Source organism: Fructilactobacillus sp. YLN 2412, assembly GCF_059488745.1.
The window spans coordinates 1,036,123-1,266,808 of sequence record NZ_CM183165.1; the positions used below are offsets into that span (position 1 = coordinate 1,036,123).

General features: G+C 34.7%; 222 protein-coding genes, 6 tRNA genes, 9 rRNA genes, 1 other RNA gene, 1 pseudogene, 1 CRISPR repeat array, 1 riboswitch and 2 other annotated features (2 of these 243 running past the window's edge). Of the genes and pseudogenes, 54 read left to right on the top strand and 185 right to left on the bottom strand.

Annotated elements, in window-relative coordinates:
* The 3 genes from groL to AC0GLR_RS05250 form a co-directional block, all read right to left on the bottom strand.
* On the bottom strand, positions 1-559 hold the beginning of the coding sequence (gene groL, locus AC0GLR_RS05240; protein ID WP_495604422.1) for a chaperonin GroEL. The gene continues 1,067 nt to the left of window position 1, outside the view; 559 of the gene's 1,626 nt are visible here — the first part of the coding sequence; it begins with the start codon at positions 557-559; the stop codon falls past the left edge of the window.
* Between the two features lie 40 nt (positions 560-599).
* On the bottom strand, positions 600-884 hold the full coding sequence (gene groES / locus AC0GLR_RS05245; protein ID WP_054646409.1) for a co-chaperone GroES: 285 nt from the start codon (positions 882-884) through the stop codon (positions 600-602).
* A 145-nt stretch (positions 885-1,029) separates the two neighbouring features.
* Positions 1,030-1,665, bottom strand: coding sequence for a redox-sensing transcriptional repressor Rex (locus AC0GLR_RS05250; RefSeq protein ID WP_495604423.1), 636 nt, complete (start codon positions 1,663-1,665; stop codon positions 1,030-1,032).
* A 154-nt stretch (positions 1,666-1,819) separates the two neighbouring features.
* Here AC0GLR_RS05250 and AC0GLR_RS05255 point away from each other — a divergent pair, with 154 nt between their 5' ends.
* Positions 1,820-3,769 carry an ABC-F family ATP-binding cassette domain-containing protein gene (locus AC0GLR_RS05255; RefSeq protein ID WP_495604424.1) on the top strand — a complete coding sequence of 650 codons (1,950 nt, stop codon included), beginning with the start codon at positions 1,820-1,822 and terminating at the stop codon, positions 3,767-3,769.
* A gap of 50 nt (positions 3,770-3,819) precedes the next feature.
* On the opposite strand, the gene tsaD is transcribed toward AC0GLR_RS05255, so the two are convergent.
* The 17 genes from tsaD to AC0GLR_RS05340 form a co-directional block, all read right to left on the bottom strand.
* Positions 3,820-4,857 (bottom strand): tRNA (adenosine(37)-N6)-threonylcarbamoyltransferase complex transferase subunit TsaD, encoded by a 1,038-nt coding sequence (gene tsaD, locus AC0GLR_RS05260; RefSeq protein ID WP_495604425.1) that lies wholly within the window; start codon positions 4,855-4,857, stop codon positions 3,820-3,822.
* Positions 4,858-4,873: 16 nt separating this feature from the next.
* Positions 4,874-5,473, bottom strand: coding sequence for a GNAT family N-acetyltransferase (locus AC0GLR_RS05265; RefSeq protein WP_495604426.1), 600 nt, complete (start codon positions 5,471-5,473; stop codon positions 4,874-4,876).
* The gene (gene tsaB, locus AC0GLR_RS05270; RefSeq protein ID WP_495604427.1) at positions 5,457-6,182 is read right to left on the bottom strand and encodes a tRNA (adenosine(37)-N6)-threonylcarbamoyltransferase complex dimerization subunit type 1 TsaB; all 726 of its coding nucleotides are present in this window, start codon (positions 6,180-6,182) and stop codon (positions 5,457-5,459) included. Before tsaB ends, AC0GLR_RS05265 begins: the two co-directional genes overlap by 17 nt.
* 14 nt (positions 6,183-6,196) lie before the next feature.
* Positions 6,197-6,949: an acyl-[acyl-carrier-protein] thioesterase gene (locus AC0GLR_RS05275; protein ID WP_495604428.1), complete on the bottom strand. Its 753-nt coding sequence runs from the start codon at positions 6,947-6,949 to the stop codon at positions 6,197-6,199.
* 23 nt (positions 6,950-6,972) lie between these two features.
* Positions 6,973-7,854 (bottom strand): 16S rRNA (cytidine(1402)-2'-O)-methyltransferase, encoded by an 882-nt coding sequence (rsmI, locus tag AC0GLR_RS05280; protein WP_495604429.1) that lies wholly within the window; start codon positions 7,852-7,854, stop codon positions 6,973-6,975.
* Positions 7,855-7,858: 4 nt separating this feature from the next.
* Positions 7,859-8,185, bottom strand: a complete 327-nt coding sequence (locus AC0GLR_RS05285) for a DNA replication initiation control protein YabA (protein WP_495604430.1) — start codon at positions 8,183-8,185, stop codon at positions 7,859-7,861.
* A 21-nt stretch (positions 8,186-8,206) separates the two neighbouring features.
* Entirely contained in the window at positions 8,207-9,229 is a 1,023-nt protein-coding gene (holB, locus tag AC0GLR_RS05290) for a DNA polymerase III subunit delta' (protein WP_495604431.1), read from the bottom strand.
* A gap of 3 nt (positions 9,230-9,232) precedes the next feature.
* Positions 9,233-9,559, bottom strand: a complete 327-nt coding sequence (darA, locus tag AC0GLR_RS05295) for a cyclic di-AMP receptor DarA (protein ID WP_495604432.1) — start codon at positions 9,557-9,559, stop codon at positions 9,233-9,235.
* Positions 9,560-9,570: 11 nt separating this feature from the next.
* Positions 9,571-10,203 (bottom strand): dTMP kinase, encoded by a 633-nt coding sequence (gene tmk, locus AC0GLR_RS05300; RefSeq protein ID WP_495604433.1) that lies wholly within the window; start codon positions 10,201-10,203, stop codon positions 9,571-9,573.
* Between the two features lie 128 nt (positions 10,204-10,331).
* A complete protein-coding gene (locus tag AC0GLR_RS05305) occupies positions 10,332-12,269 on the bottom strand; it encodes an ABC transporter ATP-binding protein/permease (RefSeq protein WP_495604434.1) in 1,938 nt (645 codons plus the stop codon).
* 145 nt (positions 12,270-12,414) lie between these two features.
* Positions 12,415-12,657 (bottom strand): YaaL family protein, encoded by a 243-nt coding sequence (locus AC0GLR_RS05310; RefSeq protein WP_495604435.1) that lies wholly within the window; start codon positions 12,655-12,657, stop codon positions 12,415-12,417.
* Positions 12,658-12,665: 8 nt separating this feature from the next.
* Entirely contained in the window at positions 12,666-13,265 is a 600-nt protein-coding gene (gene recR, locus AC0GLR_RS05315) for a recombination mediator RecR (protein ID WP_495604436.1), read from the bottom strand.
* 13 nt (positions 13,266-13,278) lie between these two features.
* Entirely contained in the window at positions 13,279-13,596 is a 318-nt protein-coding gene (locus AC0GLR_RS05320; RefSeq protein WP_495605421.1) for a YbaB/EbfC family nucleoid-associated protein, read from the bottom strand.
* Positions 13,597-13,613: 17 nt separating this feature from the next.
* Positions 13,614-15,332, bottom strand: a complete 1,719-nt coding sequence (gene dnaX / locus AC0GLR_RS05325; RefSeq protein ID WP_495604437.1) for a DNA polymerase III subunit gamma/tau — start codon at positions 15,330-15,332, stop codon at positions 13,614-13,616.
* A gap of 117 nt (positions 15,333-15,449) precedes the next feature.
* Positions 15,450-15,546, bottom strand: an RNA gene (gene ffs, locus AC0GLR_RS05330) — signal recognition particle sRNA small type.
* A 40-nt stretch (positions 15,547-15,586) separates the two neighbouring features.
* A complete protein-coding gene (gene tadA, locus AC0GLR_RS05335; protein ID WP_495604438.1) occupies positions 15,587-16,051 on the bottom strand; it encodes a tRNA adenosine(34) deaminase TadA in 465 nt (154 codons plus the stop codon).
* A 1-nt stretch (position 16,052) separates the two neighbouring features.
* Positions 16,053-16,658, bottom strand: coding sequence for a class I SAM-dependent methyltransferase (locus AC0GLR_RS05340; RefSeq protein ID WP_495604439.1), 606 nt, complete (start codon positions 16,656-16,658; stop codon positions 16,053-16,055).
* Between the two features lie 149 nt (positions 16,659-16,807).
* Between AC0GLR_RS05340 and nrdH the strand changes: the two genes are divergently transcribed.
* Genes nrdH through nrdF form a run of 3 tightly spaced genes read left to right on the top strand, consistent with a single transcriptional unit; the run spans position 16,808 to position 20,300 of the window.
* On the top strand, positions 16,808-17,047 hold the full coding sequence (gene nrdH / locus AC0GLR_RS05345; protein WP_495604440.1) for a glutaredoxin-like protein NrdH: 240 nt from the start codon (positions 16,808-16,810) through the stop codon (positions 17,045-17,047).
* Between the two features lie 53 nt (positions 17,048-17,100).
* The gene (gene nrdE, locus AC0GLR_RS05350) at positions 17,101-19,269 is read left to right on the top strand and encodes a class 1b ribonucleoside-diphosphate reductase subunit alpha (protein WP_495604441.1); all 2,169 of its coding nucleotides are present in this window, start codon (positions 17,101-17,103) and stop codon (positions 19,267-19,269) included.
* A gap of 14 nt (positions 19,270-19,283) precedes the next feature.
* On the top strand, positions 19,284-20,300 hold the full coding sequence (gene nrdF, locus AC0GLR_RS05355; RefSeq protein ID WP_495604442.1) for a class 1b ribonucleoside-diphosphate reductase subunit beta: 1,017 nt from the start codon (positions 19,284-19,286) through the stop codon (positions 20,298-20,300).
* Between the two features lie 47 nt (positions 20,301-20,347).
* On the opposite strand, the gene AC0GLR_RS05360 is transcribed toward nrdF, so the two are convergent.
* The 19 genes from AC0GLR_RS05360 to AC0GLR_RS05450 form a co-directional block, all read right to left on the bottom strand.
* The gene (locus AC0GLR_RS05360; protein ID WP_495604443.1) at positions 20,348-21,271 is read right to left on the bottom strand and encodes an L-lactate dehydrogenase; all 924 of its coding nucleotides are present in this window, start codon (positions 21,269-21,271) and stop codon (positions 20,348-20,350) included.
* A 58-nt stretch (positions 21,272-21,329) separates the two neighbouring features.
* Positions 21,330-22,241: a homocysteine S-methyltransferase gene (gene mmuM / locus AC0GLR_RS05365; RefSeq protein WP_495604444.1), complete on the bottom strand. Its 912-nt coding sequence runs from the start codon at positions 22,239-22,241 to the stop codon at positions 21,330-21,332.
* Positions 22,222-23,631 (bottom strand): amino acid permease, encoded by a 1,410-nt coding sequence (locus AC0GLR_RS05370; RefSeq protein WP_495604445.1) that lies wholly within the window; start codon positions 23,629-23,631, stop codon positions 22,222-22,224. Before AC0GLR_RS05370 ends, mmuM begins: the two co-directional genes overlap by 20 nt.
* A gap of 46 nt (positions 23,632-23,677) precedes the next feature.
* Positions 23,678-23,928 (bottom strand) — a binding site (T-box leader).
* Between the two features lie 87 nt (positions 23,929-24,015).
* A complete protein-coding gene (gene mprF, locus AC0GLR_RS05375) occupies positions 24,016-26,565 on the bottom strand; it encodes a bifunctional lysylphosphatidylglycerol flippase/synthetase MprF (protein WP_495604446.1) in 2,550 nt (849 codons plus the stop codon).
* A gap of 122 nt (positions 26,566-26,687) precedes the next feature.
* Complete coding sequence (rplL, locus tag AC0GLR_RS05380; protein WP_495604447.1) at positions 26,688-27,053, bottom strand: 50S ribosomal protein L7/L12; 366 nt, start codon at positions 27,051-27,053, stop codon at positions 26,688-26,690.
* Positions 27,054-27,088: 35 nt separating this feature from the next.
* Positions 27,089-27,601 (bottom strand): 50S ribosomal protein L10, encoded by a 513-nt coding sequence (gene rplJ, locus AC0GLR_RS05385; RefSeq protein ID WP_495604448.1) that lies wholly within the window; start codon positions 27,599-27,601, stop codon positions 27,089-27,091.
* A 25-nt stretch (positions 27,602-27,626) separates the two neighbouring features.
* Positions 27,627-27,744 (bottom strand) — a sequence feature (ribosomal protein L10 leader region).
* 55 nt (positions 27,745-27,799) lie between these two features.
* Complete coding sequence (rplA, locus tag AC0GLR_RS05390) at positions 27,800-28,492, bottom strand: 50S ribosomal protein L1 (protein WP_495604449.1); 693 nt, start codon at positions 28,490-28,492, stop codon at positions 27,800-27,802.
* Between the two features lie 99 nt (positions 28,493-28,591).
* Positions 28,592-29,017 (bottom strand): 50S ribosomal protein L11, encoded by a 426-nt coding sequence (rplK, locus tag AC0GLR_RS05395; protein WP_495604450.1) that lies wholly within the window; start codon positions 29,015-29,017, stop codon positions 28,592-28,594.
* Positions 29,018-29,142: 125 nt separating this feature from the next.
* Complete coding sequence (gene nusG / locus AC0GLR_RS05400) at positions 29,143-29,697, bottom strand: transcription termination/antitermination protein NusG (protein WP_054646384.1); 555 nt, start codon at positions 29,695-29,697, stop codon at positions 29,143-29,145.
* A 113-nt stretch (positions 29,698-29,810) separates the two neighbouring features.
* A complete protein-coding gene (secE, locus tag AC0GLR_RS05405) occupies positions 29,811-29,990 on the bottom strand; it encodes a preprotein translocase subunit SecE (RefSeq protein WP_495604451.1) in 180 nt (59 codons plus the stop codon).
* Positions 29,991-30,002: 12 nt separating this feature from the next.
* A complete protein-coding gene (rpmG, locus tag AC0GLR_RS05410) occupies positions 30,003-30,152 on the bottom strand; it encodes a 50S ribosomal protein L33 (RefSeq protein WP_495604452.1) in 150 nt (49 codons plus the stop codon).
* Positions 30,153-30,167: 15 nt separating this feature from the next.
* Complete coding sequence (locus tag AC0GLR_RS05415) at positions 30,168-30,785, bottom strand: sigma-70 family RNA polymerase sigma factor (RefSeq protein ID WP_495604453.1); 618 nt, start codon at positions 30,783-30,785, stop codon at positions 30,168-30,170.
* A gap of 163 nt (positions 30,786-30,948) precedes the next feature.
* On the bottom strand, positions 30,949-31,473 hold the full coding sequence (locus AC0GLR_RS05420) for an NYN domain-containing protein (protein WP_495604454.1): 525 nt from the start codon (positions 31,471-31,473) through the stop codon (positions 30,949-30,951).
* A gap of 13 nt (positions 31,474-31,486) precedes the next feature.
* A complete protein-coding gene (gene rlmB / locus AC0GLR_RS05425) occupies positions 31,487-32,239 on the bottom strand; it encodes a 23S rRNA (guanosine(2251)-2'-O)-methyltransferase RlmB (protein ID WP_495604455.1) in 753 nt (250 codons plus the stop codon).
* Complete coding sequence (locus tag AC0GLR_RS05430; RefSeq protein ID WP_495604456.1) at positions 32,229-32,654, bottom strand: Mini-ribonuclease 3; 426 nt, start codon at positions 32,652-32,654, stop codon at positions 32,229-32,231. The genes rlmB and AC0GLR_RS05430 overlap by 11 nt, the downstream gene beginning before the upstream one ends.
* Positions 32,655-34,073, bottom strand: a complete 1,419-nt coding sequence (gene cysS / locus AC0GLR_RS05435) for a cysteine--tRNA ligase (RefSeq protein ID WP_495604457.1) — start codon at positions 34,071-34,073, stop codon at positions 32,655-32,657.
* Between the two features lie 113 nt (positions 34,074-34,186).
* Complete coding sequence (gene gltX / locus AC0GLR_RS05440; RefSeq protein ID WP_495604458.1) at positions 34,187-35,677, bottom strand: glutamate--tRNA ligase; 1,491 nt, start codon at positions 35,675-35,677, stop codon at positions 34,187-34,189.
* Positions 35,678-35,753: 76 nt separating this feature from the next.
* Positions 35,754-37,136: a DNA repair protein RadA gene (radA, locus tag AC0GLR_RS05445; RefSeq protein WP_495604459.1), complete on the bottom strand. Its 1,383-nt coding sequence runs from the start codon at positions 37,134-37,136 to the stop codon at positions 35,754-35,756.
* Between the two features lie 12 nt (positions 37,137-37,148).
* The gene (locus AC0GLR_RS05450) at positions 37,149-37,685 is read right to left on the bottom strand and encodes a dCTP deaminase/dUTPase family protein (RefSeq protein WP_495604460.1); all 537 of its coding nucleotides are present in this window, start codon (positions 37,683-37,685) and stop codon (positions 37,149-37,151) included.
* Between the two features lie 141 nt (positions 37,686-37,826).
* Between AC0GLR_RS05450 and rpiA the strand changes: the two genes are divergently transcribed.
* Both rpiA and AC0GLR_RS05460 read left to right on the top strand, forming a co-directional pair.
* Positions 37,827-38,513 (top strand): ribose-5-phosphate isomerase RpiA, encoded by a 687-nt coding sequence (gene rpiA, locus AC0GLR_RS05455; RefSeq protein WP_495604461.1) that lies wholly within the window; start codon positions 37,827-37,829, stop codon positions 38,511-38,513.
* A gap of 39 nt (positions 38,514-38,552) precedes the next feature.
* A complete protein-coding gene (locus tag AC0GLR_RS05460; protein ID WP_495604462.1) occupies positions 38,553-39,887 on the top strand; it encodes a C1 family peptidase in 1,335 nt (444 codons plus the stop codon).
* A gap of 37 nt (positions 39,888-39,924) precedes the next feature.
* Here AC0GLR_RS05460 and AC0GLR_RS05465 read toward each other — a convergent pair whose 3' ends face one another.
* On the bottom strand, positions 39,925-40,596 hold the full coding sequence (locus AC0GLR_RS05465) for a 2,3-bisphosphoglycerate-dependent phosphoglycerate mutase (protein WP_495604463.1): 672 nt from the start codon (positions 40,594-40,596) through the stop codon (positions 39,925-39,927).
* Between the two features lie 188 nt (positions 40,597-40,784).
* Here AC0GLR_RS05465 and AC0GLR_RS05470 point away from each other — a divergent pair, with 188 nt between their 5' ends.
* Positions 40,785-41,954: an LCP family glycopolymer transferase gene (locus AC0GLR_RS05470; RefSeq protein WP_495604464.1), complete on the top strand. Its 1,170-nt coding sequence runs from the start codon at positions 40,785-40,787 to the stop codon at positions 41,952-41,954.
* A 95-nt stretch (positions 41,955-42,049) separates the two neighbouring features.
* On the opposite strand, the gene AC0GLR_RS05475 is transcribed toward AC0GLR_RS05470, so the two are convergent.
* From AC0GLR_RS05475 to AC0GLR_RS05635, 33 genes are all read right to left on the bottom strand, one after another.
* Positions 42,050-42,135 (bottom strand) — tRNA-Leu (locus AC0GLR_RS05475).
* Positions 42,136-42,192: 57 nt separating this feature from the next.
* Entirely contained in the window at positions 42,193-42,630 is a 438-nt protein-coding gene (locus AC0GLR_RS05480) for a SprT family protein (protein WP_495604465.1), read from the bottom strand.
* Positions 42,631-42,638: 8 nt separating this feature from the next.
* Positions 42,639-44,807, bottom strand: coding sequence for a Tex family protein (locus tag AC0GLR_RS05485; RefSeq protein WP_495604466.1), 2,169 nt, complete (start codon positions 44,805-44,807; stop codon positions 42,639-42,641).
* 59 nt (positions 44,808-44,866) lie between these two features.
* Positions 44,867-45,706, bottom strand: a complete 840-nt coding sequence (gene nadE, locus AC0GLR_RS05490) for an NAD(+) synthase (protein WP_495604467.1) — start codon at positions 45,704-45,706, stop codon at positions 44,867-44,869.
* A gap of 9 nt (positions 45,707-45,715) precedes the next feature.
* Positions 45,716-47,173 (bottom strand): nicotinate phosphoribosyltransferase, encoded by a 1,458-nt coding sequence (locus AC0GLR_RS05495; RefSeq protein ID WP_495605422.1) that lies wholly within the window; start codon positions 47,171-47,173, stop codon positions 45,716-45,718.
* Between the two features lie 108 nt (positions 47,174-47,281).
* Positions 47,282-47,983 (bottom strand): GntR family transcriptional regulator, encoded by a 702-nt coding sequence (locus tag AC0GLR_RS05500; RefSeq protein WP_495604468.1) that lies wholly within the window; start codon positions 47,981-47,983, stop codon positions 47,282-47,284.
* A gap of 55 nt (positions 47,984-48,038) precedes the next feature.
* Positions 48,039-48,110, bottom strand: a tRNA-Gln gene (locus AC0GLR_RS05505).
* Positions 48,111-48,119: 9 nt separating this feature from the next.
* Positions 48,120-48,202, bottom strand: a tRNA-Tyr gene (locus AC0GLR_RS05510).
* A 102-nt stretch (positions 48,203-48,304) separates the two neighbouring features.
* Positions 48,305-49,759, bottom strand: a complete 1,455-nt coding sequence (locus AC0GLR_RS05515) for a peptide MFS transporter (protein WP_495605423.1) — start codon at positions 49,757-49,759, stop codon at positions 48,305-48,307.
* 89 nt (positions 49,760-49,848) lie between these two features.
* Positions 49,849-51,195: a type I glutamate--ammonia ligase gene (gene glnA / locus AC0GLR_RS05520; RefSeq protein ID WP_495604469.1), complete on the bottom strand. Its 1,347-nt coding sequence runs from the start codon at positions 51,193-51,195 to the stop codon at positions 49,849-49,851.
* 12 nt (positions 51,196-51,207) lie between these two features.
* Entirely contained in the window at positions 51,208-51,594 is a 387-nt protein-coding gene (locus AC0GLR_RS05525) for a MerR family transcriptional regulator (RefSeq protein WP_495604470.1), read from the bottom strand.
* Positions 51,595-51,881: 287 nt separating this feature from the next.
* Positions 51,882-51,954, bottom strand: a tRNA-Thr gene (locus tag AC0GLR_RS05530).
* A gap of 56 nt (positions 51,955-52,010) precedes the next feature.
* Positions 52,011-52,083: transfer RNA gene (locus tag AC0GLR_RS05535), tRNA-Asn, on the bottom strand.
* Positions 52,084-52,089: 6 nt separating this feature from the next.
* Positions 52,090-52,206, bottom strand: a 5S ribosomal RNA gene (rrf, locus tag AC0GLR_RS05540).
* Positions 52,207-52,301: 95 nt separating this feature from the next.
* Positions 52,302-55,217 (bottom strand): 23S ribosomal RNA (locus tag AC0GLR_RS05545).
* A gap of 218 nt (positions 55,218-55,435) precedes the next feature.
* Positions 55,436-57,012: ribosomal RNA gene (locus tag AC0GLR_RS05550) — 16S ribosomal RNA — on the bottom strand.
* The 16S, 23S and 5S rRNA genes sit together here with 2 tRNA genes alongside, the layout of an rRNA operon.
* A 494-nt stretch (positions 57,013-57,506) precedes the next feature.
* Entirely contained in the window at positions 57,507-58,991 is a 1,485-nt protein-coding gene (gene lysS / locus AC0GLR_RS05555) for a lysine--tRNA ligase (RefSeq protein ID WP_495605424.1), read from the bottom strand.
* Between the two features lie 91 nt (positions 58,992-59,082).
* The gene (dusB, locus tag AC0GLR_RS05560; protein WP_495604471.1) at positions 59,083-60,108 is read right to left on the bottom strand and encodes a tRNA dihydrouridine synthase DusB; all 1,026 of its coding nucleotides are present in this window, start codon (positions 60,106-60,108) and stop codon (positions 59,083-59,085) included.
* On the bottom strand, positions 60,109-60,999 hold the full coding sequence (gene hslO, locus AC0GLR_RS05565; protein WP_495604472.1) for an Hsp33 family molecular chaperone HslO: 891 nt from the start codon (positions 60,997-60,999) through the stop codon (positions 60,109-60,111).
* A gap of 73 nt (positions 61,000-61,072) precedes the next feature.
* Positions 61,073-63,118: an ATP-dependent zinc metalloprotease FtsH gene (gene ftsH, locus AC0GLR_RS05570; RefSeq protein ID WP_495604473.1), complete on the bottom strand. Its 2,046-nt coding sequence runs from the start codon at positions 63,116-63,118 to the stop codon at positions 61,073-61,075.
* Positions 63,119-63,186: 68 nt separating this feature from the next.
* On the bottom strand, positions 63,187-63,729 hold the full coding sequence (gene hpt, locus AC0GLR_RS05575; protein ID WP_495604474.1) for a hypoxanthine phosphoribosyltransferase: 543 nt from the start codon (positions 63,727-63,729) through the stop codon (positions 63,187-63,189).
* Between the two features lie 2 nt (positions 63,730-63,731).
* A complete protein-coding gene (gene tilS, locus AC0GLR_RS05580) occupies positions 63,732-65,099 on the bottom strand; it encodes a tRNA lysidine(34) synthetase TilS (protein WP_495604475.1) in 1,368 nt (455 codons plus the stop codon).
* Positions 65,100-65,150: 51 nt separating this feature from the next.
* Complete coding sequence (locus AC0GLR_RS05585; RefSeq protein WP_495604476.1) at positions 65,151-65,618, bottom strand: S1 domain-containing RNA-binding protein; 468 nt, start codon at positions 65,616-65,618, stop codon at positions 65,151-65,153.
* Between the two features lie 101 nt (positions 65,619-65,719).
* On the bottom strand, positions 65,720-66,085 hold the full coding sequence (locus AC0GLR_RS05590) for an FtsB family cell division protein (RefSeq protein ID WP_495604477.1): 366 nt from the start codon (positions 66,083-66,085) through the stop codon (positions 65,720-65,722).
* A gap of 65 nt (positions 66,086-66,150) precedes the next feature.
* A complete protein-coding gene (locus AC0GLR_RS05595; protein WP_495604478.1) occupies positions 66,151-66,438 on the bottom strand; it encodes an RNA-binding S4 domain-containing protein in 288 nt (95 codons plus the stop codon).
* Positions 66,439-66,452: 14 nt separating this feature from the next.
* Positions 66,453-69,977 carry a transcription-repair coupling factor gene (mfd, locus tag AC0GLR_RS05600; RefSeq protein ID WP_495604479.1) on the bottom strand — a complete coding sequence of 1,175 codons (3,525 nt, stop codon included), beginning with the start codon at positions 69,975-69,977 and terminating at the stop codon, positions 66,453-66,455.
* 29 nt (positions 69,978-70,006) lie between these two features.
* Positions 70,007-70,564 (bottom strand): aminoacyl-tRNA hydrolase, encoded by a 558-nt coding sequence (gene pth, locus AC0GLR_RS05605; protein ID WP_495604480.1) that lies wholly within the window; start codon positions 70,562-70,564, stop codon positions 70,007-70,009.
* Positions 70,565-70,698: 134 nt separating this feature from the next.
* The gene (locus AC0GLR_RS05610; protein ID WP_495604481.1) at positions 70,699-71,064 is read right to left on the bottom strand and encodes a type II toxin-antitoxin system PemK/MazF family toxin; all 366 of its coding nucleotides are present in this window, start codon (positions 71,062-71,064) and stop codon (positions 70,699-70,701) included.
* Positions 71,061-71,345: a hypothetical protein gene (locus tag AC0GLR_RS05615; RefSeq protein WP_495604482.1), complete on the bottom strand. Its 285-nt coding sequence runs from the start codon at positions 71,343-71,345 to the stop codon at positions 71,061-71,063. Before AC0GLR_RS05615 ends, AC0GLR_RS05610 begins: the two co-directional genes overlap by 4 nt.
* 24 nt (positions 71,346-71,369) lie before the next feature.
* A complete protein-coding gene (alr, locus tag AC0GLR_RS05620; RefSeq protein WP_495604483.1) occupies positions 71,370-72,506 on the bottom strand; it encodes an alanine racemase in 1,137 nt (378 codons plus the stop codon).
* Positions 72,507-72,599: 93 nt separating this feature from the next.
* Positions 72,600-74,072 (bottom strand): degradosome RNA helicase CshA, encoded by a 1,473-nt coding sequence (cshA, locus tag AC0GLR_RS05625; RefSeq protein WP_495604484.1) that lies wholly within the window; start codon positions 74,070-74,072, stop codon positions 72,600-72,602.
* 169 nt (positions 74,073-74,241) lie between these two features.
* A complete protein-coding gene (locus tag AC0GLR_RS05630) occupies positions 74,242-75,630 on the bottom strand; it encodes a UDP-N-acetylmuramoyl-tripeptide--D-alanyl-D-alanine ligase (protein ID WP_495604485.1) in 1,389 nt (462 codons plus the stop codon).
* A gap of 115 nt (positions 75,631-75,745) precedes the next feature.
* Positions 75,746-76,546 carry a hypothetical protein gene (locus AC0GLR_RS05635; RefSeq protein ID WP_495604486.1) on the bottom strand — a complete coding sequence of 267 codons (801 nt, stop codon included), beginning with the start codon at positions 76,544-76,546 and terminating at the stop codon, positions 75,746-75,748.
* Between the two features lie 241 nt (positions 76,547-76,787).
* Here AC0GLR_RS05635 and AC0GLR_RS05640 point away from each other — a divergent pair, with 241 nt between their 5' ends.
* The 3 genes from AC0GLR_RS05640 (at position 76,788) to AC0GLR_RS05650 (ending at position 79,424) form a co-directional block, all read left to right on the top strand.
* Positions 76,788-77,216: a low molecular weight protein-tyrosine-phosphatase gene (locus AC0GLR_RS05640; RefSeq protein WP_495605425.1), complete on the top strand. Its 429-nt coding sequence runs from the start codon at positions 76,788-76,790 to the stop codon at positions 77,214-77,216.
* On the top strand, positions 77,217-78,458 hold the full coding sequence (locus AC0GLR_RS05645; protein ID WP_495604487.1) for a multidrug efflux MFS transporter: 1,242 nt from the start codon (positions 77,217-77,219) through the stop codon (positions 78,456-78,458).
* Between the two features lie 123 nt (positions 78,459-78,581).
* The gene (locus AC0GLR_RS05650) at positions 78,582-79,424 is read left to right on the top strand and encodes a DUF4097 family beta strand repeat-containing protein (RefSeq protein WP_495604488.1); all 843 of its coding nucleotides are present in this window, start codon (positions 78,582-78,584) and stop codon (positions 79,422-79,424) included.
* Between the two features lie 63 nt (positions 79,425-79,487).
* Here AC0GLR_RS05650 and AC0GLR_RS05655 read toward each other — a convergent pair whose 3' ends face one another.
* The 5 genes from AC0GLR_RS05655 to AC0GLR_RS05675 all read right to left on the bottom strand — a co-directional run bounded on the left by AC0GLR_RS05655 (position 79,488) and on the right by AC0GLR_RS05675 (position 83,993).
* Positions 79,488-79,736 carry a type B 50S ribosomal protein L31 gene (locus AC0GLR_RS05655; protein WP_054646727.1) on the bottom strand — a complete coding sequence of 83 codons (249 nt, stop codon included), beginning with the start codon at positions 79,734-79,736 and terminating at the stop codon, positions 79,488-79,490.
* Between the two features lie 118 nt (positions 79,737-79,854).
* Positions 79,855-81,117 carry a UDP-N-acetylglucosamine 1-carboxyvinyltransferase gene (gene murA / locus AC0GLR_RS05660; RefSeq protein ID WP_495604489.1) on the bottom strand — a complete coding sequence of 421 codons (1,263 nt, stop codon included), beginning with the start codon at positions 81,115-81,117 and terminating at the stop codon, positions 79,855-79,857.
* A gap of 119 nt (positions 81,118-81,236) precedes the next feature.
* Positions 81,237-82,853: a CTP synthase gene (gene pyrG, locus AC0GLR_RS05665; protein ID WP_495604490.1), complete on the bottom strand. Its 1,617-nt coding sequence runs from the start codon at positions 82,851-82,853 to the stop codon at positions 81,237-81,239.
* Positions 82,854-83,008: 155 nt separating this feature from the next.
* Positions 83,009-83,512 carry a DNA-directed RNA polymerase subunit delta gene (rpoE, locus tag AC0GLR_RS05670; RefSeq protein WP_495604491.1) on the bottom strand — a complete coding sequence of 168 codons (504 nt, stop codon included), beginning with the start codon at positions 83,510-83,512 and terminating at the stop codon, positions 83,009-83,011.
* Between the two features lie 46 nt (positions 83,513-83,558).
* Positions 83,559-83,993 carry a YwiB family protein gene (locus AC0GLR_RS05675; protein WP_495604492.1) on the bottom strand — a complete coding sequence of 145 codons (435 nt, stop codon included), beginning with the start codon at positions 83,991-83,993 and terminating at the stop codon, positions 83,559-83,561.
* Positions 83,994-84,135: 142 nt separating this feature from the next.
* On the opposite strand from AC0GLR_RS05675, the gene AC0GLR_RS05680 reads away from it, so the two are divergent.
* Together AC0GLR_RS05680 and yidA are read left to right on the top strand one after the other, a co-directional pair.
* Positions 84,136-85,506 carry an HD domain-containing protein gene (locus AC0GLR_RS05680; protein ID WP_495604493.1) on the top strand — a complete coding sequence of 457 codons (1,371 nt, stop codon included), beginning with the start codon at positions 84,136-84,138 and terminating at the stop codon, positions 85,504-85,506.
* A 2-nt stretch (positions 85,507-85,508) separates the two neighbouring features.
* The gene (gene yidA, locus AC0GLR_RS05685; RefSeq protein WP_495604494.1) at positions 85,509-86,324 is read left to right on the top strand and encodes a sugar-phosphatase; all 816 of its coding nucleotides are present in this window, start codon (positions 85,509-85,511) and stop codon (positions 86,322-86,324) included.
* A 57-nt stretch (positions 86,325-86,381) separates the two neighbouring features.
* Here yidA and AC0GLR_RS05690 read toward each other — a convergent pair whose 3' ends face one another.
* From AC0GLR_RS05690 to trpS, 16 genes are all read right to left on the bottom strand, one after another.
* Complete coding sequence (locus tag AC0GLR_RS05690; protein WP_495604495.1) at positions 86,382-87,389, bottom strand: ribose-phosphate diphosphokinase; 1,008 nt, start codon at positions 87,387-87,389, stop codon at positions 86,382-86,384.
* Between the two features lie 72 nt (positions 87,390-87,461).
* Positions 87,462-88,841 carry a bifunctional UDP-N-acetylglucosamine diphosphorylase/glucosamine-1-phosphate N-acetyltransferase GlmU gene (gene glmU, locus AC0GLR_RS05695; RefSeq protein ID WP_495604496.1) on the bottom strand — a complete coding sequence of 460 codons (1,380 nt, stop codon included), beginning with the start codon at positions 88,839-88,841 and terminating at the stop codon, positions 87,462-87,464.
* A gap of 9 nt (positions 88,842-88,850) precedes the next feature.
* Complete coding sequence (purR, locus tag AC0GLR_RS05700; protein ID WP_495604497.1) at positions 88,851-89,681, bottom strand: pur operon repressor; 831 nt, start codon at positions 89,679-89,681, stop codon at positions 88,851-88,853.
* 135 nt (positions 89,682-89,816) lie between these two features.
* A complete protein-coding gene (locus AC0GLR_RS05705; protein WP_495604498.1) occupies positions 89,817-90,611 on the bottom strand; it encodes a metal ABC transporter permease in 795 nt (264 codons plus the stop codon).
* Positions 90,604-91,299, bottom strand: a complete 696-nt coding sequence (locus AC0GLR_RS05710; RefSeq protein WP_495604499.1) for a metal ABC transporter ATP-binding protein — start codon at positions 91,297-91,299, stop codon at positions 90,604-90,606. The genes AC0GLR_RS05705 and AC0GLR_RS05710 overlap by 8 nt, the downstream gene beginning before the upstream one ends.
* Before the next feature lie 67 nt (positions 91,300-91,366).
* Positions 91,367-91,597, bottom strand: coding sequence for a Veg family protein (locus tag AC0GLR_RS05715; protein WP_495604500.1), 231 nt, complete (start codon positions 91,595-91,597; stop codon positions 91,367-91,369).
* Between the two features lie 68 nt (positions 91,598-91,665).
* Positions 91,666-92,556 carry a 16S rRNA (adenine(1518)-N(6)/adenine(1519)-N(6))-dimethyltransferase RsmA gene (gene rsmA, locus AC0GLR_RS05720; RefSeq protein ID WP_495604501.1) on the bottom strand — a complete coding sequence of 297 codons (891 nt, stop codon included), beginning with the start codon at positions 92,554-92,556 and terminating at the stop codon, positions 91,666-91,668.
* A gap of 1 nt (position 92,557) precedes the next feature.
* Positions 92,558-93,115: a ribonuclease M5 gene (gene rnmV / locus AC0GLR_RS05725; protein WP_495604502.1), complete on the bottom strand. Its 558-nt coding sequence runs from the start codon at positions 93,113-93,115 to the stop codon at positions 92,558-92,560.
* Positions 93,116-93,889, bottom strand: a complete 774-nt coding sequence (locus AC0GLR_RS05730; RefSeq protein WP_495604503.1) for a TatD family hydrolase — start codon at positions 93,887-93,889, stop codon at positions 93,116-93,118. It abuts the gene before it with no gap.
* A gap of 59 nt (positions 93,890-93,948) precedes the next feature.
* Positions 93,949-96,000 carry a methionine--tRNA ligase gene (metG, locus tag AC0GLR_RS05735; protein WP_495604504.1) on the bottom strand — a complete coding sequence of 684 codons (2,052 nt, stop codon included), beginning with the start codon at positions 95,998-96,000 and terminating at the stop codon, positions 93,949-93,951.
* An 83-nt stretch (positions 96,001-96,083) separates the two neighbouring features.
* Positions 96,084-96,920, bottom strand: a complete 837-nt coding sequence (locus tag AC0GLR_RS05740) for a DUF72 domain-containing protein (protein ID WP_495604505.1) — start codon at positions 96,918-96,920, stop codon at positions 96,084-96,086.
* Between the two features lie 8 nt (positions 96,921-96,928).
* Entirely contained in the window at positions 96,929-97,639 is a 711-nt protein-coding gene (locus AC0GLR_RS05745) for an NAD-dependent protein deacylase (protein ID WP_495604506.1), read from the bottom strand.
* A gap of 13 nt (positions 97,640-97,652) precedes the next feature.
* A complete protein-coding gene (locus AC0GLR_RS05750; RefSeq protein ID WP_495604507.1) occupies positions 97,653-98,615 on the bottom strand; it encodes an IpaB/EvcA family protein in 963 nt (320 codons plus the stop codon).
* Positions 98,608-99,879, bottom strand: a complete 1,272-nt coding sequence (locus tag AC0GLR_RS05755) for a hydroxymethylglutaryl-CoA reductase, degradative (protein WP_495604508.1) — start codon at positions 99,877-99,879, stop codon at positions 98,608-98,610. The genes AC0GLR_RS05750 and AC0GLR_RS05755 overlap by 8 nt, the downstream gene beginning before the upstream one ends.
* Positions 99,880-99,901: 22 nt before the next feature.
* Positions 99,902-100,825, bottom strand: coding sequence for a Ppx/GppA phosphatase family protein (locus tag AC0GLR_RS05760; protein ID WP_495604509.1), 924 nt, complete (start codon positions 100,823-100,825; stop codon positions 99,902-99,904).
* Positions 100,826-100,851: 26 nt separating this feature from the next.
* Positions 100,852-101,871, bottom strand: a complete 1,020-nt coding sequence (trpS, locus tag AC0GLR_RS05765) for a tryptophan--tRNA ligase (protein ID WP_495604510.1) — start codon at positions 101,869-101,871, stop codon at positions 100,852-100,854.
* A 307-nt stretch (positions 101,872-102,178) separates the two neighbouring features.
* Between trpS and helD the strand changes: the two genes are divergently transcribed.
* On the top strand, positions 102,179-104,461 hold the full coding sequence (gene helD, locus AC0GLR_RS05770) for an RNA polymerase recycling motor HelD (RefSeq protein ID WP_495604511.1): 2,283 nt from the start codon (positions 102,179-102,181) through the stop codon (positions 104,459-104,461).
* A gap of 60 nt (positions 104,462-104,521) precedes the next feature.
* Here helD and mscL read toward each other — a convergent pair whose 3' ends face one another.
* Complete coding sequence (mscL, locus tag AC0GLR_RS05775; RefSeq protein ID WP_495604512.1) at positions 104,522-104,929, bottom strand: large-conductance mechanosensitive channel protein MscL; 408 nt, start codon at positions 104,927-104,929, stop codon at positions 104,522-104,524.
* A gap of 199 nt (positions 104,930-105,128) precedes the next feature.
* Here mscL and AC0GLR_RS05780 point away from each other — a divergent pair, with 199 nt between their 5' ends.
* Both AC0GLR_RS05780 and AC0GLR_RS05785 read left to right on the top strand, forming a co-directional pair.
* A complete protein-coding gene (locus AC0GLR_RS05780; protein WP_495604513.1) occupies positions 105,129-106,175 on the top strand; it encodes a lactonase family protein in 1,047 nt (348 codons plus the stop codon).
* 186 nt (positions 106,176-106,361) lie between these two features.
* Positions 106,362-106,961, top strand: a complete 600-nt coding sequence (locus AC0GLR_RS05785) for a nitroreductase family protein (protein ID WP_495604514.1) — start codon at positions 106,362-106,364, stop codon at positions 106,959-106,961.
* Between the two features lie 196 nt (positions 106,962-107,157).
* Here the strand turns inward: AC0GLR_RS05785 and AC0GLR_RS05790 are convergent.
* Positions 107,158-107,230: transfer RNA gene (locus tag AC0GLR_RS05790), tRNA-Thr, on the bottom strand.
* A 102-nt stretch (positions 107,231-107,332) separates the two neighbouring features.
* Here AC0GLR_RS05790 and AC0GLR_RS05795 point away from each other — a divergent pair.
* Positions 107,333-107,593: a DUF3781 domain-containing protein gene (locus tag AC0GLR_RS05795; protein WP_495604515.1), complete on the top strand. Its 261-nt coding sequence runs from the start codon at positions 107,333-107,335 to the stop codon at positions 107,591-107,593.
* A 54-nt stretch (positions 107,594-107,647) separates the two neighbouring features.
* On the opposite strand, the gene rrf (AC0GLR_RS05800) is transcribed toward AC0GLR_RS05795, so the two are convergent.
* The 3 genes from rrf (AC0GLR_RS05800) to AC0GLR_RS05810 form a co-directional block, all read right to left on the bottom strand.
* Positions 107,648-107,764: ribosomal RNA gene (gene rrf / locus AC0GLR_RS05800) — 5S ribosomal RNA — on the bottom strand.
* 95 nt (positions 107,765-107,859) lie between these two features.
* Positions 107,860-110,775 (bottom strand): 23S ribosomal RNA (locus AC0GLR_RS05805).
* A gap of 218 nt (positions 110,776-110,993) precedes the next feature.
* Positions 110,994-112,570, bottom strand: a 16S ribosomal RNA gene (locus AC0GLR_RS05810).
* Positions 112,571-113,111: 541 nt separating this feature from the next.
* Between AC0GLR_RS05810 and AC0GLR_RS05815 the strand changes: the two genes are divergently transcribed.
* A complete protein-coding gene (locus AC0GLR_RS05815; RefSeq protein WP_495604516.1) occupies positions 113,112-114,029 on the top strand; it encodes a metal ABC transporter solute-binding protein, Zn/Mn family in 918 nt (305 codons plus the stop codon).
* A 13-nt stretch (positions 114,030-114,042) separates the two neighbouring features.
* Here AC0GLR_RS05815 and AC0GLR_RS05820 read toward each other — a convergent pair whose 3' ends face one another.
* The 5 genes from AC0GLR_RS05820 to AC0GLR_RS05840 all read right to left on the bottom strand — a co-directional run bounded on the left by AC0GLR_RS05820 (position 114,043) and on the right by AC0GLR_RS05840 (position 119,330).
* Positions 114,043-114,816, bottom strand: coding sequence for a DUF4811 domain-containing protein (locus AC0GLR_RS05820; RefSeq protein ID WP_495604517.1), 774 nt, complete (start codon positions 114,814-114,816; stop codon positions 114,043-114,045).
* Positions 114,816-116,294: an MDR family MFS transporter gene (locus AC0GLR_RS05825; protein ID WP_495604518.1), complete on the bottom strand. Its 1,479-nt coding sequence runs from the start codon at positions 116,292-116,294 to the stop codon at positions 114,816-114,818. The genes AC0GLR_RS05820 and AC0GLR_RS05825 overlap by 1 nt, the downstream gene beginning before the upstream one ends.
* A 150-nt stretch (positions 116,295-116,444) precedes the next feature.
* Positions 116,445-117,143 (bottom strand): 2,3-diphosphoglycerate-dependent phosphoglycerate mutase, encoded by a 699-nt coding sequence (locus AC0GLR_RS05830; protein WP_495604519.1) that lies wholly within the window; start codon positions 117,141-117,143, stop codon positions 116,445-116,447.
* A 52-nt stretch (positions 117,144-117,195) separates the two neighbouring features.
* A complete protein-coding gene (locus AC0GLR_RS05835) occupies positions 117,196-118,263 on the bottom strand; it encodes an AI-2E family transporter (RefSeq protein WP_495604520.1) in 1,068 nt (355 codons plus the stop codon).
* 32 nt (positions 118,264-118,295) lie between these two features.
* On the bottom strand, positions 118,296-119,330 hold the full coding sequence (locus AC0GLR_RS05840) for a hypothetical protein (protein ID WP_495604521.1): 1,035 nt from the start codon (positions 119,328-119,330) through the stop codon (positions 118,296-118,298).
* A 143-nt stretch (positions 119,331-119,473) separates the two neighbouring features.
* Between AC0GLR_RS05840 and AC0GLR_RS05845 the strand changes: the two genes are divergently transcribed.
* Positions 119,474-120,652 carry a class I SAM-dependent methyltransferase gene (locus tag AC0GLR_RS05845; RefSeq protein WP_495604522.1) on the top strand — a complete coding sequence of 393 codons (1,179 nt, stop codon included), beginning with the start codon at positions 119,474-119,476 and terminating at the stop codon, positions 120,650-120,652.
* Between the two features lie 59 nt (positions 120,653-120,711).
* Here AC0GLR_RS05845 and AC0GLR_RS05850 read toward each other — a convergent pair whose 3' ends face one another.
* From AC0GLR_RS05850 to AC0GLR_RS05920, 15 genes are all read right to left on the bottom strand, one after another.
* Positions 120,712-121,044 (bottom strand): AzlD domain-containing protein, encoded by a 333-nt coding sequence (locus tag AC0GLR_RS05850; protein WP_054646811.1) that lies wholly within the window; start codon positions 121,042-121,044, stop codon positions 120,712-120,714.
* A 16-nt stretch (positions 121,045-121,060) separates the two neighbouring features.
* A complete protein-coding gene (locus tag AC0GLR_RS05855) occupies positions 121,061-121,837 on the bottom strand; it encodes an AzlC family ABC transporter permease (protein WP_495604523.1) in 777 nt (258 codons plus the stop codon).
* 125 nt (positions 121,838-121,962) lie between these two features.
* Positions 121,963-123,279 (bottom strand): D-alanyl-D-alanine carboxypeptidase family protein, encoded by a 1,317-nt coding sequence (locus AC0GLR_RS05860; RefSeq protein ID WP_495604524.1) that lies wholly within the window; start codon positions 123,277-123,279, stop codon positions 121,963-121,965.
* A 23-nt stretch (positions 123,280-123,302) separates the two neighbouring features.
* Entirely contained in the window at positions 123,303-124,382 is a 1,080-nt protein-coding gene (locus tag AC0GLR_RS05865) for a sensor histidine kinase (protein ID WP_495604525.1), read from the bottom strand.
* A 66-nt stretch (positions 124,383-124,448) separates the two neighbouring features.
* Entirely contained in the window at positions 124,449-125,135 is a 687-nt protein-coding gene (locus AC0GLR_RS05870; protein WP_495604526.1) for a response regulator transcription factor, read from the bottom strand.
* A gap of 129 nt (positions 125,136-125,264) precedes the next feature.
* A complete protein-coding gene (locus AC0GLR_RS05875) occupies positions 125,265-125,999 on the bottom strand; it encodes a DUF1129 family protein (RefSeq protein ID WP_495604527.1) in 735 nt (244 codons plus the stop codon).
* 8 nt (positions 126,000-126,007) lie between these two features.
* A complete protein-coding gene (ychF, locus tag AC0GLR_RS05880) occupies positions 126,008-127,105 on the bottom strand; it encodes a redox-regulated ATPase YchF (protein ID WP_495604528.1) in 1,098 nt (365 codons plus the stop codon).
* A gap of 16 nt (positions 127,106-127,121) precedes the next feature.
* Positions 127,122-127,313, bottom strand: coding sequence for a DUF951 domain-containing protein (locus AC0GLR_RS05885; protein ID WP_495604529.1), 192 nt, complete (start codon positions 127,311-127,313; stop codon positions 127,122-127,124).
* Positions 127,314-127,325: 12 nt separating this feature from the next.
* A complete protein-coding gene (locus tag AC0GLR_RS05890; RefSeq protein ID WP_495604530.1) occupies positions 127,326-128,210 on the bottom strand; it encodes a ParB/RepB/Spo0J family partition protein in 885 nt (294 codons plus the stop codon).
* Positions 128,194-128,967: a ParA family protein gene (locus AC0GLR_RS05895; protein ID WP_495604531.1), complete on the bottom strand. Its 774-nt coding sequence runs from the start codon at positions 128,965-128,967 to the stop codon at positions 128,194-128,196. Before AC0GLR_RS05895 ends, AC0GLR_RS05890 begins: the two co-directional genes overlap by 17 nt.
* 15 nt (positions 128,968-128,982) lie before the next feature.
* Positions 128,983-129,705, bottom strand: a complete 723-nt coding sequence (gene rsmG / locus AC0GLR_RS05900) for a 16S rRNA (guanine(527)-N(7))-methyltransferase RsmG (RefSeq protein WP_495604532.1) — start codon at positions 129,703-129,705, stop codon at positions 128,983-128,985.
* Positions 129,706-129,873: 168 nt separating this feature from the next.
* Positions 129,874-130,791, bottom strand: coding sequence for a ribonucleoside hydrolase RihC (gene rihC, locus AC0GLR_RS05905; protein ID WP_495604533.1), 918 nt, complete (start codon positions 130,789-130,791; stop codon positions 129,874-129,876).
* On the bottom strand, positions 130,791-131,174 hold the full coding sequence (locus tag AC0GLR_RS05910) for a tautomerase family protein (RefSeq protein WP_495605426.1): 384 nt from the start codon (positions 131,172-131,174) through the stop codon (positions 130,791-130,793). Before AC0GLR_RS05910 ends, rihC begins: the two co-directional genes overlap by 1 nt.
* 110 nt (positions 131,175-131,284) lie before the next feature.
* A complete protein-coding gene (locus AC0GLR_RS05915; RefSeq protein WP_495604534.1) occupies positions 131,285-132,559 on the bottom strand; it encodes a NupC/NupG family nucleoside CNT transporter in 1,275 nt (424 codons plus the stop codon).
* 47 nt (positions 132,560-132,606) lie between these two features.
* Positions 132,607-133,419, bottom strand: a complete 813-nt coding sequence (locus AC0GLR_RS05920; RefSeq protein WP_495604535.1) for a phosphopentomutase — start codon at positions 133,417-133,419, stop codon at positions 132,607-132,609.
* Between the two features lie 122 nt (positions 133,420-133,541).
* Here AC0GLR_RS05920 and AC0GLR_RS05925 point away from each other — a divergent pair, with 122 nt between their 5' ends.
* Positions 133,542-134,156, top strand: a complete 615-nt coding sequence (locus AC0GLR_RS05925; protein WP_495604536.1) for an SGNH/GDSL hydrolase family protein — start codon at positions 133,542-133,544, stop codon at positions 134,154-134,156.
* Positions 134,157-134,194: 38 nt separating this feature from the next.
* Here the strand turns inward: AC0GLR_RS05925 and AC0GLR_RS05930 are convergent, their stop codons facing one another.
* Complete coding sequence (locus AC0GLR_RS05930; RefSeq protein ID WP_495604537.1) at positions 134,195-135,403, bottom strand: TcaA second domain-containing protein; 1,209 nt, start codon at positions 135,401-135,403, stop codon at positions 134,195-134,197.
* A 93-nt stretch (positions 135,404-135,496) separates the two neighbouring features.
* A riboswitch (TPP riboswitch) is annotated at positions 135,497-135,592 on the top strand.
* A gap of 94 nt (positions 135,593-135,686) precedes the next feature.
* On the opposite strand from AC0GLR_RS05930, the gene AC0GLR_RS05935 reads away from it, so the two are divergent.
* Positions 135,687-136,352 carry a TenA family protein gene (locus AC0GLR_RS05935; RefSeq protein WP_495604538.1) on the top strand — a complete coding sequence of 222 codons (666 nt, stop codon included), beginning with the start codon at positions 135,687-135,689 and terminating at the stop codon, positions 136,350-136,352.
* 50 nt (positions 136,353-136,402) lie between these two features.
* On the opposite strand, the gene AC0GLR_RS05940 is transcribed toward AC0GLR_RS05935, so the two are convergent.
* The 7 genes from AC0GLR_RS05940 to AC0GLR_RS05970 all read right to left on the bottom strand — a co-directional run bounded on the left by AC0GLR_RS05940 (position 136,403) and on the right by AC0GLR_RS05970 (position 141,941).
* Positions 136,403-136,834, bottom strand: coding sequence for an Rrf2 family transcriptional regulator (locus AC0GLR_RS05940; protein WP_495604539.1), 432 nt, complete (start codon positions 136,832-136,834; stop codon positions 136,403-136,405).
* Positions 136,835-136,956: 122 nt separating this feature from the next.
* Complete coding sequence (phoU, locus tag AC0GLR_RS05945) at positions 136,957-137,631, bottom strand: phosphate signaling complex protein PhoU (RefSeq protein WP_495604540.1); 675 nt, start codon at positions 137,629-137,631, stop codon at positions 136,957-136,959.
* Between the two features lie 22 nt (positions 137,632-137,653).
* Positions 137,654-138,418: a phosphate ABC transporter ATP-binding protein PstB gene (gene pstB / locus AC0GLR_RS05950; protein WP_495604541.1), complete on the bottom strand. Its 765-nt coding sequence runs from the start codon at positions 138,416-138,418 to the stop codon at positions 137,654-137,656.
* 13 nt (positions 138,419-138,431) lie between these two features.
* Positions 138,432-139,220 (bottom strand): phosphate ABC transporter ATP-binding protein PstB, encoded by a 789-nt coding sequence (gene pstB / locus AC0GLR_RS05955; RefSeq protein ID WP_495604542.1) that lies wholly within the window; start codon positions 139,218-139,220, stop codon positions 138,432-138,434.
* 15 nt (positions 139,221-139,235) lie between these two features.
* Entirely contained in the window at positions 139,236-140,141 is a 906-nt protein-coding gene (gene pstA / locus AC0GLR_RS05960; protein WP_495604543.1) for a phosphate ABC transporter permease PstA, read from the bottom strand.
* Complete coding sequence (pstC, locus tag AC0GLR_RS05965; RefSeq protein ID WP_495604544.1) at positions 140,138-141,061, bottom strand: phosphate ABC transporter permease subunit PstC; 924 nt, start codon at positions 141,059-141,061, stop codon at positions 140,138-140,140. Before pstC ends, pstA begins: the two co-directional genes overlap by 4 nt.
* A 13-nt stretch (positions 141,062-141,074) precedes the next feature.
* Positions 141,075-141,941, bottom strand: a complete 867-nt coding sequence (locus AC0GLR_RS05970; RefSeq protein WP_495604545.1) for a phosphate ABC transporter substrate-binding protein — start codon at positions 141,939-141,941, stop codon at positions 141,075-141,077.
* 115 nt (positions 141,942-142,056) lie between these two features.
* Here AC0GLR_RS05970 and AC0GLR_RS05975 point away from each other — a divergent pair, with 115 nt between their 5' ends.
* A complete protein-coding gene (locus AC0GLR_RS05975; protein WP_495604546.1) occupies positions 142,057-142,776 on the top strand; it encodes a winged helix-turn-helix domain-containing protein in 720 nt (239 codons plus the stop codon).
* Between the two features lie 45 nt (positions 142,777-142,821).
* On the opposite strand, the gene AC0GLR_RS05980 is transcribed toward AC0GLR_RS05975, so the two are convergent.
* The 4 genes from AC0GLR_RS05980 to AC0GLR_RS05995 form a co-directional block, all read right to left on the bottom strand.
* Positions 142,822-143,259: a GNAT family N-acetyltransferase gene (locus AC0GLR_RS05980; RefSeq protein WP_495604547.1), complete on the bottom strand. Its 438-nt coding sequence runs from the start codon at positions 143,257-143,259 to the stop codon at positions 142,822-142,824.
* A 113-nt stretch (positions 143,260-143,372) separates the two neighbouring features.
* Positions 143,373-144,044 (bottom strand): ABC transporter ATP-binding protein, encoded by a 672-nt coding sequence (locus tag AC0GLR_RS05985; RefSeq protein ID WP_495604548.1) that lies wholly within the window; start codon positions 144,042-144,044, stop codon positions 143,373-143,375.
* 2 nt (positions 144,045-144,046) lie between these two features.
* On the bottom strand, positions 144,047-145,111 hold the full coding sequence (locus tag AC0GLR_RS05990) for an ABC transporter permease (RefSeq protein ID WP_495604549.1): 1,065 nt from the start codon (positions 145,109-145,111) through the stop codon (positions 144,047-144,049).
* A 10-nt stretch (positions 145,112-145,121) separates the two neighbouring features.
* Positions 145,122-145,625, bottom strand: coding sequence for a TetR/AcrR family transcriptional regulator (locus tag AC0GLR_RS05995; RefSeq protein ID WP_495604550.1), 504 nt, complete (start codon positions 145,623-145,625; stop codon positions 145,122-145,124).
* 191 nt (positions 145,626-145,816) lie between these two features.
* On the opposite strand from AC0GLR_RS05995, the gene AC0GLR_RS06000 reads away from it, so the two are divergent.
* Positions 145,817-146,575: an NADP-dependent (R)-specific alcohol dehydrogenase gene (locus AC0GLR_RS06000; protein ID WP_495604551.1), complete on the top strand. Its 759-nt coding sequence runs from the start codon at positions 145,817-145,819 to the stop codon at positions 146,573-146,575.
* A 250-nt stretch (positions 146,576-146,825) separates the two neighbouring features.
* Here AC0GLR_RS06000 and AC0GLR_RS06005 read toward each other — a convergent pair whose 3' ends face one another.
* Both AC0GLR_RS06005 and AC0GLR_RS06010 read right to left on the bottom strand, forming a co-directional pair.
* Positions 146,826-147,512: a type 1 glutamine amidotransferase domain-containing protein gene (locus tag AC0GLR_RS06005; RefSeq protein ID WP_495604552.1), complete on the bottom strand. Its 687-nt coding sequence runs from the start codon at positions 147,510-147,512 to the stop codon at positions 146,826-146,828.
* A 5-nt stretch (positions 147,513-147,517) separates the two neighbouring features.
* Positions 147,518-148,057 (bottom strand): TetR/AcrR family transcriptional regulator, encoded by a 540-nt coding sequence (locus tag AC0GLR_RS06010; RefSeq protein WP_495604553.1) that lies wholly within the window; start codon positions 148,055-148,057, stop codon positions 147,518-147,520.
* A gap of 103 nt (positions 148,058-148,160) precedes the next feature.
* On the opposite strand from AC0GLR_RS06010, the gene AC0GLR_RS06015 reads away from it, so the two are divergent.
* Together AC0GLR_RS06015 and AC0GLR_RS06020 are read left to right on the top strand one after the other, a co-directional pair.
* Positions 148,161-148,973, top strand: a complete 813-nt coding sequence (locus AC0GLR_RS06015) for an oxidoreductase (RefSeq protein WP_495604554.1) — start codon at positions 148,161-148,163, stop codon at positions 148,971-148,973.
* 16 nt (positions 148,974-148,989) lie between these two features.
* Positions 148,990-150,006 carry an NADP-dependent oxidoreductase gene (locus tag AC0GLR_RS06020; RefSeq protein WP_495604555.1) on the top strand — a complete coding sequence of 339 codons (1,017 nt, stop codon included), beginning with the start codon at positions 148,990-148,992 and terminating at the stop codon, positions 150,004-150,006.
* Positions 150,007-150,373: 367 nt separating this feature from the next.
* Here AC0GLR_RS06020 and pnuC read toward each other — a convergent pair whose 3' ends face one another.
* From pnuC to cas9, 8 genes are all read right to left on the bottom strand, one after another.
* A complete protein-coding gene (pnuC, locus tag AC0GLR_RS06025) occupies positions 150,374-151,141 on the bottom strand; it encodes a nicotinamide riboside transporter PnuC (protein ID WP_495604556.1) in 768 nt (255 codons plus the stop codon).
* A gap of 70 nt (positions 151,142-151,211) precedes the next feature.
* On the bottom strand, positions 151,212-151,715 hold the full coding sequence (locus tag AC0GLR_RS06030) for a GtrA family protein (protein WP_495604557.1): 504 nt from the start codon (positions 151,713-151,715) through the stop codon (positions 151,212-151,214).
* A 9-nt stretch (positions 151,716-151,724) separates the two neighbouring features.
* On the bottom strand, positions 151,725-152,090 hold the full coding sequence (locus AC0GLR_RS06035) for a hypothetical protein (RefSeq protein ID WP_495604558.1): 366 nt from the start codon (positions 152,088-152,090) through the stop codon (positions 151,725-151,727).
* A gap of 177 nt (positions 152,091-152,267) precedes the next feature.
* Complete coding sequence (locus AC0GLR_RS06040) at positions 152,268-152,438, bottom strand: hypothetical protein (protein WP_495604559.1); 171 nt, start codon at positions 152,436-152,438, stop codon at positions 152,268-152,270.
* 125 nt (positions 152,439-152,563) lie between these two features.
* Positions 152,564-154,183: direct repeats of the CRISPR family, unit length 36 nt; unit sequence GTTCTTAATCTCATTAGAATGACGTACTTCTAAAAC.
* 20 nt (positions 154,184-154,203) lie between these two features.
* Positions 154,204-154,869 carry a type II-A CRISPR-associated protein Csn2 gene (csn2, locus tag AC0GLR_RS06045; RefSeq protein WP_495604560.1) on the bottom strand — a complete coding sequence of 222 codons (666 nt, stop codon included), beginning with the start codon at positions 154,867-154,869 and terminating at the stop codon, positions 154,204-154,206.
* Positions 154,866-155,171, bottom strand: a complete 306-nt coding sequence (gene cas2, locus AC0GLR_RS06050; protein WP_495604561.1) for a CRISPR-associated endonuclease Cas2 — start codon at positions 155,169-155,171, stop codon at positions 154,866-154,868. The genes csn2 and cas2 overlap by 4 nt, the downstream gene beginning before the upstream one ends.
* The gene (gene cas1 / locus AC0GLR_RS06055) at positions 155,149-156,054 is read right to left on the bottom strand and encodes a type II CRISPR-associated endonuclease Cas1 (protein WP_495604562.1); all 906 of its coding nucleotides are present in this window, start codon (positions 156,052-156,054) and stop codon (positions 155,149-155,151) included. The genes cas2 and cas1 overlap by 23 nt, the downstream gene beginning before the upstream one ends.
* 200 nt (positions 156,055-156,254) lie before the next feature.
* Positions 156,255-160,286: a type II CRISPR RNA-guided endonuclease Cas9 gene (gene cas9 / locus AC0GLR_RS06060; protein ID WP_495604563.1), complete on the bottom strand. Its 4,032-nt coding sequence runs from the start codon at positions 160,284-160,286 to the stop codon at positions 156,255-156,257.
* Positions 160,287-160,406: 120 nt separating this feature from the next.
* On the opposite strand from cas9, the gene AC0GLR_RS06065 reads away from it, so the two are divergent.
* The gene (locus tag AC0GLR_RS06065; RefSeq protein WP_495604564.1) at positions 160,407-161,258 is read left to right on the top strand and encodes a hypothetical protein; all 852 of its coding nucleotides are present in this window, start codon (positions 160,407-160,409) and stop codon (positions 161,256-161,258) included.
* 90 nt (positions 161,259-161,348) lie between these two features.
* On the top strand, positions 161,349-161,765 hold the full coding sequence (locus tag AC0GLR_RS06070; protein ID WP_495604565.1) for a hypothetical protein: 417 nt from the start codon (positions 161,349-161,351) through the stop codon (positions 161,763-161,765).
* A gap of 49 nt (positions 161,766-161,814) precedes the next feature.
* Here the strand turns inward: AC0GLR_RS06070 and AC0GLR_RS06075 are convergent, their stop codons facing one another.
* From AC0GLR_RS06075 to AC0GLR_RS06090, 4 genes are all read right to left on the bottom strand, one after another.
* A complete protein-coding gene (locus AC0GLR_RS06075) occupies positions 161,815-162,612 on the bottom strand; it encodes an energy-coupling factor transporter transmembrane component T family protein (protein WP_495604566.1) in 798 nt (265 codons plus the stop codon).
* The gene (locus AC0GLR_RS06080) at positions 162,605-163,465 is read right to left on the bottom strand and encodes an energy-coupling factor transporter ATPase (protein WP_495604567.1); all 861 of its coding nucleotides are present in this window, start codon (positions 163,463-163,465) and stop codon (positions 162,605-162,607) included. The genes AC0GLR_RS06075 and AC0GLR_RS06080 overlap by 8 nt, the downstream gene beginning before the upstream one ends.
* On the bottom strand, positions 163,450-164,280 hold the full coding sequence (locus AC0GLR_RS06085; protein ID WP_495604568.1) for an energy-coupling factor transporter ATPase: 831 nt from the start codon (positions 164,278-164,280) through the stop codon (positions 163,450-163,452). The genes AC0GLR_RS06080 and AC0GLR_RS06085 overlap by 16 nt, the downstream gene beginning before the upstream one ends.
* 70 nt (positions 164,281-164,350) lie before the next feature.
* Positions 164,351-164,953 carry an ECF transporter S component gene (locus tag AC0GLR_RS06090; RefSeq protein WP_495604569.1) on the bottom strand — a complete coding sequence of 201 codons (603 nt, stop codon included), beginning with the start codon at positions 164,951-164,953 and terminating at the stop codon, positions 164,351-164,353.
* Between the two features lie 197 nt (positions 164,954-165,150).
* On the opposite strand from AC0GLR_RS06090, the gene AC0GLR_RS06095 reads away from it, so the two are divergent.
* A complete protein-coding gene (locus AC0GLR_RS06095; RefSeq protein ID WP_495604570.1) occupies positions 165,151-165,786 on the top strand; it encodes a hypothetical protein in 636 nt (211 codons plus the stop codon).
* A 92-nt stretch (positions 165,787-165,878) separates the two neighbouring features.
* Positions 165,879-166,974 (top strand): annotated as a pseudogene (locus tag AC0GLR_RS06100) (glycerol dehydrogenase).
* Positions 166,975-167,025: 51 nt separating this feature from the next.
* Here AC0GLR_RS06100 and AC0GLR_RS06105 read toward each other — a convergent pair.
* Complete coding sequence (locus tag AC0GLR_RS06105) at positions 167,026-167,274, bottom strand: hypothetical protein (RefSeq protein ID WP_495604571.1); 249 nt, start codon at positions 167,272-167,274, stop codon at positions 167,026-167,028.
* Positions 167,275-167,426: 152 nt separating this feature from the next.
* Between AC0GLR_RS06105 and AC0GLR_RS06110 the strand changes: the two genes are divergently transcribed.
* The 3 genes from AC0GLR_RS06110 to AC0GLR_RS06120 all read left to right on the top strand — a co-directional run bounded on the left by AC0GLR_RS06110 (position 167,427) and on the right by AC0GLR_RS06120 (position 169,484).
* Positions 167,427-168,194, top strand: a complete 768-nt coding sequence (locus AC0GLR_RS06110) for an ion channel (protein WP_495604572.1) — start codon at positions 167,427-167,429, stop codon at positions 168,192-168,194.
* A gap of 12 nt (positions 168,195-168,206) precedes the next feature.
* Positions 168,207-168,380: an SHOCT domain-containing protein gene (locus tag AC0GLR_RS06115; protein ID WP_495604573.1), complete on the top strand. Its 174-nt coding sequence runs from the start codon at positions 168,207-168,209 to the stop codon at positions 168,378-168,380.
* Between the two features lie 255 nt (positions 168,381-168,635).
* Positions 168,636-169,484 carry a hypothetical protein gene (locus AC0GLR_RS06120; protein WP_495604574.1) on the top strand — a complete coding sequence of 283 codons (849 nt, stop codon included), beginning with the start codon at positions 168,636-168,638 and terminating at the stop codon, positions 169,482-169,484.
* 65 nt (positions 169,485-169,549) lie between these two features.
* On the opposite strand, the gene AC0GLR_RS06125 is transcribed toward AC0GLR_RS06120, so the two are convergent.
* The 3 genes from AC0GLR_RS06125 to AC0GLR_RS06135 all read right to left on the bottom strand — a co-directional run bounded on the left by AC0GLR_RS06125 (position 169,550) and on the right by AC0GLR_RS06135 (position 172,918).
* Positions 169,550-170,242 carry a hypothetical protein gene (locus AC0GLR_RS06125; RefSeq protein ID WP_495604575.1) on the bottom strand — a complete coding sequence of 231 codons (693 nt, stop codon included), beginning with the start codon at positions 170,240-170,242 and terminating at the stop codon, positions 169,550-169,552.
* Positions 170,243-170,271: 29 nt separating this feature from the next.
* Entirely contained in the window at positions 170,272-170,988 is a 717-nt protein-coding gene (locus AC0GLR_RS06130) for a hypothetical protein (RefSeq protein WP_495604576.1), read from the bottom strand.
* Positions 170,989-171,298: 310 nt separating this feature from the next.
* Positions 171,299-172,918, bottom strand: a complete 1,620-nt coding sequence (locus tag AC0GLR_RS06135) for an ATP-dependent nuclease (protein WP_495604577.1) — start codon at positions 172,916-172,918, stop codon at positions 171,299-171,301.
* A gap of 215 nt (positions 172,919-173,133) precedes the next feature.
* Here AC0GLR_RS06135 and dcm point away from each other — a divergent pair, with 215 nt between their 5' ends.
* On the top strand, positions 173,134-174,417 hold the full coding sequence (dcm, locus tag AC0GLR_RS06140; protein WP_495604578.1) for a DNA (cytosine-5-)-methyltransferase: 1,284 nt from the start codon (positions 173,134-173,136) through the stop codon (positions 174,415-174,417).
* A 47-nt stretch (positions 174,418-174,464) separates the two neighbouring features.
* On the opposite strand, the gene AC0GLR_RS06145 is transcribed toward dcm, so the two are convergent.
* From AC0GLR_RS06145 to rbsK, 12 genes are all read right to left on the bottom strand, one after another.
* Positions 174,465-175,931 carry a Sau3AI family type II restriction endonuclease gene (locus AC0GLR_RS06145; RefSeq protein ID WP_495604579.1) on the bottom strand — a complete coding sequence of 489 codons (1,467 nt, stop codon included), beginning with the start codon at positions 175,929-175,931 and terminating at the stop codon, positions 174,465-174,467.
* A 116-nt stretch (positions 175,932-176,047) separates the two neighbouring features.
* Positions 176,048-176,914, bottom strand: a complete 867-nt coding sequence (locus AC0GLR_RS06150; protein ID WP_495604580.1) for a hypothetical protein — start codon at positions 176,912-176,914, stop codon at positions 176,048-176,050.
* A gap of 67 nt (positions 176,915-176,981) precedes the next feature.
* Entirely contained in the window at positions 176,982-178,127 is a 1,146-nt protein-coding gene (locus tag AC0GLR_RS06155) for an ammonium transporter (RefSeq protein ID WP_495604581.1), read from the bottom strand.
* 206 nt (positions 178,128-178,333) lie between these two features.
* On the bottom strand, positions 178,334-178,867 hold the full coding sequence (hxlB, locus tag AC0GLR_RS06160) for a 6-phospho-3-hexuloisomerase (RefSeq protein ID WP_495604582.1): 534 nt from the start codon (positions 178,865-178,867) through the stop codon (positions 178,334-178,336).
* 2 nt (positions 178,868-178,869) lie between these two features.
* Entirely contained in the window at positions 178,870-179,496 is a 627-nt protein-coding gene (gene hxlA, locus AC0GLR_RS06165; RefSeq protein ID WP_495604583.1) for a 3-hexulose-6-phosphate synthase, read from the bottom strand.
* Positions 179,497-179,617: 121 nt separating this feature from the next.
* Entirely contained in the window at positions 179,618-179,851 is a 234-nt protein-coding gene (locus AC0GLR_RS06170) for a DUF2922 domain-containing protein (RefSeq protein WP_495604584.1), read from the bottom strand.
* A gap of 13 nt (positions 179,852-179,864) precedes the next feature.
* Complete coding sequence (locus tag AC0GLR_RS06175; RefSeq protein WP_495604585.1) at positions 179,865-180,068, bottom strand: DUF1659 domain-containing protein; 204 nt, start codon at positions 180,066-180,068, stop codon at positions 179,865-179,867.
* A gap of 73 nt (positions 180,069-180,141) precedes the next feature.
* A complete protein-coding gene (locus tag AC0GLR_RS06180) occupies positions 180,142-180,447 on the bottom strand; it encodes a sigma factor-like helix-turn-helix DNA-binding protein (RefSeq protein WP_495604586.1) in 306 nt (101 codons plus the stop codon).
* Positions 180,365-180,688, bottom strand: coding sequence for a sigma factor (locus AC0GLR_RS06185; RefSeq protein WP_495604587.1), 324 nt, complete (start codon positions 180,686-180,688; stop codon positions 180,365-180,367). Before AC0GLR_RS06185 ends, AC0GLR_RS06180 begins: the two co-directional genes overlap by 83 nt.
* A gap of 62 nt (positions 180,689-180,750) precedes the next feature.
* The gene (locus AC0GLR_RS06190) at positions 180,751-181,686 is read right to left on the bottom strand and encodes a phosphoglycerate dehydrogenase (RefSeq protein WP_495604588.1); all 936 of its coding nucleotides are present in this window, start codon (positions 181,684-181,686) and stop codon (positions 180,751-180,753) included.
* 75 nt (positions 181,687-181,761) lie between these two features.
* A complete protein-coding gene (locus tag AC0GLR_RS06195) occupies positions 181,762-182,004 on the bottom strand; it encodes a hypothetical protein (protein WP_495604589.1) in 243 nt (80 codons plus the stop codon).
* 69 nt (positions 182,005-182,073) lie between these two features.
* Positions 182,074-183,705 carry a ribokinase gene (rbsK, locus tag AC0GLR_RS06200; protein WP_495604590.1) on the bottom strand — a complete coding sequence of 544 codons (1,632 nt, stop codon included), beginning with the start codon at positions 183,703-183,705 and terminating at the stop codon, positions 182,074-182,076.
* A gap of 385 nt (positions 183,706-184,090) precedes the next feature.
* Here rbsK and AC0GLR_RS06205 point away from each other — a divergent pair, with 385 nt between their 5' ends.
* The 8 genes from AC0GLR_RS06205 to AC0GLR_RS06240 all read left to right on the top strand — a co-directional run bounded on the left by AC0GLR_RS06205 (position 184,091) and on the right by AC0GLR_RS06240 (position 192,137).
* Complete coding sequence (locus tag AC0GLR_RS06205) at positions 184,091-185,104, top strand: zinc-dependent alcohol dehydrogenase family protein (protein WP_495605427.1); 1,014 nt, start codon at positions 184,091-184,093, stop codon at positions 185,102-185,104.
* Between the two features lie 21 nt (positions 185,105-185,125).
* Positions 185,126-185,956 carry a DUF6198 family protein gene (locus tag AC0GLR_RS06210; protein WP_495604591.1) on the top strand — a complete coding sequence of 277 codons (831 nt, stop codon included), beginning with the start codon at positions 185,126-185,128 and terminating at the stop codon, positions 185,954-185,956.
* 133 nt (positions 185,957-186,089) lie between these two features.
* Complete coding sequence (locus AC0GLR_RS06215; protein ID WP_495604592.1) at positions 186,090-186,293, top strand: hypothetical protein; 204 nt, start codon at positions 186,090-186,092, stop codon at positions 186,291-186,293.
* A gap of 243 nt (positions 186,294-186,536) precedes the next feature.
* Entirely contained in the window at positions 186,537-188,183 is a 1,647-nt protein-coding gene (locus AC0GLR_RS06220; RefSeq protein WP_495604593.1) for a peptide ABC transporter substrate-binding protein, read from the top strand.
* Positions 188,184-188,196: 13 nt separating this feature from the next.
* Complete coding sequence (gene opp3b / locus AC0GLR_RS06225; protein ID WP_054646637.1) at positions 188,197-189,129, top strand: oligopeptide ABC transporter permease; 933 nt, start codon at positions 188,197-188,199, stop codon at positions 189,127-189,129.
* Entirely contained in the window at positions 189,129-190,148 is a 1,020-nt protein-coding gene (locus AC0GLR_RS06230) for an ABC transporter permease (RefSeq protein WP_495604594.1), read from the top strand. Before opp3b ends, AC0GLR_RS06230 begins: the two co-directional genes overlap by 1 nt.
* 14 nt (positions 190,149-190,162) lie before the next feature.
* Entirely contained in the window at positions 190,163-191,212 is a 1,050-nt protein-coding gene (locus AC0GLR_RS06235; protein ID WP_495604595.1) for an ABC transporter ATP-binding protein, read from the top strand.
* Positions 191,205-192,137 (top strand): ABC transporter ATP-binding protein, encoded by a 933-nt coding sequence (locus tag AC0GLR_RS06240; RefSeq protein WP_495604596.1) that lies wholly within the window; start codon positions 191,205-191,207, stop codon positions 192,135-192,137. The genes AC0GLR_RS06235 and AC0GLR_RS06240 overlap by 8 nt, the downstream gene beginning before the upstream one ends.
* Before the next feature lie 46 nt (positions 192,138-192,183).
* Here AC0GLR_RS06240 and AC0GLR_RS06245 read toward each other — a convergent pair whose 3' ends face one another.
* Both AC0GLR_RS06245 and AC0GLR_RS06250 read right to left on the bottom strand, forming a co-directional pair.
* Positions 192,184-192,945, bottom strand: a complete 762-nt coding sequence (locus AC0GLR_RS06245) for an ABC transporter permease (protein ID WP_495604597.1) — start codon at positions 192,943-192,945, stop codon at positions 192,184-192,186.
* Positions 192,938-193,594 carry an ABC transporter ATP-binding protein gene (locus AC0GLR_RS06250; RefSeq protein ID WP_495604598.1) on the bottom strand — a complete coding sequence of 219 codons (657 nt, stop codon included), beginning with the start codon at positions 193,592-193,594 and terminating at the stop codon, positions 192,938-192,940. Before AC0GLR_RS06250 ends, AC0GLR_RS06245 begins: the two co-directional genes overlap by 8 nt.
* A 158-nt stretch (positions 193,595-193,752) precedes the next feature.
* On the opposite strand from AC0GLR_RS06250, the gene rlmD reads away from it, so the two are divergent.
* Both rlmD and AC0GLR_RS06260 read left to right on the top strand, forming a co-directional pair.
* Positions 193,753-195,159, top strand: a complete 1,407-nt coding sequence (rlmD, locus tag AC0GLR_RS06255; RefSeq protein ID WP_495604599.1) for a 23S rRNA (uracil(1939)-C(5))-methyltransferase RlmD — start codon at positions 193,753-193,755, stop codon at positions 195,157-195,159.
* A 13-nt stretch (positions 195,160-195,172) separates the two neighbouring features.
* Positions 195,173-195,595 (top strand): hypothetical protein, encoded by a 423-nt coding sequence (locus AC0GLR_RS06260; RefSeq protein ID WP_495604600.1) that lies wholly within the window; start codon positions 195,173-195,175, stop codon positions 195,593-195,595.
* Positions 195,596-195,782: 187 nt separating this feature from the next.
* Here AC0GLR_RS06260 and AC0GLR_RS06265 read toward each other — a convergent pair whose 3' ends face one another.
* On the bottom strand, positions 195,783-196,679 hold the full coding sequence (locus AC0GLR_RS06265) for a GRP family sugar transporter (RefSeq protein WP_495604601.1): 897 nt from the start codon (positions 196,677-196,679) through the stop codon (positions 195,783-195,785).
* Positions 196,680-196,826: 147 nt separating this feature from the next.
* Here AC0GLR_RS06265 and AC0GLR_RS06270 point away from each other — a divergent pair, with 147 nt between their 5' ends.
* Complete coding sequence (locus tag AC0GLR_RS06270; RefSeq protein WP_495604602.1) at positions 196,827-197,417, top strand: helix-turn-helix domain-containing protein; 591 nt, start codon at positions 196,827-196,829, stop codon at positions 197,415-197,417.
* A gap of 120 nt (positions 197,418-197,537) precedes the next feature.
* On the top strand, positions 197,538-198,287 hold the full coding sequence (locus AC0GLR_RS06275; protein WP_495604603.1) for a CPBP family intramembrane glutamic endopeptidase: 750 nt from the start codon (positions 197,538-197,540) through the stop codon (positions 198,285-198,287).
* A 9-nt stretch (positions 198,288-198,296) separates the two neighbouring features.
* On the opposite strand, the gene AC0GLR_RS06280 is transcribed toward AC0GLR_RS06275, so the two are convergent.
* Entirely contained in the window at positions 198,297-198,971 is a 675-nt protein-coding gene (locus tag AC0GLR_RS06280) for an ATP-binding cassette domain-containing protein (RefSeq protein ID WP_495604604.1), read from the bottom strand.
* Between the two features lie 14 nt (positions 198,972-198,985).
* Positions 198,986-199,705, bottom strand: coding sequence for a hypothetical protein (locus AC0GLR_RS06285; protein WP_495604605.1), 720 nt, complete (start codon positions 199,703-199,705; stop codon positions 198,986-198,988).
* A 240-nt stretch (positions 199,706-199,945) separates the two neighbouring features.
* Between AC0GLR_RS06285 and AC0GLR_RS06290 the strand changes: the two genes are divergently transcribed.
* Together AC0GLR_RS06290 and AC0GLR_RS06295 are read left to right on the top strand one after the other, a co-directional pair.
* Positions 199,946-200,227, top strand: a complete 282-nt coding sequence (locus AC0GLR_RS06290) for a DUF2089 family protein (RefSeq protein ID WP_495604606.1) — start codon at positions 199,946-199,948, stop codon at positions 200,225-200,227.
* On the top strand, positions 200,220-200,525 hold the full coding sequence (locus AC0GLR_RS06295) for a hypothetical protein (protein WP_495604607.1): 306 nt from the start codon (positions 200,220-200,222) through the stop codon (positions 200,523-200,525). Before AC0GLR_RS06290 ends, AC0GLR_RS06295 begins: the two co-directional genes overlap by 8 nt.
* A 64-nt stretch (positions 200,526-200,589) precedes the next feature.
* On the opposite strand, the gene xylB is transcribed toward AC0GLR_RS06295, so the two are convergent.
* The 4 genes from xylB to AC0GLR_RS06315 form a co-directional block, all read right to left on the bottom strand.
* The gene (gene xylB, locus AC0GLR_RS06300; RefSeq protein ID WP_495604608.1) at positions 200,590-202,098 is read right to left on the bottom strand and encodes a xylulokinase; all 1,509 of its coding nucleotides are present in this window, start codon (positions 202,096-202,098) and stop codon (positions 200,590-200,592) included.
* A gap of 50 nt (positions 202,099-202,148) precedes the next feature.
* Positions 202,149-203,066: a ribose/proton symporter RbsU gene (rbsU, locus tag AC0GLR_RS06305; protein WP_495604609.1), complete on the bottom strand. Its 918-nt coding sequence runs from the start codon at positions 203,064-203,066 to the stop codon at positions 202,149-202,151.
* 105 nt (positions 203,067-203,171) lie between these two features.
* Positions 203,172-204,686, bottom strand: a complete 1,515-nt coding sequence (gene glpK, locus AC0GLR_RS06310) for a glycerol kinase GlpK (protein WP_495604610.1) — start codon at positions 204,684-204,686, stop codon at positions 203,172-203,174.
* A 112-nt stretch (positions 204,687-204,798) separates the two neighbouring features.
* Entirely contained in the window at positions 204,799-205,050 is a 252-nt protein-coding gene (locus tag AC0GLR_RS06315) for a hypothetical protein (protein ID WP_495604611.1), read from the bottom strand.
* Positions 205,051-205,184: 134 nt separating this feature from the next.
* Between AC0GLR_RS06315 and AC0GLR_RS06320 the strand changes: the two genes are divergently transcribed.
* Positions 205,185-205,988 (top strand): tyrosine-protein phosphatase, encoded by an 804-nt coding sequence (locus AC0GLR_RS06320; protein WP_495604612.1) that lies wholly within the window; start codon positions 205,185-205,187, stop codon positions 205,986-205,988.
* 244 nt (positions 205,989-206,232) lie between these two features.
* On the top strand, positions 206,233-207,486 hold the full coding sequence (tyrS, locus tag AC0GLR_RS06325; protein WP_495604613.1) for a tyrosine--tRNA ligase: 1,254 nt from the start codon (positions 206,233-206,235) through the stop codon (positions 207,484-207,486).
* 100 nt (positions 207,487-207,586) lie between these two features.
* Here the strand turns inward: tyrS and apf are convergent, their stop codons facing one another.
* The 5 genes from apf to AC0GLR_RS06350 form a co-directional block, all read right to left on the bottom strand.
* Positions 207,587-208,249 (bottom strand): aggregation-promoting factor, encoded by a 663-nt coding sequence (apf, locus tag AC0GLR_RS06330; protein WP_495604614.1) that lies wholly within the window; start codon positions 208,247-208,249, stop codon positions 207,587-207,589.
* Between the two features lie 382 nt (positions 208,250-208,631).
* Positions 208,632-210,026, bottom strand: a complete 1,395-nt coding sequence (gene nhaC / locus AC0GLR_RS06335) for a Na+/H+ antiporter NhaC (RefSeq protein ID WP_495604615.1) — start codon at positions 210,024-210,026, stop codon at positions 208,632-208,634.
* Between the two features lie 23 nt (positions 210,027-210,049).
* Positions 210,050-210,367 (bottom strand): thioredoxin, encoded by a 318-nt coding sequence (gene trxA / locus AC0GLR_RS06340; RefSeq protein WP_495604616.1) that lies wholly within the window; start codon positions 210,365-210,367, stop codon positions 210,050-210,052.
* A complete protein-coding gene (locus AC0GLR_RS06345) occupies positions 210,357-211,112 on the bottom strand; it encodes a TerC family protein (RefSeq protein WP_495604617.1) in 756 nt (251 codons plus the stop codon). Before AC0GLR_RS06345 ends, trxA begins: the two co-directional genes overlap by 11 nt.
* 15 nt (positions 211,113-211,127) lie before the next feature.
* Positions 211,128-211,769 carry a glycoside hydrolase family 73 protein gene (locus AC0GLR_RS06350; RefSeq protein ID WP_495604618.1) on the bottom strand — a complete coding sequence of 214 codons (642 nt, stop codon included), beginning with the start codon at positions 211,767-211,769 and terminating at the stop codon, positions 211,128-211,130.
* 162 nt (positions 211,770-211,931) lie between these two features.
* On the opposite strand from AC0GLR_RS06350, the gene AC0GLR_RS06355 reads away from it, so the two are divergent.
* Positions 211,932-212,855, top strand: coding sequence for a magnesium transporter CorA family protein (locus tag AC0GLR_RS06355; RefSeq protein ID WP_495604619.1), 924 nt, complete (start codon positions 211,932-211,934; stop codon positions 212,853-212,855).
* Positions 212,856-212,891: 36 nt separating this feature from the next.
* Positions 212,892-215,483, top strand: a complete 2,592-nt coding sequence (locus AC0GLR_RS06360) for an MMPL family transporter (RefSeq protein ID WP_495604620.1) — start codon at positions 212,892-212,894, stop codon at positions 215,481-215,483.
* A 31-nt stretch (positions 215,484-215,514) separates the two neighbouring features.
* On the opposite strand, the gene AC0GLR_RS06365 is transcribed toward AC0GLR_RS06360, so the two are convergent.
* Together AC0GLR_RS06365 and AC0GLR_RS06370 are read right to left on the bottom strand one after the other, a co-directional pair.
* The gene (locus AC0GLR_RS06365) at positions 215,515-215,952 is read right to left on the bottom strand and encodes a MerR family transcriptional regulator (protein ID WP_495604621.1); all 438 of its coding nucleotides are present in this window, start codon (positions 215,950-215,952) and stop codon (positions 215,515-215,517) included.
* A 20-nt stretch (positions 215,953-215,972) separates the two neighbouring features.
* Positions 215,973-216,632, bottom strand: a complete 660-nt coding sequence (locus tag AC0GLR_RS06370) for a histidine phosphatase family protein (RefSeq protein ID WP_495604622.1) — start codon at positions 216,630-216,632, stop codon at positions 215,973-215,975.
* A gap of 155 nt (positions 216,633-216,787) precedes the next feature.
* Here AC0GLR_RS06370 and AC0GLR_RS06375 point away from each other — a divergent pair, with 155 nt between their 5' ends.
* Positions 216,788-218,917 (top strand): LTA synthase family protein, encoded by a 2,130-nt coding sequence (locus tag AC0GLR_RS06375; protein ID WP_495605428.1) that lies wholly within the window; start codon positions 216,788-216,790, stop codon positions 218,915-218,917.
* An 81-nt stretch (positions 218,918-218,998) separates the two neighbouring features.
* Complete coding sequence (locus tag AC0GLR_RS06380; RefSeq protein WP_495604623.1) at positions 218,999-219,271, top strand: CsbD family protein; 273 nt, start codon at positions 218,999-219,001, stop codon at positions 219,269-219,271.
* 80 nt (positions 219,272-219,351) lie between these two features.
* On the opposite strand, the gene AC0GLR_RS06385 is transcribed toward AC0GLR_RS06380, so the two are convergent.
* The 5 genes from AC0GLR_RS06385 to AC0GLR_RS06405 all read right to left on the bottom strand — a co-directional run bounded on the left by AC0GLR_RS06385 (position 219,352) and on the right by AC0GLR_RS06405 (position 226,171).
* Complete coding sequence (locus AC0GLR_RS06385) at positions 219,352-219,645, bottom strand: flavodoxin (protein WP_495605429.1); 294 nt, start codon at positions 219,643-219,645, stop codon at positions 219,352-219,354.
* A 107-nt stretch (positions 219,646-219,752) separates the two neighbouring features.
* A 5S ribosomal RNA gene (rrf, locus tag AC0GLR_RS06390) occupies positions 219,753-219,869 on the bottom strand.
* A gap of 95 nt (positions 219,870-219,964) precedes the next feature.
* Positions 219,965-222,880, bottom strand: a 23S ribosomal RNA gene (locus AC0GLR_RS06395).
* 218 nt (positions 222,881-223,098) lie between these two features.
* Positions 223,099-224,675: ribosomal RNA gene (locus AC0GLR_RS06400) — 16S ribosomal RNA — on the bottom strand.
* Between the two features lie 500 nt (positions 224,676-225,175).
* Entirely contained in the window at positions 225,176-226,171 is a 996-nt protein-coding gene (locus AC0GLR_RS06405) for an NAD(P)/FAD-dependent oxidoreductase (protein WP_495604624.1), read from the bottom strand.
* A gap of 51 nt (positions 226,172-226,222) precedes the next feature.
* On the opposite strand from AC0GLR_RS06405, the gene AC0GLR_RS06410 reads away from it, so the two are divergent.
* Entirely contained in the window at positions 226,223-226,987 is a 765-nt protein-coding gene (locus tag AC0GLR_RS06410) for an alpha/beta fold hydrolase (protein ID WP_495604625.1), read from the top strand.
* Positions 226,988-227,112: 125 nt separating this feature from the next.
* Positions 227,113-228,075 carry a nucleoside hydrolase gene (locus AC0GLR_RS06415; protein WP_495604626.1) on the top strand — a complete coding sequence of 321 codons (963 nt, stop codon included), beginning with the start codon at positions 227,113-227,115 and terminating at the stop codon, positions 228,073-228,075.
* 48 nt (positions 228,076-228,123) lie between these two features.
* Here the strand turns inward: AC0GLR_RS06415 and AC0GLR_RS06420 are convergent, their stop codons facing one another.
* The 3 genes from AC0GLR_RS06420 to spx all read right to left on the bottom strand — a co-directional run.
* A complete protein-coding gene (locus AC0GLR_RS06420) occupies positions 228,124-229,218 on the bottom strand; it encodes a PTS sugar transporter subunit IIC (RefSeq protein WP_495604627.1) in 1,095 nt (364 codons plus the stop codon).
* 267 nt (positions 229,219-229,485) lie between these two features.
* Entirely contained in the window at positions 229,486-230,286 is an 801-nt protein-coding gene (locus AC0GLR_RS06425) for a Cof-type HAD-IIB family hydrolase (RefSeq protein ID WP_495604628.1), read from the bottom strand.
* A gap of 48 nt (positions 230,287-230,334) precedes the next feature.
* Positions 230,335-230,686 carry the 3' portion of a transcriptional regulator Spx gene (spx, locus tag AC0GLR_RS06430; RefSeq protein ID WP_495604629.1) on the bottom strand. Its footprint extends 47 nt past the window's final position, so 352 of the gene's 399 nt are visible here — the last part of the coding sequence; its start codon lies off the right edge, out of view; it ends in the stop codon at positions 230,335-230,337.

A 230,686-nucleotide genomic window follows, 5' to 3' on the forward strand; every position in this document is an offset into this window, starting at 1 on the left:
CGTCTAAGCTGGTATCAACTCCTTTAGAATCTTCGATGGTAATTACTCCATCTTTACCAACTTTTTCCATTGCTTCAGCTATTAAGCTACCAACTTTTTTGCTTGCAGATGAAATTGAAGCGATTTGTGCAATATCATCTTTGTTTTCAACTTTATGACTCATTTTGTGAAGACTGGCAACAGCTGTTTCAGTTGCTTTTTCAATTCCTCGACGGACACCAACTGGATTTGCACCAGCAGTAACATTCTTCATACCTTCTTTAACGATTGCTTGTGTCAAAACAGTCGCAGTTGTAGTACCATCTCCAGCAACATCATTAGTTTTTGATGCAACTTCAGATACTAATTTAGCTCCCATATTTTGAAAATGGTCAGGTAAACTAATTGATTTAGCAATGGTAACACCATCGTTAGTGATTGTTGGATCACCAGCTGTTTCTTCTAAAACAACGTTACGACCTTTAGGACCCATAGTAGTTTTAACTGTATCTGCTAGTTTATCAACACCTTTAAGCATTGAACTTCTAGCATCGTCAGAAAATTTAATTTCTTTAGCCATTTTAATCACCTCATAATAATATTTTTAATCGTTTAATTTTTTATTTAATAATTGCGAGTAAGTCGCCTTCGTGCATTACTAAGTATGAATTCTCATCATATTCAACTTTGGTACCTGCGTACTTGTCAAACATAACTAAATCTCCAGTTTTAACTACTGGAGCAACCTTCGTACCGTTATCAAGAACTCGACCTTCACCAACAGCAACTACTTTTCCTTGCGTTGGTTTTTGCTTAGCGTTTTCAGCTAATACAATTCCACCAATTGATTTTTCTTCTTGATCTTGAACTTCAATAATTACACGATCACCAAGTGGTTGTAACATGATAACCCCTCCAATTAATTTCATTTTATTTTGGCACTCGAACTATTCAAGTGCTAACTACATTATTAATATATCGCCATCACCAATTTATTGCAAGAATTTTGCCCAAAATAAAAAGCATTCTAGTTAATTAGAATGCTTGCTACTATTTTTGATCGTAATGATCAATAAAGTAAATTAAAGTTTGTAATTCATTGGTTAAATCAACGTTATGAACGCGAATATCATCAGGAACTGATAATCGAATTGAAGTAAAATTAAGAATTCCTTTTACCCCTGCTTTAGCAACTTGATTGGCAACTTCTTGAGCCACATCTGATGGAACCGTTAAAATCACAACACTAATCTGTTGTTCCTTTAGTTGAGTAACCATTTGACTCATGGGATAAATTGGAACTCCCCCTTGGATAGTGTTAATATTTTTAGGATTGACATCAAAAGCTGCAGAAATGCGAATATTACTATCCTGGTGAAAATTAAAATTAAGCAAAGCATGCCCTAAGTTACCAACTCCGACTAATGCTACATTTGTGAGTCGATCCTGATGTAAAATATTCTTAAAGAATTCCATCAAATTGTCAACATCGTATCCATAACCACGTTTGCCTAAAGCACCAAAATAAGAAAAATCTCTTCGAATAGTGGCTGAATCAACGTGAATAGCGTCTGCTAATTCTGTAGAAGAAACTCGCGTTTTACCACCGTCATGAAGAGTATTTAAATAACGATAATATAACGGTAACCGTTTAGCGGTTGCACGCGGGATTTTTGTTTCTACCATTAATTCATACTCCTTTTATTATTACAAAATTCTAGTATTATTAAGTTTACCACAAAAACAAACGATAAAACTAAAGTTTGTGAAAATCTACTTATTTATTAAACAGGCTTTCTTCTAGAATATGATAAAATTATCACAGAAAGTAGGTGTCTTCGTGATTATATTACAAGCCAATAATCTAACTAAAAGATTTAATGGTGAGATTTTATTTAAAGATATTAATTTAACTATCAGTGAAAAAAGCCATATTGGTCTAGTAGGTCAAAATGGTGCTGGTAAATCAACTCTTTTAAAAATGTTGATTGGTATTGAATCAGTTAGTGAAGGAACAATTACTAAAAAGAAAAATTTAACCATTGGCTATCTCCCTCAAAATACTGGACTACATTCTAATAAATCGATTTTAAATGAAATGGAAACAGCTTTTGCTGGTGTCATTAAAGAAGAACAACAACTTCACAAACTTGAAGCAGAAATCAGTGATTCAACAACAATTGAAAATCCAGAAAAATTAGCGGAAGTTTCAAAACGTTATGATGAATTACAAGCCGATTTCACAAGAAAAAATGGGTATGGTTATAAAGCAGAAATCAGAACAGTTTTAAGTGGTTTTGGTTTTAAAGAATTCGACTTTGATCGTAAAATCAATGAACTTTCTGGTGGACAACAAACTCGCCTCGCCATTGCCAAACTTTTGCTAGAAAAACCACAATTATTAGTTCTAGATGAACCAACCAATCATATTGATATGGAAACTACAGACTGGTTGGAAAATTATTTGCAAGCTTATAATGGTGCACTCTTGATTATTTCTCATGATCGTTACTTTATGGATAAAGTTGTGAATGAAATCTATAATTTAGATAACGGAAAAATGGATTACTATAAAGGTAATTACAGTAATTTCACTAAAGAGAAAATTCATCGTCAAACAATTGCTGAAAAAGATTTTGAAAAACAACAGAAAAAAATCAAAAAAGAAGAAGACTTCGTCAAAAAAAATATTGTAAGAGCTTCTACTACCAAAAGAGCGCAGTCGCGTCAAAAACAATTAGCCAAAATGGAAATCATTGATAAACCCAGTAATACTCACAAAACTGCTAAATTCAGATTTAATCCTGAACGAAAAAGTGGAAATGTAGTTTTAGATGTTGATAATCTAGCGATTGGATATCAAGACAAGATTCTAAGCTATCCCATCAGCATTCACTTAAAACGTTATCAACGAATGGCTGTTTTTGGTCCCAATGGAATTGGAAAATCAACTTTGTTAAAAACAATTTTAGGTCAACTACCTAAAATAAAAGGGACAGTTCAATTTGGCACTGGGGTCAATATTGGCTATTATGATCAGCAACAGGCAAGTCTTCATCATCAAAAAGATGTTTTACATGAACTCTGGGATGATTATCCAACTACTCCAGAAGGCGAGATTCGGTCCATTCTTGGGAGTTTCTTGTTTAGTGGTAATGATGTGGAAAAAAGCGTTGCTAATCTATCGGGTGGTGAAAAAGCACGATTACTTCTAACTAAATTATCCATGAATCATGATAATTTTCTAATTTTAGATGAACCAACCAATCATTTGGATATCGAAAGTATTAATGTCTTGGAAAAAGCCCTTTTACAATTTCAGGGTACGATTTTATTTGTTTCTCATGATCGTTATTTTATTAATAAATTAGCCACTCACATTTTAGAACTTAGTCCGAATGGATCAAAAGTGTATATGGGTAACTATGACTACTACAAGGCTAAAAAAAATGAAGAACTAGAAATTGCTGAACATGAAAAGCAAGAAAAACCAGATACCACAAAACAAGTTTCTAATTTAACTGAAACTAAACAACGTTATCAGGATAAAAAAGCACAACAGCGAGAAATTCGAAAATTAAAAAGAAATATTGCAGATTTAGAAACGCAATTAAGCCAAATTGAAATTGATAAAAAAGAACTTGAACAACAAATGACTTTGTCTGAAAATTATAATGATCGAATTAAAAGTCAAAATTTACAAACTAAGTTGAAAAAAATCAATCAACAACAAGAGCAAGTTGAAACAGACTGGGAAAATGATAATCTAAAATTAGAAGAACTTAATTAGATTGAAAAACGAGCGTCACACTGATTTTATAGTGTGATGCTCGTTTTTAATTATTCTTCTTCATTTTCAACCCATTCAAATTCAAGACCTGGATTAGCATTTAATGACATATCTGCTTTGTCATCATGACGTTGTAACATTTCTGCTGCAGCTCCAATCATAGCAGCGTTATCACCACATAATTTTAAAGGTGCTTTAACAAATTCAACATTACGTTTTTTCAATTCCTGATCTAAACTCTCACGCAAACCTCGATTAGCAGCTACCCCTCCTGCTAAAATAAATTCTTTTGCAGGATACTTATCTAATGCACGTATAGATTTACTAACCAAAACATCAATGACTGCATGCTGAAAACTAGCAGCTAAATCATTTTTATTCAAAGTTTCATTAACTTGCTCAGCATGATGAACTGTATTAATAAAAGCACTTTTTAGTCCACTAAAACTAAAATCAAAATTATCATCTTTTTCCATAGCACGCGGAAATGCAAAGGTATCATGGCCTAGATGTGCCATCTCATCAACTTGAGGTCCAGCAGGATAGTTAATTCCTAATACCCGCCCAATCTTGTCATAAGTCTCACCAGCTGCATCATCACGAGTTTCACCAATAATTTTAAACTCGCCTTCTTGTGGCATCCAAACTAACTCCGTGTGACCGCCTGAAACTACCATAGCCAACGCTGGAAATTCAATTGGGTGTTCAAAATTAGTTGCGTAAATATGCCCAGCAATATGATTTACTGGAATTAATGGTAATTGATGCGCCCAGGCAACCACTTTAGCAGCAGTAATTCCTACTAATAACGATCCTACCAATCCCGGTCCATATGTAATGCCAACTCCAGTTAAATCAGTATAATTAACTCCAGCTTTTTGCAAAGCATCGTCAATACAAATTGTAATTTGTTCAATATGATGACGACTAGCAACTTCCGGTACTACACCACCAAAACGTTGGTGACTTTTTATTTGCGTGGCTACAACGTTAGCAAGAATTTCTTTACCATTTTTGATAACTGCCACGCTAGTTTCGTCACAACTGGTTTCAAATGATAAAATCAAACTATTTTCATTTTTCATCATTAATCACTTCACCATCTTATCTTCCAAAGTTATTTGAAGCTAAGTAATTTTTCTTGTCTAAATTTAACCGTAAAACAATCGCATTCTCGCCATCATTATAATAATTAGGTTTTACTTCTTCTTGTACAAATCCCAAGTCCTTAAATAAATCTTGGGTTTTAATATGACCAACCTGACAAATGAAAAAGACACAATTTAATCCCATTTCACGTGCTCGTTCAATAATAGTCGTTATCAAAAAATACCCTAAACCTTGATGTTGAAATTTAGGTAATACAGCTACATTTTGAATTTGACAACATTTATTGTCACGCGAAATTGAAATGCAAATGAAACCAACTAACTCATCATCTTTTCGTAAGATTAAATAAAAACGATCTTTATTATTGTTTAATTGCGTTTTAAACTGAGCTTTAGTCCATTTCATTTCATTACCATAAGCAGCCTTATCGACACGAATAATGTCTGGAAGATCAGCAATCATCCCTTTACCTAAAAAATAAGTATTTCCACAAATATTAACAAATCGATTTTTAAATTCTAATGCTTCTTTAATCTTAGTTTCATTTCTATCATTAACATTTTTGCGATACCATTCTTTAAACTTGTTCAACATATGATTCGTGACCTTCTCCTGGATGTAATTTTTGCCAATCTGATTCGGCTTGTGTCAATCTTAAATAATTTGGAACAAATTCATCTATATCATGAACTGGATGTTGTTGTTCTCCATAAATACCAATTCTAGCAGCTTGTGGTAAATTATCAATTCCAACGACCGACTTAAAGTTAGTACCAAAATGAGCTTGTAATTGAGTTTTAAAATTAACAACATCTGATCCTACAAAAACAATTGATTCCTCAAATTGATCCAGTTGTTTTAACCACTTTTCAAACGCAATATGTTGATCGGGTAAAACATTTTCTGGCCCAGTTGGTGTGATACGATACAATCCTGTAAATAAAATATTATTACGGGCATCAAAAGTTGGAGCCACTAACTGACCTTCTTTTTCCACATTTAACGAAAGTGCTAATAAACTAGAAATTCCTACTAAATCAATCTTTAAAGTATCAGCTAAAACTTTACCAATTGTGACTGCTACCCGTAATCCTGTATATGATCCTGGACCTTGTGCTACAACAACTCGATCTAAATCATGAGGTTTTAGATTAGCTACTTTAACTAAATTTTCAATTACCTGCATGGCATATGCCGCATGTTTTCTTTGCGTTGTAATAGTTGTGGTTGCCAACACTTTATCATTATCTAAAACTGCTATTGATAAAGGACGGTTCGATGTGTCTAATGCTAAGACCTTCATTTATTTCACTTCTTTTAATTAGTTTTCTTCCATTCAATTTGGGCAACTGATTTAATTTTCCCGTCAACTAAAATTTGATGAGCAGTTACCGCCTGTTTATCATCTTTTTCCACAATCTCTGCCTGACTAACCACATGATCTCCATAACGAACTTCATCAGCAAATTTAACACTAAATTTAGTTGCTACATGATTTTTCAAAAAATCATAATCCAACGTGTTACTCATCCAACCAATATATCTGGTATTGCTGACATGACCATTAAAATCAATATCCGTAAAACACACTGGGTATTTCATTTCAGCTGAATCTGTACCTTCAACCTTTTTAATTTTACGCATTTTTTCAATTCGTTTAACTTTTTCGCTTCCATATGGAGTAACCACATCAACATCAATTTTAACCATTTTACGAGTATCTAAATTCATCATGACCCATAAACTATTCACTGATACTAAAATATTATCATCCATATCGCGGACCCAGAAATGTCGATCAGCAAAGTTTCTCGTATAACTAGTCCCCTGAGTTTGAATTTTAACAGACTCATTCGCTTTGGGAAGTCGATTAATATCAACATCATATTGAATTACTACCCAAGTAACACCACTTTGCTGTACTATATTAGTTCCTACTTGAAGATTTTGTGATTGGTCTTCTGAAACTTGAACGATTATATCAAGTAAATACTGGAGTGTCACATCACTTCTAATGTCGGTTTCGAAATTTGCAATTCGATAATTTTCTGAAAAAATTGTACCTGCCATAAAAATACTCCTAATTATTTTTCCTAAATATGATGAAACTGATTATAAACATCCTGACGCACTAATTGATTTAACTTTGCCACTTGTTTAATCGCTACATTTGGTTTATTTCCACGCTCAATCAATCTTTGTACCTGCTCTTCAATGGGTAATTCTTTTATTTCATCATACTCTGTTTTATTTTTTTTCTTACTCTTTGTGTTTCCTGCCACTAAAATCACAAATTCACCGCGCATTTGGTTATCTTCAGTCCATTTAACCAAATCATCAATTCCGCCACGAACATATTCTTCATACTTTTTGGTTAGTTCACGTCCTAAGGTTGCTTGACGATTCCCGAATACCTTTTGCATATTAATCAAAGTTTTCTTTACTCGATAGGGAGATTCATAAAAAATCAATGTTGGATATTCATTTGCCAAATTTTGTAATTCTTCAACTTGATCTTTGGGCTTGCGCTTCAAAAATCCATAAAATAAAAATGGTTGTGGTTTCAAACCTGAAGCTATCAGACTAGTTAGACCTGCATTTGCCCCTGGAACACTAATTATCGGAATACCAGCTGCAATACATTGTTCGACCAATTCATGACCGGGATCACTAATCGACGGCATTCCTGCATCACTTACCTGTGCAATATTAAATCCTGCTTTTAGCTTTTCAATCAATTCAGGTGCTCTTGATTCGGTATTATGTTCATGAAAACTGATCTTTTTGGTTTTAATTTCAAAATGATTAAGTAACTTTTGCGTATTGCGCGTGTCTTCAGCAGCAATTAAATCTACTGATTTAAGCACATTGATTGCTCTAATCGTCATATCTTCTAAATTACCAATCGGGGTTGGTACCAAATATAACTTTCCTGATTCGCTATTTGCAAAACTCATTTGCGTTTGTAAAGTCATCTACTTATCTTTCTCCATAAATAATATCAGTACAGAAAATACAGCTTTCATTTTTCATTCGCCGTTTGCCATAATATTGGTTACAAATATGATATCCCTGATTATAAAGTTTTTCTAAATTCTTTTTCGACATCGATAACTCTTGAACACCTTTATTCTTATTTTTAGAAGAATTAAGTAACTCTCTGAGATGTTCATTTTCAATTTTCAATTCGGTGTTTTCTTCCAAAATAGCATTTACTTTTCCACGCATTTCGGAGATTTTAGTGACCATTTGTTCAAATTGAATGGTAAGATTATCCATTCCTTCATCCATTTTATTTGTATTCAACTTGGTCGTTCCTTTCATTTGTTATCTCATAAAGTTCAAACAATCCAAAGTCACAACTTCTAAAATACTTTGAAAACCAACGTTAATATTTTGTTTTCTAGCATTTATTAGGATATCTTCAATGATACTGAGTAATTGATTATCTGACAATTGATTTCCAACTTGTTTAATCAAATCATAAATATTTCCAAAAGCCAATTCACTGGCAGGCGTGTTTTTAAACTTAACGTTAAAAACATCCCTAAATATTAAACACATCATATTAAGTGTAACTTTTTGATCCTGTCGATCACGGATTAACGGCATCATATTAGTTTGAATCAGAGGAAATGCTTGATAATCTTTATGAGCTAATTTTGTAAACCATTCTTCAATTTGTTGTTTTATTTTAGACAACCAGTTATCTTCGCATAAACGATCAATTTCATTGGTATCACTGGTTAATTTTAATGCGAGATTAATCTCTGTTTTGGTTAATTGCTGTTTTTCAAGATAACTAACTAATGCAGCTCGATTAACTTTTGGAAATTCGATTAACTGAGTTCGTGAAACAATCGTATCCAATAGTTTATGATAATCATCCGTCAACAAAAATGAATTAACATTCCCAGCGGGCTCCTCAATAAATTTAAGCAAGCTATTAGCAGCACTAGTTGTCATTAAATCAGCAGCATCAATAATAAAAACTTTGCGATTACCTTCGACAGCACTTTTTGAAAATTCACGCTTCAATAATCTTATTTGTTCAACTTTGATACTTTGGCCGTCAGGTGATAATACAAACACATCAGGATGTTCGTTATTAGCTATTCGTACGCATTCGTTACAAATTCCGCAAGGATACCCGTCGTCTTGTACATTTATGCAAAAAAGCCGCATCGCAAGGACCTTTGCTACCGCTAATTTACCTAATCCAGCCGATCCAGAAAATAAATAGGCATGACTCAAGTCACCGTTTTCAATAACAGTCATTAAATGTGAAATAATTTGCTTTTGATTATTTTTAGCTTGTGTAATTAGCTGTTGTGCTTTAGTAGTTGGCATCTTTTAAAAGCGGTGGAAACTATCAACTGGAAGCACCATGACAGTTGCCCCTCCTACTTGTACTTCAACTGGATACGAATTATCACTAATACTCCCCGCTAAACTGATTGGTGGAGTAACATATTGTTTCCGTGACTGACAAGCTGATTTGATAATGTCAAGAACTTCAGGAACTCGTTCATCATCAACACCAATCAAATAGGTTAAATTTTTAGATTTTAAAAAGCCGCCTTTGGTTGGTAATTGCGTTGCAATAATTTTTTGTTTATTTAATTCTGCTTGTAATTTTGGGACATCTTTTTCTTGAACAATGGCCAGTACTAGTTTCATTATAATCTCCTCTATTCAAAATATTGCGGGAAACGCTGCTGTATAATCTCTAATACATTTGCGACGACCTCATCAACTGATTTGGTAGCATCAACTTTTACAACTCGTTTGGGATTGGATTTAGCAATTTCATCATAGGCATCATGCACTCTAATATAGAAGTCATGTTGTTGTCGATCTAACCGATTAATTTCATTAGTACGATGCTGCATAATTCGTTTAAGCCCAACTTCAACTGGCACATCAAAGTAAATTGTCAAATTTGGCATTACATGATTAGTTGCAAATTGATTCATATCAGCAATCTGCTTTTCACCAATTTTTCGACCTGCTCCTTGATACGCAACTGAACTATCAACATAGCGATCACATAAAACCAGTTTATGATGTTCAAGAGCTGGAATTATCTTTCGTACTAAATGTTCACGACGTGCAGCAGCAAATAAAAGAGCTTCTGTACGAGCATCCATTTCGTTGTCCATAATAATATTACGAATTTTTTCCGAAACTGAATTTCCACCTGGCTCTCTGGTCGTTACTAATCGACTACCTAATTTAGGTTGTAAGATCTCAATAATTCGGTTTAAAACAGTTGTTTTACCAGCTCCATCGTTGCCTTCAAATGTAATAAATTGTCCATCCATCAGTAATCATTCCCATCATTTTCTACGTTAATTGTACTTTAAGTTAAAATCAATGTCTATTTTGACAATGCATACTAATTTAATTTTAAACAAAAAAGACCGATTAAAAATCAGTCTTTTTTTTATAATTATTCAGCACTTAAACTAACAACTGGATCAACCTTTGCTGCTTTGTGCGCTGGTGCCAAGGCAGCCAATAAGCAGATTACAACTGAAATTGCAATTCCAAAAGTTGCATTTCCTAAACTAATCTGCATCAAAGAATAATGAATGGTCGAATCTGTCAAATGATTAATCCCAAATTCTGCTAAATAGGCTAAGATATCAGCTAAAATAGCCGAGAATAATCCTAAGAAAAATGCTTCAAAAATGAATAAATTTCTTACATTTTTTTTAGTAAATCCAAGTGCTCGTAATACTCCAATTTCTTTGGTTCGTTCTGAAACACTGATATACAATACCACAATAATCATAATTGCAGAAACCAATAAAGAAATTGCAGCAATTGAAGTTAAAACAGCAACTGCTAAATTAACATAAGTATTTAATGTGGAAACAATACTTCCAGCACCAGTAATTTGAAAATCAGATTTGCCATCACTACTCTTCAATGATTTGATTGCATCTTGAACTGGTTGAACATTGCTAACACCACCCGAGATATCAACAGCCAAATAATTAGGACTAAACTTCAATCCATTATTTTTATACATTGATTCTAATGTGTCATATGAAATTGCGTCAACACCATGAGTTGAATTTGTTACTCCACTAACCTTCACCTGTTTTTGTAAAACCTTTGGTTTAGATTTATCACTAGAAGCATTTACATATAAAGTAATCGTTTTACCTGTCATATCATATGGATGATGTTTATTAAACTTCATGGCTTCATCTTTATTAATCAAAATCTCGTCTTTACCAGGTATGGTACCTGATTTTATATTTTTCTTTTTAATTGTACCATCATAAGTTTGCAATCCCGACAAATCAGTAGTTTTATTATCAGATTTTAACTGTCCACCGCTCATCGAATAATAACCTTTTTGAACACTTTTAACATGTTTGATTTTTTTGATTTGTTTTTCATCATGATTAGTTAAATTAACCTTGTTAGCTTGATCATCATTAGCAGCTTTAGTAGTTACTTGAATCGTATTAGGATTAATTTCAGAATAAATTTCATGGTTAATATAACCTTTAGCTCCATTTCCCAATCCTAACATAATCACTACACTGAAAATCCCAATAGCGGCTCCAAACATAATTAGTAAGTTTCGCTTTAAATTATATCTGAAGTGCTGCCAAGCCATCATTGCGATTGAGCTTGCACTTGCAACTTTTGATTTGAAAGGACGTTTCTCTTTTGGAATCGGATAAGGAGGTTTTAATTCTTTATCTTCATCGATTAACCCATCTGCTAAATGAACAATCCTGGTTCCGTAGTTAGCAACAATTTGAGAATGAGTAACGGCAATCACTAGTTTACCGTCTTCGGCAATCTCATTCATCAGTTTTAAAATATCATCAGTATTTTTAGCATCTAATGCCCCTGTGGGTTCATCAGCAATAATAATGTCTGGATCAGCTGCTAACGCTCTAGCAATTGAAACTCGTTGTTTTTGTCCACCAGATAACTGGTTGGGATATTTATTAGCATGATCGGCTAAACCAACTTTAGCTAATAATTCATCAGCTCTTTTTTCCTGTTGTTTATGAGATAAAGTCGTCATTTCTAATGAAACCATGACATTATCACGAACGGTTAAATGACTAATTAAATTAAAACTTTGAAATATAAATCCAATCGTACTACGACGATATTCATCTAATTGTTTAGCAGTATCATGTTTTAAAGATTTTCCTTCAAGGAGAACATCGCCTGAATAATTGCTGTCTAAACCGGCAATGATATTCATTAAGGTTGTTTTCCCTCCACCAGATTCTCCTAAAATTGAAACAAATTCACCGCGTTCAAAACTAAGGTTGATTCCATTTAAAACATGAAAGTCTTGGTTATCAACTCGATATGATTTTTTAATGTCTTTTAATTGTAAATATGGCATTATTATCTCCTTTTAATTACAAACTATGATCAACTCCGTTTTTTAATATTATACATGATATAATATCGATTTAACAATAAAAAATGTAAATAAAAAAAACTTTTAAATTTTTATCTCAATTTAAAAGTTTTTTTATTAAAAATAATTAACGATCATATACATTCGATTGAATACGATCATTCTTAATATTACGTTTGCGTGCCTGACGATACATAAATTCAAATTTTTGTTTAGCAAGTTCAGTATGCGCAAGGAGCTGCTGGTCAACATCTGCAACTGCTTGTTCAGTTTGTCTGGCCTGATCCCAATCCTGTTTTAAATAATTAATTGAATTTAATAGTTCATCATCATAGATTTTTTCAAAATTTTTTCTTTTAAATCCAAACATGCATTACCTCACATTTCAGTTCGTCCTTCAACTGCTTTAAACAATGTCATCTCATCTGCATATTCAATGTCACTTCCAACAGATAAGCCTCGAGCCAAACGGGTAACTTTAATTCCTGCGGGTTTTAAAAGTCGAGATAAATACATTGCAGTAGCATCCCCTTCTGGAGTGGCATTAGTCGCAATGATTACTTCTTTAATTGCTTCATTTTTCTGCAGTCGCTTGATTAAAGAACTAATATTAATATCATCTGGCCCTTTACCTTCCATTGGAGATAAAACTCCATGTAAGACATGATATAGTCCATGGTAATCCTTCATTTTTTCCATCGTAACAACGTCTTTGGGCTGTTCAACAACCAAAAGTTCTGACTGATTACGAGTCTCATCAAGACAAATGTCACAAGGATCATTTTCAGTAATGTTGCCACAAATAGAACAAAACGTTAATTTCTTTTTCGTATCCATTAAGGCATTAGAAAATTTTTCAACGTCGTCTTTATCCATATCAATGGTATAAAATGCTAACCTTACAGCGGTCTTTTTCCCAATACCAGGTAGGTGCATGTAACTATCAATCAGTTTTGCAACTGGTTCTGGATATTGCATTTAAATCCCCTCTTTACATACCTGGAATATTCATTCCTTTGGTATATTTACCCATTTTACTTTGAGTGGTCTCTTCAATTTTAGCAAGTGCATCATTAACAGCACTAATTACTAAATCTGAGAGCATGTCAGGGTCATCTGGATCAATTGCTTCTGGTTTAACCTGCATATCTTTCATTTTACGATTACCACTAAAAGTAACAGTTACCATTTCTTCTGGAGAAACTCCTTTAAAATCTTGACTTTCAATTTCTCCTTGTTCAGCAGCCATTTTCTTTTGCATTTCCTGTGCCTGCTTCATAATCTTACCCATGTTCATTCCATTCATAATTAATTCTCCTTTATTATTTAATCATCTTCAATATTAACTAAATCATCGCCAAATAATTCTTTAGCTTTTAAAACTGAACTACTTGGCACTTCAGCATCTGACTGTTTAACTGATCGTTTGTTTTTTTTAATGGGATTTTTTTCTAAATATTCTTTACGAATCGCAGGCCACTCTTCATTGGGAACAAATAACAAATCTGCCACTCTTCCAAATATTTGATCCATTCCATTTTGTAAAGCATCCATTAAATCTTGATCGTTACCAGCTTTTTGATATAAAAAACCGTAATCAAACGCAACAACTACCCCATCATGACTAGCAGCAACTGGTTTTGAAACATGCATAATCGCCCGTTGTGTAACGGTCAATAACTGCATCAATTCATCCCAATGCTGCTGATATTCGCTAAGATCTTCCCTAGTAGCCGCACCTAAAACTGCAAAGATCTTGGTTAAGTTTACTTTAGGCTTTGGTTCTGAATCATGAGATTCACGACTACGAGGCTTCTTTTCTGGGGTCTTATTAGATATTTGAGGATTATTTACTGTTTGCTTTTGAAAATCATTTAATTGTTCAGTTAAACTAGCAATTTGCTCTTTTAATGATACCAATTCTTTGTTGGTTTCGCCATTATCAACTGCTTTAATGGGATCTTTTTGATTAGCCAAGCGAACTGTTAAAATATCAAGATAAACATCCGGATGATAAGTATAACGAATCTGTTGTTGAACGTTATTCATAGTTTCAACGTATTGATAAATTAATTTACTATCAATCATTTGTGCAATATCCGCAAATTTATCTCCTAACAAACCTAATTCACTATCGCTAACCATTTGGGAGTCTTGTTTGTATAACAGCAAATGTTGACAATAATCAATTAAATCCTCAATAAATTGACTAGCATCTTTTCCATTATCTAAGATTGTTTCAACCACTTGTAGCCCATCGCTAACATCACCTTTAATGACATCTTGCACGTATCGTTGTAAATCATCACGTGCCACGCTTCCGGTGACTTGAAGTGCGCTTTCATAAGTAATCTGATCATTACTATATGACAAGGCCTGATCTAAGATACTCAAAGCATCTCGCATCCCACCTTCAGCACTTTTAGCAATTACTTTTAAAGCTCTCTCATCATACTTAATATTTTTAGAAGTTAGAATTTTTTCCATCTGTTCTAAAATGTCTCTAGCCTTAATTCGTTTAAAATCAAATCGTTGCACCCGAGAAATGATAGTAGCAGGAATTTTATGCGGTTCAGTTGTAGCCAAAATAAAAATCACATGAGCCGGTGGTTCTTCCAAAGTTTTTAATAACGCATTAAAAGCACCCGTTGATAACATATGAACTTCATCAATAATATAAACTTTATATGTAGCTTCTGTCGGAGCATATTTAGCTTTGTCACGAATATTACGAATCTCTTCTACACCATTATTAGAAGCGGCATCAATTTCAATCACATCATTTAAAGATCCGTTATTAATGGCAATACAAGTTTCACATTCATTACAAGGTTCGCCATCTTTTAGATTTTTACAATTAACTGCTTTAGCTAAAATTTTAGCAGTTGAAGTTTTACCAGTTCCCCGCGGACCACTAAAAAGGTAGGCGTGGCTAGTTTGATCTGTTATTAATGCATTTTTTAATGTTTGCGTAATAACTTTTTGACCCACAATTTCATCAAAACGTTGTGGTCTCCAAACTCTGTACAAAGCCTGATAGCCCATGAAGAACTTCCTTTCTGTTTAAATCCAATTTACTTAACTATTATAGCTTGAATAATAGGCAAATGCCACGCAAAATAATTGTAAAAAAAATCTCCCAGTCAAATGACTGGGAGTTTATTAGCTAAATCAAGAAGCACAAAGCAGGAAATACTTAGTGCTGCTTCCTTCCGGACCTGACACGGTTCGTAAGTCTGCCTTTGCTTCAGGGCCTTACGGCAATTACTATATTAGCTCATAAATCTATAATTGTCTAGTTATTTACTTGATTTTCTTTTTGATTTAAAAAAAGATTGCATAATTTTAGCAGCTTGAGTTGCCTTTACTCCATCTAAAACTTCAACCTGATGATTTTGGCGTGGATCAGTCAATAATTTATATAAACTGTTAACCGTCCCACCCTTTTTATTGTTGGTTCCATAAACAACCCGTTTAATTCTAGAATTTAAAATCGCACCCGCACACATCAAACACGGTTCAACTGTTACGTACAAAGTGCAATCATTTAATCTCCAACTATGAAAAGCAACACAAGCTGCTTCAATGGCAATAATTTCGGCATGCTGAGTTGCAATCTCAGTATGTTCTCGTAAATTGTGTCCTGTGGATACCACTTTTCCATCTTTCACAATTACTGCTCCAATTGGGACTTCCCCCACTGAAGCAGCAAATCGAGCCTCTCGTAATGCAAGATTCATATAATATTCATCGTCTATTTTCATATTAATCTACCCGTCTACTGACTAGAATATAATATCCCTTGTCACGTTTGACTATTTTTACGTTTCCAAAAATTTGTTTCATTAATTTCTTAGCTGAGGGAGCTCCCTGCTTTTTTTGTAACACAACCGTCAGAGTCCCATTTTTTTCTAAATGATTAATTGATCCGGTAATCATTTGATCTACAATTTCTTTTCCAGCTCGGACTGGGGGATTAGTTACAATTGCAGCAAACCGACCAGTCACATTTTCATAAACATCAGATGGAAAAACAACAACGTTATGAATATCATTATTTTCAGCATTTCTTTTAGCTAAATCCATTGCCAAATTATTAACATCTACTAATTCAAACTGTCGTTTCGGATATTTTTTTGCCAAAAATAATCCGATTGGACCATAACCACAACCTAAATCTAAAACTTTTCCAGTTGGAATTTGATCTAAATCAACGTTATTAATTAAAACACGAGATCCATAATCCACTGTTTTTTTAGAAAACACTCCGTTGTCAGAAACAAAACGTAATGTTTGGTTCAACAATGAATAATTCCAATTTTTTTCTTCGTGTTTAACATCGGGATTCGGTGTATAATAATAGTTACTCAAAAAATCACATCCTAAAATTATTTTTTATGTTTCACACACCATATATAGTGTGTTTCCCAAAAAGGAGACGCTATATATGGTGTTTTCTTATTGAAAGATTGTCAAAACGTAGTAAAATTTAATCATGAACTTATAAGGAGCTGACGAATATGAATCATGTAACTGTATTTACTAAAAATAACTGTATGCAATGTAAAATGACGAAACGTTTCTTAACAGAACATAATGTTAGTTTTACTGAACAAAATACCACTGAAAAGCCAGAATTAATCACATATCTTAAGGAACAAGGATTTCAAGCTGTTCCAGTTGTTGAAAGTGACTTGTCTGAATCATTTAGCGGATTTCAACCAGGTCGACTTAATCAATTAGTTGCTAAAATCAGCTAATTTATTTATTTAAACCGATTACTTTCATTATACACATTAAGGAGAGTCAGTATATGTCGTTAAAGGACCAAAAAGACATAAGTTATTTCAGATTAAATAACGAAATTAACATTCCAAGCAAAGATGGAAAAATTAGACTTGAAAAAGATCAGGAAGCTCTAGATGCTTTTTTAAAAGAAAATGTTATTCCAAACACCGTTAAGTTTGATTCACTAAAAGATCGTTTCGATTATTTAACCAAAAACAAATATATTGAAACAGAATTTCTCAACAAGTATCCTTTTTCATTCGTAGAAAAAACATACCAATATTTACGAGAACAAAATTTTCATTTTAAGTCATTTATGGCAGCTTATAAATTCTACGCTCAATATGCCATGAAAACGAACGATGGAAATCAATATCTTGAGAATTATATCGATCGTGTTGCAATGAATGCCCTATACTTAGCTAATGGTAATCAAGAATTAGCATTGGAATTGGCTGATGAGCTGATTCACCAGCGTTTTCAACCCGCTACACCAACTTTTTTAAACGCTGGAAAAAAGCGACGTGGCGAACTAATTTCTTGTTTTTTAATTCAACCTACTGATGATATGGATAGCATTGGAAGAACAATTAATTCCGCACTACAACTTTCTAAAATTGGTGGTGGAGTGGGAATTAATCTTTCCAATTTAAGAGCTGCTGGAGATCCAATCAAACATATTCAAGGAGCTGCCAGCGGTGTCATGCCAGTTATGAAGTTACTTGAAGATAGCTTTAGCTACTCGAATCAGCTTGGACAACGTCAAGGTGCCGGAGTAGTATATTTAAGTGTTTTTCATCCTGATATCGTTGATTTCATGTCTGTTAAACAGGAAAATGCCGACGAAAAAATTCGAGTTAATACCCTTTCTCTTGGTATCACCGTTCCAGATAAATTTTACGAATTGGCTAAAAATGATCAACAAATGGCTCTTTTTAGCCCTTATGATGTTGAAAAAGAATATGGCGTTCCCTTTTCATATGTGGACATTACCAAAGAATATGACAACATGGTTAAAAATCCTAATATTCGCAAAAAATATATGAAGGCTCGTGATTTAGAAACTGAAATTGGTAAATTACAACAAGAGTCTGGATACCCTTACATTATGAATATTGATACTGCTAATCGGGAGAACCCTGTTGATGGAAAAATTGTTATGAGTAATCTCTGTTCTGAAATTATGCAGGTCCAAACTCCATCGATTATTAACGATTTACAACAGTATGATCAACTAGGAACTGATATCTCATGTAATCTAGGTTCAACAAATGTTGTTAACTTAATGAAATCACCTGATTTTGGAAAATCAGTAGATGCTATGGTTCGAGCTCTAACTTTCGTAACTGATTCTAGCAAAATCAATGTGGTGCCCTCAATTCGTCGTGGAAATGATTTAAGTCATTCTATTGGTGTCGGTGCAATGGGACTTCATTCTTATTTTGCTCTCAATCATATGTATTATGGCTCACCCGAATCAGTTGAATTTACGGGGGTTTATTTCATGTTACTTAATTATTGGACGCTGGTAGCTTCTAATAAAATTGCTAAAGAACGTGGAGAATCCTTTCATAACTTTGCTAAAAGTAAGTATGCTGATGGCAGTTATTTTGATAAATACATTAGTAAAGATTGGGGTCCTCAATCTGATAAAATCAAAAAACAATTTAAAGATGTCTTTATTCCAACTACTGCAGATTGGGAAAAACTTAAACAATCAGTCATGGAATATGGTCTTTACCATCAAAATCGTATGGCTGTTGCACCAAATGGATCAACAGCCTACATTGGGGATGCAACTGCTAGTTTGACTCCAATTGTTAGTCGTATTGAAGAACGACAAGAAGCTAAAATTGGTACAATCTTTTATCCTGCACCTTACCTTTCCAATGACACTTTAAAATATTATCAATCAGCTTATGACATTGATATGCGTAAGGAAATTGATATTTTCGCCGAAGCTCAAAAGCACGTTGATCAAAGTTTGAGTATGACAATGTTTATGCGTTCCACAATTCCAGAAGGCATGTATGAATGGAAGAATGGTCGCTCGGAAAAAATGTCAACCAGAGATTTAACTATTCTTAGAAATTATGCTCATAATAAAGGAATTAAATCAATTTATTACGTTAGAACATTTACTGATAATAACGATACCATTGGTGCTAATCAATGTGAAAGCTGTGTCATTTAGGAGGCAACAATTCAATGAATATGAACGAAGTGTTAACCGGTAAATTAAAAGGTAACTATAAAGCCATCAATTGGAATCAAGTCGCTGATGAAATTGATAAAGCAACTTGGCACAAGTTAACTGAACAATTTTGGCTTGATACCCGAGTACCCGTTTCAAATGATTTAAAAGATTGGCGTGAACTTGATGATGATCATCAGTGGTTAGTAGGTCACGTTTTTGGCGGATTAACATTGCTAGATACGCTCCAATCACAAGATGGAATGGCTGCATTACGAAACGATGCTACTACTCAACATGAAATTGCTGTTTTAAATAACATTCAATTTATGGAATCTGTTCATGCCAAAAGTTATTCAACTATTTTTTCTACTTTAAACACTCCTACAGAAATCAACGAAATTTTTGACTGGAGTGATACTGAAGAATATCTTCAAAATAAAACTAAAAAGATTTATACTCTGTATCATGACGATGGTAACCCCCTCAAGAAAAAAATTTCCAGTGTTTTTCTTGAGACATTCCTCTTTTATTCCGGATTCTTTACTCCTCTTTGGTATTTAGGCCATAACAAACTTACTAATGTAGCTGAAATCATCAAGTTAATTATTCGTGATGAATCAGTTCATGGGACTTACATCGGTTATAAGTTTCAAATTGCTTTTAATCAACTAGGAGAAAATGAACAAAAAGAGCTAAAAGATTGGATGTATAACTTTTTATATGATTTATATGAAAATGAAGAAAAATATACTCATCTATTATATGATGGCGTTGGCTGGACTGATAAAGTCTTAACTTTCATTCGCTATAACGCAAACAAAGCACTCATGAACTTAGGGCAGGAACCAATGTTTCCTGATACTGCCGAAGATGTTAATCCAGTTGTTATGAACGGAATTTCAACTTCTACGGTTAATCACGATTTCTTTTCCGAAGTAGGTAATGGTTACCGCTTAGGAAATGTTGAAACTATGGATGATGATGATTACAAGATTGGTTCTTGGGAAGACAAACGAAAAAACAAATAAATATTAAAAGACGTAAACGCGTGATAAACAACGTGTTTACGTCTTTTTTATTTACTATATTTTTTAAAATTAGATTTAATAAAATCAGCAGAATTTTGTAATTTATCCTTTTCTGAATTCGTTAAATTCAAGTTTACTTTTTCAACAACTCCCTCACGACCAATTATGACTGGATAAGATAGATAAACCCCATACTCTTCACGATAATTAGACACAGGAAGTTCAGCTCGAGCATCGCTTAAAACAATATTTGCAAGTCTGACAGCCGCAGTAGCAACCCCGTAATTAGTGTATCCTTTACCTTTAAATACGACAAAGCCACCATCTTTAGCATCCTGATCAATTTCTTGTAAATCTAGATTACGAGTTTTAGCTAATTCTTCTAAAGATTGATCAAGGGCGCGAACTGTTGACCAAGCGGTGAATTGAGAATTACCATGTTCACCTAAATTGTATCCACTTACCGAACGTGAATCGATATTTAATTTATTAGCAACTGCCCGTTTCATTCGAGCAGAATCTAATAAAGTTCCAGTTCCAATCACATGTTCTTTAGGTAATCCAGTAACTTCTTGATAAAGCTGAGTAATAACATCTACTGGATTGGTAATGGCAATAATAATTCCATTAAACCCAGCATCTCTGATTTTAGCAGCAACTTCCTTTACATTTTTGCTTGTAAACGGAAGTTCGGCAAAACGATCATTATCTGCGTTATCATTTAATCTAACATTTCCGAGGGCAGAAATAATCACATCTGCATCCTCTAAAGCTGCATAGTCGTTCACAATAATGTTAGTGTGAAATGGTAAATTGGGCATTGCTTCTTCAAAATCCAAAGCATCAGCATTAACTTTTGCTTCATTTTTATCAATCAAAACTAAATCATCTGCAAATCCACTAGCAACAATATAATGAGCTACTGTTGAACCAACATGTCCATCACCAACAATTCCAATTTTACGTGTCATTTTTCTACCTCCTATTTTTAATTAAATGTATTGTAACAATCATTTTAATAAATTAACATTATTTTTTTAATATTTTTGCAATTTGTGCAATATCTTCAGGAGTCGTCCGACAACATCCTCCAATAATAGTAGCACCTTGAGCTAACCAATTAGGTACTTCTTGTTGAAAAGTATCCACATGTGGAACTGTAGTCCAAGTTTTAGTTTTAGGATTATAAATATCGCCAGGGTTAGGATAAACTACAATTGGTAAATTAGAAATATTACGTATCAATTTTATAATTGGAGTAATATTTTCAATTTTTGTACAATTAACGCCAATTCCATCTATATTATCCTGCTGAGTTAACCATTTAATCACAACTCTTAAATCCGTTCCATCACCTAATTTCGTTGCATCTTTGATACTTAAACTAATCCAATACGGAATTTTATCCGGTAAGTCATTAATAATTTTTACTAAAGCTTTGACTTCTTGAAAATTTGGAATAGTGTCAATTGATAATAAATCGGATCCTGAATCTATTAATGTTTCAATCTTTTCTTGATGAAAATTCTGATAATCATGAAAAGATAACTCATAATTACCGGTATATTCTGCTCCATTAGCTAAATAGGCCCCATATGGACCAACACATCCAGCAACTAATCCATTAGAATTATAATCATCACGAGCCTGTTTAGCAATTTTAACTCCTGATTTTATTAACTCGATTGCCTCATCATGCTTAATTCCATTTTTAGCAAATGCTACTACATTAGCTTGATAGGTATCCGTAATTGCAATGTCAGCTCCTGCTTTAAAATAACTGGCATGAACTTGATAAATTGCCTCAGGATTATCAATTAATGCGTTCGCGGACCATAGTTCATCATTCGTTTTAACACCTAATTTTTCTAGCTCGGTTCCCATAGCCCCATCTAACACTAATCTTTGTTTTAGTCTTTGCTTAACGGCTTCCTTTGTCATGTGCGACCCCTTTCCTTCTTTCGTGTTTAAGTTTAACTTCATAAAATATGTAACAAATTAAAACAAATGGAATTGTATAATACAATGCAATTCTTTGATTTGGATCAAACCAAATTAAAATGCAGGATAAAAAACATAAAACAAAAGCAGCAATCGGAGTCCAAGGATAAAATGGGGTTCGATATGCAAGATCACTTAACTTTTTACCACTTGCAAGATATTTTTTTCTAAATTGCAATTCTGACAGAGCAATTGCCATCCATACAAACACAACTGCCAAACCAGAAATTGAAACTAATACCAAATAGACTGAACCTGCAGCATAAACTGCTGAAAATAAAGCAAAAATACCACCAATCATACTAGCTGTTAGGGCATAGATAGGAATCTCATGACGATTAGTTTTTTGAAACACTTTAGAAATTAATCCCTCATTTGCTAGGGACCATAACATCCTAGTTGAAGCATATAATCCCGAATTAGCAGCTGAAATAATTGCTGTTAAAACGACTAAATTCATAATGTCAGCAGCAAATGGAATTCCCATTTCGGAAAAAATAAGCACAAAAGGACTCTGAGTAACACCTGCTTGTTGATATGGAATCAAAGCACTCATCACAATCATACTGCCAATAAAGAAGATAATTAAACGCCACAAGGTTGTTTTAATTGCTTTAGGAATTGTGGTAGCTGGATTTTTAGTTTCACCCGCTGTAATTCCAATCAATTCAGTGCCTGAAAAAGCAAAATTAACGGTTAACATCGTTGTGAACACACCGCTAAATCCATTAGGAAACCAACCATGTGCATAAAAGTTTTTAAACCCAATAACTTGATGAGTTCCATGAAAGCTAAATATGCCAAAGATTGCGGCTGACCCTAACAATATAAAAGCAACAATTGCAGCCACTTTAACACTTGAAAACCAAAATTCAGTTTCAGCAAACAACTTGACTGAAAATGCATTAATAACAAAAATCAAAATAATCAGTCCAAAACTCCAAATCCAAGTTGGAATATTAGGAAACCAATGTTGCATAATTAAACCGGCGGCTGTGAATTCTGAACCTAGTGCAATTGTCCAAGTTAACCAGTATAAAATTGCCACTACAAAACCTGCACTTTTCCCCAAATATTTTTGTGCATATACGTGAAATGAACCAGTTTCAGGCATAGCTACCGATAGTTCCCCTAAACAAAGCATTACTAAATATACAATGATTGCCCCAATTAAATAAGCAATAATGGTTCCAATTGGCCCTGCTTCATGAATGGTATACCCAGAACTTAAAAACAAACCCGTTCCGATTACTCCGCCCAAAGAAATCATCAAAACTTGCCTAGATGTCATTTCTCGAGCTAAATGTTTCTTACGTTGGTGCTTGTCCATATTTTCCCCTCCTTAACTGAAAGCAAATAAAAAACACCCGTCCTCATAAAAGGACGAGTGTAATCGCGATACCACCTTAGTTTATATATTTTTCACAAAACATATCTCTATAAGTTGCACTGAAATATGCTTCAGTATAACCTTGTGATGATATCGGTAACAAACCCGTTGTTAGCTAATTATTCACCAACAAAGTAATTTAAAGTCCATTTTCTAAACTTCAACTTCATTCTTTTTCACCAACCAAGAACTCTCTGAGAAATTTTAGTTTATACTCAACTTTTACTTTTTTTATTTGATTTTGTTATTAAGAGTTTAACTAACAAAAACCGAACTGTCAACCATTAAAACAAAAAAGTTTCGGAAATATTCCGAAACTTTTTGTTATAATCTATTTGGTCGTTCGTTAACAACTTCTAATAATTGCAGCATCGTAAATACCAATGAATTATTTTTGCGATAGACAAAATATTTTGATTCCCATTTATCAACATATTTTTGTTTATAAGAACGTAATCCTTGGAAACTATAGAATGCATCGCCATATTCGTAAATCAAATGAGCAATTTTATCATTAATAAAACTAAACCTTGAATTACCAACATTAGCAAGTGGTGCCATTCCCAGGTTAAACCATTGATAACCTTCATCCATGGAATATTTAAATAAATCAATGAAAATAGCATCCATAATCCCAGAAGGTGCATCATCGCCTGATCTCATTAAATCAATTGATGTCATTACATGATCTCCGGTAGGCATAATATTTGCAAATGCAACAATATGATCATCTTTATCACTAATTACAGCCATTGGCGCTTGATTTAAATAATATGGATCAAAGAACCCGAGTGAAAAACCTTTTTCATCACGACCTTTTAGCCATTCATCAGAAATTTTCTTTAATTTATCCATTAATTCCGAACTAAAAGGCGGTTGTAGGATTTCAAAATGAAATCCTTCCCGATCAAATTTATGCATTAAAGCTCGCTCGCCACGATGTCTTTTACCAGATAAAGTAAAGTTTTTTAAATCAACTTGACCTTCTTCACCAGCTTTAATAAAATCAAATCCTTTATCGTGTAACAACAGGGTCAATGATTCGCCAACTTCATAAAATACTAAAGTCAAATCGATATTATCAGCATCAATCATAAATTTATCAATGGCTGCATTTAATTTATCTTTATTTCCAAACGGCTCACCCATCACAATCAGTTTATTAGCTTTTTGTTTATACATAAAAACAACCTGATCTTTTCCATCTTCAGTATAAAAATATACTTTTTTATCACGTAAAAAGACCAAATGACTAACTTCATTACCACCATATTCTTCAATAACTTTTCGAACTCGTTCTTGATCAAATGGTTGATATAGCCAAGACGTATTAGAATAAGTTAAAAATCGATATAAAGCGTACAAAATACAAATTGCAATAATAAAACCAATTAGTCCAACAATCCAAACTTGTTGTGATGGTAAAAGATGTGCATTACTAACTTTGATTGGAGAATGACCATTTCCCATATATACTCCAACCAAACAATAAACTGCAAAAGCAGCTAAAAAGATGGCTGCATCGGTAATCAATGCTCCCCATGAATAAGTTAATCGTTTTCGATACATTCCTTTTCTAGCAAACCATAAACAAATTAAAATAAAACACAAAAAGATTGCTAAATGAAGAGGAAAGTCTTCTTTCCATAAGGTATTTCCAATTGCAAAAATCAATAAGGCAACCGTAGGCCAAAAAGCTTTTCTAACTCGTGAACCAACGCCACGAGCTAATCCAATTAGTAAACATCCAATAATTACATTTGAAAGCTGTCCTAAAAAGTACAAAGTAAATGGTGCTAATGATAGATACAATGGATTAACTAACACGACGTTAGGAACCGTCGCTAATAAAATCATCATAATCCCAGAAAAATACATAAACACCGTAATAATCAGTTGAGATGAACGCTGAATAATATTATCGGGAATTTCATCTAAAAATTTATTAAATCGTTGCCAAAGTTCATGTGCAAACAAGACAATTCCAATTGCAAAAGGAATAAAGTAATAAAAGACTCGATAAAGTAAAACCCAGACTGTAGCAACAGTGGGTGAAATACCAAGTACTCCTAAGCCTAAAATCATGGTTGCATCAAATGTCCCTAGCCCACCTGGCAGCATCGAAATTACACCAATGACATTGGCAGCAACAAAAAGTGGAAAAACATTGATTAAATTAATATGCAGATGCATAAAACTACCAATAATTAAAAATAATGCTCCACAAGAACCCCATTCTAAACATGAACCAACAATTAGTTGTACTTCGCGACTAATGGTTAAGTCAGCGAAAAATTCTGAATTGTTTAATCTTGTTACTATAAAAATAATTGGAAAATAAATTCCACCGCCTAGTAATAAAATCCAATAACCAGCAAATTGATGACCAATACCAAAACCAAAAATTAATACTAATGAAACTAAACAATAAGTTGATAGACCTGCTAATAAGAACAACGCAATTTTAGAAATACCATACAAGATTTGTTTTTTAGTAGCATCTTTGCTATAAAAACTAGCCCGTAAACTAGCTCCCAAAAATCCTCCAAAACCAGCAATATTTGTAAAAGTATTGGTAATCCAACCACTTTTAATTACATATAATGGTTTAAACTTACCTGGTAAAAATTCTGTAAAGGTAAAATCATAAATCAACATTGGGGTGACAGCTAATAGTCCTAATATTGTCATAATTAGCAAATGCAATGGTGATTGCGAAGCTAAACTCTGTTTCATTTGTTGGCCATTAATTTGTTTTAAAATGTCATGCGCTTCAAAAATAACAAATCCAATTACTACAATTAGAAATACAATTTTTATAATATTAAGATATTTATTGAATAAATCAACTATTTTTTTTGCAAATTTTTTCAAAGGTTTCCTCCAAAGTTTATGGTCGCCTTAATTATCTCAATTTAATTCAAAAGTAACAACCATGATAGTAAAAAAGGATGTGTGAAATACACACATCCTTCTTTATTTTATCTAAAGTTAAATTATTTAAGGGTAACTGTTGCGCCTTGAGCTTCAAGTTTTTCCTTGATGTCGTTAGCATCATCTTCAGAAAGACCTTCTTTAACAACTGATGGTGCACCATCAACCATTTCTTTACATTCTTTCAAACCAAGACCAGTAATTTCCTTAAGAGCCTTGATAACTTTAATTTTACCAGAACCACCTGAAGTTAATTCAACATCAAATGAACTCTTAGCAGCACCGTCGCCACCTGCAGCACCTGCAGCAGCAACTGGAGCAGCAGCTGAAACATCAAATTCGTCTTCGATTGCCTTTACCAAATCATTTAAATCAGTAATTGAGGCATCTTTTAATTGTGCAATAATACTATCTTTATCAAAAGCCATTTTATATTCCTCCTATTAGGACATTAATTTTTAATTTAAGCAGCGTCGCCATCGTCTGTTTCTTTTTCTGCAACAGCTTTAACAGCATATGCAACTTTACGAACAGGTGCTTGTAATACATTAGCAAGTGTTGCAAGTAATTCTTCACGACTAGGCAATGTAGCAAATTCGTTAATCTTATCGATTGGAGCAACTTCACCTTCAATAATTCCACCCTTAATTTCAAGAGCATCGTTATCATCAGCAAATTTCTTCAAAATCTTAGCAGGGGCAACTGGATCCTCATCTGAGAATGCAACTGCACTTGGTCCATTAAAAATATCTTTCAAATCTTCGTAACCACTCTTATCAGCAGCACGTTCTAAGATTTTGTTTTTAATAACCATTAACTTAACACCACTTTCACGTAATTCCTTACGTAATTCGGTGTCTTGTGCAACTGTCAAACCACGTGAGTTAACTACGATTGCTGAAACAGCTTCTGTAAAGTCATTAGCAACTTCGTCAACCTTCTTGGCTTTGGCATCAATAACTTCTTTCTTTGGCATAAAATTCACCTCCCAATGTATTTTGGGACCTAATAAAAAATCCCTATGCTCGCCAAAACATAAGGAAAAGTCGTTAAACTCCTCGGCAGGTATGATTAAGGCAATTAAGCCACCTGAGTCTTAGGCGATTCATATTCAATTAACAATTTATCATAATGATAAAAATTAGTCAATCAGGGATTTATTTAGATCAAAACTTTAAAATGATTCTGGTGTAACTTTAACGCCAGGACCAAATGTTGATGATACAGAAATATTTTGAATGTAAGTTCCGTGAACTGAAGCAGGACGGTTCTTAACTAAAATATTTTCAATGGTCTTAAAGTTTTCTACTAATTTGTCTGGATCAAATGAAGCTTTACCAATTGCAACAGCAATGTTTCCATCACGGTCAGTACGGTAAGTAACTTTACCAGCCTTAGCATCCTTAACGGCCTTTTCAACATCCATTGTAACTGTACCAGTTTTAGGGTTAGGCATTAATCCTTTAGGACCAAGTACTCGACCTAAACGACCTACTTGAGCCATCATATCTGGAGTAGAAACAGCGACATCAAAGTCTAACCAACCATCCATGATTTTTTGAGCTAAATCTTCTTCACCTACGACATCTGCACCAGCAGCTTCAGCTTCTTTAGCTTTTTCACCCTTAGCAAATACTACAACTTTTTGATCTTTACCAGTACCGTTAGGTAAAACTACGGCACCACGTAATTGTTGATCAGCTTGTTTAGTATCAACATTTAATTTAATAACAACTTCGATTGAATCATCAAAGTTAGCACTATCTAATTTTTGAACGAGTTTTACCGCTTCATCAACAGGGTATGCTTTACTCTTGTCGATTTGTTCAGCAGCATCTCTATACTTCTTACCTCTTTTACGAGTCATGTAACTTCCTCCTTGCAAATGTGGTTATGACGGAAAGAAAATCCTCCCACTTTCACGCACTACCTTTTGATAGTACAGCGTCCTACAACATACTAGAAATTAACCTTCAACAGTGAATCCCATACTACGTGCAGTACCTTCAATCATACGCATAGCTGCTTCTACATCAGCCGCGTTTAGATCTTGCATTTTGGTTTCAGCAATTTCCTTCACTTGGTCTTTTGTAACTTTTGCGACCTTCTTAGTGTTAGGTTCGCCAGAACCTGATTCAACTCCGGCTGCTTTCTTTAAAAGAACAGCAGCTGGTGGAGTTTTAGTTACGAAGTCAAATGAATGATCTTCATAAACAGTAATTACAACTGGAATCAACATTCCTGCTTGATCAGCAGTACGTGCGTTGAAATCCTTTGTAAATTCCATGATGTTAACACCGGCTTGACCTAATGCAGGTCCAACTGGTGGAGCAGGTGTTGCTTTACCCGCTGCAATTTGTAACTTTACGATATCAGCTACTTTTTTAGCCACGAGACATACCTCCTTAAGTCCGTGTGTGGTAAATGAAGACTAAATTTCTTCTCCCACGTTGATTATGCATAAATACACTAGAATAATATAACATATTAAAACATTAGAAACAAGTATACTTATTTTTACTCATGAGCAATTGGTTTAACTTGATTAAAATCAAGCTCAGTACTAGTTTCTCTACCAAACATATCAATATTAACTTTTAACTTGCCCTTCTCATTATCAATACTAGTAATTTTGCCAGAAAGATCTTTAAAAGCTCCTTCAGTGATGGTAACTGTATCACCAACTTGACTGTCAAGCGGTTGTATATTTTGTTTCATGCCAAGGTTTTCCATTACCCGATCAACTTCGTCTGGCAATAATGGATTAGGTTTTGAACCTTGTCCATGTGATCCAATAAATCCAGTAACTCCAGGAGTATTTCTAACAACATACCAAGCTCGGTTGGTCATTACCATTTGTACCAAAACATACCCAGGGAAGGTTTTATCCATCACAACTTTGTCTTTTCCGTTTTTCACTTCATGTTTTTCCGTTTCTGGAACAACAATGTCAAAAATGAAATCTTGCATGCCCATTGAATCTCTTCTTGATTCAAGATTTTCTTTAACTTTATTTTCATATCCAGAATAAGTATGAAGAACATACCATTGTTTTTCGACTGATTCTACCAATTTGAACTATCTCCTTCACTTAAATCAAAATACATTTAAATCAAAATAAAAAAACCTCGCGCACACGAAGTTCTTAAAATAAACTATAACAGAATTTAATTCGATTCGCTAGTTTAACCCAATCTAAGCAAGATAGTTTCTAATCCCCAATCAATCAGACCTAGGAAAATAGTGAAAAAGATAGTTGTACCAATAACCGTAATAGTATCAATTCTAGTCTGTTTTGGACCAGGCCACGTAACTAACTTCATTTCTTTTACAACACTCTTTAAAAAGTTCCATAAACGTTTCATACTCAAATCTCCCTAGCGCGTTTCTTTGTGTAATGTGTTTTTACCACAGTGTTTGCAATATTTTTTTAGTTCTAATCGTTGTTCACGTTTACTACTGCCATTCATGGTGTAGTTTCTAGCGCCACAAACAGAACATTCCAATGTAATCTTCTTTTGAGACATCAACTACACTCCTCTTTATACGCACTTAACTTTATCATCAATTATCTCAGTCGTCAAACAGGTTTGTTGGCGATACTTACGTCTGCAACGTAATAATGCACTATTAACTTTAGATACTGAAACTTGTTGTTCACTTGCAATTTGATCCAGAGAAGTATGTCTGAGTGCCGAAACCAAAACTTCTCGTTCAAACCTGGAACAGTTTTTACAGACTAATGAAACATTTTCATAAAACTCACACATTGAAAGCGGATTAAGTGCGGTTTCATCTTGAATTGTTTCGGCATAAAATTCAGCATAATTACTGAATGAAGCTTGCATCCGAGCTGGAACTCTCTTTTTCGCCCGCTTTTTTCGCAAAATATCATATAAGCGATTTCTCAAATTAGTTTTATAAAAACTACCGAAAGTCACGCGTTTTTCAAAATCGTACTTGCGAATCGTATAATAAAAAACAATGGCTGCTTCCTGTCCCCAATCACAAAGTTCCATATCGTTAAGGTAAAATTCATTCCAAAGTTTTAAATAAACTGGTGAAAATTGATGAAACAAGATTTCAAAACTATCATCATTTATTTGTGCATCAATAATTAATTTTGGATCACACTTACAGTTGGCATTTGCAAAATTCATACTATTCTCCCGTGAAAACGTTTTTTTATAAACTTACTTAATAAACCAGTGAGCTCACAAGAGAACGATTGTTCAAAAACTCGTTTAATCCTTGTACCAATTAAAAAACATTTCAAAACAGCTAATAAATAAACATAAAAAAATAAGAATTAGTGAAAATCCACTAATTCTTAGATAATTTATCCCGTAATTCACTTAAATTTTTCATTTGTTGATCATTAAACGAAATACGATTCCTCGTTTTTTCATGATAATAATTTTTAGTAATTCGTTTAATCTCTTTTTTAGCCAATTTAACGTCTCGTAACAAATCTTGACCCGAAACGCGTAAGGCACCAGCACTGAAAATTGTCCACTGCTCTGCATGATCACTAGTTGCCACTTCTACTTGTGTAAATAATGACTGTTCATGAGCTGCTAGTTTCTCAATATAACTATCAGCAGTTTCATCTTTACTTGTCCACACTACTTCTAAGTTTTTTCGTTTCGATGATTTAGACAAACCTGGCACATACATCGCATCAAAAACCACAATGATTTCTTTTCCACTATATTTTTGATACTCAGATAGTTCCTTTAAAAGTTCATCTCGTGCCTCGGGAAGCTGATTGGTCAACTTCATTTGGTTCAAATGTTGCCAGCTGCCAATAATGTTATACGCATCAACAATTAATAGTTCTTTTTTCATTCTTATTCCACCTTTAAAGCGGATGTCTAGAATTAAAACCCTGATACATTAATAAACCTGCAGCCACAGATGCGTTTAAACTTTGAATATCACCTACCATTGGGATAGTCAGCATTTCATCAACTTGTTTTTTCAACAAGGGTGAAATCCCTTTTCCTTCACTACCAATAATTAATACCGAGGCTCCTTTAGCATCCCAGCGACGATAATCTGTTCCTTGCATATCAGTTCCAAAAGCCCAAACTCCACGTTCTTTTAAATCATTAACAGTATTCACTAAATTAGTCACTCGAGCTACTGGTACTCGTTCAATTGCACCAGCAGACGTTTTGGCAACTGTTGAAGTTAAGCCCACTGCCCGATGTTTGGGAATGATTAGTCCATGAACTCCGGCAGCATCAGCAGTTCTTAAAATAGAACCTAAATTATGTGGATCTTCAACGTTATCAAGAATTACAAAAAAAGGTGGTTCATCATGTTTTTTTGCATTTTCAAATAAATCATCAATCGTTGCATATTTAAAAGCTGCTACTGCCAACATAACTCCTTGATGATTTTGATGATCTGACATTAAATCTAATTTTGATTTGGGTACATTTGAAATAACCAAATGACGTCCTTTAGCAAGGGTCAAAATTGTTCGGATAGTTTCGTCATCTTTACTAATTCCTGATTGTAAAAAGACCTTATTAATATCTTGATTGGGGTTTCTCAATGCAGCTACCACTGGATGTCTACCAATGATAAAATCTTCATTATTTTTCATAAATTACTCTCCCGATATCCACTTGTTCAATACACCATTGTGCTAACTCGTCTAAACGATCTTGCTGATTACTCAATGATAAAAATCCAAACAAGGCTTCAAACCCAGTTGAAACACGATAAGTAACCACACTAGTATTTTTAGCATGAGTATAACTTTTCGCATTTCGTCCACGCTTATAAAAATACCATTCTTCTTCATTTAATTTTTCATCTTGTTCCATCAATGCAATTAAACCAGCTTGAGCCTTAGCAGAAACATATTTAGTTGCTCGTCGTTGTAGTTGGTTCGGGCGAGTAATGCCATTGTCTAACAAATGTCTTCTTACATATACCTCATAAACTGCATCGCCTAAATACGCTAACGTGATTCCGTTTAATTGACGGAATTCAAGATTTTGTTCTGTTTCATTCATTTATGCTTTGTTTTCCCTTCTAAATCGGGTTCCTTGCGGGGTGTCCTCTAAAATAATTCCTTGTTCTTTTAATTCTTCACGAATCTCATCGCTACGAGCAAAATTCTTATCAACACGTGCTTGATTTCGCTCTTCAATTAAATTTTCAACTTTTTGATCACTAAATGAACCAACCTTTAAATCTACTCCAAAAATTGAAGTCAATTGTTGTAATCTTTGCATAATTAATTTGATTGTATCTACAAAAACCACCGGACGTTCTGAATAAACATTACCTAGTTTAGCTAATTCATAAACTTCAGTAATCCCGTTCTGAACGTTAAAGTCATCATCCATGGCATCTTGAAAATCAGCTTGAATTTGACGAACTTCCTGATCAACTTTGGGATCATTATAATCATCAGCATCTTGTAAGCGATAATTAAGATTACGATAAGCAGTTTGAATTTTACTTAAATTCGTGGTCGCTTCATTAATTCCATCCTGACTAAAATGAACCGGACGTCGATATTGAGTCGTAGACATCATAAAACGTAATACTTCAGGATCGACTTTTTGTAACAAGTCATGCACAGTCACAAAATTACCTAATGATTTACTCATTTTCTCATCATCATCGCCAACTGTTACAAAACCATTATGCAACCAATAGTTAACAAATTTTTCTCCTGTTTTTGCTTCACTCTGCGCTCGTTCATTTTCATGATGAGGAAATTCTAAATCAATACCGCCACCATGAATATCAAAGTTATTCCCTAAATATTTAGTGGACATTACTGAACATTCAATATGCCAACCTGGGCGTCCCTTGCCCCATGGAGAATCCCAAGATATTTCTCCTGGCTTTGCTTTTTTCCATAATGCAAAATCAATTGGATCTTCTTTTTGCGTTAACTCTTCTTTAGATACATGCTGACTGGCACCGCTTTCTAGAGTATCTAAATCTTCATGACCTAATTCGCCGTAAGTTTTAAACTTTCGAGCACGATAATAAACGTTGCCATCAACACTATAAGCATAGCCTTTATCAATTAAATCAGACACAAATGCAATAATATCAGCAATATTATCAGTTGCCCGTGGATTTTTGATTGCAGGTTCCACATTAAGTGCCTTGGTATCTTCAAAATAGGCCTTAATAAACTTATCAGCCAATTCGGAAACCGTAATTCCCTGTTCAGCAGCTGCTTTAATCATTTTATCGTCTACATCAGTAAAATTTGAAACATAATTCACGTCATAGCCAAGATATTCAAAATATCTTCTAATTGTATCAAATGCTACTACACTACGAGCATTACCAACGTGAATATAATTATAAACTGTTGGTCCACAGACATACATACTAACTTTTCGGGCCTGAATTGGTTCAAAATTTTCTAATTTATTAGTTAATGAATTATATACTTTTAATACCATGAACGATTACCTCCACTTACCTTTAACAGCTATCATATCACAATAAAACGATGATTTCCCAAAACAAAAGGCCTAGTTTATTTACTAGACCAATCATTTAAAAAATATTTTATTTATTTGTTAATTTGATCCAAAGTTTGTTGCAAATGCTGCAAAGTTTTATCACGACCGATTAATTCGATTGATTCTGGAAGTTCTGGTCCTTCCATTTCATGGGTAACAGCAATTCGAATTGGCATCCATAACTTACGTCCCTTAATGTCTGTATCTTTTTGAACAGCTTTAATCGTTTTTAAAATTTCAACTTTATCAAAAATTGGTAATTGTTTAATTTTTTCCGAAAATTCATGTAAAACAATCGGAGCAGTATCATTACTGATTTCTTCTAAAGCTTCTCCTGTAACTTGGTCAGGTTCAGTAAAGAAGACCCCCGCCATTTCGTTAATCTGAGCCATATAACTCATTTGTTTTCGATAGACATCGATTAATTTACGCGCCCATTCAATGGTTTTAGCATCTGGGTTTTGAGGAAGATTACCTGCTTTAATCAACTGACGCAATGCAGCATCAACAATCACGTCTTCGTCAGCATCTTTAACATAGCGATTATTAATCCATTCTAACTTCTTACCATCGAAAGTGGCTGGTGATTTACTCAAACGTGATTCATCATACATTTTAATAAATTGTCGTTTAGTAAAAATTTCGTCTTCACCAACTGGCGACCATCCCAATAAAACAATGAAGTTAAACAAAGCATCGGGTAAATAACCTAGTTCGTGATATTGTTCAATAAATTGCAAAACAGTTTCATCACGTTTACTCAACTTCTTACCCGTATCGGCACTAATAATCAAACTCATATGTCCAAATTTTGGTGCCTGCCAGCCAAACGCTTCATAAATCATTAACTGTTTAGGTGTGTTAGCAACATGATCATCTCCACGGAAAATATGACTAATTTTCATATTGTGATCATCAGCAACTACTGCAAAATTGTAAGTAGGCATTCCATCTCGTTTGACAATCACAAAGTCCCCACCGATAGTATCGGAGTTAAAGGAAACATGTCCTTTTACCATGTCATCCCATTCATACGTTTTATTCTTTGGTACTCTAAAACGAATAACTGGTTTTAATCCCTTAGCCTTAGCTTCATCAATCGCTGCTTGACGTTCTTCAGCAGTCATTCCCGCAAATTCATACTCATAATGAGGCATTACTCCACGTGCTTTTTGTTCTTCACGTTCTGCTTCTAATTCTGCTTCAGTTTTGTATGAGTAATAAGCTTTATCTTCATCTAGTAGTTGTTGAATTAACGGATCATAAGTAGCTTGACGTTCCGATTGGCGGTAGGGACCAAAGTCACCACCAACATCAGGTCCTTCATCCCAGTCAAGTCCAAGCCATTTTAAATTATCAAGCTGACTTTTTTCCCCATCAGTTACATTTCGTTTAGTATCTGTATCTTCAATTCTAATAATGAACTTGCCCTTGTAGTGGCGAGCAAATAAGTAGTTAAAAATTGCAGTTCTTGCGTTACCAATATGCAAGTGTCCCGTTGGACTAGGTGCATAACGAACACGAATCTTATCATTTGCCAATATAATTCTCTCTTTTCTTTATCTATTTATTGTTAAGTTTACAATTATCAAGCCTAAAAATAAAGTCGTCTTGATACTATTTTTTTAATGAAGTCTTTAGAGCTTCACGTAAAGTAGTAACACCCACAACTTCAATATTATCCGGAACATGAAGTCCATCCAAATTATGTTTAGGTACAATTACTCTTTTAAAGCCTAATTTAGCTGCTTCGCGAATTCGTTGTTCGATTCGATCTACTCGTCTGATTTCCCCAGTCAAACCTAATTCGCCAATATAACATTCTCGTGGATCAGTACTAATATTTTCATAACTAGAAGCAATACTAATCGCCATTGCCAAATCAATTGCTGGTTCGTTTAATTTAACACCACCAGCGGCTTTTAAATACGCATCTTGATTCTGCAACATCAAACCAGCTCGTTTTTCTAAAACTGCCATAATTAATGATACGCGATTTCGATCAACTCCAGTAGCTGTGCGTTGTGCATTTCCAAATACAGATGGGGTAATTAATGCTTGAATTTCCACTAAAATGGGACGGGTTCCCTCCATAGCTACAACAATTGCAGAGCCAGTTGCGTTTTGTAATCGCTCTTCTAAAAAAATTTCTGAAGGATTCGCCACTTCATGTAAACCAGTATCTGCCATTTCAAATATTCCTAATTCATTGGTAGATCCAAATCGATTTTTCACGGCTCGTAATAAGCGATATGAATGATGTTTGTCGCCTTCAAAATATAAAACCGTATCAACCATATGTTCTAACGTTTTAGGTCCAGCTATTGCTCCGCCTTTAGTTACATGGCCTACAATAAAAATTGTAATATTATTGGTTTTGGCAACGTTCATTAAATCAGCAGTTACCCCGCGAACTTGTGAAACCGAGCCAATAGCAGAAGCAACTTCGTCTTCTCGCATTGTTTGAACTGAGTCAACAATTACGACATCAGGCTTAACATTTGCAATTGCTTCTCGAATTGCTGTCATGTCTGTTTCTGGAAAAACATACAAATTATCATTTTGGTCAACTTTTAAGCGGTCGGCTCTCATCTTAACCTGATCTGCACTTTCTTCTCCAGTTACATATAAAATACGTTTTCCAGCCTGACTTAACTGTCCCGAAACCTGTAGTAATAAAGTTGATTTTCCAATCCCCGGATCACCACCAATCAAAACCAATGACCCAGGAACAATCCCACCGCCTAATACCCGGTTTAACTCATTAGATTCAATCTGAAAACGAGGTGCATCGTGGGCGTCAACATCATCAATTAATTGAGGACGTGATTTTTTTCCTTCAAATGAAACTCGACTGGTGTTAACCTTTTGTGGATCGGCTTTAGTTACACTTTCTTCTTCAAATGTATTCCACTCACCACAATTAGGACAACGACCTAAGTAATTAGGAGAAATATAGCCACAATTTGAACATACAAACTGAGTTTTTGTTTTACTCATTTATCTCACCCTTTATTTTCCGGAGGACCCAAATCCACCGGTTCTTTTTGATTTTGGTGTTGTTTCATCATCAGCTAACAAATAAGGCATGAAAATTCCTTGACCGATTCGTTCGCCTTTTTTTATTTTACGATCTTTGATTCCAAAATTTATCATTTGAACGAAAATTTCTCCCTCATTATTTTCGTTGTCATAATAATCAGCATCAATTACTCCAATTCCATTGGGAATAATCATCCCTCTTTTAAGCGGATTACTAGAACGATTAGCAATAATTAACACTTCATTTGGTTGCATATAAGCTTTAATCCCCGTTGGAATTAAATACGGTTTCAAAACTTTTTGTGCTGCTTCAGATTCTAGATCATCTAAATGTTGATTGGCTTGAATAGTTTTTAACGCTTTTAAAAAACCCATTTTCCAAATAGATGGAAGTACCATATCAACTGAACTGGCAAAATCATAACCTGCAGCATTTTCAGTTGCTCGTTTGGGCAATTCAATTCCTGAATCAACTGCTTTTGAAATTACTTTAAACCCTCTTTGCATTATTAAAACTCCTGACCTTTTATTAATTGGATACTACCATTCTAACAGTATTTATAGCACATTAACATTACTTGACAAAACTAAAAAAACCACGGAAAATTAAGTATAACTTAAAAAAATGAGCGATTAAGGGGACAATCAATGGATAGTGAAATTGTTAAACAGCAAAAGGCCCAAGTAGGCCGTGAAGCCGTCAACTATATTCATGACGGAATGGTAATTGGAATTGGAAGCGGTTCAACAATGTGGTACTTAGTTGAAGAATTGGGGAAACGTGTTAAAGCTGGCTTAACCATTACCGGAGTACCAACTTCTAATTTTACAAAAAAGCATGCTGAAAAGCTTGGCATTCCAATCAAAGATATTGATGAAGTAGATCACATTGATTTAACAATTGATGGGGCTGATCAAATTGATGCTAACTACCAAGGTATTAAAGGCGGTGGTGCTTCCCACTTAATGGAAAAAATCGTAGCTACTAACTCTACTAAAAATATGTGGATTGTGGATGAGACCAAAATGGTACCCACACTTAATTATCCTGTTCCATTGGAAGTAATCCCCTATGGAAGTAAACAACTAGAAAAAAAATTAAAAAAAATGGGATTAAATCCACGATTGCGTTACAAAGATAATGGTGAGTTTGTTCGAACTGATTCTAATAACTATATTATTGATTTATACTTGCCTCATATTAACAATCCTACTAAACTTGCTGAACAACTTGATACTATGGTTGGAATTGTGGAACATGGTCTCTTTTTAGATATTGTAAACACCATCATTGTGCAACATCCTGATGGTCCCCAAATCATTGAGGCTCGCTAAATAAATAGTTGAATAAATTATACTAAGGAGATTTTAAAAATGGATCAACCAATTGAACCAAAAAATATTGAACGTTATGCCAATAATTTAAATGATTATGACGATTCGAACGTTGTACGTCGGGCCGTAACTCATAATGGTATTTTGAAAACTGCTGCTGATTTCGAAGCTAATGCCAAAATGGATCCAGTTTTTTCCATTGACGTTTCTGATCAACATGTTTCTGACCAAAAACGGAGCGGACGTTGCTGGTTGTTTGCAGCACTCAACACTATGAGAACTAAAGTTGAAAATGATTTTAATGTTCCAAAAGATTTCGAGCTTTCTCAAGCTTACATTTTCTTTTGGGATAAATTCGAAAAATCAAACTACTTTTTAAACAACGTCATCAATACGGCTGATCAACCCCTTGACTCACGAAAAGTTAGTTTTTTAATGGCTACTCCTCAGCAAGATGGTGGCCAATGGGATATGTTATGTGCATTAATTGAAAAATATGGCATTGTTCCTAAGTCTGCTATGCCTGAAACAGCCAATAGTGAAAATTCTAGTGAACTCAATGCAACCCTCAATACTCAGTTACGTCATGATGCCGTTATTCTTCGTAAGATGATTAATGATGGACAAAAAGCAGAAATAATTAATGCTAAACGCGATGACATGATAAATGAAATTTATCGAATGTTGGTTTATTCATTGGGTAAACCAGTTGAAAAATTCAACTTCGAATATCGAGATCAGAAAAAAGAATATCATATCGATGAAAATATCACGCCAAAAGCATTCTTTCAAAAATACATTAATCTTGATTTAGAAGACTACGTTTCACTTATTAATTCTCCTACTGCCGACAAACCTTATAACAAAACTTATACAGTTGAAATGTTAGGAAATGTCGTTGGCGGACGTCCAATTAAGCATTTTAACCTTCCAATTGAAGAATTAAAAAAATTAACCATCAAGCAGCTTGAAGCTGGAGAAACAGTTTGGTTTGGTAGCGATGTCGTTAAAGATACCGACCGAAAACAGGGAATTATGGATACCAAGCTTTACCACGTTGATGCATTAATGCACACTGATATGTCATTAACCAAAGCCCAACGTCTTGACTACGGCGAAAGCGTCATGGATCATGCCATGGTAATTACAGGAGTCGACATTGTGAATGGTAAACCAACTAAATGGAAAGTAGAAAATAGTTGGGGCGATAAAGTCGGAACTAAAGGCTACTTTGTGATGAGTGATGACTGGTTCAATGAATTCGTTTATCAAGTTGTCATCAACAAAAAGTTCCTGAGTGAAAAAGAAAAAGAAGAGCAACAACAAGATCCAAAAGTCTTAGCTCCTTGGGATCCAATGGGTACTTTAGCTTAATATAAAAGAACTGTTCTCATAATTGAGGACAGTTCTTTTATTTAACTAACTCTTTATTAACAACCTGTAATTCCTGATTAAACGTATAGATAATTGGAGTAGCATTATGAACTTCTACTCCGTCAATCCCAGTATCAGTAATATCCTCAATATATTTAATCATTGCTCGCAAAGAACTTCCATGAGCAACTACTAGTTGATTCTTTCCATCAATTAATTTAGGTGCAATTTCATCTTGCCAATAAGGAATTAATCGCTGATAGGCCATTTTCAAACTCTCTGCTGGAGGTTCTTGAATCCCAGCAGTTTGATAGCGTCGTTTGGAATCAACTTCTTGTAAACGTGGAGGAACCGCTGCAAAACTACGACGCCAGCGCATAAACTGCTGCTCGCCAACTTCTTGTTTAACTTGTTCTTTATTTTTACCCCGTAAGGCTCCATAATGACGTTCATTCAATCTCCAAGTCTTATGTTGAGGAATCCATAATTGATTAATTTCATCTAATACAATATTTTCAGAAACAATTGCCCGTTTTAAATATGATGTATGGGCATCAGAAAATTGGATTCCCGTATTGTTTAATTTACGACCAGCTTCATGAGCATCAGCCTTTCCCTTAGCAGTTAAAGAAACATCACTCCACCCGGTAAAGGTGTGATCATAATTAGCCGTGCTTTCTCCATGGCGCATCAGTACTAGTTTACTCATCGTAATTCCCTCATTCGTTTCTTAATATCAATCTCACAGAACATTGTAGCATATGCTATGAATACATTAATTAATCATCATCTTTTAAATAACTTTATTAAAATATTATAAAGTTATTTAAATGTCCATACAGTCAATTATTAATGGGTTATAATGTAACTTAGTTTATTAAGGATTGAGGTTGACATATGTCAGATAATAAAAATAACTCTAATAATCAACAATCAAGAAAACATCGTCGTTCTGGAAAAAATCATTTTATTGATAAAACCACTCCTAAGCCTAATACTCCACCAAAAAGTGAAGTTAAAACTTCTACCGTCGAAGAAGAATGGCATCCGGTTGCATGGTCAGTAATGGTCATATTATTAGTATTATCCATTATTTTGCTAATTTTTGGTTATGTACAATATCACAAGGCAGCTTCAACTTTTGAGGATACATACATGGCTGGAAAAAATTCTCGAAATGTATCTAACATTTTAAAAAAACGTAAACCCTTTTCAATCCTACTAATGGGAACTGACACAGGAGAATTAGGTCGTCATGATAAAGGGCGAACTGATTCGATGATTATTGCAACTGTTAACCCCAAAAAGAAAACAACTTATTTTACAAGTATTCCCCGAGATACTAAAGTCGTCGTTCCTGGTGATTCGCAACCCTATGAAAAGATTAATGCTGCCTACACAATTGGTGGTCCTAATTCTGCGACTGACGTTGTTTCTAAGTTATTTAATGTCCCAGTTGATTTTTATGCAGTGGTTAATATGAAAGGCATTAAACAAATGGTAAACGCAGTTGGAGGAGTTGATATCACTCCTAACCTAACATTTAAATACGAAGGAATTAGTGTTAAAAAAGGTAAAACTGTGCATATGAATGGAGAAACTGCTCTTCAATATACACGAATGCGTCATGAAGATCCATTAGGTGATTATGGACGTCAAATTAGACAACGACAAATCTTAGAACAAGTTCTTCAAAAAGGAATGAAAATTTCATCTGCTTCTCGCTATAGTGAAATTTTAAAATCGTTACAGGGTAACTTGAAAACTAACTTAACTTTTGATGACATGATGACCGCTGCTATTCAATATCGTGGTGCTACTCAAAATATTAACGAGAGTGCTTTACAAGAAGATAATGCTGATGTTGATGGGGTTAGCTATCAAGTCGCACCTAATAAGCAATTATTGACTGTTTCTAACCATATTCGGGAGTCATTAGGCTTGCCGGCAGTAAGTCAATTAACTTCTAAGCAAAGAAAAATTAACTCTAATAAAGAAGCAAATTCCGAAGATAGTCTCTTTAAAAATGGAAATTCAACTACAAAAAATAATGAATTAGTTAAATAACAATTAAAGAACTCCACTTTGGGGTTCTTTTTTTATGTAACAAATTATTTAAAAACACAAAAAAACCAGCTCTTATTTTAAGAGCTGGTTTAGGATGCGGCCAAGAAGATTCGAACTTCCACCGGGAAAATTCCCGACAAGATCCTTAATCTTGCGCGTCTGCCAATTCCGCCATGGCCGCAAATCAACAATTATAATTGTATCAAGAATTTGGCAGAAACACAAGACCATTTTAGAATTACTGAGTCTGAATTAAATTTAGCTTTCCTCTACACTTGCTACAAACATATTTTTGCAGATTTATTTTGCGCTTTCGATAGTATCTTTGCCCACAATGAACACATTTATATAAATATTTAAAAGAATGTCCTAATCTGGGTGCATAACGACTACCCCCAACTTGTTGCAATAAATGCTTAAATTCACGTGTATTATGCTTCCCTGAATGTCCTGCTAAATGTAAATGATAATGAACCAATTCATGCTTAATAATACCAATTAACACATTTTGATCACTAGCCATTTTAGGATTAATATCAATATTATGACTCTTTAAGTGATATCTCCCTCCTGTTGTTTTAAGTCGACTATTAAAGTAGGCACGATGTTGAAATTCTTTTTTAAAATATTTCAACGATAGCTTTTCAACTACAGCTTGTAATTCTTGATCATTCATAATTTCTCCTAATCAGGTTCAATCATAGACAATTGAATCCGATTCCGATCTTTATCTACTGCTAACACCCATACATCAACGATGTCACCTACGGAAACTAATTTAGATGGATCATTGACAAACTTATCACTCATTTTAGAAATATGCACTAACCCATCTTGCTTAACTCCAATATCTACAAAAGCACCAAAATCAATCACGTTTCTAACCGTTCCTTGTAATTTTAATCCTGGAGCTAAATCATCAATTGTCATTACATCTGATTTTAATAATGGTGCTGTCATTTTATCTCGCAAATCACGTCCCGGGTTTTTTAAACCTGCTAATAAATCGGCTGCCTGTATTTCATCAATTTGTAATTCATTAGCAATGGTTTTAGCATCAATTTTTTGTAATTTTGAAGTTGCTTCCAAGCTACCAAGATCTTCTAAATTAATTTCTAAATATTTTAATATTTGGGTTGCAATAGTATAACTTTCGGGATGGATATCAGTATTATCTAAAGGATTACTACCACCTATAATACGTAAAAATCCAACAGATTGTTCAAAAGCTTTGGGACCAAGTCTTTTAACTTTTTTTAACTGACTACGATTAGAAAAACTGCCATTTTCCTCTCGATAATTGACAATATTATTTGAAATTGCCTTTGAAAGTCCAGAAATATGTTCCAATAATTCTGGACTAGCAGTATTTAGATTCACTCCAACTTGGTTAACTGCAGTTTCAACTACGCGACTAAGCTGAGTATCCAAATTTTTCTCTGATACATCATGCTGATATTGCCCTACCCCAACTGCTTTTGGATCAATTTTAATTAGTTCAGCAAGCGGATCTTGCAAACGACGCCCAATACTAATGGCAGAACGTTCTTCAACATGTAATTTAGGAAATTCATTTCTAGCATTTTTACTGGCAGAATAAACCGAAGCTCCAGATTCATTCACAATCACATAGTGAACTGGAAAATCAATATCTTTAATGGCATCGGCTACAAATTGTTCAGATTCACGTGAAGCAGTCCCATTTCCTATCGCAATCATTCCCACATGATATTTTTTTATTAAAGTAATAAATTCTGTTCTTGCTTGAGAAATTTGAGCTTCACTAGCTGGTTTAGTCGCAAAAATAATTTGTTTATCCAGAAATTTACCATTTTCATTAATTATCGCTAACTTACATCCCGTTCGATAAGCTGGATCAAATCCGAGCACGACTTTTCCTTTCATTGGTGTCTGCATTAGCAAATGATATAAATTTTTCCCAAAGACTTCAATAGCATGATTTTCGGCCGTTTCAGTTAATTTATTCTCTATCTCACGGGCAATCGCCGGTCTGATAAAATGCCGATAACCGTCTTTAATCGCATTTTTAATGAAATCTACAGTTGCTTCTCGATGTTTTCCAATCACATGAAAATTTAAATGACTAAGAATTACCGTTTCATTCACATCAATCTTAACTTGTAAAATTTTGTTTTTATTTCCACGATTAATTGCCAATACTCGGTAGGAGGGAACATCTTTAACTGGTTCAGAAAAATCATAATAATTTTCATAAATACCATTTTCATCCAAATCTCTACCATCAGTTTTAACTTTTGTTTGTAACTCCCCATTATTTTCGGTGTAATTTCTAATCCATTCACGGAAACTAGCATTATCACCCACTTTTTGACTAATAATATCAGTCACTCCTGCTAATACATCCGAAATATTAGGTAAATCTACTTCTGGATTAACATACGAAGCAGCTAATGTTTCAGGTTCTTGATTAGAAAATTGCATAATTTGATCTGCGAGAGGCGTTAACCCTTTTTCAGCTGCAACCATTGCTTTTGTTTTACGTTTTTGTTTATACGGCAAATAAAGATCCTCAATTGTTTGCAAATCAGCAGCTGTATTAATATCATTTTGCAGTTTTCCAGTTAGCTTTCCTTGTTCATCAATTTGCTTCAGAATCTCGATCTTACGTTTAGCAAGTTTTTCCAATCGATGATAGTTATCTTCAATGTCTCGAATTTGTACCTCATCAAGGTTTCCAGTTCGTTCTTTTCGATAACGGGCAATAAATGGTACAGTGTTGCCATCTTCCAACATAGATAATGTAGTTTTAATCTGTTTTTGATCAATTCCTTTTAATTGCTGACTAAGTTGATTAATAATTGTTTGGTCCATAAAAATTCCTCCATAAAATACAAAAACTTCGTTATCAATAACGAAGTTTAATTCAAAGCTTATTTCCAAAATGTGTCATAAATTGTAATAGGTAAATGTCGTTTATGTGCTGTTTTTTGATACCAGTTTTCAATGACACTAGCAGCTTTAGAACTAATATCTTTTCCTTCCAAAAAATCATCAATATCATGGTAACTAACTCCCAAAGCAGCTTCATCCGGCAATGCCGGACGATTATCTTCTAAATCAGCCGTTGGGATTTTTTCATAAAGATTTTTAGGAGCATTTAAAGCTTCTAATAATGCTTTCCCTTGCCGCTTATCAAGACGCCAAATTGGCGTAAGATCAGCAGCTCCATCGCCAAATTTAGTATAAAAACCAGTTACTGCTTCGGCAGCATGATCAGTTCCGAGTACAATTCCATGATGAGAACCAGCAATCGTAAATTGAGCAATCATTCGTTCCCGTGCTTTAATATTTCCCTTGTTAAAATCAGAAATCACATCACCATTAGATTCAACTGCAGTTACCATACTATCAGTTGCGGTTTTAATGTTAACCCGTTCTACATGATCAGCATCAATAAATTTGATTGCTTCCATGGCATCTGATTCATCAGCTTGTTCACCGTATGGCAGTCGAATTGCAATAAACTGATACTCATCATTTCCCGTTTCTTCACGCAATTCGGTCATTGCCATTTCACCCAATTTACCAGTCAATGTTGAATCTTGTCCACCCGAAATTCCCAATACAACTGATTTAATGAAAGGATTTTTTTTAACGTAATCCTTAATAAAATTAATACTGTTACGAATTTCTATATGTGGATCAATTTGTGGCTTTACTTTTAAAGTTGAAATTATTTCACGTTGAATTTGTTTTTGTTTGGTATCCACAATTTTCACCTACTGTAATCTTTTTTCTGAACCGTTTCTAATTTCTTTTATCAATTTCATCTTGTTATCCCAAGCTTCCTGTGACAAATCAACTGGATAAGCTTCTGGATTTAACATCCGTTTATATTCTGGCCATAACATCTCACGAACCTTGTCAGCATGTTTTTTTATTTTATCAAGACTAGGCATCTCATAAACTAATTTTCCATCACGATAAATATCTTTTAACAATGGCTCAGCGTTAAAATCATGAATTGTTTTATTGATATATGTGTACTGTGGATGGAACATATATAAAGAAGCTTCTTTACGAGGATCCTCATCAGCTAGAGCAACGTAATCTCCCTCAGATTTACCATCTTTTTTTTCAGTAATTCGCCAAACTTGTTTCTTACCAGGAGTTGAAACCTTTTCAGCATTATTGGAAAGTTTAATCGTATCAACCATTTTCCCATTTTTATCTTCTACTGATACTAACTTGTAGACTGCCCCTAGCGCTGGCTGATCGAAGGCAGTTATTACTTTAGTACCAACTCCCCAAACATCAATTTTGGCATGTTGCATTTTCAAGCTACTGATTGTGTACTCATCTAGATCATTAGATGCGTAAATTTTTGCATTTGGGAATCCAGCTTTATCAAGCATTTCACGAACTCGTTTAGAAATGTAGGCCATATCGCCCGAATCAATCCGAACTCCGTTAAAATTAATCTTATTACCCATTTCTTTGGCAACTTTGATAGCATTGGGCACACCACTCTTCAATGTATCAAAAGTATCTACCAAAAATACACAATTTCGATGAGTTTCTGCATATGCTTTAAAAGCATCATAATCATTTCCAAATGATTCTACTAAAGAATGTGCGTGAGTCCCGGAAATAGGGATGTTAAATTCTTTTCCGGCTAAAACATTTGAAGTAATATCAAATCCGCCAATATAACAAGCACGAGTTCCCCAAAGTGCTGCAGAAACTTCTTGAGCACGACGACTTCCAAATTCCATTAATGGATCTGTGCCAGCGACACTTCTAATTCGGGCGGCTTTAGTAGCAATCAAAGTTTGATAATTAACGATGTTTAAAATTGCAGTCTCAACTAATTGGCATTCTGCAATTGTTCCCTCCACTTGCATAATAGGTTCTTTATTAAAGACTAAATCCCCTTCTTGGGCAGATCGAATGGTCCCTTTGAATTTAAAGTTACGTAAGTATTCTAGAAACTTTTCTGAGTAATCACCGTGATTGCGTAAATAATCGATATCACTATCAGTAAATTTAATATTATTAATATAATCAACTACATGTTCTAAACCAGCAAAAACAGCATAACCGTTTCCAAATGGCATATCACGAAAATAAACTTCAAAAACAACATGACGATTTTCCATGTTTTTTTCAAAATAAGTTGCCATCATATTAATTTCATAATCATCTGTATGCATGGTTAAATTATCAGTAGCATCAATTGTAGACATTTTATTCCTCCATAATGAAGTAAACACTTTAAGTAGTCTCATTTTACCATTATTAAATCTAAATATAAAAATACAACCATCAACTAACTAAAAATATTTTTATTGGTTTAAATAAAATTCAAATCTTTCTGCTACATATTGAGTTTCCACAAATTCAAAAGGTTTCTGATTTTTAAAATAAGAAATTTGTTTTAATTTTAAAATAGGATCACCGGTTTTAACTTTAAGTAGCGCCGCAGTTGGATCAGAAGCTAAAATTGCAGAAATATATTGTTTAGCTCCTACTGGAATTAATCCCATTTGTTGTTCTAAAGAACGATAAAGAGAAGTGGTAACGTCTTTTTGACTCATTCCTTTTACCAAATTAGCATTAACCGTGGTCGTTTCCAAACAAATTGGAATTTGATTGCCATAACGTAACCGCTCCATTCGTAATACCCGTTCATTAGGTGCTAATTCCAACACTTCTGCTTCTTTAAATGTTGGTTCAATAATTTTATACGATAAAGTTTTACTAGTTGGGATTTTTCCTTGAGAAATCATAGTATCTGTAAAACTAGAAACTCCCGACATATGTTCTTGTACCTTTTTACTTGTAACAAATGTTCCAGCACCAATTTCTCTTCGTAAAAGTCCTTCATCAATTAATGCTTGAACTGCTTGGCGTAAGGTCATTCGACTCACATCATAATGTTCAGCTAATTTCCTTTCAGAAGGAATTTTAGTTCCAACTAACCATTCCTCGTTTTCAATCTTTTGTTTCATATTATTATGAATTTTAATATAAACTGGTATAGTCATATGTTCCTCCTGATAATAAAAAAGTCGCCTGACTTCAGTCAGACGACTCATAATATTGGGCTAGCTGGGATCGAACCAGCGCATACCAGGATCAAAACCTGGTGCCTTACCACTTGGCTATAGCCCAAAAATAAAATGGAGGGGAGTGGATTCGAACCACCGAACCCGAAGGAGCGGATTTACAGTCCGCCGCGTTTAGCCAGACTTCGCTACCCCTCCAAAAAGATTAAATCACTTAATCAACATATATTATATTAAAGGAAATCCGGTTCTGCGTCAAGCATAAAATAAAAAAAATCCCAAAAAATTTTGGGATTTTTTTTATTTAACACCATCCATTAATTTAACAACAGGTTTTACAAAGAAAAGTAAAATAATACTTGCTACAATAGCAACTAAACCAATAATACCAAAGTAAGCTGTTTCAGTTCCAGGTGTATAAAAACGAGCAATCTGTGAGTTAACAGCTTGTCCAGCAGCATCAGCTAAAAACCACATACTTACCATTTGGGCACCAAATGCTTTGGGAGCTAACTTAGTAGTAACTGATAATCCAATTGGAGAAATCAACATTTCCCCAATTTCAATAATTGCCCAACTTCCAACTAACCATAAAGGACTAATCTTAGTTCCGACTCCAAACATCGATAAAGGAATCACCATCAATAGAAATGAAAGACCAGCAAAAAATAATCCATAAGCAAATTTCTTTGGTGTAGACGGTTGTTTTTTACCTAACTTCGTCCATAACAATACGAATAATGGCGTATAAAGCATGATGAACAATGGATTTAATGATTGATACCAACTAGGATCAATATGTAACCATCCTAAATTATTGTTAGTTTGCGTTAAAGCAAAACTAGCCAAAATACTAGATCCTGACTCTTCAATTGCCCAAAATACTAACGCCCCAATAAATAATGGGATATATGCTAGTACTCGTGAACGCTCAATTTTAGTAATTTTTTTACTTCGAATAATAATAAAGAAATAAACAATTGGAGTAATAACAGCAATCAAACTTAATAAACTAACAAAATTATCAAGGTTTAAATTTTTTGTAAAATACATTCCAGCTATAATCACTGCAAACACAATAATTCCAACTATAACATTAAAAGTAATTTTCTTAACTTCATTAGCTTCAATTGGATCTGTTGGAGCTAATCCATCTTTGCCTAAAGTTTTATTACCACCAAAGTAATAAAATAATAAACCAATGAACATTCCAAAGGCTGCTAATGAGAAACCAACATGATAATCAAATTTAGTAGCTGTCCAACCACAAATTAACGGAGCAATGAAAGCACCTAAATTAATTGCAAATGTAAAGATTGTAAACGCACTTTCACGTCTTTGATCTTCTGATGAATATAACTTACCCACCATGTCAGAAATATTAGGTTTTAACAGGCCTGTACCAGTAGTAATCAAAGCAATGGAGCCAAACAGTCCCCAGAGACCAATCGGAATTGACAATGCAATATGTCCAAACATAATCAAAATTCCACCAAAAAATACAGTTCGACGACTCCCCAAAATTCGATCACTAATAAATCCTCCAGTGACAGAAGCAAGGTATACTAATGATCCATAGATAGCCATAACTGACAAACCGGTTGTTTGTGAAAGACCTAATCCGCCCTTAGCTGCTGTAGCAACCATGTAATAAAGCAGAATTGCACGCATACCATAGTAACTAAATCTTTCCCAAAATTCCGTACCAGCCAAGAATTCTAACCCTTTTGGTTGTCCAAAAAAGGCATTATCCATACTTTTTTTCTTTTCCAAAATATAAACCTCTTTCTTTTTTCGAATTAAAAAGAAATTATACTCTTAATATTTTCTTAATACAATCATTTTTAAAGCATATCTAAATATCGATTACGTTCCCATTGAGATACATTTTGGCTATAGGCAGTCCATTCCATATTTTTAGCATCAAGAAAGTTTTGATAAATATGTGAACCAAGCGCATCTTCCATCACAGAATCTTTTTGTAAATCAAGCAATGCATTATGAAGGGTTGCTGGTAATTTTTTAATGTGATCTAATTTTAGTTCCTTACCATCCATTCGATAAATGTTACGATCAATGGGTTCATCTGGTTCAATTTTATTTCTGATTCCATCTAAACCTGCTTCCAAAATTGCAGCAATAGCTAAATAGGGATTAGCTGAAGGATCAACACTACGTAACTCTAAACGTGTACCTTTACCACGTGCAATTGGTACACGAACCATCGGAGAACGATTAGCACCAGACCAAGCAATATAAACTGGTGCTTCAAAGCCAGGAACTAATCGCTTGTATGAGTTAACCGTTGGATTACAAATAGCAGTTAATGCTTGAGCATGTTTTAAAATTCCACCAAGGAAATAGTAAGCAGTCTGAGAAAGTTCTCCTTCCCCATTTTTATCATAAAAAGCATTGTTGCCATCTTTATCAAAAAGCGACATGTTCATGTGCATTCCTGAACCATTTACCCCATTTAAAGGTTTAGGCATGAAAGTAGCATATAATCCATACCTTCTAGCAACTGTTTTAACTACCATCTTAAATGTTTGAATGTGATCAGCTGCTACGACAGCGTTGTCATATTCAAAATCAATTTCATGTTGACCAGGCGCAACCTCATGATGTGATGCTTCAACATTAAAGCCCATTTTTTCAAGCTCAAGTACCATATCACGACGAACATTAGCTGCCAAATCCATTGGAGCTAAGTCAAAATAACTTCCTTTATCGTTTAATTTTTTAGTAGGGTTGCCATTTTCATCTAATTCAAAAAGAAAAAATTCAGGTTCTGGTCCAATATTAAAATCACTAAAACCAAGATCTTTCATTTCTTTTAATACTCGGATTAAATTGTTACGTGAATCTCCAGCAAACTTTTCTCCAGCGGCTGTATATACACTACAAGTCAAACGAGCTACTTTACCATGCTCATCACCCCATGGAAAAACCATCCAAGTTGATAAGTCAGGCTTTAAGTACATGTCACTTTCTTCGATACGTACAAAGCCATCAATTGATGAACCATCAAACATTAATTTTCCTGCTAATAATTGATCTAACTGACTAATTGGAACTTCCACATTTTTTACTGTGCCAAGTAAATCTGTAAACATTAAGCGAAGAAAACGAACGTCCTCTTTGCTTACCATTTCTCGAATATCATCAGGTGTATATTGTTTTGCTTTGTTCATAACGTTCTCCTTTTATAAATGTCCTTGTTTGAATTGAGGATCATCACCAGGATATAAGCCTCCAGCCTTCAGAATATCATCACGCAAATACTCACGAACCCGTTCATCACTAACAGTCTTTTTATATAGATTTTGTTTCTTTTCTAATCGATGCTGTTGTTTTTCGTAAACTCGTTTTACTTGTTCAATATTCATCCCTTCATTAAGATAGTCTTTGACTTCTAAAATACGATCAATATCATTTAACGAGTACAATCTACGATTACTATCAGTTCGTTTAGAATTTACTAAACCGTGATCATCATAATATCTAATTTGTCGAGCAGTTAACGATGTTAATTTCATTACAGGTCCCATGGGTAAAACTGCTAACGATCTTCTTAATTCTTTTTCACTCATATTAACAGCTCCTCAATGACTGTAATAATAAAAGTATTTTTAATAATCGTCAACGACTGATGTAACATTTTATTACATGAATAACTATTTTTTGATTTATCTTGTTTAATCATCAATAAATTATCAATTAATACAAAAAAGACGCTAAAATTAATTAGCGTCTTAAAGTGTGCACATGATATACACATTTATTTCTCTTTTATTCTGTCTAATTTCCTATTGATTTTCAAAAATATTGAAAAATCAATAATTTAAGGAAAAATAGACAAAAATAAAAAATATAATAATGCCGACTGCAGGAGTCGAACCTGTGACCTTCGGTTTACGATGCCGATGCTCTACCAGCTGAGCTAAGTCGGCATAATATTATTATGTAACAAAAATGCCAACAATTAGTTAGCATTTTTACTATATAACTCCGACAGGCGGGCTCGAACCGTCGACAACCTGATTAACAGTCAGGTGCTCTACCAACTGAGCTATGTCGGAATAATCGCGTGGCAATGTCCTATCCTCGCAGGGGGCGATCCCCCAACTACTTTTGGCGTGCTGAAGCTTAACTTCTGTGTTCGGCATGGGAACAGGTGTATCCTTCAGGCTATCGCCACCACACTTTACTTATGCTTCCATAAGCCTGAGCGAACTTCGTTCTCTCAAAACTAGATAATATCTTCTCTGTTCAACTTTGATTTAACCCTGTGTCTTCCTTGGTTAAGTCCTCGACTGATTAGTATTAGTCCGCTTCACATATCACTATGCTTCCACTTCTAACCTATCGACCTGATCATCTTTCAGGAGTCTTACTTCCATATAGGAATGGGAAATCTCATCTTGAGGCGAGTTTCACACTTAGATGCTTTCAGCGTTTATCTCATCCATACATAGCTACTCAGCAATGCGCCTGGCGGCGCAACTGATACACCAGCGGTATGTCCATCCCGGTCCTCTCGTACTAGGGACAGCTCCTCTCAAATTTCCTGCGCCCGCGACGGATAGGGACCGAACTGTCTCACGACGTTCTGAACCCAGCTCGCGTACCGCTTTAATGGGCGAACAGCCCAACCCTTGGGACCAACTACAGCCCCAGGATGCGATGAGCCGACATCGAGGTGCCAAACCTCCCCGTCGATGTGAACTCTTGGGGGAGATAAGCCTGTTATCCCCAGGGTAGCTTTTATCCGTTGAGCGATGGCCCTTCCATATGGTACCACCGGATCACTAAGTCCGACTTTCGTCCCTGCTCGACCTGTTTGTCTCACAGTCAAGCTTGCTTTTGCCTTTACACTTTACAAATGATTTCCAACCATTCTAAGCAAACCTTTGAGCGCCTCCGTTACTATTTAGGAGGCGACCGCCCCAGTCAAACTGCCAACCAGACACTGTCTCCGAGCACGTTAAGTGCTCAGGGTTAGAGTGTTCACATAGCAAGGGTAGTATCCCACTGACGCCTCCACCGAAACTAGCGTTCCGGCTTCTATGGCTCCTACCTATCCTGTACAAGCTATGTAAACACCCAATATCAAGCTACAGTAAAGCTCCATGGGGTCTTTCCGTCCTGTCGCGGGTAACCTGCTTCTTCACAGGTATCTTAATTTCACCGAGTCTCTCGTTGAGACAGTACTCAAATCGTTACGCCTTTCGTGCGGGTCGGAACTTACCCGACAAGGAATTTCGCTACCTTAGGACCGTTATAGTTACGGCCGCCGTTTACTGGGGCTTCATTTCGAGGCTTTGCCGAAGCTAACCTTTCCACTTAACCTTCCAGCACCGGGCAGGCGTCAGCCCATATACTTCATCTTACGATTTTGCATAAACCTGTGTTTTTGATAAACAGTCGTTTGAGTCTTTTCACTGCGGCTGGCCGTGAGGCCAGCACCCCTTCTTCCGAAGTTACGGGGTCATTTTGCCGAGTTCCTTAACGAGAGTTCTCTCGCTCACCTGAGGATACTCTCCTCGACTACCTGTGTCGGTTTGCGGTACGGGTAATTAATTACTAACTAGAAGCTTTTCTCGGCAGCGTGACATGGGTTACTTCTCTACTTAAATTTCGATCCTCATCATCGCTTGTCAACCCGGCTACAAGCATTTAACTCATAACCTGACTTACGATTTGAACATACATATCCATCAGTATGCATAACTTAGCCTTCTGCGTCCCTCCATTGTTCAAACATAATTAACTAGTACAGGAATCTCAACCTGTTATCCATCGCCTACGCTTCTCAGCCTCGGCTTAGGTCCCGACTAACCCTGGGAGGACGAGCCTTCCCCAGGAAACCTTAGTCATTCGGTGGACCAGATTCTCACTGATCTTTCGCTACTCATACCGGCATTCTCACTTCTAAGCGCTCCAGCAGTCCTTGCGGTCTGCCTTCATTGCCCTTAGAACGCTCTCCTATCACGCAACGTAGTTGCGTCCGCAGTCTCGGTAATATGCTTAGCCCCGGTAAATTTTCGGCGCAGAATCACTCGACTAGTGAGCTATTACGCACTCTTTAAATGATGGCTGCTTCTGAGCCAACATCCTAGTTGTCTATGCAACTTCACTACCTTTTCCACTTAGCATATATTTAGGGACCTTAACTGGCGGTCTGGGCTGTTCCCCTTTCGACGATGGATCTTATCACTCATCGTCTGACTCCCGGACATAAATCAGTGGTATTCGGAGTTTATCTGAACTCAGTAATCCTAGATGGACCCCTTGCTCAAACAGTGGCTCTACCTCCACGATTCTAATTCCGAGGCTAGCCCTAAAGCTATTTCGGAGAGAACCAGCTATCTCCAAGTTCGTTTGGAATTTCACCGCTATCCACACCTCATCCCAGCACTTTTCAACGTACACGGGTTCGGACCTCCGGTGCGTATTACCGCACTTTCATCCTGGACATGGATAGATCACCTGGTTTCGGGTCTACGGCAACATACTAAAACGCCCTCTTAAGACTTGCTTTCGCTACGGCTCCGCTTTTTCGGCTTAACCTTGCATGCAACTGTAACTCGCCGGTTCATTCTACAAAAGGCACGCTATCACCCGTTAACGGGCTCTAACTGCTTGTAGGCACATGGTTGCAGGAACTATTTCACTCCCCTTCCGGGGTGCTTTTCACCTTTCCCTCACGGTACTGGTTCACTATCGGTCACTAGGGAGTATTTAGCCTTGGGAGATGGTCCTCCCGGATTCCGACGCCGTTACACGTGTGGCGCCGTACTCAGGATCCTGAACTGAGGGTATTCGATTTCATTTACGAGACTATCACTCTCTTTGGTGCAGCTTCCCAGCTGCTTCAATTATCAAATACTTTTGTAACTCAAATGTTCAGTCCTACAACCCCGGACCATAAAGGTCCGGTTTGGGCTATTCCCAGTTCGCTCGCCGCTACTTTGGGAATCGAAATTTCTTTATATTCCTGTGGGTACTTAGATGTTTCAGTTCCCCACGTCTGCCTCTGCGCAGCTATGTATTCACTACGCAGTGACCAGTCATGACACTGGTCGAGTTTCCTCATTCGGAAATCTCCGGATCAAAGCTTACGTACAGCTCCCCGAAGCATATCGGTGTTAGTTCCGTCCTTCATCGGCTCCTAGTACCAAGGCATTCACCATGCGCCCTTTTTAACTTAACCTATAATCCTTCGGATTATAAATTATTGAGTTTAGCGATTAAACTATTAATTTAAAAAACTCAAATAACACAATGGTTATTTCTCGGTTGAAATTATATTAAAAATATAATTTTTACAGAAAATAATATTATCTAGTTTTCAAAGAACAAAGTCTGAGAGTAGATACTCTCAAAACTGAGCAAGATTTTGATCGGTGTAAGTTCCGAATTTTTCCTTAGAAAGGAGGTGATCCAGCCGCAGGTTCTCCTACGGCTACCTTGTTACGACTTCACCCTAATCATCTGTCCCACCTTAGGCGGCGGACTCCGTAAAGGTTATCCAACCGACTTTGGGTGTTACAAACTCTCATGGTGTGACGGGCGGTGTGTACAAGACCCGGGAACGTATTCACCGTGGCATGCTGATCCACGATTACTAGCGATTCCAACTTCATGCAGGCGAGTTGCAGCCTGCAATCCGAACTGAGAACGGCTTTAAGAGATTAGCTTGACCTTGCGGTTTCGCAACTCGTTGTACCGTCCATTGTAGCACGTGTGTAGCCCAGGACATAAGGGGCATGATGATTTGACGTCATCCCCACCTTCCTCCGGTTTATCACCGGCAGTCTCTCTAGAGTGCCCAACTTAATGCTGGCAACTAAAGACAAGGGTTGCGCTCGTTGCGGGACTTAACCCAACATCTCACGACACGAGCTGACGACAACCATGCACCACCTGTCATTCTGCCCCCGAAGGGGACACCTAATCTCTTAGGTTAACAGAAGATGTCAAGTCCTGGTAAGGTTCTTCGCGTAGCATCGAATTAAACCACATGCTCCACCGCTTGTGCGGGTCCCCGTCAATTCCTTTGAGTTTCAACCTTGCGGTCGTACTCCCCAGGCGGAATGCTTAATGCGTTAGCTGCGGCACTGAGAGGCGGAAACCTCCCAACACCTAGCATTCATCGTTTACGGCATGGACTACCAGGGTATCTAATCCTGTTTGCTACCCATGCTTTCGAGCCTCAGCGTCAGATGCAGACCAGACAGCCGCCTTCGCCACTGGTGTTCCTTCATATATCTACGCATTTCACCGCTACACATGAAGTTCCACTGTCCTTTTCTGCACTCAAGTTATCCAGTTTCCGATGCACTTCTCCGGTTAAGCCGAAGGCTTTCACATCAGACTTAGAAAACCGCCTGCGCTCGCTTTACGCCCAATAAATCCGGACAACGTTTGCCACCTACGTATTACCGCGGCTGCTGGCACGTAGTTAGCCGTGACTTTCTGGTTAGATACCGTCACACCGTGAGCAGTTGCTCTCACGGCCGTTCTTCTCTAACAACAGAGTTTTACGAGCCGAAACCCTTCTTCACTCACGCGGCGTTGCTCCATCAGACTTTCGTCCATTGTGGAAGATTCCCTACTGCTGCCTCCCGTAGGAGTATGGGCCGTGTCTCAGTCCCATTGTGGCAGATTACCCTCTCAGGTCTGCTACGTATCATTGCCTTGGTGAGCTATTATCTCACCAACTAGCTAATACGCCGCGGGTCCATCCAGAAGCGATAGCATAAAAGCCATCTTTCAAACGAGAACCATGTGGTTCTCGTTGTTATACGGTATTAGCATCTGTTTCCAGGTGTTATCCCCTTCTTCTGGGCAGGTTACCCACGTGTTACTCACCAGTTCGCCACTCGGTCAGATCTATCGTCAAGCTGATGCAAGCACCAGCTATCAGTTAGGAGACCTCGTTCGACTTGCATGTATTAGGCACGCCGCCAACGTTCGTCCTGAGCCAGGATCAAACTCTCATTTTAAAAATGAGAACTTTACTAGCTCTTATTTATTTTATTTCTTAAAGCAAATTGACTTTGCATAATGTTTTAATCTTTAAACTAAGTTTAAAGATTACCTTACACTTTTGTAATCAAAATCTTGTTCAGTTTTCAAAGATCTACTCTTGCACTGCTTCTGCAGTGCATTTACTATCATAACTCGTTTAAAAATAATTGTCAATGATTTCACTTAATTAATTTTAAAAAACTCAATTACTTAAAGATTAATGCATAAAAACATTTCGTAATCATTTCCTAACGAACAATTATTAGTATATATCATTGGTCAAAGAATGTCAAACACTTTTAACAATTAATTTTAAAAAATTTATTTTCAATCATTAATCATAAAAACTTGTCATCCCTCAAGCGACAATTAATAATATACACCCTTCTAAATACCATGTCAACAACTTGGTCAAAAAAAGTCAAATAAAAAAGCACTTCCAAATAAAATTGAAAGTACCAAATTAAAATTAATTATTTTCTTCTTCAGGACGCATAGTTGGAAATAAAAGCACATCACGAATTGATGGAGCATCAGTTAATAACATTACCAATCGATCAATTCCAATTCCTAAACCACCAGTAGGAGGCATGCCATATTCCAAAGCTTTTACATAATCTTCATCAATTCCTTGTGCTTCGTCATTACCCGCTTCACGTTCTTTTACTTGTGCTTCGAAACGCTGTTTTTGATCAATTGGATCATTTAATTCTGAAAATGCATTTGCATATTCATTTCCTAAAATATAAAGTTCAAACCGATCAGTAAAGCGGGGATCTTTAGCATTCTTTTTTGCAAGTGGCGAAATCTCAATCGGATGACCATATACAAAGGTTGGATCTGTAATCGTAGGTTCCACAAACTTTTCAAAGAAAGCATTAATAATATGACCTACTTTCCAATAGTTTTCATACTTAACACCATGATCATCAGCTAATTTTTTAGCATCTTCATCAGACATTGAAGGCCAAAAATCAACCCCTGTGGCTTCCTTAATAGCATCTACCATATGAATTCGTTTAAATGGTTTAGCTAGGTCAACTTCAGAACCTTGATAAGTAATCATACCATCATTACTTACTACTTTAGCAGCAGCCCGAAAAATTCCTTCTGTTTCATCCATTACATCTCGAAAGTCATAATAAGCAGCATAACTTTCTAATTCAGTAAATTCAGGATTGTGTTCCTTATCCATTCCTTCATTTCTAAATACTCGGCCAATTTCATAAACTCGACCCATACCACCAACAATTAAACGTTTCAAATGCAATTCAAGTGCAATTCGAAGGTATAATTGAATATCAAGTGCATTATGATGAGTAACAAATGGACGTGCAGATGCACCTCCAGCAGATGGATGTAGCACAGGAGTTTCTACTTCTGTAAAATCCAAAGTATTATCAAGATAATTTCTAACAGCTTTAATAATTTTTGCTCGCTTTTGAAAACGATCAAAACTTTCACGATTAGAAATTAAATCTAAATAACGCTGACGATACTTTTGTTCTTTGTTTTGCAAGCCATGATATTTATCTGGCAATGGACGCAAGGCTTTTGATAGAAATGTAACATGAGTTGGTTTAATGGTTAACTGACCCAAATCAGTTTTAATCACTTCACCAGTGAAACCAAGGAAATCACCAATATCAGAACGTTTAAAAATATGGTAATTTTCATCGCCTACTACATCTTTACGAACATAGACTTGAATTTTACCAGAACGATCAAGAATGTCTGCGAAACCAACTTTTCCACTCCCGCGTTTAGCTACCATTCGACCTGCGATTGTAACTGTAATGTCTTTTTCTTCTAATTCTTCTTTGGTAAATTTATCATATTTTTCAGTTAATTCTTTTGCCAATGCCGTTGGCTTAAATTCATGACCAAAAGGATCAATTCCTTCTTCACGCAGTTCATTCATTTTTTCACGACGAACCCGCATCTGATCATTCATTTGTCTTTCTTGTTTTCTTTTTTGCTTAGGATCTTGTCCCACACTAATTCCTCCAAACTAAATAACTATTTTAATTTTAACATAGTCCTCATTAACCATGCGCAAATGCTTTACTTTTTTTAATTCTAGCTTCAGTTTTAGCTACAAAATTATCCATAATCTGATTCATTTCAGCTTCAGAATCAGCACTAGTAAGCGCAACCTTCGTTCGTGCAGAGTGAGGAATTCCCTTTAAATAGTATGCTGCTTGTCCTCTAAATTGATGTGAACCGACGTAATCTCCCTTTAACTTAACCAATCCATGTAAATGATCTTTAGCAGTTTGGATCTGTTCCGCAACACTTGGTTTTTCTAACAATTCACCAGTTTCTAAATAATGATTAGTTTGCTTTAAAATCCAAGGATTACCTTCAACAGCACGACCCATCATTACAGCAGTAACTCCAACCTCATCTAACATTTGTTTAGCCATCTGCGGACTTGTAACATCCCCATTTCCCATGAAAGGGATGGTTAAAGCATCAGCAACTTCTTTTAATATTTCCCAATTAGCATGTCCCATGTACATCTGTTCTCTGGTACGACCATGCATTGCAACCGCTGCTGCTCCCGCTTTTTCAGCAGCTAGCGCATTACGAACTGCATAAAGATGATTGTCATCCCATCCAGTTCTCATCTTAACAGTCACAGGCTTACTAACAGCATCTGTAACATAGGAAACCATTTCATAAACTTTATCTGGATCAAGCAACCAACGAGCACCAGCATCAGTTTTAACTACCTTATTTACTGGACACCCCATATTAATGTCAATCACATCTGCAGCTGTCTTTTGATCAATAAACTTAGCTGCTTCAACTAAAGTATCCTTATTACCACCAAAAATTTGAATACTCATTGGATGTTCAGTTGCTTCTACATTTACCATATCAAGTGTTTTTTGATTATTAAACATGATCCCACGATCAGAAATCATTTCACAAACAACTAAACCCGCTCCAAATTTTTTACAAATTAATCGAAAAGCTGAATTAGTTACCCCGGCCATCGGTGCAACAACCAATGGGTTTTCAATTTTCACATTCCCAATTTTCCAACTTCTATCTTTATTATTCATTTACTTTTCCTTTTCATTCATAATTTTTAATAAATCGTCTTCTAAAAAATTATATTGTTTACCACAAAAATTGCAAACTACTTCAGCACCGTGATCTTCATCAATAATTTGTTGTAAATCTTTTTCCCCAATTGAAGCAATACTTTTTGCAAATTTTTCTTTAGAACAATTACATTCAAATGAAACTGACAAATGTTCTACAATGTCTAAATTATCCTTGCCAAATAACTTATTTAAAATATATTCTGGATTAGGGTTTTCTTCTAACATTGTAGAAATATTGGGCAATTTTTTTAATTTAATTTCTAATTTTTCAATCGCATCATCAACTGCTCCTGGCATTGTTTGAATTAAGTAACCACCAGCAACTTTAACTTGGTCATCATTGTTAAAAGCAATTCCAACTCCAATAGCTGATGGGATTTGTTCTGACTTTGCTAAATAATAAGCAAAATCATCGCCAATTTTTCCATTTACTAAGGGAACACTACTAGTATATGGTTTTGTGCCACCTTGGTTTTTCAAAACTTCTAGAAATCCATCTTTTCCAACGGCATCAGCTACATTAATTTTATCATCAGTGGTTTTAGGCAAACTAACATTTGCATGTTGAACATATCCTTTAATATGACCATGGGCATCAGCATCTACAATCATTCCGCCAACTGGACCTTGTCCATTTAATCTAACCGTCATGCTTTCTTTCCCTTTTAAAGCAGAATTAGCTAAAAGAAGACTAGCAATCAAGGTTCTTCCAAGCGCAGCAGTTGCTGTACTGGTCATTTGATGATTCTTTTGGGCTTGTTTTACTACCCCAGTAGCATTTAAAGCAAAAACTCGAAAATTTTGATCTTTGGTTAAAGCCTTTACTAACACATCATTTTCACTCATCTTAGTTTCTCCTTAATTTTTTTGTTAAATTCGAAAAGAGCGCCAGCATAAATGCTCGCGTTCTTTTACTATTTTAATCTTCATCATCATCGTGATGTTTGATTTCATTTTCTAATTTCTTTTCATGTTCGTTTTCTTTAGCATCAATTATTTTTTTTGCTTCCGAAAATGTTTCTTGTTCATTTACTGGTTGTGCATCAGTTTTGGCCGGCATTTTACCAGTTTTATAGAGACTCAAGATTTCTTTTTCATCTAAAGTTTCATATTTTAATAAGGCATCTGCAATTGCTTTATGTTGTTCACGATGGGATTCAATAATCTCACGAGCTTCACGATGACCTTCATTAGTAAAGCGTTTAACCTCTTCATCAATTTTAGCTGCCGTATCTTGGGAATATTTAGGAGCAGCATATGGATCTGCATTAGGATCTTCTAAGGTAACCGTTCCTAACTTATCAGTCATTCCATATTGAGTAACCATTGCGCGGGCAATTTGGGTTGCTTGTTGAAAATCATTTGAAGCACCAGACGATTCAGAATGGAAAACAATTTCTTCCGCACTACGTCCACCCATCATTCCAGCAATTTGTTCCATTGCATCTTTCTTAGACATTAACTGCTGATCTTCTTTAGGTAACATAATTGCATATCCACCAGCACGACCACGAGGAACAATTGTAACCTTATGAACCACTCGAGCATCATTTAAGACCAAGCCAACAATTGTATGTCCAGCCTCATGATTTGCCACAACTTCACGTTCGTGTTGGCTAATAACTCGATTTCGCTTGGCTGGGCCAGCGATAACACGATCTTCAGCTTCATCCATATCAGCAGCCGTAATAACCTTACTGTTTCTTCGAGCAGCTAATAAAGCTCCTTCATTCAACAGATTAGCTAAATCAGCTCCGACAAAACCAGGAGTTTGTTTGGCAATTTCTTTCAAATCAACATCTGGCCCCATCGGTTTATCTTTAGAATGGACTTTCAAAATCGCTTCTCTACCACGAACATCTGGCTGACCAACTAAAATCTTACGGTCAAAACGACCAGGCCGAGTTAAAGCTGGATCCAATACATCAGCACGGTTGGTAGCAGCAATAACAATGACTCCTTCATTACCTGAAAACCCATCCATTTCAACTAACAACTGGTTTAAAGTTTGTTCTCGTTCATCATGTCCGCCGCCCATTCCAGCACCACGACGTCTTCCTACGGCATCAATTTCATCAATGAAAATAATGGCAGGAGCATTTTTCTTGGCGTTAGCAAACAAATCACGTACTCGACTAGCTCCAACTCCAACAAACATTTCTACGAAATCAGAACCAGAAAGTGAGTAAAATGGAACATTTGCTTCACCAGCAACTGCTTTTGCTAATAATGTTTTACCAGTACCAGGAGGACCCTCAAGTAAAACACCTTTTGGAATAACTGCGCCTAAGCTAGTAAATTTCTTTGGATCTTTTAAAAATTCTACAACTTCAACTAATTCTTGTTTTTCTTCGTCTTCACCAGCAACATCTTTAAAACGGACTTTGCTTTTAACTGGCTTAGCCTGACTTTTACCAACTTTCATAACTCCGCCAGGTCCACCAGCTCCGCCGCCAGCTTGCTTCATCATCATATAAAATAAATAAATAAAGATTAATAAAGGAAGAACGGAAATAATTAAGTTCAACCAAAATCCATTTGATTGAGTAGGTTTAGCGTTCATCGAAACGTTGTTTTTCTTAGCTAAATCACTAATTGATTTTACAGAGGAATCACTTTTCAAGACAGTTGTAGTAAATTGTTTTGTCTTAGTATTAGATGATCCCGCTTTGGAAATACCTTTTGGTCCAACCTTAAAAGACATTCCATCACTAGATTGTTTAACAGTTTGTGGAGTTCGATACTCTCCTGTAACTTTATATACACCATCAGAAGACTGAATCCCAAAATTCTTAATTTTGTTACTCTTTAAGTCTTTAGTGAACTGACTAGACTGAATCTTTTGACTCTGTGAATTTCCACCACCAGCTCCACCAGTTGCAAAAAGGATGACCCCCATTGCTAACACAAAAACGATGATATAAAACAGACTACTTTTAAAAAGTCCATTTTTATTATTTTTCATTTGTGCCCTCCATCTTTTTCTTAATTAACATACAAATGTTATCACTTTTGTAAATATGAAACGAATTATTACCTTTGATAAACTTCTGGTTTTAAAATACCGACATAAGGTAGGTTTCGATACTTACCCTGATAATCCAAACCATATCCCACCAAAAACTCATTAGGAACATCAAAACCAACATAATCGGCCGTCATGGTTGCATGTTTTCGTGCCTCAGGTTTGTCCATTAAAGTACATATTTTAATTGATTTTGCACCACGATCTTTTAAAAGTTCTTTTAAATATTTCAAAGTATTCCCAGTATCAATAATATCATCAATAAACAGTACGTCTCGGCCACTAACATCAGTATCGATATCTTTTACTAATTCAACTTCCCCAGTTGAAGCAGTACCACCTTTATAACTTGAAACATCAATAAAATCAACATCCATATAAATATTCATTTTTTTAATTAGGTCTGCTGTAAACGGTACCGCACCTTTTAAGACACAAATTACCAATGGCTGTTTATCTTGATAATCTGCCGTCAAGGCTTTCCCTAACTCGGCACAGGTATCTTGAATCATTTTCTCACTGTACAGAACTTTCTGGATATCGTCATTCATTATTAATCCCTTTCATTTACTACTAAGATATATTTTTCAGAATCAACTGATGACTCTAGCACGCTTTCCTGAAACCCAATCACAGATAAAACTTTGTCATCAGCTGCTATTAAAGACATCGCATTTTCTCGCTGCTCATTAGTTAATTTTTTGTCAATGAACAACCGGCGAACACTTTTACTTCCACCATTTTTTAATTTGATTCGGTCATGCAACCTACTTTTTCTAACATGTAAAGGAAATTGATTAGGTGTTAAAAAAAAGATACTTTTACGTAAAAAAGTTTGCGTCGGAAGACTTGAGGTTGTAAATACACCAAAGCTTTTTCCGTTCGGCAAACTATACCAGTGATTTAATATTACCATAAAGGAAGCAAAATCATGTGAAATTTTGTCCTGCCGATTATCATTTTTATAAAATTTGATTAAGTGATAATTTTTTTGAAATACAAATCCCAATCCTAGATTAATTTTGCCTTGCGGTTTTTGGGAGTTATTAATTAACTTTTCAACTTCAGATAATTGTTTTTCAGTTAAATGAATTTCAGTTGTTAATTTCAAAAGTAATACTTGTAATATTGCTTTAAGTCCAACTTGATTTTGCAAAAACCGATATTGAACAAAATTTTTCCCAATTTTTAGTTTATCCTTTTCCAATAAAGCATCTGCCATTGCCAAATTATCAGCAGTTTGCCTTTGTATTTGCTGTGCAAATTCCGCTAAATGTTTAATTGAATTTTTATTTTCTTTGATTAAGTCAGGCATAATTTGATTGCGAATGCGATTACGCATTGTAATATTTTGCTGGTTAGTAGAATCTTCAAACCATGTAAGTTGATGTTGATGGGCGTATGTTTCAATTTCAGAACGGGTAAAATTCAATAACGGCCGAAACAACTTGCCGTTGTAAAATGTTCGTGTCGCTTGAATTCCCTGTACTTCATTTAAATTACCAGAACGAACTAACTTCATTAATACAGTCTCTGCCTGATCATTTTGCTGGTGAGCCGTCAGCAAAACCTTAGCATGATATTGCTCCATCACAATTTTAAAAAAATCATACCGCAAGGAACGTGCTTTATTTTCCATCCCGCTATTAATTTTTTTATGATGCCAATGTGCTACTTCAAATTGAAGTTGATACTTTTTACAATAATCGCGAATAAATTGCTCTTCAATGGTACTTTGCAAACGAAGTTGATGATTTACATGTGCAACAATAATCCGAGGATAACGCTTTTTCAAATTTTGTAATAAATGAAGCAGCACCATGGAGTCTACTCCAGTTGAAACTGCTACAACGATTGGTTCATTCTTTTCCCAACTTTTTTGTCGTTCCACCAATGTTTTAAAACGAAAATCTAAATCCACCTGGTTGCCCCCATAATAAAAAACCAAGCTAGAAAGCTTAGTTTTATCTAATTAGCTCCGACGTCCACCACGTCCGCCACGTTTACCTTCGGTGTTCTTTTTTATCACTGACATCCGACTTTCACTTTCTTTAAGAAAATTAGAAAGTAAATCATCAAATTTTTCTTCTTTGTTTTCATGATGGTTATGACTTCCAAAATTCTTTTGTGAATGGCGACTGGAATGATCCGCATGATTATCACGAGCAACATGATGGTCTTGCTTTGTATTCCTAGCTTCATGATTTTCAGTTGCTTTCCTAATAGATAAACCAATCTTACCATCATCACCTATTTTAGTAACTTTTACCTTAACTTCATCACCAACTGTTAAAATATCATGAACATCTTTTACAAAACCATCAGAAACTTCACTAATATGAACTAGACCGGTTTGATGATTGCCAAGATCCACAAAAGCACCAAATCCAGTAATTCCAGAAACTTTTCCTGTAACAATTTCTCCAATTTCAAGCGCCAAAAATCGTTCCTCCTAAATAATATTGTTGCCATTATATCACATATATTTAATAACAAAAAAAGAAGTTCAAAATCGAACTTCTTTAATAATTAAAACAAGGTTTATTTATTAACAAAATGATAAGTGATTTCACCTTTTTTTACATATCCATATTTGGAATGGGCTAAATCTTTTACATAATCGTCATTATTAAGTAATTGTTGTCTCTGCTTTAATTTTTTTTGCTGTTTATTCTGTTTTTTAACTTCTACCTTTTTTTCACTAATATCAGCATTTACACGATGAAGTTGTGACTTAGCACTGAAAAGTTGAAACCCTAAAAATAACAAAATGACTGCAAAAACCAAACAAATGAACAAAGCTCGTTTTTGTCTCAGTTTTGAAATCAATCTATTTTTACGTGGTTTTTGTGGCCCCTTTGATCCCATCGCGGAATGTAACTGAGCCACATTGCTTCTTCTTTCCAATGCGCAACTCTCCCAACAAAATTAGAAAATCATACTAAAGTCATGATACAACAACCAATTGTACTTTACAATAACTCTTCATTTTCTTTTTGATAATCTCGTTCATATTTTTCTGCCAGGACCTCATACATTTGATCTGAATCAGATTTTTTAGTAGTTTGTAATAACTCGCGAACTCGCACCGTTAGTTCTTTGTTTCCAAACTTAATTAAAATTTCATCACCTACTCCGACTTTACTAGATGATTTGGCTTCTTTCCCATTTATAAAAACCCGTCCCTGATCAGAAATTTTCTTTGCAACTGGTCTCCGTTTAATAATGCGTGAAATTTTAAGAAACTTATCAATTCGCATCTATTTTCTCCTAACTAACTTTCATTTTTAATGTCTTGATTGGTTCTCGTTTTTGCAAGAGTTTGTATGAACTTTTTCAATTCAGCTAACCATTCCGAATCCTTCATGGTTGGCTGAATAATCAATTTGATTTGATAACGTCCATCTACTACCTTAACGGAAGAACGAAAATCAGTGACTGAAATTGCCTGTAAAATATCCTTACTAGAATATCTTTTGGTTCCCATTGCACTCATAGTAACCGTAATATCTTGTTTATTCTTACGTATCTTTTCAATTAATGTATAATCAGCCAACATCTTAATTAAGTCGACATCTAATAAATTAGCAACCGCCACTGGATATTCTCCGAATCGATCAATCAAATCACTTTGTAAATTAGTAAACTGTTCTTCACTGTCCATTTGACGGATTCGTTTATATAATTCAATTTTTTGTTGTTGATCCTCAATATATTCAGATGGTAAATATGCTTCAATTCCAAGTTCTACCGTTGCATCAGTTTTTTCAACTTTACGCTGCTTACCTTGCTTTTGGCTGACTGCATCTGAAAGCATTTTGGTGTACATATCATATCCAACTGAATCAATGAATCCATGTTGTTGTCGTCCTAAAACATTACCAGCTCCCCGGATCGAGAGATCTCGCATAGCAACTTTAAACCCAGATCCTAATTCTGCAAAGTCCTTAATAGCTTCCAACCGATTTTCACCGGCTTCAGTCAATACCTTGTTAGGTTGATACATAAAATATGCTTGTCCAACTCGATTGCTTCGCCCAATTCGACCTCTGATTTGATAAAGTTGCGATAATCCCATGTGATCCGCATTTTCAACAAACAATGTATTAACGTTTGGCATATCAACCCCAATCTCAATGATAGTTGTCGTTACCAAAACATCATAATCACCATTCATGAAGTCATATAAAATTTGTTCCATTTGTTTTTCAGTCATTTGTCCGTGAATATAACCAATCCGAGCATCTGGTAATAACTTTTGTAACTTATCAACAGTTTGTTCAATATCTTTAACTCGATTGTGTAAATAAAATACTTGCCCACCACGTTGCATTTCTCGTCGAATTCCATCGACTACTGCTGCATCATTTTGTTCCATAACATAAGTTTGGACTGGATAGCGATTGGCTGGTGGGGTTTCAATAACTGACAAGTCCCTAACTCCCATCATTGACATGTTCAATGTTCTTGGAATTGGAGTTGCAGTTAAAGTTAAAACATCAACATCTTTCTTTAGCTCTTTAATTCTTTCTTTATGTTTAACCCCAAACCGCTGTTCTTCATCCACTATTAAAAGACCTAAATCCTTATATTTTACGTCTTTAGATAAAAGCCGATGCGTTCCAACAATAATATCAATAGTTCCATTTTTTAAATCAGCTAACGTTTGTTTAGTCTGCTTAGCACTATTAAATCGAGATAATACCCCAATTTTAACTGGAAAGTTTTCAAATCGCTTCAATAGAGTTTCATAATGTTGTTGCGCTAAAACAGTAGTGGGAACCAAAAAAGCTACCTGTTTGCCAGCTTCAACAGCTTTAAAAGCAGCTCGCATCGCTACCTCAGTTTTACCATAACCGACATCTCCGACTAATAAACGATCCATCGGATGGGGCTGTTCCATATCATGTTTAATTTCATCTGCACTACGAACTTGATCAGGAGTTGGTGTATAAGGAAACGCCTCTTCAAATTCTGTTTGATAATCATCATCTTCTGGAAATGCAAATCCTGATTCTTTTTCTCGCTGGGCATAGAGATCAACTAATTCGTCAGCCATGTCATCAACTTTTTTTGAAACTTTACTCTTAGTTTTAGCCCATTCGTTTCCACCGAGTTTATTTAAACGAGGATGTTTATCTTCTGAAGCAACATATTTTTGGATTAAATTTAATTGGGTAACTGGAATAAAAATATGGGCATCATTTTTAAAAGTAATAGTTAAATAATCTTGATGTTTTCCATCCACTTCCATGGTTTTCATTCCATCATAACGACCAATTCCATGATTAACATGAACTACATAGTCCCCTGGTTTTAAATCAGTATAACTTTTAATTCTTTCTGCATTGGTAAAAGTTTGGTGCCGAATCTGACGACGCGGTTTTTTCCGTTCATTAACTCGTTTAAAAAGTTCATTTTCAGTAATAACTGCTAAATTGGCAGCTGGTAACTCAAATCCATCATCCAGATCTCCAATTACAATTTGGGCTCGTTCTGGTACTATTTCATTTACATTAGTTTGTAATACATCAATATCAAAATCATGTAACGTTTGCGATACTTTTGCTAGCCGATCCTGGTCAGACACCATGATGACAACGGTTGCCTTTTCTTGTTGATAGCGTTCTATTTCTGTTTTTAAAACTGGCATTTGCCCAAAGAAACGCTGCATAGGACGAACTTTGATATCAACAACATCATTTAATTTCAAACGACCCAGTCCTCTTTGAAATAATGATAATAAGATCCGTGAATGGTGGTCCTCTTCTAAAATTGTTTTAAGGTTAAGACTGAATCGTTGATTTAGAAAAATTTCATGATTTGGCATAACTGATTGACGCCAGTTATCTTCGTCAGTTTCTAACTGTTTATCCGCGTCCCTGACTCGCAAATAATCATCAAAAACTACCATTCCATTAGCGGGTAAATAATCTAAAATTGAAGTTTCCTTGCGAAAAATAAATTCTGCATATTCACTCCATTTAGGATCAGTTACTTTATCTTTTAAATCACTAATAATTTGTTGAATATTTTGAGTTAATTCCTCATCATCAACTTCTTTTAGCTGATCTGATAAACGTTTAATTCCATGTTCTCGATCTTTTAATGTAGGTAAAAAATCAGTTGCAGGTAAAACATTAACTGCTTCAATATTTTTAATACTTCGTTGCGTCGCCGGGTCAAAAGATCGCATTGAATCAACTTCTGTATCAAAAAAATCAATTCGCACTGGATATTCCGAGTTTAAAGGGTAAATATCAACAATTGAACCACGAACTGCAAATTCCCCAGGTGCAGCAACCATACTATCACGAACATATCCCATACTACTTAACTGCTTTTGCAATTTTTCTAAGTCAAGATCATTGCCAAGAGCAATTGACAATTTTGCCGCATTAAAGTCCTGTGGTTCAGGTAAATAACGCTTTAATCCAGAAGTCGAAACTATCACTACCACTGGCTGATTTGCTTGTAAGGCATTCATAGCTTTTACTCGGGCGGATCGATAAGTTGGTGAACTAGTTGCTACTTCAGCTGCAATTAATTCTTCTGCCGGGAATTCAAAAACCTGACTACTATCCATTACAGCATTAAACGCTTTGGTTGCTTGATCGGCATGATCCATCGTATCGGTAACAAAGACCATGGATTGCTTTTGATCATTAACTAATTCCTTTAAAAGCAGTTTTTGTGCAGAACCGCTAGTTCCAGTTATTAATTGTTTAATATCCAGCTGCAAATTATCAGTAATTGTTTGATACTGTGGTAATTCTTTTAAAGTTTCATTTAGTTTCACAATATACCTTCCCTACTGCAAAATTCAGTTTAATTATATTCATTTTCTAATTTTTGAAAATCAGTTCCTGCTACCCATTCATCTAAAGCACTTACAGTTTTATCCAATGCTTCTGCTAAAGGTCCTTGTTGTTCTAAACTAAATTTACTCAAAACATAGTTAACAACACTATCGTGTTTAGGATGATCCGTACCAATTTTAATACGATTAAATTTATCAGTTCCTAAATGAGCAATCAAACTCTTAATTCCATTATGACCGCCGGCAGAACCGTGATTTCTAAGTCTGATTCGACCAACATGTAAATCCATATCATCATAAACAACCACTAAATCGTCTAAACTTAGCTTGTAAAATTTCATCAATGGTCCAACTGCTCGACCAGATTCATTCATAAAAGTAGTGGGCTCAACTACCATCACTTTTTCACCATCAACTATCCCAGTTCCATAAATTGCATCCATTTTTTGTTGACTAAGTTTAATGCCATTTTTTTCACTGAATGCTTCAACTGCCATAAATCCAGTATTATGTCTGGTCCCAGCATATTTACTTCCAATATTTCCTAAACCAACAATCATTTTCATTTTAATTTTCTCCTTATTCAGCTTAAAACATCATTTTGATTGTAACATACGTATATCACCAGTTAGCAGAGATACGTAAATATAAAAGGGAATGAGATATACTTCTCATTCCCTTTAATTAATTATGTAAGAAACTACTGAACACTTTCATTAAGTGCCAGACTAAGTGCCAAACCTTTATCTACTTTATACATTATTTTATCTTTTAAATGGGTTACATGATCTTTGAGTCGCTGTTTATCAATCGTCCGAATTTGTTCTAACAAAATCACTGAATCTTTTTCAATCCCGGATTCTGCAGCAGAAATTGCAACATGAGTTGGAAGTCGTGGTTTAGAAATTTTAGCCGTAATTGCAGCTACAATTACAGTTGGGCTATATCGATTACCAATATTATTTTGAACAATCAATACTGGTCGCAAACCACCTTGTTCAGATCCAACTACTGGAGATAAATCAGCATAAAAGATTGCCCCACGTTTAATTTGTGCTTCACTCATAGGGTCCAGCCTTTCGTATCATCGTTATTTAATTTTCCGTCTTCAAAATCTTGAATTAATTTTTCAATCGTATCATATTGACAAGCAGAATACTCATCAACAATTTGTTGGTTAAGGTTAGCCATCCAGCTATAACCATAAATCATTTCGTTAACTACCGGATTAGCATTAAAAAGTTGATAGTCGATTATCACAACTTTATTTTCAAAACTAATAGAAAGATGTTGTAGCTGTTTTTGCTCTAAGTTTGATAATAATTCATGATCGTATTGACACGTCATCGTGTTGCCTCCAAAGAAAACTCACTATTTCTTTTTTGAATAATAAACTCGTGGTAACCGATCAGAAAATCCACAAGCAATTTCATAATTAATGGTACCACAATAATCGGCTACATCTTGTAGAGTAATTGTTTTGCCATTTTGTTTTCCTACAAAAGTTACCTTAGTTCCTGGGTTCATTTTATATGGCAAACGAACCATCACTTGATCCATACAAACCCGTCCGATGATTGGACAATAATTCCCATCAATTAAAACTTTAAATCCTTGCATCCTACGACAAACACCATCAGCATAACCGACGGGAATTGTTCCAACCCATTGTGGTGTATCAACGTCATAAGTTGCTCCATAACCAATTGAACGTCCAGATGCCACTTTTTTTACATAAACCAACTCGGTAGTAAAACTCAGGGCCGGTTGTAACGTAAATGGTGCTTCGATTACAGTTCCTGAAGGATTAAGACCATAACCTGCAATTCCATACCGAATCATATTTGCACCCGTAACATGATGCCACAAACTAGTAGCAGAATTTGCAACTGAAACATAACGAGGTTTATGGGGAATCGCAGCCATTAAATCTTTGAAATTCTGTAATTGAAAATCGAAATACTTATCACTAGTTTCATCAGCGGTTGCAAAATGTGTATAAACGCCTTGAAACTCAATTTGATTTTGAACTGTTTGAAGCTTCTTCAAATAAGCAGTAACCTCTGCAGGTGTCTGAAGTCCAATTCGTCCCATCCCAGTATCTAAGGCTAAAAAAGTTTTGATTTTATGGATAAAATGCATTTGTTGTCCCAATTCAGCTGCTTGCTTAATCCATTCTGCAGAACTTACAGTGACAGAAACATCATATTTATAAATTAACGGTAAATCAGAAAGATCAGTTAAACCTAAAACCAAAATCGGTTCAGATACAAAGCCCGCTTCGCGTAATTGAATAGCTTCATCCAAAATTGCAACACAAAAACCGGTAGCTCCTGCTGCCTTCGCAATTTGTGCAACTTGAACCGCTCCATGTCCATACGCATTGGCTTTTACAACCATAAACATTTCAGAATCATCAGCTAATCGTTGTTTTTCTGAATGAATATTAGCATAAATAGCATCCTCGTTGATTAATAATTGAGCATTCCGATTTCTTCCAACTACCATAACATTTTACCCCGTTTAATCTTTGATGCCTTAATTATAGCATTAATTAAAAAATGTTTAGAAACAAAAAAGACCTTTTCAGGTCCCCATTGCTTAATGTTTGTTTTTAATTACAAATTTATTATTACGACGTGATTTGTCTCCACCACGGCCACCATTTCGATCATGATTTCCACGATATCCACCGCTATTGCGACGATTACCACGATAATTTCCTTTTCCACGACCACCTTTATTACCACGACTTCCGTGACTCTTAAGTGGACGTTCTGGAGTAATACGTACTTTAACTTGATCACGTGACATTTCATTTAACAATGCTGCAACCAAATCAAGACTTTCATAATTTTCTAACAAATCTTTAGCTACATCACTAAATCTCTCAGTTTTAGTTCGTTTAACTAATTTTGCAACATCTTCTTTAGCATACTTCATTTGACCAGCTAAAGCTTCATCTTCCGTAGGTGGTTTCAACGGTAACATACGCACCTTAGTTAATTTTTCAATTCCACGAAGATAACTCATCTCGTTTGGAGTAACGAAAGTTACTGAAGTTCCATGATGTCCGGCACGACCAGTACGTCCAATTCGATGAACATAACTTTCTGGATCTTGAGGAATATCAAAATTATAAACATGAGTAACACCAGATACATCAATTCCACGAGCCGCAACATCTGTTGCAACTAGATAATTAATTTGATCTCGTTTAAACTCATTCATAATTTGAGTTCGACGATTTTGCGTCAAATCACCATGGAGACCTGCCGCTTTATAACCACGAGCAATCAATCCCTTGGCAACTTCATCAACCCGACGTTTTGTTCGACAGAAAACAATTGTAACTTTAGGCTGTTCAACATCAAACAAACGAGTCATAGTTTCAAATTTTTCATTGTCTTTAACTTTAACGTAATATTGATCAACTAAATCAGTCGTTAATTCTTTAGACTTAACTGTTACTTGTTTAGGGTCTGTCATAAATTGTACCCCAACTCGTTTAATTGGAGCTGGCATAGTGGCAGAAAATAACATTGTTTGCCGATCGTCAGGAGTATTCTTGATGATATTTTCGATATCTTCTAAGAATCCCATGTTTAACATTTCGTCAGCTTCGTCAAGCACCAAAAACTTAACATGATTAAGTTTTAAAGTATGACGATTGATATGATCCAGTAATCTTCCAGGAGTTCCAACGATAATTTGTGGCTTTTTCTTTAAGTCATAAATTTGTTTACGAATATCAGAACCACCATACACAACTTGTGCACGGGCTCCTTCGCCACGACCTAATTTTTGAATTTCTTTTTGAGTTTGAATTGCTAATTCACGTGTAGGCGAAATAATCAAAGCCTGCACGTTTGGATCATTTACATCAATACCTTGCAAAATAGGCAATGCAAATGCAGCAGTTTTTCCAGTCCCGGTCTGAGCTTGACCAATCACGTCTTCCCCTTTAAGAGTTAGAGGGATGGTTTCTGACTGAATAGAAGTTGGTTCAGTATAACCGTTATCAGCAACGGCTTTTAATAGACTATCTGATAGTCCTAAATCTTGAAAATTCAAATGTGTTCCTCCTATTGAAACATAACAGTAAATTCAATTCCACGCTTGGAAAAAATCCGTTTCCCAGATTGCGCGTGAAATCTGATTTACACTTTATTTCTATATCTTTTTCATTTAATTACAACTATATTATTTTACATCAAAAGTCAAAATTAATCAAACAACAAAATTAGTCATTGGAACTTGTCAATTCATCTAAAACATTTTCTAAATGCATTCCATGACTTCCTTTTAATAAAACTTCATCATTTGGTTCAATAGCTGCTTTTAAATCTGTAACTAATTCAGGTAATTTTTCAATTGGATAGTAATGAAGATTTTTTTGTGGTTGATATTTACTTTCTAAAGCATCATAAAGGGATTTCATATCTTTTCCAATGAGAAAAACATCAGAAATCTGGGCTGGATCAATATTATCAGCCAAAGCTGCATGCATGGCTTTTGAATCATCACCTAATTCCAACATATCACCTAATACAACTAGACGTTTCCCGGCTACATGAGTAGCTTCAAAAGCTGTCAAAACTGCTTTAACTGCTGTGGGATTTGAATTATAAACGTCACTTAAAATCATTTCACCCTGATTACCTTTAATCCACTCTGTTCGATTTTTAGTAAGATTAGCATGTTCCAGCCCTTTACGCATATCGTTAGGGCTAATTTTTAACAAATTTCCTACTTCTAAAGCAGCCAAAGCGTTGTTGACATTATAATCACCAATCAAATGGATCATAAACTCATAATCGTTCCACAGATTAGTTTCAAACTTTGTATTTTCGTCACCTGTTTCAATTTCAGTTGGATAGATGTCATTAGTTCCTTCACGCCCAAATGTCTTTCGAAAAGCATTTACATTCTCAGCTCTTTCATTTAGTAGCGGCTCATCACCATTATAAACAAAATATCCATCTTCACGTAACCCGTCAGTAATTTCTAATTTAGCATCCGCAATTCGATCACGGGTTCCAAAAAATTCAATGTGAGCTTCACCAATCATTGTAATTACTGCAATATCAGGATTAACCAAATTACTCAAAGTTTGTAACTGACCGGGATGATCCATCCCCATTTCAACCACTAAAACTTCTGTATTAGAACTCATTGATAAAATTGTAATTGGAACACCAATTTGATTATTATAATTTCCTTGTGTTTTAATCACATTAAATTTCATTCCCACAATTGAAGCAATCAAATCTTTAGTGGTTGTTTTCCCGTTACTCCCTGTAACTGCAACCACTTTAGGGTTGATTTTAGCTAAATAATACTTAGCTAAATCTTGCAAAGCTTGTAGCGGATAATTGACTAAAATAACTGGAAAGTCAGTAGGGGCTTGATCTTTGTGATTGTTAGCCCAAAATGAGCCAACTGCTCCATTATCAATGGCACTTTGAATATAATCATGACCATCATTTTCACCTACTAAAGGCACAAATAATGAACCTGGTTCTAATTTTCGACTATCAAATGCTACGTTAGTCACATATTCAGCGGGAGTATTTTCAGTACTAAGAGTTCCATCGACCGCTCTAGCTATTTCATCAAGTTTCATTCTCATAAATATGACTCCTACTTTCTATCCAATCGTCTTACAAAATTTTTGCTTTAATTATATCATTAAATTAAATGTCATAAAAATAGCGGGTTAGTATCTTCTCCTAATCCGCCCATAATTATCTTAAATCATTTAAATCACTTTCATCTTGTTCTTCATTAAATTCAATTGACCATTTATTGCTTAAAGTATTATAAGTTAAAGTGCCAACTTGATTAGTTGCAGCTCGCAGTTGGGTTTCATTTCCCCAAATCACTTTTCCTTGACTCTGGGACTGTTTTACAATCAAAAGCGGAATATCAAAACGACGCTGTTGTTCATGTGCTAATTCAAATGGAATGATCAAACCACGACTACTTAAATGGAACAAATCATACAAAATTTCATTATCAAGATCTTTAATTAATAAAGGACGTGAAAAAATCCGCTTACTATTTCGCTGATTTCGCAAATGACGTTTAATACTCAATTTTACGATATGATCTAATTCAGCTAAATTTTTAAAATAGATGCGTTTGAAACCATTATTTCCGCCTAAATAAACAACTTCATTACCCAACTTTACTGAAAAAGGATTTCGCTGGTATCGAGGCATCCCCATATGAACAAAATAAAGCAAATCAGCAATTTCACCATCACTAAGCGAGTCTAGTCCTTCCTTAGTTTGATAGTCCATCCACTTGTCATTAAAGTTTTTATGTTCTCCAATTATATATTCTTTCACCTGACTTCTGCCAGTAATAGTTGAAAATTTGGAGTGGGCATTATAACTATTGGCTCGTTCAATGTGACCGTCTAATAAAATAACGTTTTGTGGAATCTGACTAATCCCATTTACAAAGTCACCAGCTGAAATTCCCCAAGTAATACAAAAATCATCAGTTGAACTAATTTGTAAATATATCAAATTGGATAACATAATTTCACCACTTTTTTCGTTTATAATTGCACTCAAGTATACTCTGAAAGAAGCTATAGGTCACATTAAAACCATTATTTAGTCAATCAATTCTTTAAATCAAGCACAGTTTTAAATACGTGCTTATTATACTAGAAAACTGATATTATTATGATACTAACTTTAATTTAGAATGGAGTGCATCAGATTGCCAAAAACCAACGTTTTGTTTGTCTGCCTTGGAAATATTTGTCGTTCTCCAATGGCAGAAGCAATGTTTAAAAAATTAGTTCAAGAACACGGAATTTCTAGCAAATTCAACATTACATCTGCTGCAACTAGCAGTGAAGAATCAGGAAATCAACCTCATCCCGGTGCTAGAAAAACAATGGATAAACATCATTTAAACTATCAGGGACATCGTTCCCATTTAATTACCAAACATGATATTGAAACTGCAGACTATATCATTACCATGGATAAGTCCAATCTAGCAGATTTAAAACAAATGATTCCAGTGAATGAACAAAATAAATTGCATTTATGTATGGATATTGTTCCTGGACAAGCTGGAAAAAGTATCGTTGATCCTTGGTATACCCATCGTTTTGAAGATACTTATCAAATGCTGCACGAATCTTTACCACTCTGGCTTAATCAAATGCAACAACACAATCAGGAGGTGCACTAATTGACAACTAGTGATACCGATGTCAATGAAGACGAGGTCATACCACGTAATATTTGGCATCGAAATTTAATTGCCCTTTGGTTTGGTTTATTTCTAACCTCAATGGGATTTAGTGGAATGATGCCATTCTTATCCCTTTACATCGATACTTTAGGAAATTATACCCAAAGTCAGCTTAATTTATATAGTGGATTAGCCTTTTCTGCGTCTTTCATGGCTGCTGCAGTAGTTTCACCAATTTGGGGCAGCTTGGCTGATCGTTATGGTCGCCGCATCATGCTATTACGAGCTTCTTTTGTCATGGCAATTGTTGTTCTTTTAATGGGATTTGCTACTAATGTTTGGCAGTTAATTTCATTACGATTTATCCAAGGAATTTTCTCTGGTTATTTTCCGAATTCAAACGCACTTTTAGCAATTCAAGTCCCAAAAAAAGAAAGTGGTAAAGCGTTAGGAATATTATCAACTGGCGGAGTTTCAGGATCATTACTCGGACCATTTGCTGGTGGAGTTTTAGCTTCAATCTTTAGTTACCGAGTGACTTTTTTCATTACTGGAACCCTGATGTTTTTAGTTTTCTTAATCACTATTTTTTTCGTCAAAGAAAAATTTACCCCCATTACCAAAGAAAAAAACTTGCATACTAAACAAGTAATTAAAGTCTTAAAACGACCTAAATTAATCTTTGGAATGTTTATCACAACCATGATTATTCAAGCTTCAAACTACTCGATTTCACCGATACTGTCTCTTTATGTGCGGCAAATCATGAACAACAGTCCATCGGTAACCTTTTTCAGTGGGATTGTCGCTGCTGTTCCTGGAATTTCTACTTTAATTGCGGCTCCTAGGTTCGGTGCTTTGGGTGATAAAATCGGAACTGAAAAAATTATGACATTTGGCTTTATTTTAGCTATTATTCTCTACATTCCTATGGCATTTGTTACAAATGTCTGGGAATTAATGGGATTACGGTTTTTACTTGGAATTTCAAATGCTTGTATGTTACCCGCAGTTCAAGCCATTATTGCTAAGAATACTCCAGCTAAAGTTACTGGAAGAATCTTTAGTTGGAATCAAAGTTTTCAAGCTATCGGTAATTTTAGCGGCCCAATGATTGGCTCCGTTATCTCGTCAATGTTTGGTTATTCAGGAGTTTTTATTTCAACTTCAATCTTAGTTTTCATTAACTTAATGTTAGTACTTCGTGAAACCAAAAATATTAATAAAACTAAAGTGTAAAATAATTTATTAATGGTCGTCATCAGTAATCTTTGCTGATGGCGACTTTTTACATTTTATGTTGTAGTACTTAACAAATAATGATAGATTATCATTAATACTAAAAAAGAAAGGATTAATCTAATGTCTAAAAAAGCACTACTTTCAATGCTAGGAATTTGTGTAGCAACTTGTACCCTAACAATCGGAGGGCTAGTTGCTCATGCAAATGCAGACACCACTAGTCAAACTGTCAAAAATACCGAGCAGATACATAAACTTACAATTAATGTTCCCTCCAAAGTAATTGTGAAAACTGGATCTGAATTTAAGGTCCAATCTAAATTTCCAGATAAGCAAAAGACTACTGTTACAAATAAAGATGACCAAATTAAAATCAGTCATCCCCAGAAACATCATCTTTGGGGCATAAAAATTGATTTTAAACAGCCTAAATCAGTTGTCAATGTAACTGTTCCAAAAAATATGAAGCTTACCGATTTAAAGCTTAATTCTAAAGCTGCTGATGTCCAACTTGACTCATCTATCGAAAACTTAACGATTGCTAGTCATAGTGGTGACGTACACTTAGCCAAAACAAATCCACAAAATTTAACAGTTAAATCAGAAAGCGGCGACATTGCTTTAAATCAAATTAAAGTCCAAAATGATGGTCATTTATTTAGTGAATCAGGTGATATTAACCTAACTAATTCTCATTTCAAGACCCTTGCAGCCGATTCTGAAAGCGGAGATATTAATGCTCATGATTTAGTTGCTCAAGCATTTAAGCTTAACAGTGAATCGGGGGACGTTAACATTAACAATCAAAAAAACATTAATTATAACAAAGTTACAATAAATAGTGATAGCGGTGATGTCCAACTTAAAAATGCTAAAGTTAACCAGAGTAATATTGATACAGCTGGTGGTGACTTAGACTTACCAAACACCAAAATTAAACACGCTAACAACTCAACTGACTAATAAACATTTTGGAATATAAAAAAAGACTTAACCAATTGGCTAAGCCTTTTTTTATAAATAAATTTAATTTTGTAAACCATACTTCTTGTTGAAACGATCGACAGCACCATCTGCTTGGGCAGTTTTTTGTTTCCCAGTGTAAAATGGATGTGAATCTGAAGAAATTTCAACACGAATTAATGGATAAGTGTTACCATCTTCCATTTTAATCGTATCTTCTGAAGTAACAGTTGATCCAGTAATGAACTTAAAGCCAGTACTTGAATCTTGAAATACTACTTGATGAAAATCTGGATGAATTCCTTTTTTCATAATATCGCTCCTTTTGCCCTGAATTTATAAAATCCAGAGATTGATTTATCAATAACTCAACTTTTGTAGTTTACCACTAATAAAGATAGGATGCAACAACCTCAATAATCCAGTTATGTTACTTAATTAATTCGACTTCTGCATGTAATCCAGTTAACTTTTTCACAATATTATCATAGCCACGCAAAATATTATCTGTATTAGTTACAATTGTTTCTCCTTTAGCAGTCAACCCAGCAATTACTAAAGAAGCTCCTGCTCTAATTTCTCCTGCAGAAACGGTCGTCCCTTGCAGTTGGTTGCTAGGATCAATCACAATCAAATTATCGTCTGTCACTCTAATCTTAGCTCCCATTTCGCGTAGTTGACCAACATGCATTTTACGTTTGGGATAGATCGTATCTTTAATAACACTCTCACTATCTGCTCCTAAAAGTACTGGAGTAATCGGCTGCTGCCAGTCAGTCGCAAATCCCGGAAATGGTGCAGTAGTAATTTGAACTCCATGTAATTTTTTACTTTTGGGAACAAAGATACTATTTTCATTAATCTTTAATTGAACACCCATCTCAGCTAGTTTATTTGTAAATGATTGTAAATGATCTGGAATAACATTTTTTATCAAGATGCCATCGCCAACTGCTACAGCCAATGAAAGATATGTTCCAGCTTCAATCCGATCAGGAATCACGGTGTGAATACGATTTGCTGCGAGTTGTGAAACTCCTTTAATTCGAATTACATCCGTTCCTGCTCCACTAATATTAGCTCCCATATCATTTAAAAAAGAAACAATATCTACTATTTCTGGCTCTTTAGCTACATTATGAATAGTCGTTACCCCATCAGCTTTCGTAGCTGCTAAAATAGCATTAATTGTTGCTCCTACAGAAACCATATCAAAAAAAATCGGTCCACCCTTTAAACCGTTACTAGTTGCATCAATATAAACAGTTCCATTTTCTTCAGTAACTTGGGCTCCTAATGCCTCAAAAGCACGAATATGTTGATCGATTGGTCGTGGACCAATATTATCACCACCTGGAAAACTAACAACAGCGCGATGAAATTTCCCTAACAAAGCTCCCATAAAATAATAAGAAGCACGTAAACTTTTAATTGCCTTACTAGGAAGGCGACTTTCTTTTATATTAGTTGGATTAACCGTTAATTTTCCATCAGAAAATTCTGATGGAACATTCATTGACTGGAGAATTAGCATTAAATTATGAACATCTAAAATATCGGGAACCATTTCAAACTTTACTGGTGTATCGGATAATATTGCAGCTGGTATTAAAGCTACAATACTATTTTTTGCTCCACCGATAGTTACATCACCATAAAGCCGATGACCTCCCTGAATTTTCATCGTACTCATATTTAATAATCCTCACTATTTCTACTTTATGTCACGTACTCAATCATAAGTAAAAACAGCTCACATTACAATAGGATTAGCAACATTTAAAGAATGAATAAGCAAAAATTAAGAAAATATTATTTTGCAGCTTTTTTATGGTACTTATCAGCAGCAGCAATAAATGCTTTAAACAACCCTTCTGGACGATCAGGACGTGATAAAAATTCTGGATGATATTGTGCAGCTACAAAGAAACGCTTGTTAGGTACTTCAACTACTTCTACTAAATGATCATCTGGGGATGTCGCTGAAATTACTAATCCAGCATCTTCTAGTTCTTTTCTAAACTTATTATTAAACTCGTAACGATGACGGTGACGTTCTGAAATTTCTTTTTGATTATCATAAGCAACTGCTGTTTGCGTTTTAGGCTTGAGCTTAGCAGGATATGCACCTAAACGTTGTGTCCCACCCATTCCATTAACATCATTTTGATCTGCCATTAAATCAATCACATTATGTTTAGTATCATGATCAAATTCAGTTGAATTAGCATCTTGATAACCTAACACATCACGTGCATATTCAATCGTGGCAACCTGCATTCCTAAACAAACTCCAAAGAAAGGAACATCCTTTTCACGAGCATAACGAATTGCAGTAATCATACCTTCAATTCCCCGACTACCAAATCCTCCTGGAACAATCACACCATCAAAGTTTTTTAATTTTTTAGCAACATTTTCGTCATTAATTTCTTCAGCATCAATATTAGTTATTTTGACATTATCATCAGCAGCATATCCCGCATGACGTAAAGCCTCGTCAACTGAAATATAAGCATCTTTTAATTTAGTATATTTACCAACTAAAGCAATATTAACTTGACCCTTTAGATTACGAATGTGATGTTCCATTTTTTTCCAGTTTTTCATATCGGCTTTAGGTGCCTTAATATTAAAATGGTCTAAAATTTGGTCATCCATATCTTGTTTCTGAAAACTAAGTGGCAATTGGTAAAGATTAGGAGCATCAGCTGATTCAATAATACTTTTTTCATCTACATCACAAAACATCGCAATTTTTTTCTTCATTGGTTCTGTGACTGGTTTTTCAGAACGAAGTACAAGCATGTCCGGCTGAATCCCAACACTACGTAATTCTTTTACACTGTGTTGGGTTGGCTTTGTTTTCATTTCACCAGCAGCTTTTAAATATGGAACTAAAGTGGTATGGATGTAATAAGTACTATCAACGCCTTCATCTTTTCTCATTTCACGAATTGCTTCTAAGAATGGTAAAGATTCAATATCACCGACAGTTCCACCAATTTCAGTAATTACAACATCAGCCTTACTAGTTTTAGCAGCACGCATGATTTTTTCTTTAATCATACCAGTAATATGCGGAATAACTTGAACGGTAGCTCCTAAATAATCCCCATGACGTTCTCGTTCTAAGACTTCTTTATATATTTTCCCTGTTGTAACGTTGGAATACTTATTTAAATCATTATCAATAAATCTTTCGTAGTGCCCTAAATCAAGATCTGTCTCCGTGCCATCATCCGTTACAAAGACTTCTCCATGTTGATAAGGATTCATCGTTCCTGGATCTACATTAATATATGGATCAAATTTTTGAATGGTAACATTCAACCCGCGATTTTTTAATAAACGACCTAATGAAGCGGAAACGATCCCTTTTCCAAGCGATGAAACAACTCCACCAGTAACAAAGATATATTTGGTCATTTTAGTACCCCTCTCATCTATTCATAACTTTTAACAATAAAACCTAAAAAAGGCTCCCCGTTCAATGAATGGGGAGCCTTTTTTATTCGAATAACTCTACAACTATGCAGAGTGCCCAAGTAGAATATTAGTAAAAAAAAGCTGCTTAGTCAAGCTTAATCTTCTTCAGGATGTTTTTCATCATCGTCTGCGATGTCAACATCATCTAAATCGTCATGAAAATCATCATCTTCTGGGTCATCGTTATCATAATCAATCACATCATCGTCATCTTCTGGATCATCGTTATTGTAATCGATTACATCATCTTCATCAGATGCATCTGCTAAGAAAGCATTGATTTTATGACGTTTTTTGGTTTTGGGCTGATCTTCACCTTCACTGGCAGTTGCTTCATCAACTGAATCAAAGGGATACCAAGTACGGAGTCCCCAAACATTATTACCTAATGAGATGAAACTACCATCAACATTTAAATCTGCATAAAATTGATTTAATTTACTTTTGATTTCATCATCACTAAACTCAGTATATTTTTGAATCGCATTAACCAGGTCTGGAAATTGCATTGTTTGACCCTTGTCTGCAAGAATCGCATGTGCTACTTCAATCATTGATAATTCGTTTTTTTCTTCTTTATCTAATTTTTCAATTTCCAAATCAAACACGCCTTTCTAGTTTACCATTATACTTAATGATACTAATTTATGCGTTAAAATGCAATTTAATCTGGTAGTTTCCTACCGTTTCTCCATCTGTAATTATTTGATATGTTACTTCAATTTGTCCGGCAGTGTTTTTAACATCAATCATAGCCTCCACTTTGCTTGCCAGCACAGTAATGTTCATCGTCCCATATGGAGTAACATAATGATTGTCGGTCTTCTCATCTTGTTTAAACAACAAATTCAGCTGACTTTCAGCCTTACGAGTTAAGCGTACTTCATGAGGATTGTCCACCCGAAAAGTTACTGGAACGTCGCCATTATCCCCATGTTCTACAAATCTAATATACCAATTACCTTTGATATTAATCAGTTGGCCTGTTTCTGAAAAATGATATTTTTCCCTTTGTTGATCTTGAGTGATTTTGGTATCAATTACTACCGAAATCTTTTGTCCGCGCTTTTTTTTATCCATTTTTTTAGCCGCCTTAATTAAACTATTCTATGTTTTAATTTTAACGCCAAAAAAGTTGAAATGCACTAAAAACAGTTAAATCTGACTAATATAAGAAATTCAGCTATAATAGTAGATATCAACTAGTTGGAGGAACGGAGTAATGGGATATTATTCAAAACCATTAAAACAGGAAAAAGTGATTCGTGATCCGGTTCATAGTCACATCTATATTCAAGATCAAATTATCATGGATCTCATTAATACTACTGAATTTCAACGACTCCGTCGAATTCATCAGTTAGGCACAACTTCACAAACTTTTCCGGGAGCCGAGCATACTCGTTTTACTCATTCACTGGGAGTTTACGAAATTGTAAGAAGAATTTGTGATCATTTTCAGCGTAATTATCCATCAAAAGAAGCAGGTGATGGTTTATGGGATGATTCCGAACGGATTGTTGCTGAATGTGCTGGATTGTTACATGACATTGGTCATGGACCATACTCTCATACTTTTGAACATATTTTTAAAACCAATCATGAACAAATTACTCAAGCCATTATTACATCACCAGATACTGAAGTAAATCAAGTATTAAGTAAAATGGGTCCAGACTTTCCTAATCGAGTGGCTAGCGTTATCAATAAAACTTATGACAATCAGCAAGTGGTCCAAATGATTTCCAGCCAATGCGATGCCGACCGGATGGACTATTTACTTCGGGATTCTTATTTTACAGGCGCCCAATACGGAAACTTTGATCTTGATCGGATCTTACAGGTTATGCGACCTTATGTAGGTGGTATTTGCTTTAAAATAAGCGGATTGCATGCTATTGAATATTATATTGTTTCTCGTTTTCAAATGTATTTACAAGTTTATTTTCATCCCATTTCTCGTTCCATGGAAGTCATTTTAGGTCATCTATTGTTACGTTCAAAAGAACTTGCCGATGACTTTAAATTAAATCACAACTTTAACCCTACTTTATTAATGCCATTTTTAAATGGTACTTTTAATCCTGATAGCGACTTACAAGCATACCTAAAACTAGATGATGGCGTTTTAAATACTTATTTTTCTGCTTGGAAAGATTATCCTGATTCAATCTTATCTGATTTATCTCATCGATTTGTTGATCGAAAACCATTTAAATCAGCTAAATTCAACAATCAGACTAAGGACTTAATCCCAAAACTACAAAGTTTAATTGAAGCAGCTGGATTTAATCCTGAGTATTATACTGCTACCGATAATAGTTACAATCAGCCTTATGATGTTTACAATCCTGCTAGTGGTCATCAAAATGCTCAGATTGAGCTCATGGAAAAAGACGGTAGTTTGATTGAATTATCAAAAGCCAGCTTATTAGTCAGAACAATTACTGGAAAAGATGTTGGCGATAGCCGTTTTTTCTTTCCAAAAGAAATGTTGCAGCCTGAAAATAACATTGAATTGTTTCAACAAGTATACGATAATTTTCAAAGATATATTAAAAATGATAGTTTGATTAACCCGAAGGAGAACTAAAAATGGATATTAAAATCATCGCAATTGATGTAGATGGAACTTTGTTAAATGAAAATAATGAATTAGCCCAACCAACTATTGAGGCTATTAAAAAGGCACGTGCCAAAGGTATAAAGATTGTCATCTGTTCTGGCCGACCACTAACTGGTATTCGTCCCTATTTAAAACCACTCGGAATTTCTGGGGATGATGAATATGTAATTGCATTTAATGGGGCAGTTGTCGAAACGGTTTCTGGTAAAATCATTTCTAAAATGGATGTCAGTTACGAAGACTTTTTAGAAGTCGAAATGATGTCTCGAGAAATTGGTATTCATTTCCAAATTGAAACTACTGATGGCATTTATGTTACTAATCGAAACATTAGCCCTTACAGTGTATTTGAAAGTCAACTTGTCAGATTACCCATCAATTATCGAACTCCAGAAGAAATTACTCGCGAATTCGATATTGCTAAATTAATGTACGTGGATGATAATGATAAAATTGTTGCAGCCAATCATGATTTACCATCATCAATTAAAGAACGATTAAACGTTGTTCAAAGTACTCCTGTATTTCTAGAATTTATGAATAAAAAAGCTGGAAAAGGGAATGCTTTGAAAAATCTAACAGAAAAACTTGGCTATACTGCTAAAAATGTCATGGCAATTGGCGATCAAGAAAATGATCTCAGTATGCTAAAATATGCTGGTTTAGGTGTTGGTATGGGTAATGGAATTGACGATGTAAAAGAAGAAGCCCAATTTGTTACGAAAGACAATGCTGAAAATGGTGTCGCATATGCAATTAATAAATTCGTAAATGACGCTGATTAATTAAAATAAGCAAAACTAAAATGACTCTAACTGTTTAAAAGCAGTTAGAGTCATTTTTTAGTTTTTATCTTTATCGTTCTTCATTTTATCAGTTCCATAGTTGAAACGTGAATTAAATAATGGACTAACCGGACGATTTTGATCAATTCTCAAAATTGCATCACCAATTAATGGTGCTACTGAAATTTGTTTGATTTTAGCAATTTTTTTATCTTCTGGTAATTGAATTGAATCCGTAACAACTACTTGTTTGATTGGAGATTTTTCCAAACGTTCCGTAGCTGGACCAGAAAGAACAGGATGCGTACAACATACATAAACTTCTGTGGCACCGGCGTCAATCAAAGCTTGAGCTCCCTGGGTAATAGTTCCAGCGGTATCAATCATATCGTCAATCATGATAGCACGCTTCCCTTTTACGTCCCCAATAATATTCATAATCTTAGCCACATTAGCCTTGGGGCGTCGTTTGTCAATAATAGCAATTGGATCACCTAAAAATTCTGCCATTGCTCGTGCTCTAGAAACTCCACCATGATCAGGTGAAACTACCACTGCATCCTTTGACAAACCATTTTGTATAAAATAGTCAGCTAATAGAGGTGCTCCCATAAGATGATCAACTGGAACATCAAAGAATCCTTGAATTTGAGCGGCATGTAAATCAAGTGCTACCACTCGTGTAATTCCATCTGTTTGTAACATGTCTGCTACTAACTTGGCAGTAATTGGTTCACGTGATCGTGCTTTACGATCTTGTCGTGCATAACCGTAATAAGGGATTACAACATTGATGGTAGCAGCACTTGCCCGTCGCAAGGCATCTACCATAATCAATAATTCCATCAAATTATCATTAACGGGTGCTGAAGTAGATTGAATAATATAAACATTATCTCCACGCACACTTTCGTCAATATTAATCTTAATTTCACCATCGCTAAAATGATCGACTGAAGCTTTTCCTAACGGAATTCCAACATGTTTAGCAACTTTTTCAGCAAGTGGACGATTAGAATCTAATGAAAAAATTTTCATTTTTGAATCTTGAGTTTTTGTAGCCATAATATCCCCCGTTGGTTATTTGTCCTATCTGAATTTAATTATATTATGCCTTTGCTATTTCAGCAAATCGAATTATTCAGCCCCATTAAACGGAAGTTTTTGATAATAATCCGTTTTATTAGTTTGACGAGTTCGGGCAATTGCCATGTCGTATTGCTTCACATCATCGGTAATGGTTGATCCTGCTGCAATAAAAGAATGATCGGCAATTTTTACTGGTGCAATTAGATTTGCGTTACTTCCGATGAAGGTATCATCGCCAACAATCGTTTCGTGTTTATGCTTACCATCATAATTAGCAAAAATCACTCCACAACCAATATTAATATTTTTACCTAATTTGGCATTCCCAACATAGGTTAGATGTCCCATCTTTGTTCCTTCACCTATCTCAGCTTGCTTCACTTCACAAAAGTTACCGATATGAACATTTTTGCCGATTTTAGATCCTGGACGCAAATGGCTATTAGGACCAATATTAGAATTATCCATCATTTCTGAATTTTCAATATTAGATGAAGTCACCGTTACTCCATCATGAATAATACTTCCTGATATCTTTGAATTAGCACCAATTACACAGTCATTGCCAATCTTAGTTCCATTTTGTAATTGAACTCCAGGTTCAATAATGGTATCTTTCCCAATCTCAATCCCATCGTCAATGTAAGTTGCATCCGGGTTAATAATGGTAACTCCATTATTCATGTGATAGTCATTAATTCTACGCTGCATTACCTTAGTAGCAGCAGCTTGAGCAACCCGAGTATTCACTCCCATTGATTCGTCAAAATCGTCCATTTTATAAGCTGCAATTGTTCCGCCTTGCTGCTTTAACACCTCAATTGCATCAGTTAAATAATACTCACCTTGGGCATTTTGATTATTTGTTTGATGTAAAGCTTTAAATAACTGCTGATTGTCAAAAACATAGACTCCGGTATTAATTTCGTGAATCGCTTTTTCTTCACTATTAGCATCTTTTTGTTCCACAATTTTTTCCACAATACCAAGATCATTTCTAACAATTCGACCATATCCGGTTGGATTAGGGGCTTGGGAAGTTAAAATTGTTGCTGTTGCTTTTTTATCATCATGATAAGCAAAAAGTTTTTTTAATGTTTCCGCGGTAAATAAAGGTGTATCACCGCTAATTACTAATGTATTTCCATCAGAATTCTTTAATAAATCTTCTGCCCGTAAGACTGCATCACCAGTTCCTAGTTGTTGGTCTTGAACAACATACTCAGTTTGATTGCCAAGTTCAGCCTCGACATCGGCAGCTCCAAAACCAACTACTGTCACAATCTGGTTCATGTTTAACTTAGTAACCTGACTCAAAACATGACTAACCATTGATTTACCACAAATTTGATGCAATACCTTGTATAATTTTGATTTCATTCTGCTTCCTTTGCCGGCAGCTAAAATGATTGTATTTTTTTCACCCATTCCAATCTCCTATTTTGCACTTCCAAAGATTTTTTCGTCATAATTACCCTTAGTAATTCTCATATCACCATCTGGTTCATTTTCCATCTTAACTAATGAAGTATAATTCCCAAATTCTTGACTGTTACTATATGCTCCCTCGGCAAAGAACGTACTACCAACCAAATTACAGTTAAATTCTTCAATCAATGATGTTAATCCGTTAATTGTTCCACCACCATGAATAAAATCATCAACAATTAAAACATTGGAATCTTCAGCAAGACTTCTTTTAGAAATGGTCATACGTTTAATTTTTTTACTTGATCCAGATACGTAATTCACACTTACAGTTGATCCTTCAGTGATATTAGAATCATGACGCGCAATCACTAATGGAACATTTAAGTACGAGGAAGCAGCCTGAGCAATTGGAATACCTCGTGTAGCAACCGTTAAAACAGCATCAACTCTTTGGTTTAAATATTGAGTTGCGATGATTCTGCCTAAGAATCGTAATTTTTCTGGATCGCCCAAAATGTCCGACATATAGACATAACCGCCTGGAAGAAGTCGCTGACTATTATTCAATATTTCAACTACTTCTGACATAAACTCATCTGCAGCTTCTTTTAAAATATAAGGAATATATTTTGCACCACCAGAAGCCCCTGGAACTGTTTCAACCAACCCAATTCCACGTTCTTGAAATGTTCTTTTTACAATCGTTAAATCTTCACTAATCGAAGATTTAGCCGAATCATAACGCTTTGCAAAAAACGTCAACGGAATTAGGGTATGTGGACGATTCAATAAATAATCTGTCATATCAACTAATCGTTCACTTCGTTTGATTTTCATACTTTCACCTCGTAATTTATTTGCACTCAACTAAAATTTTAGCATAAATGTTCGGATTTTACGTCAATTTTAAAAAAAAAGAAGAGATAAGTTTTCACTTATCTCTCCTAATTATTCAGATTAATTTTTGTATGATTAATTTTGCATAATCCGGTTAAAACCTAAAGCCGCAAAATAAATACTACATTCAATCGTAGCAATGAAAAAACTGACTGGCCAATTAGTAATATAGCCTAAATATAACCCAAGCCAAACCCCAATCAATCCAAATATAACTGCTAAAGCAATCATTTTACTAACAGAATGAGCAAAATATTTTGCACTGGCTGCTGGAAGCGTTAATAAAATAAAAATTAGTAATGCACCTACGATCTGAGCTGCTACAGAAACACTTAAAGCTAGCAACACCAAGAAGATAATCGAAATCAGTCCACTATTCACATGTTGAGCTTTTGCACCCACTGGATCAAACGAATCAAATTTTAGATTTCGGTAAATTACCAACAAAACCAGTAAAACAATCACAGATAGGATTACCATCTGGTTAACGTCACTTTGACTAATTCCCACGACACTTCCAAATAAAATATTAGTAGCATAACTAGCACTTTTATTTGATAAAGCTAAAAACAAGACTCCCAAACCAATAAATAATCCAGAAATTGCACTAATGGAATCCTCTCGTCTCGAGGATTTCGTTCCCATTTTACCTACTAATATTGAACTAATAACTGTAAATATAAGCATCCCATTTAATGGAGTAATGCCAATAAACATTCCAAAGGAAGCTCCTGCAAAACCGATTTCTGACAAAGTATGAGTTAAAAATGGCATATTTCGAGAAACGACAAAGACTCCAACAAATCCACAAACAATCGCAATAATCGTACTAGCCACATAAGCATTACGCATAAATTCAAAACTAAACATGTTTTCCTCCTTCATAATCAGCGACTTGTAACTGATCAATCGGACCAAACTCATAACCATTTGGTTGTAATAATAAATATTCATCAGAAAACTGCTTAGCTAACGGAATATCATGAGTAATAAATAACACGGTTACTCCTGTATCAACATTCAATTTTTTTACTAATCGTAATAAATTTTCCTTTGAGATTGGGTCTAAACTAGCAGTTGATTCATCTAAAATCAGTAAATCGGGCCGAACTGCCAATGCTTGCGCCAAATATGCACGTTGCTTTTCCCCACCAGATGCTTGACCTAATGGTTCCTTAGCAATTTTTTCTAAATCTGTTTCTTGCAAAACTAATTTCAGCTGCTGGCGTTCTTGATGGCTCAGCCAAGGCAATTTATAACCACTAAAACTTAATGCCACAAAATTTTTCACAGACAAAGGATATTCATCGTCGATGTTACGAAATTGAGGAACATAACCAATCCGAATCGACTTACGGTTTGGAAAAAATTTAATTGTTCCATGGGTTGGTTTTAATTGCCCTAGAATAATTCGAACTAAAGTAGTTTTACCAACTCCATTTTCTCCTACGACGCTCAAAAAGCTGCCTCGTTTTAATTTAAAACTAAGGTTATTTAAAATTCTTTTTTCAGAAAATTCTTCCCATAAATCATGAGTTTCTAAAATTAATTCACTCATTAAATACTCCTTTAGCAGTCTAATTTAAAATAAAAAAAAAGACTTCACAGTCCTTTAAATTTCATGTTTAAATAAATGTTACCTGAATATCTTCAGTTAAAATCTTAGTATACGTAAAAGAAGCATGTGCAGGTTGTTCGCTTGAATCTAGATCAATAATGAATACAGCAGGAAACGCTTCTGAAAGCACTCCGTCATATTCATTAGTTCTTTTTCGACCGGCTTGTTCAATGACCTTAATGTCACTGCCCAGGTTCTCTTTAATCCAGCTCTTAATATCTGGCAAATTCATTTGCATTGCAAATCACCTCGCGTACATTCATTATACTATGAAACACCTGGAATGTAAAGGGGTTTATGAACGTGCTATCCTAATAAGCCTGCCGTGTGAAAGGCATTAGCCATTTCAACAAACTGGTCAACTGTTAAGCCTTGTGGACGAACTGTTGGTTTGATTTTTAATTCGCCTAAAACATCAGTAATTTGTTCTTTTATCTCAGGTTTCTTACCAAAGATTCCTTGTAAGTTATTCCATAATGTTTTTCTACGATGCATAAAACATCCATGTACAAAACCAAAAAATGCTTGTTCATTATAAGCAACTTGCTTTTTAGTTTTTCTCGGCGTCAATTTAACTACTGCTGAATCGACTTTTGGTGCTGGAATAAAAGATTTATGAGACACCTCAAGTGCAATTTCAGCATCATCTAAATATTGGGTAATTACACTTAAAGCACCATAGTCATGTGAATCTGGTTTAGCACAAATTCGCTGTGCCACTTCTTGTTGCATCATCAAAACCACTGCTTCATATTCAATGTTTCCCTTTAAAATACTCATTAAAATAGGTTTGGTAATGTAATATGGTAAATTAGCAACTATTTTTAGATGGTGCTTTCCATCAAAATTTTTGGCAATTAATTCTGGTAAATTAGCCTTTAAAAAATCTTGATTAATCACTTTAACATTTTGATATTGTCCAAGTGTTTCAGCTAAAATCGGGAGCAAATTAGCATCAATTTCAAATGCTAACACTTGATGAGCATGTTTAGCAATTTGTTCAGTTAATGCCCCAATTCCTGGTCCAATTTCAATCACATCATCAGCTTCGGTAATATCAGCTGCCGTCACAATTCCGTGTAAAACGGACAAATCATCCAAAAAGTTTTGGCCTAAACTTTTTTTAGCACTCAAACGATAACGGTTTAAAATTGCCATTGTTCTGGTTTTGCTTCCTATTTCTGGGGTTTCATTCATCTTATCTCTCCTTATCAATTTGACTTAATGCATCGTCGAATTCAGCCTTTGTAATTCCAAACATCCGCAAACGTCGTTGTAACTGTTTAGCATTTACATAACCTAAATGCAATAATTCACCTAATTTTAACCGTCGATCTTTAGCATCATGACTACCTACTAAATTTGCATTAATCAATTCCTGTTTGGTGATTACCTCGGGATTAGCGTCGCTTTCCGTATAAACTTCTTTTAAAGCTTCCCGGATTGCTTGTGGAGAAGCATGTTCAACACCTAAAGATCCTCGCGGAGTATCTGGAACAGCATCCTGTTTTTTTAAAAAAGCATGCTTTGCCTCAGGAATTTCATCTGCAATAATCCGTCGAATCTTTTCCCCGGAAAAATCAGGGTCGGTAAATACAATTACTCCGCGAGTTTGAGCTAACTGGTCAATCAAAGCAAGCGTATCGTCGGAAATAGCAGATCCACGGGTTTCAATCGTATCAGCATCAACGGCTCGTTGAATTCTTTCTGTGTCAGATTTCCCTTCAACTATTAATACTTCTTTAATTCTTTTCATTTATTTGTCCAATCCAAAAATTCGATTTGTGTTTGTATAAATTGCCTGAGCAATTTCATCTGGATTTACATCTTTAAAACGAGCTACAGCTTCTAGAGTATAAAGCGTATAAGCAGGCTCGTTTTGACGACCTCTTAATGGTTCCGGAGCTAGATATGGAGCATCTGTTTCAACCAAAATTCGATTCATTGGAGTTTGGCGGGCAGCTTCATGAACTTCTTTCGTTTTTTTAAAACTGACAACGCCGCTATATGACAAATTCATCCCTAAGTCCAAAAACTTTTTCATCCATTCTACATCACCGTTGAAGCTATGGATAATTCCACCTACTTCCTCAACATGTTCATCTTTTAAAATTCGATAAGTATCTTCGAAAGCATCTCGATTATGAACTGAGATTGGAAGATGAATATTTTTAGCAATTTTAATTTGACGTCTAAAAACGTTTTCCTGCATTTGTTTAGAAGTTTTTTGCTGATGTAAATCCATGCCAATCTCACCTAAAGCCACAACCTGTGAATCCTCAAGCTGTTTTTGCAAAAGTTCTTCTGCTGGTTTGTCATAATGATTAGCATCTTCTGGATGCCATCCAACAATCGCAAACATTTCAGGATACGCATGCGCTAATTGAATAGCTCGTTTATTTAATTGAGTATTAGAACCAACATTTGCCATTCTAACTACCCCAAGACGTTTAGCGTGTTCTCTATAATCAGAAACTTCGTTATCAAACGTTTTATCATTTAAATGCGTATGTGAATCAAAAATTTTCATTTTATGCTCCTATTAACTAAAAAAGTTTCACCAATCATAGATTAGTGAAACTAGATTGATTATGCTAATGTACTACCATTTTCAAGCGTCGGATCAACGGTCACCACTTGAATGGTTCCATCTTGCTTTTCAATTGATAAAATCATTCCTTGACTGACTTCTCCACGCAATTTAATTGGTTTTAAATTAGCCACAATAATTACCTTTTTCCCAACTAGTTTTTCAAAATCAGGATACCATTTAGCGATTCCAGAAACAATTTGCCGTTGTCCATCATCACCTGCATCTAATTCAAATTTCAAAAGTTTATCGGCTTTGGCAACTTTAGCCACTGCTTTAATTTCGGCCACTTTTAATTCAACTTTCTCAAAATCAGCAAAATCAATTTCATTTTTAAGATTTTTAAGGGTAGTTACTCCGACATGCTTACTTTCTTTTTTAGTTTCAGCACGTTTCATAGCTGCTCGGCCTTTAGCCTTCTCAGGTGCTGTCATTTTACTCTTGATGTATGCTACTTCTTCATCCCAATCAACACGTGGAAAAATTGGTTCACCATTTACAACAACCTTACGACCGCCCTTAAAGCCATCTAAACTAGCATTTTTAATGTCAAAATCATTACCATCATTTAAGCCTAATTGATTATAAATTCTGAAAGCTGCATTAGGTATAGCTGGGCTAACTAAAATAGCAATTAAACGCAAACTGGCTGCCAAATGTGCCATTACATTTGCCAGTTCCTTAGCATCATTTGCATTTTCAGCTTGAGTTTTAGCCAACTTCCATGGTTCAGTTTGATCAATGTATTTATTAGTTTGACCAATCAATTTCCAAACAGCTGACAAAGCATCTGACAAATGAACTGTATTCATTAAATCTTTATATTCTTTAGTTACATTAACTGCCATTTCTTGTAACTCACGACTGGGCTCGTCATCTGTAGCAGTATAATCTGGAGAAATCCCATTTTCATACTTATTAATCATAGCGATTGTCCGATTTAACAAGTTACCAAGGTCATTTGCTAAATCGTAGTTAATCCGATCCACAAAATCTTCAGGAGTGAACACCCCATCACCAGAAAATGGAACTGCTTTTAATAAATAATAACGAGTTGCATCTAAACCATAACGATCGACTAAATCTTCGGGATAAACTGCATTCCCCTTAGATTTAGACATCTTGCCGTCTTTCATGGTAATCCAACCATGAGCATAAATTTCCTTAGGTAATGGCAATCCAAGTGCATGCAAAATAATGGGCCAATAAATACAGTGAAAACGAACAATTTCTTTCCCAATCATCTGAAGATTAGCAGGCCAAAATTTCTTAAAAAGTTTATCGTTATCACTATCGTAGCCTAAATCAGTAATATAGTTGGTCAAAGCATCAATCCAAACATAAACAACGTGTTTGGGGTTAGATTTAACCGGAATCCCCCAGTTAAATGTAGTTCGTGAAACTGCTAAATCTTCTAAACCTGGTTTCAAGAAGTTATTAATCATTTCATGCATCCGTGAAGTTGGTTGAATAAAATCAGGATGTTCTTTGTAATAATTCATTAACCAATCAGCATATTTACTCATCTTAAAGAAGTAGCATTCTTCATTTACCAACTGCACTTCATTTCCAGTCGGAGCTTTTCCTCCAGTTATATTACCTTGGTCATCTTTATAGACTTCTTCTAATTGTGACTCAGTGAAATATTCTTCATCAGAAACTGAATACCACCCTGTGTACTTACCTAAATAAATATCTCCTTGATCCAACAGTTGTTGAAAAATCTTTTGAACAGCTTGAACATGACGATGATCAGTTGTTCGGATAAAATCATCATTTGAAACGTCTAGATTCATCCATAAGTCTTTGATGCTTTGTGCCATTTTATCAACATAAGCTTGAGGTTTAATTCCTAATTTTTCTGCTTTTTGTTCAATCTTTAAACCATGTTCATCAGTTCCAGTTAAATAATAAACATCATCACCTAACTCACGATGATAACGTGCCAATGCATCCGCAGCCACAGTCGTATAGGAGTTTCCAATGTGCAATCTACCAGATGGATAATAAATTGGTGTCGTAATATAAAATGTTGACTTTGTATCTGACATGTCGCTTCTCCTTTTCGTTTTACTAGTGTTGTTATTATACTACACTCATTGACTGAGTAGCAGCATTCAAAGGTTTTAAAGTTTTAAAATAAATCTAATTGCATAGATGCTAAATCGGCATCATTTTGATTTGAAATTTGTTTCAGTGTGAGAGCATTTGGCGCCGCATTGTGTCCTGCATTATTATTAAAAATCACTGCTACTTCCTTAGCATTCTTAGCTAAATTAGTTGCAACCTTAGCAATTTCTTCTAATTCAGTTTGATTATAATCATAACGATACCGTCCCATCGTTCCTTTTGCCCATGCAGCTTCGTTACGACCATGTAGTCGAATAAATGCAAAATCAGGAGTTGTTACTACTGGAACTAATGGAACTCCATTACTGGCAGCATGAGGTTCATCAACGACAACTTGCGTCATTTTTAAGCTCCGTAAAAAGGCAGAAGTATCTTTTGTGACTTCTTCGCCCGCAAACCAGCTATCATTGCGAAATTCAACTGAAATTGGTAAATTACCCATTAATTGTCGAACCTGGCGAATGTATTGAATACTATCATTGTTACACTTAAATGATGGAGGAAACTGAAACAAAATCGAGGCTAATTTTCCAGCAGCTACCATCGGCTGTATCACTTTAATAAAGTCATTAAAACGTTGACTTCTAATTTCATCAGTCATCTTTCCAAATCTAGTCATTGGTGTTTTTGTCATGGCATAGTTAGCTTTAACAATAAATTGAAATTTTTCTGGAACTTCATTAATCCATTTCTCAATCCAAGTAACTTTAGGAACGCTATAAAAAGAACTATCCACCTCAACAATTGGAAAATGAGTAGCATATTCAGGTAATGTTAATTTCTTTTTCCCATTGGCTAAAGCCGGATGATCTGTCCACGTTGCTAATCCAATTTTAATCACAATATCACCTATACTTTCAGTTTATCAAAAAAGTCAACTGCATCCATTTGTTGCATGATAAAATTTCCAGGTAAAGTTATTTTTTCTTGGTTAATTACAAGTATTTTAGCATTAGGATTGCGATAATCTAGTAATCCAGCAAACGGATAAACTCGCATTGAGGAACCAACCACAACTAATAAATCAGCGTTTTGGACGGCCTGTACACTCTTGATAACTGTCTCTTGATTAATACCTTCCCCATACAACACAATATTAGGACGTAAAATTCCACCACAATTTTGGTGATACATACTTTGAGCATATTCTTGATAATCAACGTGTTTACGACACTTTTGGCAATAGATATCATATAAATTACCATGAAACTCATTCAAATGCTGGGCATCCGCTTTTTCATACAAATTATCGACATTTTGTGTCACAATACTAGCCCGATTTTGCCGAGTTAAAGCTGCCTGTTTGTTTTGAATAACATTTGGCTGAGCATTTGGATAATACATATTATTCATTACATACTGATAAAAAACCTCAGGCTCATTTACCAAACAATTATGACTTAAATAGTACTCAGCCGGCTTATCAGTTTTATCAGTCGTATATAAACCACCTTTAGAACGATAATCAGGAATTCCGGATGGAGTTGAAACTCCAGCTCCCGTTAAAAACGTAATCTGCTTAGCATCATCAAATAACTGTTGTAATTCATTAAATTCCATTTTTAACCCTCGATTATCTAATCAAATAAGGAATCTTCAATTCATCAAACAATTCCTTCACTGTTTTTTCATACACTTTTCCAAAGAATTCTTTGCTACGTTTTTCTCCAACTGGTCCTTCTATCACAAATGAATTTTGTTGGTCGGTTAACATAAACCCAACGTAAGCACGTTTTTGCGTATTTTTGGCCTTTAATTCTGAATAATAAAGTTTGAAAACTTGATTAACTTTCAAACCTAACTGACGCTTAGAAAATACAGAAGTTATCATTGCAAAATCATTTAGATATAGTTGTGGAATATCCCATTCCTTCATTTGGGCATCAAAAGCACGAAATAGCTTCACTACGTTCCGACGCATGGAAAATGGTGAATTGGTAGGCTTTTCTATAATAAGGTCATATAACTTTGCAGCTGCTTTAGTTGCAAGTGGAAAGCTTTGTTCAAAAACATCCTTATGCTTGGAAAAATCCGAACCAAAGAAAACCATAGCATCCAATACCACTATCAGTCTTAATAACATTTCACTATCAATTTGTGCCGATTCAGGAGTAATTGTATGCTGGACTCCTTTAATAAATTCAGCTTCAATTGGCTCCGTCACCAATCCATGTTTGCGCTGTTCGGCATATACTACAAAATGAGCTACTGTATCGAACAACTCGGTGCCAACATATTGAATTTGTTCATCAAGTTTCTGATCGCCGGTTGTTAGAGGAAAGTATACCTGCGGAAATCCGCGTAGTGTCATCAATAAATGTAACAACTCATGGCTAACAGTAAAATCAGGCTCTGTATTATCGTTAATTTGAACCAATAAATTATTATTATCTTGAACTACTTGAGCTTGATCATGACGAACATATCCCGCTACTGCATTTCCAATAAACTGAACCTGTACATCACCTGGAAAATAGTGATCTACTTCATTTATTAAGTCGTGAATTTTATCGCTTAATGCTGGGGAGTTATTCATGATTATTCTCACTTTCCTGCTCAATTTCTTTCACAATTTGTTGAGCTTTTTCTAAATTTTGTTCTTGAAGTGGCAACTGCGCTAATTTAATAACAGTTTCTTTAATCTGATCCGAGTTAGCTCCCGCAATCATTGATAATGATTTTAATTGCAACTTCATATGTCCATGCTGAATTCCATCCGTTACCAAGGCTTTTAAAGCGGCTAAGTTTTGTGCTAATCCAACTCCAGCTAATAAATTCATCATTTCCAGTGCTGAATCAAGTTGCAGAATTTGGTAATTAATCTTGCTCATAGGAAGCAAATGAGTTGCCCCACCTACTGTACCTGTCGGAATTGGTAGTTTAATCCGTCCTTCTAACCCATCGTCTGTAACCCGCCATTTTGTTAAACCCTTGTAATTACCCTTTCGAGCTGCATAGGAATGGGCAGCACTTTCAACAGCACGCCAGTCATTTCCTGTGGCTACTACTACTGCATCAATACCATTCATAATTCCTTTATTATGTGTAGCAGCTCGTTTGGAATAAATGTTAGCTACATGAGCTGCTTCAGCAATTCGTTGTGCTACTTCTTGACCAGCTATATCACCACGCTGTAATGAAGTGAATGGAACGGTTCCAGTTGCTACCACTAAATTATGATCCCCATAATTTGAAAGAATACTCATTAATACTTCTTGTCCCAAATTAGTTTCAATAAGTTTGGCAACGGCTTCTAACATTGAATTCATTGTGTTTGCACCCATGGCATCACCAACATCCACAAATAATTCTAATGAAATATGTTTTTCATCAATCATATTATATTTAATATCACGAACTCCGCCATGATTAATAATACTAGGATGAGCATCTACAGCAGCCTGCATAAGTAACTGCTTATTTTCCGTAAACCAGTCTTCAATTAGTAATACATTATCCGTTTTAATGATGATTTCACCGGTCAGCACTCGTCCTTCTGCTTCTGCGTGAATTCCACCGCCGTCTGCTAACATTTTTGCCCCATTACTAGCAGCAGCAATCACAGATGGTTCTTCGACTACCATTGGCACTAGATACTCTTTATTGTTAATCAGAAAATTAGTTGCAATCCCTTCTGGCAAGCCATAATCAGTTAAATAATTTTCAATCAGCTCATCACTCACTGCTTGAAAATTATGTTTAATTGTTGCCAAATTTTGCTCATCTAATTTAGCAAAATCTGCTACTAACGCTAAGCGATCCCGATACGATTTTCGAAAAAAACCACTAAAGTTTTTCATATCCTAACTTCCTTTCTACAATCTACAAGTATCTTTGTACAAATTCGTTGACAATCCCTTCACGAACCCCGCCATCTGAAAATATTACCCGTTTAGAATCAATAAAATCCATTACAGAAACTAGATTGATTAATCCGCCAACAATTACATCTGCACGATCACTATCCAATCCTTTAATTAACTGTCGTTGAGCTAAGTCATCTCTCAAAAAAACTCGCATCGTGGCATTGATTTGTTTTCTCGTTAATTGATAATCCTGAATCTGATCAATCTGCTTAAAATGTTGCTGACGTCGATTAATGCGGGCCAAGGTACGAGCTGCCCCACCAATTAAAACGATAGGATAATGAACCGGATGCCTAAGCCAACCAATTTTACTATAAGTTTCAATCATATACTGCTGAGCCGAAAAGAAATCTGCCGCTGTAATTAGATTTTTCAAATGAAACTGTTCGGTCATCTTAACTGCACCAGTAGGAATACTAACTAAATTAATCGCTTTTTTGTTTCTAACATGAATAATTTCAACACTTGCGCCACCAATATCCATCAAGACATAATCGCGAATTTTTAAACGGTTTACAACCCCTTCATAATCAAAGTAAGCTTCTTCTTTACCCGTCAATACCCGGACATTAATGCCAATTTCAGCTTTAATATTATTCAAAAAGTCCTGTTGGTTTTGAGCTTGACGAACAGCAGCCGTAGCAATGGCTTGAACAGTTACATTTGAAAATTTACTATATTCAGCTTTAAATCGTTTTAATGCTGCAATAGTGCGTTTCATTGCTGAAAATTGAAGGATATTTTTTGAACCCATTCCTTCAGAAAGTCTTGTATCATTTTTCATTCGTTTGATTTCACGATAATGACCAGCTGCATCAACTTGATAAATAGCCATGCGAACAGAATTTGAGCCCATATCGATAATGACAAAATTCACCATGTAACTCTCCTCCATTAGCTTTTAACCTAGTCAAAATAATTAATTCCCATTGCGTCTCGAACCTCTTGTAAGGTTTGTTCGGCCACTCGATTGGCTTTTTGACTACCATCTTTTAAAATTTGATAAACTTGGTCCGGATCTTTTTCAAAGCGTTCTCGACGTGTGCGAATTGGATCTAAAATATTTTGTAAAACATCATTTAAATATAGTTTAATTTTAACATCGCCTAGACCACCACGGGTATATTGATCCTTTAATTCTTGAACTTTATGCTGATCTTCTGCAAAAATATCCAAATAAGTAAAAACAGTATTTCCTTCTACTTTTCCAGGATCTTCCACATGAATATGATTTGGGTCGGTATACATTGACATAACTTTCTTTTTAATCGTGTCTGCATCGTCTGAAATATAAATCGCATTATTTAATGATTTACTCATTTTAGCGTTACCATCTAACCCAGGAATTCGTCCTTCACCTTTGGGCGGGAAATACCCTTTTGGTTCAACCAACACATCTTTGTGGTAAGCATTGTTAAAACTACGAACAATTTCTCGGGTCTGTTCAATCATCGGTTCCTGATCATCACCAACTGGCACTATAGTTGCTTTAAAAGCTGTAATATCAGCAGCCTGACTGACTGGATAAGTTAAAAAACCAGCTGGAACACTTTCGTTAAATTTCTTTTGTTGAATTTCATGTTTAACCGTTGGATTACGCTCTAATCGGGCAACAGTTACCAAATTTAGATAAATCATAGTTAATTCATTTAAAGCTGGTATTTGTGATTGCACAAAAATAGTTGATTTACTGGGATCAATTCCAACTGCCAAATAATCTAATGCAACTTGAAACAAACTATTTCTGATTTTTTCCGGATCACGTGCATTATCAGTTAATGCCTGCATATCGGCGATCATAATAAAAGGATCATATTTCCCAGTATTTTGTAACTTAACTCGATTTTCTAATGATCCTACAAAATGTCCAACATGTAATTTACCAGTAGGACGATCTCCAGTTAAAATAATTGGTTTTTTATCCATCATAATTTCTCCTTTAATATTAAAAAAAGCGTCCATTGATTAAAAATCAATAGGACGCATGTGCGTGGTACCACCTAATTTGCACTATAAAGTGCCGCTAAAATTATAAGGTAATTATCCTTTTTCCAATTCGCTTCGTCTGATCACTCTCAGCTACCATGATCTCTCTGTCATAATGACTCCACTACTAACTAAACTTTCCTATTATTTTAGGGGTTTTCGTGATAATTGTCAAAGTACAAGAAGATTGACAGTCATGTAATTTCCAACTAAAATGATGACCGACTTAGGAACAAGGAGCTGAATGATGGATAAACAAGAAGAGCAGCAGGAACAAGACCGCGTGACCTTTGTTTCAAAACTGTTAACAAATAAAATCAAGAAAACAAAACAAGAAGTTGAAGATGCAAAAGCCGAAACTCAACAAGTTCAAAAGAACTATGGCACAAACACCTCGGTTAACTATTTAGAAGCTGATGATCGAATTGAAACCAAAGCCGAATTACAACAACAGCGAAGTCTGGTTAATAAAGTTGTCGAGGATGAAAATATTATGAAACGCCAACTTGATACCTATCAGGAATTACAGCATTCCCCATATTTTGGTCGCATTGATATTCAAGATGAAGGTTTCCCAGATATAGATAAATTATATATAGGTACAGCTTCTTTAATTGACCAAGACGGAGAATTCCTTATTCATGATTGGCGTGCCCCCATTTCTAGTGTTTATTATAACGGAACGTTAGGAAAAGTTAGTTATCAAACACCTAATGGTCAGCAAAACACAAAATTATTAAAAAAGCGTCAATTCCAAATTAAAGATGGAAAAATCATTAATTTATTTGATACAAATGAGACGGTTGGAGACGAGTTACTACAAAAAGAATTGAGTTCTAAAAGTCCAGAAGCAATGAAAAACATTGTGGCAACCATTCAGCGTGAACAAAACGATATCATCCGCGATACCAAAAGTGATTTGTTGGTAGTTCAAGGAGTGGCTGGTTCTGGAAAAACTTCGGCTCTCTTACAACGAATTGCTTTTTTGCTATACCATAGTCGCAATGATTTAAATGCAGAACAAATTCTGCTTTTTTCCCCAAATCTTTTATTTTCAAATTATATTAAAGAAGTCCTTCCTAGCTTAGGCGAACATAATATGCGACAAGTAACGCTTGCTAAATTTTTCTCACAACGAATGGAAGGTATGCAGGTTCAAACTTTATTTAATCGTTTTGAAAATCAAGAATTAAATAATAACATTCACAAGTTTAAAGGTAGTCAGAAATTCATTAATAATATTGATGACTATTTACAAAATTTAAAACCAAAAGATATTATTTTTACTGATATTCATTTTCAAGGGAAAACTTATTTTTCAAAAATTGAAATTCAAAAAATATATGAAAGCCTAAATCAGAATTTGCCATTGGCTGACAAGCTTCTACAAACCAAAAATATCTTAATCAAACAACTTAAACAACGAATTAAAGCTGAAATTAATTCTAAGTGGGTCGCAGATCGTTTAGATGCACTATCTGATGAGCAATATCATGCTTTATTAGGTGATCAGGATATTGATAATTTTGCTGACTTTGACGCTGAACATGACTATATTGCTACTCAATTAGTCAAACAAAATTTAAAAATTGTCTATGATGCTATTTATAATGATAGTTTTTGGGATTCATATACTCAGTATCACAAATTTTTAGAAAATGTGAGTTTTCCAACAACTATTACACAGACTGATTGGAAAACCGACATCAAACAATTTCAGTCTAAACTTGAGTATCACCAAGTTCGCTTAGATGATGCTGCTCCACTCTTATACTTACGAGATAAATTTACTGGTGAAAATAAAAACAATGCAATTAAATATTTGTTTATTGATGAAGTTCAGGACTATTCGATTGCCGAGATTATGTATTTAAAATTAATTTTTAAAAATGCAAAATTTAATTTAATTGGAGATAGCGAACAAGCTATTTTTAAGGATGTGGAATCAGCACCAACGCTTTTAAATAAACTAAATAATGCTATTTCAGTTAAAGATCCGCGTTTAATCTACCTAAATCGTTCTTATCGTTCTACTTATCCAATCACAACGTTTGCTACTTCCATTCTTCCAGATGGGACAAATATCGAAGCTTTTAACCGTGCTGGAAATACACCTATTTTGTATCAAGCTAATAATGTACCGCAGATGAAACAACAATTAAAGAAACTAATCAAGCAAGAATTAAAAGCACATCAAACCGTTGCTATTATCACCAAAAACCAGTCTGAAGCTAAGGATGTTTACCGTGCTATCCGCAACAGTTTTGAGACATTGCTGGTAACTGATAGTGCTCGTTCTATTAATCGAAAAGTTGTTGTACTCCCAGTGTACTTAGCTAAAGGCCTCGAATTTGATTCAGTAATTGGGTGGAACGTTTCAAAGCAAAATTATCCAGATCAACATTCGTTAGGAATTCTTTACACCATCATGACACGAGCAATGCATAATTTATCATTATTAAGCAATGGTCCTGTGACCCCACTAATTCCTAAAAGTGCATTTGATAATCAATTAGTTAAAGTTAGATAAAAAGAAACCACAAAAAATGTGGTTTCTTTTTTAATATATAAGATTTTTGTGATGTTGAAATTAATTGTTTTCTGATTTTTTTGTCGTTGACTTATCTGTTTCATCATCTTTTAATAAAGTTACAATTTCTTGTAAATATTGATCAGTTTTACTTGGTGTTTTTTCTTTTTTCTTATTAGTAGTTACTTTGACCTTATTAAGTATTTTTACTAATAAGAACACTACAAATGCAATAATTAAAAAATTAATTACCGAATTTAAAAAAACACCATACTTAAACGTAGCTGAGCCGACTTTTATCATCAAATTAGATAAATCGATATTTCCAATAAACATTCCTACTAATGGATTAATTAGGTTTTTAACCAGCGAACTAACAATAGAAGTGAAAGCAGCTCCAACAATAACACCAACTGCCATATCGACAACATTTCCGCGAGAAATAAATTCTTTAAATTCTTTCCACATTTTCAATCTTCCTTTCATAAAAAAAGATATTATATTCTTTCTTATATAAATTGTGCGTAACCAATGATATCAAATATAAACCTTACTGACTACTAATTTTATTAATCCACAGCAATTTATTTCATAATTTGAAAAATAAAGGTATAATTGGTTAGAATACTAGTGTAAGCGCATTCACATTATCTAGGAGGATCTCACAATGAATGAAAAATTTTTAATTGGAACTTATACCATTAATGATAGTGAAGGAATTTACCAAATTGAATTGGATACCGAAAAAAAGCAACTACAAAACACACTATTAGTAGCTAAAATCGGTAGTCCAACCTATCTTGCTGAATCAAAAGCAAAAAAAATTTATGCAGTTGATCGTAATATGGAACAACCTGAATTACGAGGCGGAGTAGCTGTGTTTGATGGGGAAAAAATTCCTTCATTGATGCTACAAGAAAATATTGAAACTGGAACTTCAGATGCATTCGTGGCAATTGATGAAGAAAAACAATTAGTTTTCACAGCTAATTATCATATGGGACACGTATCTGTTTACTCAATTAATCCAGATGGAACTCTTGAACTTACTGATCGTGCTTTTGCCAAAGGTGAAGTTGGCCCTAAACCCGAACAAGCTGATGGAGCTCATCCACATTATGCTAATTTAACTCCTGATAATCGCTTAATCGTTTGTGACTTAGGAATTGATAAAGTTTCTGTTTATGATGTTTCAGATGAGGGAAAACTATCATTAGTTAGCGAATACAAACCCGCACCAGGATATGGACCTCGAAATATTAGTTTTGCCGGCAATAGTAATAAAGGTTACCTTGTAGGTGAACTTAGTAGTGAAGTTTCTGTTTTAGATTATGACCAAAAAACTGGTGAACTTACTTTAGACCAGGAAATTTCAACAATACCGGATGATTGGACAGAACACAACGGGGCAGCTGCAATTAAGATTTCACATGATAATCGCTTTATTTATGTATCTAATCGTGGTAATGATTCCATAGCTGTTTTTAAAATTTTACCAAATGGTAATCTAGAACGAATCCAAATCATTTCAACTGAAGGCGAATTCCCTCGTGACTTTGAATTTAGTTCAGACGAATCATTATTAATCGCATGTAATCAAAATAGTGATAATGCTACTCTTTTTGAACGTAATCCAGAAACTGGAAAGTTAACTATGATTCAAAAAGATTTTGAAGTCCCAGAAGGTACTTGTATAGTAAGACGGGATGTATAAACTTAGCAGCCAAAAAGGCTTTCAATCAATGAATAAAACATTGATGGAAGGTCTTTTTTTATACTCCAATTGTTTTCCAACTAAATATAATCATAATTTTATAGTTATAGTACATTATCTTATGACATTCAATAATTTATTGCTATACTTACTTAAAGTAACCAAATATATTTAAGGAGATTTATAATGAATTTTTATGATTTACAAAAGAAACGTCGTTCTATTTATGCATTAGGAAATAATATAACAAAAACAGATGAAGAAATATATGATGTTATCAAAAAATCTGTTAGGGAGTCCCCTAGTTCTTTCAATTCTCAATCAGTACGGGCGGTTGTCTTATTTGGAGATTCTAATAAAAAGTTTTGGAATCTTACACTAGATAAACTCCATGAAGTTTCTAAAAATGAAGATGCTTTTGAAAAAACTGCTAACAAAGTAAACAACTCTTTCAAGTCCGGAATTGGAACAGTACTATTATACACAGATGAAAAAATAGTTAAGAATTTAGAGAATAACTTTCCAAGTTATGCTTCAAATTTTTATGATTGGTCAGAACAAGCCATTGGTATTGCAGATTACTCAATTTGGATGGCTTTAGCAGAAATGGGCATCGGTGCTTCTAATCAACATTACAATCCATTAATTGATGAAGATGTAGCAAAAGAATTTAATATTCCAGATAACTGGATATTAAGAGCCGAAATTCCTTTTGGATCTATTGAAGCTCCTGCTGGGGAAAAAGATTACATGGATGATAACAAGCGATTCAAAATGTTTAAATAGGATAAAATCATATTTAAAAAATCCCTGCATTAATTTGACAGCTCATATAAAAAAACCTTTAAGTTAGATTTATTATCAAACTTAAGGGACTTTAATATGTTTAAAATTAAATATAAAATAAACTAAATAATTATAAAGATTTACTTTGATGGTATTGTCATACCTAAATTATAAAAAAGTATAATTCGTAATTTTAAGCCGCTTCTGGGATTTGAACCCGGAGTCTTTTCCTTACCATGGAAGTGCTCTACCTATTGAGCTAAAGCGGCAAACATATTTTAACATATCTACTAAATTTTGAAACCCTCTTCAATAATTATGCTAAGATTAATAAAATAAATTCACTTGATTCATAGTTATCTGGAGACTATATGCAAAATAAAAATTTACAAAAAATTGAAAAAAATATTTGTTACACTAAGTTGGTATATCAGAGAATTAATAAAAAGCTTAAAATTAACTATTCAGAAGAAAAAATTGAAAATTTGATTTATCAAATAATTAAAGATAATCCTAAAATTATTCGTAAAGGAAAAAATTACTATATTTATGATTATAAACAAAATATTAGAGTAACAATAAATGCTAATACTTTTAGGATTATAACTGTTGATAGTTTATTAGATTCTTAATTATTCAAAAAAAGACGCCCACCATTTCGGTGAGCGTCTCTTACTGTTTGGGTTGCGTGGCAACGTCCTATCCTCGCAGGGGGCGATCCCCCAACTACTTTTGGCGTGCTGAAGCTTAACTTCTGTGTTCGGCATGGGAACAGGTGTATCCTTCAGGCTATCGCCACCACACTTTACTTATGCTTCCATAAGCCTGAGCGAACTTCGTTCTCTCAAAACTAGATAATATCTTCTCTGTTCAACTTTGATTTAACCCTGTGTCTTCCTTGGTTAAGTCCTCGACTGATTAGTATTAGTCCGCTTCACATATCACTATGCTTCCACTTCTAACCTATCGACCTGATCATCTTTCAGGAGTCTTACTTCCATATAGGAATGGGAAATCTCATCTTGAGGCGAGTTTCACACTTAGATGCTTTCAGCGTTTATATCATCCATACATAGCTACTCAGCAATGCGCCTGGCGGCGCAACTGATACACCAGCGGTATGTCCATCCCGGTCCTCTCGTACTAGGGACAGCTCCTCTCAAATTTCCTGCGCCCGCGACGGATAGGGACCGAACTGTCTCACGACGTTCTGAACCCAGCTCGCGTACCGCTTTAATGGGCGAACAGCCCAACCCTTGGGACCAACTACAGCCCCAGGATGCGATGAGCCGACATCGAGGTGCCAAACCTCCCCGTCGATGTGAACTCTTGGGGGAGATAAGCCTGTTATCCCCAGGGTAGCTTTTATCCGTTGAGCGATGGCCCTTCCATATGGTACCACCGGATCACTAAGTCCGACTTTCGTCCCTGCTCGACCTGTTTGTCTCGCAGTCAAGCTTGCTTTTGCCTTTACACTTTACAAATGATTTCCAACCATTCTAAGCAAACCTTTGAGCGCCTCCGTTACTATTTAGGAGGCGACCGCCCCAGTCAAACTGCCAACCAGACACTGTCTCCGAGCACGTTAAGTGCTCAGGGTTAGAGTGTTCACATAGCAAGGGTAGTATCCCACTGACGCCTCCACCGAAACTAGCGTTCCGGCTTCTATGGCTCCTACCTATCCTGTACAAGCTATGTAAACACCCAATATCAAGCTACAGTAAAGCTCCATGGGGTCTTTCCGTCCTGTCGCGGGTAACCTGCTTCTTCACAGGTATCTTAATTTCACCGAGTCTCTCGTTGAGACAGTACTCAAATCGTTACGCCTTTCGTGCGGGTCGGAACTTACCCGACAAGGAATTTCGCTACCTTAGGACCGTTATAGTTACGGCCGCCGTTTACTGGGGCTTCATTTCGAGGCTTTGCCGAAGCTAACCTTTCCACTTAACCTTCCAGCACCGGGCAGGCGTCAGCCCATATACTTCATCTTACGATTTTGCATAAACCTGTGTTTTTGATAAACAGTCGTTTGAGTCTTTTCACTGCGGCTGGCCGTGAGGCCAGCACCCCTTCTTCCGAAGTTACGGGGTCATTTTGCCGAGTTCCTTAACGAGAGTTCTCTCGCTCACCTGAGGATACTCTCCTCGACTACCTGTGTCGGTTTGCGGTACGGGTAATTAATTACTAACTAGAAGCTTTTCTCGGCAGCGTGACATGGGTTACTTCTCTACTTAAATTTCGATCCTCATCATCGCTTGTCAACCCGGCTACAAGCATTTAACTCATAACCTGACTTACGATTTGAACATACATATCCATCAGTATGCATAACTTAGCCTTCTGCGTCCCTCCATTGTTCAAACATAATTAACTAGTACAGGAATCTCAACCTGTTATCCATCGCCTACGCTTCTCAGCCTCGGCTTAGGTCCCGACTAACCCTGGGAGGACGAGCCTTCCCCAGGAAACCTTAGTCATTCGGTGGACCAGATTCTCACTGATCTTTCGCTACTCATACCGGCATTCTCACTTCTAAGCGCTCCAGCAGTCCTTGCGGTCTGCCTTCATTGCCCTTAGAACGCTCTCCTATCACGCAACGTAGTTGCGTCCGCAGTCTCGGTAATATACTTAGCCCCGGTAAATTTTCGGCGCAGAATCACTCGACTAGTGAGCTATTACGCACTCTTTAAATGATGGCTGCTTCTGAGCCAACATCCTAGTTGTCTATGCAACTTCACTACCTTTTCCACTTAGCATATATTTAGGGACCTTAACTGGCGGTCTGGGCTGTTCCCCTTTCGACGATGGATCTTATCACTCATCGTCTGACTCCCGGACATAAATCAGTGGTATTCGGAGTTTATCTGAACTCAGTAATCCTAGATGGACCCCTTGCTCAAACAGTGGCTCTACCTCCACGATTCTAATTCCGAGGCTAGCCCTAAAGCTATTTCGGAGAGAACCAGCTATCTCCAAGTTCGTTTGGAATTTCACCGCTATCCACACCTCATCCCAGCACTTTTCAACGTACACGGGTTCGGACCTCCGGTGCGTATTACCGCACTTTCATCCTGGACATGGATAGATCACCTGGTTTCGGGTCTACGGCAACATACTAAAACGCCCTCTTAAGACTTGCTTTCGCTACGGCTCCGCTTTTTCGGCTTAACCTTGCATGCAACTGTAACTCGCCGGTTCATTCTACAAAAGGCACGCTATCACCCGTTAACGGGCTCTAACTGCTTGTAGGCACATGGTTGCAGGAACTATTTCACTCCCCTTCCGGGGTGCTTTTCACCTTTCCCTCACGGTACTGGTTCACTATCGGTCACTAGGGAGTATTTAGCCTTGGGAGATGGTCCTCCCGGATTCCGACGCCGTTACACGTGTGGCGCCGTACTCAGGATCCTGAACTGAGGGTATTCGATTTCATTTACGAGACTATCACTCTCTTTGGTGCAGCTTCCCAGCTGCTTCAATTATCAAATACTTTTGTAACTCAAATGTTCAGTCCTACAACCCCGGACCATAAAGGTCCGGTTTGGGCTATTCCCAGTTCGCTCGCCGCTACTTTGGGAATCGAAATTTCTTTATATTCCTGTGGGTACTTAGATGTTTCAGTTCCCCACGTCTGCCTCTGCGCAGCTATGTATTCACTACGCAGTGACCAGTCATGGCACTGGTCGAGTTTCCTCATTCGGAAATCTCCGGATCAAAGCTTACGTACAGCTCCCCGAAGCATATCGGTGTTAGTTCCGTCCTTCATCGGCTCCTAGTACCAAGGCATTCACCATGCGCCCTTTTTAACTTAACCTATAATCCTTCGGATTATAAATTATTGAGTTTAGCGATTAAACTATTAATTTAAAAAACTCAAATAACACAATGGTTATTTCTCGGTTGAAATTATATTAAAAATATAATTTTTACAGAAAATAATATTATCTAGTTTTCAAAGAACAAATTCTGAGAGTAGATACTCTCAAAACTGAGCAAGATTTTGATCGGTGTAAGTTCCGAATTTTTCCTTAGAAAGGAGGTGATCCAGCCGCAGGTTCTCCTACGGCTACCTTGTTACGACTTCACCCTAATCATCTGTCCCACCTTAGGCGGCGGACTCCGTAAAGGTTATCCAACCGACTTTGGGTGTTACAAACTCTCATGGTGTGACGGGCGGTGTGTACAAGACCCGGGAACGTATTCACCGTGGCATGCTGATCCACGATTACTAGCGATTCCAACTTCATGCAGGCGAGTTGCAGCCTGCAATCCGAACTGAGAACGGCTTTAAGAGATTAGCTTGACCTTGCGGTTTCGCAACTCGTTGTACCGTCCATTGTAGCACGTGTGTAGCCCAGGACATAAGGGGCATGATGATTTGACGTCATCCCCACCTTCCTCCGGTTTATCACCGGCAGTCTCTCTAGAGTGCCCAACTTAATGCTGGCAACTAAAGACAAGGGTTGCGCTCGTTGCGGGACTTAACCCAACATCTCACGACACGAGCTGACGACAACCATGCACCACCTGTCATTCTGCCCCCGAAGGGGACACCTAATCTCTTAGGTTAACAGAAGATGTCAAGTCCTGGTAAGGTTCTTCGCGTAGCATCGAATTAAACCACATGCTCCACCGCTTGTGCGGGTCCCCGTCAATTCCTTTGAGTTTCAACCTTGCGGTCGTACTCCCCAGGCGGAATGCTTAATGCGTTAGCTGCGGCACTGAGAGGCGGAAACCTCCCAACACCTAGCATTCATCGTTTACGGCATGGACTACCAGGGTATCTAATCCTGTTTGCTACCCATGCTTTCGAGCCTCAGCGTCAGATGCAGACCAGACAGCCGCCTTCGCCACTGGTGTTCCTTCATATATCTACGCATTTCACCGCTACACATGAAGTTCCACTGTCCTTTTCTGCACTCAAGTTATCCAGTTTCCGATGCACTTCTCCGGTTAAGCCGAAGGCTTTCACATCAGACTTAGAAAACCGCCTGCGCTCGCTTTACGCCCAATAAATCCGGACAACGTTTGCCACCTACGTATTACCGCGGCTGCTGGCACGTAGTTAGCCGTGACTTTCTGGTTAGATACCGTCACACCGTGAGCAGTTGCTCTCACGGCCGTTCTTCTCTAACAACAGAGTTTTACGAGCCGAAACCCTTCTTCACTCACGCGGCGTTGCTCCATCAGACTTTCGTCCATTGTGGAAGATTCCCTACTGCTGCCTCCCGTAGGAGTATGGGCCGTGTCTCAGTCCCATTGTGGCAGATTACCCTCTCAGGTCTGCTACGTATCATTGCCTTGGTGAGCTATTATCTCACCAACTAGCTAATACGCCGCGGGTCCATCCAGAAGCGATAGCATAAAAGCCATCTTTCAAACGAGAACCATGTGGTTCTCGTTGTTATACGGTATTAGCATCTGTTTCCAGGTGTTATCCCCTTCTTCTGGGCAGGTTACCCACGTGTTACTCACCAGTTCGCCACTCGGTCAGATCTATCGTCAAGCTGATGCAAGCACCAGCTATCAGTTAGGAGACCTCGTTCGACTTGCATGTATTAGGCACGCCGCCAACGTTCGTCCTGAGCCAGGATCAAACTCTCATTTTAAAAATGAGAACTTTACTAGCTCTTATTTATTTTATTTCTTAAAGCAAATTGACTTTGCATAATGTTTTAATCTTTAAACTAAGTTTAAAGATTACCTTACACTTTTGTAATCAAAATCTTGTTCAGTTTTCAAAGATCTACTCTTGCACTGCTTCTGCAGTGCATTCACTATCATAGCTCGTTTAAGAATAATTGTCAATGATTTTACTTAATTAATTTTAAAAAACTCAATTACTTAAAGATTAATCCGTAAAAACATTTCGTAGTCATTCCCTAACGAACAATTATTAGTATATCTCATTGGTCAAAGAATGTCAAACGTTTTTAACAATTAATTTCAAAAAATTTATTTTCAATCATTAATCATAAAAACTTGCCATCCCTCAAGCGACAATTAATAATATACACCCTCCTAAATACCATGTCAACAGTTTGGTCAAAAAAAGTCAAAATAATTAGAAAAGTTATATCAGTTAACCATGATACTTAATTAAATGCTTTAAGGTATAATTAAATTACTAATTAAAAAGAAGGAATATCAATGTTCTTTAAAAATAAAAAAAAATTAATTATAGCTGCTACTCTTTGTTTACTTCTAATCCCTTTATCAGCCTGTAATAAAAATTCAACTACCAAATCAAATAAAATCAACGTAGTTTCATCAGTCAACTTTTATGGAGACGTAGCTAAACAAGTCGGCGGAAAAGACGTTAAAGTTGCTTCTATTATTAATTCAAATGTTGACCCTCATGATTTTGAGCCAACGATTAATGATGCAAAAAAAGTCGATAAAGCTGATGTAGTGATAGCAAGCGGAATTGGCTATGATGATTGGATGACTAATTTAATTAAAAATTCTACTGATAAAAAACAAACAGACATCGATGTTGGAACACTAATGAATAAAAAGGATGGAGATAACGAACACATTTGGTATGATCCTCAAACAATGAATAAATTAGCAAGAAAATTAGCTAAAGTTTATTCTAAAAAAAGACCGCAGGATAAAAATTTTTACTATCACAATGCTAATATCTATCAACAAAAATTATCAAAAATAACATCTTTACTTAAACAAATCAAAAAAAATTCTCACGGTAAATATGTTGCTGTCAGCGAACCTGTTTTTGATTATTCTTTAAAACCAATGGGTTACAAAATCAGTGATAATGGGTTTGCAAATGCAATTGAAAAGGGTGTGGATCCATCCACAACAGATATTACAAACTTGCAATCAGACATTAAACATCATAAAATTGCATTCTTTGTTAATAATATCCAGGCCTCTGACCCTGTAGTAACAGGAATGGTTGATTTAGCTAAAAAAAATCAGATTCCTGTAGTCAACGTTTCAGAAACACAACCCCCACATAAAAATTATGTTCAATGGATGACTGCTCAATACAAACAAGTTCTTCAAGCTCAAAAAAATAAGATAGCAAAAAAGACCTCATATTAAACGAGGTCTTTTTTTATTTATTAATTTTAAGTTGTTGCATAACAGTTTGAAGCATTTGTTGCTTAGCTTTGTCTTTAGCTTCCTGTTGGAATTCATTAGTATACTTCTTAGTCAATTTTTCTTTCTGACTAGCAGTCATCTGTGGATTCTTTTGCATTTCAACCATCATTTTACCTTGCACATATTGCTCGCCTTGTTGTTTCATAGCAGCCATAACTCGAGGATCTTTTTGTTTAGCTTGCATTTGAGCAGCTTGTTGTTTCATTTTTGTACCAATCTCTTTGGCTTGTTGTGGAGTTAATACTAAATAGTTTTTATCAACATGAAAAGTATTAGTACGCTTAATAAACGTTTCTTTTTGTGCTAACCCAAACATCATGCGATAAAAATCATTTTTGTAAACCCAATCTTCTTTAGTAGTAACCAACTTATTATCATTAGCACCCTTTTTAATTACATTTTTAGTGTCAATAACTTTTGTAACAGTTGGCTTCTTTTGATCAGCATCTTTTTTATAGATAACAGCTTGACTATTAGATTTTTTGCCAATTTTTTGATATAAAATCATATCCATTTGCTTATTAATTGAAGTAAATGAATGTTGCGTTTCAGTCGTTTTCTTAGTCATTCCAAAATGACCATTAAAGTTGGCAATAATCCCCACAATCGCCAGTATCGTAATGATTCCAAAAAAGATTCCGCTTAAATTCGATACTAAGCGATTAGGAATCAAGTTCCAGCAGATAAAGAAAGCTAATACGGCAATAATTAAAATAACAAAAATCATTATTCGTTACCTCCTTTAGCTTTTTTGGTATCCAATACTCGACCATTCTTTAAAGCAAATGCAATCAAGAAAGCAATGACTGAGATTATAAATGCAATTCCAAAAGTTGCTGTATAACCCTTTAAAGTAGCGTTAATTGCTAAATCACGATAATGAAGTGGATTATTAATTCTCATCATATGTGATGGCATATTGTTTGAAGTTACATTTGAAAGAATCGAAACCATGATAGCAGTTGCAATAGATCCACAAATTTGTCGAACCGTATTATTAACTGCAGTTCCATGTCCCATCATTTTAACTGACAATGAATTCATTCCAGCAGTAGTTACTGGCATCATAACCATAGCAATTCCGAACATACGAACAGCATACAATACAACGATGTAAGCAGTTGAAGTATCCTTTGTCAAAAACATGAATGGAAATGTTCCAACTGATAGTAAGAACAATCCACCAATTGCCAAACGTTTGGCACCAAATTTATCAAATAAAACCCCTGTAACTGGACTCATTAATCCCATCATCAGAGCCCCACCTAATAATGCAAATCCAGAATGAAAGGCACTTAATCCCTTAACAATTTGTAAATATAAAGGAAGAACCATTTCAACACCAATCATAGCCATGAAGGCAACAGAAGCAATTGCAGTTGAAATACTAAATTCAAATGATTTGAAGACACTTAAATTCAAGAATGGATCTTTCATAGTTAATTGACGCCAAATAAATAATGCAATAAAAATTGCTCCAATAATCAATGACCATATAACGGTGGCACTTCCCCATCCATCGTTACCAACAGATGAAAATCCATAAAGTGCACTACCAAATCCAATAGTAGAAAGAACTAAGGATAAATAATCTAATTTTGATTTATGAGTTTTAAGGACAGGTTTAATGTAAAAAAGTCCTAAAATTAAAACAATCGCAGCAATCGGAATCAAAATTCCAAATAAATCACGCCAATTGTAGTTATCAATTACCCATCCAGAAAGTGTAGGACCGATAGCTGGTGCTAATCCAATTACAATTCCACCCATTCCTAAAGCAGCCCCACGTTCTTCAGCAGGGAAAATTGATAACAAAATTGTCTGCATTAAAGGCATAATTACTCCAACACCAACAGCTTGAACTAATCGAGCCGCAAATAAAACCTGGAAAGTCGGTGCAGCATATGCCATAATCGTTCCAATTTCAAAAATTAACATTGCTCCTAAATACAACCATTTAGTATTAACTCGCTCTGTCAACCAGGCACTAACCGGGATTAAAATCCCGTTAACCATCATAAATCCAGTAGTTAACCACTGAACTGTAGATGTACTAACATGAAAGGCGTGCATCAAAGTTGGAAAAGCTGTTCCTAAAATAGTTTGATTTAAGACGGCAACGAAAGCTCCTACTAATAACAAAAGGACAAAAATCGTACGATTATATGGTTTTCCTTTTGCATCAACAGTTTGTTTCTTACTCATCTAAAAACCCCCTAAATCTTAATAATAAGCATTAGTGCTTACTATACAATTACGTTTTTTGCTTGTCAAGTAACTTTACAATTAAATAAAACAGCAAAAAAAGTTTATACTCATGTTTCATGAGTATAAACTTTTTTATTCTAGTGCTTATTATTTATTGTCGCCTAATTCAACTTTACTCAAAATATTTAAATCAGAATCAATATCATAAACAATTGGTTGACCAGTAGCAATTTCAACATCCATAATATCTTCATCAGAAATGTTTTCGATATACTTAGTTAATGCACGAAGTGAGTTACCATGAGCTGCAACAATTACATTTTTGTTGTCTAATAACTTAGGTGCAATTTCATCTTGCCAGAAAGGAATAACTCTTTCTAGGGTAGTCTTTAAGTTTTCACCTGCAGGAATTGCTCGTGGATCTAAATCAGCATAACGACGATCTTTAGTAGCAGATCCTTCATCATCAGCACTCAAAAGTGGTGGCAAAACATCGTATGAACGACGCCAAATATGAACTTGGTCTACTCCATATTTTTCAGCAGCTCTTTCTTTGTTTTTACCTTGTAAAGCACCATAATGACGTTCATTCAAGCGCCAAGATTTCATTTCTGGAATCCAAAGTTGGTCACTTTCTTCTAATGCATAATCTAAAGTTTTAATTGCACGTTTTAAAACTGAAGTATATGCCTGATCAAATTCAAGACCAGCTTGTGCAATAAGTTCCCCAGCATGCTTGGCTTGTTTGACACCTTCTTCACTAAGATCAACATCAACCCAACCAGTAAATTTATTAGCTAAGTTCCATTCACTTTGTCCGTGACGAATTAAACATAATTTTGCCATTATCATACCTCTTTCATTTTTAAAGTCATTTTTTAAACATCTATATCATACATCATTTTAAGAGCTTTTTCAGCCACCCAGTTTTATGCAATTGTGGTCGCTTTTTCTTATCGACTTTTTGCACTCCTAAAACATCTAGGAAAAATGTAAAAATGGGAACTGATACTATTAATCCCCAAGTGCCTAAAAAGTGTTCGCCAAGCAACAATACTACAAAAGTATAAAAAATAGGCAACTCTGTTTTAGCAGACATAAATTTAGGATTTAACACATATGCTTCGAGCAAATGAACCACAGAAATAATAATTAAAATATAAATAATATAGCGAATTCCACCTACCGCATAACCCGCAATCGTTAACGGTATCAATGAAATAATAACTCCAGCAACTGGGATTAAACTCAATAGGAAAATCATCACTGCAAAAATCAATAACTGAGGCATGTGCATAAACGCTAAACAAATGGTTGTAATCGTAGTATTACAAATTGCAATAAAGAACTGTGCCTCTAAAACAACTCCAAATGTTTTAACAAAGATATTTCCAAAATAATAAATATCCTTGAAAAACCAGCCAAACGTACTAGTAAGAAACTTTTGCGAAAACTCTTTCATTTGTTTTAACTCTAATGTAAAGAAAAAACTTAGAAGCAATGACATAAACATTGCAACTCCAATCGTTCCAGCACTAGTAACGTACTCCCAGATTAATCCCATACTGCCTTTAATTTGCTGCGGAATATTCACAGTTTTCATGAAACTAACTACCATATTGCGTATTTGTGCATTTTTTATCATATGTGGACGTTCGTAAAATTTAAATAACATCCTCGTATATTCAATACCTTGATCTGCAATTGCGGGTAAATAAACAATTGCAGCTACTACTACCAATCCAACAATCACTGCATACATTACAATCACTAGAATTGGCGTAGGAATTTTAATTCGCTTTCTAATCCAAATAACAGATTTAGTAACTAATAACGTAAAAATAAACGTTAATAATAAAGTTGTCATCATATCACGACAAACATATAAAACTAATATCAAAAAAATCAACACACAAAAACGGCGTAGTTTCACATTATTTAAAAAAACTTGCCAATAATTTTGCATTAGTTACAATCTCCATTTTTTAGAATTAAATATTAGCTTGCAAATCGGTTCGCATAAGTATCTGGATTAGTATAAACATCATAAGGATCAGTACTTGGTGTGTAAGTGTTTGGATTATTATTAGTAGCAGGAGTAGAAGCTCCACTAGTGTTACTTGAACTGCTAGTTGGTTCAGTGAAACGATTTGCATATGTTTCAGGGTGAGTATAAACGTTTAAACTGCCTGTATCGTTAGCTGAGGCAGCAGAATTGTTAGTTGTTGCAGCTGGTTTAGCTGTATTGTTAGCAGTTGTTTTAGTGACAGTTGCTGCTGGTTGTTGTGTATTAGCTGCTTTTTTAGTAACAACAGTTAATTGCGAGTTAGGTTTATTAGCTTTAGTAACTACTGCAGCATTATTACTAGTAGTAGCTTGGTTACTATCACTTAAACTAGTATTGCTTGAATTAGTATCGTTTGAGCTAGTATTGTCACTCATACCATCAGATTTATCTTTGCTGGAATCACTCTTCAAAGCTTTATCATTTGATTTCTTCAAATCTTTCGCATTACTCAAAATATCTGAATAATATGATTCAGTAATCACATCATCATTAAAAATTGCATCTAATGTGTTATTTGAATCGGTATATTTCTTAGCATTGTGTTGTTTAACTGCCTTTGCATATGTTTTTTTGAATTTTTTGTCGTTTTTAATAACATCATTAGCAGTCTTAACTTTATCTTTAGCACGATCAGCTAGTACTTTAGAACCATCTTTCTTATCTCTAGCATCTTTATATGAGTCTCGTGCTGTATCAAAATCTTTGTCTTTCATTTCATTGTTACCGTCAATGAATTTTTTAGTCTGATTCAATAAAGCATTAGCTTCCTTTGAATCAGGCTTTTCATCAACTGCAGCCTGAAGTTTATCCTTAGCTTTTGAATAATCTCCATTATTAATTTCAGTTTTCCCATTTCTAATATTATTGTTATAAGCAGCAGAGCTCGTAGAGTGATCAAAATAAAACCACCCGCCAATGCAGGCTACGACTACTACTACAATCACGCCCCAAATCCATTTTTTCATTAAAAATACCTCCGTCTAAAAATTAATAAATTATTTGTTTAATTATACCATACTAAAAAATTCATTATCATCCTTAATAGTTACGTAAAAAAGCAAAAAAGCATATAATGTATTTTAGATTTTAACAAAGAGAGGTACTTTTTATGCTCGAAAAACCATTTTATAATGAATTCCTTAAACGTAGTTTTAACATGCCAATGGAAGTAACATTTTGGGATGGAAAAACCAAAAAATATGGAAAAGGAACTCCTAAAGCTCATATTACCATTCACAAAGTAATCCCAATTCGCGAAATTAAACGTAATGCTTCAATTGCATTGGGTGAGGCTTACATGAATGGAACTATCGAAGTGGACGGAAATTTAGAAGATCTAATCACTTCGGCTTATGAAGCTGCTGATAGTTTCTTCCGTAATCAAAAGTTTATTAAGTTTTTACCCAAAGCTTCTCATTCAGAAAAAGAAAGTAAAAAAGACGTTCAAGATCATTATGATATTGGAAATCAATTTTATAAATTATGGCTTGATGAAACTATGACTTATTCTTGTGCTTACTTTGAAAAACCAACTGATACACTTTACCAAGCACAAGAAAATAAAATTCATCACATCATTAAAAAATTAAATCCACAACCCGATCGTACATTATTAGATATTGGTTGTGGATGGGGAACTTTAATGTTGACTGCTGCTAAAGAGTATAACATCCGTGTGACTGGTGTAACTCTTAGCCAAGAACAATATGACTATGTTAACAACAAAATCAAAGAAGAAGGTTTGGAAAACTTAGCCACAGTCAAATTACAAGATTATCGTGAAATTCCTAAAGATGAAAAATTTGACTATATAACTTCTGTGGGAATGTTTGAACATGTTGGTAAAGAAAATCTTGATGAATACTTCAAGGTTGTTTCCGATCATTTAGCTGATGGTGGAACAGCCTTAATTCACGGAATTACCAGACAACAAGGTGGAGCTGTAAATGGTTGGATTAACAAATGGATTTTCCCAGGTGGATATATTCCAGGATTAACCGAAAATGTTCAACATATCATTGATAACGGCATGCAGATTTCTGATTTAGAATCACTTCGTCGTCATTACCAAAGAACACTAGAAGAATGGGATAAAAATTTCAGAAAAGTAATTCCAGAAGTTACTGAAATGTTTGATGAAGATTTTGTTCGCATGTGGGACTTATATTTACAGGCTTGTGCTGCTTCATTTAAAGCTGGAAACATTGATGTAATACAATATTTAATTTCAAAGGGTCCTTCAGGTGAAACACTACCAATGACAAGAGATTATATGTACAAAAAATAACAATAAAATAAAACAGCTCCGTTAGTTTTTTATACTAACGAAGCTGTTTTTGTTTAGTTTTATAAAACAATTGCTAATAAAAAGACAAGTGCCAATCCAACTATAACGGACAAGGCCATAGATCTTGTCCAAAAGGCAACGGCAATCACTACTACACTAGCAATCAATTCTGGAATTGTTCCGGCAATAGAAAAAGCATAAGTCTTAGTAATGAATAAATCTTTTACTACCAAAGATGTAAATAAACAAATTGGTACAAATTCCATCCACTCATTAAACCACTTTGGAATCTTACGTTTTCGAAAGAAAAACAAAGGAACAAATCGAGGTATTAAAGCCACCAGGAAGCATAATAAAACTAACAGAAAATGCTGCATTCCGTTCCATTCCATATTTTATACTCCTAACTTATTCCTTTGGCGTTCCCGCGGGATTTTTGAACATCTTAATTAAACGACTCTTATGGTGGGTCTTAACTCGTCTTCTTCTTAGATAATTATCAATCAGAAATCCAACAAATGATGCAATTAAAGTCGCACATACTAGCCCCAGCGTTGATTTAGTCAACACTAAAAAGAAAATAGCTAGAACGGCAGCTAGAAAAGCAATCATAACTTTTAAAAGACTCTTAACTTGCATTACAATCATAAATAAGAATAATGCCGTTAATGCAAAGTGAACAACAGTTAAATCAATCTTAACCGCACTACCAACCAAACTACCGACAAAATTACTTAAAGTCCAAAATAGCAACGTCCAATGCTCAATCTGCAAAGCATCTCGCGGCGTAAACTTCTTATCAGTTGAAAATTTTAGGTAATTAACAGCGTAATTTTCATCATTCATGGAACAAGCAAATAAAAGCATAAACAAAACACTTTGACCATGCAAATACTTTGATAAACTAGATCCCAATAAAGCATAACGAAGTTCAAGGAAAAACAACATCAAAACAATCGTTAATAAAGGTGAATTAATCGTTAACATCGATGCAATCAGAAATTGCGCACCACCAGAAAACACTAAAAGCGACACTAAAATTGTGTTAAAAGTATTAAAACCAGCAGCGTGTAATAAAATCCCACAAGCTACTCCAATTGGAATGTAACTTATATCTAGTGGAAATGAAATCCCAAAGTTTCTGCGCCAAGCAGATTCATTGGGATTCGGTACCAATTTAGTCAATTGAAATCCTCCAAAGTAGTGACTTCGTTTTTTATTTTATAAATTTAATTTACAGTTCTAATTATATTGTATCTAAGCAAAATAAAAAACCATTTCTACTAACTTTTTGTAAAATTAAACTGTTTTTAAAGGATATCCCGAAACAAGTTTGTAAAAAAGCCTGCTTTTTCATCAGCTTTTTTGGTATAAACCGGGACATCTGTATATTTCCCAACATAAGCAACCTTTTGCTTCTGCAGTCCTAACTTTAAACTACCAATTTTTTGATTCTTTTTTACAGGAGCCATGACACTTCCATCAGTATTTTGTAATTTTTTATCAATCGTAACTTGTTTAGTGATGGGAGCCTGTTTATTATTGTCCATCCAAAAATAAACAGTCTTTTTTATTTTAACAGGCATAACAACGTCAACTCCATTTGCAACGCTAACATCTTTTTTAAATTTTTTTTTATCATATTTAACCGTGTGATGATGGTTATAAACTTCTTCCATCAAACGAGTTGTTTGTGAAAAACGTTGACCACGAGGCGTACAAAGTACCACTGTAATAATTCGTTTTCCATCTTTATTAGTCGTCGCAACTAAATTTTCTTCTTGGTTCTCGGTAGTACCTGTTTTCAATCCGTCAACGGGAAAATCAGGATTGGCTTTACTAGCACCCGTTACCATCTCATTAGTATTTTTAATCACTTTTTGTGGTTGATTATTAGCATCAACAAATGTAAATTGCGGTTGTTTGGTAATCTCTAATATTTTAGGATCGGTATGTAACAGTTGCTTAGATAACATTGCTACCGATTTTGCCGACGTGGTATTTACAGCCATCTCAGGTACGTTTTTTAATTTCAAAGCATGCGTAACACGATTCGTTAATCCGCTGGCATTATAAAAGGTAGCATCTTTAATCCCTATTTTTTTGGCCGTTTGATTCATCAAATCAGCAAATGCCTGACTATTTCCACTTACCTTTTGTCCCAGGGCCATTGCTGCACCACTAGCTGATCCTATCAAGGCTGCATCACATAATTCACGAACCGTATACTCACGTCCAGATACTAGACCAGCACTTGTGGTTCCAGGAATAGCACTAATTTCAGCTATTTGTGGAGAAATTTTCACTTTATCGTTCCAACTAAGTTCATGCGCCTGAATCTTTTGAATCACAATATAAACTGTCATTAATTTACTCAACGAAGCAATTGGCAACTTTTTTTGCGCATTTTTTTGATAAATAATTTGACCTGTGTGAGCATCAATTGCAATTTCACCTTTAGCTGTATCAGTTGGAGCTGAAGTTTGAAGTGAATTATGAGTCTGAACTAACCCAGTAGTTGCTTGAGCATATACTTGAGTTTTATTTAAGATTAAGACCAATCCTGTCATCATGACAGTAAAAATTAAAGTCTTGGGAAAAAACCACTGTTTTTTTCCAATTTTCATAAGAATCACCTGCTAAAGATATTTTATTTTTTAATCGGCAAAGTAAATGTAAATGTCGTAAGTTTATTATTTGAATCTACCTTAATACTTCCACCTTGATTATTAATGATTTCTTTAACAATTGCAAGACCCAAGCCACTCCCACCAGTGTCGGTGTTACGAGACGATTCCTCTCGATAAAAGCGATCAAAAACTTTGGACAATACTTTTTGTGGGATTTTTTTCCCATCGTTAGCAACACTAAAAGTAACAGTATTTTTACCACTTGGTTTTGCACTTAAATAAATATATTTTCCATCTTTTCCATACTTCAAAGCATTAGTAATCAAATTATTAAAAATTCGACCCAGCATTTCTGCATTAGCTTCAATTACCAAATCTTTCTTAAGGGGTTTTACTTTGATTTTCATGCCTTCTCTGTGTGTTTCCAGTGCAAAAGATGTTTCTAATTGAGTCAGTAACTGATTAACATCAATCTTATTAATTTCTACATTTTGATCAGCTAGATTATTAGCCTTAGTATATTCAAACAAGCGATCAACCAATTTTTTCATTTGTTGTGACTTATCGTAAGCAATACCACAGTATTTTAAAATATCTTTTTCATCTTTGTATTGATGATCTTCCACTAAACCCAGATACCCAATAATTGAAGTTAACGGCGTCCGCAAATCATGACTAACGCTAGTTACTAAATCGTCTTTGGATTTTTCAATCCGCCGTTCTTCATCAAGTGACTTGATAACATTTTCTACTAACGAATTAACACTATTTACAACTCGTTCGTTATCCCCACTCAAATGAAACGGAATTTTATGATCAAAATGACCATCGGAGATATAGTGTAGTTCATCAATAATCCGACTAATTTGAATTCGCTTATAAATCCTTACCAACCGCCACCAAACAATTATGGCATCAACCACTAACATTAACAGCCAAAAAAGCCCTTCCCAACTCAGTAGTCGTTCTTGAAAGGGCCCAAAGGTCATTGATTGTTTGATAATAAAAATCCCATCGTTAACACCTTGATTAGTACGCACAAAGTTAATTAAGATATTGCCAACCGCAATATTTACTAATAACAAAAGAATCAACGTCATGATTCCCTCAAACCATAATTCGTTTTTTTCTCGCTTCGTGAGCTTAAAACTTGTCGTTGTCAATTTTTAACCTTCCACTTTATAACCGACACCCCAAACAGTCTTAATGATGTCTTTCCCATTATTTGCTTCTTCAATCTTATCCCGCAAATGACTCATATGAACCATTACAGTTTTAGCAGAAATGACACTTTCTTGTTTCCATACTCGTTCAAAAATCTCGTCAGCAGAAAACACCCGGTTCGGATGACTGGATAATAAATATAAAATTCCAAATTCAATCGCCGTTAACTGAATTTTTTTACCATCGTCAGTTGTTACTTCATGTGAATCACGATTAATAGTTAAAGTGTCAGCATTAATAACATCTGGTTCGTCATTTTTCACATTATTTTTACTCCGACGAAGCAAAGAATGAACTCGCGCCATTACTTCTAATGGATTAAAGGGCTTTGTAACATAATCGTCAGCACCTGAGGTTAAGCCTTTGATTTTATCAATGTCCTCTGTTTTAGCAGATAACACAATAATAGGAACTTGTGAGTCCTTTCTGATTTCATCAATCACTTCAATCCCACTCATTCCTGGCATCATGATGTCTAAAATCACTAAACCAATATCACTTTCAGTATGTAATTTTGAAAGCGCATCTTCACCATTATAGGCAGCTACTGGTTCGTAACCTTCGTTTTTAATATAAATTTCTAATAATTGTGCAATTTCTTTATCATCATCTACAACTAATATTTTCATCGTTATTTCCTCTCATTTCTTATCGTTTTACCAATTTTAACAAACCAAGCCACGAATAAAAGAAATATGAAAAATTATAATAAAATCTTACAAAATAAAAAGTCGTTTTAAAAACGACTTTTTATTTTGTTATTTTCGACCTGCAAATAAACCACTGGTAATTGTAAATTTAGATCTCATCAATAAGATTAATCCAACTCCGATAATTCCAATCACAATATTAACGATTGGAGATACAACGGGATTAATCACTCGTGGCAACATGTTAGAACCATAGAAAATCAACATCCAGATTACAAACATCAAAGCCATCATTCCAGCTCTTACGACCCCGTTGTGTTTATGTTTTACACCCGGAGCAAATAACTGAGTAACGGCTGGCATTCCGATTCCAGCTACAATTGATGAAATAACGATACAAGTAATCCCAGCTGAACCACCTTGATTGGCAGCAGCTGGTGACAAAAAGAACATTGCTCCATAAAGGAAGTTAAATAATACTAAGAACCACAAAACATTATAACCGGCATCAATGGCGTAACGTTTAGGTGTCATTGGTCCTACTGGTTTTTTAGGTGGATTAACTACCATAGCAACCGCATGATCAACACTACCATATAAATTCTTAGCAGTTGTGCCCTTTTTTTGAGCCGTTTTAATATCTTCAATCATTTCTTGAATAACATCCGTTTGCTTTTCCGCAATTACTTTAGTTTGTGCCAGAGCTTCTTTAAAACGTACCATATAATCGGCATTTCGTTTCGTTAAGCCAATGTTATCAAATTCTTCATAGATTTCTTTGCGACTATTATGGTGTTTTTGCTGCACATGTGCATTCCTTTTTCTGTTTTCTGATTCACTCATATTTCCTCCTAGACGTTGAAACGGAAGTTAACGATGTCACCGTCTTGCATCACGTAATCCTTACCTTCAACTCGTAACTTGCCTGCTTCTTTAACTGCAGCTTCACTGCCTAATTTATCTAAATCACTAAATGCCATTACTTCGGCACGAATAAAACCACGTTCAAAATCAGAATGGATAATTCCAGCTGCTTGTGGGGCTTTAGTTCCCTTTAAGAAAGTCCAAGCCTTCGTTTCTTTCCCACCAGCAGTAAAGAAAGTTTCCAAGTTTAACAATTTGTAAGCGGCTTGAATCAATTTATCCAAACCAGGCTCTTCTACTCCAGCTGCTTCCAAAAATTCTTGCTTATCAGCATCATCTAATTCAGCAATTTCTTCTTCACTTTCAGCAGCAATCCCAATTGCTTCTGCATTATGGTCATTAGCATATTTTTGAACTGCTTGAAAATAATGGTCAGCTTCAGGATCACTCATCGAATCTTCACTGATATTAGCAACGTACAAAACCGGTTTTGAAGTTAATAAGAAGAGTCCTTTAACAATCTTTTGTTCTTCTTCATTAAAATCAATTTCACGAACTGCACCACCAGCTTCTAAAATCGGCTTAATCTTATTTAATACATCCAATTCAGCTTGAGCTTCTTCGCTTCCTTTAGCAGCTCGCGTCACCTTACCAATCCGTTTAGTAACGGCATCTAAGTCAGCTAAACTCAATTCCAAATTAATAGTATCAATATCAGCTACTGGATCGACTTTGTTAGTGACGTGAGTAATATTATCATCATCAAAAGCCCGCACCACATGAACAATTGCATCCACTTGGCGAATGTTTTCTAAAAACTTGTTTCCAAGTCCTTCCCCTTTACTGGCACCTTTAACGATTCCAGCAATGTCAGTAAATTCAAAAGTGGTTGGAACTACTTTTTTAGCAGGAATTAATTCCTGAATCCGATCCAAACGCCTATCAGGAACCTCTACCATTCCAACATTTGGGTCAATCGTAGCAAATGGATAGTTGGCCATTTCTGCTCCGGCTTTTGTAATTGCATTAAAAAGAGTTGATTTACCAACATTTGGTAAACCAACGATTCCAGCTGTTAATGACATCTAAAAGACCTCTTTCTTAATTATTTTCGGCATGTTTTTCTAAAATCTTTTTCATTCGTTTTTCAAACTGACGACGGGTCATCATCACAACATGATCACAACCTTGACATTCTAATTTAATGTCAGCACCCATCCGAATGATTTCCCAACGATTGGTTCCACATGGATGGGCTTTTTTCATTTCAACAATATCATGCATTCCATACATGAAAACCCCTCCTTAGTCGAGATTAACATCCAACAAACCTAAAATTCGAGTTAAATCTTCATTTGAAAAGTAATCAATCTCAATTTTACCTTTTCCTGACTTGGGTTTAGTTTCGTTAATCGAAGCTTTAGTTCCTAATTTTTCCTGCAATTGGGCTTCACTTTCACGTAAATATGGGGATTTCCCATTTTTAACGCTCTTTTTCTTCTTTTTACCATTTTGACCTAATGCATTAATCAATTTTTCCAATTGGCGAACCGTTAGAGTTTCATCGGCTGCCTTTTGCGCCAAACGTAATAAATCAGCTTTGTTTTTCACAGCTAACAGAGTACGAGCCTGCCCCATTGACAACTGCCCTTTTTGCAACATAGTTTTAACCTGAGGAGGTAAATTCAATAAACGCAAATAATTAGCAATATAAGGCCGACTTTTCCCTAAACGACGAGAAACTTCAACTTGAGTAATATCTAAATTTGTCATTAACATCTCATATGCTTTAGCTTCTTCTAGCGGATTCAAATCTTCACGCTGTAAATTTTCCATGACCGCAATTTCCATCATTTGCGCATCAGTAGCATCCCTTACAATCGCAGGAATACTAGTCCGACCAGCTGCTTTAGAAGCTCGAAACCGTCTTTCACCAGCCAAAATCTCAAATGAATCACGCTTTTTGTCTGGCTGTCTTACAATAATGGGTTGAAAAACCCCTGAAGCCTTCACTGATTCAGTTAAATCATTTAAGGCTTTTTTATCAAATTTCTTTCTCGGTTGGTAGGGATTAGGCGTAAGTTTGGTTAAATCCAATTGTTGCACTGCTTCATCACTCAAACTGACGTCATTATCGTCAAACAGAGCATCTAGTCCCCTACCTAACCCCTTACTATTTTTGTTTGTCATTGGCAGCTAGCACTTCCTTTGTCAATTTCATGTATACTTCAGCACCCTTAGATTTTGGATCGTAGTCAATAATTGGAAGTCCATGACTAGGAGCTTCTGATAAACGAACATTTCGAGGGATAATTGTTTCATAAACTTTTTCTTTAAAGAACTTACGAACTTCATTATTTACCTGAGCACCTAAATTCGTTCTAGCATCATACATCGTCAGTAAGACACCTTCTATGTACAAATCAGGATTAAAATGTTTTTGCACTAACTGTACCGTATTCAACAATTGACTCAATCCTTCAAGGGCATAATATTCGCTTTGCACCGGGATCAAAATAGAATCACTAGCTGTAAATGCGTTAATGGTGATTAGTCCTAAGGAAGGAGGGCAGTCAATCAAAATGTAATCGTACTGATTATCAACCTGAGCTAGTGCACTCTTCAAACGAGTTTCCCGTGCCATTTGTGGTGTCAGCTCAATTTCAGCTCCTGATAATTGAATGGTAGCGGGAACAATATCTAACCCTTCATGAGGTGAATGTAAAATCACGCCCTGCATAGGTTCTTCATTCACCAAAACATCATACACATCTTTTTTAATGTTCTGCTTACTAATCCCGACTCCACTAGTTGCATTACCCTGTGCATCTGAATCAACAATCAAAACTCGTTTGCCTTCACTAGCCAAATCAGCGCCTAAATTAACAGCAGTCGTTGTTTTACCGACCCCACCTTTTTGGTTTGCCAATGAAATCACATGTGCCATTTGATCCCCTCCTTATTACTCAATTGGTTCTTTGTTTGGTGTACCAGCTTTACGCGGATATTTAATCGGTGTTTTACGTTCTTTTTCAATCACAATAATATGACGATCTTCATTATTTTCTGGCAGTTTAAATTCGAAATCATCAACTACCTGTCCACCTAAAACATGAATTGCCTTTTCAGCGGCAGCTAGCTCTTCTGGTGCTTTGGCAGCTTTCATAGCAATCAATTTTCCACCAATTTTAACTAGTGGCAGGCATAACTCGCTCATCACACTTAGTCGTGCCAAAGCCCTTGCAGTCGCTAAATCAAAACTAGCCCGATCTTTAGACCGCCGTCCGCCAAACTCTTCGGCACGAGCATGAACTAATGAAACATGTTCCAAGCCTAATAATTTAATCAATTTTTGTAAAAAAACAATCCGTTTATTTAGAGAGTCAACGATGGTAACTTCAAGATCCGGATTAATAATCTTCAATGGAATCGAAGGAAAACCTGCTCCTGCCCCAACATCCACTAAACTTTTCTTTTCTTTTAAATCAGAAACATAAAAAGCAGGGGTAAGTGAATCATAGAAATGCTTTAAATAAACATCATCGCGATTCGTAATGGTGGTTAAATTAACTTTCTCGTTATATTCTACTAATAATTTAAAATAAGCAGCAAATTGTTGCTCTTGATGCTCTGATAATTCAATCTGATGCTGTGCTAAAGCTAGTTTAAATTGTTCTGGCGTCATCTATAACTCCTAACTGCAAAACGCGACCTGCACGTTATCTTTTAGCCAAAAATTCGTTCTTTTAAGATAGTTCTATTATACATTATAACGAAATTTTAACTTTTTAGTTAGCCAGAAAATAAAAAAGATTGGAATTTGTCCAATCTTTCTTGGTTAGATATTTATTTATTAAACTTTCATCTGTTTTACTTCGGCTTTAAACCAGTCATTAAAGGCTTGAGAATCAATATCAACACAAACTTCAGCATTGGTTTTACCATTATGGTAAGCACCGCGAATATCTGCTACCGTTTCACCATTTGCAGGTCCCTCAGTTTGAATATCAATCCAAAGCTTCCTAGTTTGCATAAATTCTGGATGAAGCAGATAGAAAATCGTATTCACATCGTGCATTGCTACTCCATTTTCATTTCGGTCGCCATCGCTAATTATAATATCATGCAACATTTTCCCAGCTGGATTCATGGTTTCAATTTCAGCGAGGGTTTCATGGGTCAACAACGCTTTATTAGTAACATCTAATCCGACCATTACAATTGGTACTCCTGCTTGATACATAATTTTAGCGGCATGGGGATCAGTAAAAACATTAAATTCGGCCGCACTTGTCATATTTCCATAACCAAGTGTTCCACCCATTGCCACAATCCGTTCAATCTTATCTTTTACTTCTGGATATTCAGAAAATAATAAAGCAATGTTGGTGTAAGAACCAGTAGGAACGAGCGTGATTTTTTCATCGCTTTCCATGATGTACTTGTGCAAAGCTTGAACAGCTGTCATTTTTAATGGCTCAGGTGTTTCATCTGAAAACTGATAGCCGCGCATCCCGGATTCTCCATGAATTCGGGCAGCATCCTCAAAGGGTTTAATCAAGGGTTGAACAGCTCCAGCAGCTACTGGAATTTTGTCTCCCTGATTAAAAAAAGTAACGATTTTTAGCGCATTTTTGGTTGTTTTATCAACCGTTACGTTTCCAGCAACCGTTGTTACCAACTTTAGATCAAGTTTTGGTTCGTTGATAGCAACTGAAAGTGCAGCTGCGTCATCAATTCCTGGATCCGTATCCATAATAATTTTTGTCATTAAAGCTCACCATCAAGAAATTGTTGTTTTCCGTGACCAAAACTCCAGTCCTCGGCATGATTAGTAGCAAATACAACCATGACATCTTCAGGACGCATGTTCATTTCTCGACCAAATGCTTCTACCATGTCTTTACAATAAAATTTCTTTTGTCCCATCGTTCGAGGAGTTGAAAGAATTTGAAATAAAATTACATCATCACTACGATTAATTCCTAATCCAGCATCCATTAGTTTCATTTCATAAGATTCATGTTGTGTAACAACTTGAAAACGGTCATCTTCTGGAACGCCAAGATCCTTTCTAGTTAAATCATAAGCAAGCTGCATCACTTTTTGAATCTCTTCTGGGGTTCGTTGTCCTTTTACCATATCAATACGCATTAGTGGCACTGAAATCACATCCATTTCTGATTATTTATTACGCTCATTTTAGCATATTGTGTAATAAAAAAGTGCAGCTAGATAGCTACACTTTTATAAATTTATTTAGTTTACCAAACGAAGATACCAACAATTCCAGCTGACATCAATGAAACTAAGATACCAGATAAGAATAAGTAACCAACGTTTTTAGAAATCATATCATTTTTTTCACGATTTACTAAACCTTTTAAACATCCGATAATCATCCCAACTGTACTTACATTAGCAAATGAAGTTAAGAAAACCGTTAATTCAGCACGATAATGAGCACTGAAAAGATGTGGGTTATTAATATGTGGAGCAACTTGTCCCATAACTACAAATTCATTTGTAATCAATTTAGTTCCCATGTATTGGGCAAATTGGAACGCATGGTTGACATCAAGACCCATTAACCAAGCAAATGGGAACATAATAATTCCTAAGATGTGTTCTAGAGATAACCAAGGGTTGATTAATCCCAATAATTTACTAATCAAAGCAGCTAAAGCAACAAAAGCAATTACGTTTGCCACAATAATCAAAATTAATTTCCCGGCATTTAAGATTGAATCACCTAAAAATGAGAAGAATGGTTCACGATGTTGTTTTTCTGGTTTGTCTGAAACTGTTTCTTCTGCAACTTGATGATCAGCTTCTTGACTACCGCCTAAATCGCCGACTTCGTAAATCTTATCTTCGGCTTTAGTAACCTTTACAGGATTCAAAATATTAGTAATAACAACCGCATTTAAAATGTTCAGCGGAATGGCCGTTAACACATATTGACCAGGCACCATTTGAGCATAGGCACCCACAATCGCTGCGGTAATACATGACATTGACATCATCGCAATGGTCAAAACTCGTTTACTAGAAATATGTTTTAATTGAACACTTGAAACAGCCATAGCTTCAGTATTACCTAAAAACATCATTTCAACTGCGTAAAATGATTCGAATTTAGGTTGACCAGTTACAAATGCCATTCCTCGACCAATCCACTTAATACAAAATGGCAAGATTCCAAAGTAAGTTAAAATATCAAACAATGGAACAATCATTAAGATTGGTAGTAAAGCTGAAGTAAAGAAGTTCATTTGTTTAACATGAACCCAGTCGGGAAAAGCAAAAGCAATCCCGGTATAAGAGATGTTTACCAGCCATTGGAATCCGCTAGCTGCACCTTTAACAATGTCTCTTCCCCAACTAAAGTTTGTTAGAAAGAACGCAATTACTAAGTTTAAAACTAGAACGATAACAACTGAACGCCAATTAACATTTTTATGATCTTTAGAAAAAAGAAATGCGATTCCTAAAAAGACCAACACTCCAATAATATTAACAATCAGATATGTGTTCATTGATTAAATTCCCCTCTTGTCCTGTAAGTATCAATTAATTTAAATTGTTACTTCATGAAAGGCAACAAGCTGTGTTTTGGCGAAATAACGCTGTCCTGTAATCCTAAAGCAGCTAATACTGTCGATCCGACTTCGCAAACATAAGGTTCTTCCTGGAAGTGATGATTTTGGGCTTTGTTATTATATAACATTGCTGGAAGAATCTTATAAGTTGAAAATCCGTCACGCGATTGAGCATCTCCTACTCGGCTGGAAACCACCATTAATAAATCATCATCATGTAAATTATTCATTAATTTACCAAGATAATTATCAACAACTGATAACTCAGACATAAAATTGTTTACCTGGTTTTTTTCATCAAATTCTTGCAAATCAGGAAGTTGTGCATAAATAAAGCCAGTTTCTACTTTTTCTAATTGATGATCTAATTCCGAAAAAGCTGCTTCATCAGTCCCAATTTGGAAAAGATTACAAAACTCTTGGGCAAACAAATAACTCAAAAAGCGGGAAATAATCACTGTTTCACTGCGTTTAGCAACTTCTTCAAAAACACTGGAAACTCGATAACTCAAAGAACAATCAAACATTTCACGCAAACCAGACAATGGTTTGTTCACGATTGATCGTGTCAATGCCAATCCATAAGTAGCAATTGGTTCATTACTGTCCCCAAAATCAGCATCTGAATAAGCCGCAAATAACCCCAGTTTATGTAACGACGGCAGAGCAAAGTCGGATGAATGCTTTAAAACGTGGGTCAACATAGTGTTCTTATCTGAATTGTGTTGTGCAGATTCCGTATTGGAGCGCAACCCCAATGCAGCTAAATCCACTAAAATTACTCGCTTATAACTCACTTAAAACCCTCCAAAAAGTAATCATCTTATCTTAATAATACCTTAAGAAACTTCTCCTAGCAATAACTCAGCTAAATTGCGTTAAAATTATCTATAAATAAATACGTAAAGGACTGATAATGATGACAAAAAAAGAAAATTTAATTCTCTTAGGCGACTCGATTACCAACGGTTTTGACGGCGAAAAAGACTTAACCCACAACGTTTCTTATTATTTGGCAAAGTTATTACCCAATTTTGAAATTACTAACGCCGGTGTCAATGCCGGTTCAATCTCTGGGAATACCGAGCGAGACTTAACTTATCAAGTTAATACACATAATTTTAAAGATTATCAAGTCGCAACCATTGCATATGGTACCAATGATTTTGCTCACTGTTATGAAACTTTGGAAATAGTTAGCCGAATTTTACAAAAGAATATTACTAAAATTAAACAGGAAAATCCTAATATCCATCTCCTTGGAATTTTACCAACTAATCGTTTTGATGGCGGCATTGACAATCTAAATGTAAGTGGATTAGCTCAATATACTTTTGCCGAACTCTTAGAGATGCTAACAAAAGTTTATCAAAAAAATAATTTACCAATTTTAAATTGGCGAAAAACCGCTCCACATCTCATTGATATTAATAACTATCGGACAGCATTAGGCGATCAGCGATTGCATCCTAATGCATCAACCTATAAAAAAATGGCTCAAGTTATCGCCAATTTTATTATTACTAATCGTTAAAAAAGCCACGATTCTTATGAGAATCGCGACCCTGTTAATTAATTATTAACTTGATCATTACTTTTTAGCACATAATCTCCAGATCCTTCACGCTGAATGACCGCACGATATTGGGTTGTTTCATGATTAGTTTGATTATCTTTATCAACATCTACACTAACTTGATATAAAACTTCTGTTTCCATGTCGCCTGCTGGTTTCAAGCTGGTAATCTTTAACTTTAAATTATCATAATGAGCTTTATCGTCATGATTATGATTAATTAAGTCAGATAATGAATGATAGGCATCCCCATTTTTCCCCTTAGCAAATAAATCGTCAACATTAGCATCATCAAGTGATTTATTATTGTTAGTACCATCATTTACGGCACTCCAAATATCATTTAATAAATTAGTGGAATCTGATTTACTAGCTACGTTAGCAAATTTGTATTTTAATGTTTGATTGTTATTTTTCATTCCAATTGATTTAACATCGCTTTTAACCGTCTTTTTATCAACTGGAACTTTTAAATAACTGGTACTATCGGATTTTATTGGAACATTTTTAACTGTTCCCTTTCCGTCAGGTCCAATCATTCCCACTTGTTTTCCATCGACAAAAATTTGGGAATTAGCTAATCCTTTGGCATTAAAATTAATGATTTTAAGTGGGATGGAAACCGTTTCGTTTTGACCGGCTATCATACTAAACTGTTTATTCGTTTTAATTGGCTGATTATTAAGATTTAAGTTCACAGATGCTGAATGAAAACCGGGCATCATAGCTGGAGCGCGTAAACTATCATTTATACCTGTATTTCCAATGATTTTATCATCAATTTTAACCGGCACTCCAGCATAATTTGACTTAATCAACGGATGGATGGCGGTTGCTTCAATTTTATAATGGGGGAAAATCAAAAAATAGTTCCCACGATGCACAGCTTTAAACCCTTGTTCTGAATCATTATTCAATAGACTTACTTTTAACTGCTTTAACGCGGCAGGATTTTGTTGGAAATAATTGATTAGCGGTTGAATGCTTGCAGAATTAACCGTGACATTTTTATCAGAAACCACTAAGTTATTAAGAATGGTTTTATTCTCATTATTTTCAATTCCTGAAATAAACTGTTTGATTTGGTTTTGTTTTGAATAATATTGTGTTCCATACCAGCCCATACCAGCCAAAATCAGTACTAAAATAATCAAAGTCATCCAGAAGCCTTTATGGGATTTTTTTATTCGGTGTTTGCGTCGCATCTTTTCATCTCCAATACAAGTTGTTTTATTCTACCAAACATCTATTAGTTGTTAAACTCTTGTTTTACCGTTATACTAGCAAAGTATTTAAAACTAAATAGTTTGGGGTGCTGATTTTTTTCAGCTGAGATGATACCCGTTGAACCTGCTCTAGTTAGTACTAGCGAAGGGAAACGTTACATATGATAAAAGTTACTCTATTTTGCTATGTAAATAAATCTTAAGTCCTCAAATTATTGAGGGCTTTTTTCTTGCCCTAGATAATATCTTGGAGGTAATAGTAATGCAAATAGCTTTTTCAAAGCACTTACAGCAACAGGCTAAGCCAATCATGACAAACATCAATCATCATCCGTTTGTGACAGGAATCCGTGACGGTTATGTCCCTAAGGCAGCCTTATTAAAATATGTTCAGCAAGACGAACAGTACCTAAAGGGGTTTATTGCTACCTATCAATCATTAACAGATAATCTTAACGATAACCAAGAAACCCAATTAATGAAAGATACTGAAACTGAAATCGGCCATGAACATTCGCCCCACGAAATGTTTTGTGAAATTGCCGGAGTCAATTATGATGATCAAGCAAATAAACCAATGGGTGCAATTACCAAAGGATATTTAGAGCATATGCAAACAGCAGCCGATTCGGGTTCGCTCTTAAATACCTTAGCAGCTCTGACCGCTTGTCCATGGACTTATACAGTATTAGCGAAGAAAATGATAGCGAAAGGAAAGACCGGAAAAAATAATCCCTTTACAGAATGGATTGAATTTTATGGAAAAACTAATAGTGAAGATATTGATATGTCAAAACATTTCTTTAACCGAATTGACCAACTAGCTAACACAGCAACTAATGCTGAGTTAAGGCAAGCTGAAACTTATTTTTTAGATAGTTGCCAATGGGAATTAAAATTTTGGGAACAAGCATATCCACAAAAATAATAAAGTGCTGATTAGCAGTGAAGGCTAGCTAGTCAGCACTTTATTTAATTTCAATGATTAAAAAGATCCGCCAATGTTTTTTGCTTTAATTCATTTAACATTTGCTTCTCAGTGATGTTTAAAATAGCTTTAATTTGATTCAGCATATATTCAGCTTCTGACTGATGGATAAATGATTCCGGATTAAAGTCATCATACACTTTAAAGAGGGCACTCGATCCCTCAATTGCTTCAAAAACATCATAAAATCGGATTTTATCAGCAGCTTTGGCCAATGCTAAACCACCTTTAGTTCCCTTTTTAGAATCAATCAAATCTGACTTTTTTAACATCCCTACTAATCTTTTAACACTGGGAATCGGAATATTTAAAGTCTGGGAAATTTGTTGAATGGTTAAATATGTCTCTGCTCCCATTTTTGTTTTTAATTCAATGTAAAACAAAATCTCCAATGACTGGGAAAATCCCACAGAATAAGACATAATCTAACCTCTTTCACCATAAATGTACTTTTTATGATTGTACTACAAAAAAGGAATTTATTTATAATTAACTACTTATGATTACAAACGCAAGCTCACTAATAAAAAATAGTTGATAGAGATTATCTTAATTCCTGGTCTGTTTCACCCAACTCAACTACTTTACCAGTATCACAGTAAACCAGATATTCAGCCAAATTAACAATATGATCACCAATTCGTTCCAATAATCTAATCACCATTAAATAACTCGATGCTGCTATTGCCGTTTCTGGATTAGCGAGAATTCCAGTAGTAATTACCTTCCGAGTTGTTTGATAATATTCATCAATTTTGTGATCTTCTTGGACAATTGTCGGAGCAATCCGGGCGTCAAAAGTAGTATAAGCTTCCAAAACCTGTTCTAACATTTTACGAATATGTTTTGTAATTTTAGCAATTACTTCTTCAACATCTGGCATGCGGGGATTCCCTTTAGCTTGAATAGTTTCTTTTGCAATCCCAACTGCATTATCACCGATTCGTTCCAAATCAGTACTAGATTTTAAGTAGCTAATAATCACGCGAAAATCAGTGGCCACCGGTTGTTGTAACGCAATCAAATCCATAGCTCGTTTTTCCAATTTGATTTCGTTGCCGTTCACCTCACCGTCACCGTCAATTACTTGTTGTGCCAGCTTTACATCATGGTCAATGTAGGACTTAGTCGATTGGTAAATCTGTTCACTCACATCAACACCCATGTCGGTGAAGTTTTGCCGTAATTTTTCTAATCGGTCTTCAAATACTGTACTCATAATTTACCCCCTATTAGTTTAACTAACCAAATTTACCATTTAAATAATCACTAGTAGCTTCCTGTTCAGGATTCAAAAAGATTTTTTTCGTATCACCATATTCCACTAGATCACCATTAAGCATAAAAGCTGTTTTGTCAGAAATTCGTGAGGCCTGCTGCATACTGTGGGTCACAATAACGATCGTATACTGGTCCTTAATTTGCAATAACATTTCTTCAATTTTAGCACTAGAAATCGGGTCTAATGCACTGGTTGGTTCATCTAACAAAATCACGTCTGGCTTAACCGCTAAGAGTCTGGCAATACAAATTCGCTGCTGTTGTCCGCCTGAAAATGAAAGGGCATTTTTAGTTAAATCATCTTTTACCTCATCCCAAACTGCTGCTTGTTTTAAACTTTCTTCAACTTTTTGTGAAATTATTTTTTTGTCTTTAATTCCCTGTACTCGCAGTCCATAAGCTACATTATCATACACTGAAAAAGGAAACGGATTGGGCTGTTGAAATACCATACCAACTTTTTTACGTAATGAAACCACATCTTGCTGCGGACGATAAATATCATGACCATCAATTTTAAAACTACCTGTAATTGTCACATCGTGAATCAAATCATTCATCCGATTTAAACAACGTAAATAAGTTGATTTACCACATCCAGAAGGTCCAATCAAAGCTGTAATCTGGCTTTTTTGAAAATCAAGATTGATGCCGTGTAAAGCTTCATACTCACCATAATACAACCGTACATCCTTGGTAGTAATCACCGTTTCGTTAGTAGTCATCATATCCTCCTTCTTAACCAAAATGTCCGGAAATATAATCTTCAGTTGCCGGCATTTTGGGAGTCGTAAATAGTTTTTTAGTCTGATTATATTCAATCACATGACCTAAATGGAAAAAAGCTGTCAAGTCACTAGATCGAGCTGCTTGCTGCATATTATGTGTCACGATAATAATGGTGTAATTCTTTTTTAATTCCTGCATGGTTGTTTCAATTTTACGACTAGAAATCGGATCTAACGCACTGGTTGGTTCGTCCATCAATAAAATATCCGGCTGAACGGCAATTGCTCTTGCAATACACAGTCGCTGTTGCTGACCACCTGATAAGGAAAGTGTGCTAGTCGTTAACTTATCCTTAACCTCATCCCAAAGGGCGGCATCTTTCAAACTTTTTTCAACCCGCTGATCTAAATCATCAGTCATTCCATTTTGACGGAGTGCAAACGCAATATTTTCGTAAATTGATTTAGCAAAGGGATTGGGATGTTGAAAAACCATTCCTATCTGACGACGAACTTCGTAAACATTAATATTTTTTCCATTAATATCAACATCTTGATATTTAATTTCTCCTGTAACTGTCGCAATCTCATCATTTAAACGATTTAGGCTCCGTAAAAAAGTAGATTTTCCCGAACCTGAAGCCCCAATCAAGGCTGTAATTTTGTGCTTAGGGAATTTCAAATTGGCATCAAAAGTTGCCTGCTTGTTTCCATAAAATACATTGAGATGTTTAGTTTCAATCGCAATCGGGTCGGTAATCTCTGTCAGATAGTTTTCCGTTAAATTATATTTATTCACTGGAAATTCCTTTCTCTACTTCGTTCCGCTCATTTTCTTGTATAGATAATTGCCTAAGAAACGGGAAAGTAAAATAATTGCCAAAATAACAATGATTAAAACTGCAGAAGCTCCACTAGAAATTTGCGTTGCATCCGGCGTAATTCCATCCGTATTTAATTTCCAAATGTGAACTGCCAAAGTTTCAGCTGGTCGCATTGGGTTCAAAAAACTGGTAGGACTAAATGGATTCCAATTAGCGTAACTAATCACGGGAGTACTTTGACCCGCCGTAAAAATCAAAGCGGCTGCTTCACCAAAGATTCGTCCAGCACTCAAAATAATTCCGGTTACTAATCCTGGGACAGCGGCTGGCAAAATAATTTTTAAAATTGTTCGCCACTTTGATAAACCAAGTGCCCATCCTGCTTCACGTTGAGAATGTGAAACAGCTTTCAGCGATTCTTCTGTATTTCTGGTTAATAAGGGAATATTTACAAACATTAAAGCAAATGCACCAGATATAATCGAAAAATCAAATTGAAATTTAATTACCAAAACTAAATATCCAAACAAACCGATTACAATGGAAGGCAGCGAGCTTAAAACTTCAATCGTTGTTCGCATTGTACTAGTTAAAAAGGAAGGCTTTGCAAACTCTGATAGATAAATTCCAGCTCCTAAGGCCAGCGGACAAGAAATTACCAGTGTGATTATTAAAATATAAACAGAGTTAAATAATTCGTTGGCAATTCCGCCTCCTGCTCCAAAATCTTTGGAAGGAGATGTCAGAAAGTGCCATGAAACATTCGGAATACCGGTTATCAAAATATAACCCAACAAAGCCATTAAGATTAAGACTACTACTCCAACCATTGCTTTGATGATTAATAAGGCAACTTGATTGGCGCGTTCCGCTTTCTTATTTACTGAGTTTTTCATTTTTTCATTTCTCCTCGTTTTCCAATCAATTTAATCAACAAGTTAAAAATTACTGACATGATTAAAAGTACTAATGCCAATGACCACAATGCGTTATTTGGCAGAGTCCCCATAATTGTATCTCCCATTTGTGAAGTCAACTGACTGGTTAAGGTTGCCGTTGGCGAGGTTAAACTAGTTGGTGTCAAAGCAGCATTTCCAATTACCATTTGCACAGCTAAGGCCTCTCCAAATGCCCGAGCCATACCAAAGACAATTGCAGTTAAAATTCCAGGTAATGCTGCTCGCAGGATTACTTTATAAATCGTCTGCCATTTAGTCGCTCCCAAAGCAAGCGATGCTTTACGATAATGGTCTGGAACCTGTTGTAGACTATCGATGGTCAAAGAAGTAATCGTTGGTAAAATCATGACAAATAATACAATCGCACCGGCTAAAATTCCAAATCCAGTTCCACCAAACACAGAACGAATAGCAGGCACAATTACTACTAAACCGATGAATCCATAAACAACAGAAGGAATTCCTACCAGTAATTCAATGACTGGCTGTAACATTTTTGCTCCGCGTTTGGGTGCTAATTCAGTCATATACAAAGCAACTGCGATAGCAAACGGTGTGGCTAAAATTGCTGCCAGCAAAGTAACTGCAAAGGAAGCAACAATCATTGCAAAAGCTCCAACTTGCGGTTGACCATTTTTGCCTAATTGTCCTGGATTCCAATTACTACTAAAAATAAATTGCATCACAGAAACGTGGTTTTCAAAAAAGGTAGCTAACCCATGAATAGCAATGAAACCAATGATAGCAACCGTCAGAATCATGATAAAGCCGATACAAATCAAACTAATCATTTTTCCAAATCGGTCTTGCCGAGTAGCTTTGCTAGGCTGCAAAAGTTTTTGCTGCATTTTATTCATCTCAAACTCCCTCCTATTTAGGTTTGTTCGTTACTTTACCAGCAGCATCCATTTGCACTTTCATATCATGAATACTAACATAACCAGCTTCTTTAACTAATTTATGCTGAGTTGGTTTTGACATAATGTAAGCAATAAATTTTTGGGTGATTGGACTAGGTTGCTTATTGGTATACATATGTTCATATGACCAAATTTTCCAACGATTAGTCGTAATATTTTGATAATTAGGTTGAATATGATCAACACTCAAAACTTTAACTTGGTTATTTAGATATGGTAAGGATAAATAACTGATGGTGCCCGGAGTATTTTCCACAATTTTTTGCACCGTTCCGTTTGAATCCTGTTCCTGACTCTTAACCGCATCTTTACCTTTTAAAACTTTCTTTTCAAATGTCGAACGGGTCCCGCTACCTTGAGCTCGATTAATAACAATAATGGGTAAATTTTTCCCGCCGACTTCTTTCCAGTTTTTAATTTTTCCAAGAAAGATTTTCTCAAGTTGTTTTTCCGAAAGATTATTAACCCCATTTTGGGGATTAGTAATTGGGGCAATTCCCACAACTGCCACTTGATGATCAATCAGTTTCTTGGCATGGATTCCATCTTTTTGTTCAGCGAAAACATCAGAATTACCAATATTTACCGCTCCAGTTTCAACTTGACTCAATCCAGTTCCAGACCCACCACCTTGAACCGTAATGCTGACTTTGGGATGGTCTGCTTGATAATCACTTCCGGCTTTTTGAACTAACGGCTGCATCGCAGTTGAACCTACAGATGTAACTGAATTCTGTTTATCCTTATTGCCACAGCCGGTTAACATTAAAACTCCAATCGCTGCCAAACATATTGGTAATAATCTTTGGTAATGCATCAGCAACCTCCTAGTAATTGCTTTATTTAATTACAAAACTAAGTATAATTACTTCATGTAAAGGTAATGTTGGCTTTATGTAAAGATTACGTAAATTAAAATACGAGGTGACGACTTGCAGCACGTAACGTTAGTAACAAGCCATTTACGCTTAGCAATTGATTTTAGTCAAACTTTTAACGAACAAGAATATTTCGTTGATACACTCGATTCACTGCAACATTTTAAAACTGTGATGTTGCAAAAGAAAAGTGTCGGGATTTTTTGGGATTTAACGACTTTTCCATATACTGATTATCAAGCAGAACTAAGTAAAATTAGAAATACATATCAGGTTCCAATCCTAATGTTGGATAAAGATAAGAACAACGTATTACAGGTGTTACAAGCCGGATTTGATGATTATTTAATCAAACCTTATTCATACTTGGAATTAATCGCACGTCTAGAACAAAAACAAAAATTGTATCAACAATTAATTATCCCTAAAACTCCGCCAAAATTACCAAAACAACCGCAAATTATCATTGATGACGTGGTGATTGATCAACAAAAATATAAAGCTTTTAAAAATCACAAAGATTTAGGGTTAACCCCTAAAGAACTCAAATTACTACTGTATTTAATCAAACATGATTCTCAGGTCTTGAGTCGGCAACAGCTGTTAGAAGGAGTTTGGGGCGATTATTATGACATTTCTCAAACCACAAGAATGGTTGATATCCATATCAGTCATCTCCGTGATAAAATCGAAAAAAATCCTAAGAAACCAACCCACATTAAAACAGTACGTGGTTTTGGGTATCAATTTGTTGAAAATCCTACTGAAAATTAAAAAGTACTAAGACTAAGTCGTTAACTTAGTCTTAGTACTTTTTTATTACAACGGATTATGAATCATCTTAATATGTTCAATACCCTCCTCTAAAAAGACAGACCCAACTGAATGAAAATCAAATTTATTATAATAACCACTAGCATATACTTGAGCATCAATTTCAATCGGCATTTTAGCAAAATTAATTTTAATTTGTTGTAAAATTTGCTGTAACAATTCTGCGCCTTTTCCAGTTCCTCGAACAGACTTAGACGTCAAAACTCGTCCAAATGTTACTTTATCTCCATCAACAAAGATTCTTGCATAGGCGTCAATCTTACCTTGTTGATTAATTTCAAAAACATGAAGCGCATCTAAATCATGAACATCAGGATCAACACATTTAACATCCTGCTCAACTAAAAAAACTTCTGAGCGAACTCGATAAATTTCATAAATCTCTTTTGGAGTTAATTCATTAAATTTTTTGGTCTGCCACATGTTGCTACTCCTTTATTAAATGATTTTTACACATCATATAATAGTACGTGTTCTTGTCAATCAAATTATAAAAAAGAACCTCAGCTATTTAACTGAGATTCTTTTTGTGCTACTTATTTTTCTGAAAGATGACCATCTATCAACTCATAAATATGGTCAGCATATTGATTTACTCGTTCATCGTGGGTGACGACTACCACAGTTTTATTTTCTTTTTTAGCCAAGTCTGACAACAATCGGCAAACTTCTGTTACCCGTTCTTCATCTAACGATGCCGTTGGTTCATCAGCTAAAATAATATTGGGCTTCGTGTAAATTCCACGAATAATTGCAACTCGTTGACTCTGTCCCCCAGATAACTCATTGGGAAAATGATCAATCACCCGTTTAATACCTAGTCGATCAGTCAAATTTTGCAATTCAGCAGCCGACATATTGCCTTCTGGTCGAACCTTATCAACTAATACAAACTGATCACGAACCGTCAAGTATGGCACCAGCGTGTGGGCCTGTAAAATAAATCCAATCTGATTTAAACGAAACTGATCACGAGCCTTTGCACTAAGATTAACCACCTTTTCATTTTCCAATAAAACTGTTCCTTCATCCGGATCACGCAAAGCTCCCATAATGGTAAGCAGTGTACTTTTCCCTGATCCAGACGGGCCAGTAATAATGTTTAATTCACCACGTTTACTAGTGAAATTAATATCATCAAGCACTCGAAACCGATTATCTGCTTGACCAAAACTTTTATTAACGTTTGTTAATTTAATTGCGTCCATTATTAACCTCCAATCGCATCTGCAGGGTCAACTTTTAGAATCATAATTGATGGAATCAAAGCCCCTAACATTGAAGTAACTATTAATCCAACCACAGTTGCCGACATAATCAACGGATCACAAGCAACTGGTACCGAGTTTCCTAAAGCCACAGTAGTCAGCAACGTTAATACGACTCCAATCACAATTCCACTTATCACTAAAATAAAAGTTTGAAATAACGTTGCTCGAACCAATACTCCAGCTGGAATCCCTTGAGCTCGTAATACCGCATAATTTTCCAATTTCTGCATCGTTAAAATATATAAGAAAACAGCGATTACAATCAGCGAAATAATCATTAAAAAGGCAATCATAAACATAAAGGTCGAGTTTTGCGCCTGATAACCTGGAAGTTCATCAATCACCTTTTTAGCCGAATAGGAATGTAAATCACTATTGTGTGCTTGATAATCAGTATTTTTACTAATTACCGCACTACATAAAAAGTCACTGGTTAAATTGTGTAATTGACGCCAATCATCCATACTTCCATAAATCACAGGGGCAACGCTTAATTTAGCATTCTTAGTAAATCCAACAATTTGATAAGGTTTGCTATCAGAATTAAGTTTAATTTTATCTCCTAGATGATACCCATTTTGTTGAAATTGGGTATCAACAACTACTTGGTGATTTTTATGAGCTTTATGTCCCGCAGTTAATTTTAAATTTTGATAAATGTATTGATGTGGATCAATTCCAACAAATTGTGCTGAAACTCGAGATCGATCTTTAGCAGACGAAACTACTGGCGTATTACCAACATAAGCATCTTGTTTCGGATTAATCTTTAAATTCTTGCCTTGTTCTTTAGTAATAACAGAACGACTAATGTTAATGTTAGAATCTTTGTTCAAAACAATTCGTTGGGGTTTCCAAGAATCAATGGCTTTAGTATTCTGCGTTGAAAGACCGACCGCTAAACTAGTTAAAATAAAGATTAAATAACTAATTAACACAATCATTGTTACAATCAAACCATATCTTAACTTATAGTGTTTAATCTCTTTTAATGCTAAAAACATAACCTACTCCTTATGAAAGTTTTTCTAAATTTTCTTTGAGGCGTCGTAAAAAAAAGGGTTGCTGCTGCGGCTGCAATAAAATATCTCGAATCGTCTGATGAATTAAAATACTGACTCCCCACTTAGAACCAGATAACTCCAGTTCTGCTTGCGAAGGTGCTAATAAGTAACGATTCTTTTGATAATATAGGGTCACAAACTCACGAACATGAGCGTTTTCACTTTCATTAATGAAATCACTGATCATAGTTAAAATTACATCTGGACTAAGTTTAGTTTGTCCGCCTTTCAATGGCCGATGAATCTCACGCATGACCATTTTAAATTCGTATTGGTAAGCATCAGTTAAATCAGCAAAATACTTATAAAAAGCTCCGCGGGCAATCTTTGCTTCCTTTACAATCCGTGCTACCTGAGCCTCTGCTAATGAATAATGAGAAAATTCATCTAGCAAGGATTTTTGAATTCGAATCTGTTTTTCGTGTGATAAATTATCAAATGTTTGACTTGGCATAACTCCGCTTCCTATCTTTTTAAAAAGTGACACCGTGTCACTAGATTATCATTGGCATTTTAATCTGTCAATTAAAACGTCACTATTAATAATAATGCTAGCATATTGAGCAAAAAAGATATCATTATTTGTTAAAAAGTTTACAATTAAAATGTAAATATATGATTAAAAATTAGAAAGGTTCGTTTAAAATGAGTCAGAGATTAACAGGAAAAGTTGCTATTATTACCGGTGGTTCAAAAGGAATTGGTTTTGCAACTGCATATCGTTTTGCTCAAGAAGGTGCTGCAGTAGTAATTACTGCTCGCAATGAAACTGAAGGTAAAAAAGCAGCAGAAGCCATCAATCAAGAATTCCCTAATAGCGCTAAGTTTAAAAAACAAGACGTATCAAATTCAGAACGCTGGACAGAAATCTTTGCTGAAACCGAGGATGATTTTGGACCAGTAACTACTTTAGTTAACAATGCCGGAATCGGAATTGGCAAGTCAATTGAAGAAACAACTGATGAAGAATGGCAAAAAGTAATTGGTATTGATTTAACTGGAACTTTTTATGGAATCCGCGAAGGAATTCGCCAAATGAAAAATAAAAATAACGGTGCTTCAATCATCAACATTTCATCAATTGAAGGCATTGTCGGTGATCCCATCTTAGGTGCTTATAACGCTTCTAAGGGTGGCGTAAAAATGATGTCGAAATCAGCTGCTCTTGATTGTGCGTTAAAGGATTATGGAATTCGTGTTAATTGTGTCAATCCCGGTTATATCAAAACTCCCATGATCTCTGACGAACTTGATCAATATATGTCACAAAGAAGTAAAACCCCTATGGGTCATCTTGGTAAACCAGATGATATCGCTTATGCCTGTGTTTACTTGGCTTCTGATGAATCAGCATTTACTACTGGATCTGAAATGGTAGTTGATGGTGGTTATACTGCTCAATAAATAAAAAAGATAATACAATTCAATTAATAATGAATCCCATAAAAATTAGACAGAAACATCTAATTTTTATGGGATTTTTTTTGCTTAAATTTAAGCTTGATATAAAAATCAAAATAGTTACTTGTTATTTACATAAATAAATTTCATATGATGAAATAGGCACTATGTACGGTCAAATCAAGTTAACCCATGATCGTATAAATATAAACATAGTGATACAAACAGAATTAAATAATTAATATTATTTTTCTTAATTGTCCATTGCCTTAATTAATTCATCTGCCACTGCTTTAGGTGATTGGGGATTTTGGCCAGTAATAATACGTCCATCTTTAATCACATGACTTGCAAATGGTCTACCCTTTTTAAAATTAGCACCATGTTTTTTGGCTACCTTTTCGTTTAAAAATGGAACCTTTTTATAATTTCCACTTAATAACTCTTCTGTATTCGTAAAACCAGTAATATTTTTACCAGCAATTAAATACTTTCCATCGGGTAATTTAATATTTAATAAACCTGCAATACCATGACAAACTGAACAAAGATAACCGCCATTTTGATAAATAGCCAAGCTAAGTTTTTGTAATTGTGTGTTATGCGGAAAATCCCACATCACACCGTGACCACCAGTATAGTAAATCGCTGCATAATCCTTGGATTGAATGTCAGCTGGTTGCAAAGTATTCGATAGTCCGCGTACTTGATAGTCTGAATCTTGATACATTTTCAATGTATCTTGATCAATATAACTACTCTTCATACTTCTAGGATCAATCGGAATATAATGTCCCTTGGGACTTACATAGTCAAGCGTATATCCAGCTTGTTGCATTACAGCTACAAATTCTGCTGATTCACCTAACCACAATCCAGTTAATTGGTTTGTATTAGGAAAATTAGTTGTATTCGTTTCCACAACTAAAATCTTTTTCATTATAATTATCCTTCTTTCAATAAATATGGTAACAAAATATCCTGCATCTTTTTAGATAAATCATTTTTATTAATTTGATGATCAGCTAAAATCACATTTTCAATAATTCCATCAATACCATAACAAATAAAATTGACTTTAACTTCATCATCACTAACCATTTCAAACATCAGTTGTTCTTTAGTAAACTCATTAAATTTATTCCTAAACTGATATGAATCATTACTTTTTAATAGTTTATTAAAAAACATCTTATTTTCGATAAAAAAATTAATCCATAAATCAATTTTAGCTTGAACTTGATGTTCATCAATATTTCGACAAGTTAATCTTAATTTTGCAAAACTATTATTCATAAAATCCATTACTAAAGCTGTTTTATCAGCATAATGTACATAAAAAGTTTTTCTAGTAATATCGGCTTTATCACAAATCATTTTAACCGAAATATCATCAAGATTTGCTTTTTCTTCTACCAATTTTTTAAAACTAGTTTCAATTGATAATTTAGTTTTGCGAATTCGACGATCTATTTTTTTATCCATTAATTCACCTACTTAATTTTCAATTCTTGCAAAAGTAACTCTTGTATTATATTATACACATGTTACTTATTTTTGACAAATTTATCTTATTAGGAGAAAACAAATGAAAACTGTTTTAATTACTGGGGCCAGTTCCGGTATGGGATTGCAAACAGCTGAATTACTAGCTAAATCTGGTTACCAAGTTTTTGGTGCTGCTAGACATATTACTAATTTGCAACCACTTAAAAAAATCGGAGTAACTCCACTTGTAATGGACGTTACTAGCCAATCATCTATGGAACAAGCAGTACAACAAATCATTAAAGAAACTGGAAAAATTGATATTTTAATTAATGCAGCTGGTTATGGATCTTTTGGAGCCATTGAAAATGTTTCCATAGATGAAGCTAAGCACCAATTTGATGTGAATGTTTTTGGGTTAGTTTCATTAACTAAGTTAGTATTACCCTACATGGAAAAACAACATGATGGCAAAATCGTTAACATTTCTTCAATGGCAGGACGCTTCAGTAGTTCTTTAGCTGGATGGTATTTTGCTTCTAAACATGCATTAGAAACTTTAAGTGATTCTCTCCGAATGGAAGTTCGGAGGTTTGGCATTAAAGTTATTTTGATTGAACCTGGAGTAATTAAGAGTAACTGGTCTGGAATTGCAATGAAACATTTAGTTGAATCAGCAAAAGGTACCAAATATGAAAAGGCTGCTAATAAGATGGCTCAGCAAACCAATAAAATTTATGCCTCTCATTTTGCATCGCAACCATTCTTAATCGCTAAAACCATAAAAAAAGTAATTAACACCAAACATCCCCGCCCACGTTATTTAATTGGATTCATGGCCAAACCAACTATTTTTTTAAATTCCATTTTGCCAACTAGATTAATGGACATCCTCATTCCTAAATTTATGTAGAAAGAGAGAAATAACAATGTTTAAAATTCCTAATCAAATGCCAGCTTTACAACTAGTAAAATACAATCACCCGTTTGTAAAAAATATTATCCCAGTCCCCGCAATAAATGATAATGAAGTATTAGTTGCCATTAAAGGTTCATCATTAAATCCTATTGACTATACCATTCAGGAAGGGAAAGTGAAATTAATTTTCAACTATCACCTTCCCATCACTGTCGGAAATGATTTTTCTGGTACAGTAGTAAAAATCGGTAAAAACGTTAATAAGTTTAAAGTTGGTGATCAAGTATATGCTCGACCTGATGATTTTAAAAGTGGAACTTTAACCAAATACATTGCTATTAATGAAAGTGAAATTGCTAAAACTCCTACTAACTTAAGTTTAATTGATGCTAGCGCCATACCTTTAACTGGATTAACTAGTTATCAAGCCTTAATTGAAATTGGTAAATTAAAACCAGGACAAAAAGTGTTCATCCAAGCTGGCTCAGGAGGAGTCGGAACAATGGCCATCCAAATTGCCAAAGCTCGCGGAGCATACGTGGCGACCACGACAAGTAAAAAGAACTTTACCCTAGTACGCGATTTAGGTGCTGATCAGGTCATTGATTATCACACTACTAATTTTGCTGAAGCTTTAAAGGATTATGACTTAGCTTTTGATACTAGGGGTGGAAAAACTTTACGAGAAACCTTTAAAATCCTTAAACCAGGTGGAAAATTGGTTACAGTAAATGGAATTCCAACTTTTAATTTTGGTCAAAAACATCATTTAGGTATTTTTAAATCTATTTTATTTGGAATTGCAAGCACTCCGTTACAACGCTTAGCAAAAAAACATCAAGTCCAATATACTTTCTTTATCATGCACCCAAGTGGGAATCAGCTACAGATTTTAACTAAGATGATTGAAAATAATGAATTGAAGCCTATTATCGATAAGGTTCTTCCATTTAGTGAAGTTTTTGAGGGTTATAAATTATTAAAATCTCATCATGCAACCGGTAAAATAATTATAAATATGAATTAGAACCATATTACAATTTAAAAAAACGCTATTAGTTATACATAACTAATAGCGTTTTTAGTATTTATATATTAATTTACAAAGTGATAAAAATTTTGCACTAACTATCCTAGGAATGATGCCTTTGTATCTTTATTTTGATCATTTTTATTTCCTTAACCACGTCGACTTGTAAATAAAGCCAGCACAATCAGAATCAAAATAATCGGCAGCCATAACCATACTAGGTTAATGAACAAACTAATCAAAAATAAGAAAACAATCAAAAAGATAATCGAACTACAACAATCCGATTTAATGAACCAGGATCCAAATAAAATTAACAATAGTATAATTGCTAAAAAAGTGATCATAATAATTTGCTCCATTCTTAATTAGAATTTGCTGCTTTGTTTTTGAAAAACCACATGTAAGCACCATAAAACCCATTGATTAATTTCATAACTTCTAATGCTAACATGGAAGCTGATGCTGGACTTAAACTTTGAAATTGTCGAAACCAAATAATCAGGGAAACTATATCCCATGCAATCCAAATTACCCACTGAAATCGATAACCACCAATCATCAAGATCATACCAACAATACTAAGTGGCAATAGCGTGGCATCTAAATAAATTTGAGTTCCATTCAACTTTTTACTAATCATAATAACAACAACATAAATAATCAATAACCCAATTCCTAACAGAAACAATTGTAACTTAGTTAGTTTGCGAGGATTAATTTTAGTTTGCTGATCTTGTTGATTTAATAAGTTACCCCAAAAGAAAATACCAAGCGTCTGCGTGATTAAATAATAGATGTTGGTAGCTAAATCACCAATCAGTCGATTTTCAATATCAATCAGTAAAAATAACAGCGATTCTAACAATCCCCAACTATAGTTAGTAATCTTACCCTCATCACATAGCATTAAATTAACTAAACTAAAAATACTGGCAAATAATGAAGCCCAGCCAATCCAGCTTGAATACTCATGGCTAACTCCAAACGTTATAAAAGCCACAAGCAGATTAATCGCTAAAATAATCTTAGTACTTTTTTGAAACGTTTTAATATCATGAAAATTATTTTTGATACTAAAGGTTTTGCGAAAACCTGCGTAAAATTGTTTTAGATATAAATTAAGTTGCATGCTGACTCACCCTTTTAATTTGTTTTTCGTACATATCAAATTATTTTAGCATGAGTAAACAAATTGGACACTATTTAAATGCCCAATACTTAGATATAAAATAATTAAAAATGATGATAACAACTTGGATGAAGATAATCACAAGAAAACTGTTCATTAACACTGGACTACCAAGATGATTATGAATCAATGGTATTTGAAAAATTTGAGCATGATAATTAATTCGATTTAACCCAATTAATTTTATGAAAAAATCAGCAAATTTCTGAATCAGTAAATAGGTCAGCACAAAATCAATAATAAACGCGATTGCTCTACCAATGAAGAAGTCAATTATCTGTCTGATTAACTGTTTAGACTGCTTTTCAGTATTAAAAACAAAAAACTTATTTACCAAAAAAGCGAAGATGATGGAAACAGTTTCTGAAATCACAACTGGAACTTCTGGATTATGAAAAAATGACATTGAAGCAAGTCTGGTAATGAAATAAACCAGAGTGGTGAAGACACCCCAGAATAAATATTTAAGGCGTTGGTCAAAAATAATTTTTTTGATTATTGTTTGTTTCTTCATAAAGACTAACTAATCCATCAAAGTTTGCTTAATATCATCAATACTCATTTCACCATTCAAATATTTTTGGAAAGTTTCATTAAATGCATCATCAACATCATCACGAAAATCATAGTCGTTAATAAAACTAGTTACCATTTTGTTGCTTGATTTAATAATTGCTGGTGAATTAATGTAAGTCGTTAACCAAGAAGTATATAAGTTACCTAAACTACTTTTGGAACATTCAGCAGGATCTAAATAATATGAACTATTGTTACCTAGAGCTACTGCTACTCTAAAGTCAATCGTATCTTGGTTTTCGTCGGGAGTCGTACCAATTACTTGTCTTTCTTTTTCTAATACTTTGTTAGCAATAAATTGTTTGTCAGCCATTTTAAAACTCCTTTTGTATTTATCATTATGTGATAAGCTACTTTTATTTATACTAGAATACCATATTTATAAAACATGATTCCTGTTCTTTGCTCAAGGGCGGATAATTTCTAATATTCAAATAAAAATACGGTACACATCCAGAATTGAATGTGTACCGTAAATGAATACTGCTATTTAAATTGGATTTGCGATAATCCAAAGAATGATTCCAATAATCCCTACAATCAGGGCATACCAGCCAGAATATTTAGTTGTCTTTTTCATAACTTTCTTAACTAACCAAACTATGAATGAAATAAAGGCGGTAATAATTAAAATACCGGCAATAGTTGTTAAAGTAGACATATTAAAACTCCTTAAATTAAATGATAATTTTTTAATCAATGATGGAATATTCAAAGATTAATAATATAATTATAACATTTATAATCAAAAAAACATTACTGTTAAATTAGAAAATTTAATCTAAAGTACTTAATCTCATTAGAATGACGTACTTCTAAAACTGCGTGTGATAATTCAAGACGAATGCGTCCGTTCTTAATCTCATTAGAATGACGTACTTCTAAAACAGTACAATATTTTGATAACCATTCAGAATTGTTCTTAATCTCATTAGAATGACGTACTTCTAAAACGCATAGTTCATCTGGTTAACCGTTAAATCAGTTCTTAATCTCATTAGAATGACGTACTTCTAAAACCTGAACAGTTTCACCAGATGAAAATGATGGGTTCTTAATCTCATTAGAATGACGTACTTCTAAAACAGTACAATATTTTGATAACCATTCAGAATTGTTCTTAATCTCATTAGAATGACGTACTTCTAAAACGCATAGTTCATCTGGTTAACCGTTAAATCAGTTCTTAATCTCATTAGAATGACGTACTTCTAAAACGTGTATGGTCGTGTGTAAGTAGTCCTAATAGTTCTTAATCTCATTAGAATGACGTACTTCTAAAACGTGCTGCTTGATATAATCCATCGTATTTATGTTCTTAATCTCATTAGAATGACGTACTTCTAAAACTGGCTTATTGTACTTCTCTTTGCAAAAATCGTTCTTAATCTCATTAGAATGACGTACTTCTAAAACATAATTTAAGTATTAAGCAAGCAATAAGAGGTTCTTAATCTCATTAGAATGACGTACTTCTAAAACTCGACGGGGTAATCTACTTTGAAACTTCCAGTTCTTAATCTCATTAGAATGACGTACTTCTAAAACAATGGATAACAAAAAAGGCTGGAAATCAGGGTTCTTAATCTCATTAGAATGACGTACTTCTAAAACAGCAAAGCTGTGTAGATTTTATCGCATAAAGTTCTTAATCTCATTAGAATGACGTACTTCTAAAACGAGCTATTAAGTTCATCAACTTTAGCTTTAGTTCTTAATCTCATTAGAATGACGTACTTCTAAAACCGCATAAATTATTTATGCAAGATTATTTTAGTTCTTAATCTCATTAGAATGACGTACTTCTAAAACTTCATCGCGTAATAAGTTTTATCTTGAGGCGTTCTTAATCTCATTAGAATGACGTACTTCTAAAACTCGCTCTCCGCTTTTGACCGAACCATTGAAGTTCTTAATCTCATTAGAATGACGTACTTCTAAAACCGTGGTTTATTTTCACGTTTCAGGCTTGCAGTTCTTAATCTCATTAGAATGACGTACTTCTAAAACTTCCCCTAGTCAATTTATTAAAGTAAAAAAGTTCTTAATCTCATTAGAATGACGTACTTCTAAAACTTGTAACCCAGTTGCACACTGGCAGCTTAAGTTCTTAATCTCATTAGAATGACGTACTTCTAAAACATGATGATGGGCTTTATGCTAAAGATTACAGTTCTTAATCTCATTAGAATGACGTACTTCTAAAACTCGGCTATCTCAAGAACTACGACGATGTTAGTTCTTAATCTCATTAGAATGACGTACTTCTAAAACAACACGTTTATTCATTAATTCATTTTGATTGTTCTTAATCTCATTAGAATGACGTACTTCTAAAACTGTCTGACGACTACCACAACTCGTGGCAATGTTCTTAATCTCATTAGAATGACGTACTTCTAAAACCGTCTGTAATATTACCCTATCTAGCGATTGAATCTCACAAAATCACTATCAACACTGTAATAACGGCACTTTTCAAATAACTTAGAATAAGGTTGATGAGAAAAGTTTAATATTAATACATACAAATCTAAATCTTTAATCATCTGAATCAAATTACTGATTTGACTGGAATTGAGATAATTAAATAAATCATTAAGAACAATTAATTTTTTTGGATAAAACTTTTTATATAAATTAAGAACTACTTTAATTATATCATATGGATTATCGATTGCCGACTCCAAAACGTCGATTCCACTGTATTTATAAAGCTTTTTTAGACTCCATTCTTCATCAATTGACATTGGAACATCTTCTAAATATGAAGCACCTAAAAAAATACTCTTAATTTCTCTGTCCAATTGAAAAAGTCTCTGTCTTTCATTCTCATTTAAGTCTTCAATAATTAAATTTTCTAATTTTAATTTGAATGGTAAAAACAAATTCGGATTAGAAATAACATTGTCTAAATATGCTAAATTTTCTTTTGTATCAATAATATCATCATTATCACTAACAATAATATTGTTGTGACGACTCAATCCTATGATTAAATCACTATAAAATTTAGGATTATTTGTTTGTAAAATGGTTAGTATTCCATTTTCAATAACAAATGGTTTCTGTGGATAAATAGTAAGTTTCAAATTACCACCGTCCGATCCGATGTATTACGAACATCATCTTTTTTATCACCAATTAAAAAGTTCATACTATTATATTGTTTTTCTGTCACCATTAAAGTCTGAATTAATCCTTTAGCTGGTAAAAAAGTTCTAATTCGATTTTCAGTAAATTTAGCAGATTGTTTACTAACACAAACTCGAGCATAAACTGAGTATTGAATCATTAAAAATCCTTCATTTATTAATTCTTTACGAAACTTACGATAATTTCGCCTTTCTTCACTTGTATCAACAGGCAAATCAAACATTACTATTAATCTCATTACGCGATATCTCATCTCCTAATTCCACCTCAATCTTTACTTCATCTTTTTCACCATTTAAATATTTTATACAATTTGCAACATGAGTCTTTAATGCATTCCGTAAAATTGTTCTCTTACCATTGAATTTTATTTCTAGATTAAATAAATCTATTAATCCTATTTTAATGTCAGATGAAAGCTCTTTAATTTCTTGTTCACTAACCCACCAGTCGATAATTGGACGAAAGGGTTCCATTAAATCAGAACCAAGATTAAATTGATTTTCATCATTTTTATGATGGATTCCTAATTGGGTTAAGCATCCATTAGTAACAATATTTCGATTAACAAATGATAATAAAATGGAATATCCATAATTCAAAGCAGCATTATAGGGATTAAACGTTCTTCGTTCAAAGCCTTCTTCAAATAGTAATGGAAAATATTTTCTTGCAACAACTGCTTCTCTATTTGTAAGATCATCAATTTCAATTTTTCGAAATTCATAATCTAAATCTTCAGTGTTAATTCTTTTCTTTTGTAAAATTTCAATCTGCATTTTAATCTTTTCTGTTACGATCCAAGTCCACAAAAGTTCTTTTCTATTTTCATCCCAATCAAATTGTTTATGTAATAAAGAAACGCTACGATTATTCGGCATATAATCAACAGTTTCACAAACTGGCTCTCCATTTGTATCTGAAAAAACTACACTTACTGACATTTTTGCTAATTCACTAATTGCTCGTGATGTGATCACTGCTTGATTTGTACTAATCAATAATATCTCAATATCATCAATTGGTATTTCATTAATCGAAGCATTGGTCTGTACAATAATCCTCCTTCCTGAATATGATATTTTTGCATGCTGAGTAACCACTACTGTTCTCCATCCCATATGATGTTCTCCTTGACTTTCTAACTAATAATAGTTATATTTATTTTGTTGGTTGGAATGCCAATATTTTAATCTCATTAGAATGACGTACTGAGTTAAAATCAAACAAAGCCTTATGCTGAGTTTTATCTTTTGAGCCCTTAAGGGCCATACATATACAAAAGACAGCTATCAATTATCTGATAGCTGTCTTTTTCATTTTACAAATCAGAAATTTTAACTTCTCTTGAAAATAAACCTGTTGGTGATTGATAAATAATTTTTGCATTTTCACTTAATTTAATACCTGCTGTTTTTACAAATCTACCAAAATATTTAGATAAATCAATTTTTGATAAATCTACACTTACTGCATTAGCATGTAATCCAATTAAAAGACGATCAACAATATCCTTTAATTCATCTACATTATCAAAATAAAAATCAATTTTTCTTTTAATGTCAGTTATTCCATCCCAATCGTATAATCCGAAATAAGTATATGCTGTATCAACAATTTCATTAAAAACATCTACTAATTCATCAACATTCAATTCATTTTTAGATTTTGTTAAAGTTTGCATACTATCATCTGATAACACAAGCTGTTGTGCATTATGCTTATAATATTTACTACCTAACGTAAAAATACTATTATCATCTTGTACTAATTGATTAAGATAGATTTTAGGTTTTAATATCTTATATTCTAATGTTTTACCTCTATTATTAGTAAATTGAGATTTAATAGAGCATTTAACAACCGATTCTAAATCATGATTTTCATCTACAAATGTTAAGTTGGAAGTTGGAACATTTGATAATCGATATTCATACTGCTTGCCTTTTTTAACTCTAACTAAAGCCATAAAAGATGCTGATTTGTTAGAATATCCTCCATATATTTCAGAGGGACGATTATTTTTTGGATCAATCAATGTTCTTGTAGAACTATCATTCCTTGGCGCTGGGTACAACGTTTGCTTAAAAAGTGCTCCATGATTGGTTTCCAATTCTTTAGTAACCAACATTTTCTTAAAGTGATAAACGTTTTTCATATAACCTAATAAAGCATCCGTATCTTTAGCAATCTTTCCATCTTTTTCATTTAATTGATGGGCTTGTTCAAACTTATAAAGCAGATTAAATGATTTCAAATTATCAATTTCAGTTTTAGCAAAATCGCCATACACAAAATAAGGTTTTAACTTAGGATATTGTTTTAAGAGCCAATTCCCTACAAAAGCAGTTAAATATGCATCAAACGCATGATGATAATCATTAACATTTCGATTCTTATAAAAATTAAATTTTTCTCGCATATGATGAGTTAAGTTAGCTTTAACTGTCACAATATTAGTTCCATTTTCTTCATGGTAATGATTATGCATAATTTCGGCAGCCAATTTAATAACTTGTCTAGTTTCAACTAATTGACGATTAATAAAACGTCCTTGATTATTAAATTTACTAATTGAATTAGGAGTAAGCGTTAAATTATAGTATTTTTTATTACTAATTAAATGTGATTCTTTCAAATGTTTCCAAAAATTATGCATTTTAGAGCCAAAAAATTCACCTGGTAAGTTATCTTTTTTAATTTGATTATTTATCTTAGAAGTAAGAACTCGATTGTCCAAAGAATTATCTAAAATAAATGATTGCGGCAAAATATGATCAATTTGATAATTAGATAAGTTATCAATATCTAAAGATTCACCAGTATATAAATCTTTCCCACCTTGGGTAAAATAGAGATATAAACGATCAGTAAATTTAGCTTTATCTTTAATCTTATCTTTTAATTCATCTTTCACACTATCGTCATCAAACCAACTATTAGTAATCTCTTTATAAACCTTTTCTAATTGATAACTTCGAGAATTGGTTAAGCGATGATCTTTAGAATCTTCACGTGCAAATTCCATCATAATATTAGCTGGTTCATGACCAACTGCCTTAATGATGTCATCAACGACTAAAATAACTTGTCGAATAGCTTTTTTATTTTGTGGAGAAGTATACAAGTTATTAATAACATCTTTTAAATCTTTTTCTTCTAGATGCTCACCATTGAAATCAGCAATTTCCTGCTTAAATGAATTTTGATTTACAATTTGCATAAAGTTTTGGTTTGAATCCCACAAAAGATCGATAATACGCTGACCATTATCATCAACTAAACCTGCAAGTAATTTTTTAGATAGTTTACCCCAGCCTTGGTAACGGAGTTTAACTACTTGTTTACGTTGGTCATCAGTAAGCCATTTAATTTCTTTAAGTTTTAAAGCAAAGATATGCTGATCTTCAAAAATAGTCGACCATTCAATTATTTTTTCAAAATCTGCTTCTCTATCGATATCATCTAACTCATCACCAAATATTTTGGCTAAATCAATGTATGTTGATAGACCATTATTCATACTCTTTTGATCAGTTGTTCCCGTTATTTCTGGTGCATAAGGATAATCGCCCTTGATTACTAGAGCATCCGAAATTTTTTTCAATGAGACACGTTTAGTTTGTTTCATAACATGCTCATACACATATTGCTTTTGTTCGGGTGTAATTGGTTGTTTGTTAATCTTTAAGTTATTCAATTCATTCAAAACCACAAATTTTTGGTATAACAAACTATTTTTGGGTAAAACTGGTTCACCAATTAAATATGTATCAGTTGTAGTCATTCTAGTAATGAACTTAGTCGCTGTTTCAGTCCGGTCAACTTTTTCATCAAAATTCCATGGGGTGATTTCGCCCTTTTCTTTTCTAATCATCCAAGCAAACTTACCATTATTATTTTGATTATTTTCGGTAACTTCGACCATTGGACCTACATAATAAGGAACACGAAAAGCAACTAATTCATCAAGTTTATATTTAGCTTGTCGACTACGTTTTTCATTAGGGTTTAATTCAGCCAAGAAAGGATAATACTGCTTTTGGCTTTCAATAATTTTATCCAACTCTTGTTGTTGTAATTGATGTGGAATCGCTCCATTTTCTTTGGAGCGTTGTTTTGGTAAAAAATAATCATGTTCCAATAAATCATTAATTTTTTGTGCTGTTTCTGAATCATCTAAATTTTTTTGAATTCGTTTTTTTAAGTCTTCAAAAGAAATCTTTTTATTATTTTCACCATCAATATAAGCTGAATAAGCGGCTTTTAATGCTTTAGCACGTTTTTCATCAGAGTTATCAATAACTTGTTTCAACATAGTTAATTGTTCTTTATGATCATCATAACGATTAATCATTGCCTCAGATAAAGTTTTCGCATTTTTATCAGTAACCGAGTTATTTAAAATATCAGATAGGTTTAAAGCAAAATAGAGTTCTTTTAAAATCAAAAGAATTTCCCCAGCTTCATCGGTCATTTGGGTTGATAATCCTTCAATTTTATCGTCAAAATCATCACTATTAAAAGTTAAGCTCCATTCTTTAGTATTTTCAGCATCAATCCCAAAAATAACATCAAATTTTGCTTTCATACCTAAAATGGCTTTTATTATTTCAGTAGTGACTTTTTTATTGATTTTGTCAGAATCTTTATCGATTGGAACGTACAAAACTTTCGATAATTTTTTCTGTCGATCATTTCTAGTTTTTGAATTATCACTAAGTTCTTTTACATATTTGTTAACATCTTCAGTAACTAGTCGGAAGTCGCGACCTTGATTTTCAAACACATTGTTTAACTCTTTAAAAGATTTTTCTAAATCAATTTTGCCACCTTTAAAATCTTGAACATTCGCTTGATTTAAAAAATGACCACGATATTTAATAATATGATGCATTGCTAAATAAATTAATCTAATATCAAACTTATTTTCTGGATGATTAATAATTGACTGTCGCAAGTGATAAATAGTCTTATACTCATCATGAAAAGACTTATCATTTAAGTCTTCATCATCAAATAAGATATTTCCAAACATCGTTTTGTTCGGATCTTTTGGTGAAACATTTGATTGTTTCAATCTTGCAAAAAAGCTAGGATCAACTTTTGCAATTTCATCAGCAAAAATTTCGTTTAATAAACGCAACCGCCATTTTCTCCGGGATAATCGTCTTCTTGTAGTTCTAAAGCCACGTCTTTCAGCCGCTGATTGTCCTTCTTTAAATAATCGAACACCAATTCCATTGTGTCCCTTAATATGTAATAATTTGTTTTCACTGTCAGTAACTGCCCAACCTACTGAGTTAGTTCCAATATCTAACCCTATGTTATACGGTATTGCTTTCTGCGTCATGATGACCTCCCAAAAGATTAATACCGTTATTATAACATTTACAATTTATTACACCAATATTCCAATAAAATGATACATCTATGCAATAATAAAACTATTTCTATAAACGAAAGGTCTCAAATGACATCCACAACTATTTATCAACTAGCTTGGCAAACTTTCCAACTTTTCTTATTATTAGCAATCTCTTTGATCGGTTTGCCACTCTTAACGGGATTTTTAACTTCCAAACTCAGTAAATTTACGCAAGGAACCTTAGTCAAAGGCTTCAGTGATAAAGCTCAATACTGGGTTGGTGGTTTAGGCGTTATCATCCATGAACTTGGACATTTATTTTTTTCATTGTTATTTTTCCATCGAATTCAAAAATTGAGCCTGTTAAATTTTACTCATCGCGAAGATGGCTCGCTTGGAAGCGTAACAACTTCCTATGCCAAAGATAACTGGTATCAATCCATTGGAAACTTTTTCATTGGACTAGCTCCAATGTTTAGCGGTATTTTCATTATTTGGTTACTCATCAAATTTTTATGTCATCCATTTTATTCGGTTATTTCCGTTCCACCATTTCTGAATCAAAATTTTTCTATCATAAATTATGTAAATTTTGCTTTAAAAACTACTTATATCTGGCTTACTAATATCTTCGCGGCTTTTCTAACCTGTGGTTTGGTCAATCAAATCATATTATTAATGTTAATTGGATTAATTAGTACCACGACCTTTAGTCTTTCCAATGCTGACCTCAAAAGTTCAATACAAGGTGCAAAAGTTTATCTAATCGTAGTATTCGTTATAACAATCATCACTAGTATTATTCTTTATTATCATCCTGAATTAAATGACTTCTTAAATCACTTTATATTGCTAAGTATCGCCTTTTGGCTCGTCTTATTTATTCTGATCAATATCTGTCTATTAATTAGCTGGTTAGAAATGACAATCATTCTAAGTGTTTTGCATCTTTTTTAGCATCATTAACGATTTAATATTTGCTATAAAACAACAAAATTTTGTTATAATAATCTTAATGATTCAATTCTATTTTAATGAGGTGATATCATGAAAAAGAAAATTTTATTAACAATCCTTGGTGCTAGTACCATTGCACTCGCTGGATTTTCAGCTACCACTGTCAGTCAATCAAATGTTCAGGCCTCAACTAAATCATTTTCAAAAGAAGTTCAGGGAAAATGGAATAATCAAGCTGGCGATACTTTTAAAATCAAAGATTCTAAGGCTACTTTGAACGTCAAACATGGCGACAAAAAGGGTATTTATAAATTTAAAGTCAAAGACAAAACTAAAAATGGCTATCGCTTAAAAGCCGATGGTAAAAAATTAGATAAATCAAATTATTACTCATTAACCACATCGCAAAGTGGATTGATGCAATTTAATTATGGCAAGCAAACCATCCAATTTGATAATGGTTCAATGAGAGTAAAGGAAACTAGCAAGAGTACTAGTACAAATTAAATAAAGCTCAATCCAAAAAGATCTTGATGACGATATCATCAAGATCTTTTTAAATACAAAATATTAATATAAAACAGCAAAATCCAATCACTACTCCGATTAAAGCTAAACTGTCAAATTTGCTCCATTTTAATTGACGTAAATGAGTACGTTTTTCCCCATCCGTATAACCACGTAAAATCATAGATGATGCTAACTGCTCTGCACGCCGAAAAACATTCATAAACAATGGTACAAAAATTGTCACACTACTCTTGATTCGACTAAAAATTGATTGTTTCTGAAAGTCAACGCCACGTGCTTTTTGTGCATTTCTAATGTTAGTAACTTCATCAGTCAAGGTTGGCACGAATCGTAATCCAATCGCGGCTACCAAACCAATATCATCAGGATTTACTCCTACAAATTTTAACGGATAACAAATTCCTTGAATTGTTTGAGCAATTTCAGTTGGATCAGTCGTCATTAAATAAATGGTTAAAACTACAATCGCAATTAAAAACCTGAAAAAAGCCAGCGTGGCAATTTGAATCCCAAAACTAGAAATTGTAAAAATACCCCAATGCCAGTAAACTTGACCGCCCTTGCTAAATAACACTTGAATTACAGAAGTTAATAAAATTATATAAATGAAAAATTTAGTTCCTTTAATAAAAAACTTCCAACCAACTTTAGACATGTGAATCAGCAATCCACAAATCACCAGTAAAATCACAAAGCCAATCCAACTATGATTAACGAAACTAGCAATAATTAATATCACAGCCGTAATTAATTTTAAAAGAGGATTTAATCGATAAATTAAAGTCGTCCCTGGCAGATATTGACCAAAAATAAACTTATTCACGACGTTCTCCTTTCTGACCAAACTGCTTTACTAAGGTTTCAATTAACTCATTTTTAGTAATTGGCAACTCATTATTAAACTGGTGATTTTTCATTAATTTCAAATAAAATTGAGACGCCTCGGGTAATTCTACTAATGGTTGGGAAGTCGAAAATAATTCGCGTGGAATTTCATCGGCAACCACCTTACCATCTTTCATTACCACCACTTGATCTGCAAATTCAGCCACATTTTCCATCGAATGCGTCACCATAATAATGGTCATCCCACGTTCTGTTTGTAACTTTTTCAATAAATACATCAAGTTTTGATTTCCAGCAGGGTCTAAGCCTGCACTCGGCTCATCTAAAACCAAAACTTCAGGTTCACAAGCTAATACTCCTGCTAATGCAACCCGCCGCATTTGTCCGCCCGATAGTTCAAAAGGTGATTGTTCAAATAATGAAGCATTAATTCCAACTTCAGCCAACCATTTTTCTGCTAACTCCTTAGCTTCACTTTCTGATTTGCCAAAATTAAGCGGTCCAAACATCACATCTTTTAAAACTGTTTCAGCAAATAATTGATTTTCGGAAAATTGAAACACCATTCCAACGTTTTTACGCACTTGTTTTAATTGTTTAGTTTTAGTTCGATTAATAATTACCTGACCACCAATCATCACTTCACCAGTAGTTGGCAATTCCAAACCGTTCAGTAATTTAATTAACGTTGATTTTCCACTACCCGTTTTACCAATCACAGCCGTAAATTTACCAGTCGAAAAAGTTAGATTAATGTCTCGCAAAGCCGTAAATTCCAGCGGACTATTTAAAGAATAAGTATAACCAACATGTTTTAATTTAATTTCCATAATTGTTTGATTAACTCCTCTTCGTCTAAATATTCCTGTGGCATAGCGATGCCATGATTAGTGAGAGCTCGCTGAACTTGATAAGTTAGTGGTGCCGTCAATCCGCAACGAGTTAACAACTCTGGTTGGGAGTAAACTTGGCGGGGTGCGGATTGGGTCAGAATCTCGCCCTTATTTAATAAAATAATCCGATCCGACCACATTGTTTCATTAATATCGTGAGTAATTGCCAATACCGTAGTGTTTTGTGCTTCGTGTAATTTACGTACTACTTTTAAAATTTTCTCACGCGTGACTGGATCAAGCATACTCGTTGCCTCATCTAAAATAATTAATTTTGGTTGTTGAGCCAGCACACCAGCTAATGCAACTCGTTGTTTTTGTCCCCCGGATAACTGACTTGGAGCATGATTAATAAAATCTTCCATTTCAACAGCTTGTAAAGCTTCACGAACACGTGTGTTCATTTCTGCTCGCGACATTCCTTGGTTTTCTAGTCCAAAAGCGACGTCATCTAACACCGTTGAACTCACAAATTGGTTCTCTGGATTTTGAAAGACCATCCCGATTTGTGCACGCAATTCGTTGCCATTTTTCAAATTCATAGTTTTTCCAAATACGTGAATCTGGTTACTTTCATCTTCCAGTAAACCAACTATCAGCTTAGCTAACGTTGATTTGCCGCTTCCATTAGCACCAATCAAAGAAACCCATTCACCTTGATGAATCGTTAAGTTAATTTTTTTTAGACTAGACTGGGTTTGTTCTGGATAATGATACGTTAAATTTTTAATTTCAATTACTTTTTCAGTCATGATAAAATCCTTTACCAAATAAAATAAAGAGGATTTCTCTTTTAGAGGTCCTCTTTATTCTACCATGTTGCTATTTTGTTTTTGCTTGACGATGTTTTAATAATGGTAAACAAATTAACGGAACAACGATGGCAGCCAAAATAGTTTCTGGAATGCTGTTGGTACCAACTGTTGCCATTAAAACCTTAGTAATCAAACTGGGATCACTAACTCCGTAAGCATGTGCTACGGCTGGCGTTCGATAAAAAATGGCAATCATTCCTAAAACTAACAGAGCATTAGTAAGACTGCCAACAACAGCCGTGATTACTAATGAAAAGATTGGTTTGATTTTAGTCTTTGTTAATGCCATAAAGACGTATCCCGCAACCACTCCAATTAAAATCCGCGGTAAAATTGAAACCAATGGATTAGTAAAAATCAATGGTTCAACGGGGCTAGTTGGAGCCGTGAAAGCTCGGATAAATGATAATAAGCCCCAGACTCCACCAACAATTCCTCCGTCGAGCGGACCTAACATGACAGCCGCAATGATAACGGTAATGTGAATCGTTGTTAAACTAAGTGGTCCCACCGGAATGTATCCGAATAATGGAACGAAATTTTGAACTAAAATAATGGCAATAAATAATGCCAGGATGGAAATACGATAAGCCTTTGATTTTCTTAACATCAGCGCTACTCCTTCGATTAATACCCAAATTATACGCTAAAAACGACTCTTTTTTTATAATAAATTAATAATGACGTACTGGCTAGGGATTTAATAACAACAAACCAGGAAATGTGTAACACAAAGTTCCTGATAATTTTAGTGTGATAAAATAAATGAGAAGTTTACTTGAAAAATAATTATGGAGAATAATAAAAATGAATAGAGTACAAAAATACAAAAAACATTGGTATTCAAGAATTTGGCTTTGGTTAATAATTATAGTTTTGATTTCAATCGTTGGTCTTGCAATGATTGGAAAAAATTCAAGTCATAAAAATGTTTCAGATACCACAGATAAAACCAGTAAAACGCACAAACATAAGAAACATAAAACTGATAAAAACTCGACTGATGACCAAGATGATTCTAATAATGAACAGTCAAATACTCAATCAAATAGTAACAACAATAACCAAACAAGTACATCACAACCGGTTAAAACAAGCACTTCTAATCAACAATCAAGTAAATCACAAAGTTCAAGTACTCCAAAACCAGTAAAAACATCGCAACCTACTACTACGAAAACTAATAATCAATCACAGCCTAAAGCACCTGCTACAAAAGCCCCTGCTACAAATAATTCACAACCAGCAGATAATTCACAGAAACCTAGCGATAATAACAACCAACCAGATCAGTCTAAACAAACGCCACAGGATAATTCTCAGCAACAACCTGAAAATAACAGCGGCGATAATAAAGCAAAACCACAAACTAATGAAGAATTTATTGTAAATCCTTCATCTGATACAACTAATCCCGACCAAGATAATAATCAAAATCAATAATACATATCATAAATAAATTTCTTTTTACAATGCTTCGTTTAGCCATCTTTTAAATTAATATGGTAAAACAAACGTAAAAGGAGAATGATATTATGGTAAAAGTTTTTGCAAGTCCTTCACGTTACATTCAAGGAAAAGATGTTTTTGTGCATGCTAGTAAGTATTTAAAAAAATCTAGGCAATCATCCATTACTAATCAGTAGTGAGAATATTATGAAAATTATTGGAGATCAGCTTAATACCGATTTACAATTAAATAATTTCGACGTAGAATGTCCTGGATTTAATGGTGAAGCTTCTGATGAAGAAATTGACAGATTAATCAAAGATGGTAAAAGTCATCAAGCTGACTTCGTAATTGGTCTTGGCGGCGGTAAGACAATTGATACTGCTAAAAATGTTGCTTATCAATTAGGCATTAAAGTTGCCTGTTTACCAACTACTGCTTCAACTGATGCTCCATGTTCTGCTCTATCAGTAATTTATAACGAAGATGGAACATTTAAAAAATATTCATTTTATGATAAAAATCCAGATTTAGTATTAGTCGATACCAATGTGATTGCCCATGCTCCAGTTCGAACGTTAATATCAGGACTCGGAGATGCAATGTCAACTAACGTTGAAGCAATGGATGTTGCACAAGCACATTCTAATTCAATGGTGCATGGTTCTCAGACAACTGCTGCTCTAGCCATTGCTCAAACTTGTATGGACAATTTATTTAAGTATTCTACTGAAGCCATTGCAGCTGCTAAAGCAAAAGTTATTTCGCCAGCTTTAGATACCATTACAGAAACTAACACTTTGTTAAGTGGCCTTGGTTTTGAAAGTGCTGGGTTAGCTGCAGCTCATGCTATCTATGATGCATTTTCAGTAATACCAGGAGAAAGTCAAGCCATGCTACATGGTGAAAAGGTTGCTTATGGAACACTTTGTGAATTAGTCTTAGATAATGCTCCAGCTACCAAACTTGATAAATTTATCGACTTTTTCCAAGAAGTTGGTTTGCCAACTACTCTTAAAGAATTACACATGGAAAATTGTACTTACGAAGATTTTGTAAAAGTTGGTAAACAAGCTACCATCCCAACTGAAACAATTCATAATATGCCCATGAAAATTAGTGCTGAAGATGTCGCAGATGCAATTATTGCTGTTAATAGTTATGTTAAAAATCGTAAATAATTGATAAAAAAATCTCTGATTTAACTGTCAGAGATTTTTTTACTATTAATTTTATCGCATAAACCGCATCAACTGATTCAACACACGTTTAATCCATCCCACCTGCCGTGCATTGCGATAAGCCTGCTCTCGTTTGCTTCCCTTAGTATGTTTGGCAACTTCGTATAATGCAGTGGTAATAATAATCAGTAATAACGCAATCAATACAAACAGACTATTACGACCATGCAGACCATATTTAGCTAAATAAATGATTTTATTAATCGAAAATAATAATGAGTAAATGATGTTTAATGACATATCCTTACCCCTTTCTACCTACTATATATTATCGGTATCAAGCTCAATGTCAAAAATTATCCTTTTCTCCGTTGCTAAAGGCTTCATAATCTTATAATGTTTGTTAAACTATGATTGTTGGTAACTCTAACTCAAAGAAATGAAGTTCACTAATGAAAAAATTAAACAACAAATATCTTAAATCAGTCTATAACGCCATCATTATTATTTTAGCAATCGTTTCAATCACGATGGTAATTTTAGATCTTAATAATATTATCAATCTCACCAAATATCCTTACTATGAAATTGATATTTCAATTTGGATTATTTTTATCTTTGATTATTTTGGTGGACTAATCTTTTCTCAAAATAAAAAGTTGTTTATTAAACATCATATCTTTGATTTACTGGCAATTATCCCGGTTAATTCATTTTTCATGGTTTTTAAAGCCTTCCGTTTTACCAAAATCTTTAGGTTAGCAAAATTAACCAAACTAAGTCGCTTACTGCGTTTAGTAGGAGTGACTGGAAAATTAAAAGACCGAGTTACTAAATTTTTAAAAACGAACGGTTTCATTTATCTAGCTATCATTTGTGGCATTATTTTAATCATTTCGGCTGGAATTTATTCATTATCGGAAAATATTTCTTTCTCTAAAGCAATTTGGTGGGCAATGGCAACCACAACTACGGTTGGTTATGGTGATATCAGTCCCACAACGACGATTGGAAAATTAGTCGCCGTGGTGTTAATGTTAGTCGGCATTGGATTTGTTGGAATGCTCACAAGTACAATCACTTCGTTTTTCGCTCATGAAAATCAAAAAGTCGAATCGGTGCCTGATGAAATCAGAAAGTATAAATCATTGCTAGATGATGGTATTATTACCAAAGCAGAATTTGAGACTAAAAAGAAACAACTACTAAAATTAAAATAAAAGGAGTACATTATGATAACTGCAACTATCGTTATAATTGGAATTGTTGTTTACATTCGTTACAAGAAAAAGAAAACATCTCCAGATGTAAGTAAAGAATTAATCAAATATCAAAAACTACTTAAGAAGGGCATCATTACTCAGGAAGAGTTTGATAAGAAGAAAGAAAAATTGTTGGATTTGTAGACTAAAAAAACGTCAATCATAAAAGATTGACGTTTTTTTATAATTTATTTTTTATTCAATTCCAAAAAATATTTAAATAATAATTTTACTCAAAAAATCACATCCTAAAAAAATAAATTTAGTTTCACACACCATATATAGTGTGTTTCTCAAAAAGCAAGCACTATATATAGCGGTTAGTCATTGTCAATTAAATAATTGGTAGTAAAATTTAATTACTTGATAATTTATATAATAAAAGGAGAGATTAATATATTGCTAATTAATAAATGTAAAACAGATTTAAATGAATTTGAATATACTCCACAAGAACTAAACAAAATAAAATTAGAAGATAGTAATAATAAACTAATTCACCATCTTTTTTGTATAGGGTGCGGTGTTCAACTTACATTTACAATGGCCTCAGAAAATAAAAGGGCATTTTTGAAAACCAAAAATAAAAAAAATCATGAAGATAATTGTTCTGCAGTTAGAACCGTTAATGTAAATGGAAACTATAAGAGAACTCCTATAACAGAAACAGTAGAATTAACTTCACTAGATAAAGATAAAAAAAGAAAATATCTTTATAAAAAACTTCATTCTAAAAAAGACAAAAAAGAAAATTCAAGAAAAAACAATTTCAGAAGAAAAATCACACAAAAAAATGATAAGACTGATAATAAAGATAAAAGTACCACTATAATTGGAACAAATAACTCAGAAAAAGTAAAAACAAATAATGAAAAACATAAAAATAGTCCTAGAGCTAAATATATTGCAGTTCAAAAATTAACTTCTAATATGGTTGGTAACACCTACTTTTTTTATGGATATTTAAATTACGTCAATATTAATAAGAATTATGTGGAATTAACCGTTAATTATAACGAAAATAAATTGAAAATTTATTCATCAGTGTCATTTTTAGCAAATGACAAATATTTAAAGAAACGTGTGGAAAGTCTTAAACTAAAAATAAACACAAAAAAAGAACGACCTGAAGTTTTCATTACTGCTGAGGTACAAAGAGTGGGACCAGAAAATTTTGAAGCTGTTTTCTACAATGAAAATGATTTAGGTTTCCCAACTAATCCGTTAATTGTATATCTAGACAAATAAAAAAAGCATCAATGAATTTTGATTATCATTGTTGTTTTTAGTAAAAATTAAAACATACAACAAAACTATAAACTATTATGATTATCAGAAAAATCATATGGAGGAATAGGAATTGAAATCTTAAGTTTATGCAGCGTTTCATATAATTGGTTTTCAGAAATCTTTTTTAAATTACCATGTGGACTTCTATACCAGTATTTTGAATTTACATCTTTAAAAACCATAGCCAAACTCGGTCTTTCCCCTCCCATAGCAGATCCACCTGTCTTTATTTTTATTGAATTTTTGCCAGGTTTCAATACATCTATATATACTGTTTCATCCGGTTGAGCATTTATTTTATCAAAATCATCTTTTGACTTATTACTAACAGAAAATATATATGAACTATAAACTGGAGCCGAAGAATTATTTTGTATAGTAGCATCATAAGGAATAGTATTTTGCGAAGCACCATTTGGCTGTTCAATTGATGAAAGTCCTTCAATCCAACATGATATCTCGCTAGCCTGTTTGGATTCCATATTTTTAACGTTATCATTCTGTTGTTTTTTCACAATAGATAAATTTTCATTATTTTGTTTAGAAGATATTATAAAAGCAGTAAATGCTATCATAACACTTACAAAAGTAATAAAGTCAGATATTTTAACTTCATTATTAAAAGTTAATTGTCCTTTGTATATTTCAATGCTTATAAATAAAAAAGTAATAACAAAAACAACACTCACAAAAATTATTATATAATATTTACCCACGATTAAAATTTCTCCATACTTTAAAATAATTAAACATTCAAATAGAATTTATCAGAAATTTTATTTTGATCAATAAAATACAAATTTCCTTTACTTCTTGTACATGCAACATATAACTTAGATTTAGTTGTATTTGCAAGCGAATTCAATCCGTTTTCTTTTTTATACAATTTAAAAGTTGTCGGATTTAATACCACACATACATTATCAAAAGTTAGTCCTTTTGATGCCCCCCAATTCATAGAATTACAATTATAAATATCACTTTTTTGATAAAATAATTTGATAATAGCATTATCGTTAATTATTTCAGATATTTTATTTTTATCACTGACAAATAGTACTTTACCAATATCAACTTTATTTGATTCTTTTTTACTATAAATATTAATTTTTAGTTTATTCCTAACAAACTCACAAATTTCATTGCCACATCTTCTACTAAAAATCAATGAATTTTCATCAATATTAAAACCATAGTTCATAAAATTATTTATCCATCTATTTTTATTTAATTTAATTCCTTTATTTTTATTCTCCCTATTGCTAGTAAAATAAGTTTGTTGATAAAAGTCTCCAACAAGTGTAACTGGAATATCCAAACTCGAAAGATTACAAATCCAATCTAAATCATCAGAAGAAAAGTCTTGAACTTCATCTACAAATAAATTATCAAAATAATAATCTATTCTTTCTAAAAATTTAATATTACTTGAATTCAAAAACTTAGCAAATGTCCTTGTCATAAAATACTCATCTTTATATAAATAACAAGGCTTATATCTTCTATGTTTAAATATTTCTTGTTGAATAGATGTATCAAATATAATTCCTGACACTTTTTTATTCATTAAAGGACGAGCACAAAAATTATATAAAAATTCCCAATATCCAAATACATGGATGTTTTTAGGAAAATATCCAAATTTTTTTTAATTCTTTCTTTTAACGACAATTGATTAGCAATAGTATAAGTTATTATACATGTACGCTTTTTTTCTGAAAGACAATCAATAATTAATTGTGTCTTCCCTGACCCTGCAACAGCATTAATGACTATTTTATTATCCATTTAATAGCCTCATTTATATAATCTGGCACATTATAATCATTACTAATAACATTATTTTGAAAACAATTCAAAAGTCTTAAAGCCGCTTCAGACTTGTTATTAAGCAAAAAACTCAGAACACCGTTTTTCATATGGCTACTTTTAAATTTATTTTCATAGAATTGTTCATTATTTTTATAAAGTGAAACTTCAAATGTATACATTTGAGGATTATCGTCAGTAAAAATTTTAATATTTGAATTTTTACTGAATTTTTCATAACTAGTAGTAACATCAACAAATCCTACCTTACCTTTGTTTTCTTCATCATTATCAGTAATAACTACAACTTTTTTATTTAATAATTCAGCAACTCTTAAATAATGTTTAAATGTTTTCCCTCCACATGCAATTATACTAACATCTTTTTGATATGGTTTCATACCAGTTTCATTTTCAAAAAACTTTTCCATTAATATGTATTCAGCATCACCTTCAACTAAAATTACTTTCTCAGAAAGAATAAAAGTTAAAAATGAGTTACTTGGTGCCTTCTGAAAAAATTGTATGGTATTTTCATCAACAGAATTTAAATTTTTCACATAATTCTTTTCATTAACATTATTCAATATTATTAATTTTGATATATCAATTCTACTTGCTATCATATCGCTATGTGTTGCTATAATAGATTGCTTTTCAGATGAAGTATCTTCAATTATTTTTATTAATCTATGCATATTATTATGACTCAGATGATTTTCTGGTTCTTCTATTAGCAAAATTTTATTTTCTTTATCTTTTCTTGCAATACTAGTTGACTTAACTCCTAAAATAACTTGCTCTCCTTTCCCTAAATCTTTGAGTCTAACATTATTCTTAACTGCTGTAATATCCTTCGAAAAATCATTGTTGTCTTTAAAATCCAATTTTAATTTATAATCAGAATAATTCTCATCTAAATTATATTCTGAATATAATTTAGATGAGAATTTTTCAGACATCTCTTTAAATCCATGACTAATTTTATTTCTATTCTCAATACTTGATTGTGAATTATAAAGTTTTTTTACAAAAGTATCTAATGACTTTTCTGTACTTATTTTTGAAGTATCAATTAAATCATATTTTAATCGAAAAGGTCTATTGAAACTTGTATATGATGCACCGCTAAATGTCATATAATTTACTGAATAATATTCAAATGGAAAAGTACCCCCTTTGTTAATTATTTCTGATATTTCTTCTTCATAATCAACATTGGGTTCTATTTTCAATTTCAAACCATTCACTGCTCTACTTTCACTATTATGTACTCCATTAATTTTAAAATTATCTTTTTCAGTATCTTCGCTTAAAAAAATTTCTACAAATAGTGAGGGTAAATTTTCTATTTTTCTATCTTTTCCATTAATAAAGTCATTAACTGCTTTAACATTGAATAGTGACTCAAGTCCTATAGAAGATATCTGATTTATAGAACCACTCAAAACTAAGGCAATAGCCTGAACTATAGTAGATTTACCTACTCCATTTGCACCAATTAATATGTTACGAGATGAATTTAAGACAATTTCATTATCCTTAAAAATTTTAAAATTTCTAAATTTTATTTTTTCAATCATTAATTTCATTCCTTACTTTTTTTATAAAGCATTATTCTAATAATCATAATGCTTATTTTACTACAGCATTTATTAAAATGACTAAAAATATATATTAAATCCTGTTCATTTAAGAATAAATCATTTGATCTTTTTTTAATATTAAAGTACAATTATTACACTGACAAAAACGTATATAAATATATAAAACAAATTATATAGAAGGGAAATAAAATATGGGCAAATCATTAAATGTTTTAGAACTATTTGCTGGCGTTGGCGGTTTCAGAGTTGGATTAGAAAATTCTGACAAAAACTATTTCAAAACTAAGTGGTCTAATCAATTTGAACCTGCAAGAAAAAGTCAAGATGCTTTTGAAGTATATAATTATAGATTTCCTGATTCAGAAAATATTGGAATTGATATTAACGATATAAGTAATAAAAAATTCAAATCAATGAATGCAGATTTGATTGTAGGAGGATTCCCATGTCAAGACTATTCAGTAGCTAGATCCACCAAAAATGAATTAGGTATCAACGGAAAAAAAGGGGTTCTTTTTTGGCAAATTATACGTGCTATACAAAACATCAATCCCAAATATCTTTTGCTAGAAAATGTAGATAGACTTTTAAAAGCACCTACAAAACAACGAGGTAGAGATTTTGCAGTTATGTTAACTGCTTTAAACAAATTAAATTACTCGGTTGAATGGCGCGTAATTAATGCAGCTGATTATGGACAAGCTCAACGAAGAAGACGTACTTACATTTTTATTTTTAGAAACGATTTGAAATATGCTAAAAAATTAGATAAAAAATTTGAAACTAACGATTTGAAAAATGAAGATACTTATAGTGAATACATTCTTAAAACTGGATTATTTGCAAAACAATTTCCAATCAATAAATCACCATATAAAAACAGAAAAACATTTTATGAATTACCAAAAGACATAGTAGATACATCGGATAATTTTTCCGGAAAAGTATTTAATTCAGGTATTATGAGACATGGTTCTTATTACACAATTGACACAAAAGCTATTGGAAATGAAGATCCAATTCCATTAAAAGATATTGTTCAGAAGGAAAAAGACATCCCTGAAAAGTTTTTCGTAACTGCTAAAGAAAAAATTGAAAAATTTGCTTATCTTCGTGGCCCAAAGAAAAAAGAAAGGACTAGTGCTGATGGTCATACTTATACTTATAGCGAGGGTGGTATGGCACCAACCGATGATTTAAACTTACCTGGAAGAACTATGTTAACATCTGAGGGTTCCGTTAATAGATCTACACATTGGTTAAAAATAAATGATAAATACAGATTTATTACTCCAATTGAAGCCGAGAGACTTCAATCATTTCCAGATGACTGGACTAAATATAAATTAGTAAATGGTAAAAAAGAAGAAGTTTCTGACAGAATGAGAATGTTCTTTATGGGAAATGCTTTAGTTACAAATATAATAAAAAGAATTGGAGATGGGATTAAAGAAATTGATAAAAACGAAGAATAAGAAAAAGGATATATTGACTATTTTGTCAATATATCCTTTTTAAATAATTATAATAAATCTTTAACTACTTCTTTAATAAAGGTATTATTAATCCAAAATGATTGAATTGTCATATAGTCTTTAGAAAATTTATCTGGTTTATTAATCCATTTTGCAGGAACTGGTAATAATGAAGAATAGTTGTTATTAATATAACTTCTCTTTCTTGTATGGGGGCGTACATGAATAATCATATCATCAGTCTTTTTAATAAAATTATTTGTCACTATATTTCTATTTGAATCATAATTCAACTTAACACCGTTCATCAGTTTGTTTCTTGTATCTTCCCAAACTTTCTTTATATCTCCATCAATTAATTTTCTAGGGAATGAATAAAATTTTGCACCTTTTAATACATTAATTCCATTTTCATCTTCTTGGAAAACAATAAACAAAAATTTACTTTCAGAAAAATAAATATTTAAATCAGACTCTGCTAATTCATCTTCATCTTGCCAGTGTTCATTTATTAAATCTTTAAATTTAAATGTATCTAAAGACATACTTTCTTTGTTAATATCTTTTGTATCAAACTGAATTGTTTTAGAAATTATCGAAGCTTTTTCAAACTCCTCTATATCATCCATTCCTTTTGTGGTTTTATTCAAATTTAATAAAGCCCTAGCAATCATATTATTGGAATTTTTTATTAATTTACCATTATCTTTTTTTATTTTAATTCCAAATTCATGAGCTATGTGGTCTACGCTCATATTTTTAAATTTATCAATTCTTTGTAAAATAATTTCTTCCAAACTATTATTTTCAAGTTCGATTGAATCTTTTATAACTGCTTCATTTTTTTTATCATGAATTACATAATCATTTAAAAGTGTAGTCATAAATTTACTTTTAAATGAAAAAGCTCTTTGTTTGGCCATAACATTTGAATGGGGTTGCTTTCTTAATGAATTTTTATTTGCCCCTTTAGTACATGCAGCAAGGTAATTAGTTGCACTTTCGGTTAAGTTTTCCGCATTACCATCTTTAACAAATTTTTGAATTGTTTTCCAATCATTTTTAATGATTGCAAAGTCTTTCGGTGAATTTTGCATTTGATATAAAATCATATATTTGAAATAAAATTCGTTAGGATTCATATCTTTAACATATTCATAAAATGCAATTTCTAAAACTTTATTTTTATGTAAAAAATGACTAGTACTAAATTTTTCTTCATCTAATTTGTAATAGTCAATAATATTTAATACTAATCTTTCTTTTGCACTATACAAATTGCCATTTGTTTTTCTTTTTAATTTTTTAAATGGAGTGGCTTTCAGTTCTGATACTCCAAGATCTGGCTCACTTTTATTATCTTTAGATTTTCCAAACCATTCTTCAAAAATATCCCCCATAGCGTTTTTGTGACCTTTAATTTTTAGATTCAATTCATTTATTAGTTCCTTTTGAGTCTTATATTTAATTTGTAATGCTTTATTATGTACTTCTTCCTTACTATCATATTCCATTACCAATACCTCCTTTATTATTTTAAGTATATCAAAATAAATTAAATTTATGTTTTTATACAAAAAGCAGAATTCTGATATGAATTCTGCTTTTTATTTATTATTTAAACATCTATCTAATTCAAATCATCTTGTGAATTACTATTAACATCACTACTTGAATTATTATTACTTTGCGAATCACCATCAGGATTATCCTGATTAGCATCCGTACTATTCGTATCGGAGTCATCATTCACATCAGTCTGATTTGAACTGTTATCCTTACCCGAATCATCGTTCTGTTTATCATCATTATTAGTAGTATCGGAAGAATTATCTGCGTCAGAATCAGCTTTCGCCTTTAAAGCATCCAAATCAGGTTTTCCAATTTGATCCATATAATCTTTTCCAGTGCTAGAAATCCATTGACTCGAACTAGTTGGTTGAGACGTATAGATTTCAAAAACACCTTGTCTTTGGTAACAAGCTAATACCCGTTGCTTTTTACCATCAATCGTCAAGTATCCAATCCAATAATAATTACCATCTCCGCCTTCTGCTCCAGCAGCATTGGGATTAGGATTATGATAAATAGAATATGACCCGTTTGGTCCCTGATCGTTACAAAGTTGTAATGGCAAACTATCCTTCGTAATCGCAGTACCAGAAGCAGCCATTACAAATTTATTGGCACTAATCACCGCATACTTTTTACTGCCATCATACCAAGTTCCCCAGAACTCACTGGGAATGGAAACATTTTGTGAGTTATTCTTACTGCTTCTTTTACTCGAAGTTCTCTTAGTTGCCGTAGTCTTAACTGATGGCGTTTTACCAGTATTTGAATTTCTAGCTCTATCAGAACTTGAGGTTTGTTCAGTTTGTGAACGCATCTGCGGATGATTTTGATCACCAATCACATACAAACTCCCCAGCCCCAAAATCAATAAAAATACGACTGCAATTATCCACCACAATTTATTTGTCTTTCGTTTATGCATGACTATCTCCCACAATAATGATTAAGTTATCTACTATTATAGTACAAACTCAATCACTAACTTGGAGTTAATCTTCTAATTCCTCGCGAAGTTGTTCTTCAGCCTTTGAGATTCTCATTCGAATAATACGTTTCAATATCATAATTAAGATACTTACCATGATTAATGTAAACACAATTGTGAATAACGTTGCTCCAATCTGAATTCCCAACAACTTAAAGTCGCCGCCTTCAAATAAACCGTTGATCTTAACTGCTGGATTAATCTTTTTAGCTGCAAATAATCCAGTCATGATACTTCCCACAATTCCTGAAACCCCGTGACAACCAAAGGCATCTAAGGTGTCATCAATTTTAAGGATTGGTTTAATCACATTAATAACGAAATAACTAACGATTGTAGCAACTAAACCAATGACCATTGAACTTTCCACTGACACAAACCCACAGGCTGGCGTAATTGCAACCAAGCCACAAAGTGCGCCAGTACAAATCCCTAACAAAGTAGCATTTCGTTTTGTAAAAACATCTAATATAATCCAAGCTAACATAGCAGTTGCCGCTGCCACAGTAGTTGTCAGCATTGCCTGCATGGCAACCGTGTTAATGGCAAAAGCTGAACCAGCGTTAAATCCATACCAGCCAATCCATAACAATGCGGTTCCCAGTAACACCCAACTTAAGTTCATCGGACTCCCATTTTGTTTCACTAACCGAGGTCCAAGAAAGTATGCTAAGACTAAGGCCGTTACCCCAGCGTCAATATGTACAACCGTTCCACCGGCAAAATCAAGAACACCCCAGCTTTGCAAAAAACCACCGCCCCATACAATATGAACTAAGGGATAATAAACGAAAATCGACCATAAAACTGTGAATGAAATTAAAAATTTAAAATCCATCCGTCCGACAATTGCTCCTACGAACAAGGCCGGCGTAATAATTGCAAACATCATTTGAAAAATAATGTAGGCGACGTTGGTAATACTACCTGAAGTTTGAACTGCTCCCGCAGCCAAATTAACATTATGTAACATGAAATTATGTAAATTACCGATGACGTTAAAGTAGTTTCCCGAAAATGAAAGTGAATATCCGATAGTAATCCACAACAGCACCGGAATACTACACATAATAAAAACTGACATTAACGTATTGTTAATGTTTTTCTTGGGTACCATTCCCCCATAAAAAAAGGCTAATCCCGGTGTCATTAGGAACACCAGCACGGAACAAATAAAAATAAACACGACGTTTGTAGCAACCATTTGCAACCTCCTACGAAATTTAATGTCCTAAGTATAAGCGGCTCAAATTAAACTAACTAGGTTTGATGTCGTGTTTTGTAACAACTCTACAAATTTTTACAAAAAGACCTCCAACAGTCAGCTTAATAGCTCATCATTGGAGGTCTCTATTTTTATTCTAAATTAGCATGACGCTGTTTCATGGATTGTTCAGTAATCTTAGCATTCTGCATGTATGCTAACGTTACTGCATCGCCAAACAACCAAACCGACTGTTCAAACAAACTTCCCATCGGCTGTTGCGAATCACGTTGATTATTGACCATATTTTTACTTTTACCAGGCAAAATTGAAATCTGATTTGCAAGCTTAGCCAATGGTGAATCATCGTTTGTTGACCACAACCAAATTTTAGCATCCGCCTTTTGTGCTTCCTTCGCAATATTCACTGTTCCCTGCGTGGTCCCAGAAGCGGAAGCAACAATTAACAAATCATCGGCTGTAATTGCCGGCGTAGTAGTCTCACCAACCACATATGCCGACTTACCCATTTGCACGAGTCGCATCGCAAAGCCTTTGAGTCCCAGTCCAGATCGTCCGCCGCCATACACAAAAATATGACTGGCACGCTTAATTAACTCAATGTCCGTTTCTGTCACTGGAACTGCTTGTTGGTCTAATTCATGTAAAATTTCATTCCACATCATGATTATTTTAAAGCAGCCTTAAACTCTTTAGCAACTTTAGTAGGATCATCGGTTGTCGAAATTCCACCACCAACAATTAATAAGTCGGGATCAGCTTGTTTAACTTCTTCTAAGTTATCTAACTTGATTCCACCAGCAATCGCAGTCTTGGTATTTTTAACATTTTCTTTGATTAACGCAAAGGTTTCAAATGGTGTTTCTCCTTTTGCTTGTAAATCATAGCCGGTATGAGTTCCAATATAGTCAGCACCAAAGGCATCAATTTCTCGAGCTCGCTTGGCAACATCTTGAACTCCAATCATGTCGACTAAGATTTCTTTTCCATCATCATGGGCTGCTTTTACTGCATCTTTGATGGATTGATCTTCAGCTACTCCTAAAATGGTGGTAATATCAGCACCATATTTAACAGCTTGATTTACTTCATATGAAGCAACATCCATAATCTTCAAATCAGCAAGTAAAGTAATATCAGGGAATTGTTTTCTGATTTTTGCTAAACCTTCGAGTCCAAAGTTAATTACCAATGGAGTTCCGTATTCAAAAATATCAATACTGTCTTTTGTTTTTTCAATTAATTTAATAGCACCGTCTACATCTTCTAAATCGATAGCTAGTTGAATTTTCATAATTGTCTTCCTCCTCTAATTTCAATGGAAATCAAGTATAGCAGAGATTTGCAGTAGCTAAAAATGATTGGTTTGTAAATCAATGCACAAAAAAAGCCGACAATAATGTCGGCTTTCTGTTTTATGCAGCTGTTTTGGACTCATCAAAAATTGGGTAACTCTTACTTTCGGCATATCGAGCAGCTACTGGAGCTGCATAAAGGTTGATACCGTCTTTTTTAAACATTTCTAACGCCACGATTCGATTCATCAAAGCTTTAGTTTCTGCTTCCTGTAAATTTTGGTTCGTATAGTTCAACTTCATAGTACGAATTTTATGTTGTTCTGATTTAAATACTAATTCTAAAATTTTCATCTAATATCTCCTCTTATTCTGCAATGACAGTAGCGTTACTAACAACAACTTTTTCAAAACTATCGCCTGATAGGTCTGCTAATACTGCTCCAAATTTAGTGAGCTGTTCGTCTGAAACGTTTTCTACGACGTTGGTAAAATTACGACGCAATCCAGTTTCATGTCCTGCTCCCACCATCGTATAAGTTGCATTAGCTTTAATCCAAGTTTTTTTCATTTTTATCTCCTCTTTGTAGGTCTCAGTTTATTTTGTAATCAGTTGGCCAACCCTTACATATACTAGTAACGTTTTAGTGTGCCGATGTGTTACCCCAAATTGGTTTTATTTTTTGTTGTATTTTCAAACGCCATTGATACAGCGTCTTGCGAGAGACATTTAGGTCACTGGCAATTTGTGAAATTGTCTTTCCTTCTATATATAATCCATTTAAAAGTTGCCGCTCATTTTGATTTAGCATTTGCAACAACTTTTGATACAAGATTTTTATTTCTACATCATCACTGGCGCCATCATTAAATGCCAGGTTGCTCAGAAGGTCGTCTACCCCCCCCCCCAGCATTTTTGGCGCTGATTCGATTGGTCTGGCGCAGTCCATCGAGGATTTGCCATCTTACAGACTGATAAATATAGTTCAGCATTTTCTTCTGATTTTCCCTTTCATGCGGGTATTTATCATAAGCAGCAACAAACGCTAAACGTCCATCTTGGACTAAATCTTGATAATTATCGTGAAACGGACGAATATTCAAACTTTTTAAAACTCCATACACTACAACTTCGTGATCACCCTTTAACATATATTGAAAGGCATCACTGTTATTTTCGATTGCTTGCAAATAAAAACTCCTGTCTTCACTAAATTTTAGCTACGACAGGAGATACGTAAAAACGTTTTATTTTATTTTGTAACTGCCCACAAAGGTTTTTCACCATTTAAAACTAGGACAACTTCGCTAGCAGCATCATATGACATCCGGTTCATACATTCAACTGTATTTGCAGCCATATGTGGTGTAAGCAACACGTTATCTAGTTTAAAAAGTGGACTAGATAATGGTAATGGCTGTTCGTCAAAAACATCTAAAGCAGCAGCCTTAATCACTTTGTTCTTTAAAGCGTCTACTAAATCATCTGTAACGACTAACTCTCCACGTGCTAAATTAATTAGCACGGCCGAGTCTTTCATCATTGAAAATTCACGTTTACCAATGCTATGTTCAGTTTCCGGAGTAACCCGCATGTGTAATGAAACAATATCGGAATCCTTTAAAACCGTTTCTCGGTCGACAACTTTGCCATCAGGTGATTCTTTAGCATGTGGCGAATAAATCAGGACCTTCATTCCCAAAGCATGAACCATGTGAGCAACCCGGCGTCCGATGCGACCATAACCTAGAATTCCCACTGTTTTACCTTCTAAATCAAAACCCATATGCGTGGCTTTATATCCCCAATCACCTTTACGCATTGCCATTGAATCATTCGTAATGTTTTTAGAAACATCAAAGATTTCACCGACTGTCGTTTCAGCAACCGTTGAAGCATTAGCTTTGGGCGTGATAGTCACGTACACACCATGAGCCGCAAAATATGAAACATCAAGATTATCATATCCTACCCCAATCCGTGCCACAATTTTTAGATTAGGCATTTTGACTAATGTTTCATTAGGAAATGGAGCAAGACCCCAAATAATACCATCGGCATCACTGGCTAAATCTAATAAAGTTGAAATTTTATCGTCTGGTAATTCAACTATTTCAATTTGATGCTTGTTTAACTCATCTTTTCCCACTTTTGCTAATGATCTAGGAATTGCAACTTTTTTTGTCATCATTAAATCTCCTTATAAAAACAAAAAGATTCAAACCGACGCATTGTCGACTCGAATCTCCTGGTTAGATTAGTTTTAAGCTAATTCATTAGCTGGGTTAGCAATGTATACTTGACCATTGTTGTATTTGTAGTCAAGACGAACTTTTTTGCCATTCTTGTCAGCAACATAAACTTTATGTCTGCCACGAATGAAGTCGTTAATAACGATATCGCTTGATTGAAGTTTACCTTCACCATCAGCATAGTTAACGAAAACTTCGTTAAGTTTGTATTTAATGTAGTTCACAATAATATATTTGATTTGTACTTGATCCATAATAATTGCCTCCATCTTAAATTGATTAACTTAATTTTAACACATATTAAATGTTTAATAACAATATCTTTACTTGGTAGCTAAATCTTCTCGCTTGATGGTCTTAATCTGATCGCCACCAATTATTAGTTCATCACAAACATTCAAGAACAATCCGTGTTCGACCACTCCGGTTTGATCCTTTAAATTTTTCGATAAATCTTTTAAATCGGCATGTTTAGGAATTGTGATGTTGATTAAATAGTTACCTGAATCAGTTTCTAAAATATCGCCATTTTCTTCAAAACGGAAAGCTGGATGATAACCATTGTCACGTAAATAACGAAAGACTCCCATCCCACCAAACGGAATTACTTCGACTGGCATCTGTTTTCCTTCCAAAGTTTGATGGTACTTCGTAGAATCCACAATCCAAATGTTCTTTTTCGACATTTTGGCAACTAACTTTTCAAAAAGTAAAGCTGCCCCGCCGCCTTTAATTCCGTTTAACTTGTCATCAACTACGTCGGCACCATCAACGGTAATATCGACTTCATCAATGGTATTTACATCTAACATATTCATATGCAGACTTTCGGCTAACTTTTGCGTTCCAAGTGAAGTTGCAACACATTGAATATCTAATTTTTCATTTACAATTCGTTTTTGAATTGCTTTTACAAAGTAAGCTGATGTCGTTCCAGAACCTAATCCCAATGTAATATGATTAGGGATTTGTTGCGCCGCAAACTCAGCTGCTTGTTGTTTTTCTTTTTCGATTTCTTCTTTAGAAATGCTATCCTGTTTAATCACATTCCGAATCTCGGCTTCGGTTGGAATCGAGTTTTGTGCACCTGCCACCTGAACTGTTAATGAAGATGCGTGATTTGCATATAACATAGCTTCTTTAATATTAGAGTTATCCATTGCTAACTGTGAAGCTAAGGCACCAATAAATGTATCTCCAGCAGCCGTAGTATCAACTGCTTTTACTTTAAATGCTGGAATAAAATCATGTTCAGTTGGGGTAGCATAAAATGATCCCTTGTCACCAACTGTGATAATTACCATTTTAATTCCTTTTTCAAAGAAAATCGTAGCATTATCTAACATAGAAACTTCATCCTTAACCTCAATTCCTGTCAAAGTTTGTGACTCGGTTTCATTAGGGGTAATGATATCGGTTAATTGCAATAATTCTTCTGGTAGTTGGCGTGCTGGAGCTGGATTTAAGATAGTCTGAACTCCGTTTTCCTTGGCAATCTTAAAGGCTGCGATGATTGCCGGAATTGGAATTTCCAGTTGTGCAATAATACGGTCGGCATTCATAATTGCATCCCGATGAGCTTCCACATCTTCTGGAGTCATCGCCATGTTAGCTCCACCGTAAACATAAATTGAGTTCTGGCCGGTTTTATCAACAGTAATGTAAGCTTTTCCAGTTTCATGATCCTGCGTTGTAATTAAATGACCAACATTCATTTGATCTTGTTTAAACCCAGCAATCATCATCTTTGCGTCTTCGTCATTACCTAATTTAGTAATAAAAGTCGTTTCAGCACCGGATCGAGCAGCAGCAATCGCCTGATTAGCACCTTTCCCGCCGCCATGCGATTGCTGATAAGTATTAATTGCCAGTGTTTCACCAGGTAAAGCATATTTATCAACGTTTAAAACTTTATCTACATTAGTTGAACCAACTACTACGATTTTCTTTGTCATTGTCACGTCCTCCGTTCTTTAATTATAGTTTAGCACCAATCCATATTTTATGTAACCGCTTACAATAAATAAAAATAAATTTTAACTCCACTAAGTTTGTGAAATGTTTTATTAAGTTTTACTGGATTTTTATGTTTCTATGGCTGTCAGGATAGGAATGTAAAAATACATTAATCAACTTTGATTTTGTGAAAACATTTCAACTCGTAAAAACCCTGAAAAACCCCTTGCAATAATAATGTAAACGGTTTATATTTTTAAGTGTAGAGAAATACATTTGGATTAAATAAAAACAAACTATTTTTATTAATTCTTTTTTTATTTAATTCGTATGCTCAATTTGTAACTTTCAAATCAAGAAGGAGATTTAATTATGGCTGACAAAATGAAAGCTTTAGTAATGACCGGTAAACAAGAAATGAAGATGGAAGAACGAGACATCCCAACTCCAAAGGATGACGAAGTTTTAATTGAAACTGCTTATGCTGGTATCTGTGGTACTGATAACGCACTTTTCAATGGACTTCCAGGTTCAGCAGATGCTGTTCCTCCTATCGTTTTAGGACACGAAAACTCAGGTGTTGTTAAATCAGTTGGTAAAAATGTTAAAAACTTTAAAGAAGGCGACCGAGTTGCCGTTGACCCTAATATCTACTGTGGCAAATGTTTCTACTGTCACATCGGTCTCTTTGAAGAATGTGACAACCTTTCTGCAGTTGGTGTAACTCGTGATGGTGGTTTGGAACAATACTTCACTGCCCCAGATACTGTTGTTTACCATGTTCCAGATGCTGTTTCACTTAAAGCTGCTTGTTCATTAGAACCAATCTCATGTGGTGTTCACACTATGCACATTATGGAAAACATCCAACCACATATGAACGCTTTAATCATTGGTGATGGTTACATGGCTAAGTTATTTGCTCAATTATTAAGAGCTTACGGCATCCAAGACATCACAATGACTGGTCGTCACGATGACCTTCTTGCTCAAGAAAAGAAAGAATTAAACTTGAACCACGTCGTTAACACTACTAAAGAAGAAATTCCTGGTGATTACGACGTTGTAATCGAAGCTGTTGGTAAACCAGAAACTCAAGAAGCAGCTGTTAAACACACTAACAAAGGTGCCCAAGTATTCATGTTTGGTGTTGGAGAACCAGGTCAAACTTTCTCAATGAACACTTATGAAATCTTCAAGAAACAATTAACAGTTAAAGGTTCAATGATTAACCCTAACTCTTTCGAAGACTCACTTGCATTGCTTGAATCAGGTGCCGTTAAAGTAGAACCTTACCAAGCTAACACCATTAGCTTAAATGAAGTGGAAGGCGTATTGAACCACACTACACCTAAGACTGGTAAGACTGTTGTTGCTGTCAACCCTGATCTTAAATAATTAAATAACGAGGAGATCTGCATGGCTTATACAAAACCCAAAAAAACGCCACGTACCATTTCCATGAAAACTTCCATCATGTTTTTTGTACTTTCCTTAGTTATTAATTCACTGGGAAACGTATTAACCTTGGTTTCTAGTTCCAAAGTTCTCCCCTCTTTTTTAGGGTCTGCTTATTGGACCGCAGCGGAAACTAACTTAGGAATTGCTTTTGGATGGAATCTTTTCTGGGCCTTTCTAATCCTTGGGGTGGTAATTACCATTTTGAATGCCATTTTAGTTGGTCATTGGGATTGGGGTCGCGCTATTGGAAATGTAATTTTCATGGTACCATTCTCGTTTTTAATTCAATTCTTTGATAATCTTTTTGTTGGTGGCGATATCTTTGGGATTCATATGAATCCCATCATCAATATTCCAATTGCTAATGCACATCATGGAGATTGGTGGTTAATCGTCTTTTACGTTTTGATTAACTTTGTAGGGGTTGCTTTAATTGCAATCGCTATCTCAATTTATCAACGGGTTAACTTAGTGCTCCACCCCGCTGATGATTTGATGCAAATTCTGCGTTTCAAGTATTTCAAAGGAAATGCTGGAAAAGCAATGTGGGCATCATACATTCCCCCAACGATTATGGGAATTGTCGCTTTTGCTATTACCCGTCAATTTACTTATTACGGAATTGGAACGATTTTTGCCTTCTTATTCCAGGGTAATATTACAGGAATCGCTGACAAATTAGTTTTCCCTCATTTAAAACATCAAGCAGTTGATGTTCCAGTTGATGATCCAACCATCGTTGAAGAAATCGATGATGACATTAACGAACATGAAAATAAAAAAGATTAATTCAAAAAACTCTAAGTGATGTAAAAATTCATCATTTAGAGTTTTTTTGTTAACTTAGGTTGCTAATCATTTCAGCAAAATCAAGAAAAAGACTATAATTAAGTAAATAAAATAACGAGTGAGATGAAAGTATATGGCAATCAAAAAAGTTGTGGCTGCATTATTAGTTTTAATTATGTTGATTTGTTTAGTATTTGAGGCTTTAAATGGTGCGTTTACCAAAAAGCCTTCCAAAGGTCAGGATCGAATCTATCATTTTTGTGATGTCATATATTCTCTCTGTTTAGTTGGCATTGCATTAGTAGTGGTTGCCAGTTCCGTTTTAAGATCAATGTAAATAATCAATTAAAAAACGCCTAATTTCGTGTACTTTTCACGAAGTTAGGCGTTTTTTGTTAATTAAGTCTTTTTTATATCAAAGGAATAATACAAACATTATGCGTAAATAAATGACACACAATAGCAAATAACCCGATAAAATAAATATAAATTAAACAAATGTTAAGAAAATCATTTACAATTTAAAAAATAAGCCTTATCATAATAAAAACTTAAGTTTTATTTATTTGGAGGTGTCACAATGAAAAGTTTCCACCATCGTAAACTATTTTCTTTAGCAATTCTTGGAGTTGCCGCTTTATCTTTAGCTGGTTGCTCCCAAAAAAAAGATAACAGCGCTAATGCTAAGAAAACAATTTCTGTAAGTTCCAATGCTAGTATTAGCACCATGGATTCATCATTAAACACCACTTTAGTTGGTGCTCAGGAATTGAGCAATACTATGGAAGGTTTGTACCGCTACTCCGGTAACAAATTGGAACCCGGTGTTGCTAAATCAATTGCTAAACCGACTGATGGTGGTAAAAAATACACCATTGATCTTAAAAAGACCAAGTGGTCTAACGGTGATACAGTGACTGCCAACGACTTCGTTTATGCTTGGCAAAGAATGGTTGATCCTAAAACTGCTTCACAATATTCTTACATATACAGCGGAGTTAAAAATGCTGATGATATCGTGGCAGGTAAGAAAAAACCAGATACGCTCGGTATCAAGGCCCTTAATAAGTACAAACTACAAGTTACTTTAGAGCATCCAATTCCATATTTTGACACCTTAGTATCCGGTGCTCAATTCTATCCGCTTAACAAAAAGGCTGTCACGGCTAATGGATCAAACTACGGAATTACTAGTAAAGGAATGGTATTCAACGGCCCTTACAAACTGGAAAATTGGAAAGCCGGAGATACAGAATGGCATGACACCAAAAACAATAGTTATTGGAATGCCAAACACGTTAAAACTGATCAGCTGAAATGGTATGTAATCAGTGATCCTAACACCGGATTGAACCTATATGATACCAACATGTTAGATCGTTTGAACAACCTTGGCGGAGATGCTGCTCACCAGTTATCTAATAACAAAGACTTTTCAACAACCCCACAAAACTCTACTTACTATCTTGAAACGAATGAGAAAAAATTCCCATTCATGAAGAATAAAAAGTTACGTCAGGCCATGGCTCTATCAATCAACCGTGATGAACTTTCTAACATTATTCTTGGTAAAACTGGTATCCCAGCTCACAGTGTTGTTCCACAAGACATGAGCAAGAACCCTAAGAGTGGCGTGGACTTTACTGACGAACCATCAGCCAAAGCCGATAAAAAGTACACCAATTATGATCCAGCTAAAGCAACTAAACTTTGGCAAGAAGGTTTGAAAGAAACCGGACAAAAAAATGTAGACTTTACTTTCACTGCTGATGATACAGATACCACCAAGAAAATGAGCGAATACATCCAAGACACTATGCAAAAGAATTTACCTGGATTGAAAATTACGCTTAGCAATGTTCCGTTCAAAACAAGAGTTCAGCGTCAGTCTACCAAGAACTTTGATATGATTGGTGCCGCTTGGATTGCTGATTATCCAGATCCAACCAACTTCTTAGATCTCTTTACCAAAGGTAATCCTAATAATGACGGTAGCTGGGAAAATGCTCAATACGATAAATACGTTAAGAATAGTGAAACCAAAGATGTCAATAATCCCGAAAAACGTTGGAATGATATGTTAGCAGCCCAAAGTATTATCACTAAGGAACAAGGTGCAATCCCTGTTTATCAAAATACTAATGCCGCTTTAACTAAACCCGATGTTAAAGGTTTCGAACAAACACCAACCGGCTTGTACAACATGGTTGATGTTTACAAAAAATAAAAGGAGGTAAACTATGACAAAATATATTTTAAAACGACTTTTCTACTTGGTTTTAACCTTGTTGATTATTGCGTCCATTACCTTCTTTATGATGAAGGGATTACCCGGAACACCTTATACCAACCAAAATAAAATGAGTCCAACTCAGCTAGCTGCCCTTAATCAAAAGTATGGTTTTAATAAACCATTATTTGAACAATATTTAATGTATATGAATAACTTGGTCCATGGTGATTTAGGAACGTCCTTCCAATTCAACAACGAACCGGTTACTCAATTGATTGGCGATCACATTGGTCCATCCATGCAATTAGGACTGCAAGCTATGATTCTTGGGAGTTTGTTAGGAATTGTGTTTGGAAGTATTGCTGCTATTAAGAAAAATACTTGGATTGATAGCTTAACTACGATTGTTTCTATCCTAGGTCTTTCAATTCCTAGTTTCGTGTTGGCAGTTTTACTACAATACTATCTTGGTTACAAACTTCACTGGTTCCCTGTAGCTCTTTGGCACGGATTTAGTTCCTCAATACTGCCAACTCTGGCATTGGCAGCCTTCCCACTAGCTAGTATCGCTCGTTACATGCGAACTGAAATGGTAGACGTGCTAAACAGCGATTACATTGAGCTAGCCAAAGCCAAAGGTGATGCCAGCTGGCAAGTAATTGTCAAACACGCCCTTAGAAACTCATTGATTCCAATTATTACTGTAGTTGGTCCAATGGCAGTTACTATCATGACCGGTTCGATGGTGGTTGAATCAATCTTCTCCATCCCCGGCATTGGCGATCAATTTGTTCAATCAATCTTAACTAACGATTACCCAACTATCATGGGACTAACCTTGTTCTACTCATTCTTAATGGTAGTTGTCATTCTTATCGTTGATATTCTTTATGGCATTATCGATCCACGAATCAGACTTGGAAAAGGAGGGAAAGCATAATGAGCCAATATTTACCACCAGAGGAAACTGAATTTCAATATGTTAGTAATGACTTATCTAATATTCCCCAAGAAGTGTCTGGGGTATCGCGAACTTACTTTCAAGATGTAAAACGGCGGTTTGTGCATAACAAAGTTGCAATGGTTTCTTTCTTCTTATTGATTTTAATTGTGTTAATTGCTTTTGTTGGCCCCTTCTTTGTTCCGACTGATCCCAACACCCAAAATGTATTGTTTGCCAACCTACCACCGAAACTAGGCAATTTAAACATCCCCGGTCTAAACGGGATGCAGACGGTTGGCGGTAAAACTGTCAATGCCTACCAAGCAGCTCATGTTCCCCATGGAACTTACTATTTATTTGGAACTGACTACCTTGGTCGTGACCTGTTTGCTAGAATCCTATATGGAACTCGTTTATCAATCATCGTTGCCATCGTAGCAACCCTACTTGATTTATTAATCGGGGTTCCTTATGGAATTATCTCTGGTTTAGCCAGTGAACGAGTTGATACTTTCTTACAACGTATTATTGAAATTATTTCTTCTGTTCCTGATTTGATTGTGGTTATCTTGCTTTTGATTGTTTTGAAACCTGGTTTAACTTCAATCATCATCGCCATTGCCTTTACTGGTTGGATTACGATGGCTCGTTTGATTAGAGCCCAAGTCTTCAAATTAAAACAAAATGAATATGTTTTAGCTTCAGAAACATTAGGTGAATCTAAATGGAAAATTTCCCTTCGCCATTTGCTCCCTAACCTAAGCTCAACCATCATTATTCAAACTATGTTCTCCATTCCAACGGCTATCTTCTTTGAAGCCTTTCTTAGTTTCATCGGAATCGGAATTCCTGCTCCATCAGCATCACTAGGAACATTGATGAATGATGGGCAAAAAGCTTTCCACTTCTTACCATATCAAATGTGGATTCCTGCAATTATCTTGAGTTTGATCATGATTACTACCAACCTGCTCGGTGATGGAATGCGTGATGCATTCGATCCTCAATCTGATTAGAAAGGAGGAACACGATGACTGACAAAGTATTAGAAGTTAAAGATTTAGAAGTTGATTTCTCTACCTTAAACGGAACGGTGCATGCCATTCGAGACGTTAGTTTTGACTTAAACAAAGGTGAAACTCTCGCTCTAGTAGGTGAATCTGGATCTGGTAAATCTGTAACTGTTCGAAGTGTGATTCAACTCTATGCTAAAAATGCTAAAGTAACCAACGGTGAAATTACCTTCCATGGTAAAAATCTTTTGGAATTAAGTCCGAAAGAAATGGACAAGATTCGAGGTAAAGATATTTCGATGATTTTCCAGGATCCCATGACTTCATTGGATCCCACGATGACAATTGGCAAACAAGTTGCTGAACCTTTACGTGTTCACCATGATACTTCTGAAAAAGAAGCCATGAAACGAGCACAGGAAGTTCTTGACTTAGTAGGTATTCCAAATGCAAAAGAACGGATGCATAACTATCCACACCAATTTTCTGGTGGTCAACGACAAAGAATCGTAATTGCCATGGCAATTATTGATAATCCTGAAATTTTAATCGCTGATGAACCAACTACCGCCTTAGATGTAACGGTGCAAGCACAAATCATTAACTTATTAAAAGATTTACAAAAGAAAATTGGAACCTCAATTATCTTTATTACTCATGACCTAGGCGTAGTAGCTGGGATTGCTGATCGAGTAGCTGTGATGTATGCCGGTAAGATTATCGAATATGGTACAACCGACGAAATCTACTATGATCCAAAACACCCTTATACTTGGGGGTTGTTAGACTCCATGCCTACTCTAGGCTTAGAAGGCAAACGTTTGAAAGCAATTCCTGGAACCCCAGCAAATTTAATTGATCCGCCAAAAGGAGATGCATTCGCCCCTCGTAGCGAGTATGCCATGAAGATTGATGAACGTTTACAACCGCCGTTTTTCAAAGTCACTGATACTCACTATGCCGCTACCTGGCTTTTAGATCCTAAAGCACCAAAGGTAACGCCTCCTGCTTCAATCCAGGAACGTTATAATCAATATCATAAATTGCGAGGTGAAAACGATGGCTGATGTACAAAATAAAGATCGGAAAGTAGCAGTTAAGGTTAGACATTTAAAAGAATACTTTAATGCTGGTAAAAAAGATGAAGTTAAGGCTGTCGATGACATCTCCTTTGATATCTACGAAGGTGAAACTTTAGGACTTGTTGGTGAATCTGGTTCGGGAAAAACCACCACCGGACGTAGTATTATTCGTTTATATGATCCCACCAGCGGCGACATTCATTTTAACGGTAAAAATATCGCTAAATTGAAAAAACGGCAATTAAAAGATTTTCGAAAAAACATGCAAATGATCTTTCAAGATCCCTACGCTTCACTGGACCCACGGATGAAAGTTAAAGATATCATTGCTGAAGGAATCGACGTACATCATCTAGCTAAAGACAATGCCGATCGAGATCGCCAAGTAGCTGACTTATTAAAAAAAGTTAACTTAAATCCTGGATTTGCTAATCGTTATCCTAGCGAATTTTCAGGTGGTCAACGTCAACGAATTGGAATTGCGCGTGCTCTTGCAGTACAACCTTCCTTTATCATTGCTGACGAACCCATCTCAGCACTCGATGTTTCCATCCAAGCACAAGTGGTGAACTTATTACAAGATATCCAAGAAGAACAAAATTTAACTTACTTGTTTATTGCTCATGATCTATCAATGGTGAAACATATCAGTGATCGAATTGCTGTCTTGTATAAGGGCAAAATCGTTGAACTATCAACGACTGATGAAGTTTATAACAATCCGTTACATCCTTATACGCAAAGTTTATTATCAGCTGTTCCCATTCCTGATCCAGAAGCAGAACGTAAGCATAAAATTAAAACTTTTGATCATAGTCATCCCTTTAAGGAGGGCGAAGAACTTCGCGAAGTACTTCCTGGACACTATCTTTACTGTGATGAAGCAACGGCTGCTAAATATGCTGAATAACTAAAAAAGCGATGGACCGAATTTAATTCGATTCATCGCTTTTAATTTATTTAACTAATTGATCATATTGATTAAAGAAACTCTTGTAGCCCATGTAACATCCGATAATTGAACTAATTGAGGTAATTCCTAGTAACATAAAAGTAATCATGATTTGATATTTAATAGCCAACACCGGATCAGCCCCCGCAAAAATCATTCCTGACATCATTCCAGGTAGAGCCACTAATCCAACTGTTTTGGCAGTATCAATCGTAGGCTGTAAACCCGTTTTAATCGAATCACGAATAATGTTTTTACTAGCCACTAACGGACTAGCCCCGAGTGCCAACATTTCCATGACTTGGGAACGCCGATCTTTAAACATCGAATTCATCGTTCTAAAACATAGTCCCATTGCGACCATCGAATTACTAACGATCATCCCAGTCAACGGAATAATTTGCGATGGAATAAACTTAACGGCTCCATCTAAAACTAAGACTAACAAAATCACAATGGTACTAGTCGAAATAGCTGTTAGCGAAATGGAAAAGGAATTCCGTAACCCATTACTACGACCTTTAGCATTATAGGCCCCATTGAAGATAATAATCAGAATCAATGCAATTGTGAGCAGCCAGTTATCGACTTTAAAAACATATTTTAAGACGTATCCGACAATAAATAACTGAACAACACAACGAATTGTCGCAACAATCAAGTCTTTACCAATCCCCAATTGTTCACGATAACCAATCCAAAGTGCAAATAAGACAAAAACTCCAGTCAATGCCAACGCAGAATTGGAAACAATTAAATTATGCATTCTGACTAGCCTCCTCCATCTTGCCATCTTTGATGATATAAAGATGTTGAGCGTGCTTAATCTCTTCATCATCATGAGTAATCATGATCACCGTTACGGCATACTTATTATTAAAATAATCAATCATCTTGTGAACACTGGCTTTACTGTCTGAGTCAAGACCAGTAGTAACTTCGTCCAAAATTAAAACTTTCGGTACAAACATTACATTCCGTAACAGTGCAATTCTCTGTTTTTCACCACCGGAAAGACTCGTAACTTGTCGATCTAGATCATCTTTCCCTAAATCAACCGTTTGGAGCGCTTTGATGGCATGGCTTTCATCAAACGGTTTCTTACGGATTTGATAAGGAAATTCCAAATTTTCCCGCACTGTATCACCAAATAAAGTTGGCTGTTGAACGGCATACGAAACCTCACGGCGATAGACAATCGGATCAATATCTTTGACGTTCTTTCCTTCAAAGCTGACGGAGCCAGAAGTCGGAGTCAATAACGAAGCTAACAATTTTACAAAAGTTGATTTACCGCTTCCAGATGGTCCCGTAATTGTTGCAATTTCTTGTTTGTCAATCCACCAGTTAATATCATTGATAATTTGTTTATTATCAACAGTATAATAAAGATTCTTTGTTTCTAATTGATGCATAAAAAATCTCCTATTCGTTTTTAATCTCTCCCAATTATACGCTATTTCTTGATTGTACAAAACTGTTATTCAAAGATTAGTAGTCCTGGACTACCTATCCTGCAAGTTTAGTACGATAAAATGATATAATTAAATGTATACATTTAAAAGGAGTTACAATGAAATATAATCAAGGTAAAACAAAACAAAAAACAAAGGACGTCAAAGTAGAATTACATCAACGAGTAACCGTAACTATTAAAAGACTCGGAATCAACGGTGAAGGTGTCGGATATTATCACCGTAAATTAATCTTTGTTCCAGGTGCTCTACCAACCGAACTAGTTCAGGCTGATATTACTGAAATTGAGCCAAAATATCTACGTGCTGAATTAAAACAAATTGATAAAAAAAGCAAATTCAGAGTTCAACCCAGAGATCGCTATGCTAACGAAGTCGGTGGTTTAGCATTAGAAGACTTAGAATATAGTCAACAATTAAAATTCAAACGCGACTTAGTAAAACAAGCGTTAAGTCGCTATCATCCTCGCGGCTTTGAAAAATATGATGTCCGTTCCACAATTGGGATGGAAGATCCTTATAAGTATCGTAACAAGGCCCAGTTTCAAGTTCGTACCGAAACAGATGGCAAAGTCATCGCTGGCTTGTACAAAGAAGGAACTCACGAAGTTGTTGATATGGAAACTTGTGCAGTTCAATACCCAGTTACTATGAAAGTGATGCGAGCTGTCGTAGCGATGGTACAAGAATTACAGATTCCAACTTATATTGAATCCAATCATTCCGGGATTTTAAAAACTATTGTTGTCCGAGCTGCTCTCAATACTAATGAAGTCCAGGTAGTCTTTATCACCAACTCGTCTAAGTTATTAAAGAAAAAACAATTAATTATGAAAATTGCTGAGAAACTTCCTGAAGTAACTTCAGTAATGCAAAATATTAATCCAAGTGAAACTCCACTTATTTGGGGGGATGAGACCATTCGGTTAGCTGGAAGCGAAACCATCACCGAAAAGATTGATGGTTTGTCATTTGAATTATCTCCTCGGGCCTTTCTCCAGTTAAACTCTATTATGACCCCTAAACTCTATCATTTAGCTGGAAAAGCCTTACAACTTGATCAAGAAGATCGTTTAGTCGATGCTTATTCTGGAGTTGGAACGATTGGTCTTTCACTGGCTCGCCAAGTCGCAGAAGTCCGTGGAATGGATACGATTAAAGAAGCCATTGAGGATGCTAATCATAATGCTGAAATTAATAACATTCATAATGCTAAATACTATTTTGGTAAAGCGGAAGACATTCTGCCGCAATGGATGAGCGAGGGCTGGCATCCTACAGCTTTAGTCGTTGATCCACCACGAGTTGGACTTGATCAGCATTTGATTGATGCCATCTTACAGACTAGACCAGAAAAATTTGTCTACGTCTCTTGTAATCAATCAACATTAGCACAAGATTTAGTACAACTAACTAAATCGTATAATGTAGACTATCTACAGCCAATTGATATGATGCCACAAACGGCACACGTTGAAATTGTTGTTAAATTTACACTAAAATAGGAGGGCTTGTTTTATGAACCCATTTAACTTTGGCGGTGACAATAATGACGATGAACAGAATAAAAACAATTTCAATCTGTTACCCATTATTCCGCCAAACTATGCGGTAGTAAAAAATGATAAAGATGATATTCGGGTTAATAAAGTCGGATTTTCATTTACCTGTCTAATCTTTGGCGTTTTACCCGCCATCTTTCGTGGTGATTGGTATAACTTATTCTGTATGTTAGGTATTGAAGCTTTTTGTGTGATGCTCTTAACATACGTAACCGGCATGGATTTATACACTTCAATTGGAGAATTACGGCTCCTATTTGAAATAGTTTGGGGTTTTAGTTATAACTTCATGTACTTTAGACATTTACAAAATCTCGGTTATAAACCCGTTGATAAAAAATCAGCTGACTTATTAAAGTCACATCATTATTATAAATAAACAAAATGCCATCAAGTCAACTTGATGGCATTTTTTGGTTATTCTAAAATTTTTAACTTTATTTAAAAGTGCATGACCCATCCGATTGAACAAGACAGTTTCATATTGGAATTTAATTAATAATTATAGAGTAAAAAAACAATGACTTATTTCCAGTTAATTCTGAAAATAAGTTATTGTTTTTAAATTAATCATGAATGAAACTAATTAAAATTCCACCAATAATTACTAATGAAAGACCAATTGCAATATAAACCATTTCACGTTTTGTTTTATGTTCATGAAGAACCACAATTCCACCAACAGTAGAAATTACCACACACAATTGTGATAAGGTAAATCCAGTTGCAACCCCATTAAGTCGAGTAGAAACTAAGTAGAATAAAGCACCAAATCCAAAGAGGAATCCAGTAATAATATTCTTATATGAAGTAATCTGCTTAAATGGATTAGTTTTATGTTTGATTAAAATACTAATCCCAAAAATAGTTCCCATTACTAACATTCCGATTGTTTGAGGTAAAAAGGCTTTCCATCCATCAGCATTTGAAACTTTCGGAAAAGCAGAATATCCAATGTATCCAAATGTTCCTAACAATAATAATAACAATCCAGTTACAGTATTTTTGTGTAACTCAGCTTTTTCAGCTGCTGAAATTTGTGGACCATTTGCTGAGTGTCTAGTCGTAAAAATAATTCCGATAATAATCAAAATGATAGCTCCAAAACCAGACAACTTAGGTAATAAGCCGGCCCATTCACCAAAGAAAATAATCCCTGTTAGTGAAGTTCCAACTAGCTGCATCCCAGTCGAAATTGGCATAGTACGTGAAACACCCATTTTTTCAAATGCAATGTATTGCGTAAATTGACCGCAAGTCCATGCCATTCCTGATAAGAAACACCAGAAAAAAGCAGACGCTGTGAGTTCAGGTCTAGTAAAGGCATATAATCCAAGAGCAACAATAAAAGCTCCATAAGTTGTTCCTAAAAGTTGGTTAATGGGCTTCCCACCGATTAAACTTGTTGCAATCGGTAAAACACCCCAACCAATTGCTGGAAGTAGTGCAATTAAAATATTCACTAAAATCACCTTTCGTTATTAAATCCATAATAAGTATATATAATCCATTTAAGCGTACCATAATCTGAATTAGATTTAAATTTCAAATAGAAAATAATTTATTGATATAATAATTTCAATTATAACAATGGGAATGAGGAATATTAAATGAAACAAATCGGTGAAAAATTAATTACAATTAGAAAAAATCATCAATTAAATCAATTAGAAGTAGCAAAAATTTTACATGTTTCTAGAAAAACCGTCTCAAATTGGGAAAATGATCGCGGAACTCCTGATTTACAATCTCTTATGACTCTGAGCGAATTATATCAAGTCCCTTTGTCATATTTTTCCGATGAAAATAATAATATCTCAATTAAAAGACCCACTAAGCATTTAGAAAAAATAATTATTAAATTTTCATATTTTTTGAATCTTCCATTAATCGTATTATTAATTGCAAATTTCTTTTTATTAGAAACTGAACATTTATTTTGGGTTACGCCAATTGCAATCTTAAATTTTTGTATTTTCATTACTTTTTATCAAAACTGGCATAACTTTACAAACAAAATTATTTTTAAAAAAATTATAATTGTTTCTATTATTCTATTTGTCTTATCCTGCCTACTTTCTTTTGGTATTCAAGCTAGTTATGAAATTAAAAATAGTCCTGATATTATTTTAGGCATTTTTATTCACTCGATTACTATTACATTAAGTATTGATTTGTTACTTTTTGGTTATAAAAACTAAATTTGTGATATTACAATGGGAAACAAAGGTTACAAATGCTGATGTAACCTTTTAAAGCTTGTGATAATTGTGGTTTATCCATAAATTAAATATATAAACTTAATTTATAAAGGAGAAACTATGATAATCGTTAAAAAACATTATTTACTTAAAATCATCGGTTTATTTCTATTTTTTATTTTTTTAGTACTTTTGTTTCATATAATTCATACAATTGTTCAACCATTTATTCCTAGCAAATACAACTGGTTACTAATGCTAAACTTTACTATCTTAAATTTAGGAATAATCTCTATATTTAATAAATACGTAACTCGACAAAAAATTTACTTTGTAAACTATTTAAATATTAAAAACAATTTGGGAATAATTTTATTTATATTATTTTATTTTAACTGGATGATATTTCAAATTATTACTTCAAATTGGAAGATAAATTTTAGTTTAATGAACCTTGTTAGATGTATCACTGCTGGAATAAATGAAGAATTGGTTTTCAGAGGAATTATTTTGATGTTATCCATTAAAATGTTATTGAACAAAGCACCCCATAAGCGCTGGCTTGATTTCATATGGGCAATTTTATTAAGTACACTTTTATTTAGTTGTTTACATGCCATAAATATTTTCACAATGCAACAAGATACTGTTACGACAATTCTCCAAATAATATTTACTGTTTCAATGGGAATAATTAATTCTGTTGTTTATTTACGCACTAAAAACCTATTGATACCAATTTTAATGCATTTTGTTTGGGATCTTAATCCACCATCTTTTGATAACTTTACAACAGCCATTATATGGGCAATTATTTTACTAATTAGTGCTATAACTATTATGTTTGTATTCATTAAAAAACCAAAATAAAAGACTTTTTTAAGATTTTATTTTACATAAGTATTCATATGACTTTTCAATATCTTCAATTTTTGTCTTTGAAAATAATTCTCGTTTTGATCCAGAAAAAATACACTTTTGATTGTTAAGTAAAAATAATTTACTTTCATTAGTAATATTAGAAAATTTGTGGGTAGTCATGATTATCTTTTTGTTAGTAGAATTTAAATTATTGATTATCTCGATTGCTTGTTCTGCCATGGAGGGATCTAATCCACTTTCAGGTTCATCAAAAAGATATAATTCTCTATTTAAAAGACTAATTCCGTAAATTAATACAATTCTTCTTTGACCACTAGATAAATCGCCCATTTTTTGATTATAAAGTTCTTTGATATACGTTGGAATTTCAAATTTATTATTAGAACTATAATCAATATCACGTAACAACTGGATCGTAGATTTAACTGTCACTTCACCAATGAATGGCACACCTTGTAACTGGTATGCGATGGCTTCTTTATCTGGAAAATTTTCAAAACTATCATCACGTAAATTATCAACATCAGCAATACAATCCAGCAAAGTGGACTTACCAACGCCATTACTCCCAATAATAATATTTACATCGTCATTGGAAAATTCTAGCTTCAAATTTTTAAATAAACATTCTGAATTGTTTTTAAACTTATAATTAAAATCTTTGATTAACATCTGCTACCTCACTGCTAGTATCGACTAGTTATTCCACTGATCGGCATCTTTTTAATACTGAATATTCCAATTAATAAATAAACAACACCTAATCCAATTAAAATAACTAAATCTAATAGCTGAAAATTATTGGAATTGAATAATACATATACTCTTGTTATATAAGCAATTGGATTCACTAAAATAATCAACCATGAAATGAAATCATTAATATTTAAAAAAGCAGTAAACATAATTACAAACATATAAGCATTGAGTAACGCATTATAAGTATTATTTTTCATCTTAATTACTAAGAAAAAAGACAAATTAATTGCACATAATGGAATAATTACCAAAGAAATCAAAAAACAATACAATATTTTTTGCCAGATAAATCCCCCGCCGATAACAATCACAAATAGATTAAAAATAAATAATTCCATTTCTAGAAAAATCACTTGTGCAATTAAATTAGCAAAGAATACCAACTCTTTTGATTTTGCAATATAACTGAACATCTTAAAAAAATTAGATTCACGCATATTAATAGTCCCAGCAACAATACCATTAAGAACACCTATAACAACTATATATGCCCAAAATCCATAAATTAAATTATGATTATTTATAAAGTTGTTTCGATTTAAAAGTAAGAAAATTATGGGGAAAATCAAAGTATAAATAACCACAATTTTATTTTTAAATGCACTATTGAGATCAAAATATACCAAATTTTTAATTCTTTTCACCATAATTATTCTCCTCTAAATAAATTAATTATCATTATACACAAAAAACGAACTTTTGACATTCAATCATGTTAATTTTAAGCAAAATAACATTATTATCATGTATAAAAACAATTTTATTTCGTATATATATGATTAATTGTCATGATATTTATTTAAATAAGCAAAAAATAGATAATATTAATAAAAAAATAAATAAAGTTAAACATTTATGATACAATGTTAAAAAAGGAAGGGGTATTTATGAATAATTGGATAAACGAATTAACTGAGGAGGAAGGTGAATTTGTAAGAAATTTTGTTTTAAATTCTGGCTCATTAAAAAAACTAGCTAAAATATATGATGTTTCTTATCCAACAATTAGACACAAGTTGGATGGAATTATAGATAAATTATCAGTAAAAGATAAAAATAAAAGTGATTTTAAAAAGAAAGTCATGCAACTAGTTATTGATGAAGATATTAGTTTTTCTGTTGCCCAACAAATTTTAGACATTTATGAGGAGAGTGACCCCCATGTTTAGTTTTATTAGTTTCAAAGGAATCATCATTGTAATAATTATTTTTGCTGCTCAAGTTATTCTTTCAAGAAGAGTTAATCATTTCTTTTTAGGATTTATTTTACCAATAATTTTTGCTGGATTTTTATTTTATTTATACTTTGTTGAACACAGGATTGAGCATCTATATCAACTAGGTCTTATTCTTTTGCTGGGGGAAGCAGTCTTACTAGATATCCAATATGAGCAATATCAAAGTGTTAAAAATAAAAGAAAAAAAGAACTCGATAAAATCAAAGCAAAAAATGAACAAGAATCATAATATTAATCAACTCAAAAATGCCTGCAAATTATTCAACCAAGAATAAACTTGCAGGCATTTTTCATTAAATATTATTCTGTTTCTTATAATCCTGTAACTCATGATTTATTTGTTTTGTTTGGTCATAAACCTGATGATAAATTGCGTAAATTTTGGCATATTTTTTAGCATTAGCTGGAATTGGTCGATAAACCTGATCACGATGAACAAACTGTTTTGCACATTCTTGAAAATCCTTAAACCAGTTTAAACCAACTGCGGCAATCATAGCAGCTCCCATCCCAGGACCTTGAGCATTCTTTAATTTTATTACTGGTCGATTAAAAATATCAGCCTGCATTTGCAACCAAATTTCACTCTTTGAACCTCCGCCAATAGAAACAATTGTACTAATCTCAGAACCTTGTTCCCGATAGATATTCAACAAATCCTCAAAACTAAAAATAATTCCTTCCATTACAGCCCGAATAAAATCACCACGATTTTGTTTAGCATCCACTCCGATAAAACTTCCACGGGTATTCGCATCTGCATAAGGGGCTCTTTCTCCCACGATATAAGGCGTGAAAACTAATCCGTTAGCACCAATAGTAGATTTTTGTGCTGCTTGATTTAGTTCAGCATACGACATATCACTACAAAAAGTGTTTTTAAACCAACTTAATGAATACCCAGCTGCCAAGGTAACACCCATTGAATAATAACCGCCATCTGGATGATCTTCCATCTGCAAAGTCCCATGATAACCAGGGTTGGGCTGATCTTCGTACTTAAGTATTACCCCCGACGTTCCAATGCTAGACAGAACTTGATTTGAATTTAAAATTCCAGCTCCTAAAGCACCAGCTGCATTATCTGCAGCTCCAGCAAAAACTTTAGTTTCAGTACTTAAACCAGAGAATTCAGCATATTGGTCGGTGACATTCCCTACATACTGAGTTGATTTAAGCAATGGTGGCAGAATCTTTTCTGGAATATCAAACTTCTCACACAACAACTTACTCCATTGATTAGTATTGATATCCAGCAAGGTCGTTCCTGTAGCATCTGTGTAATCAATTCCCAATTTGCCTGTCATCCGGTATCGAACGTAATCTTTAGGTAATAAGAAGGTTGCGGTTTCCTTCCAAATTTGTGGTTCATTTTCCTTTACCCACAATAATTTAGGCAGCGTGAATCCTTCCAAAGGACGATTACCCGTGATTGCTTCAAATTGATCACCCATTTTCGTTTCAATTTCGTGACGTTGTTTGGTAGTCCGCGTATCATTCCACAAAATTGCAGGACGTAATACTTGATTATCTTTGTTCAACAGCACTAAACCATGCATTTGCCCAGAATAACTAATTCCTTTGATACTTTGTGGGGCAATATGATCATCCAAAATCAAACGAACAATTGCCACAGTAGTACTCATTACCCAATCATTAGGGTTCTGTTCGCTATAACCGGTTTGCGGTTGATTTAATGGATAATCAAAAGATTCCTGTGCTTTAATTTCACCATTTCGATCAACTGCAGAAACCTTAACTGCACTAGTTCCCAAGTCGATTCCAAGTACATATTCGTCCATTATTTTTCCTTTCAAAAAAAGCCGCCAAGATGGCGACTTCTTTAGTCATTTTATAAGAATGCTGTAACAGCTGCGGCTATGATGATTAATGCCAAACCAATTAAGGTAGCAACCATTTCTTTTGAAGTCTTTCTCTGGTGTAACCAGTAGATACCTGTAAGAGTAGCAATAACAACGTTAACTTGTGAAATAACGAATGCTGTTGACATACCAAGCATTTGTGGTTGAGCTGCTACCAAGTAAGCCAAGGCAGCAATTCCAAAGAAGAATCCAGCAATAATTTGTTTGTAAGAAACTGCTTCTTTGAAAACATTTTCTTCTTTAATCTTCATTAAACTGTAAACAATCGCAATCAATACCATTCCAATTGCTTGTGGTAAGAAAGCTTGTAACCCGCTCATTGGTTCAGTACGAGGTACAAAGCCTTTTGCCCAAGTTAAGTTTTCAATTTGTGGTGCTGCTGAGTAAAGCCAGTATCCAATCACACCAATTAATTGATAAATAACTGCTTTTTTCAATGCAGAAACATTAGTGTTTTCTTTATTTTGAGTCCAAGTAGTTAAAGTAGCACCAATAATAATCACAATCAAAGCTAAAATACCGATGACTTTGTGACCAATACCAGGCCAACTACTTAAGGCAAAAGCCCCCCATAAAGCAGTTACAATCAATTGAAATGCCGTAGTTATTGGCATAACTCTTGATGAACCAACTAATGAGTAACCTTTAAAGGCCATAATCTGACCAAAGCCCCATCCACAACCAGATAAAATTCCAAAGACTAAATTCCAGCCCATTGGGAATCCACATCCGGTAACAATAAATACGACAAACGCAATAATCAAAGCACCAATGGTGGCACCGAAAATCTGGTTAGAAGGTTTCCCACCAATTTTAGATGAAATGGTTGGGAAAAATCCCCATCCAATAACTGGAATAATACCAATTAATAACGCAAATATATTCATTTTTTGTTCCTCCATAAATTAGCAATCTGAATCTCTGTTGATATTTATATTATAAACCTTTCATTAATTTAATGAAAGCGATTTCATTAAATTTCTTTTTTATCCTTAATCTTGTTGGGGTTTAAAGTATCTTGCCGCTTGAACTGCACTCTGCCATCCATGATAAAGATTTTTCCGTTCTGCCTCATCCATTTCTGGCTGAAAGGTTTTTCCTGCTTCATAAATTGACTTCACCTCATCAAGATCTTTCCAAAATCCAGTTGCTAATCCTGTTAAGATTGCTGCTCCAAAGGCAGTGGTTTCTTCATCGCTGGTCCGTTGTACTGGTCGACCGAGAATGTCAGCTTGAAACTGCATTAGATAACTGTTTCGGCTAGCACCCCCATCGGCACTTAACAACGGTATCTGCATCTCTGTATCAGCTTCCATCGTGTCTATAATATCTTTAGTACTATACGCAATTGCCTGCAAAGTAGCTTTAACAATGTCATCATCTGTAGTTCCACGAGTGATGCCAAAAATTGCCCCACGGGTACTAGCATCCCAATAAGGTGCGCCTAATCCTGTAAAAGCAGGAACCACATACACATCATTATTATCATGAGAACGTTTAGCGGCTAATCTTGATTCGGGAACACTCTTAATCATTCCTAATTGATCACGCAACCAAATAAGGGCACTTCCAGCAATGAAAATTGACCCTTCTAAGGCATAAACTACCTTACCGCCAATCCCATAAGCAATCGTAGTTAATAATCTTTCACGAGAAACTTCAGGAGTCGTTCCAGTATTCATCATAATAAACGATCCATCACCATAGGTATCTTCCACCATTCCAGGCTCAAATCCCATTGAACCAATCAAAGCAGCCTGTTGATCCCCAGCAATCCCAGCAATCGGAACACTGACACCATAAAATTGATAATTCTCAGTGGTCCCATATACTTCATCTGAGGCATGCACCGTTGGCAGCATTTGTTTGGGAATGTTTAATATATCTAAAAGTTCTTGGTCCCATTTTAACTCATGAATGTTATACATCATGGTTCGACTAGCATTCGTATAATCAGTAATATGATATTTACCGTCTGATAATTTCCATACCAGCCAAGTATCAATCGTTCCAAAAAGCAGTTCGCCTTTTTCAGCCCGTTCTTGCGCTCCTGGAACATAATCGAGAATCCAGCGAACTTTAGTAGCAGAGAAATAAGCATTTAAGACTAATCCAGTTTTTTTCCGAATCAATTCGCTATAGCCGGCTTCACGTAATTTTTGTGAAATTCCAGTAGTCTGTTTTGATAACCAGCCAATCGCATTATAAATCGGCTTCCCAGTCTGTTTATCCCACACAACAGTTGTTTCTCTTTGATTAGTAATTCCAATTGAATTAATACTCTCAGGATGAATTCGGGCATCAATCATTGCACTCGCAATTGCTGATAAAACCGAACTCCAAATTGTATCAGGATTTTGTTCCACCCAGCCGTTTTGATTGCTTATTTGGGGAAGTGGTTTGGTACTTTCAATTACTTTTCGACCACTATGATCATAGATAACTGCCCGAGTACTAGTTGATCCCTGATCAATTGCCAATACGTATTTTGCTTCATTTAATCCCATTCATCAGTCCTCCTTTCGCAAAAACATTTCGATTAATCATAACACTCTCTGTTGATTTCTTTACAAATAAAAAAGAAGCAACCACAGTCACTTCTCTAGTTAATCATTTAAATTAACGTTTAATTTGTACTCGGATATCACAGTCAATTTCTTGAGGTTCAACTTCTTCTTGGTAATCAAAGTTAGCTTCCTTGAAATAATGTTTCATTTCGTCATTGATTTCATTGATATCACGAACATCGTTGTCTTGTCGTTTAACTTGTAAAGTATATTCTTTTGAATCTTCATCAACATTTTCAAACTCAAAAATTACATCTACAGTATTAAAAATTTCTTGAATTAATTGGCGTTCAGTCATTTCCATAATTAATTATCTCCTTAAATATTATCTATTCTTAAGAGTAAGCTAAATCAACTAATTTGTAAACTAATTTCCGTAGCACTTCTAATATATTGGCCGACAATGATATAATTAAGTTACGATTACAAAAAGAGGACGTGAAAAAATTGGAAAACAAACGTGTGATTTCACTTGATTCAACGGATAATTTTCGGGAATTAGGTGGATATAAAACAGCTGATGGTCATACCATCAAATGGCATAAATTACTTCGTTCCGGTAGTTTGGGAAATCTAAATCAAAAAGATTTAAATTTCTTAGAAAATTACGGTGTTCGTTACGATGTTGATTTACGTTCAGACCCTGAAGTCGCCGATGCTCCTGACCAAATTCAAGTTGGAGACATCGATTATATTTTTGATCCAATTTTTAATGAAGATCGAACTGATAACTCACAAGATCCCGATGATTTTCGTAAGATCTTAGAAACTAATAAAACTTATGGATACGATCACATGACTGATGTTTATCGACAAATGGTAACACATGAATATTGTCGTAATGCTTTCCATAACCTTTTTATGATTTTATTAGAAAATAAAGAAGATGGTCAGTCAGTTTTATTTCACTGTACTGCCGGAAAAGATCGAACTGGAATGTCAGCTTTATTGATTCTTTCAGCTCTTGGCGTAGATCTTGACACTATTAAAGAAGATTACATTTTAACTAACAAAGTTGTTAAACATATTATTGACGCCAAAGTGGAAGATGTTAAGCATCAAGACTTTTCCCCACATGCTATTGAAAGTTTGAAGACCCTTTATAGTGTGAACATGGACTTTTTAAATGCTGCCATTGCGGAAATTAATCATCGCTATAATAATATAGATAACTTTTTACACAAAGGGATTGGTTTGACTGATCAAAATATCGCTGATTTAAAAGAAATCTATTTAGAATAAGCTAAATTGCCAATTTTTAGTTTATATGCTACGATAACTTTGTTAAATAGTTTTGAACCTGGGATGTCAGAGAATTGGCGGTTGCTGCGAGCCATGCAGGGTTTAAAATAAATTACCTAAAAACAAAATTAATTAAAAGTGTAGACTTAAGTGTCTAAACGTGGGTGGTACCGCGCATAACTGCGTCCCTATAGCGATTTGCTATAGGGATTTTTTTAATTAATTAATCTTACTGGAGGATCTTATGAATATAATTGATGATTTAAAGTGGCGAGGTGCCATTAACCAACAAACCGATGCAGCAGGACTAGCAGATGTAATTAACGACCACAAAATTGCTCTGTATTGTGGAATAGATCCAACTGGTGATAGTATGCACATTGGTCATTTAATCCCTTTCATGATTATGGAACGATTTGCTAGAGCCGGAAACCACCCTTACATTCTGATTGGCGGAGCAACGGGGTCGATTGGAGATCCAAGTGGACGAAAAACAGAACGTCAGTTACAAACGATGGACCAGGTCAACCATAATGTCCAATCACTTACTAAACAAATGAAACAGTTATTTGGTTCTAACTCAAATATTAGCATCGTAAATAACTATGACTGGACTAAAGATTTATCATTACTGGACTTTTTGCGAGACTACGGAAAGTTATTTAACGTTAATACTATGTTAAATAAGGAAGTTGTTGCTAGTCGATTAGATCAAGGAATCTCATTTACCGAGTTTACTTACCAAATTCTGCAATCAATTGATTTTCTTTATCTTCACGATCACTACAACGCCCAATTACAGATTGGGGGCGCAGATCAATGGGGAAATATTACAGCTGGAATTGATTTAATTCATAAAATTGACGGTCCTGACACTAAAGTTTTCGGTCTTACCATTCCTTTAATGGTTAAAGCTGACGGAACCAAGTTTGGAAAAACAGCAGGTGGAGCTATTTGGCTTAATTCAGAAAAAACATCTCCTTATGAATTTTACCAATTCTGGTATAACCAAGATGATCGCGATGTAGTTAAATATTTGAAATACTTTACTTTCTTAGATAAAGATCAAATTGATGAACTAGCTGAAAAAGTAAAATCCGAACCTTGGAAACGTGAAGCCCAAAAAGTTTTAGCCGAACAAGTAACGGAATTTGTGCATGGTAAAGCCGCTGTTAAAAATGCTGAACGAATTTCTAAAATTCTTTTTCAAGGCGATGTGCAAAAATTAACCACAGAAGAAGTTGCTCAAGCCTTCAACAATGTACCTACTTCAGAGATTAGTGCACAACCAGTTAACATTATTGATCTAATCATGGAAATGGGTATTGATAAATCTAAACGACAAGCACGAGAAGACGTGCAAAATGGTGCGATTACCGTTAATGGTAATAAGATTGAGAATGTAAATGATGAAATTAATCCAGCTGACTATTTTGATGGTCAGTATGTAATTGTAAGACGTGGTAAGAAAAAACATTTTCTCGCTAAAGTGAAATAATAATCAAAACAAGAACTCAAATTTAATTGAGTTCTTGTTTTTTTGCAAATAAAAAAAGCATTCCGGATGGAATGCTTTTTGTTTATAAGTTAATTAATTTTTACCAGTAATTGTGAGAGTTACGGTAAGCTACGGCGTTAGAAACTGAACCGTAACGACTTACAGCGTATTGACGTGCAACACGTTCTTGGTTAGCTGGTGAATAATCGCCACCAAGGTATGATGATGATAATTGGTATTTACCAATGTATTGACCATTACGAGCGTTGTAGTTGTTACCTGATTCAACAGCAGCAATTGAGTCTAATGAACCATCATTGTTAGTTGCAGCGGCTGAATTGTTAGTAGTTTGTGCTGCGGGTGCAGCAGTTTTTACTGGGGCAGCAGCTTGTTGTTTTTGAACTGGAGCGGCAGTTTGTGCTGGTGCAGGAGTTGTTGCTTTAGCAGCAGGAGCAGCTTGTGTAGTTGCTTGTTGTGCTGGTGCAGCAGCTTGAACTGGAGTACTTTGGTTAGCTACTTGTACTTCACCATCGTCACCGATTGTAAATACTTCACCAACATAAATTTTGTTAATATCTTGAATTTTATTTGCTTGAGCGATACTTTGAGCTGAAACATTGTATTGGCTTGCAAGTTTGTTTACAGTGTCACCTGATTTAACAGTGATTTTAGTTGAGGCGTTAGCGCTTTGTGAACCGGCGAATAATACACCAGCAGATACAGCAGCAACAGCTGCGACAGTTTTAATACCTTTTAACTTCATAAATAAATTCTCTCCTTCAAATATACCGAATAATAGTTTCTATTTCTTGTTTTGTTGGTTGCTTTGTATCAATCAACATATGTAATACTAATGGGAGAGTATTACAGAAATATTACAGAAAGATTAAGAAAAACATGTTGTTACGTAATATTGCAATAATATAGAAATATTCTGTTACGAAAAACGGCTTTTTTGCCACTAAATGCCGAAATTATAGGAAACATATATTTAATTTTGTAACATTTTAGTGTTAAATTATTTGACAACCCAGGAAAATTTATTGCAAATTTGTTATTTTTTTAGCTTTTAGCATAAATATTTTGCCAAAAAAATAACCTTCAATGATGAAATAAAATTCATCATTGAAGGTTATCACCTAATTTTAGTTCGTTTTATTAAGACGTTTTAATCCAATTCCAGTAAATCCACTCAAAATTGAAAATACAGGACAAAGCAAACTAAAGAAAACAAATGGTAAGTAATGAAGTGTAGGCACATTCAACGTATTAGCAACAAAGACACCTGCAACTCCCCAAGGCACCAAGTAATTAATTACTGCTCCCCCATCTTCTAAAGCTCGTCCTAAAGCTTCAGGGGCTAAGCCAGCCTTTTTAAAGTCTTTTTTAAAAGCTGTTCCAGGAAGAATAATAGAAAGATATTCTTCACCAATAAAGATGTTGACTCCAATTGCTGCTAGTACGGTACTTAAGACTAACATCCCATCAGATTTGATATGACTGGAAAAACGATCCATTACCGTGTCAATTACTCCAAGATTGATTAGTAGTCCACCAAGAGCCAAAGCCATAATAATCAGTGTCATGGTACTGGTCATGGAAATGATTCCCCCACGATTCAAAAACTGATTTACTTCTGGACTAGCTGTTTTGATGGTAAAACCGTTTTGCATTACGTCGGCAATTTTAACAAATGAATACGAATTATGCGGAGTAACTAACGTCATCACAATTGTAACTAAGATATTAATAAAAAGGGTTGGAATAGTCGGAATCTTCGTCCAAGCACATATTAATAGAAGTAAAACTGGAATTAACATCCAAATTGAAACTGTAAAATGACTAGTCAAAATGCCTGTAGTAGCCGTTATTTTAGCCAAATTAGCGGAATTATGACCTCCGCCAATCAAAGTAAATAAAATTAACGAAATAATAAAAGCAGGAACTGTCGACCATAACATATTTTTGATATGTCCATATAAATCATCACCTGCAATAGCAGAAGCAAGATTAGTCGTTGCAGATAATGGAGACATTTTATCACTAAAAACAGCTCCAGAAACTACAGCTCCAGCAATCATGGCTGGATTAATTCCCATTGTAATGCCAATCCCCATTGCCGCAATTCCAACAGTTGAAATAATAGTAAATGCACTTCCAATGAAGAATCCAACAAAGGCACACATTAAAAATACTGAGGGTAAAAACCAGCGAACGCTCAAAATATGAAATCCATAGACCATTAAAGTCGGAATCACACCTGACATAATCCAGACTCCAATTAAACAGCCGATTAAAAGGAAAATAAAAAGCGGAATAATCCCGTTTTTAACTCCAATCACAAAACTGTCATTGATATCATCCCAAGTAAAGCCACGCATTTTTCCCCATAAAATCAGCAATAAAATAATCGTCAAAATGGGAACCACAGGAGTAAGGTGTAATCCAATAATTCCCATCCCCATGATAACTAGCATGATTAATAAGATTAAACAAGCTTCCCAGAGGCGCGGTTTGATCTTTTTTGGTTGCTCTTGCATTATTTATTCTCCTAAAATTAAATTTATTCAGCGAGTTTTCGCTCCAAATAATGAGCTAGTTTTTCAACTGGATATACTCCAGTAACCTTTTCAACACCGTTGCCATTTTTAAACAGCACATAGCTTGGTAAACCCATTACGGAATACCTTTTAGCGATGTCTTGATGATGATCAACGTTGATTTTGGCAAATTTAACTTTACCCGCAAACTGTTTTTCCAATCTTTGTAGAACCGGTTCCATTATTTTGCAAGGTCCGCACCATGGAGCCCAAAAATCAACCAGGGTTATTGGAGCTTGAATTTCATCATCAAAATTAGTTTCATTTAATTCAACTGCCATTTGAATCCCTTTTCTTTCGTATAAAGTGAATTACGATTGTCACAATAATTGCAAAGATGACAAAGACACCAAACCATGAAGCTGGAATTTCAATATCAATAATTGGAATTGATAGCAATAATTTAACTCCAATCACAAATACCAAAATATATGCCATAGTTTTTAATTCCGGAATCTTTTTCATAATTGACATAATAACTTCTGCAATTCCTCGCATAGCTAAAATTCCTACCATCCCACCGATTAAAACCACCACCGGATTGGAAGAAACCGCTAACGAAGCTAAGACAGAATCAATTGAGAATAAAATATCCATGAATTCGATTTGAATCACAACCCACCAAAAAAAGCCTGGGCTATTACGATTACCCTTGATGGTATGTGAAGTAGTCTTTTTCTTACGTCTTAGCTGAGGAACAAAATATTTTACAGCCAGATAAATCAAATAAATGGCTCCAACTACTTTGATTTCCCAAAAATGAATTAAATATACTCCGGCTCCAATCACTAGAAAACGAAATATATATGCCCCCCAAAGTCCATAAAATAACGATTCTTCCTGCTTTTTCTTAGTTGGAAGGACTTGCGTCTGGGTTGCTAAAACAATTGCATTATCTACTGACATTACACATTCTAATATCACTAATGAAAAAATGATTAACCAATCATTTCCAGAAGTTAATACGGTACTCCAATTATGCAAATCAAAAAAAGGACCATATAATTTTTCAATTATTGCAAACAAATAAAATTCTCCTTTTTAGTTATTAATTGCTTGTTTATCATATTTTTGTAAATCATGTGCTTTGATAACCTTAATTAGTTTATCTGCGTAGTCAGGATCAGTTGCATAAGTATTCTTTTGCAATAATTCGGCTTCTTCTCGATAGCTGGTTATATTGTCTTTCTTCAAGAATTTATCAAATAACGCCTGATTATGATCTTCAATCGCAGCCTGCAAGTCTGGATACTTTCTAAATTGACCAACTTGAGTAACATGCTTATGGTTAATGTATTCACCGGTTTCATAAGAAATCGATGCTCCTTGATACGTTCCCTTAATTCCAAATGGATTTTTAGCATTTTGATATAACTTAGACTTACCCCAGTTGGATTCCAAAATAGCCTGTGCAATTACAATACTAGGCAAAACTTGATGATTTTTCTTGTATTGTTCAATTGATGGCGTAGCAACTTGTTTGATAAACTTATTATGTTGCTTAATTGTTGGATTATTTTCTTCGTTGAACTTTTTTTCATTCTTAATTAGTGTCTGTTCATTCATATATTTTCGTACTTTATAGGTTCCAAATAAAATCAAAATAAATCCAGCTACAATTGCAAACGCAATTATTGGATACCAGATACTTTTTCCATCATTTCGCTTATTTTTATTTTTCATATGAGATACACTCCTTTGCATTTACCATTATAACCTACTCGTTCAAATTTTAATTCAAGTAATTTTCACACTATTAACTATTTAATAAATTTTAATAATTTAACAAACATTTTACGTATTTAAGAATATAATTAAATTTATTGTCAAAAGGGGGCAATCAAATTGATTAAAACAAAAAAAATTAACCAAAATATTGACTGGGTTCAAGTATCTGATTGTCTGCCAGTCGAAAAAAAAATTTTAAAAGAAGACTATCATTTAACTACTGAGATGCTTTATTATGCACTTGATCATCATGAACGTCCACGAATGGAATATTACGATGATGAACAGTTACTACTAATAATTTTTGATGTGGCTGAACCCACCCGGTTTAATGGTGATATTTCATCCGAACCAATCGGGATTATGATGCGAGGAACAACTCTATTTACTTTTACGGCGGATCAAACTAACTTTGTTAATGCATTGATTCAATCAATTGTTGATAAAATGCCAAAAATGCAACGGGATAATCTCACTCCTTTAGATATTGTTTTCAAAACGTTATACCAATTAGCTATTCAATTTTTTGATTATATCAATAATATCAATAGTACTAGAACCAAGATTCAAAGAAATCCTGAAGGCAGTACTAATAAAAAATCAATTAACCAATTACTTAATCTTCAGACTAATTTAGTTTACTTTTTAACCTCGCTATCTGCTAATAACGATATGCTTACCATGTTAAAGCGAAAGCTTGGTAAAAGCTTTTCTGATGAAGATAACGACATTTTAGAAGATATCATTGTCGAAATCCAACAGGGACTCTCAATGGCTAAAATGGCAAATCAAGCAGCTCAACAAGTAGCAAGTGCATACTCTAATTTATTGGATAGTAATCTAAATACTACCATGAAATTTTTAACAGTATTTTCCATCGTCTTAACAGTACCAAACATCGTTTTCGGTTTTTACGGTGAAAATGTTAATCTTCCTTACATGAATCATCCATTTGCTTGGCAAATTACATTAATCATTTCTGTCATTCTAATTGCCATTATCTTATTAATTCTCCGTTTGAGTGATTTTTTCAACCGTTAAAATTAAAAATTTAAATTCTAAAGGAATTACTATTTAATGAAGAAAACCTTCCGCTTCCTGAACGAAAAAAGTGTCATTCCCTTCTTCATCTGGACGTTAACTACCATATTTGCGTTATTGTTTTTGCCTAATCTTACTCATTTAGTTGAATCTCAAACTATTCCCTTTAATTTACCTGCTAAACAAGTAAAATTTAATCGGGAAAATCATTTAGACCACGCGAGTCAACTAACTGTGGTTTTTTCAAACCATAACCAGCGATTATCACAACAAAATAATAAGCAGATTGACAGCGTCGAAAGAAAAATCCAAGAACACAAACAGGAACTCGGAATTTTAAAATTGGTTTCTGCCAAAACTTCGCCTTATTCGAATCATGTCTTTTATTCTTCAGATAAAAAAGTAAGTTTACTAGAACTTTGGGTACCGAAAAATCAATTGTACCATCCTGATTTTATTAATAAAATACAGCGTCAGTGCAATGTTAATGGACTAGAAACTCATATAACCAGTCCCGATCTGATTAATCATTCCATCGCTGAAAATACGATTCAAAAATCAAAAGTAGCCGTTTTGACTGCTTTTTGTTTTGCCTTAATTTTCTTTATAATCGTATTTAAATCCATTTTGTTGCCTATTTTAAGTATGATTCCATTGGGAATTTCTTACATAATATCATTAAGTCTCATGGCTAACATTGGTCAACAACGAAAGATTCCTTTTTCAACAGAAATGCCTTTATTAGTTGCATTAAGCGTGTTGTTGCTGGGGTCTGTTACTACTTTTTTAATTTACCATCGTTTGGTCATTTCACTTACAATTACTCTAGGACGAAAAAAGAGAAGAAATTATGCCCTTGTTGCATTAATAAAACCTTTAACTTTGATGGTTTTAATGATTAGTTTAACTTTTCTATCTTTTCATTGGTTTGATTTCTTGCCGCTTAAGGCTTTAAGCAGTTTAATCATTCCCCTATTGATAACCCCGGTTGCTGCGATTAGTTTTAATTCTATATTTATTAAATTTTTTCGAACCAAGCTATTTTGGCCCGGAGAACCGCAAAAAGTAATCTTCACCAATCACATTTGGAAAAAATTAATTAAATTCTCACTGTGGCAACCACTTGCTGGGATAATATTATTAAGTTTAATTTCATTTCCTTTGTTAACTAACTCACATCTCAAATTTAATTTTTCTAACTCTCAAATAGCAAAAAATGATTTAATCCAAGGCCAACGAATTATGCAAACTCATTTTAATTTTGGCAAACCAACTCCAGTTATAATTTATTTAAAAAACAATCACAAAATTACTAATGAACATGATTTAGCGGTTATTGATCATTTAACTACTAAACTACAAACCATGAAAAACGTTGCATCAGTTCAATCAGTAACTCAGCCTGGTGGTAGCAAAGTCAAAAAATATTATCTACAGCCCCAACTTGCTAAATTCAGTCAATCTTTACAACACTCTGATCAAGAACTTAATTTGATGCGCCAGGAATTGAAAAAAATAAGCAAAACAGAACTCAATAAAAATACTATTAAACTACAACAAAACGAGATTGCCAAATTAAGTCAATCAATTAATGACATAGTACAGCTTAATCAACAACAATTACTCACTTCTAACAATGATAATCAAATTAATCTTTTAGCGCTTAATTTAGAACGCTTGAAACAATTAAATCAAAATGGTGCAACAATTAACGAACATTTCGCACAATATACGCAAACTCTAGAAACATTAAATGATGATTTACAAACGATCAGCGAAAAAATTCGTCTTACCCGCTACCAAAATAAAAAAGACTTAACCAATTTAAGCCAACTAAATCATGCTAAAAGTATTCAGAATCTTATTTTTATTAGCTCCGACAATCTAGAAGATACCGATTTTGTCCAAACATGCTACAATTTCAACAGCCAGAATCAAAAAATAACTAAATTAATCGTAAATTTTGATAATCTTTCTGAAAACAAACTTAGTCAACATGAAATAAACAAATTACAGCAATTAGTGGCTGATGAATTACAAGGAACGCCTTTAAAACATGTCGCCATCACTTACTCTGGAATTCCAGTCCAAAACAGCAGGTTGCAACTAGATTTTCACTCAATTCTACCTGCTTTAGTTCTATTTTTACTAATTTTACTAATCGGAATAATGTTAATTTCCCAATCAATTCTTCAACCTTTGTATTGGATTAGCTGCTTGCTATTATCAAGTGTGATAGGGATTAATTTTACCACCTTAATCACCAAACAGGCATTTACGTGGAACAGTACTCTAATTTTAATGACTTTAATTGGTCTATATAGCGGAATCGAGCTTTTATTGTTAGCTTTTTCCTTTCGTTCTTGGAATAACGATTCATTAACTTGGTTAAAAACTAGCTTTCAAAGTTTTAGCAAGATAAATATTCCAATTTTGCTAGCTTTTACTTTAATTATCAGCTCCTGTAGCTTATGTTCTTTACCATCATTGCCTTTAGTAGCTGTTACCGCCATTACTATTTTATTATTCTTTAATTTATTTCTACCTATTGTTTTAGCAACTACCATCAAATTAACTAATATTATCAACCATCAACAACAATTAACTGATAAAAATGAACTAATCTAAAAAAACATCTCATTAATAATGAGATGTTTTTTTATTCAATTTCATCAACTTGATAAACCACTTGTCCAGCATCATTCAAGTAACCATATAATCGTTTTTTATGCTCTTTATCAAAATACCCCATATCAATCATATTTTTCCCATTTCGATTAACTAACCCATGATGCATTTTTAAAACAAAAGCATGCGTTACTTCAACATCATTTAAATGTTGTTGTGCTTTCTCAACAGAGGTACTTAAAGAAAAATCATCGTCTAAATAAAACTTAATCAATTTAACCATCATAAAATTTTTATGATTAAAAACTCGAGAAGCCATTTTTTCATTTCGTTCGCTGTGAATATATCCCTTTTGTTCCCAATAACGCAGTTGTCGTGGAGATACGCCAGTCATCTTGCTAACTTCTCCAATACGAAAGATGTAGTTTTTCTCATTACATGATTTGATAAAACGACGATTATCTTTCAACTGACATACCTCCTTATTGATTATTTATTATATTCGATAACTTTGATTTGCTTATCATCTACACTCATTTTTGTAATACTACCATTTGCTGGACGTTTACTTAGGTCAAATTGGCCAGGAGCTGAAAAACGTTCGACTAAGCTTAACAATGTATTACCATGACTAACTAATAAAACATTATCGCCATCTTCAATATTTGGATTATTCGTAATTAAATCAAGTCCTTGATCCAATCGTTTCCAATATTCTTCGGCGTTTTCTGCCATATGAAACGGATCGGCTGCTTTCATAAAATCTTTGGCTTTATTCATATCGTATTTTTTAATGATGTCTTTAAAGGTTGGAACCCCATGAGGAGCTCCAGCTTCATACCACGCTTCATCCATGTTTAAACCTTCAAAATAACCGTAAAATTGCTCACGGAAAAAAGGTGAAACAATAGGAGTTCTAGGATTAAAAGTTTTATTTTGATCAAAAATAATGGAAATTGTTTTTTGAGCTCGAGTCGTATCACTACAATACGATGCTTTAAAATTAATATCTGCTAATCGTTTGCCAGTTTCTCGTGCTCCATCCAATCCTGCTTGAGTTAAAGGCGAATTGCTCCAACCCTGCAATTTATTAAAAATATTAAAATAAGTCTGTCCATGACGAACTACATATAATGTAAACTTTGCCATTCATCTCATCCCGCTTTCTAGTATATAAATTATAACACGTCCCACCATTACAATTCATTCTTATACTTTACTTAGTTTTTTTAATCGTTAAAATCTGCTATGATGTAGATTATGTGTTACGTATTTTAATGAGGGGAAACAGGCCTTTGAATTTTATAAAAAAAACGTTAGCCAAAGTCAATACTAGGATTGGTTTTTTCATTTTACTAATCATTTTATTTTGGTTAAAAACCATTTATGCATATTTTACTGATTTTTCGTTAGGTGTAGAAGGATTATTACAATTCCTACTCTTGATTGCGAATCCAATTGCAACTACTGTTTTAATGTTAGGATTAGCCTTCTACCTAAAACCAGCCAAATTATTTTATCCAGCAATTATATTATTAGATATTTTAGATACTGTCTTATTATATCTAAATGTCATTTATTTTCGTGAATTTACTGATTTTATGACTGTTTCAACCATGACCGGTTATTCAAAAGTTGATCAGGGGCTCAGTGGGAGTTCGATTGCTTTGACATCTCCCCATGATGTCTTTTATTGGCTTGATATTGTTGTAATAATTTTGTTATTACTATTTAGAGTTATTAAAATTGATAAACACCAATTAGGTGCAAAAGTCGCTTTTGCTATTTTTTCAATCGGTTCTTTGTTACTAACTTTAAATGTTGCTATTGCCGACATGGATCGGCCACAACTTATTACGCGAACCTTTGATCGAAGTTACATTGTTAAATATCTCGGATTAGATTTTTTTACAGCTTATGATGGGATTCAAACACATCAATCAAACGAAATGCGTTCTAATGCAACTAAATCTGAAGTTTATAAAGTTAAAGACTTCACTGACAAACATTATGCCCCTGCTAATCCACAAATGTATGGTTCGTTAAAGGGTAAGAATGTCATCATTTTACATTTAGAAAGTTTCCAACAATTCTTAATCAATAAAAAAATAAATGGTAAAGAAGTTACTCCATTTATTAATAAGATTTACAACAGTAAGCATACTTATTCCTTTGACAACTTTTTCCATCAAGTCGGTCAAGGAAAAACTTCAGATGCTGAAAATATGCTTGAAACTAGTACTTATGGATTGCCTCAAGGGTCATTGTTCGCACAATTAGGCAGTGATAATACCTTCCAAGGTGCTCCGGCTATTATGGATCAAAAAGGTTATAGTACTGCTGTTTTCCATGGAAATGTAGCCAGTTTTTGGAATCGAAGTAATACTTATAAGAATCTTGGCTATCAATATTTCTTTGATGCTAGCTATTATGATACATCTGGGGATAAAGCAACTGGATATGGACTAAAAGATAAATTATTGTTTGATGATTCAACTAAATATTTACAACACTTGCAGCAACCGTTTTATGCTAAATATATTACTGTTACCAATCATTTCCCCTATGATTTAGATTCAGAAGATGAAAAAGACAATAAAATTAAAGTTCCAGACACTGATGATGATGCCGTGAATAATTACTTTACAACTGCTCATTACTTAGATCAGTCGGTAAAGGAATTCTATGATTATCTTAACAAAACTGGGTTGGCTAAAAACACCGTTGTAATGTTATATGGGGATCACTATGGACTTTCCAATTCAGAAAATTCTAGTTTGGCTCCCCTAATTGGTAAAAATAGTGATGATTGGAACGGATATGATAATGCACAATTACAAAGGGTTCCTTTGATGTTCAATTCTCCAGCAATCAATAATGGTTATGTTGACCATACTTATGGTGGTGAAATTGATGTTCTTCCAACACTAATGCATTTATTAGGTATGAATTCCAAAAAATATATTCAATTTGGAACAGACTTATTTTCAGCAAAACATGACCAAGTGGTAGCGTTTCGTAATCGTGATTGGGTTTCCCCTAAATATACATCTGTTAGTGGAACTATTTACGATACTAAAACTGGAAAAGTAATTCATCCAAATGCGAAGTTAAGTAAAAAGATTGAGAAGATGCAGCAAAAAGTTAATACAGAATTAAGTCTTTCTGATATTTTGAACCAACAAAACTTGTTACGTTTTTATCATCCTAAAGGTTTTAAGGCCGTCGATCCTTCCGACTATAATTATTCTAACGGTTTAAATCGTGAAGAAAAAATTGAAAAACAATTAGGTGATAAATCAACTAGTCTCTTTGATGAAAATGGACACAAAAACACTGAAAAATTATATAAAACTGATGCTCCAGAAGCTAATAAGCCTAAGAGCAAAACTAATCGAATTCAAATTACTAATCCAGATTCTAATAAAGAATAATATCAAGTCTTCTTGATTTATATACCCACTTTGCTATGTTAGAATAATGATAATTAATTAGTTAAATGGGAGGAGATAATTATGAAAAATTTATTATTAGGTCTTAGTCTTGGTGCTAATGTTGTCTTAGGATACTTAGTATTACGTGACTACGTTGAAGTTGATTTTGAAGATCTTGATCAAAATGCTGCAAATTTAGGTGATGAAGTTGAAGGAAAAGCTAAACAAGTAAAAGGTGCTTTAACCGGAAACACTTCTGATAAATTAAAAGGTGACTTCCAAAGCGGCAAAGGTGAATTAAAAGAAAAAGCCGATAACATTAAAGATGAAATCAAAAACAAATTAGATGATTAATAAAAACCGATTATTGGAGATTTATTTCTCTGATAATCGGTTTTTGTTTACACTAATTTTTTAAATATTAGTAATTTTATTCAAATATTAGTAATTTTATTCAAATATTTCTTTCGATCTTCTATCGTTGAATTTTTGATATTACCAAAATTATGCCAAATACAATTTTTCATTCCTACTTGTTTTAAAGTTGCTTTTATTAAAACTTTATTTACATAATTACCTGCCATATACTTTAAATACCATGACGGTGATTTAGATGTTGTGAAAATTTCAATATTTTTAACATTATTAATTTGACTTTTAATTCCCATCTTAGTATCAATATAAGCAAATTTATATTTAAAAACCTTGTCTATAAATCCTTTGATAATTGCAGGTGCTTCATTCCACCAATGAAAATAATTTTAAAAGTCAATATTATTTAACGCACAAAAAAAGACGCCCACCATTTCGGTGAGCGTCTCTTACTGTTTGGGTTGCGTGGCAACGTCCTATCCTCGCAGGGGGCGATCCCCCAACTACTTTTGGCGTGCTGAAGCTTAACTTCTGTGTTCGGCATGGGAACAGGTGTATCCTTCAGGCTATCGCCACCACACTTTACTTATGCTTCCATAAGCCTGAGCGAACTTCGTTCTCTCAAAACTAGATAATATCTTCTCTGTTCAACTTTGATTTAACCCTGTGTCTTCCTTGGTTAAGTCCTCGACTGATTAGTATTAGTCCGCTTCACATATCACTATGCTTCCACTTCTAACCTATCGACCTGATCATCTTTCAGGAGTCTTACTTCCATATAGGAATGGGAAATCTCATCTTGAGGCGAGTTTCACACTTAGATGCTTTCAGCGTTTATCTCATCCATACATAGCTACTCAGCAATGCGCCTGGCGGCGCAACTGATACACCAGCGGTATGTCCATCCCGGTCCTCTCGTACTAGGGACAGCTCCTCTCAAATTTCCTGCGCCCGCGACGGATAGGGACCGAACTGTCTCACGACGTTCTGAACCCAGCTCGCGTACCGCTTTAATGGGCGAACAGCCCAACCCTTGGGACCAACTACAGCCCCAGGATGCGATGAGCCGACATCGAGGTGCCAAACCTCCCCGTCGATGTGAACTCTTGGGGGAGATAAGCCTGTTATCCCCAGGGTAGCTTTTATCCGTTGAGCGATGGCCCTTCCATATGGTACCACCGGATCACTAAGTCCGACTTTCGTCCCTGCTCGACCTGTTTGTCTCGCAGTCAAGCTTGCTTTTGCCTTTACACTTTACAAATGATTTCCAACCATTCTAAGCAAACCTTTGAGCGCCTCCGTTACTATTTAGGAGGCGACCGCCCCAGTCAAACTGCCAACCAGACACTGTCTCCGAGCACGTTAAGTGCTCAGGGTTAGAGTGTTCACATAGCAAGGGTAGTATCCCACTGACGCCTCCACCGAAACTAGCGTTCCGGCTTCTATGGCTCCTACCTATCCTGTACAAGCTATGTAAACACCCAATATCAAGCTACAGTAAAGCTCCATGGGGTCTTTCCGTCCTGTCGCGGGTAACCTGCTTCTTCACAGGTATCTTAATTTCACCGAGTCTCTCGTTGAGACAGTACTCAAATCGTTACGCCTTTCGTGCGGGTCGGAACTTACCCGACAAGGAATTTCGCTACCTTAGGACCGTTATAGTTACGGCCGCCGTTTACTGGGGCTTCATTTCGAGGCTTTGCCGAAGCTAACCTTTCCACTTAACCTTCCAGCACCGGGCAGGCGTCAGCCCATATACTTCATCTTACGATTTTGCATAAACCTGTGTTTTTGATAAACAGTCGTTTGAGTCTTTTCACTGCGGCTGGCCGTGAGGCCAGCACCCCTTCTTCCGAAGTTACGGGGTCATTTTGCCGAGTTCCTTAACGAGAGTTCTCTCGCTCACCTGAGGATACTCTCCTCGACTACCTGTGTCGGTTTGCGGTACGGGTAATTAATTACTAACTAGAAGCTTTTCTCGGCAGCGTGACATGGGTTACTTCTCTACTTAAATTTCGATCCTCATCATCGCTTGTCAACCCGGCTACAAGCATTTAACTCATAACCTGACTTACGATTTGAACATACATATCCATCAGTATGCATAACTTAGCCTTCTGCGTCCCTCCATTGTTCAAACATAATTAACTAGTACAGGAATCTCAACCTGTTATCCATCGCCTACGCTTCTCAGCCTCGGCTTAGGTCCCGACTAACCCTGGGAGGACGAGCCTTCCCCAGGAAACCTTAGTCATTCGGTGGACCAGATTCTCACTGATCTTTCGCTACTCATACCGGCATTCTCACTTCTAAGCGCTCCAGCAGTCCTTGCGGTCTGCCTTCATTGCTCTTAGAACGCTCTCCTATCACGCAACGTAGTTGCGTCCGCAGTCTCGGTAATATGCTTAGCCCCGGTAAATTTTCGGCGCAGAATCACTCGACTAGTGAGCTATTACGCACTCTTTAAATGATGGCTGCTTCTGAGCCAACATCCTAGTTGTCTATGCAACTTCACTACCTTTTCCACTTAGCATATATTTAGGGACCTTAACTGGCGGTCTGGGCTGTTCCCCTTTCGACGATGGATCTTATCACTCATCGTCTGACTCCCGGACATAAATCAGTGGTATTCGGAGTTTATCTGAACTCAGTAATCCTAGATGGACCCCTTGCTCAAACAGTGGCTCTACCTCCACGATTCTAATTCCGAGGCTAGCCCTAAAGCTATTTCGGAGAGAACCAGCTATCTCCAAGTTCGTTTGGAATTTCACCGCTATCCACACCTCATCCCAGCACTTTTCAACGTACACGGGTTCGGACCTCCGGTGCGTATTACCGCACTTTCATCCTGGACATGGATAGATCACCTGGTTTCGGGTCTACGGCAACATACTAAAACGCCCTCTTAAGACTTGCTTTCGCTACGGCTCCGCTTTTTCGGCTTAACCTTGCATGCAACTGTAACTCGCCGGTTCATTCTACAAAAGGCACGCTATCACCCGTTAACGGGCTCTAACTGCTTGTAGGCACATGGTTGCAGGAACTATTTCACTCCCCTTCCGGGGTGCTTTTCACCTTTCCCTCACGGTACTGGTTCACTATCGGTCACTAGGGAGTATTTAGCCTTGGGAGATGGTCCTCCCGGATTCCGACGCCGTTACACGTGTGGCGCCGTACTCAGGATCCTGAACTGAGGGTATTCGATTTCATTTACGAGACTATCACTCTCTTTGGTGCAGCTTCCCAGCTGCTTCAATTATCAAATACTTTTGTAACTCAAATGTTCAGTCCTACAACCCCGGACCATAAAGGTCCGGTTTGGGCTATTCCCAGTTCGCTCGCCGCTACTTTGGGAATCGAAATTTCTTTATATTCCTGTGGGTACTTAGATGTTTCAGTTCCCCACGTCTGCCTCTGCGCAGCTATGTATTCACTACGCAGTGACCAGTCATGACACTGGTCGAGTTTCCTCATTCGGAAATCTCCGGATCAAAGCTTACGTACAGCTCCCCGAAGCATATCGGTGTTAGTTCCGTCCTTCATCGGCTCCTAGTACCAAGGCATTCACCATGCGCCCTTTTTAACTTAACCTATAATCCTTCGGATTATAAATTATTGAGTTTAGCGATTAAACTATTAATTTAAAAAACTCAAATAACACAATGGTTATTTCTCGGTTGAAATTATATTAAAAATATAATTTTTACAGAAAATAATATTATCTAGTTTTCAAAGAACAAAGTCTGAGAGTAGATACTCTCAAAACTGAGCAAGATTTTGATCGGTGTAAGTTCCGAATTTTTCCTTAGAAAGGAGGTGATCCAGCCGCAGGTTCTCCTACGGCTACCTTGTTACGACTTCACCCTAATCATCTGTCCCACCTTAGGCGGCGGACTCCGTAAAGGTTATCCAACCGACTTTGGGTGTTACAAACTCTCATGGTGTGACGGGCGGTGTGTACAAGACCCGGGAACGTATTCACCGTGGCATGCTGATCCACGATTACTAGCGATTCCAACTTCATGCAGGCGAGTTGCAGCCTGCAATCCGAACTGAGAACGGCTTTAAGAGATTAGCTTGACCTTGCGGTTTCGCAACTCGTTGTACCGTCCATTGTAGCACGTGTGTAGCCCAGTACATAAGGGGCATGATGATTTGACGTCATCCCCACCTTCCTCCGGTTTATCACCGGCAGTCTCTCTAGAGTGCCCAACTTAATGCTGGCAACTAAAGACAAGGGTTGCGCTCGTTGCGGGACTTAACCCAACATCTCACGACACGAGCTGACGACAACCATGCACCACCTGTCATTCTGCCCCCGAAGGGGACACCTAATCTCTTAGGTTAACAGAAGATGTCAAGTCCTGGTAAGGTTCTTCGCGTAGCATCGAATTAAACCACATGCTCCACCGCTTGTGCGGGTCCCCGTCAATTCCTTTGAGTTTCAACCTTGCGGTCGTACTCCCCAGGCGGAATGCTTAATGCGTTAGCTGCGGCACTGAGAGGCGGAAACCTCCCAACACCTAGCATTCATCGTTTACGGCATGGACTACCAGGGTATCTAATCCTGTTTGCTACCCATGCTTTCGAGCCTCAGCGTCAGATGCAGACCAGACAGCCGCCTTCGCCACTGGTGTTCCTTCATATATCTACGCATTTCACCGCTACACATGAAGTTCCACTGTCCTTTTTTGCACTCAAGTTATCCAGTTTCCGATGCACTTCTCCGGTTAAGCCGAAGGCTTTCACATCAGACTTAGAAAACCGCCTGCGCTCGCTTTACGCCCAATAAATCCGGACAACGTTTGCCACCTACGTATTACCGCGGCTGCTGGCACGTAGTTAGCCGTGACTTTCTGGTTAGATACCGTCACACCGTGAGCAGTTGCTCTCACGGCCGTTCTTCTCTAACAACAGAGTTTTACGAGCCGAAACCCTTCTTCACTCACGCGGCGTTGCTCCATCAGACTTTCGTCCATTGTGGAAGATTCCCTACTGCTGCCTCCCGTAGGAGTATGGGCCGTGTCTCAGTCCCATTGTGGCAGATTACCCTCTCAGGTCTGCTACGTATCATTGCCTTGGTGAGCTATTATCTCACCAACTAGCTAATACGCCGCGGGTCCATCCAGAAGCGATAGCATAAAAGCCATCTTTCAAACGAGAACCATGTGGTTCTCGTTGTTATACGGTATTAGCATCTGTTTCCAGGTGTTATCCCCTTCTTCTGGGCAGGTTACCCACGTGTTACTCACCAGTTCGCCACTCGGTCAGATCTATCGTCAAGCTGATGCAAGCACCAGCTATCAGTTAGGAGACCTCGTTCGACTTGCATGTATTAGGCACGCCGCCAACGTTCGTCCTGAGCCAGGATCAAACTCTCATTTTAAAAATGAGAACTTTACTAGCTCTTATTTATTTTATTTCTTAAAGCAAATTGACTTTGCATAATGTTTTAATCTTTAAACTTAGTTTAAAGATTACCTTACACTTTTGTAATCAAAATCTTGTTCAGTTTTCAAAGATCTACTCTTGCACTGCTTCTGCAGTGCATTTACTAGCATAACTCGTTTAAAAATAATTGTCAATAATTTTACTTAATTAATTTTAAAAAACTCAATTACTTAAAGATTAATGCGTAAAAACATTTCATAGTCATTTCCTAACGAACAATTATTAGTATATCTCATTGGTCAAAGAATGTCAAACATTTTTAACGATTAATTTCAAAAAATTTATTTTCAATCATTAATCATAAAAACTTGCCATCCCTCAAGCGACAATTAATAATATACACCCTCTTAAATACCATGTCAACAGTTTGGTCAAAAAAAGTCAATTTTTTTATAAAAAAAGAACTACCAATTATCAGTAGCTCTCGTTAATTATTTATTTGTGCAAAGCAGTACTATGAATTGGCATTCTACGATCAGGATATAATTTTTCCATAATCTCATTAACCGCAATCGGAGCTTCACCAAAACCAGTTGCAATTAAAGTATCCTTGCCAGGATAAATAGCTTGATCACCAACACTAAAAACCATTGGTTCAGAAGTTTCCATTTTTTGATTAACTTCCACCATGCGATGATTTAAAGCTGGTTGAATTTCCCAACTCTGTAATTCTTTATTGTTAGAAATGAATCCATAATTAACCACTAAATCATCAATCATAAATCTTTTTTCTTCATTAAAAGAACTTCCCACCATTTTAACAGTAACTTGTAAAGAATCATCAACTTCATCCAAGCTCTTAATTAAATAAGGAGTTATCAATTTAACTGAAGATTGTTTTAGTTTGTCAATCATATGTTCAAGGCCTCTAAATTCATCACGTCGATGAACTAAATAAACTTGGTTAGCAACTCCTTCCAACATCAAAGCCATATCAACAGCAGAGTCACCACCACCAGCAACCATTACATTTTTGCCAGCAAATTTTTGTAAATTCTGAATACTATAAAACAAATATTTTCCAGTATATTTTTCGGCATTTTCAGCTCGAAGTGTCCGTGGCTGAAACGCTCCGTTTCCCGTAGCCAAAATAACTGATTTACTGTATGTCATTCCATCATCAGTTTCAATTACAAAATGATCATCAGCACGAAGTACGTTAGTAACCTTTGTATTAACTCGTTTATCAACTGCAGGCATAGTATCCAGTTGCTGATTTAAATTTTCAATTAATTTTTTCCCAGTCACTCCTGCAAACCCAGCAACATCCAAAATAGTTTTTTCTGGATATAGCGCGTTAACTTGACCACCCATTTCTGCCAAACTTTCAATTACTTGAACCTTAGCGTTACGTAAACCAGCATAAAAACCAGTAAACATTCCAATAGGTCCACCACCAATAATTGTGATATCATATAATTTGTTGGACATTTTTATCATCTCTTCTTATCTAAATTTATTTTATAAAGGAATCTTAACATTATGAAGTACAAAAAAACATTTATATTTTTCATTTTTTTAATCGTAGTAGCATTAGGTTTCGGTGGTTGGTGGTATAACAATAACAAAGTTGCTAAATACCACGTTAACCAAACTAGAACGGCGACTGTTTTTATCCCTGGGATGGGTGGTAATAATATCACTTCTAATTACATGGTTTCAAGTTGGGATAAAGATCGAGTTGCAACAAAAGCATTGCAAGTCTATGTGAAAGATAATGGAAAAGTTTCTACAACTAAACAATTCAATAAGATTGGCAAGAACAATCCTGTAATTCAAGTTACTTTTCAAACCAATAACAAGCCCGGCTTTGAAGGTTCCAGAATGCCCTATCTAATGAGATACTTACATAATAAGTACGGTATTCAAAAAGTTAATTTGATTGGACATTCATCTGGAGGAACTATCATTTATGATTATTTAACTCGTCATAATCATACTAAAGATGTCCCTGAAACTGTTCATTTTGTTTCAATGGCCGATACCTATCCGCTTAAAGATCCTAAATATATTAATAACTTACCAAAAAATCTTGAGATTCTAAACTTCTGTGGTGATATTGATCACACTGGAAGTGACGGTTTAATTCCTACTAAAGATATTAAACCAATGAAAAATTTAGTTAAGGGACATGTTAAGAGTTACAAATTCCAAATTTATCATGGTGATCCACAACAAGCACAGCATTCAATGCTGCACGAAAATCCAGAAGTTAATAAAATTATCGCGCAATACTTATATAATTAAAAACGAACAAAGGCCAGGGATTTTTTCCTTGGTCTTTGTTCGTTTTTAATGTTAAATAGATTGTTTTTACCATCTATATAAAGTATTATAATATTAAATAATTAATAATATGCGGAGGATTCCATATGAGTGTTCAGAAAATGATTTTAGATGTAGATACCGGTATTGATGATGCCATGGCAATTGCATATGCAGTTGCTGACCCCAAAATTGATTTAATCGGTGTATTATCATCATTTGGTAATATTGAAGCTAACCGTGCCTCACATAATGCTCTTAATGTACTTGATATGTTTAACGCTACTGATGTTCCAGTTTTTATTGGAAATGATAATCCACTTGATCATCAATATCAGCGAATTGATATTAATGCCCAGATTCATGGGGAAAATGGGATTGGCGACGTCGAATTAAAAGCATCTAAACGTGATATTTCTGAGCAAAACGGAGTTGATTTCATGATCGAAGCAGCCGATCTTTATGGCAAAGATCTTACGATTGTGGCAACCGGACCTATGACTAACATTGCTTCTGCAATCAAAAAAGATAAAGCTGCTATGAAAAAGGTTGGCAATATTACCATTATGGGTGGAGCACTGACTGTCCCTGGAAATGTAACTCCAGTCGCAGAAGCTAATATCGAACAAGATCCAGTGGCTGCCAATGAAATGTTTACTAGTGATATTGACATTACTATGGTAGGTTTGGATGTAACATTACGAACTTTACTGACTAAAAAAGAAACAAAACAATGGCGCGATACTCATACGGAAGCTGGAGAAAAAATGGCTGATATCGTTGACTTCTATATCGATGTTTACGATGATATTTACCCCGAACTTGGCGGTTGTTCACTTCACGATCCATTAGCAGTTGGTGTGGCTATCGACCCTAGTTTTGTTAGAACCATTGATATGAACATCATGGTAACTACTAAACATGATGCTTACTATGCACGAACGATTGGCGACAAAGCACGTTTGAATAATCCTCATACAAATGTAAAAGTTGCAGTTAATGTTGATAAAGAAAGATATTTAAAAGTTTTCATGAAACGTTTTCTTGATTTGTTCCAAGCAACTAAATAGATTTAAAAAAGTCTTGCATCTGTCTATTAAACAGATGCAAGACTTTTTTTAAACTTCATCCAAATACAAATCATCTTTATGTGTCTTACCAAACATTTTAAGGAGACGGTAATAAGCCCAACCAAGCACTGCTGGCAAGAATACTCCAAATACAAGGAGAATAACAAATCCAGGTTTGTTATTAGCCCAATACCAAAGCGGAGCGATAAACGAGTTCAAACCTAATCCAGCGATGGTAAATGGTGCTTTGAAATGAAACCCAACTACTGCAATTGGTGCCATTACCATTGCAATCACAAAGGGTCCAACTGCATAAAGTGGATGTTTCAAAAGATTGGGAAACTGAACCTTAGGCGTAACCAAAGTTTGTGCAATATTTCCTCCCCAGTTGTTTTGTCTAAACGACATGGCAGTAAATACTACAAATCCAACTGTTGTACCAATCATCGCAGCACCACCAGACATCGGATCCAATTGAACTGCAATTGCCAAAGCAGCAGATGAAGCTGGAGTCATCAAGAAGAGAAACCAAGCTCCCGCAACAACTACTGAACCCAAGATTGGATTGATGTTCATAGTATCAGCCATCCTTTCGCTAATCCAGTTCAAAGCTGGAGTTGTAACAGCGGCAAACCCCAATCCAGCAAGTGATCCTACTAGCGCAGTGGCAAATGGTACCAATACCAAATCAAGCGGCGTTTTACCCGTTAACCACTTCCCAAGCAAAGCTGCTACTATTGCAGCCAATACTGCTGAAACTGGCTGACCGATGTTCATTACTGACGATCCAGCTACTTGCGGAGCTACCCAACCTGTGGCAGTCATGGTTTTGGCTACCGGAGCAACTGTGAAGTACACAGCATTTGCTCCCACTGTCGAAGCAATCATCGTTGCACCAGCCACCAAAGTAGTCGTTCTTAACATCATCGCAACCGACATCCCCAGTGCGGGAGCCAACAAACGCTGACCAATCAAGCCGGCTTCATTTAATGGCATCCAATGGAGCATCGTTCCTAACGTGCTCAGTAACAATCCCATTCCCAAAACCGCCAAAATGGTGTTAGAAATTCCTTGAGAAACTTGATAAACCCAGCCTTTCCAATTCTGCGGTTCCTTTTCTGGTACAAAATACTTCTTCGACATAATACTTCCCCCTTTTAGGTATAAAAAAAGCCCTGGCTAGAAATCCTAACCAGAGCTACATGAATGAAAATTCAATGATAGACTAGTCGGCCCAAATCATGTGGCCGACACAAACTGCTCGACCTTATTAGCTAATAATAATTAAGCTAACTAAGACCGAGATAATTTGTTTATTTCTATTCATCATCGAATTTTTCATAACATGCTCCTTTTTTGTTTTTATTTATTATGCCCGAAAAAAAGGGAATGTCAATAACTTTTTAAATTTTATTTAAAATATTTTTGCAAAAAGACAGCTACCCCATCTTCATCGTTTGAAACTGTCTCCTCATTGGCAACTTTTTTAATTTCTGATGTAGCATTGCTCATAGCCACTCCAACTTGAGCTTTTTCAAGCATCTCAGCATCATTTTGTGCATCCCCAAAAGCCATCAAATTAGAAAAATCCCAACCAAAATGGCTCAATAAAGCTCCTAATCCATAAGCTTTATCAACATTTAAGGGTAAAAATTCTAAAATTTGATTTTGCGAACGCATCATATGGTAATGATTGGCAACGGAAGCCGGCATATTAGCAACAGCTTGATCTAATACTGCTGGATTAGCAGCCATAATTCCTTTTGAATAACTCTCATCCGGCAAATCATTAAATGCTGTTGGCACAAATTTAATATTACCTTTTAACATTTTACGATAATCAGATGACTTCAAATCAGTGATTGGATAAACTTGACTAAAATCTAAAATATCTAACGGATAATCATTCTGTTTAGCATAATCATATAACGGCTGAAAAGTTGTTCGAGTCATCCCGCGTTTGAAAATGGATTTTTTATCAGCATTACAAACCACCAATCCGCCATTAAAAGTAATCGTATAATCAGCTTTTCCATCTAAACCCAGTTGTTCAATATAATGCCAAATTGCATTGATTGGACGACCCGTACATAAAACTATTTTAAAACCCTGCTTATGTAATTTTTTTAACTCTGCTTCGTTTACTGCACTAATCTGTTTGTCAGAGTTCAACAAAGTATTATCAAGGTCCAACGCTATCATTTTAATCATTGTTATAATTCTCCAATCAAAAAAACGCCCCAAGGGACGCTCTTATCTTTAAGCTCTGAGTTTGGCTTCTAACTGTTTTAACTCAGCTTGACGGATACTTCTTGGAAGAAATCTTCTAATTTCTTCTTCATTGTATCCAACTTCAAGCCGTTTATCATCAAAAATAATCGGACGTTTGATCAAGTCTGGATATTTAACTAACAAATCAACTAACTGACCTAATGAAAGATCATCTAAGTTAAGATGTAGCTTTTTAAAAATATTAGATCTAGTTGAAATAATATCTTCACTGCCGTTTTCAGTTAAACGCAAAATACGTTTTACTTCGTCAGCATTCAAGGGTTTGGAATTAATGTTACGTTCCTTAAACGAAATATCATGATCTTTTAACCAAGTACGA

Excerpts from the sequence above, each read along its gene's own strand:
- groES (WP_054646409.1), bottom strand. The coding sequence starts at position 884 with ATGTTACAACCACTTGGTGATCGTGTAATTATTGAAGTTCAAGATCAA.
- AC0GLR_RS05250 (WP_495604423.1), bottom strand. The coding sequence starts at position 1,665 with ATGGTAGAAACAAAAATCCCGCGTGCAACCGCTAAACGGTTACCGTTA.
- tsaD (WP_495604425.1), bottom strand. The coding sequence starts at position 4,857 with ATGATGAAAAATGAAAATAGTTTGATTTTATCATTTGAAACCAGTTGT.
- AC0GLR_RS05265 (WP_495604426.1), bottom strand. The coding sequence starts at position 5,473 with ATGTTGAACAAGTTTAAAGAATGGTATCGCAAAAATGTTAATGATAGA.
- tsaB (WP_495604427.1), bottom strand. The coding sequence starts at position 6,182 with ATGAAGGTCTTAGCATTAGACACATCGAACCGTCCTTTATCAATAGCA.
- AC0GLR_RS05275 (WP_495604428.1), bottom strand. The coding sequence starts at position 6,949 with ATGGCAGGTACAATTTTTTCAGAAAATTATCGAATTGCAAATTTCGAA.
- rsmI (WP_495604429.1), bottom strand. The coding sequence starts at position 7,854 with ATGACTTTACAAACGCAAATGAGTTTTGCAAATAGCGAATCAGGAAAG.
- holB (WP_495604431.1), bottom strand. The coding sequence starts at position 9,229 with ATGCCAACTACTAAAGCACAACAGCTAATTACACAAGCTAAAAATAAT.
- darA (WP_495604432.1), bottom strand. The coding sequence starts at position 9,559 with ATGAAACTAGTACTGGCCATTGTTCAAGAAAAAGATGTCCCAAAATTA.
- tmk (WP_495604433.1), bottom strand. The coding sequence starts at position 10,203 with ATGGATGGACAATTTATTACATTTGAAGGCAACGATGGAGCTGGTAAA.
- AC0GLR_RS05305 (WP_495604434.1), bottom strand. The coding sequence starts at position 12,269 with ATGCCATATTTACAATTAAAAGACATTAAAAAATCATATCGAGTTGAT.
- AC0GLR_RS05310 (WP_495604435.1), bottom strand. The coding sequence starts at position 12,657 with ATGTTTGGATTTAAAAGAAAAAATTTTGAAAAAATCTATGATGATGAA.
- recR (WP_495604436.1), bottom strand. The coding sequence starts at position 13,265 with ATGCAATATCCAGAACCAGTTGCAAAACTGATTGATAGTTACATGCAC.
- dnaX (WP_495604437.1), bottom strand. The coding sequence starts at position 15,332 with ATGGGCTATCAGGCTTTGTACAGAGTTTGGAGACCACAACGTTTTGAT.
- tadA (WP_495604438.1), bottom strand. The coding sequence starts at position 16,051 with ATGAAAATAGACGATGAATATTATATGAATCTTGCATTACGAGAGGCT.
- nrdH (WP_495604440.1), top strand. The coding sequence starts at position 16,808 with ATGAATCATGTAACTGTATTTACTAAAAATAACTGTATGCAATGTAAA.
- nrdE (WP_495604441.1), top strand. The coding sequence starts at position 17,101 with ATGTCGTTAAAGGACCAAAAAGACATAAGTTATTTCAGATTAAATAAC.
- nrdF (WP_495604442.1), top strand. The coding sequence starts at position 19,284 with ATGAATATGAACGAAGTGTTAACCGGTAAATTAAAAGGTAACTATAAA.
- AC0GLR_RS05360 (WP_495604443.1), bottom strand. The coding sequence starts at position 21,271 with ATGACACGTAAAATTGGAATTGTTGGTGATGGACATGTTGGTTCAACA.
- mmuM (WP_495604444.1), bottom strand. The coding sequence starts at position 22,241 with ATGACAAAGGAAGCCGTTAAGCAAAGACTAAAACAAAGATTAGTGTTA.
- AC0GLR_RS05370 (WP_495604445.1), bottom strand. The coding sequence starts at position 23,631 with ATGGACAAGCACCAACGTAAGAAACATTTAGCTCGAGAAATGACATCT.
- rplL (WP_495604447.1), bottom strand. The coding sequence starts at position 27,053 with ATGGCTTTTGATAAAGATAGTATTATTGCACAATTAAAAGATGCCTCA.
- rplJ (WP_495604448.1), bottom strand. The coding sequence starts at position 27,601 with ATGCCAAAGAAAGAAGTTATTGATGCCAAAGCCAAGAAGGTTGACGAA.
- rplA (WP_495604449.1), bottom strand. The coding sequence starts at position 28,492 with ATGACTCGTAAAAGAGGTAAGAAGTATAGAGATGCTGCTGAACAAATC.
- secE (WP_495604451.1), bottom strand. The coding sequence starts at position 29,990 with ATGAAACGTTTATGGAACTTTTTAAAGAGTGTTGTAAAAGAAATGAAG.
- rpmG (WP_495604452.1), bottom strand. The coding sequence starts at position 30,152 with ATGTCTCAAAAGAAGATTACATTGGAATGTTCTGTTTGTGGCGCTAGA.
- AC0GLR_RS05415 (WP_495604453.1), bottom strand. The coding sequence starts at position 30,785 with ATGAATTTTGCAAATGCCAACTGTAAGTGTGATCCAAAATTAATTATT.
- AC0GLR_RS05420 (WP_495604454.1), bottom strand. The coding sequence starts at position 31,473 with ATGAAAAAAGAACTATTAATTGTTGATGCGTATAACATTATTGGCAGC.
- rlmB (WP_495604455.1), bottom strand. The coding sequence starts at position 32,239 with ATGAAAAATAATGAAGATTTTATCATTGGTAGACATCCAGTGGTAGCT.
- AC0GLR_RS05430 (WP_495604456.1), bottom strand. The coding sequence starts at position 32,654 with ATGAATGAAACAGAACAAAATCTTGAATTCCGTCAATTAAACGGAATC.
- cysS (WP_495604457.1), bottom strand. The coding sequence starts at position 34,073 with ATGGTATTAAAAGTATATAATTCATTAACTAATAAATTAGAAAATTTT.
- radA (WP_495604459.1), bottom strand. The coding sequence starts at position 37,136 with ATGAGTAAAACAAAAACTCAGTTTGTATGTTCAAATTGTGGCTATATT.
- AC0GLR_RS05450 (WP_495604460.1), bottom strand. The coding sequence starts at position 37,685 with ATGCAAAGAGGGTTTAAAGTAATTTCAAAAGCAGTTGATTCAGGAATT.
- rpiA (WP_495604461.1), top strand. The coding sequence starts at position 37,827 with ATGGATAGTGAAATTGTTAAACAGCAAAAGGCCCAAGTAGGCCGTGAA.
- AC0GLR_RS05460 (WP_495604462.1), top strand. The coding sequence starts at position 38,553 with ATGGATCAACCAATTGAACCAAAAAATATTGAACGTTATGCCAATAAT.
- AC0GLR_RS05465 (WP_495604463.1), bottom strand. The coding sequence starts at position 40,596 with ATGAGTAAACTAGTACTGATGCGCCATGGAGAAAGCACGGCTAATTAT.
- AC0GLR_RS05470 (WP_495604464.1), top strand. The coding sequence starts at position 40,785 with ATGTCAGATAATAAAAATAACTCTAATAATCAACAATCAAGAAAACAT.
- AC0GLR_RS05480 (WP_495604465.1), bottom strand. The coding sequence starts at position 42,630 with ATGAATGATCAAGAATTACAAGCTGTAGTTGAAAAGCTATCGTTGAAA.
- AC0GLR_RS05485 (WP_495604466.1), bottom strand. The coding sequence starts at position 44,807 with ATGGACCAAACAATTATTAATCAACTTAGTCAGCAATTAAAAGGAATT.
- AC0GLR_RS05500 (WP_495604468.1), bottom strand. The coding sequence starts at position 47,983 with ATGACTATACCAGTTTATATTAAAATTCATAATAATATGAAACAAAAG.
- AC0GLR_RS05515 (WP_495605423.1), bottom strand. The coding sequence starts at position 49,759 with ATGGATAATGCCTTTTTTGGACAACCAAAAGGGTTAGAATTCTTGGCT.
- glnA (WP_495604469.1), bottom strand. The coding sequence starts at position 51,195 with ATGAACAAAGCAAAACAATATACACCTGATGATATTCGAGAAATGGTA.
- AC0GLR_RS05525 (WP_495604470.1), bottom strand. The coding sequence starts at position 51,594 with ATGAGTGAAAAAGAATTAAGAAGATCGTTAGCAGTTTTACCCATGGGA.
- lysS (WP_495605424.1), bottom strand. The coding sequence starts at position 58,991 with ATGAATGATCAGATGCGGGTTCGTCGTGAAAAAATGAATGAACTGCGT.
- dusB (WP_495604471.1), bottom strand. The coding sequence starts at position 60,108 with ATGAATAATAAAGATAGAAGTTGGAAAATTGGGAATGTGAAAATTGAA.
- hslO (WP_495604472.1), bottom strand. The coding sequence starts at position 60,999 with ATGAGTGAAAATGATGTGTTAGTAAAGGCTTTAACCAAAGATCAAAAT.
- ftsH (WP_495604473.1), bottom strand. The coding sequence starts at position 63,118 with ATGAAAAATAATAAAAATGGACTTTTTAAAAGTAGTCTGTTTTATATC.
- hpt (WP_495604474.1), bottom strand. The coding sequence starts at position 63,729 with ATGAATGACGATATCCAGAAAGTTCTGTACAGTGAGAAAATGATTCAA.
- AC0GLR_RS05595 (WP_495604478.1), bottom strand. The coding sequence starts at position 66,438 with ATGCGAATTGATAAGTTTCTTAAAATTTCACGCATTATTAAACGGAGA.
- pth (WP_495604480.1), bottom strand. The coding sequence starts at position 70,564 with ATGAAAATGATTGTTGGTTTAGGAAATATTGGAAGTAAATATGCTGGG.
- AC0GLR_RS05610 (WP_495604481.1), bottom strand. The coding sequence starts at position 71,064 with ATGAGTGAAGCACAAATTAAACGTGGGGCAATCTTTTATGCTGATTTA.
- AC0GLR_RS05615 (WP_495604482.1), bottom strand. The coding sequence starts at position 71,345 with ATGACGTGTCAATACGATCATGAATTATTATCAAACTTAGAGCAAAAA.
- alr (WP_495604483.1), bottom strand. The coding sequence starts at position 72,506 with ATGGTAGTTGGAAGAAATCGGAATGCTCAATTATTAATCAACGAGGAT.
- AC0GLR_RS05630 (WP_495604485.1), bottom strand. The coding sequence starts at position 75,630 with ATGAGAATGAAACTTGATGAAATAGCTAGAGCGGTCGATGGAACTCTT.
- AC0GLR_RS05635 (WP_495604486.1), bottom strand. The coding sequence starts at position 76,546 with ATGTTATCCAATTTGATATATTTACAAATTAGTTCAACTGATGATTTT.
- AC0GLR_RS05640 (WP_495605425.1), top strand. The coding sequence starts at position 76,788 with ATGGCAGAAGCAATGTTTAAAAAATTAGTTCAAGAACACGGAATTTCT.
- AC0GLR_RS05650 (WP_495604488.1), top strand. The coding sequence starts at position 78,582 with ATGTCTAAAAAAGCACTACTTTCAATGCTAGGAATTTGTGTAGCAACT.
- AC0GLR_RS05655 (WP_054646727.1), bottom strand. The coding sequence starts at position 79,736 with ATGAAAAAAGGAATTCATCCAGATTTTCATCAAGTAGTATTTCAAGAT.
- murA (WP_495604489.1), bottom strand. The coding sequence starts at position 81,117 with ATGAGTACGATGAAAATTCAGGGAGGTCATCGGCTTTATGGTGATGTA.
- pyrG (WP_495604490.1), bottom strand. The coding sequence starts at position 82,853 with ATGACCAAATATATCTTTGTTACTGGTGGAGTTGTTTCATCGCTTGGA.
- AC0GLR_RS05675 (WP_495604492.1), bottom strand. The coding sequence starts at position 83,993 with ATGGATAAAAAAAAGCGCGGACAAAAGATTTCGGTAGTAATTGATACC.
- AC0GLR_RS05680 (WP_495604493.1), top strand. The coding sequence starts at position 84,136 with ATGGGATATTATTCAAAACCATTAAAACAGGAAAAAGTGATTCGTGAT.
- yidA (WP_495604494.1), top strand. The coding sequence starts at position 85,509 with ATGGATATTAAAATCATCGCAATTGATGTAGATGGAACTTTGTTAAAT.
- AC0GLR_RS05690 (WP_495604495.1), bottom strand. The coding sequence starts at position 87,389 with ATGGCTACAAAAACTCAAGATTCAAAAATGAAAATTTTTTCATTAGAT.
- glmU (WP_495604496.1), bottom strand. The coding sequence starts at position 88,841 with ATGGGTGAAAAAAATACAATCATTTTAGCTGCCGGCAAAGGAAGCAGA.
- purR (WP_495604497.1), bottom strand. The coding sequence starts at position 89,681 with ATGAAAATCAAACGAAGTGAACGATTAGTTGATATGACAGATTATTTA.
- AC0GLR_RS05705 (WP_495604498.1), bottom strand. The coding sequence starts at position 90,611 with ATGTTTAGTTTTGAATTTATGCGTAATGCTTATGTGGCTAGTACGATT.
- AC0GLR_RS05710 (WP_495604499.1), bottom strand. The coding sequence starts at position 91,299 with ATGAGTGAATTAATTTTAGAAACTCATGATTTATGGGAAGAATTTTCT.
- AC0GLR_RS05715 (WP_495604500.1), bottom strand. The coding sequence starts at position 91,597 with ATGCAAATGAATTTGCCAGATATTAAGAGCTGGATTAAAGAGAACCTG.
- rsmA (WP_495604501.1), bottom strand. The coding sequence starts at position 92,556 with ATGAATGAAACCCCAGAAATAGGAAGCAAAACCAGAACAATGGCAATT.
- rnmV (WP_495604502.1), bottom strand. The coding sequence starts at position 93,115 with ATGAAAAGAATTAAAGAAGTATTAATAGTTGAAGGGAAATCTGACACA.
- AC0GLR_RS05730 (WP_495604503.1), bottom strand. The coding sequence starts at position 93,889 with ATGAAAATTTTTGATTCACATACGCATTTAAATGATAAAACGTTTGAT.
- metG (WP_495604504.1), bottom strand. The coding sequence starts at position 96,000 with ATGTCAGATACAAAGTCAACATTTTATATTACGACACCAATTTATTAT.
- AC0GLR_RS05745 (WP_495604506.1), bottom strand. The coding sequence starts at position 97,639 with ATGGAATTTAATGAATTACAACAGTTATTTGATGATGCTAAGCAGATT.
- AC0GLR_RS05750 (WP_495604507.1), bottom strand. The coding sequence starts at position 98,615 with ATGAATAACTCCCCAGCATTAAGCGATAAAATTCACGACTTAATAAAT.
- AC0GLR_RS05755 (WP_495604508.1), bottom strand. The coding sequence starts at position 99,879 with ATGAAAAACTTTAGTGGTTTTTTTCGAAAATCGTATCGGGATCGCTTA.
- AC0GLR_RS05760 (WP_495604509.1), bottom strand. The coding sequence starts at position 100,825 with ATGGTGAATTTTGTCATTATCGATATGGGCTCAAATTCTGTTCGCATG.
- trpS (WP_495604510.1), bottom strand. The coding sequence starts at position 101,871 with ATGGATAAAAAACCAATTATTTTAACTGGAGATCGTCCTACTGGTAAA.
- helD (WP_495604511.1), top strand. The coding sequence starts at position 102,179 with ATGGATAAACAAGAAGAGCAGCAGGAACAAGACCGCGTGACCTTTGTT.
- mscL (WP_495604512.1), bottom strand. The coding sequence starts at position 104,929 with ATGTGGAAAGAATTTAAAGAATTTATTTCTCGCGGAAATGTTGTCGAT.
- AC0GLR_RS05780 (WP_495604513.1), top strand. The coding sequence starts at position 105,129 with ATGAATGAAAAATTTTTAATTGGAACTTATACCATTAATGATAGTGAA.
- AC0GLR_RS05785 (WP_495604514.1), top strand. The coding sequence starts at position 106,362 with ATGAATTTTTATGATTTACAAAAGAAACGTCGTTCTATTTATGCATTA.
- AC0GLR_RS05795 (WP_495604515.1), top strand. The coding sequence starts at position 107,333 with ATGCAAAATAAAAATTTACAAAAAATTGAAAAAAATATTTGTTACACT.
- AC0GLR_RS05815 (WP_495604516.1), top strand. The coding sequence starts at position 113,112 with ATGTTCTTTAAAAATAAAAAAAAATTAATTATAGCTGCTACTCTTTGT.
- AC0GLR_RS05820 (WP_495604517.1), bottom strand. The coding sequence starts at position 114,816 with ATGATTTTTGTTATTTTAATTATTGCCGTATTAGCTTTCTTTATCTGC.
- AC0GLR_RS05825 (WP_495604518.1), bottom strand. The coding sequence starts at position 116,294 with ATGAGTAAGAAACAAACTGTTGATGCAAAAGGAAAACCATATAATCGT.
- AC0GLR_RS05830 (WP_495604519.1), bottom strand. The coding sequence starts at position 117,143 with ATGGCAAAATTATGTTTAATTCGTCACGGACAAAGTGAATGGAACTTA.
- AC0GLR_RS05835 (WP_495604520.1), bottom strand. The coding sequence starts at position 118,263 with ATGCAAAATTATTGGCAAGTTTTTTTAAATAATGTGAAACTACGCCGT.
- AC0GLR_RS05840 (WP_495604521.1), bottom strand. The coding sequence starts at position 119,330 with ATGAAAAAATGGATTTGGGGCGTGATTGTAGTAGTAGTCGTAGCCTGC.
- AC0GLR_RS05845 (WP_495604522.1), top strand. The coding sequence starts at position 119,474 with ATGCTCGAAAAACCATTTTATAATGAATTCCTTAAACGTAGTTTTAAC.
- AC0GLR_RS05850 (WP_054646811.1), bottom strand. The coding sequence starts at position 121,044 with ATGGAATGGAACGGAATGCAGCATTTTCTGTTAGTTTTATTATGCTTC.
- AC0GLR_RS05860 (WP_495604524.1), bottom strand. The coding sequence starts at position 123,279 with ATGAAAATTGGAAAAAAACAGTGGTTTTTTCCCAAGACTTTAATTTTT.
- AC0GLR_RS05865 (WP_495604525.1), bottom strand. The coding sequence starts at position 124,382 with ATGACGTTGATTCTTTTGTTATTAGTAAATATTGCGGTTGGCAATATC.
- AC0GLR_RS05870 (WP_495604526.1), bottom strand. The coding sequence starts at position 125,135 with ATGAAAATATTAGTTGTAGATGATGATAAAGAAATTGCACAATTATTA.
- AC0GLR_RS05875 (WP_495604527.1), bottom strand. The coding sequence starts at position 125,999 with ATGAGTGAATCAGAAAACAGAAAAAGGAATGCACATGTGCAGCAAAAA.
- ychF (WP_495604528.1), bottom strand. The coding sequence starts at position 127,105 with ATGTCATTAACAGCTGGAATCGTTGGTTTACCAAATGTTGGTAAATCA.
- AC0GLR_RS05885 (WP_495604529.1), bottom strand. The coding sequence starts at position 127,313 with ATGTATGGAATGCATGATATTGTTGAAATGAAAAAAGCCCATCCATGT.
- AC0GLR_RS05890 (WP_495604530.1), bottom strand. The coding sequence starts at position 128,210 with ATGACAAACAAAAATAGTAAGGGGTTAGGTAGGGGACTAGATGCTCTG.
- AC0GLR_RS05895 (WP_495604531.1), bottom strand. The coding sequence starts at position 128,967 with ATGGCACATGTGATTTCATTGGCAAACCAAAAAGGTGGGGTCGGTAAA.
- rsmG (WP_495604532.1), bottom strand. The coding sequence starts at position 129,705 with ATGACGCCAGAACAATTTAAACTAGCTTTAGCACAGCATCAGATTGAA.
- rihC (WP_495604533.1), bottom strand. The coding sequence starts at position 130,791 with ATGACAAAAATTATTATGGATACGGATCCAGGAATTGATGACGCAGCT.
- AC0GLR_RS05910 (WP_495605426.1), bottom strand. The coding sequence starts at position 131,174 with ATGCGTATTGATATGGTAAAAGGACAACGAACCCCAGAAGAGATTCAA.
- AC0GLR_RS05915 (WP_495604534.1), bottom strand. The coding sequence starts at position 132,559 with ATGAACACATATCTGATTGTTAATATTATTGGAGTGTTGGTCTTTTTA.
- AC0GLR_RS05925 (WP_495604536.1), top strand. The coding sequence starts at position 133,542 with ATGACAAAAAAAGAAAATTTAATTCTCTTAGGCGACTCGATTACCAAC.
- AC0GLR_RS05930 (WP_495604537.1), bottom strand. The coding sequence starts at position 135,403 with ATGCGACGCAAACACCGAATAAAAAAATCCCATAAAGGCTTCTGGATG.
- AC0GLR_RS05935 (WP_495604538.1), top strand. The coding sequence starts at position 135,687 with ATGCAAATAGCTTTTTCAAAGCACTTACAGCAACAGGCTAAGCCAATC.
- AC0GLR_RS05940 (WP_495604539.1), bottom strand. The coding sequence starts at position 136,834 with ATGTCTTATTCTGTGGGATTTTCCCAGTCATTGGAGATTTTGTTTTAC.
- phoU (WP_495604540.1), bottom strand. The coding sequence starts at position 137,631 with ATGAGTACAGTATTTGAAGACCGATTAGAAAAATTACGGCAAAACTTC.
- pstB (WP_495604541.1), bottom strand. The coding sequence starts at position 138,418 with ATGACTACTAACGAAACGGTGATTACTACCAAGGATGTACGGTTGTAT.
- pstA (WP_495604543.1), bottom strand. The coding sequence starts at position 140,141 with ATGAAAAACTCAGTAAATAAGAAAGCGGAACGCGCCAATCAAGTTGCC.
- pstC (WP_495604544.1), bottom strand. The coding sequence starts at position 141,061 with ATGAATAAAATGCAGCAAAAACTTTTGCAGCCTAGCAAAGCTACTCGG.
- AC0GLR_RS05970 (WP_495604545.1), bottom strand. The coding sequence starts at position 141,941 with ATGCATTACCAAAGATTATTACCAATATGTTTGGCAGCGATTGGAGTT.
- AC0GLR_RS05980 (WP_495604547.1), bottom strand. The coding sequence starts at position 143,259 with ATGTGGCAGACCAAAAAATTTAATGAATTAACTCCAAAAGAGATTTAT.
- AC0GLR_RS05985 (WP_495604548.1), bottom strand. The coding sequence starts at position 144,044 with ATGGACGCAATTAAATTAACAAACGTTAATAAAAGTTTTGGTCAAGCA.
- AC0GLR_RS05990 (WP_495604549.1), bottom strand. The coding sequence starts at position 145,111 with ATGTTTTTAGCATTAAAAGAGATTAAACACTATAAGTTAAGATATGGT.
- AC0GLR_RS05995 (WP_495604550.1), bottom strand. The coding sequence starts at position 145,625 with ATGCCAAGTCAAACATTTGATAATTTATCACACGAAAAACAGATTCGA.
- AC0GLR_RS06000 (WP_495604551.1), top strand. The coding sequence starts at position 145,817 with ATGAGTCAGAGATTAACAGGAAAAGTTGCTATTATTACCGGTGGTTCA.
- AC0GLR_RS06005 (WP_495604552.1), bottom strand. The coding sequence starts at position 147,512 with ATGAAAAAGATTTTAGTTGTGGAAACGAATACAACTAATTTTCCTAAT.
- AC0GLR_RS06010 (WP_495604553.1), bottom strand. The coding sequence starts at position 148,057 with ATGGATAAAAAAATAGATCGTCGAATTCGCAAAACTAAATTATCAATT.
- AC0GLR_RS06015 (WP_495604554.1), top strand. The coding sequence starts at position 148,161 with ATGAAAACTGTTTTAATTACTGGGGCCAGTTCCGGTATGGGATTGCAA.
- AC0GLR_RS06020 (WP_495604555.1), top strand. The coding sequence starts at position 148,990 with ATGTTTAAAATTCCTAATCAAATGCCAGCTTTACAACTAGTAAAATAC.
- pnuC (WP_495604556.1), bottom strand. The coding sequence starts at position 151,141 with ATGCAACTTAATTTATATCTAAAACAATTTTACGCAGGTTTTCGCAAA.
- AC0GLR_RS06030 (WP_495604557.1), bottom strand. The coding sequence starts at position 151,715 with ATGAAGAAACAAACAATAATCAAAAAAATTATTTTTGACCAACGCCTT.
- AC0GLR_RS06035 (WP_495604558.1), bottom strand. The coding sequence starts at position 152,090 with ATGGCTGACAAACAATTTATTGCTAACAAAGTATTAGAAAAAGAAAGA.
- AC0GLR_RS06040 (WP_495604559.1), bottom strand. The coding sequence starts at position 152,438 with ATGTCTACTTTAACAACTATTGCCGGTATTTTAATTATTACCGCCTTT.
- cas2 (WP_495604561.1), bottom strand. The coding sequence starts at position 155,171 with ATGAGATTAATAGTAATGTTTGATTTGCCTGTTGATACAAGTGAAGAA.
- cas1 (WP_495604562.1), bottom strand. The coding sequence starts at position 156,054 with ATGGGATGGAGAACAGTAGTGGTTACTCAGCATGCAAAAATATCATAT.
- cas9 (WP_495604563.1), bottom strand. The coding sequence starts at position 160,286 with ATGACGCAGAAAGCAATACCGTATAACATAGGGTTAGATATTGGAACT.
- AC0GLR_RS06065 (WP_495604564.1), top strand. The coding sequence starts at position 160,407 with ATGACATCCACAACTATTTATCAACTAGCTTGGCAAACTTTCCAACTT.
- AC0GLR_RS06070 (WP_495604565.1), top strand. The coding sequence starts at position 161,349 with ATGAAAAAGAAAATTTTATTAACAATCCTTGGTGCTAGTACCATTGCA.
- AC0GLR_RS06080 (WP_495604567.1), bottom strand. The coding sequence starts at position 163,465 with ATGGAAATTAAATTAAAACATGTTGGTTATACTTATTCTTTAAATAGT.
- AC0GLR_RS06085 (WP_495604568.1), bottom strand. The coding sequence starts at position 164,280 with ATGACTGAAAAAGTAATTGAAATTAAAAATTTAACGTATCATTATCCA.
- AC0GLR_RS06090 (WP_495604569.1), bottom strand. The coding sequence starts at position 164,953 with ATGTTAAGAAAATCAAAGGCTTATCGTATTTCCATCCTGGCATTATTT.
- AC0GLR_RS06095 (WP_495604570.1), top strand. The coding sequence starts at position 165,151 with ATGAATAGAGTACAAAAATACAAAAAACATTGGTATTCAAGAATTTGG.
- AC0GLR_RS06105 (WP_495604571.1), bottom strand. The coding sequence starts at position 167,274 with ATGTCATTAAACATCATTTACTCATTATTATTTTCGATTAATAAAATC.
- AC0GLR_RS06110 (WP_495604572.1), top strand. The coding sequence starts at position 167,427 with ATGAAAAAATTAAACAACAAATATCTTAAATCAGTCTATAACGCCATC.
- AC0GLR_RS06115 (WP_495604573.1), top strand. The coding sequence starts at position 168,207 with ATGATAACTGCAACTATCGTTATAATTGGAATTGTTGTTTACATTCGT.
- AC0GLR_RS06130 (WP_495604576.1), bottom strand. The coding sequence starts at position 170,988 with ATGACAAGGACATTTGCTAAGTTTTTGAATTCAAGTAATATTAAATTT.
- AC0GLR_RS06135 (WP_495604577.1), bottom strand. The coding sequence starts at position 172,918 with ATGATTGAAAAAATAAAATTTAGAAATTTTAAAATTTTTAAGGATAAT.
- dcm (WP_495604578.1), top strand. The coding sequence starts at position 173,134 with ATGGGCAAATCATTAAATGTTTTAGAACTATTTGCTGGCGTTGGCGGT.
- AC0GLR_RS06145 (WP_495604579.1), bottom strand. The coding sequence starts at position 175,931 with ATGGAATATGATAGTAAGGAAGAAGTACATAATAAAGCATTACAAATT.
- AC0GLR_RS06150 (WP_495604580.1), bottom strand. The coding sequence starts at position 176,914 with ATGCATAAACGAAAGACAAATAAATTGTGGTGGATAATTGCAGTCGTA.
- AC0GLR_RS06155 (WP_495604581.1), bottom strand. The coding sequence starts at position 178,127 with ATGACACCGGGATTAGCCTTTTTTTATGGGGGAATGGTACCCAAGAAA.
- hxlB (WP_495604582.1), bottom strand. The coding sequence starts at position 178,867 with ATGATGTGGAATGAAATTTTACATGAATTAGACCAACAAGCAGTTCCA.
- hxlA (WP_495604583.1), bottom strand. The coding sequence starts at position 179,496 with ATGAAAATTCAACTAGCTATCGATTTAGAAGATGTAGACGGTGCTATT.
- AC0GLR_RS06170 (WP_495604584.1), bottom strand. The coding sequence starts at position 179,851 with ATGAAAATTTTAGAATTAGTATTTAAATCAGAACAACATAAAATTCGT.
- AC0GLR_RS06175 (WP_495604585.1), bottom strand. The coding sequence starts at position 180,068 with ATGAAAAAAACTTGGATTAAAGCTAATGCAACTTATACGATGGTGGGA.
- AC0GLR_RS06180 (WP_495604586.1), bottom strand. The coding sequence starts at position 180,447 with ATGGACTGCGCCAGACCAATCGAATCAGCGCCAAAAATGCTGGGGGGG.
- AC0GLR_RS06190 (WP_495604588.1), bottom strand. The coding sequence starts at position 181,686 with ATGACAAAAAAAGTTGCAATTCCTAGATCATTAGCAAAAGTGGGAAAA.
- AC0GLR_RS06195 (WP_495604589.1), bottom strand. The coding sequence starts at position 182,004 with ATGGATCAAGTACAAATCAAATATATTATTGTGAACTACATTAAATAC.
- rbsK (WP_495604590.1), bottom strand. The coding sequence starts at position 183,705 with ATGACAAAGAAAATCGTAGTAGTTGGTTCAACTAATGTAGATAAAGTT.
- AC0GLR_RS06205 (WP_495605427.1), top strand. The coding sequence starts at position 184,091 with ATGAAAGCTTTAGTAATGACCGGTAAACAAGAAATGAAGATGGAAGAA.
- AC0GLR_RS06210 (WP_495604591.1), top strand. The coding sequence starts at position 185,126 with ATGGCTTATACAAAACCCAAAAAAACGCCACGTACCATTTCCATGAAA.
- AC0GLR_RS06215 (WP_495604592.1), top strand. The coding sequence starts at position 186,090 with ATGGCAATCAAAAAAGTTGTGGCTGCATTATTAGTTTTAATTATGTTG.
- AC0GLR_RS06220 (WP_495604593.1), top strand. The coding sequence starts at position 186,537 with ATGAAAAGTTTCCACCATCGTAAACTATTTTCTTTAGCAATTCTTGGA.
- opp3b (WP_054646637.1), top strand. The coding sequence starts at position 188,197 with ATGACAAAATATATTTTAAAACGACTTTTCTACTTGGTTTTAACCTTG.
- AC0GLR_RS06230 (WP_495604594.1), top strand. The coding sequence starts at position 189,129 with ATGAGCCAATATTTACCACCAGAGGAAACTGAATTTCAATATGTTAGT.
- AC0GLR_RS06235 (WP_495604595.1), top strand. The coding sequence starts at position 190,163 with ATGACTGACAAAGTATTAGAAGTTAAAGATTTAGAAGTTGATTTCTCT.
- AC0GLR_RS06240 (WP_495604596.1), top strand. The coding sequence starts at position 191,205 with ATGGCTGATGTACAAAATAAAGATCGGAAAGTAGCAGTTAAGGTTAGA.
- AC0GLR_RS06245 (WP_495604597.1), bottom strand. The coding sequence starts at position 192,945 with ATGCATAATTTAATTGTTTCCAATTCTGCGTTGGCATTGACTGGAGTT.
- AC0GLR_RS06250 (WP_495604598.1), bottom strand. The coding sequence starts at position 193,594 with ATGCATCAATTAGAAACAAAGAATCTTTATTATACTGTTGATAATAAA.
- rlmD (WP_495604599.1), top strand. The coding sequence starts at position 193,753 with ATGAAATATAATCAAGGTAAAACAAAACAAAAAACAAAGGACGTCAAA.
- AC0GLR_RS06260 (WP_495604600.1), top strand. The coding sequence starts at position 195,173 with ATGAACCCATTTAACTTTGGCGGTGACAATAATGACGATGAACAGAAT.
- AC0GLR_RS06270 (WP_495604602.1), top strand. The coding sequence starts at position 196,827 with ATGAAACAAATCGGTGAAAAATTAATTACAATTAGAAAAAATCATCAA.
- AC0GLR_RS06275 (WP_495604603.1), top strand. The coding sequence starts at position 197,538 with ATGATAATCGTTAAAAAACATTATTTACTTAAAATCATCGGTTTATTT.
- AC0GLR_RS06280 (WP_495604604.1), bottom strand. The coding sequence starts at position 198,971 with ATGTTAATCAAAGATTTTAATTATAAGTTTAAAAACAATTCAGAATGT.
- AC0GLR_RS06285 (WP_495604605.1), bottom strand. The coding sequence starts at position 199,705 with ATGGTGAAAAGAATTAAAAATTTGGTATATTTTGATCTCAATAGTGCA.
- AC0GLR_RS06290 (WP_495604606.1), top strand. The coding sequence starts at position 199,946 with ATGAATAATTGGATAAACGAATTAACTGAGGAGGAAGGTGAATTTGTA.
- AC0GLR_RS06295 (WP_495604607.1), top strand. The coding sequence starts at position 200,220 with ATGTTTAGTTTTATTAGTTTCAAAGGAATCATCATTGTAATAATTATT.
- xylB (WP_495604608.1), bottom strand. The coding sequence starts at position 202,098 with ATGGACGAATATGTACTTGGAATCGACTTGGGAACTAGTGCAGTTAAG.
- rbsU (WP_495604609.1), bottom strand. The coding sequence starts at position 203,066 with ATGAATATATTTGCGTTATTAATTGGTATTATTCCAGTTATTGGATGG.
- glpK (WP_495604610.1), bottom strand. The coding sequence starts at position 204,686 with ATGGGATTAAATGAAGCAAAATACGTATTGGCAATTGATCAGGGATCA.
- AC0GLR_RS06315 (WP_495604611.1), bottom strand. The coding sequence starts at position 205,050 with ATGGAAATGACTGAACGCCAATTAATTCAAGAAATTTTTAATACTGTA.
- tyrS (WP_495604613.1), top strand. The coding sequence starts at position 206,233 with ATGAATATAATTGATGATTTAAAGTGGCGAGGTGCCATTAACCAACAA.
- apf (WP_495604614.1), bottom strand. The coding sequence starts at position 208,249 with ATGAAGTTAAAAGGTATTAAAACTGTCGCAGCTGTTGCTGCTGTATCT.
- nhaC (WP_495604615.1), bottom strand. The coding sequence starts at position 210,026 with ATGCAAGAGCAACCAAAAAAGATCAAACCGCGCCTCTGGGAAGCTTGT.
- trxA (WP_495604616.1), bottom strand. The coding sequence starts at position 210,367 with ATGGCAGTTGAATTAAATGAAACTAATTTTGATGATGAAATTCAAGCT.
- AC0GLR_RS06350 (WP_495604618.1), bottom strand. The coding sequence starts at position 211,769 with ATGAAAAATAAAAATAAGCGAAATGATGGAAAAAGTATCTGGTATCCA.
- AC0GLR_RS06360 (WP_495604620.1), top strand. The coding sequence starts at position 212,892 with ATGAAGAAAACCTTCCGCTTCCTGAACGAAAAAAGTGTCATTCCCTTC.
- AC0GLR_RS06370 (WP_495604622.1), bottom strand. The coding sequence starts at position 216,632 with ATGGCAAAGTTTACATTATATGTAGTTCGTCATGGACAGACTTATTTT.
- AC0GLR_RS06380 (WP_495604623.1), top strand. The coding sequence starts at position 218,999 with ATGAAAAATTTATTATTAGGTCTTAGTCTTGGTGCTAATGTTGTCTTA.
- AC0GLR_RS06405 (WP_495604624.1), bottom strand. The coding sequence starts at position 226,171 with ATGTCCAACAAATTATATGATATCACAATTATTGGTGGTGGACCTATT.
- AC0GLR_RS06410 (WP_495604625.1), top strand. The coding sequence starts at position 226,223 with ATGAAGTACAAAAAAACATTTATATTTTTCATTTTTTTAATCGTAGTA.
- AC0GLR_RS06415 (WP_495604626.1), top strand. The coding sequence starts at position 227,113 with ATGAGTGTTCAGAAAATGATTTTAGATGTAGATACCGGTATTGATGAT.
- AC0GLR_RS06420 (WP_495604627.1), bottom strand. The coding sequence starts at position 229,218 with ATGTCGAAGAAGTATTTTGTACCAGAAAAGGAACCGCAGAATTGGAAA.
- AC0GLR_RS06425 (WP_495604628.1), bottom strand. The coding sequence starts at position 230,286 with ATGATTAAAATGATAGCGTTGGACCTTGATAATACTTTGTTGAACTCT.